General features: G+C 72.2%; 184 protein-coding genes, 1 tRNA gene, 3 pseudogenes and 1 riboswitch (1 of these 189 only partly in view). Of the genes and pseudogenes, 85 read left to right on the top strand and 103 right to left on the bottom strand.

From position 1 onward, the window contains the following. Nucleotides 1-1,428, bottom strand: partial view of an acetyl/propionyl/methylcrotonyl-CoA carboxylase subunit alpha gene (locus ACZ4IF_RS04855; protein WP_467559547.1) — the 5' portion only. It extends 504 nt beyond the left edge of the window; the window shows 1,428 of its 1,932 coding nt (coding positions 1-1,428); its start codon is at nt 1,426-1,428; its stop codon lies off the left edge, out of view. An 8-nt stretch (nt 1,429-1,436) separates the two neighbouring features. Continuing rightward, nucleotides 1,437-3,053 (bottom strand): carboxyl transferase domain-containing protein, encoded by a 1,617-nt coding sequence (locus tag ACZ4IF_RS04850; protein ID WP_467559545.1) that lies wholly within the window; start codon nt 3,051-3,053, stop codon nt 1,437-1,439. Between the two features lie 96 nt (nt 3,054-3,149). Here ACZ4IF_RS04850 and ACZ4IF_RS04845 point away from each other — a divergent pair, with 96 nt between their 5' ends. The 5 genes from ACZ4IF_RS04845 to ACZ4IF_RS04825 all read left to right on the top strand — a co-directional run bounded on the left by ACZ4IF_RS04845 (nt 3,150) and on the right by ACZ4IF_RS04825 (nt 7,573). After that, nucleotides 3,150-3,740 (top strand): SACE_7040 family transcriptional regulator, encoded by a 591-nt coding sequence (locus ACZ4IF_RS04845; protein ID WP_028803522.1) that lies wholly within the window; start codon nt 3,150-3,152, stop codon nt 3,738-3,740. A 100-nt stretch (nt 3,741-3,840) separates the two neighbouring features. Next, on the top strand, nt 3,841-4,998 hold the full coding sequence (locus tag ACZ4IF_RS04840) for an acyl-CoA dehydrogenase family protein (RefSeq protein ID WP_028803523.1): 1,158 nt from the start codon (nt 3,841-3,843) through the stop codon (nt 4,996-4,998). Between the two features lie 35 nt (nt 4,999-5,033). Next, nucleotides 5,034-5,921, top strand: coding sequence for an acyl-CoA thioesterase (locus ACZ4IF_RS04835; RefSeq protein WP_467559542.1), 888 nt, complete (start codon nt 5,034-5,036; stop codon nt 5,919-5,921). A gap of 3 nt (nt 5,922-5,924) precedes the next feature. Next, nucleotides 5,925-6,902: a cation diffusion facilitator family transporter gene (locus ACZ4IF_RS04830; RefSeq protein ID WP_467559540.1), complete on the top strand. Its 978-nt coding sequence runs from the start codon at nt 5,925-5,927 to the stop codon at nt 6,900-6,902. Nucleotides 6,903-7,198: 296 nt separating this feature from the next. Next, the gene (locus tag ACZ4IF_RS04825) at nt 7,199-7,573 is read left to right on the top strand and encodes a hypothetical protein (protein WP_467559538.1); all 375 of its coding nucleotides are present in this window, start codon (nt 7,199-7,201) and stop codon (nt 7,571-7,573) included. Between the two features lie 88 nt (nt 7,574-7,661). Here ACZ4IF_RS04825 and ACZ4IF_RS04820 read toward each other — a convergent pair whose 3' ends face one another. Together ACZ4IF_RS04820 and ACZ4IF_RS04815 are read right to left on the bottom strand one after the other, a co-directional pair. Next, on the bottom strand, nt 7,662-8,450 hold the full coding sequence (locus tag ACZ4IF_RS04820; protein WP_467559536.1) for a phosphatase: 789 nt from the start codon (nt 8,448-8,450) through the stop codon (nt 7,662-7,664). A 152-nt stretch (nt 8,451-8,602) separates the two neighbouring features. After that, nucleotides 8,603-10,144: a PucR family transcriptional regulator gene (locus ACZ4IF_RS04815; RefSeq protein ID WP_467559534.1), complete on the bottom strand. Its 1,542-nt coding sequence runs from the start codon at nt 10,142-10,144 to the stop codon at nt 8,603-8,605. A 217-nt stretch (nt 10,145-10,361) separates the two neighbouring features. On the opposite strand from ACZ4IF_RS04815, the gene ACZ4IF_RS04810 reads away from it, so the two are divergent. The 3 genes from ACZ4IF_RS04810 (at nt 10,362) to ACZ4IF_RS04800 (ending at nt 14,576) form a co-directional block, all read left to right on the top strand. After that, nucleotides 10,362-11,822 carry a sodium:solute symporter family protein gene (locus ACZ4IF_RS04810; RefSeq protein WP_467559532.1) on the top strand — a complete coding sequence of 487 codons (1,461 nt, stop codon included), beginning with the start codon at nt 10,362-10,364 and terminating at the stop codon, nt 11,820-11,822. A 103-nt stretch (nt 11,823-11,925) separates the two neighbouring features. Then, nucleotides 11,926-12,894 (top strand): agmatinase, encoded by a 969-nt coding sequence (speB, locus tag ACZ4IF_RS04805; protein WP_028803529.1) that lies wholly within the window; start codon nt 11,926-11,928, stop codon nt 12,892-12,894. Further along, on the top strand, nt 12,891-14,576 hold the full coding sequence (locus tag ACZ4IF_RS04800) for a thiamine pyrophosphate-binding protein (protein ID WP_467559530.1): 1,686 nt from the start codon (nt 12,891-12,893) through the stop codon (nt 14,574-14,576). Before speB ends, ACZ4IF_RS04800 begins: the two co-directional genes overlap by 4 nt. 61 nt (nt 14,577-14,637) lie before the next feature. On the opposite strand, the gene ACZ4IF_RS04795 is transcribed toward ACZ4IF_RS04800, so the two are convergent. Beyond that, a complete protein-coding gene (locus ACZ4IF_RS04795; protein ID WP_467559528.1) occupies nt 14,638-15,441 on the bottom strand; it encodes an endonuclease I family protein in 804 nt (267 codons plus the stop codon). Nucleotides 15,442-15,780: 339 nt separating this feature from the next. On the opposite strand from ACZ4IF_RS04795, the gene ACZ4IF_RS04790 reads away from it, so the two are divergent. Continuing rightward, entirely contained in the window at nt 15,781-16,716 is a 936-nt protein-coding gene (locus ACZ4IF_RS04790; protein ID WP_359498744.1) for a serine hydrolase, read from the top strand. A 351-nt stretch (nt 16,717-17,067) separates the two neighbouring features. Beyond that, nucleotides 17,068-20,802, top strand: coding sequence for an ABC transporter ATP-binding protein (locus ACZ4IF_RS04785; RefSeq protein ID WP_467559526.1), 3,735 nt, complete (start codon nt 17,068-17,070; stop codon nt 20,800-20,802). Nucleotides 20,803-20,857: 55 nt separating this feature from the next. Here ACZ4IF_RS04785 and ACZ4IF_RS04780 read toward each other — a convergent pair whose 3' ends face one another. Then, nucleotides 20,858-21,334, bottom strand: coding sequence for a hypothetical protein (locus ACZ4IF_RS04780; protein WP_467559524.1), 477 nt, complete (start codon nt 21,332-21,334; stop codon nt 20,858-20,860). 155 nt (nt 21,335-21,489) lie between these two features. Here ACZ4IF_RS04780 and ACZ4IF_RS04775 point away from each other — a divergent pair, with 155 nt between their 5' ends. Then, a complete protein-coding gene (locus ACZ4IF_RS04775; RefSeq protein WP_467559975.1) occupies nt 21,490-21,879 on the top strand; it encodes a hypothetical protein in 390 nt (129 codons plus the stop codon). Nucleotides 21,880-21,971: 92 nt separating this feature from the next. Then, nucleotides 21,972-23,420, top strand: coding sequence for a S28 family serine protease (locus ACZ4IF_RS04770; RefSeq protein WP_467559522.1), 1,449 nt, complete (start codon nt 21,972-21,974; stop codon nt 23,418-23,420). Nucleotides 23,421-23,448: 28 nt separating this feature from the next. On the opposite strand, the gene ACZ4IF_RS04765 is transcribed toward ACZ4IF_RS04770, so the two are convergent. The 3 genes from ACZ4IF_RS04765 to ACZ4IF_RS04755 form a co-directional block, all read right to left on the bottom strand. After that, nucleotides 23,449-24,087 (bottom strand): hypothetical protein, encoded by a 639-nt coding sequence (locus ACZ4IF_RS04765; RefSeq protein WP_467559520.1) that lies wholly within the window; start codon nt 24,085-24,087, stop codon nt 23,449-23,451. Between the two features lie 164 nt (nt 24,088-24,251). After that, nucleotides 24,252-26,150: a glycoside hydrolase family 3 protein gene (locus ACZ4IF_RS04760; RefSeq protein ID WP_467559518.1), complete on the bottom strand. Its 1,899-nt coding sequence runs from the start codon at nt 26,148-26,150 to the stop codon at nt 24,252-24,254. Nucleotides 26,151-26,848: 698 nt separating this feature from the next. After that, nucleotides 26,849-27,760 (bottom strand): LysR family transcriptional regulator, encoded by a 912-nt coding sequence (locus tag ACZ4IF_RS04755; RefSeq protein WP_467559516.1) that lies wholly within the window; start codon nt 27,758-27,760, stop codon nt 26,849-26,851. 88 nt (nt 27,761-27,848) lie between these two features. Here ACZ4IF_RS04755 and ACZ4IF_RS04750 point away from each other — a divergent pair, with 88 nt between their 5' ends. Both ACZ4IF_RS04750 and aroA read left to right on the top strand, forming a co-directional pair. Continuing rightward, nucleotides 27,849-28,757, top strand: a complete 909-nt coding sequence (locus ACZ4IF_RS04750; protein ID WP_467559514.1) for an EamA family transporter — start codon at nt 27,849-27,851, stop codon at nt 28,755-28,757. A 4-nt stretch (nt 28,758-28,761) separates the two neighbouring features. Continuing rightward, nucleotides 28,762-29,997 carry a 3-phosphoshikimate 1-carboxyvinyltransferase gene (aroA, locus tag ACZ4IF_RS04745; RefSeq protein WP_467559512.1) on the top strand — a complete coding sequence of 412 codons (1,236 nt, stop codon included), beginning with the start codon at nt 28,762-28,764 and terminating at the stop codon, nt 29,995-29,997. Between the two features lie 34 nt (nt 29,998-30,031). On the opposite strand, the gene ACZ4IF_RS04740 is transcribed toward aroA, so the two are convergent. Beyond that, complete coding sequence (locus ACZ4IF_RS04740; RefSeq protein ID WP_467559510.1) at nt 30,032-31,675, bottom strand: caspase, EACC1-associated type; 1,644 nt, start codon at nt 31,673-31,675, stop codon at nt 30,032-30,034. Nucleotides 31,676-31,881: 206 nt separating this feature from the next. On the opposite strand from ACZ4IF_RS04740, the gene ACZ4IF_RS04735 reads away from it, so the two are divergent. Continuing rightward, complete coding sequence (locus tag ACZ4IF_RS04735) at nt 31,882-32,526, top strand: GNAT family N-acetyltransferase (protein ID WP_467559508.1); 645 nt, start codon at nt 31,882-31,884, stop codon at nt 32,524-32,526. Between the two features lie 77 nt (nt 32,527-32,603). Here the strand turns inward: ACZ4IF_RS04735 and ACZ4IF_RS04730 are convergent, their stop codons facing one another. From ACZ4IF_RS04730 to ACZ4IF_RS04715, 4 genes are all read right to left on the bottom strand, one after another. Next, nucleotides 32,604-33,404: a sugar phosphate isomerase/epimerase family protein gene (locus ACZ4IF_RS04730; protein WP_467559506.1), complete on the bottom strand. Its 801-nt coding sequence runs from the start codon at nt 33,402-33,404 to the stop codon at nt 32,604-32,606. A gap of 55 nt (nt 33,405-33,459) precedes the next feature. Beyond that, a complete protein-coding gene (locus ACZ4IF_RS04725; protein WP_467559504.1) occupies nt 33,460-34,392 on the bottom strand; it encodes a bifunctional helix-turn-helix transcriptional regulator/GNAT family N-acetyltransferase in 933 nt (310 codons plus the stop codon). A gap of 379 nt (nt 34,393-34,771) precedes the next feature. Then, nucleotides 34,772-35,368 (bottom strand): dihydrofolate reductase family protein, encoded by a 597-nt coding sequence (locus ACZ4IF_RS04720; RefSeq protein WP_467559502.1) that lies wholly within the window; start codon nt 35,366-35,368, stop codon nt 34,772-34,774. Between the two features lie 180 nt (nt 35,369-35,548). Beyond that, nucleotides 35,549-36,598, bottom strand: coding sequence for a LacI family DNA-binding transcriptional regulator (locus tag ACZ4IF_RS04715; RefSeq protein ID WP_467559500.1), 1,050 nt, complete (start codon nt 36,596-36,598; stop codon nt 35,549-35,551). Between the two features lie 954 nt (nt 36,599-37,552). Between ACZ4IF_RS04715 and ACZ4IF_RS04710 the strand changes: the two genes are divergently transcribed. The 3 genes from ACZ4IF_RS04710 to ACZ4IF_RS04700 are packed head-to-tail and all read left to right on the top strand — an operon-like array spanning nt 37,553 to nt 40,679. Next, nucleotides 37,553-38,704, top strand: a complete 1,152-nt coding sequence (locus tag ACZ4IF_RS04710) for a Gfo/Idh/MocA family protein (protein WP_467559498.1) — start codon at nt 37,553-37,555, stop codon at nt 38,702-38,704. Continuing rightward, on the top strand, nt 38,701-39,855 hold the full coding sequence (locus tag ACZ4IF_RS04705) for a dihydrodipicolinate synthase family protein (RefSeq protein ID WP_467559496.1): 1,155 nt from the start codon (nt 38,701-38,703) through the stop codon (nt 39,853-39,855). Before ACZ4IF_RS04710 ends, ACZ4IF_RS04705 begins: the two co-directional genes overlap by 4 nt. Continuing rightward, a complete protein-coding gene (locus ACZ4IF_RS04700) occupies nt 39,852-40,679 on the top strand; it encodes a sugar phosphate isomerase/epimerase family protein (RefSeq protein WP_467559494.1) in 828 nt (275 codons plus the stop codon). The genes ACZ4IF_RS04705 and ACZ4IF_RS04700 overlap by 4 nt, the downstream gene beginning before the upstream one ends. 305 nt (nt 40,680-40,984) lie before the next feature. Here the strand turns inward: ACZ4IF_RS04700 and rbsD are convergent, their stop codons facing one another. The 5 genes from rbsD to ACZ4IF_RS04675 all read right to left on the bottom strand — a co-directional run bounded on the left by rbsD (nt 40,985) and on the right by ACZ4IF_RS04675 (nt 46,976). After that, on the bottom strand, nt 40,985-41,374 hold the full coding sequence (gene rbsD, locus ACZ4IF_RS04695) for a D-ribose pyranase (protein ID WP_359499917.1): 390 nt from the start codon (nt 41,372-41,374) through the stop codon (nt 40,985-40,987). Beyond that, nucleotides 41,371-42,273 (bottom strand): ribokinase, encoded by a 903-nt coding sequence (locus ACZ4IF_RS04690; protein ID WP_467559492.1) that lies wholly within the window; start codon nt 42,271-42,273, stop codon nt 41,371-41,373. The genes rbsD and ACZ4IF_RS04690 overlap by 4 nt, the downstream gene beginning before the upstream one ends. A gap of 173 nt (nt 42,274-42,446) precedes the next feature. Beyond that, nucleotides 42,447-44,399 (bottom strand): ABC transporter permease/substrate-binding protein, encoded by a 1,953-nt coding sequence (locus ACZ4IF_RS04685; RefSeq protein WP_467559490.1) that lies wholly within the window; start codon nt 44,397-44,399, stop codon nt 42,447-42,449. Then, nucleotides 44,389-45,963, bottom strand: a complete 1,575-nt coding sequence (locus ACZ4IF_RS04680) for a sugar ABC transporter ATP-binding protein (RefSeq protein ID WP_467559488.1) — start codon at nt 45,961-45,963, stop codon at nt 44,389-44,391. The genes ACZ4IF_RS04685 and ACZ4IF_RS04680 overlap by 11 nt, the downstream gene beginning before the upstream one ends. Beyond that, nucleotides 45,960-46,976, bottom strand: a complete 1,017-nt coding sequence (locus tag ACZ4IF_RS04675) for a LacI family DNA-binding transcriptional regulator (RefSeq protein ID WP_467559486.1) — start codon at nt 46,974-46,976, stop codon at nt 45,960-45,962. Before ACZ4IF_RS04675 ends, ACZ4IF_RS04680 begins: the two co-directional genes overlap by 4 nt. 303 nt (nt 46,977-47,279) lie before the next feature. Here ACZ4IF_RS04675 and recD2 point away from each other — a divergent pair, with 303 nt between their 5' ends. Further along, on the top strand, nt 47,280-49,532 hold the full coding sequence (gene recD2, locus ACZ4IF_RS04670; protein ID WP_467559484.1) for an SF1B family DNA helicase RecD2: 2,253 nt from the start codon (nt 47,280-47,282) through the stop codon (nt 49,530-49,532). A gap of 276 nt (nt 49,533-49,808) precedes the next feature. Beyond that, nucleotides 49,809-51,098, top strand: a complete 1,290-nt coding sequence (locus ACZ4IF_RS04665; RefSeq protein ID WP_028803556.1) for a citrate synthase — start codon at nt 49,809-49,811, stop codon at nt 51,096-51,098. Nucleotides 51,099-51,769: 671 nt separating this feature from the next. Here ACZ4IF_RS04665 and ACZ4IF_RS04660 read toward each other — a convergent pair. From ACZ4IF_RS04660 to ACZ4IF_RS04645, 4 genes are all read right to left on the bottom strand, one after another. Beyond that, nucleotides 51,770-54,061, bottom strand: a complete 2,292-nt coding sequence (locus tag ACZ4IF_RS04660) for a heavy metal translocating P-type ATPase (protein WP_467559482.1) — start codon at nt 54,059-54,061, stop codon at nt 51,770-51,772. 110 nt (nt 54,062-54,171) lie between these two features. Further along, a complete protein-coding gene (locus ACZ4IF_RS04655) occupies nt 54,172-54,411 on the bottom strand; it encodes a heavy-metal-associated domain-containing protein (protein WP_359499935.1) in 240 nt (79 codons plus the stop codon). Nucleotides 54,412-54,501: 90 nt separating this feature from the next. Beyond that, nucleotides 54,502-55,452, bottom strand: coding sequence for a PrsW family intramembrane metalloprotease (locus tag ACZ4IF_RS04650; RefSeq protein ID WP_467559480.1), 951 nt, complete (start codon nt 55,450-55,452; stop codon nt 54,502-54,504). Nucleotides 55,453-55,781: 329 nt separating this feature from the next. After that, on the bottom strand, nt 55,782-56,453 hold the full coding sequence (locus ACZ4IF_RS04645; protein ID WP_467559973.1) for a TetR/AcrR family transcriptional regulator: 672 nt from the start codon (nt 56,451-56,453) through the stop codon (nt 55,782-55,784). A 391-nt stretch (nt 56,454-56,844) separates the two neighbouring features. Here ACZ4IF_RS04645 and ACZ4IF_RS04640 point away from each other — a divergent pair, with 391 nt between their 5' ends. Together ACZ4IF_RS04640 and ACZ4IF_RS04635 are read left to right on the top strand one after the other, a co-directional pair. Then, nucleotides 56,845-59,160, top strand: a complete 2,316-nt coding sequence (locus ACZ4IF_RS04640; RefSeq protein ID WP_467559971.1) for an MMPL family transporter — start codon at nt 56,845-56,847, stop codon at nt 59,158-59,160. A 42-nt stretch (nt 59,161-59,202) separates the two neighbouring features. After that, entirely contained in the window at nt 59,203-60,246 is a 1,044-nt protein-coding gene (locus ACZ4IF_RS04635; protein WP_467559478.1) for a zinc-dependent alcohol dehydrogenase family protein, read from the top strand. Here the strand turns inward: ACZ4IF_RS04635 and ACZ4IF_RS04630 are convergent. From ACZ4IF_RS04630 to ACZ4IF_RS04615, 4 genes and pseudogenes are all read right to left on the bottom strand, one after another. Next, nucleotides 60,227-60,820, bottom strand: coding sequence for a GNAT family N-acetyltransferase (locus ACZ4IF_RS04630; protein ID WP_467559476.1), 594 nt, complete (start codon nt 60,818-60,820; stop codon nt 60,227-60,229). The genes ACZ4IF_RS04635 and ACZ4IF_RS04630 overlap by 20 nt on opposite strands. Nucleotides 60,821-60,868: 48 nt before the next feature. Next, entirely contained in the window at nt 60,869-61,069 is a 201-nt protein-coding gene (locus ACZ4IF_RS04625; RefSeq protein WP_467559474.1) for a helix-turn-helix transcriptional regulator, read from the bottom strand. A gap of 581 nt (nt 61,070-61,650) precedes the next feature. After that, nucleotides 61,651-62,574, bottom strand: a pseudogene (locus ACZ4IF_RS04620) (helix-turn-helix domain-containing protein); the annotation flags it as partial. A 216-nt stretch (nt 62,575-62,790) separates the two neighbouring features. Next, nucleotides 62,791-63,744 (bottom strand): sugar phosphate isomerase/epimerase family protein, encoded by a 954-nt coding sequence (locus ACZ4IF_RS04615; RefSeq protein ID WP_467559472.1) that lies wholly within the window; start codon nt 63,742-63,744, stop codon nt 62,791-62,793. Nucleotides 63,745-63,866: 122 nt separating this feature from the next. On the opposite strand from ACZ4IF_RS04615, the gene iolC reads away from it, so the two are divergent. The 6 genes from iolC to ACZ4IF_RS04585 all read left to right on the top strand — a co-directional run bounded on the left by iolC (nt 63,867) and on the right by ACZ4IF_RS04585 (nt 71,975). Beyond that, a complete protein-coding gene (iolC, locus tag ACZ4IF_RS04610) occupies nt 63,867-64,817 on the top strand; it encodes a 5-dehydro-2-deoxygluconokinase (RefSeq protein ID WP_467559470.1) in 951 nt (316 codons plus the stop codon). A 164-nt stretch (nt 64,818-64,981) separates the two neighbouring features. Beyond that, on the top strand, nt 64,982-65,809 hold the full coding sequence (locus ACZ4IF_RS04605; RefSeq protein ID WP_467559969.1) for a Cgl0159 family (beta/alpha)8-fold protein: 828 nt from the start codon (nt 64,982-64,984) through the stop codon (nt 65,807-65,809). A 7-nt stretch (nt 65,810-65,816) separates the two neighbouring features. Further along, nucleotides 65,817-66,650, top strand: coding sequence for a 5-deoxy-glucuronate isomerase (gene iolB, locus ACZ4IF_RS04600; RefSeq protein ID WP_426681123.1), 834 nt, complete (start codon nt 65,817-65,819; stop codon nt 66,648-66,650). Next, on the top strand, nt 66,647-68,530 hold the full coding sequence (iolD, locus tag ACZ4IF_RS04595) for a 3D-(3,5/4)-trihydroxycyclohexane-1,2-dione acylhydrolase (decyclizing) (RefSeq protein WP_467559468.1): 1,884 nt from the start codon (nt 66,647-66,649) through the stop codon (nt 68,528-68,530). Before iolB ends, iolD begins: the two co-directional genes overlap by 4 nt. Before the next feature lie 14 nt (nt 68,531-68,544). After that, nucleotides 68,545-70,047 carry a CoA-acylating methylmalonate-semialdehyde dehydrogenase gene (gene mmsA / locus ACZ4IF_RS04590; protein WP_467559466.1) on the top strand — a complete coding sequence of 501 codons (1,503 nt, stop codon included), beginning with the start codon at nt 68,545-68,547 and terminating at the stop codon, nt 70,045-70,047. 518 nt (nt 70,048-70,565) lie between these two features. Beyond that, the gene (locus ACZ4IF_RS04585; RefSeq protein WP_467559464.1) at nt 70,566-71,975 is read left to right on the top strand and encodes an APC family permease; all 1,410 of its coding nucleotides are present in this window, start codon (nt 70,566-70,568) and stop codon (nt 71,973-71,975) included. Here ACZ4IF_RS04585 and ACZ4IF_RS04580 read toward each other — a convergent pair. Continuing rightward, on the bottom strand, nt 71,972-72,382 hold the full coding sequence (locus tag ACZ4IF_RS04580; RefSeq protein ID WP_467559462.1) for a GNAT family N-acetyltransferase: 411 nt from the start codon (nt 72,380-72,382) through the stop codon (nt 71,972-71,974). The two genes, ACZ4IF_RS04585 and ACZ4IF_RS04580, sit on opposite strands and share 4 nt — an antisense overlap. 116 nt (nt 72,383-72,498) lie before the next feature. On the opposite strand from ACZ4IF_RS04580, the gene ACZ4IF_RS04575 reads away from it, so the two are divergent. The 4 genes from ACZ4IF_RS04575 (at nt 72,499) to ACZ4IF_RS04560 (ending at nt 79,883) form a co-directional block, all read left to right on the top strand. Next, nucleotides 72,499-75,183: an alpha/beta fold hydrolase gene (locus tag ACZ4IF_RS04575; RefSeq protein WP_467559460.1), complete on the top strand. Its 2,685-nt coding sequence runs from the start codon at nt 72,499-72,501 to the stop codon at nt 75,181-75,183. After that, nucleotides 75,180-76,043 carry an ABC transporter permease gene (locus ACZ4IF_RS04570; protein ID WP_095934435.1) on the top strand — a complete coding sequence of 288 codons (864 nt, stop codon included), beginning with the start codon at nt 75,180-75,182 and terminating at the stop codon, nt 76,041-76,043. Before ACZ4IF_RS04575 ends, ACZ4IF_RS04570 begins: the two co-directional genes overlap by 4 nt. 151 nt (nt 76,044-76,194) lie before the next feature. Further along, nucleotides 76,195-77,778, top strand: coding sequence for a vWA domain-containing protein (locus ACZ4IF_RS04565; protein ID WP_467559458.1), 1,584 nt, complete (start codon nt 76,195-76,197; stop codon nt 77,776-77,778). A gap of 185 nt (nt 77,779-77,963) precedes the next feature. Further along, complete coding sequence (locus tag ACZ4IF_RS04560) at nt 77,964-79,883, top strand: AMP-dependent synthetase/ligase (RefSeq protein WP_467559456.1); 1,920 nt, start codon at nt 77,964-77,966, stop codon at nt 79,881-79,883. Nucleotides 79,884-79,979: 96 nt separating this feature from the next. On the opposite strand, the gene ACZ4IF_RS04555 is transcribed toward ACZ4IF_RS04560, so the two are convergent. Both ACZ4IF_RS04555 and ACZ4IF_RS04550 read right to left on the bottom strand, forming a co-directional pair. Next, complete coding sequence (locus tag ACZ4IF_RS04555) at nt 79,980-80,390, bottom strand: rodlin (RefSeq protein WP_467559454.1); 411 nt, start codon at nt 80,388-80,390, stop codon at nt 79,980-79,982. A 204-nt stretch (nt 80,391-80,594) separates the two neighbouring features. Continuing rightward, nucleotides 80,595-81,008 (bottom strand): rodlin, encoded by a 414-nt coding sequence (locus ACZ4IF_RS04550; protein WP_467559452.1) that lies wholly within the window; start codon nt 81,006-81,008, stop codon nt 80,595-80,597. A gap of 249 nt (nt 81,009-81,257) precedes the next feature. Between ACZ4IF_RS04550 and ACZ4IF_RS04545 the strand changes: the two genes are divergently transcribed. From ACZ4IF_RS04545 to ACZ4IF_RS04535, 3 genes are all read left to right on the top strand, one after another. Continuing rightward, nucleotides 81,258-81,674: a rodlin gene (locus tag ACZ4IF_RS04545; protein ID WP_467559450.1), complete on the top strand. Its 417-nt coding sequence runs from the start codon at nt 81,258-81,260 to the stop codon at nt 81,672-81,674. 279 nt (nt 81,675-81,953) lie between these two features. After that, nucleotides 81,954-82,211: a chaplin gene (locus ACZ4IF_RS04540; protein WP_467559448.1), complete on the top strand. Its 258-nt coding sequence runs from the start codon at nt 81,954-81,956 to the stop codon at nt 82,209-82,211. 131 nt (nt 82,212-82,342) lie between these two features. Next, nucleotides 82,343-83,098, top strand: a complete 756-nt coding sequence (locus ACZ4IF_RS04535; protein ID WP_467559967.1) for a chaplin — start codon at nt 82,343-82,345, stop codon at nt 83,096-83,098. 642 nt (nt 83,099-83,740) lie between these two features. On the opposite strand, the pseudogene ACZ4IF_RS04530 reads toward ACZ4IF_RS04535, so the two are convergent. Both ACZ4IF_RS04530 and ACZ4IF_RS04525 read right to left on the bottom strand, forming a co-directional pair. After that, nucleotides 83,741-84,066, bottom strand: a pseudogene (locus tag ACZ4IF_RS04530) (lipopolysaccharide biosynthesis protein); the annotation flags it as partial. A 2-nt stretch (nt 84,067-84,068) separates the two neighbouring features. Further along, complete coding sequence (locus ACZ4IF_RS04525) at nt 84,069-85,763, bottom strand: lipid II flippase MurJ (protein WP_467559446.1); 1,695 nt, start codon at nt 85,761-85,763, stop codon at nt 84,069-84,071. 499 nt (nt 85,764-86,262) lie between these two features. Here ACZ4IF_RS04525 and chpG point away from each other — a divergent pair, with 499 nt between their 5' ends. The 8 genes from chpG to ACZ4IF_RS04485 all read left to right on the top strand — a co-directional run bounded on the left by chpG (nt 86,263) and on the right by ACZ4IF_RS04485 (nt 90,774). Continuing rightward, nucleotides 86,263-86,502, top strand: a complete 240-nt coding sequence (gene chpG, locus ACZ4IF_RS04520; protein ID WP_467559444.1) for a chaplin ChpG — start codon at nt 86,263-86,265, stop codon at nt 86,500-86,502. A 222-nt stretch (nt 86,503-86,724) separates the two neighbouring features. Next, a complete protein-coding gene (locus ACZ4IF_RS04515; protein WP_467559442.1) occupies nt 86,725-87,171 on the top strand; it encodes a hypothetical protein in 447 nt (148 codons plus the stop codon). A gap of 222 nt (nt 87,172-87,393) precedes the next feature. Continuing rightward, complete coding sequence (locus ACZ4IF_RS04510) at nt 87,394-87,696, top strand: hypothetical protein (protein WP_467559440.1); 303 nt, start codon at nt 87,394-87,396, stop codon at nt 87,694-87,696. Between the two features lie 86 nt (nt 87,697-87,782). Next, the gene (locus tag ACZ4IF_RS04505; RefSeq protein ID WP_467559965.1) at nt 87,783-88,022 is read left to right on the top strand and encodes a chaplin; all 240 of its coding nucleotides are present in this window, start codon (nt 87,783-87,785) and stop codon (nt 88,020-88,022) included. 192 nt (nt 88,023-88,214) lie between these two features. Beyond that, a complete protein-coding gene (locus ACZ4IF_RS04500; protein ID WP_467559438.1) occupies nt 88,215-88,712 on the top strand; it encodes a DUF5949 family protein in 498 nt (165 codons plus the stop codon). Next, nucleotides 88,712-89,341, top strand: coding sequence for a vitamin K epoxide reductase family protein (locus ACZ4IF_RS04495; RefSeq protein ID WP_467559436.1), 630 nt, complete (start codon nt 88,712-88,714; stop codon nt 89,339-89,341). Before ACZ4IF_RS04500 ends, ACZ4IF_RS04495 begins: the two co-directional genes overlap by 1 nt. Nucleotides 89,342-89,442: 101 nt before the next feature. Beyond that, entirely contained in the window at nt 89,443-89,961 is a 519-nt protein-coding gene (locus tag ACZ4IF_RS04490; protein ID WP_467559434.1) for a hypothetical protein, read from the top strand. Nucleotides 89,962-90,147: 186 nt separating this feature from the next. Next, nucleotides 90,148-90,774 (top strand): DUF2087 domain-containing protein, encoded by a 627-nt coding sequence (locus ACZ4IF_RS04485; protein WP_467559432.1) that lies wholly within the window; start codon nt 90,148-90,150, stop codon nt 90,772-90,774. A gap of 61 nt (nt 90,775-90,835) precedes the next feature. On the opposite strand, the gene ACZ4IF_RS04480 is transcribed toward ACZ4IF_RS04485, so the two are convergent. Further along, nucleotides 90,836-91,819 carry a D-2-hydroxyacid dehydrogenase family protein gene (locus ACZ4IF_RS04480; protein ID WP_467559430.1) on the bottom strand — a complete coding sequence of 328 codons (984 nt, stop codon included), beginning with the start codon at nt 91,817-91,819 and terminating at the stop codon, nt 90,836-90,838. A 125-nt stretch (nt 91,820-91,944) separates the two neighbouring features. Here ACZ4IF_RS04480 and ACZ4IF_RS04475 point away from each other — a divergent pair, with 125 nt between their 5' ends. Next, complete coding sequence (locus ACZ4IF_RS04475; protein ID WP_467559428.1) at nt 91,945-92,526, top strand: hypothetical protein; 582 nt, start codon at nt 91,945-91,947, stop codon at nt 92,524-92,526. A 30-nt stretch (nt 92,527-92,556) separates the two neighbouring features. After that, the gene (locus tag ACZ4IF_RS04470) at nt 92,557-93,309 is read left to right on the top strand and encodes a YcnI family copper-binding membrane protein (protein WP_467559426.1); all 753 of its coding nucleotides are present in this window, start codon (nt 92,557-92,559) and stop codon (nt 93,307-93,309) included. Between the two features lie 93 nt (nt 93,310-93,402). Here ACZ4IF_RS04470 and nicT read toward each other — a convergent pair whose 3' ends face one another. The 5 genes from nicT to ACZ4IF_RS04445 all read right to left on the bottom strand — a co-directional run bounded on the left by nicT (nt 93,403) and on the right by ACZ4IF_RS04445 (nt 101,485). Further along, complete coding sequence (gene nicT, locus ACZ4IF_RS04465; protein ID WP_467559424.1) at nt 93,403-94,506, bottom strand: Nickel transporter NicT; 1,104 nt, start codon at nt 94,504-94,506, stop codon at nt 93,403-93,405. Nucleotides 94,507-94,534: 28 nt separating this feature from the next. Then, nucleotides 94,535-94,738: riboswitch (cobalamin riboswitch) on the bottom strand. A gap of 250 nt (nt 94,739-94,988) precedes the next feature. Beyond that, complete coding sequence (locus ACZ4IF_RS04460; protein ID WP_467559422.1) at nt 94,989-96,359, bottom strand: Cys-Gln thioester bond-forming surface protein; 1,371 nt, start codon at nt 96,357-96,359, stop codon at nt 94,989-94,991. A gap of 297 nt (nt 96,360-96,656) precedes the next feature. Then, complete coding sequence (locus ACZ4IF_RS04455; RefSeq protein ID WP_467559420.1) at nt 96,657-97,127, bottom strand: single-stranded DNA-binding protein; 471 nt, start codon at nt 97,125-97,127, stop codon at nt 96,657-96,659. A 174-nt stretch (nt 97,128-97,301) separates the two neighbouring features. Next, the gene (locus ACZ4IF_RS04450; RefSeq protein ID WP_467559418.1) at nt 97,302-99,869 is read right to left on the bottom strand and encodes a GTPase; all 2,568 of its coding nucleotides are present in this window, start codon (nt 99,867-99,869) and stop codon (nt 97,302-97,304) included. Between the two features lie 5 nt (nt 99,870-99,874). Beyond that, on the bottom strand, nt 99,875-101,485 hold the full coding sequence (locus ACZ4IF_RS04445; protein ID WP_467559416.1) for a dynamin family protein: 1,611 nt from the start codon (nt 101,483-101,485) through the stop codon (nt 99,875-99,877). A gap of 310 nt (nt 101,486-101,795) precedes the next feature. Between ACZ4IF_RS04445 and ACZ4IF_RS04440 the strand changes: the two genes are divergently transcribed. Continuing rightward, nucleotides 101,796-101,871, top strand: a tRNA-Arg gene (locus tag ACZ4IF_RS04440). A gap of 914 nt (nt 101,872-102,785) precedes the next feature. Here ACZ4IF_RS04440 and ACZ4IF_RS04435 read toward each other — a convergent pair. Then, complete coding sequence (locus ACZ4IF_RS04435) at nt 102,786-103,070, bottom strand: DUF1876 domain-containing protein (protein WP_359500104.1); 285 nt, start codon at nt 103,068-103,070, stop codon at nt 102,786-102,788. Between the two features lie 315 nt (nt 103,071-103,385). On the opposite strand from ACZ4IF_RS04435, the gene ACZ4IF_RS04430 reads away from it, so the two are divergent. Next, nucleotides 103,386-103,625: a hypothetical protein gene (locus ACZ4IF_RS04430; protein ID WP_467559414.1), complete on the top strand. Its 240-nt coding sequence runs from the start codon at nt 103,386-103,388 to the stop codon at nt 103,623-103,625. Nucleotides 103,626-103,731: 106 nt separating this feature from the next. On the opposite strand, the gene ACZ4IF_RS04425 is transcribed toward ACZ4IF_RS04430, so the two are convergent. Continuing rightward, nucleotides 103,732-104,409 (bottom strand): GAP family protein, encoded by a 678-nt coding sequence (locus ACZ4IF_RS04425; RefSeq protein WP_467559412.1) that lies wholly within the window; start codon nt 104,407-104,409, stop codon nt 103,732-103,734. Between the two features lie 487 nt (nt 104,410-104,896). Here ACZ4IF_RS04425 and ACZ4IF_RS04420 point away from each other — a divergent pair, with 487 nt between their 5' ends. The 7 genes from ACZ4IF_RS04420 to ACZ4IF_RS04390 all read left to right on the top strand — a co-directional run bounded on the left by ACZ4IF_RS04420 (nt 104,897) and on the right by ACZ4IF_RS04390 (nt 112,038). Beyond that, nucleotides 104,897-105,484, top strand: a complete 588-nt coding sequence (locus tag ACZ4IF_RS04420) for a hypothetical protein (protein ID WP_467559410.1) — start codon at nt 104,897-104,899, stop codon at nt 105,482-105,484. Nucleotides 105,485-105,717: 233 nt separating this feature from the next. Continuing rightward, nucleotides 105,718-106,308, top strand: coding sequence for a hypothetical protein (locus tag ACZ4IF_RS04415; RefSeq protein WP_467559408.1), 591 nt, complete (start codon nt 105,718-105,720; stop codon nt 106,306-106,308). Nucleotides 106,309-106,430: 122 nt separating this feature from the next. Further along, nucleotides 106,431-107,783 carry a Dyp-type peroxidase gene (locus tag ACZ4IF_RS04410; RefSeq protein ID WP_467559406.1) on the top strand — a complete coding sequence of 451 codons (1,353 nt, stop codon included), beginning with the start codon at nt 106,431-106,433 and terminating at the stop codon, nt 107,781-107,783. A gap of 39 nt (nt 107,784-107,822) precedes the next feature. Continuing rightward, nucleotides 107,823-108,953 carry a catalase family protein gene (locus ACZ4IF_RS04405; RefSeq protein ID WP_467559404.1) on the top strand — a complete coding sequence of 377 codons (1,131 nt, stop codon included), beginning with the start codon at nt 107,823-107,825 and terminating at the stop codon, nt 108,951-108,953. A 263-nt stretch (nt 108,954-109,216) separates the two neighbouring features. Next, nucleotides 109,217-110,881, top strand: a complete 1,665-nt coding sequence (ettA, locus tag ACZ4IF_RS04400; RefSeq protein WP_467559402.1) for an energy-dependent translational throttle protein EttA — start codon at nt 109,217-109,219, stop codon at nt 110,879-110,881. Nucleotides 110,882-110,887: 6 nt separating this feature from the next. After that, nucleotides 110,888-111,337: an acyl-CoA thioesterase gene (locus ACZ4IF_RS04395; protein WP_467559400.1), complete on the top strand. Its 450-nt coding sequence runs from the start codon at nt 110,888-110,890 to the stop codon at nt 111,335-111,337. Next, on the top strand, nt 111,334-112,038 hold the full coding sequence (locus tag ACZ4IF_RS04390; RefSeq protein ID WP_467559398.1) for a DUF8185 domain-containing protein: 705 nt from the start codon (nt 111,334-111,336) through the stop codon (nt 112,036-112,038). The genes ACZ4IF_RS04395 and ACZ4IF_RS04390 overlap by 4 nt, the downstream gene beginning before the upstream one ends. A 69-nt stretch (nt 112,039-112,107) precedes the next feature. Here the strand turns inward: ACZ4IF_RS04390 and ACZ4IF_RS04385 are convergent, their stop codons facing one another. The 4 genes from ACZ4IF_RS04385 to ACZ4IF_RS04370 form a co-directional block, all read right to left on the bottom strand. Beyond that, nucleotides 112,108-113,079 (bottom strand): ABC transporter ATP-binding protein, encoded by a 972-nt coding sequence (locus tag ACZ4IF_RS04385; protein WP_467559396.1) that lies wholly within the window; start codon nt 113,077-113,079, stop codon nt 112,108-112,110. Nucleotides 113,080-113,272: 193 nt separating this feature from the next. Beyond that, complete coding sequence (locus tag ACZ4IF_RS04380; RefSeq protein ID WP_467559962.1) at nt 113,273-116,038, bottom strand: FtsX-like permease family protein; 2,766 nt, start codon at nt 116,036-116,038, stop codon at nt 113,273-113,275. 85 nt (nt 116,039-116,123) lie between these two features. After that, the gene (locus ACZ4IF_RS04375) at nt 116,124-119,405 is read right to left on the bottom strand and encodes an FtsX-like permease family protein (RefSeq protein ID WP_467559394.1); all 3,282 of its coding nucleotides are present in this window, start codon (nt 119,403-119,405) and stop codon (nt 116,124-116,126) included. 241 nt (nt 119,406-119,646) lie between these two features. Next, complete coding sequence (locus ACZ4IF_RS04370) at nt 119,647-120,051, bottom strand: globin (protein ID WP_345641467.1); 405 nt, start codon at nt 120,049-120,051, stop codon at nt 119,647-119,649. A gap of 130 nt (nt 120,052-120,181) precedes the next feature. Between ACZ4IF_RS04370 and ACZ4IF_RS04365 the strand changes: the two genes are divergently transcribed. Continuing rightward, on the top strand, nt 120,182-121,162 hold the full coding sequence (locus ACZ4IF_RS04365) for a methyltransferase domain-containing protein (protein ID WP_467559391.1): 981 nt from the start codon (nt 120,182-120,184) through the stop codon (nt 121,160-121,162). 27 nt (nt 121,163-121,189) lie between these two features. Here ACZ4IF_RS04365 and ACZ4IF_RS04360 read toward each other — a convergent pair whose 3' ends face one another. From ACZ4IF_RS04360 to ACZ4IF_RS04280, 17 genes are all read right to left on the bottom strand, one after another. After that, nucleotides 121,190-122,455 carry an FHA domain-containing protein gene (locus tag ACZ4IF_RS04360; RefSeq protein WP_467559389.1) on the bottom strand — a complete coding sequence of 422 codons (1,266 nt, stop codon included), beginning with the start codon at nt 122,453-122,455 and terminating at the stop codon, nt 121,190-121,192. A gap of 72 nt (nt 122,456-122,527) precedes the next feature. Next, nucleotides 122,528-123,874 carry a vWA domain-containing protein gene (locus tag ACZ4IF_RS04355; RefSeq protein WP_467559387.1) on the bottom strand — a complete coding sequence of 449 codons (1,347 nt, stop codon included), beginning with the start codon at nt 123,872-123,874 and terminating at the stop codon, nt 122,528-122,530. 189 nt (nt 123,875-124,063) lie between these two features. Next, the gene (locus ACZ4IF_RS04350; RefSeq protein ID WP_467559385.1) at nt 124,064-125,752 is read right to left on the bottom strand and encodes a PP2C family serine/threonine-protein phosphatase; all 1,689 of its coding nucleotides are present in this window, start codon (nt 125,750-125,752) and stop codon (nt 124,064-124,066) included. Between the two features lie 3 nt (nt 125,753-125,755). Continuing rightward, complete coding sequence (locus ACZ4IF_RS04345; protein ID WP_467559383.1) at nt 125,756-128,305, bottom strand: serine/threonine-protein kinase; 2,550 nt, start codon at nt 128,303-128,305, stop codon at nt 125,756-125,758. After that, nucleotides 128,302-129,642 (bottom strand): coiled-coil domain-containing protein, encoded by a 1,341-nt coding sequence (locus tag ACZ4IF_RS04340; protein ID WP_467559381.1) that lies wholly within the window; start codon nt 129,640-129,642, stop codon nt 128,302-128,304. The genes ACZ4IF_RS04345 and ACZ4IF_RS04340 overlap by 4 nt, the downstream gene beginning before the upstream one ends. Before the next feature lie 87 nt (nt 129,643-129,729). After that, nucleotides 129,730-130,740, bottom strand: coding sequence for a glutamate ABC transporter substrate-binding protein (locus ACZ4IF_RS04335; RefSeq protein ID WP_359486989.1), 1,011 nt, complete (start codon nt 130,738-130,740; stop codon nt 129,730-129,732). Between the two features lie 14 nt (nt 130,741-130,754). Further along, on the bottom strand, nt 130,755-132,215 hold the full coding sequence (locus tag ACZ4IF_RS04330) for a hypothetical protein (protein WP_467559379.1): 1,461 nt from the start codon (nt 132,213-132,215) through the stop codon (nt 130,755-130,757). Between the two features lie 255 nt (nt 132,216-132,470). Next, on the bottom strand, nt 132,471-132,983 hold the full coding sequence (locus ACZ4IF_RS04325) for a hypothetical protein (protein WP_467559377.1): 513 nt from the start codon (nt 132,981-132,983) through the stop codon (nt 132,471-132,473). Continuing rightward, nucleotides 132,980-133,489 (bottom strand): RNA polymerase sigma factor, encoded by a 510-nt coding sequence (locus tag ACZ4IF_RS04320; RefSeq protein ID WP_467559375.1) that lies wholly within the window; start codon nt 133,487-133,489, stop codon nt 132,980-132,982. Before ACZ4IF_RS04320 ends, ACZ4IF_RS04325 begins: the two co-directional genes overlap by 4 nt. After that, the gene (locus tag ACZ4IF_RS04315) at nt 133,470-133,943 is read right to left on the bottom strand and encodes a DUF3995 domain-containing protein (protein ID WP_467559373.1); all 474 of its coding nucleotides are present in this window, start codon (nt 133,941-133,943) and stop codon (nt 133,470-133,472) included. The genes ACZ4IF_RS04320 and ACZ4IF_RS04315 overlap by 20 nt, the downstream gene beginning before the upstream one ends. Before the next feature lie 111 nt (nt 133,944-134,054). After that, nucleotides 134,055-135,101, bottom strand: coding sequence for an N-acetylglucosamine kinase (locus ACZ4IF_RS04310; RefSeq protein WP_467559371.1), 1,047 nt, complete (start codon nt 135,099-135,101; stop codon nt 134,055-134,057). Next, nucleotides 135,098-136,363, bottom strand: a complete 1,266-nt coding sequence (locus ACZ4IF_RS04305) for a 6-phospho-beta-glucosidase (protein ID WP_467559369.1) — start codon at nt 136,361-136,363, stop codon at nt 135,098-135,100. The genes ACZ4IF_RS04310 and ACZ4IF_RS04305 overlap by 4 nt, the downstream gene beginning before the upstream one ends. Nucleotides 136,364-136,370: 7 nt before the next feature. Next, the gene (locus ACZ4IF_RS04300; protein ID WP_359487001.1) at nt 136,371-137,264 is read right to left on the bottom strand and encodes a carbohydrate ABC transporter permease; all 894 of its coding nucleotides are present in this window, start codon (nt 137,262-137,264) and stop codon (nt 136,371-136,373) included. 2 nt (nt 137,265-137,266) lie between these two features. Continuing rightward, the gene (locus tag ACZ4IF_RS04295) at nt 137,267-138,208 is read right to left on the bottom strand and encodes a carbohydrate ABC transporter permease (protein WP_359487003.1); all 942 of its coding nucleotides are present in this window, start codon (nt 138,206-138,208) and stop codon (nt 137,267-137,269) included. A 7-nt stretch (nt 138,209-138,215) separates the two neighbouring features. Next, nucleotides 138,216-139,553, bottom strand: a complete 1,338-nt coding sequence (locus ACZ4IF_RS04290) for an ABC transporter substrate-binding protein (protein ID WP_467559366.1) — start codon at nt 139,551-139,553, stop codon at nt 138,216-138,218. A 58-nt stretch (nt 139,554-139,611) separates the two neighbouring features. Further along, nucleotides 139,612-140,823 (bottom strand): ROK family transcriptional regulator, encoded by a 1,212-nt coding sequence (locus ACZ4IF_RS04285; RefSeq protein ID WP_467559364.1) that lies wholly within the window; start codon nt 140,821-140,823, stop codon nt 139,612-139,614. Nucleotides 140,824-141,053: 230 nt separating this feature from the next. Next, nucleotides 141,054-142,166 (bottom strand): mechanosensitive ion channel family protein, encoded by a 1,113-nt coding sequence (locus ACZ4IF_RS04280; protein WP_467559362.1) that lies wholly within the window; start codon nt 142,164-142,166, stop codon nt 141,054-141,056. Nucleotides 142,167-142,438: 272 nt separating this feature from the next. On the opposite strand from ACZ4IF_RS04280, the gene ACZ4IF_RS04275 reads away from it, so the two are divergent. After that, nucleotides 142,439-142,975: an HNH endonuclease gene (locus ACZ4IF_RS04275; RefSeq protein WP_028802683.1), complete on the top strand. Its 537-nt coding sequence runs from the start codon at nt 142,439-142,441 to the stop codon at nt 142,973-142,975. 52 nt (nt 142,976-143,027) lie between these two features. On the opposite strand, the gene ACZ4IF_RS04270 is transcribed toward ACZ4IF_RS04275, so the two are convergent. The 6 genes from ACZ4IF_RS04270 to ACZ4IF_RS04245 all read right to left on the bottom strand — a co-directional run bounded on the left by ACZ4IF_RS04270 (nt 143,028) and on the right by ACZ4IF_RS04245 (nt 150,940). Continuing rightward, nucleotides 143,028-143,594: a hypothetical protein gene (locus ACZ4IF_RS04270; protein WP_467559360.1), complete on the bottom strand. Its 567-nt coding sequence runs from the start codon at nt 143,592-143,594 to the stop codon at nt 143,028-143,030. 80 nt (nt 143,595-143,674) lie between these two features. Next, nucleotides 143,675-145,225 (bottom strand): hypothetical protein, encoded by a 1,551-nt coding sequence (locus ACZ4IF_RS04265; protein WP_467559358.1) that lies wholly within the window; start codon nt 145,223-145,225, stop codon nt 143,675-143,677. Beyond that, nucleotides 145,222-146,016 carry an ABC transporter ATP-binding protein gene (locus tag ACZ4IF_RS04260; protein WP_467559960.1) on the bottom strand — a complete coding sequence of 265 codons (795 nt, stop codon included), beginning with the start codon at nt 146,014-146,016 and terminating at the stop codon, nt 145,222-145,224. Before ACZ4IF_RS04260 ends, ACZ4IF_RS04265 begins: the two co-directional genes overlap by 4 nt. A gap of 65 nt (nt 146,017-146,081) precedes the next feature. Continuing rightward, nucleotides 146,082-147,023 (bottom strand): zf-HC2 domain-containing protein, encoded by a 942-nt coding sequence (locus ACZ4IF_RS04255; protein ID WP_467559356.1) that lies wholly within the window; start codon nt 147,021-147,023, stop codon nt 146,082-146,084. Next, the gene (locus tag ACZ4IF_RS04250) at nt 147,020-147,622 is read right to left on the bottom strand and encodes an RNA polymerase sigma factor (RefSeq protein ID WP_467559958.1); all 603 of its coding nucleotides are present in this window, start codon (nt 147,620-147,622) and stop codon (nt 147,020-147,022) included. Before ACZ4IF_RS04250 ends, ACZ4IF_RS04255 begins: the two co-directional genes overlap by 4 nt. A gap of 51 nt (nt 147,623-147,673) precedes the next feature. Further along, nucleotides 147,674-150,940 (bottom strand): beta-N-acetylglucosaminidase domain-containing protein, encoded by a 3,267-nt coding sequence (locus ACZ4IF_RS04245; protein WP_467559354.1) that lies wholly within the window; start codon nt 150,938-150,940, stop codon nt 147,674-147,676. A gap of 314 nt (nt 150,941-151,254) precedes the next feature. On the opposite strand from ACZ4IF_RS04245, the gene ACZ4IF_RS04240 reads away from it, so the two are divergent. The 3 genes from ACZ4IF_RS04240 (at nt 151,255) to ACZ4IF_RS04230 (ending at nt 154,163) form a co-directional block, all read left to right on the top strand. Beyond that, entirely contained in the window at nt 151,255-151,533 is a 279-nt protein-coding gene (locus tag ACZ4IF_RS04240) for a hypothetical protein (RefSeq protein WP_359487023.1), read from the top strand. Then, nucleotides 151,534-153,810 (top strand): 4-alpha-glucanotransferase, encoded by a 2,277-nt coding sequence (malQ, locus tag ACZ4IF_RS04235; protein WP_467559352.1) that lies wholly within the window; start codon nt 151,534-151,536, stop codon nt 153,808-153,810. A 113-nt stretch (nt 153,811-153,923) separates the two neighbouring features. Continuing rightward, nucleotides 153,924-154,163 carry a hypothetical protein gene (locus tag ACZ4IF_RS04230; protein WP_095934379.1) on the top strand — a complete coding sequence of 80 codons (240 nt, stop codon included), beginning with the start codon at nt 153,924-153,926 and terminating at the stop codon, nt 154,161-154,163. Nucleotides 154,164-154,284: 121 nt separating this feature from the next. Here the strand turns inward: ACZ4IF_RS04230 and ACZ4IF_RS04225 are convergent, their stop codons facing one another. Next, nucleotides 154,285-154,890 carry a TetR/AcrR family transcriptional regulator gene (locus ACZ4IF_RS04225; RefSeq protein ID WP_467559350.1) on the bottom strand — a complete coding sequence of 202 codons (606 nt, stop codon included), beginning with the start codon at nt 154,888-154,890 and terminating at the stop codon, nt 154,285-154,287. Nucleotides 154,891-155,069: 179 nt separating this feature from the next. Here ACZ4IF_RS04225 and ACZ4IF_RS04220 point away from each other — a divergent pair. Beyond that, nucleotides 155,070-156,614 (top strand): annotated as a pseudogene (locus ACZ4IF_RS04220) (FAD-dependent monooxygenase); the annotation flags it as partial. 15 nt (nt 156,615-156,629) lie between these two features. On the opposite strand, the gene ACZ4IF_RS04215 reads toward ACZ4IF_RS04220, so the two are convergent. After that, on the bottom strand, nt 156,630-157,214 hold the full coding sequence (locus ACZ4IF_RS04215) for a MarR family winged helix-turn-helix transcriptional regulator (RefSeq protein WP_467559348.1): 585 nt from the start codon (nt 157,212-157,214) through the stop codon (nt 156,630-156,632). 196 nt (nt 157,215-157,410) lie between these two features. Between ACZ4IF_RS04215 and ACZ4IF_RS04210 the strand changes: the two genes are divergently transcribed. The 5 genes from ACZ4IF_RS04210 (at nt 157,411) to ACZ4IF_RS04190 (ending at nt 162,955) form a co-directional block, all read left to right on the top strand. Then, the gene (locus ACZ4IF_RS04210; protein WP_467559346.1) at nt 157,411-158,370 is read left to right on the top strand and encodes an EamA family transporter; all 960 of its coding nucleotides are present in this window, start codon (nt 157,411-157,413) and stop codon (nt 158,368-158,370) included. 317 nt (nt 158,371-158,687) lie between these two features. Continuing rightward, on the top strand, nt 158,688-159,551 hold the full coding sequence (locus ACZ4IF_RS04205; protein ID WP_467559956.1) for a DMT family transporter: 864 nt from the start codon (nt 158,688-158,690) through the stop codon (nt 159,549-159,551). Between the two features lie 22 nt (nt 159,552-159,573). Beyond that, nucleotides 159,574-160,488: a LysR substrate-binding domain-containing protein gene (locus tag ACZ4IF_RS04200; protein ID WP_359487034.1), complete on the top strand. Its 915-nt coding sequence runs from the start codon at nt 159,574-159,576 to the stop codon at nt 160,486-160,488. A 96-nt stretch (nt 160,489-160,584) separates the two neighbouring features. Continuing rightward, nucleotides 160,585-162,066: an RNA polymerase subunit sigma-70 gene (locus ACZ4IF_RS04195; protein ID WP_467559343.1), complete on the top strand. Its 1,482-nt coding sequence runs from the start codon at nt 160,585-160,587 to the stop codon at nt 162,064-162,066. Nucleotides 162,067-162,169: 103 nt separating this feature from the next. Next, nucleotides 162,170-162,955, top strand: coding sequence for an SDR family NAD(P)-dependent oxidoreductase (locus tag ACZ4IF_RS04190; protein WP_467559341.1), 786 nt, complete (start codon nt 162,170-162,172; stop codon nt 162,953-162,955). On the opposite strand, the gene ACZ4IF_RS04185 is transcribed toward ACZ4IF_RS04190, so the two are convergent. Together ACZ4IF_RS04185 and ACZ4IF_RS04180 are read right to left on the bottom strand one after the other, a co-directional pair. Continuing rightward, nucleotides 162,930-164,108 carry a hypothetical protein gene (locus tag ACZ4IF_RS04185; RefSeq protein WP_467559339.1) on the bottom strand — a complete coding sequence of 393 codons (1,179 nt, stop codon included), beginning with the start codon at nt 164,106-164,108 and terminating at the stop codon, nt 162,930-162,932. The genes ACZ4IF_RS04190 and ACZ4IF_RS04185 overlap by 26 nt on opposite strands. After that, the gene (locus ACZ4IF_RS04180; RefSeq protein WP_467559337.1) at nt 164,105-165,511 is read right to left on the bottom strand and encodes a HesA/MoeB/ThiF family protein; all 1,407 of its coding nucleotides are present in this window, start codon (nt 165,509-165,511) and stop codon (nt 164,105-164,107) included. The genes ACZ4IF_RS04185 and ACZ4IF_RS04180 overlap by 4 nt, the downstream gene beginning before the upstream one ends. Nucleotides 165,512-165,869: 358 nt before the next feature. On the opposite strand from ACZ4IF_RS04180, the gene ACZ4IF_RS04175 reads away from it, so the two are divergent. After that, complete coding sequence (locus ACZ4IF_RS04175; RefSeq protein ID WP_467559335.1) at nt 165,870-167,135, top strand: M14 family zinc carboxypeptidase; 1,266 nt, start codon at nt 165,870-165,872, stop codon at nt 167,133-167,135. Nucleotides 167,136-167,231: 96 nt separating this feature from the next. Here the strand turns inward: ACZ4IF_RS04175 and pepN (ACZ4IF_RS04170) are convergent, their stop codons facing one another. Next, nucleotides 167,232-169,811 (bottom strand): aminopeptidase N, encoded by a 2,580-nt coding sequence (gene pepN, locus ACZ4IF_RS04170; protein ID WP_467559333.1) that lies wholly within the window; start codon nt 169,809-169,811, stop codon nt 167,232-167,234. Nucleotides 169,812-169,923: 112 nt separating this feature from the next. Between pepN (ACZ4IF_RS04170) and ACZ4IF_RS04165 the strand changes: the two genes are divergently transcribed. Next, nucleotides 169,924-170,397, top strand: coding sequence for a DUF1203 domain-containing protein (locus tag ACZ4IF_RS04165; protein WP_359487048.1), 474 nt, complete (start codon nt 169,924-169,926; stop codon nt 170,395-170,397). 93 nt (nt 170,398-170,490) lie between these two features. On the opposite strand, the gene ACZ4IF_RS04160 is transcribed toward ACZ4IF_RS04165, so the two are convergent. Next, nucleotides 170,491-171,507: an aspartate-semialdehyde dehydrogenase gene (locus ACZ4IF_RS04160; protein ID WP_467559331.1), complete on the bottom strand. Its 1,017-nt coding sequence runs from the start codon at nt 171,505-171,507 to the stop codon at nt 170,491-170,493. A 276-nt stretch (nt 171,508-171,783) separates the two neighbouring features. After that, nucleotides 171,784-174,075: a TerD family protein gene (locus ACZ4IF_RS04155; protein WP_467559329.1), complete on the bottom strand. Its 2,292-nt coding sequence runs from the start codon at nt 174,073-174,075 to the stop codon at nt 171,784-171,786. Between the two features lie 146 nt (nt 174,076-174,221). Here ACZ4IF_RS04155 and ACZ4IF_RS04150 point away from each other — a divergent pair, with 146 nt between their 5' ends. Together ACZ4IF_RS04150 and ACZ4IF_RS04145 are read left to right on the top strand one after the other, a co-directional pair. After that, a complete protein-coding gene (locus ACZ4IF_RS04150; protein ID WP_426681205.1) occupies nt 174,222-174,743 on the top strand; it encodes an RNA polymerase sigma factor in 522 nt (173 codons plus the stop codon). A 1-nt stretch (nt 174,744) separates the two neighbouring features. Continuing rightward, a complete protein-coding gene (locus ACZ4IF_RS04145) occupies nt 174,745-175,527 on the top strand; it encodes a hypothetical protein (protein ID WP_467559327.1) in 783 nt (260 codons plus the stop codon). Nucleotides 175,528-175,953: 426 nt separating this feature from the next. On the opposite strand, the gene ACZ4IF_RS04140 is transcribed toward ACZ4IF_RS04145, so the two are convergent. Next, complete coding sequence (locus ACZ4IF_RS04140; RefSeq protein ID WP_467559325.1) at nt 175,954-179,265, bottom strand: S8 family serine peptidase; 3,312 nt, start codon at nt 179,263-179,265, stop codon at nt 175,954-175,956. 219 nt (nt 179,266-179,484) lie between these two features. Next, the gene (locus ACZ4IF_RS04135) at nt 179,485-180,021 is read right to left on the bottom strand and encodes a CGNR zinc finger domain-containing protein (protein WP_467559323.1); all 537 of its coding nucleotides are present in this window, start codon (nt 180,019-180,021) and stop codon (nt 179,485-179,487) included. A 152-nt stretch (nt 180,022-180,173) separates the two neighbouring features. Here ACZ4IF_RS04135 and ACZ4IF_RS04130 point away from each other — a divergent pair, with 152 nt between their 5' ends. From ACZ4IF_RS04130 to ACZ4IF_RS04120, 3 genes are all read left to right on the top strand, one after another. After that, on the top strand, nt 180,174-180,626 hold the full coding sequence (locus ACZ4IF_RS04130; protein ID WP_359487061.1) for a VOC family protein: 453 nt from the start codon (nt 180,174-180,176) through the stop codon (nt 180,624-180,626). A gap of 28 nt (nt 180,627-180,654) precedes the next feature. Beyond that, nucleotides 180,655-181,524: a pyridoxamine 5'-phosphate oxidase family protein gene (locus tag ACZ4IF_RS04125; RefSeq protein WP_467559321.1), complete on the top strand. Its 870-nt coding sequence runs from the start codon at nt 180,655-180,657 to the stop codon at nt 181,522-181,524. Nucleotides 181,525-181,871: 347 nt separating this feature from the next. After that, nucleotides 181,872-183,656, top strand: coding sequence for a TIGR03767 family metallophosphoesterase (locus tag ACZ4IF_RS04120; RefSeq protein ID WP_467559319.1), 1,785 nt, complete (start codon nt 181,872-181,874; stop codon nt 183,654-183,656). 107 nt (nt 183,657-183,763) lie between these two features. On the opposite strand, the gene ACZ4IF_RS04115 is transcribed toward ACZ4IF_RS04120, so the two are convergent. Continuing rightward, nucleotides 183,764-184,330: a cysteine hydrolase family protein gene (locus ACZ4IF_RS04115; protein WP_467559317.1), complete on the bottom strand. Its 567-nt coding sequence runs from the start codon at nt 184,328-184,330 to the stop codon at nt 183,764-183,766. Between the two features lie 516 nt (nt 184,331-184,846). On the opposite strand from ACZ4IF_RS04115, the gene ACZ4IF_RS04110 reads away from it, so the two are divergent. Beyond that, complete coding sequence (locus ACZ4IF_RS04110) at nt 184,847-185,284, top strand: hypothetical protein (RefSeq protein WP_467559315.1); 438 nt, start codon at nt 184,847-184,849, stop codon at nt 185,282-185,284. 41 nt (nt 185,285-185,325) lie between these two features. After that, a complete protein-coding gene (locus ACZ4IF_RS04105; RefSeq protein ID WP_467559313.1) occupies nt 185,326-186,282 on the top strand; it encodes a hypothetical protein in 957 nt (318 codons plus the stop codon). 86 nt (nt 186,283-186,368) lie between these two features. Here the strand turns inward: ACZ4IF_RS04105 and ACZ4IF_RS04100 are convergent, their stop codons facing one another. Both ACZ4IF_RS04100 and pepN (ACZ4IF_RS04095) read right to left on the bottom strand, forming a co-directional pair. Further along, complete coding sequence (locus tag ACZ4IF_RS04100) at nt 186,369-187,421, bottom strand: hypothetical protein (protein ID WP_467559311.1); 1,053 nt, start codon at nt 187,419-187,421, stop codon at nt 186,369-186,371. Between the two features lie 425 nt (nt 187,422-187,846). Beyond that, on the bottom strand, nt 187,847-190,432 hold the full coding sequence (gene pepN / locus ACZ4IF_RS04095) for an aminopeptidase N (RefSeq protein WP_467559309.1): 2,586 nt from the start codon (nt 190,430-190,432) through the stop codon (nt 187,847-187,849). Between the two features lie 148 nt (nt 190,433-190,580). On the opposite strand from pepN (ACZ4IF_RS04095), the gene ACZ4IF_RS04090 reads away from it, so the two are divergent. Continuing rightward, a complete protein-coding gene (locus ACZ4IF_RS04090; protein WP_095934356.1) occupies nt 190,581-191,243 on the top strand; it encodes a mycothiol-dependent nitroreductase Rv2466c family protein in 663 nt (220 codons plus the stop codon). Nucleotides 191,244-191,246: 3 nt separating this feature from the next. On the opposite strand, the gene ACZ4IF_RS04085 is transcribed toward ACZ4IF_RS04090, so the two are convergent. The 10 genes from ACZ4IF_RS04085 to ACZ4IF_RS04040 all read right to left on the bottom strand — a co-directional run bounded on the left by ACZ4IF_RS04085 (nt 191,247) and on the right by ACZ4IF_RS04040 (nt 201,590). After that, a complete protein-coding gene (locus ACZ4IF_RS04085) occupies nt 191,247-191,471 on the bottom strand; it encodes a hypothetical protein (protein WP_345641622.1) in 225 nt (74 codons plus the stop codon). Then, nucleotides 191,468-192,565, bottom strand: a complete 1,098-nt coding sequence (locus ACZ4IF_RS04080) for a glycerophosphodiester phosphodiesterase (protein ID WP_467559307.1) — start codon at nt 192,563-192,565, stop codon at nt 191,468-191,470. The genes ACZ4IF_RS04085 and ACZ4IF_RS04080 overlap by 4 nt, the downstream gene beginning before the upstream one ends. Nucleotides 192,566-192,656: 91 nt before the next feature. Then, nucleotides 192,657-194,078 carry an FGGY family carbohydrate kinase gene (locus tag ACZ4IF_RS04075; protein WP_467559306.1) on the bottom strand — a complete coding sequence of 474 codons (1,422 nt, stop codon included), beginning with the start codon at nt 194,076-194,078 and terminating at the stop codon, nt 192,657-192,659. Between the two features lie 60 nt (nt 194,079-194,138). Beyond that, nucleotides 194,139-195,332, bottom strand: a complete 1,194-nt coding sequence (locus tag ACZ4IF_RS04070) for a 2-hydroxyacid dehydrogenase (RefSeq protein ID WP_467559304.1) — start codon at nt 195,330-195,332, stop codon at nt 194,139-194,141. After that, entirely contained in the window at nt 195,329-196,417 is a 1,089-nt protein-coding gene (locus ACZ4IF_RS04065) for an ABC transporter ATP-binding protein (protein ID WP_467559302.1), read from the bottom strand. The genes ACZ4IF_RS04070 and ACZ4IF_RS04065 overlap by 4 nt, the downstream gene beginning before the upstream one ends. Nucleotides 196,418-196,440: 23 nt before the next feature. Further along, nucleotides 196,441-197,253 (bottom strand): DeoR/GlpR family DNA-binding transcription regulator, encoded by an 813-nt coding sequence (locus ACZ4IF_RS04060; protein WP_345641634.1) that lies wholly within the window; start codon nt 197,251-197,253, stop codon nt 196,441-196,443. Continuing rightward, nucleotides 197,250-198,374, bottom strand: coding sequence for an ABC transporter ATP-binding protein (locus ACZ4IF_RS04055; protein ID WP_467559300.1), 1,125 nt, complete (start codon nt 198,372-198,374; stop codon nt 197,250-197,252). Before ACZ4IF_RS04055 ends, ACZ4IF_RS04060 begins: the two co-directional genes overlap by 4 nt. Continuing rightward, nucleotides 198,371-199,201, bottom strand: coding sequence for a carbohydrate ABC transporter permease (locus ACZ4IF_RS04050; protein ID WP_095934349.1), 831 nt, complete (start codon nt 199,199-199,201; stop codon nt 198,371-198,373). Before ACZ4IF_RS04050 ends, ACZ4IF_RS04055 begins: the two co-directional genes overlap by 4 nt. Then, a complete protein-coding gene (locus ACZ4IF_RS04045) occupies nt 199,198-200,163 on the bottom strand; it encodes a carbohydrate ABC transporter permease (protein WP_359487089.1) in 966 nt (321 codons plus the stop codon). Before ACZ4IF_RS04045 ends, ACZ4IF_RS04050 begins: the two co-directional genes overlap by 4 nt. A 5-nt stretch (nt 200,164-200,168) precedes the next feature. After that, on the bottom strand, nt 200,169-201,590 hold the full coding sequence (locus ACZ4IF_RS04040; RefSeq protein WP_467559297.1) for an ABC transporter substrate-binding protein: 1,422 nt from the start codon (nt 201,588-201,590) through the stop codon (nt 200,169-200,171). Nucleotides 201,591-201,737: 147 nt separating this feature from the next. Here ACZ4IF_RS04040 and ACZ4IF_RS04035 point away from each other — a divergent pair, with 147 nt between their 5' ends. Together ACZ4IF_RS04035 and ACZ4IF_RS04030 are read left to right on the top strand one after the other, a co-directional pair. Further along, a complete protein-coding gene (locus ACZ4IF_RS04035; RefSeq protein WP_467559954.1) occupies nt 201,738-203,231 on the top strand; it encodes an FGGY-family carbohydrate kinase in 1,494 nt (497 codons plus the stop codon). A 29-nt stretch (nt 203,232-203,260) separates the two neighbouring features. Next, complete coding sequence (locus ACZ4IF_RS04030) at nt 203,261-203,875, top strand: histidine phosphatase family protein (protein WP_467559295.1); 615 nt, start codon at nt 203,261-203,263, stop codon at nt 203,873-203,875. Between the two features lie 151 nt (nt 203,876-204,026). Here ACZ4IF_RS04030 and ACZ4IF_RS04025 read toward each other — a convergent pair whose 3' ends face one another. From ACZ4IF_RS04025 to ACZ4IF_RS03990, 8 genes are all read right to left on the bottom strand, one after another. Beyond that, nucleotides 204,027-204,668 carry a superoxide dismutase gene (locus ACZ4IF_RS04025; RefSeq protein WP_467559293.1) on the bottom strand — a complete coding sequence of 214 codons (642 nt, stop codon included), beginning with the start codon at nt 204,666-204,668 and terminating at the stop codon, nt 204,027-204,029. A gap of 151 nt (nt 204,669-204,819) precedes the next feature. Beyond that, nucleotides 204,820-206,223, bottom strand: a complete 1,404-nt coding sequence (locus ACZ4IF_RS04020; RefSeq protein ID WP_467559291.1) for an amino acid permease — start codon at nt 206,221-206,223, stop codon at nt 204,820-204,822. Between the two features lie 182 nt (nt 206,224-206,405). Continuing rightward, on the bottom strand, nt 206,406-207,302 hold the full coding sequence (locus ACZ4IF_RS04015; RefSeq protein WP_467559289.1) for a TauD/TfdA dioxygenase family protein: 897 nt from the start codon (nt 207,300-207,302) through the stop codon (nt 206,406-206,408). A gap of 11 nt (nt 207,303-207,313) precedes the next feature. Next, nucleotides 207,314-208,678 carry an LLM class flavin-dependent oxidoreductase gene (locus ACZ4IF_RS04010; RefSeq protein WP_467559287.1) on the bottom strand — a complete coding sequence of 455 codons (1,365 nt, stop codon included), beginning with the start codon at nt 208,676-208,678 and terminating at the stop codon, nt 207,314-207,316. Further along, nucleotides 208,675-209,409 carry an ABC transporter ATP-binding protein gene (locus tag ACZ4IF_RS04005; RefSeq protein ID WP_467559285.1) on the bottom strand — a complete coding sequence of 245 codons (735 nt, stop codon included), beginning with the start codon at nt 209,407-209,409 and terminating at the stop codon, nt 208,675-208,677. The genes ACZ4IF_RS04010 and ACZ4IF_RS04005 overlap by 4 nt, the downstream gene beginning before the upstream one ends. Next, the gene (locus ACZ4IF_RS04000; RefSeq protein ID WP_467559283.1) at nt 209,385-210,269 is read right to left on the bottom strand and encodes an ABC transporter permease; all 885 of its coding nucleotides are present in this window, start codon (nt 210,267-210,269) and stop codon (nt 209,385-209,387) included. Before ACZ4IF_RS04000 ends, ACZ4IF_RS04005 begins: the two co-directional genes overlap by 25 nt. Then, complete coding sequence (locus ACZ4IF_RS03995) at nt 210,266-211,333, bottom strand: ABC transporter substrate-binding protein (protein WP_467559281.1); 1,068 nt, start codon at nt 211,331-211,333, stop codon at nt 210,266-210,268. The genes ACZ4IF_RS04000 and ACZ4IF_RS03995 overlap by 4 nt, the downstream gene beginning before the upstream one ends. Before the next feature lie 231 nt (nt 211,334-211,564). Beyond that, nucleotides 211,565-212,782, bottom strand: a complete 1,218-nt coding sequence (locus ACZ4IF_RS03990) for an ROK family protein (RefSeq protein ID WP_467559279.1) — start codon at nt 212,780-212,782, stop codon at nt 211,565-211,567. A gap of 467 nt (nt 212,783-213,249) precedes the next feature. Here ACZ4IF_RS03990 and ACZ4IF_RS03985 point away from each other — a divergent pair, with 467 nt between their 5' ends. Further along, nucleotides 213,250-213,831 (top strand): biotin transporter BioY, encoded by a 582-nt coding sequence (locus tag ACZ4IF_RS03985; RefSeq protein ID WP_467559277.1) that lies wholly within the window; start codon nt 213,250-213,252, stop codon nt 213,829-213,831. On the opposite strand, the gene ACZ4IF_RS03980 is transcribed toward ACZ4IF_RS03985, so the two are convergent. Together ACZ4IF_RS03980 and ACZ4IF_RS03975 are read right to left on the bottom strand one after the other, a co-directional pair. Beyond that, complete coding sequence (locus ACZ4IF_RS03980; protein ID WP_467559275.1) at nt 213,821-215,182, bottom strand: FAD-binding oxidoreductase; 1,362 nt, start codon at nt 215,180-215,182, stop codon at nt 213,821-213,823. The two genes, ACZ4IF_RS03985 and ACZ4IF_RS03980, sit on opposite strands and share 11 nt — an antisense overlap. A gap of 160 nt (nt 215,183-215,342) precedes the next feature. Further along, on the bottom strand, nt 215,343-216,068 hold the full coding sequence (locus ACZ4IF_RS03975; RefSeq protein WP_467559273.1) for an LPXTG cell wall anchor domain-containing protein: 726 nt from the start codon (nt 216,066-216,068) through the stop codon (nt 215,343-215,345). A gap of 87 nt (nt 216,069-216,155) precedes the next feature. On the opposite strand from ACZ4IF_RS03975, the gene ACZ4IF_RS03970 reads away from it, so the two are divergent. Beyond that, nucleotides 216,156-218,963 carry a serine/threonine-protein kinase gene (locus ACZ4IF_RS03970; RefSeq protein ID WP_467559271.1) on the top strand — a complete coding sequence of 936 codons (2,808 nt, stop codon included), beginning with the start codon at nt 216,156-216,158 and terminating at the stop codon, nt 218,961-218,963. Between the two features lie 166 nt (nt 218,964-219,129). Here ACZ4IF_RS03970 and ACZ4IF_RS03965 read toward each other — a convergent pair whose 3' ends face one another. Then, nucleotides 219,130-220,605: an amino acid permease gene (locus tag ACZ4IF_RS03965; RefSeq protein ID WP_467559269.1), complete on the bottom strand. Its 1,476-nt coding sequence runs from the start codon at nt 220,603-220,605 to the stop codon at nt 219,130-219,132. 250 nt (nt 220,606-220,855) lie between these two features. Here ACZ4IF_RS03965 and ACZ4IF_RS03960 point away from each other — a divergent pair, with 250 nt between their 5' ends. After that, a complete protein-coding gene (locus ACZ4IF_RS03960; protein WP_028802645.1) occupies nt 220,856-221,344 on the top strand; it encodes a ribose-5-phosphate isomerase in 489 nt (162 codons plus the stop codon). 121 nt (nt 221,345-221,465) lie between these two features. Next, nucleotides 221,466-222,275 (top strand): Fpg/Nei family DNA glycosylase, encoded by an 810-nt coding sequence (locus ACZ4IF_RS03955; RefSeq protein WP_467559266.1) that lies wholly within the window; start codon nt 221,466-221,468, stop codon nt 222,273-222,275. A 233-nt stretch (nt 222,276-222,508) separates the two neighbouring features. Here the strand turns inward: ACZ4IF_RS03955 and ACZ4IF_RS03950 are convergent, their stop codons facing one another. After that, entirely contained in the window at nt 222,509-223,738 is a 1,230-nt protein-coding gene (locus ACZ4IF_RS03950; RefSeq protein WP_467559264.1) for a GNAT family N-acetyltransferase, read from the bottom strand. Nucleotides 223,739-223,897: 159 nt separating this feature from the next. On the opposite strand from ACZ4IF_RS03950, the gene ACZ4IF_RS03945 reads away from it, so the two are divergent. Together ACZ4IF_RS03945 and ACZ4IF_RS03940 are read left to right on the top strand one after the other, a co-directional pair. Further along, nucleotides 223,898-225,073 (top strand): PP2C family protein-serine/threonine phosphatase, encoded by a 1,176-nt coding sequence (locus ACZ4IF_RS03945; RefSeq protein ID WP_028802642.1) that lies wholly within the window; start codon nt 223,898-223,900, stop codon nt 225,071-225,073. A gap of 199 nt (nt 225,074-225,272) precedes the next feature. Next, entirely contained in the window at nt 225,273-225,728 is a 456-nt protein-coding gene (locus tag ACZ4IF_RS03940; RefSeq protein WP_467559262.1) for an HD domain-containing protein, read from the top strand. A 134-nt stretch (nt 225,729-225,862) separates the two neighbouring features. On the opposite strand, the gene ACZ4IF_RS03935 is transcribed toward ACZ4IF_RS03940, so the two are convergent. Beyond that, on the bottom strand, nt 225,863-227,041 hold the full coding sequence (locus tag ACZ4IF_RS03935) for an acyltransferase family protein (protein ID WP_467559260.1): 1,179 nt from the start codon (nt 227,039-227,041) through the stop codon (nt 225,863-225,865). A gap of 625 nt (nt 227,042-227,666) precedes the next feature. On the opposite strand from ACZ4IF_RS03935, the gene ACZ4IF_RS03930 reads away from it, so the two are divergent. Both ACZ4IF_RS03930 and ACZ4IF_RS03925 read left to right on the top strand, forming a co-directional pair. Next, a complete protein-coding gene (locus tag ACZ4IF_RS03930; RefSeq protein WP_028802639.1) occupies nt 227,667-227,861 on the top strand; it encodes a hypothetical protein in 195 nt (64 codons plus the stop codon). 77 nt (nt 227,862-227,938) lie between these two features. Then, a complete protein-coding gene (locus ACZ4IF_RS03925) occupies nt 227,939-230,098 on the top strand; it encodes a serine/threonine-protein kinase (protein WP_467559258.1) in 2,160 nt (719 codons plus the stop codon). A gap of 346 nt (nt 230,099-230,444) precedes the next feature. Here the strand turns inward: ACZ4IF_RS03925 and ACZ4IF_RS03920 are convergent, their stop codons facing one another. Further along, on the bottom strand, nt 230,445-230,573 hold the full coding sequence (locus ACZ4IF_RS03920; protein ID WP_467559256.1) for a hypothetical protein: 129 nt from the start codon (nt 230,571-230,573) through the stop codon (nt 230,445-230,447). Between the last annotated feature and the right edge of the window lie 113 nt (nt 230,574-230,686).

Raw genomic sequence — 230,686 nt, 5'->3', positions numbered from 1 at the left:
CTCGCCGGAGGGACGCAGCGCGTCCAGACGCACGGCCGCCGCGGCCTCGTAGACCTCGTCCGGTACGTCGCCGTCGATCAGGGAGTCCGCCTCGCGTTCCACGAGCCCGGTGTCCAGCTCGCCCGCCACCACCGCCGGATGGGCCAGCAGCCGGCGCAGGAATCCGGCGTTCGTCTGGACGCCGAGCGTGACGGTCTCCGCGAGTGCCGCCCGCAGCTTGCGCAGCGCGGTCGCCCGGTCCGGGCCGTACGCGATGACCTTGGACAGCATCGGGTCGTACAGCGAGCCGACCTCGGTGCCCTCGCTGAGCCCCGAGTCGGTGCGCACACCCGGACCTTCGGGCTCGTGCAGCGCCAGGATGGTGCCGCCGGAGGGGAGGAAGCCGCGCGCCGGGTCCTCGGCACAGATGCGGGCCTCCACCGCGTGTCCGGTGAGCGTGACGTCCTGCTGTCCGTACGGCAGGGCCTCGCCCGCCGCGACGCGCAGCTGCCACTCGACCAGGTCGAGGCCGGTGATCAGCTCGGTCACCGGGTGTTCGACCTGGAGCCGGGTGTTCATCTCCATGAAGAAGTACGACGAGGGGTCGCCGCCGGGGACGATGAACTCGACCGTGCCCGCGCCGCGGTAGCCGCAGGAGCGGGCCGCCTGGACGGCCGCCTCGCCCATCGCCGCCCGGGTGTCCGCGTCGAGCAGGACGCTCGGGGCCTCCTCGATGATCTTCTGGTGGCGGCGCTGGAGCGAGCACTCGCGCTCGCCCAGGTGCACGACGTTGCCGTGCCCGTCCGCGAGGACCTGGATCTCGATGTGCCTGGGGCGGTCGATCCACCGCTCCACGAGGAGGGTGTCGTCGCCGAAGGAGGCACGGGCCTCGCGCCGGGCGGCGGCGATCTCGTCGGGCAGCGCCGCCGGGTCGCGCACCAGCCGCATGCCCTTGCCGCCGCCGCCCGCCGAGGGCTTCAGCAGCACCGGCACGCCGATCTCGTGCGCAGCCTCGGCCAGCTGGGCGTCGGTGAGTCCGCTGCCGCTGGAACCGGGCACGACCGGGACCCCGGCCGCCCTGACCGTCTCCTTGGCGCGGATCTTGTCGCCCATGAGCTCGATCGCCGAGGCGGGCGGACCGATGAAGACGAGGCCCGCGTCCGCACAGGCCTGCGCGAACGCCGCGTTCTCCGCGAGGAAGCCGTATCCGGGGTGGACCGCCTGGGCTCCGGTCCGCGCCGCGGCCTCCAGCAGCCGCTCGGCGGACAGATAGCTCTCGGCCGCCGGGGCCGGACCGATCCGTACGGCCGTGTCCGCCTCGCGCACGTGCCGGGCGTCGGCGTCGGCGTCGGAGAAGACGGCGACCGAGCGGACGCCGAGCGCGCGCAGCGTACGGATGACGCGTACGGCGATCTCGCCCCGGTTGGCCACAAGCACCGTGTCAAACATGGGTCCCCTCACATCCGGAATACGCCGAACTGGGGGTCACCCAGGGGCGCGTTGGCGCAGGCGGTCAAGGCGAGTCCCAGCACCTGCCGGGTCTCCGTCGGGTCGATCACGCCGTCGTCCCAGAGCCGGGCCGTCGCGTAGTAGGCGTTCCCCTGGTGTTCGTACTGGGCGCGGATCGGGGCCTTGAAGGACTCCTCGTCCTCGACGGGCCAGGACTCGCCGCGCCCCTCCAGCTGATCGCGCTTGACGGTCGCGAGGACCGAAGCGGCCTGCTCACCGCCCATCACGGAGATCTTGGCGTTGGGCCACATCCACAGGAAGCGCGGCGAGTAGGCCCGGCCGCACATCGAGTAGTTGCCCGCGCCGTACGACCCGCCGATCACGACGGTGAGCTTCGGGACGCGGGTGCAGGCCACCGCCGTCACCATCTTGGCGCCGTGCTTGGCGATGCCCCCCGCCTCGTACTGGCGGCCCACCATGAACCCGGAGATGTTCTGCAGGAACACCAGGGGGATGCCGCGCTGGTCGCACAGCTCGATGAAGTGGGCGCCCTTCTGGGCGGACTCGGAGAACAGGATGCCGTTGTTCGCGACGATGCCGACCGGGTGTCCGTGGATGCGGGCGAAGCCGGTGACCAGGGTCTGCCCGAACTCCGCCTTGAACTCGGCGAAGCGCGAGCCGTCGACCACGCGCGCGATGACCTCGCGCACGTCGTACGGGGTGCGGGAGTCGACGGGCACCGCGCCGTACAGCCCGTACGGGTCGACCTTGGGCTCGGCCGAGGGCTCCACGGACCAGGGCATCGGGCCGCGCGCCGGCAGGGTCGCCGCGATGTTCCGGACGATCCGCAGCGCGTGGGCGTCGTCCTCCGCCAGGTGGTCGGTGACGCCCGACACACGCGAGTGGACCTCGCCGCCGCCCAGCTCCTCGGCGGTGACGACCTCGCCGGTGGCGGCCTTCACCAGGGGAGGCCCGCCGAGGAAGATCGTGCCCTGATTGCGCACGATCACGGCCTCGTCGCTCATCGCGGGCACATAGGCGCCGCCCGCCGTGCAGGAGCCGAGGACGGCCGCGATCTGCGGGATCCCGGCGCCGGACATCCGGGCCTGGTTGTAGAAGATCCGCCCGAAGTGCTCGCGGTCGGGGAAGACCTCGTCCTGCATGGGCAGGAAGGCACCTCCGGAGTCCACGAGATAGATGCAGGGCAGCCGGTTCTCGAGGGCCACCTCCTGGGCGCGCAGGTGCTTCTTCACCGTCATCGGGTAGTACGTGCCGCCCTTGACCGTGGCGTCGTTGGCGACGATCACGCACTCGCGTCCGCTGACCCTGCCGATCCCGGCGATGACGCCCGCGGCCGGTGCCTGGCCGTCGTACAGCCCGTCGGCGGCGAGCGGGGCCAGCTCGAGGAAGGGCGACCCGGGGTCGAGGAGGGTGTCCACGCGGTCGCGCGGGAGCAGCTTTCCGCGCGCGGTGTGCCGCTCGCGGGCCCGCTCGCCGCCGCCCAGCCGGGCCGCGGCCAGCTTCCGGCGCAGCTCCTCGCCCAGCGCGCGGTGCGCCTCCTCATTGGCCCGCCAGGCGTCCGACGCGGGATCGGCCGCGCTCGTCAGCTCCGGTGCCTCGTGCATCCTGCGGTCCCCTCACCAGTGGTCGACCAGTTAATGAGCGTTAACGCATTTCCTTCAGGTTAACGACCGCTAACCTCCCTGTCTAGAATTGGTTCCATGGCCACCAGAACCGACGCCCCCACCCGCCGTGAGCAGATCCTCAAGGAGGCCGCCCGGCTCTTCGCCGAGCGGGGCTTCCACGGCGTGGGCGTGGACGAGATAGGAGCGGCCGTCGGTATCAGCGGCCCCGGTCTCTACCGCCACTTCCCCGGCAAGGACGCGATGCTCGCCGAGCTGCTGGTGGGCATCAGCGGTCAGCTGCTCACGGGCGGCAAGCGCCGTGTGGCGGAGGCGGACGGGGATGCCGAGGCGGTCCTCGACTCGCTCATCGAGGGGCACATCGACTTCGCGCTCGACGACCGTCCCTTGATCACCCTGCACGACCGGGAGCTGGACCGCCTCCGGGACAGTGACCGCAAGCTGGTGCGGCAGCTCCAGCGGCAGTACGTCGAGCTGTGGGTGGAGGTCGTCCGCGAGGTGTATCCGGCGCTGTCGGAGCCCAGCGCGCGGTCGGCCGTGCACTCGGTCTTCGGCCTGCTGAACTCCACGCCGCACCTGGGCCGCCCGGGTGCCCTGCCGGGCCGCGCGGGGACCGCGGAGCTGCTGCACCGCATGGCCCGCGGCGCCTTCGCGGCGGCCGGGGCGTGACGAGCGTCTCGGGGGGATGACTCTGGACGGCACTTGCGACCCACCGGTAACCTGAAATCTGAGCAAGCGCTTAGACATGCATCCGGTGGAGGTGGCGGCAGTGCGCCGTACGGTGTTCAACGAGGATCACGAGGCGTTCCGGGAGACCCTGCGGGCCTTCATCGAGGCCGAGGTCGTTCCCGTCTACGACGAGTGGTTCGCCGCGGGCCAGGCGCCGCGCGACTTCTACTACAAGCTCGCCGAGCTCGGCGTCTTCGGCATCCGCGTCGACGAGGAGTTCGGCGGCGCCGGCATCGACTCGTACAAGTTCGAAGCCGTGATGTACGAGGAGACCGCCCGCGCCGGTGTCCAGTTCGGCGGCTCCGGCGTGCACGTGCTGCTCGGCCTGCCGTACATCAAGATGCTCGCCACCGACGAGCAGAAGAAGCGCTTCCTGCCGAAGTTCGTCTCCGGCGAGGAGATGTGGGCCCTCGCGATGACCGAGCCGGGCACCGGCTCCGACCTCGCGGGCATGAAGACCACCGCCAAGCTCTCCGAGGACGGCACGCACTACGTCCTCAACGGCGCCAAGACCTTCATCACCGGCGGCGTGCACGCCGACCGTGTGATCGTCTGCGCCCGTACCTCCGCGCCCACCGCCGAGGACCGCCGCTTCGGCATATCCCTCTTCGCCGTGGACACCAAGGCCGAGGGCTACTCCGTCGGCCGCAAGCTCGACAAGCTCGGCCTGAAGACCTCCGACACCGCCGAGCTCGCGTTCGTCGACGTCAAGGTGCCGGTCGAGGACCTCCTCGGCGAGGAGAACAAGGGCTTCTACTACCTCGGCCACAACCTGGCGTCCGAGCGCTGGGGCATCGCCTTCGGCGCGTACGCGCAGGCCAAGGCGGCCGTCCGGTTCGCCAAGGAGTACGTGCAGGACCGCACCGTCTTCGGCAAGACCGTCGCGTCCTTCCAGAACACCAAGTTCGAGCTGGCCGCCTGCCAGGCCGAGGTGGACGCCGCCGAGGCCGTCGCCGACCGCGCCCTGGAGGCTCTCGACGCGGGCGAGCTGACCCCGGCTGAGGCCGCCAGCGCCAAGCTGTTCTGCACCGAGGTGGCACACCGCGTCATCGACCGCTGCCTCCAGCTGCACGGCGGCTACGGCTTCATGAACGAGTACCCGATCGCCCGCCTGTACGCGGACAACCGCGTCAACCGCATCTACGGCGGCACCAGCGAGATCATGAAGACGATCATCGCCAAGGACATGGGTCTGTAAGGGCCGCGAAAAAAGTTCACGGTACAACTGACGACATGAGTCAGGCACTTCAGTCCCTGCTCGATCTGCTCGACCTGGAGCGGATCGAGCAGGACATCTTCCGCGGCCAGTCCCGCTCCGCCGTCGTCCCCCGGGTCTTCGGGGGGCAGGTGGCGGCGCAGGCACTGGTCGCCGCCGGGCGCACGGTCCCCGAGGACCGGCACGCGCACTCCCTGCACGCGTACTTCCTGCGTGCGGGGGACCCCGGCGCGCCCATCGTGTACTCGGTGGACCGCATCCGCGACGGCCGCTCCTTCACCACCCGGCGTGTCGTCGCCGTCCAGCACGGCCAGCCGATCTTCCACCTCTCCGCGTCGTTCCAGGCGTACGAGGAGGGCATGGAGCACCAGGCCCCGATGCCGTCCGCGCCCGACCCGGAGACCCTGCCGACGGGCGCCGAACTGCTGCCGCGGTACGCGGACGTGTTCGCCGACCCGGTCATCGCCGAGCGCCTGCTGGAGGCGCGCGAGTCCGTGGACCTGCGCTACGTCGACGCACCGCCGTACGGCACCGTCGGGGAGATCCGCGAGCCGCGCTCGCAGGTGTGGTTCCGCACCAACGGCAAGCTCGACGGGGCCATCGACGAACCGCTGCTGCATGTCGTCCTCGCCACGTACGTCTCGGACATGACGCTCCTCGACTCCGTCCTGCTCGCGCACGGGCGCGGCGGCTGGGCGGTCGGTGACGTCGTCGGGGCCTCCCTGGACCACGCGATGTGGTTCCACCGCCCGTTCCGCGCCGACGAATGGCTGCTGTACGACCAGGAGTCGCCGTCCGCGTCGGGCGGCCGGGGCCTTGGCCAGGCCCGTATCTACACCCAGGACGGCCGACTGGCGATCTCGGTGATCCAGGAGGGCGTGGTCCGCATCCCTCGGTCAGACTGAGGCATGGCTGAAGAGGCTGGAGCACAGCGCGGCGACGGCGGCGGCGAGAGCACCTTCACGGTGATCGTCGCCGCCGTCGCCAATCTCGGCATCGCGCTCGCCAAGGCGGTAGCCGGCCTCATCAGCGGTTCCAGCGCGATGCTGTCGGAGGCCGCGCACTCCGTCGCCGACACCGTCACCGAGGGGCTGTTGCTGACGGCGCTGAAGCGCAGCGAGAAACCGGCCGACGAGGACCATCCGCTGGGATACGGCCCGGAGCGCTACATCTGGGCGCTGCTCGCCGCCGTCGCCACCTTCGTGGGCGGTGCGGTCTTCTCCCTGTACGACGGCATTCACACCCTGGTCGCGGGCGAGGAGCTCGGCGACCCGCTCGTCTCCTACATCGTGCTCGGCATCGCCTTCGTGCTGGAAGGCTTCTCCCTGCGGACGGGCGTGCGGCAGGCGCGGGGCGAGGCCGAGCGCCACGGCGCGCCGTTCCAGCGGTACCTCAGGCGCACACCCGACACCGCCGTGAAGGCCGTCGTCATGGAGGACTCGGCCGCGCTGGTGGGTCTGCTGCTCGCCGCGGGCGGCCTGCTGGGCGGTCAGCTCACCGGCTCGGGTGTCTGGGACGGCGTCGCGTCGCTGTGCATCGGCCTCCTGCTGCTGTACGTGGCCTGGGTTCTCGGCCGCTCCAACGCGGAGTTGCTCATCGGCCGCGCCCTGCCCCGGCCGGTGCGGGAGGGGATCAGGGCCGAGCTGCTGGCCGTCGAGCACGTGGAGGCCGTACTGGAGCTGACGACTCTGGTGCAGGGGCCGCGGGAGGCGCTGGTCGCGGCCAAGGTCGACTTCCGTGACGTGTCGACCGCCGCCCAGGTCGAACGGGCCTGCGAGCGGGCCGAAGAGCGTCTGCGGGCGGCGTTTCCCGTGGTGAGCCGGGTGTACCTCGACCCCACCCCGGGGCCCGGCAGTGGCGGGCCGACCGGGGCGCATGATGCCTGAGTTGTTCTCGAGATGACGTGTGACGGGTGCGGGATTAGTCTTTATGGGTGAAATGCCGCGACGCACGGCATACCGGCCGACGAGGTTCCGTCACCACGGGAACCCGGTCACAGCGGTCACCCGCGCAACCTGGCGCAGGGGGCTCTGGAGACGTCGGCGGCAGGGCCGTGCTCCTCAGAATCCCGCGGTAAGCCCATAGACCGCGCCGCACCTTCTTCCTTCTTCTGCGGCGGCGGCCATCCACCTCGCGTCGGTCCTTCTGGGAGCCGCGAGAGACGATGGAGAGGTATTTTCCCATGCGATCACAACGCGCCAGGCGCGTCTTCGTGATGTCGGCTGCCGGTCTGCTGATGGCCGGTGGTGCCGCGATCGGCACGGCGGGCACCGCTTCGGCGAGCTCGAACCACAACTCCAGTTACAGCAGTTCGTGGAACGACGACGACGACGACAACGGCTACGGCTACGGCGGCTACGACGACGACGACGACAACGGCTACGGCGGCGGCTACGGCGGCGACCACGGCGGCGGCGGTTACGGCGGTGACCACGGCGGCGGCGGTTACGGCGGTGGCGGTAACGGCGGCGGCGGTGGTCACGGCGGTGGCGGCGGCGGTCACGGCGGCGGCGGTGGCGGCGGCCACGGCGGCGGCGGTGGCGGCGGCGGACACTGATCCCGACCGCACCGAATAGGGCGATGTGCGACTCCGTCAGCGGAGTCGCACATCGCGCCGGTCCACGGCCCAGGGGTCGTGGACCGGGCTACGCCAGGCCCGCCTCGGCCAGCAGATAGGCCGTCATGGGGTCGTAGTACCGAGGGCTCTTGACGTGGTCGTCCAGGGGGATCGTCACCTGGAGCGTCCCTTCGGCCTCCGCGAGGAACAGCGCGGGGTCGTTGCAGTCCGCGTACCCGATGGAGTCCAGGCCGAGCTGGCCGGCGCAGCCCGCCCACCCGTGGTCCGCGACGACCAGGTCGGGCAGCGGACGGCCCTCGCGCTCCAGACCGGTGAGGATCGCCCGCATCGGCTCGCCCGAGTGGGTGTGCCAGAGGGTGGCGCCGTGCTCCAGGACGGCGACGTCCGCGAACTGGAAGACATAACCCTCGTCGGTCTGCAGACCGTCCGGGATGACGACGATCTCGCAGCCGGCGGCACGCAGGGCCGCGGCGGTCGCGCGGTGCACGTCGAGCAGACCCCCCGGGTGCCCGGTCGCGAACAGCACCCGCTGCTCGCCGTCGGCCGCCTTGCGCAACCGGGCCGCGGCCCGCTCCAGCGCGTCCACCGTCAGCTCGGGGTCGATGGTGTCCTGCCCGTACCGGTACTCCGGGTCGTCGCTCACCCCGCAGCGCTCCGCCATCACCGCGAGGACGTCCTGCTCGTCGGTCCAGCGGTCGCCGAGCTCCAGGCCGAGCCAGAAGTTGCGGTCGCCGTTCGCGAGCTTGCGGTAGTGGGAGAGGTTGTTCTCGCGGGGCGTGGCGACGTCACCCGCGATGCGGGTCCGTACGAGGTGGTCGACGAGCTCGGCGCGGCTGGGGGTCCCGGGTATCGGCATGCCTCCCATTGTGCCGGTGCGCCCGGTCGCAGGGGTGGCCGTCCCGACCGCTGGGACACGGGTCACTCGGCGGCCGACGGGCACTCATGTGCCCGTGCCGGCCCGCGGACCTGGGGCCTCGCCGACCCGCCGGGACGAACCGCCCACAGGCGTCAGTCCTGCCGCAGGGCGAACCACAACTCCATCCGCACATCCGGATCGTCGAGATCCGCCCCCAGCAACGCGGCGCACCGGGCGATGCGTTGGCGGACCGTGTTGCGGTGCACCGACAGGGCGACCGCCGTGCGGTCCCAACTGCCGTGCAGGGAGAGCCAGGTGCGAAGGGTCTCGGTGAGCGCGGGGGTGCCGGCGACGGGGGCGAGCAGGGTGCGTGCGTGCGCCTCGGCGTCCGCAGGGGGGACGAGGTCCGCCAGCACCGGACGCTCGCCGTGCCGGACCAGCGCGGTGCGTGTCGCGCGGGCGCGGGCCAGGGCACGGGCGGCCTGGGTGTCGGCGGTCGGCCACTCCGGCGGGGCGACGGGCGCGCTGACCCCGCACGTCCAGCCCGCCTGCTCGTCGGGCACGCGGTCGCCGGGGACGAGGACGCGGACGACGTCACCGTCGGCGTCGACCAGCGCGGAGCCCAGCGCCGCCCCGAGCGCGGACGCGGCGACGGCGTCCGGCGCGGGGCCGTCGGCGGCGGGCCGCGCGTGCACGACGACCCAGCGGTCGTCGCCGAGCAGCGGGGCCACGTCCTGCGGCGCGGCCCCGAGCAGCATGCGGACGAGCGCCGCCGTGCGCGCCGCGCCGCTGCCGCTCTGGTGCTCGCCGGTGAGCAGGGAGAGCAGCACGGCCGCCACGGAGGCGATGGTGTGGTCCCCCGGTTCGCGGTGCGGTGCGCCGACGCCGAGCACGAAGCCCCGCCCGGCGCCGAGGGCGTAGGCGGACAGGTGGAGACCGCCCGCGGTGTCGGCGGCGGAGGTGGGGCCGGGACCCTTGCCCTTTTCGGGCCGCACGACGGCGGCGAGCTCAGCGAGCGCCCCGGCGGCGGAGGACCCCGCGGCCGGGGCCGTCCGGCCCGCCGTGGCCAGTACCGCGCCGTCCGGTCCGTACAGCACGGCCCAGCCGCTCACGCGCCGGGCGAGCTGCCGCAGCACGGCGGGCACCGGGTCCGGCCGCGCCGCGGCGGCGGCAAGGCTCTGCTGGGCCTCCGTGGTGCGCCGCAGCTCCGCCATGCGGGCCTGGGCCATCAGCTGCCAGACGGCGCGCGCCACCCCGGAGAAGGTGGTCTGGGGCGGGACCTCCAGCAGGGGAAGCCCGTGGGTGTCGCAGGCGGCGACCAGCGCGCGCGGCACGGTGTCGTGCACCGGAGCCAGCCCGAACCCCAGTGCCGCCCCGCCCGCCGCCACGATCCGCGAGACATAGGCGTCGAAGTACTCCTCCAGGCTGCCTGCTCCGCCCGGCCGGGGAGGGCCTCCGTCCGGGCCCGCCGCCTCCGGGACGTGCACCCCGGCGGTCAGCAGCAGCTCGCCGCCGAGCAGGTACGGATAGGGGTCCGCCATCTCCGACGTGTGCGCCCAGTGGATCAGCGTGCCCTTGTCCACCGGTCCGGCGATCTGGCGCAGCCCGAGGTCCTCCCGGGCGGTCAGCGCGCTCAGCGGCACCGGTGTGGTGGGTGGGGTGGGAGGTGCGAAAGGGGCAGATGGATCCGGCATGGTGGACGTTTTCTCCATCCGGTTCAGAAACAGTGGATGAAACGTACACTTCAGAGTCGCTTTTCGGCCACCTAGGGTCAGTGCCGTCGGCAGCCGCGGGTACGGGCGTATGTCCCCGCGATCCGCTGTCGGTCTCCCGGCCGGGGCGTTGCTCCCGGCCGCGTCCCCCAACCATCTGCACGACACGCCACCGAGAGTGCGCGAAGGAGGGCCCAGCATGGCCGTCGACTACACAGTGATCGTCGTCTACCTGGCCGGCATGCTTGCCATGGGCTGGTGGGGCATGCGCCGCGCCAAGTCCAAGAGTGAGTTCCTCGTGGCGGGACGACGGCTGGGTCCGGCCATGTACTCCGGCACCATGGCCGCCATCGTCCTCGGCGGCGCGTCCACCATCGGAGGCGTCGGCCTCGGCTACCAGTACGGGCTCTCCGGCGCCTGGATGGTGTTCACCATCGGGCTCGGCCTGCTCGCCCTGTCGATCTTCTTCTCGGCGCGCATAGCCCGGCTGAAGGTCTACACCGTCTCCGAGATGCTCGACCTGCGCTACGGCGGCCGGGCCGGCGTGATCTCCGGCGTCGTCATGTGGGCGTACACCCTCATGCTCGCGGTCACCTCGACCATCGCGTACGCCACGATCTTCGACGTCCTGTTCGACATGAACCGCACGCTCGCCATCGTCCTCGGCGGCTCCATCGTCGTGGCGTACTCGACGCTCGGCGGCATGTGGTCGATCACCCTCACCGACATGGTGCAGTTCGTCGTGAAGACCATCGGTGTGCTGCTGCTCCTGCTGCCCATCGCGGTGGTCAAGGCCGGCGGCTTCAGCGAGATGAAGGCCAAGCTGCCCACCGAGTACTTCGACCCGCTGGGCATCGGCGGCGAGACGATCTTCACCTACGTGCTCATCTACACCTTCGGCATGCTGATCGGGCAGGACATCTGGCAGCGCGTGTTCACCGCGCGCAGCGACAGGACGGCCAAGTGGGGCGGCACCGTCGCGGGCACCTACTGCCTGGTCTACGCCCTCGCCGGCGCCGTCATCGGCACCGCCGCCAAGGTGATGTATCCCAAGCTGCCCAGCGCCGACACCGCCTTCGCGACCATCGTCAAGGACGAACTCCCCGTCGGTGTGCGCGGACTGGTGCTGGCCGCCGCCCTCGCGGCCGTCATGTCCACCTCCTCCGGTGCCCTCATCGCCTGCGCCACCGTCGCCAACAACGACATCTGGTCGCGGGTGCGCGGTGTCGTGCGGCGGGACGGCGAGGAGCACGACGAGGTCAAGGGCAACCGCGTCTTCATCCTCATCATGGGTGTCGCGGTGATCTGTACGGCCATCGCGCTGAACAACGTCGTCGAGGCGCTGACCGTCGCCTACAACCTGCTCGTCGGCGGCCTGCTCGTGCCGATCCTCGGCGGCCTGCTGTGGAAGCGCGGGACCGCGGCCGGCGCGCTGGCCTCCGTCGTCGTCGGCGGCCTCGCGGTCATCGGCCTGATGGCGGGCTACGGCATCCTCGCGAACGAGCCCGTCTACTACGGCCTGCTGTCCTCGCTCGTCGCCTACGTGGTGGTCTCGCTGGCCACCAAGCCGACCGAGGCCGCCGTCCTCGCCGCCTGGCGGGAGCGCCTGGCCGGCCGGGGCACCGAACCCCAGTCCGAGCCGGTCCCGGCTCACCAGTAGAGTCCTCGCAGTCGTACAAAGAAGTACATAGCCGTGCATGCATGTACAGGACTGCGCATAGCTGTAAATACGCGATGACGCGTAAGAGGAAAGGCACTTCACCATGAGCAGCAACGAGACGCCCCGCGGTCCCGTCGACTCGTCCCGCATCCCGCGGTACGCGGGCCCCGCGACCTTCGCCCGGCTGCCGCGCCTCGACGAGGTCGGCACCGCCGACGTCGCCGTGGTCGGCGTGCCGTTCGACTCCGGCGTCTCGTACCGGCCGGGCGCCCGCTTCGGCGGCAACGCGATCCGCGAGGCGTCCCGGCTGCTGCGCCCCTACAACCCCGCGCAGGACGCCTCCCCGTTCGCCCTCGCGCAGGTCGCCGACGCCGGCGACATCGCGGCGAACCCGTTCAACATCAACGAGGCCGTGGAGACCGTCGAGGCCGCCGCGGACGAGATCCTCGGCACCGGCGCCCGCATGATGACCCTGGGCGGCGACCACACCATCGCGCTGCCGCTGCTGCGCTCGGTCGCCAAGAAGCACGGCCCGGTCGCGCTGCTCCACTTCGACGCGCACCTCGACACCTGGGACACGTACTTCGGCGCCGAGTACACGCACGGCACCCCGTTCCGCCGGGCCGTCGAGGAGGGCATCCTCGACACCGAGGCGCTCTCCCACGTCGGCACCCGCGGCCCGCTGTACGGCAAGCAGGACCTCACCGACGACGAGAAGATGGGTTTCGGCATCGTCACCTCGGCCGACATCTACCGCCGCGGCGCGGACGAGGTCGCCGACCAGCTCCGCCAGCGCATCGGTGACCGCCCGCTCTACATCTCCATCGACATCGACTGCCTCGACCCGGCCCACGCCCCGGGCACCGGCACCCCGGAGGCGGGCGGCATGACCTCCCGCGAGCTGCTGGAGATCCTGCGCGGACTGTCCTCCTGCAACCTGGTCTCCGCCGACGTCGTGGAGGTCGCGCCGGCCTACGACCACGCGGAGATCACCGCCGTGGCCGCGTCCCACACGGCGTACGAGCTGACCACCATCATGTCCCGCCAGATCGCGGAGGCCCGGAACAAGTGACCCACGACCACGACCTGGTACTCCGTCCGACGGCGGCACAGACGCAGGCCGCGCTCGACCCGCCCGCCGGCCGCAACGGCGGAGACCTGGTCGTGGAGACCCTCACGGGTCTCGGGGCGACCACCGTCTTCGGACTGCCCGGCCAGCACGCGCTGGGCATGTTCGACGCGCTGAGCCGTTCCGCGTTGCGGTACGTCGGCCTGCGCGTCGAGAACAACGCGGGGTTCGCGGCCGACGCCTACGGCCGGATCACCGGCGAGGCCGCGCCGCTGCTGCTGTCGACCGGCCCGGGGGCGCTGACCTCCCTGGCCGCGCTCCAGGAGGCGGCGGCGGCCTCCGCCCCCGTCCTCGCGATCAGCAGCCAGATCCCCACCGCGGGTCTCGGCGGCGGACGCCACGGCTATCTGCACGAACTCCCCGACCAGCAGGCGTCGTTCCGGGGCATCGTGAAGTCGGTCCACACGGTCCGCACGCAGTCGCAGATCCCGTCGGCGATCGCGGCGGCCTGGAAGTCGGCGCTGACCGCTCCGCACGGACCGGTCTGGGTGGAGATCCCGCAGGACGTGCTCCTCGCCGGGACGGACCTGCCGGTGGTGACCGCGGTGGACGCGACCCCCGAGGACCTGGCGCCGCGCCCCGAACTGACCGCGGTGGCGGCCGACCTGCTGTCGAAGGCGGCCCGCCCGGCGATCATCGCGGGCGGGGGAGTGGTCCGCGCGGACGCCGCGGGCAAGCTGCTCCAGCTGGCGGAGCGGCTCCAGGCCCCCGTCGTCACGACCTTCGGAGGCAAGGGCGCCTTCCCCTGGGAGCACCCGCTCTCCCTCCAGTCCTGGCTGGAGGACCGCCACACCACCGACTTCCTGGAGGACGCGGACGTCCTCCTGGTCGTGGGCTCGGGCCTCGGTGAACTCTCCTCGAACTACCACACGTTCAAGCCCCGCGGCCGGGTGATCCAGATCGAGGCCGACCTCGGCAAGCTGGAGTCCAACCACCCCGCGCTCGGTGTCCACGCCGACGCCCGCCTCGCCCTCCAGGCCCTGCTGGAGACGGTCGGGGAGCGCACGGACCCGACGGCCGCCGAGCGGGTGCGCACGGTCCTCGACAAGGTCGCCGAGCGCATCGGCTCCCAGGAACTCACCCTGGAGCAGCAGGTGCTGGCGTCGGTGCGCCGGGCCCTGCCGGACGACTCCCCGTCGTTCTGGGACATGACGATCCTGGCGTACTGGGCGTGGTCGGCGTTCGACGCGCGCGGCGCGAACACCATGCACTCCGCCCAGGGTGCGGGCGGCCTCGGCTACGGCTTCCCGGCGGCCCTCGGCGCGGCGGTGGCCGACCCCACCCGCCCGGTGCTCGCGGTCTCCGGCGACGGCGGTGCCCTCTACTCGATCGCCGAGCTCGCCGCGGCCCGGCAGCACGACCTGAACGTCACCTGGCTCATCGTCGACGACGGCGGGTACGGCATCCTCCGCGAGTACATGACGGACGCCTTCGGCCGGCCGACCGCGACGGAGCTGTCCCGCCCGGACTACGTGGCCCTGGCCGAGTCCTTCGGGGTGCCGGGCGTGCGCACGAGCCCCGAGACCCTGGAGGAGGACCTGGCGAAGGCACTGGCCACGCCCGGCCCCTCGGTGGTGCTGCTCCCCGCGGTCCTGCGGATGTTCGCGCCGACCCACCTGGGCTGACGCCGCGCCGGACGGCGGTGAACTCCCCCCATGGAGTGGGGAGTTCACCGCCGTCGTGCTGCTACCAGATCGCGTCCACCCACTCCGGGTGGTCGATGAACGGGTTGCGGTTGTGCTGGTAGGTGTCGTAGATGACCTGGTTGCGCTTCTCCTCGAAGGCGCTCGGCGGGTCCTCGTCGTTCCACTGCTTGAGGACGGACAGCTTGCCGATGTACGGGTTGCTGCCGTTGTCGACCTTCTCGTTCGGCTCCAGGTCGGCGAAGCCGTCGCCCCCGTCGTAGCGGACCGCCATGTAGAGGATCATGCGGGCCACGTCGCCCTTGTCCGCGTCGCGCGGCTCGAAGGAGTCGGAGTCGGTGAGGCTGCCGCCCCCGCCGCTGACCGTGCTGCCCCCGTTGTCGAAGTCCTTGTTGCCGCGGATGCTGTTGACCTGGACGTCCGCGGGGCGCAGGTGGTGCAGGTCGGTGCCGGGTCCGGTCACCTCGCCGAAGTCGCCGTGCGACTTGGCCCACACGTGCTCGCGGTTCCAGTCGCCCGTGTCGCCGCCGTTGAGGGACTTGGCGCGCGAGACGCCGCTGTAGAGCAGGATCACGTTGTTGCTGTTGTTCGGGTCCTGGTCGGTGACCTTCAGCGCGTCCCAGACCGCCGCGTACGAGATCTTGCTCTGGCTGCTGATGATGGTGTGCAGCGAGGACTTGAGGCTCGCACCCGTCTTGCCGACGGCGTTCTTGTAGTACGTGCTGTCGTACGAGGTCGTCGTCGCGCTCGCGGGGCCGGCGGTCGCCGCGGGCAGCGTGAGGCCGACCAGCAGGGCCGAGACGGCCAGTGCCGGCGTCTTCCAGCGGTGCATGTGCGTCACGGGCATGTGGGGGCGTCCGATCTACGCGGGTTGATTGAGCGGGCAACCGGAGCGTGACATGGACATGTGTACAAGGTGGTGAAGGCGAGGTGACCGTTGTGTGTCGGAACCTCGCAAGTCGCCTGCGCCGAGGGCCTTTTGACGCGCCCGACGGCCTCGCCTCGGAGCACGGCGGGAGACCCGCCCGGCGAGGTGGTTCGGGGCCCGCCGGGCGGCGTGGTCGGGGGCCGGACCCGAGCCGTCCCGCGGGGAACGCCCGTACAACTTTCGGCCGGGTGTGTGAGTCAACAGAGGCGAGCGCGCCTCAGGCGCCCTCGTATCGGTTCAAGGGGATGGGAAGCCTCCATGACTCACCGGATATCCCGGGGTGCCCGTGTGCTCGCAGCGAGCCTCGGTGCCGCGGTGGTCGTGCCGTTCGTGGCGTCCGCCGCGCCCGCCGCCGCCGCGACGCCTCAGGTCAGCTGCACATCGGCCAAGGCGGGCCTGGCCGCCAAACTGCAGAGGGACATCACCGCCGCGCTCGCGGGCCGTTCGGGCACCGTCGCCGTCGGTCTCTACGACCGGACCACGAAGACGACGTGCTCGCTGCGTTCGAGTACGGCCTACGACTCCGCCAGCGTCGTCAAGGTGACGGTCCTCGCCACGCTGCTGTGGGACGCCAAGAAGCACAACCGCTACCTCACGCAGCGCGAGGCCGACCTCGCCAAGGCCATGATCACCAAGTCGGACAACAACGCGACCACGAGCCTGTGGAATCAGCTCGGCATGACGAAGATCAAGGGCTTCCTCACGGCGGCGGCCATGACCCAGACCAAGCCGGGCACCGGCGGCTACTGGGGCCTGACCCAGATCACCGTGACGGACGAGCAGAAGCTGCTCAAGCTCGTCACCGCCAAGAACACGGTGCTGAGCGACAACTCCCGGGCGTACATCCTCAAGCTCATGGGCCAGGTCATCTCCTCCCAGCGCTGGGGCACGCCGGCCGGGGCGCCCTCGTCCGTCGCCGTGCACGTCAAGAACGGCTGGCTGTCGCGGTCCACGCACGGCTGGCGTGTGCACAGCGTCGGCACCTTCAACGGCGGCGGCCACGACTACATGATCACCGTGCTCACCCACGGCAACAGCACCATGAACTACGGCGTCACCACCATCCAGAACGTCGCCAAGGTCATCCACCGGGACCTGGTCCCGACGACGTCCACGAGCAGCGCCACCGTCCAGCGGTACGTGCCGACCAGCACGCCCCGGGAGGCGTTCCCGGCGGTGCCGTCCAACGGCTGACCCGTCCCAGGGGTCTCGGAGCCCGGGCAACCGGCTCCGGGGCCCGGCCGGCAGCACCCGGCGGGTGGATCTCCCGCGCCGTCGCGCGCGGCGAACGGCCCGGTCCACCCTCTCCGCGGCGACACCGAGGCGCCCCACGGTCACGTACCGTGGCCGAGTCCGCCCGCTCGCCCCCTCTGGCCACCTCTCCGGCAGGCGACGACGGCCTCGGCATCGTCCAGGTCGCGCGGACCCTCGTCACCGACCGTGACCCCGCCGTCGTTCCGGACCCGAAATTGTTGCGGAGGGATGAAATCCGGTTGTTTCGGCGTTGGCCCTTCCGGCAGATCAGGACGGACGGAAGGCATCGGCGTGGAGACGCAGCGGGGATGGGCACGGCGGCTCGCCGGGTACGCGTGGCGGTACCCGAAGGACGTCCTGCTCGCGCTCGGCTCCTCGCTCGCGGGCATGGCGGTCCTGGCGCTGGTCCCGCTGATCACCAAGGTGATCATCGACGACGTCGTCGGTGACCACACCCGCGGCATGGCCCCCTGGGCCGGCGCGCTCATCGGCGCCGCCGTCCTCGTCTACGGCCTCACCTACGTCCGTCGTTTCTACGGCGGACGCCTCGCCCTCGACGTCCAGCACGACCTGCGGACCGAGATGTACGAGACGATCACCCGCCTCGACGGGCGGCGTCAGGACGAACTGTCCACCGGCCAGGTCGTCGGGCGGGCCACCAGTGACCTCCAGCTGATCCAGGGCCTGCTCTTCATGCTCCCGATGACCATCGGGAACCTGTTGCTCTTCGTGATGTCTCTCGTGATCATGGCCTGGCTGTCGCTGCCGCTGACCCTGGTCGCGCTCGCCGTCGCCCCGGCCCTCTGGTTCATCGCCAAGCGCAGCCGCTCCCGTCTGCACCCCGCCACCTGGTACGCGCAGGCGCAGGCCGCCGCCGTCGCGGGCGTCGTCGACGGCGCCGTCACCGGCGTACGCGTGGTGAAGGGCTTCGGACAGGAGGAACAGGAGACCGGGAAGCTCCGCGAGGTCGGGCGCCGGCTCTTCGCCGGGCGCCTGCGCACCATCCGGCTGAACGCCAAGTACACCCCCGCGCTCCAGGCCGTCCCGGCCCTCGGCCAGGTCGCGATGCTCGCGCTGGGCGGCTGGCTCGCCGTGCGCGGACAGATCACCCTCGGCACCTTCGTCGCGTTCTCCTCCTACCTCGCCCAGCTCGTCGGACCCGTGCGGATGCTCGCCGTCGTGCTGACCGTCGGACAGCAGGCCCGCGCCGGTGCCGAGCGCGTGCTGGAACTGATCGACACCCGGCCGTCCATCCAGGAGGGCACCAAGACGCTGCCCGCCGACGCGCCCGCGAGCGTCGAGTTCGACGACGTGTCCTTCGGCTACGAGAAGGGGCGGCCGGTCCTCGACGGGCTCAGCTTCGAGATCCGGCCGGGCGAGACCCTCGCCGTCGTCGGCTCCTCGGGGTCGGGCAAGTCGACCGTGTCGCTGCTCATGCCCCGCTTCTACGACGTGACGCACGGCGCCGTCCTCATCGGCGGGCACGACGTCCGCGAGCTGACGACCGAGTCGCTGCGCGCCGCGATCGGGCTCGTCCCCGAGGACTCCTTCCTCTTCTCCGACACCGTGCGCGCCAACATCGCGTACGGCCGCCCCGAGGCCACCCAGGACGAGATCGAGACGGCCGCGCGTGCCGCCCAGGCCGACCGGTTCATAGCCGAGCTGCCCGAGGGGTACGACACGAAGGTCGGCGAGCACGGCCTCACGCTCTCCGGCGGCCAGCGCCAGCGGGTCGCGCTGGCCCGCGCCATCCTGACCGACCCCCGCCTGCTGGTCCTCGACGACGCCACGTCCGCCGTCGACGCCCGCGTCGAGCACGAGATCCACGAGGCGCTCAAGCAGGTCATGGAGGGCCGCACGACGCTGCTGATCGCGCACCGGCGTTCCACCCTCAACCTCGCCGACCGCATCGCCGTGCTCGACGCCGGGCGGCTGGCCGACATCGGCACCCACGAGGAGCTCCAGGACCGCTCCCCGCTCTACCGGCGGCTGCTCACCGACCCCGACGAGCTCGGCGGGGTCTCGCCCGGCCACGAACTGCCGTCCGTCCCGCCGGAGGACACCTCCGTGCGGGAGGAGCTGGACGCCGAGTTCGACGCCGAGCGGGGCGTCACCCCGCACCTGTGGACCGGCGACCGTGAGCCCAAGGACGACGCGCTCACCGGCATGCCCGCCACCCCCGAGCTCCTCGCCCAGGTGGAGGCCCTGCCGCCCGCCGTGGACGCCCCGCACGTCGACGAGGCCCGCGCGGTCACCCCCGAGGACTCCTACGGGCTGCGGCGGCTGCTGCGCGGCTTCGGGGCGCCGCTCCTGGTGAGCCTCGGGCTCGTCGCCGTCGACGCGGGCATGGGCCTGCTGCTGCCCGTGCTGATCCGGCACGGCATCGACGAGGGCGTGACCCGCATGGCCCTCGGCGCGGTGTGGGCGGCGGCCGGCCTCGGACTGGTCACCGTGCTCGTCCAGTGGGCGGCCCAGATCGGCGAGACCCGGATGACGGGACGGACCGGCGAGCGCGTCCTGTACACGCTGCGCCTGAAGATCTTCGCGCAGCTGCAGCGTCTCGGACTCGACTACTACGAGCGGGAGCTGACGGGCCGGATCATGACCCGCATGACGACCGACGTCGACGCCCTGTCGACGTTCCTCCAGACGGGCCTGGTCACCGCGTTCGTCTCGGTCGTCACCTTCTTCGGCATCATGGGCGTGCTGCTGGTGATCGACGTGCAGCTGGCGCTGGTCGTCTTCGTGACGCTGCCGCCGCTGATCGTCGCCACGTTCTTCTTCCGCCGGGCGAGCGTGAAGGCGTACGAACTCGCCCGCGAGCGCGTGTCGGTGGTCAACGCCGACCTCCAGGAGTCGGTGTCCGGACTGCTGATCCTCCAGGCCTTCCGGCGCGAGGGCTCCGGCGGGCGGCGGTTCGCCGAGCGCAGCGACAGCTACCGCCAGGCGCGGATCCGCGGGCAGCGGCTGATATCCGTGTACTTCCCGTTCGTGCAGCTGCTGTCGTCGGTCGCGGCGGCGGCCGTGCTGATCGTGGGCGCCCACCGGGTGGACGCGGGCACACTGACGACCGGCGCCCTGGTCGCCTATCTCCTCTACATCGACCTGTTCTTCGCGCCCGTCCAGCAGCTCTCCCAGGTCTTCGACGGCTACCAGCAGGCCACCGTCTCGCTCGGCCGTATCCAGGAGCTGCTGCGGGAGCCGACGTCGACGAAGGCCGCCGACGCGCCGATGGAGGTGCGCTCGCTGCGCGGCGAGATCGCCTTCCAGGACGTCGACTTCGCCTACAACGCCGCCGACGGAAAGGACGCGGAGGAAGCTCTCAGCGGGGTGTCGCTGCGCATACCGGCCGGGCAGACCGTCGCCTTCGTCGGCGAGACCGGCGCCGGCAAGTCGACGCTGGTGAAGCTGGTGGCGAGGTTCTACGACCCGACGGGTGGGCAGGTCACCGTCGACGGCACCGACCTGCGGGCCCTCGACATCACCGCGTACCGCCACCGGCTCGGCGTGGTCCCGCAGGAGGCGTACCTCTTCCAGGGCACGGTCCGCGACGCCATCGCGTACGGCCGCCCGGACGCCGCCGACGCCGAGGTGGAGGCCGCCGCCCGTGCGGTGGGCGCGCACGACATGATCGCCACCCTGGAGGGCGGCTATCTGCACGAGGTCGCCGAGCGGGGCCGCAACCTGTCCGCCGGGCAGCGCCAGCTGATCGCACTGGCCCGCGCCGAGCTGGTGGATCCGGACGTCCTGCTGCTCGACGAGGCCACCGCCGCGCTGGACCTGGCGACGGAGGCGCTGGTCAACCAGGCCACCGACCGGCTCGCCGGGCGCCGCACCACCCTGGTCGTCGCCCACCGGCTGACGACCGCCGCCCGCGCGGACCGGGTCGTCGTGATGGACCACGGCCGGGTCGTCGAGGACGGCACGCACGACGAACTGCTGCGGCAGGACGGCCGCTACGCCGAGCTGTGGCGGACGTTCGTGGGGGCGCCGGAGCCGGAGGAACCCGTGGGATCCACGGCCTGACGCCCCCGGCGGTCCGCCGGCGGCGGGTTGCGCGTCGCCGCCCGGTGTCCCCGCGTCAGGACCTGGGCTTGATGTCGGAGATCTTCTTCGTGGCGAGGTCGGACTGCACCGTCAGATAGGTGTACGTCGGGTGCTGGGCGGACCCCCAGGTCAGGCGGACCGTCGACCAGGTGTGGCCCATGCCGCTGTCCCCGGGCGTGACCTTCCAGGCGCGCGGCACGTCCTGGGCGCGCAGGACGCCGTCCGCGTGTTGGCGGTTCTCCCAGGTGGCCAGGCGCGAGCGGAGGCCCGAGGTCAGGTAGAAGCCGCGCAACTGGCTGTCGAGGCGGCCGGATCCGGAGTCGGTCACCGCGTCGATGTAGGCGCCGTAGAAGTCGGCCACCCGGTCGTAGGCGGGGCCGTTGCTGCCGCTGCGCGCCGGTGGCGGTGCGGTGGAACTGGCGACTGCGGGCACGGAGGCGCCGGCCGTGGCGAGGAGGGCCGCCGCGACGAGTGCGCGCGTGGTGGTACGAGAGGGCTTCATGCCGGTCATGGATTACCGCCTTTCGTTTTCCGACCAGTTGGACCTCGGGTAAACGGGCACGGTTGCCCCAAACTCGGAAAAAACCTCTCATGGGCGAACGCAACCATCCGACGTACGTCGTGCGTCCGTACACCAGTACGCTGATTGCTGCGGGAGGGACGACAGTGGACAGTGGTGCGATACGCCGACGGCTGGCGATCGGTACGGCCGTGCTGACCGTCTCCGGCCTGTTCGCCCTCGCGAGCCCCGGCAGCGCGCAGGCCGCCACCTCCTACTGCGGCGGACGCAAGGTCCGCACCCTGCCCTTCTCGACCGGTTCGGTGCAGGTCTACAAGCGCGGCGGCTACGTCTGCGCCGTCACCTTCCCCACGACGCACGGCGGCCGCAGGACGATGTCCGTCAGCGTGCAGGCGCGTGGCAACCGGCCCGTGGTCGACTCCGGCCACTTCGCCCACCACGCGGGCCCGGTGACCGTGCACGCCGGCCACCGCTGCGTCCGGATCAAGGGCTCGGTGGGCTCGGGCTCGGTGAACTCGGGCTGGATTCTGTGCTGAGTCGCTGACGCGTTCACGCAAGCACCCCTGGTGTCACGGGAGTTGCTCCGCTAGGTTCCGGCGGACATCTGCGTAATCCCAGGGGAGGGTGCATGCGCAAGGCGCTCAGATGGCTGCTGGCGCTCACCGTGCTCATAGGCACGCTGAGCACGGCCGGGGCGGCCACCGCCGCCCAGCCGGAGGCCACCGGCACCAACGGCACGACCAGCGAGGACATCAAGGACCGGCTGCTCGCGATACCGGGCATGAGCCTCATCCAGGAGAAGCCCTACACCGGCTACCGGTACTTCGTCCTCAACTACACCCAGCCGGTGGACCACCGGCACCCGTCCAAGGGCACGTTCCAGCAGCGGATCACCGTGCTGCACAAGGACACGGCGCGCCCGACGGTCTTCTACACCGGCGGCTACAACGTCTCCACCACGCCCAGCCGCCGTGAGCCGACCCAGATCGTGGACGGCAACCAGGTCTCCATGGAGTACCGCTTCTTCACCCCGTCCCGTCCCGCCCCGGCCGACTGGTCCAAGCTCGACATCTGGCAGGCGGCCAGCGACCAGCACCGCATCTTCGAGGCGCTGAAGCCGATCTACGGCAAGAAGTGGATCTCCACGGGCGGCTCCAAGGGCGGTATGACCGCCACGTACTACGAGCGGTTCTACCCGCGCGACATGGACGGCGTCGTCGCGTACGTCGCACCCAACGACGTCGTCAACCAGGAGGACTCCGCCTACGACCGCTTCTTCGCGGGTGTCGGCACCAAGGAGTGCCGGGACAAGCTGAACGCCGTGCAGCGCGAGGCGCTGGTGCGCCGGGAGCCGCTGGAGAAGAAGTACGCGGCCTACGCCGCCGACAACGGCTACACGTTCACCACCATCGGCAGCCTCGACCGGGCGTACGAGGCGGTCGTGCTCGACTACGTGTGGGGCTTCTGGCAGTACAGCCTGCTGTCCGACTGCGACGCGATCCCCGCGGACGCCGCGCACGCGACGGACGACGACATCTGGAACTCGGTGGACTCCATCTCCGGCTTCTCGGCCTACACCGACCAGGGTCTGGAGACCTACACGCCGTACTACTACCAGGCGGGCACCCAGCTCGGCGCGCCCACGATCCACTTCCCGTACATCGAGAAGACGTACATCCGCTACGGCTACCAGCCGCCACGCAACTTCGTGCCGCGGTCCATCCCGATGAAGTTCCAGCCGTCGGCGATGCGTGACGTCGACAGCTGGGTCCGCCACAACGCCCACCACATGCTGTTCGTCTACGGCCAGAACGACCCGTGGGGAGCCGAGCGCTTCCGCCTCGGTTCCGGCGCGCGCGACTCCTACGTCTTCACGGCACCGGGCCTGAACCACGGTGCCAACGTCGCCGGTCTCGTGGCCGACGAGAAGGCGCTCGCGACCGCGCGCATCCTGGAATGGGCGGGCGTGGCCTCCAGCACGGTCCGGTCGGACCCGTCGGCCGCGAAGCCGCTGGCCGCGTTCGACGCGAAGCTGGACCGGCGTGACGTGGAGCGGGAGCCCGCCCTGCGTCCGTGACCCGCGCCGCGTGGGCTGTGTCCGTCCGCTACACGGGGCGGGCGCAGCCCACCGGCCTGTCGCCGCCGAGCTGCACGTACAGCTCCGTGGACGCCGGGCACTTCGCCCGGATGGTGACCGCCGACGTGACCTTGTACTCCGGGGGGTTCTTGCCCTTGCCGTCGCAGGCCGTCTCGCGGACCTGCCCGGTGCCCGCGCCGTAGACGCAGTCGCCGACGACGGTGCGGGGACCTCCGCCGCCGCCCGGGTCGCCGGGGTGCGGGGGTTCGAGCTTGCGCATGCAGGCGTAGCCCTGGGGGATCGCGCCGTCGCCGTCCTCGTCGGAGGAGGGCCGCGTCTCACTGATGTGCAGGACGAAGTCGGTGGTCGCGGGGCAGGACGGCCCGTCCGCCACCTTGCCGTCGTAGCGGGCGACCACCCGGGCCGCCGCCCGTTCGCTGGAGCACGGCACCTCGGTGAAGCTGGTGGTGCCGAAGGAGCTGCACTCGTCGCGGGCCAGGAACTCCGCCCCGTAGCCCGACGGCCGCTTCGAGGCCGTGGCCGTGCCGTGCGTGTCCTGCGCGGAGCCGGAGTTGGTCCAGCGCTGGCAGCCGCAGAGCACGGCGAGGGCCAGCGCGAGCGCGCACACCGCCCCGATGGAACCCCGACCCGACCCGCTGGCTCGCATGGCTGCCCCCCGATACCCCCGTCCAGCGTGACCCGCGGCAGCGGGCACACGCCAGACGTGCGGGGGCCTTTGCGCCAGTTGGGGGCGGGGCGCGGGTGGTGCGGCGTAGCCGTCGTACGACGGATGGACCGGGCGTACGACAGCGGGTGTCCGACCCGGTGGCCCTAGAAGCGCAACCCGTAGCCGATCGGATAGAGCTCCTTCGTCGGATCGTCGGCCCGCTGGACCGGCACGGGCAGTTCGCCCCGCGGACGCACCCGCCCGGCGATCACCCGTGCGGCGGCGCGCAGTTCGACGTCCGTCCAGGAGTAGGCGGCCAGACAGGCGCCCACACCCGGGAGCTGGGCGACGTCGTACGGGTTGCGGATCGCGACGGCGATCACCGGCACGCCGGTGGCGACCAGCTGGTCGACGAGCGTCTTCTGACTGCCGGCCGCCGTCACGTTGTACGTGCCGACGACCACCGCGTCCACGTCCTTCGCCGCCGCGACCGCCTTGGCGATCGTCGCCGTCGAGGGTGCCGTGCCGGTGGACAGGGCCGTCGCCGTGAAGCCCAGTTCGGTGAGGGCGCCCGCGAGCACCGTGGTGGGCGGTCCGTCCGACAGGGACGGAGAAGCCGGGTCCGCTCCCACGACCAGTACCTTCGGAGTGCGCCTGCGCGACAGCGGCAGCAGACCCTCCTTGTTGACCAGCAGAGTGGTGGTGCGCTCGGCGATCCGGTCGGCCTCCTTCAGGTGCGCCGGGATGCCCACCACGCGGTCGACACCGGCGTCGCTGACGTACGGGTCGGACAGCAGGCCCAGTTTCGACTTCAGGCGCAGGATGCGCAGGATCGACTCGTCGAGGCGCGCCTCGGTCAGTTCGCCGCCGCGCACGGCGTTCAGGACCGCGTTCCACGCCACTTCCATCGAGGGCGGGTTGAGGAGCTGGTCGACGCCCGCCTTGAGCGCGAGGACGGGCACCCGGTCGTCGCCGTACTTCGTCCGGACGCCCTCCATGCCGAGCGCGTCCGTCACCACGACCCCGTCGTAGCCGAGCTCCTCACGCAGGATGCCGGTGAGGATCGGGTGCGAGAGCGTGGCGGGATCGCCCGCCGGATCGAGCGCCGGGACCATGATGTGCGCGGTCATGATGGAGTCGATGCCGGCCCGGATCGCCGCGCGGAACGGTACGGCGTCCAGCGTCTCCCACACCTCGCGGCTGTGCGTGATGACCGGGAAGCCGAAGTGGCTGTCCACCGCGGTGTCGCCGTGGCCGGGGAAGTGCTTGGCCGTGGCCGCGACGCCCGAGCTCTGGTACCCCTTCACCTCGGCGGCCACCAGGCCGGCCACCGCGTCCGGGTCGGCGCCGAAGGACCGTACGCCGATGACCGGGTTGGCCGGGTTGACGTTCACGTCGGCGACCGGGGAGTAGTCCTGGCGGATGCCGAGGGCGTGCAGTTCGGTGCCGCCGATGCGGCCCACCGTGCGCGCGTCGGACCGCGATCCGCCCGCGCCCAGCGCCATCGCGCCCGGGAACAGCGTCGCGGGCTTGCCCACGCGTGCCACTATCCCGTGCTCCTGGTCGGTGGACACGAGGAGGGGCAGCCCGCCCGGCTGGTCCAGCGAGGCCTTCTGGAGGCCGTTGGAGAGTGCCGCGATCTGGTGCGGATCGCGGGTGTTGTGCGCCCACGCGAAGTAGATGATGCCGCCGACACGGTACTTGGCGATCAGCTCGGCGGCCGTCCGGATGCCGAGTTCCTTGAGGTTGGCGTCGATGTCGGCCTGGTCGGGCGCGGTGGCCGAGTGGCCGTACACCCGCGAGACGAAGACCTGCCCGACCTTCTCCTCCAGCGTCATACGGGAGATCAGGGCGCGGAGTTGCCTGTCGTCGTGCCGGCCCGCCGGGGCGGTCGTGCCGGCGGCCTGGGCGGCGGACGCGGTGGTGCCGGTGGCCAGGGCGCCGGTGACGCCCGCCGTCGCGGCGAGAACGGTACGCCGGGACGGTCTCGGCGGCCCCGACCGCTCCGACGGTCTGTACGGGTCGTTCGGTCTTGCGGTGCTTCCCGTGCTGGAGTCGCGCACGTGCGCCCCTTCCCTCGTGAAGGAAACTTCCGAGGAGCCACGATTATCCGGAAAGTTTCTTCCAGTCAAGAGTGTGCACAGTAACGCGGGTTGGGGCCGCCACCGGCGCAGTTGGAGGGGGGCGCGCCGGTGACGGCGTGCTGTCGGCCGCAGGCGGCGGAGAGGGTGGTCAGCGATCGCAGCCAGCAGCGAGGCCGACACCGCACTGCGGAGACTCGTCCGGCAGCACGCACATGGGACGAAGGCCGAACCTCCCGGGTTCCCCCCTTCGCCCCCACCCCCGAAAGTCGTGACGTGGGTGCCCCAGGAGCCGAATGAGCCCCCCGAAGGGGGTGCCCACGCCCTACGGCCGCACCGGCCCGACAGGGGGCGTTGTGGCCCAGGGCTCCGCCGGACGGTGTCGTCGACCGAGGCGTCGGCGGGTGTCGCCCCGGAGGCACGGCGGGCGGTGCCGTCGACTGCGGGCAATCGTGCCGCCGGGGGGCACGGGCGGGCGCAGCGGCACCCCGCCGGCGCCGGGTTGCGCAGCGGGCCCGCACCCGGACCCGAGCGGGCCCCGGCCGGACAACCGGCCCGTGCGGGGCGGCGCGCGACGCGTGAGCGGAGGCAGACCCATGGCCCGGACGGGGTGTCGGCAAGGCGCCCCAGCAGGCGCAGAGGGCGGGACAGCGGGACGGCGGCCCCGGCGGGCCGTGGGATCAGCCGTGCTCCGAGACCAGAGGCCAGTGCCCCTGAAGCGTCCGCACCGTCTCCGCGATGGCCGGCCGCCGCGCCGCCCCCGCCCGCCACAGTGCGTACAACCGCCGTACGGGCATGGGATCCAGCGGCACCTCCACGACCCCGTCCGGCAGGGCCCCGCGCCCGAGCCGTGGAATGAGCGCCACGCCGAGCCCCGCGGCGACGAGCGCGACCAGTGTCGGGTTCTCGTCGGCCTGGTGCACGATGTCCGGCTCGCACCCCGCCGCCCGCAGCGTCCGCACCAGCCAGTCGTGGCACACCCGCCCCGGCGGCTGACAGATCCACCGCTCTCCCGCGAGATCCTCGCGCCGCACGGCGGCCCGCCCGGCGAACGGATGCCCCGCGGGGACGAGCAGGTCGCACAGGTCGTCCCCGATCACCGCCTGCTCCACCCCGGCCGGGGCGGGCAGCGGCGCGATGTCCCAGTCGTGCGCGACGGCCAGGTCCACCGCGCCCTTGGCGACCAGGCCGACGGACAGGTGCGGGTCGACCTCCGACAGCCGGGTGTCCAGCGCGGGATGCCGGACCGCGAGATCCGCCAGCACGCCCGGCATCAGCCCGCGCGCCGCCGAGGCGAACGCGGCCACGGTCAGCCGCCCCGCGGGCAGCCCCCGCCGCTCCTCCAGTTCGGTCTCGGCCCGTTCCACGAGCGCCATCAACTCCTGTGCGGTGGCGGCGAGTCGCTCGGCCTGCTCGGTGAGCCGCACACCGCGCCCCTGCCGCTCCAGGAGCACGGTCCTGGTCTCCCGCTCCAGCTTCGCGATCTGCTGGGACACCGCCGACGGGGTGTATCCGAGCGCTGCCGCGGCGGCGCCGACCGTGCCGTGCACGGACACGGCGTGCAGGGCGCGCAGGCGTTGCAGATCGAGCACGGCCCGCCCCTTTCATTAGGAATGCTTCATCCCATCATGCAGTAGACTTTGCTGGTGCTTAACGGTCGGCCCAGGCGATCCTCGACCCATGCGACCCGCCCACATCTGCCTCGCCGTCCTCGTCGCCGCCGTCTGGGGCGTCAACTTCACGGTCATCGAGGTCGGCCTCGACCACTTCCCGCCCCTCCTCTTCTCGGCCCTCCGCTTCCTGGTGGCGGCCCTGCCCGCGGTGTTCTTCGTGGGCCGGCCCAAGGTCGCCTGGAGGTGGATCGTGTCGGTGGGACTCGTGCTGGGCGTGGCGAAGTTCGGGCTGCTGTTCATCGGGATGGACGCGGGCATGCCGGCGGGGTTGTCCTCCCTCGTCCTGCAGATCCAGGCCGTCTTCACGGCGCTGATCGCCTTCGCGGCGCTCGGCGAACGCCCCACCCGCGTACGGCTGGCGGGCATGGCGGTGGCGCTCTGCGGGGTGGGCCTGGCCGCCCTGGACGAAGGCGCGTCCGGCCCCCTCGGCGCCTTCGCCCTGGTCGTCGCCGCCGCGGCCTGCTGGGGCCTGTCCAACGTCCTCACCCGCAAGGCGTCCCCGCCCGACTCGCTCAACTTCATGGTGTGGGTGAGCACCGTCCCCGTCCTGCCGCTGCTCGGCCTGTCGCTGCTGACGGAGGGCCCGTCCCGGGACCTCGACGCGCTGCGCGCCCTGGACCCGCAGGGTGCGGCCGTCATCGTCTACGTCGCCTGGATCACCACGGTCCTCGGCTTCGGCGCGTGGGGCCGGCTGCTGCACCGGTACCCCGCCTCCACGGTGGCCCCCTTCTCGCTCCTCGTGCCGGTCTTCGGGATGTCCTCGGCCGCGCTGCTCCTGGGCGAGCCGGTCGGCCCGCTGCGGTGGGGCGCGGCGGCGCTGCTGGTCGGCGGCGTGGCGCTGACCTCGTTCGCGGCGCCGACGCGGGTCCATCTGGCGGACGTTCCAGCGCAGGAGCGGGCGCGGGAGCCAGCATGAGGGCATGGCCGTCGTCGACATCCCCGGTTCCAAGTCCATCACCGCCCGCGCCCTCTTCCTGGCGGCGGCTGCCGACGGGGTCACCACCCTCGTGCGCCCGCTCCGCTCGGACGACACGGAGGGCTTCGCGGAGGGGCTGACCCGGCTCGGCTACCGCGTCGGACGGGCCCCGGAGGCCTGGCACGTGGACGGCCGCCCGCAGGGCCCCGCCGTGCCCGAGGCCGACGTCCACTGCCGGGACGGCGCGACCACCGCCCGCTTCCTGCCGACGCTGGCGGCGGCCGGACACGGCAGGTACCGCTTCGACGCGTCGGCCCAGATGCGCCGCCGGCCACTGCTCCCGCTCACCCGGGCGCTGCGCGACCTGGGGGTGGACCTGCGGCACGAGGAGGCCGAGGGCCACCATCCGCTGCGCATCGCGGCGGCCGGGGTGACGGGCGGCGACGTGACCCTGGACGCGGGCCAGTCCTCGCAGTACCTGACGGCGCTGCTCCTGCTGGGCCCGCTGACCCGCGAGGGCCTGCGGATCGAGGTCACCGACCTCGTGTCGGCGCCGTACGTCGACATCACCGTCGCGATGATGCGGGCCTTCGGGGCGGACGTGCGCCGCGACGGCGCCGTCTTCACCGTGCCGCCCGGCGGCTACCGCGCCACCACCTACGCCGTCGAGCCGGACGCCTCCACCGCGAGCTACTTCTTCGCGGCGGCCGCGCTGACCGGCGGCGAGGTCACCGTACGGGGCCTCGGTGAGGAGGCGCTCCAGGGCGATCTGCGGTTCGTGGACGTGCTGCGCCGCATGGGGGCGCGGGTGGACGTCGGCCGTGACGCCACCACGGTGTCGGGCACCGGGCGGCTGGCGGGCGTCACGGTGAACATGCGGGACATCTCCGACACGATGCCGACACTTGCCGCGATCGCGCCCTTCGCCTCCGGACCGGTGCGCATCGAGGACGTCGGCAACACCCGGGTGAAGGAGTGCGACCGCCTCGAAGCCTGCGCGGAGAATCTGCGGCGGCTGGGCGTCCGGGCACGGACCGGCCCCGACTGGATCGAGATCCACCCCGGCATCCCCGCCCCGGCCGAGATCAGGACGTACGGGGACCATCGCGTCGTCATGTCGTTCGCCGTCACCTCGCTGCGCGCCCCCGGGATCACGTTCGACGACCCGGGGTGCGTCCGCAAGACGTTCCCGGCCTTCCACGAGGCGTTCGCGCGGCTGCGGGCGGCACTGCCAGCCTGACGCCTCGGTCCGGGGCGCCGTCCGGCCCCCGGACTCAGCCGCGGATCTCGACACGCGCCAGGAGCGCGCCGCGGCCGCCGCCCCGCAGGTGCGTCACCCCCTGGCTCGGGAGCCGCAGGGTCCGGCCGTCCGGGAAGCCCTGGGGAAGGGCGATCGTCTTCCGGCCGTCCAGGGTGTCCACGGTGAGCTTGCCGCCCGTCGCCGCCAGGGCGCGGGAGACGGTCACGGTGCGGTGCAGGTCGTCGCCCACACGCCGGAAGACGGGGTGGGGGAGTTCCACGATCTCGACGTACAGGTCGGCCGGCTCGCCTCCGCCGGGACCGACCTCTCCCTGGCCGGCGAACTTGATCCGGGTGCCGTTGTCGACGCCCGCGGGGATCCGCACGGTGAGCGTGCGCCGGGAACGGACCCTGCCGTCGCCGTGGCAGACGGGACAGCGCGTGGGCAGGACCGTGCCGTAGCCCTCGCACGTCCGGCAGACGCGGGAGTCGGCGCCCTGGCCGAAGAAGCTCCGCCGCGGCCCGGTCTCGCCGCGGCCCCCGCAGGTGTCGCACCGGACAGGCCGGGTCCCCGGTGCCGTCCCCTCGCCCGAGCAGGCCGAGCACACCACGGCCGTGTCCAGCTGGAGTTCCCTGTCGACCCCGAACGCGGTCTCCTCCAGCGGGAGTTCGAGCCGGATCAGCGCGTCGGAGCCGCGGCGTTCGCGCGACCGGCGGCGGTCGGCCGTCCGTGTCCCCGTCCGTTTCCCCGCTTCGTCCGAGTCGAAGAACCGGTCCATGATCTCCACCAGGTCCGGCTGCTCCGCGGACGCGGTCCCGGCCGTGGACGGAGCCCCGGACACGGGCGTGCCGGAGGCGTCCGGTGCGGGCGGCGCGGCGAAGGCGTCCTGCGCGGGCGGTGTGCGCGGCATGGGCGGGATGCGGGTGTCCCCGGCCCGCGCCGTCCGCGCGATCGTCACCTGGTACTCCAGGTCGGCCCACATCCGTGGGGTCTGCTTCGCCCCGGCGCCGTGCAGGGACTCGTACACGTAGTCGTACAGCTCGGTGACCGTGATCCGGCCGTCCCCGTTCAGGTCCGCCGCTCCGGTGCCCAGACCGTGGATCAGCGCGCCCGTGAACAGGGAGGGCCGGGGCGTCATGGACTCGACGCGCTTGCCCTCCCACGCGTACTCGGTGCGGCTGGTCGCGGTCAGCACGACACGTCCGTGGCCGCCGAGTTCGTCGCGCAGGTGCACCTGGTCGTCCGCCGACTTCGCGCCGTGCAGGAAGGCGCCGCTGTAGCAGCAGTCGAGGAGCACGACGACCGTGCGGGCGCGGCAGCGTTCCATGCGGTCGCGCAGGAAGGCGGCCGGGACGGCGCTCGAGGCGGGCAGGTCGCGGTCCGTGTCGCGCGCGGCGAAGTACAGGCGCCCGTCGTCGTCCTTGATGCCGTGACAGGACATGTGCAGCAGGAGCAGGTCGTCGCGGCTGCGGTCCATGAAGAAGCGGTCCACAGCGCGCATCACCCGGCTCGCCGGCGCGTCCTCGACCTGATCGGTCCGGAAGTCGCCGATGCGGGGGTCGGACAGCACGCCGGCGAGGCCCGCGCAGTCCTGTGCGGGTGAGCGCAGTGCGTGGAACCTGCCGTCGTCGTACGCCCCGGTCGCGATCAGGAGGGCGTCCCTGCGGCCTGCGCCCATCTCGTCCCCCGTTTCCGAACTGCGCCCAGTCTAGGGGTGAACACCCCTTCAGGACGCGGGAGTCGACCGAGGTCCCGCGGGGCACACCGGTCCGCCCGGATATTCCGTTCGACGGGCCCGGAGACGTACGGAAGACTCTGCCGGGCCGCGGCGAGCCGTTCGCCGGGCCGGCCGTGCGGTCGTGCGGGACGAAGGGGTGCCGGGCGTTGGGCTTTCATCTGGAGGGGCCGGTTCTCGAAGGCGCGCTGGTGCGTCTGGAGCCGCTCGGGCACGGGCACACCGCCGACCTCGTCGCGGCCGCGGAGGAGCAGCGCGACTCGTACGCGTTCACCTGGGTGCCCAGGGCCGCGGAGGTCGGCGACTACATCGACGCGCAGCTCGCGCGTGCCGCCGACGGACGGCTCGCCCCCTACGCCCAGGTGTCCGTCGCCACGGGGCGCGCGGTCGGCGCGACCTCCTACTGGGAGCCGCGCTGCTGGCGGTCGGACGACCGGCTCGACGCGATCGAGGTCGGATTCACCTGGCTGGCCGCGTCCGCGCAGGGCACGGGTGTGAACGCCGAGGCCAAGCTGCTGCTGTTCCGGCACGCCTTCGAAGCGTGGGAGGTCTCCCGTGTCGACCTGAAGACCGACGCGCGCAACAGCCGCTCCCGCGCGGCGATCGAGAGCGTCGGCGCCCGCTTCGAGGGAGTCCTGCGCAACTGGTCCCGCTCCTGGGCCCCCGGCGAGGACGGCCGGCTGCGGGACTCCGCGATCTACTCGATCACGGCGGACGAGTGGCTCGCGTGCCGCGACCGGCTGGCGGAGCGGGTGCGCAGGGCGGTCCTGGCGGCCGGGGAGACCGTGGCGTAGCCGTACGCCGCGTCACCGCACCGGCGGACGTACCGGGGAGCGTCGGACGCGGCGGGAGGAGCCGGCGGACCGCGCTCTCAGGCGGACTCGTTCAGCAGCCGGGCCAGGTGCTCACGGCCCGCGGTCAGCAGGTCCGGCAGCGGGGCCGCGCCTTCGTACCAGCGTTTCTCGTACTCCCAGCACAGCCAGCCGTCCCAGCCCCGGCGGGACAGCAGTTCCACGCACTCGGCGAGCGGCAGGGCGCCCGCGCCGAGCGGCAGCGGGGTGCTGTCCTCGGCCGACGCGATGTCCTTGACCTGGACGTATCCGAGGTACGGGGACAGTGCCGCGTACGTGTCCGCGGGCTGTTCGCCGCCCAGCCAGGTGTGCATCACGTCCCACAGCGCGCCCACCTGCCGGTGCCCGACCGGTCCGAGGATCCGGATCACGTCGGCTCCCGTGCGGTGCGAGTCGTGGGTCTCCAGGAGGATGCGGACACCGGCGTCGGCGGCGTGTTCCGCGGCCGTGCCGAGGCGGCGGGCCGCCGTCGCGTCGGACTCGCCCGGATCCTGGTCCGCGTCGCCGCCCGGGAAGACGCGCACGAACGGCGCGCCCAGGTCCCGGGCCAGGTCGACCAGTTCGCGGATCTCCGCCAGCACGGGGGCGTCGTCGCCCGGTGCCGCCACCCGCGCGTACCCCGCGAGGCCCAGGATCTCGATGCCCAGCGACTTGAACGCGGCCGCCACGTCGGCCCGTTCGGCCGCGGTGAGGCCCGGGTGCACGGGCTCCTCGGGATGGGCGCGCAGTTCCACGCCGTGGTATCCGTGCGCGGCGGCGAGCCGCACGACGTCGGGGACCGGGAGCCCGGGTACGCCCAGGGTGGAGAACGCCAGTTTCATGGGGCGGACCCTACGGGGTGGTGCTGCCGCGAGGAAGGCGGCCGTCGAGTCCGGGTCATTCGTGTCCGCCGTGCAGGTCCCGGCGCCAGTCCTGGCCGACGAGGTCCGCCCCGAACGAGCGGTGGGGCTTCTCGGAGACCAGGACGAAGCCATGGCGCTGGTAGAGCCGGCGAGCGGCGGCCAGGACGTCGTTGGTCCACAGGACGAGCTCGCGGTAGCCGACGCCGCGGGCGAAGTCGACGCAGGCGCCGATGAGCCGGTCCCCGATGCCGAGTCCGCGCGCGTCGGGCTCGACGAGGAGGAGGCGGAGCCGGGCCGTGCCGGGCGCGTCGTCGCGGACGCACATCACGCAGCCCACGGGCCGTCCGCCGAGCTCGGCGATCCACACACGTTCCAGGTGCGGGTCGTGGTCCCCCGCGAAGTCGGCGACGATCCGCGCGACGAGGCTCTCGTAGTCGGTGTTCCAGCCGTACTCGGCCGCGTACAGCGCGGCGTTGCGCTGCACGATCCAGCCGAGGTCGCCGGGGCCGGGCTCACGCAGTACGACGTCCTCGGGGCCGGGGGAGCGGCCGTCCCCCAGGATCGTGCGCACCGTGCGCATCGCTTCGGCGAGCCGCGGCCGGTCGACGGGCGGCACGGTCGCGAGCAGCGTGCCGACCGTCTCCCGGGCCCGCTCGTCGAGCAGGCCGGCGGCGTCCCGGCCGCGCGCGGTGAGGGTGATGCGGCGGCGGCGCGGATCCGTCTCGGAGGGGGCGCGCTCGACCAGTCCGTCCTGCTCGAACTTGTTGAGGATGCGGCTCAGGTAGCCGGAGTCCAGCGAGAGCTCGGTGCGCAGGTCGGCGGCGTCGGCGCCCCGGGAGTGGGCGAGCTCGTAGAGCACCCGGGACTCCGTGAGCGTGTACGGGGCGTAGAGGTGGCGGCCGTAGTCGAGCGCGCCGATGACGTTCGTGTAGAAGCGGTTGAAGGAGCGGATGTCCTGGACGGTCATGGTGGGCTCCGCGAGGTCTGTTCTGGGCGGTCCCTGGAGGATCGGCCCCCGGATGGCTGACTCAGTCAGAGATGTCGACGCTCCGAGCATAGGCCGGACCCCCACGCACCGCCTACCCCCGGGCTCTCGGCCTCGGCCCTGCCGCGGCGCACCGCTCACCCCCGGGGCCCTCGGCCTCGGCCCTGCCGCGGCGCACCGCTCACCCCCGGGGCTCTCGGCCTCGGCCGGGCCCGCCGACGTCAGCCCCCCCGGAGCGGCGTTCCGCCGCGGCCGGATCACCGTGCACCGCTCGTCCCCGGAGCCCGCTCCGGCCGGGCCGCCGTGCCCTCGGCGGCCCCTCCCCCTCGGCCGGGGTGGCGCACTCCGCCCCGGCGCGCCCTCACGCCGCGTCGGCCGGTCGGTAGACGCACACCTCCACGCCCGTCTTGCCCGTGGCGGAGGAGACCAGTTCGAGCGGGCGCTTCACCCCGTCGACGGGGAAGATCGACTTGCCGCCGCCGAGGATCACCGGCATCCGGATGAGCTGGAGCTCGTCGACCAGGCCCTCGCTCAGCAGGGTCCGCACGAGGGTGGGGCTGCCCATCATCGCCAGGTCCCCGCCTTCGGCCGCGCGAAGCTCCCGGACGCGGGCGACGGCCTGGTCGCCGGGGATCAGCGTGGTGTTGTTCCAGGTGAGGTCGGACTCGTCGAGCGTGCCGGACACCACGTACTTCGGCAGGGAGTTCATCCGGTCGGCGAACGGGTCGCCCGCGCGCTCGGGCCACGCCGCGGCCATCGTCTGCCAGGTGCGGCGTCCGAAGAGGAGCGCCTCGGCCTTGCCGAGCCCTTCGGCGAAGGCGCCGCCCACGACCTCCGGGTCGAAGTAGGGGTGGGACCAGCCGCCGTGGGCGAAGCCGCCGTCGGTGTCCTCCTCGGGGCCGCCGGGCGCCTGCACGACACCGTCGAGGCTGATGAAGGCACTGATCACGATACGCATGGGAGGTGCTCCTCTTCGTCGTTCTTCATCGGTCGTTCCGTTACGGCAATGAAGACCGCGGTGCCGCCGAGAACTCATCGCTCCGTGCACCGCGTTCTGAAAGAGGCCCTTCGCGGAGCACCGGGCCCGTGGTCCGCGTGCGCTCCGAGCCCCGTGGCACCTCCGTGCACCCCGGGTGGCTCAGCCCCGAGGCGCCCCCGTGGACCCGCGGACCATCAACTCCCCGCGCACCGTGGCGATCCCGCCGGGCGGCGGCTCCTCGCGCCCCATGGCGATCCGCCCGGCGCGGGCGCCCGCCTCGGTGAGGGGGAGCCGCACGGTGGTGAGCGCGGGCACCGCGTCGATGCTGAACGGCAAATCGTCGAAGCCCGCGACGGACACGTCGTCGGGGATGCGCAGACCGGAGTCGCGCAGCGCGGCACAGGCGCCGAGCGCGACCGTGTCGTTGGCGGCGACGACGGCCGTCAGGGACGGGTCGCGGCGCAGGAGTTCGAGGGTCGCCTCGTATCCCGAGCGGCGGTCGTAGCGGCCGTGCACGGTCCACCGTGGATCGTCCTCGACGCCGTGCGCGGCCAGCGCGGCGCGGTGGCCCTCCAGCCGGTGCCGGGTGGTCGTGCGCTCCTCGGGGCCCGCGATGTAGCCGAGCCGCCGGTGGCCGAGGCCGACCAGGTGCTCGGTGAGTTCCCGGCCGCCGCCCCGGTTGTCGAAGGTGAGCGCGATCGCCTCGGGGGCCTCGGGCGCGGGCGGACGTCCGCAGAGGACGACCCGGGTGCCCGCCTCGGCCAGCCTGCGCAGCTTCGCGGAGACGGCCGCCGCGTGCGTGGCGTCCTCGATCGCGCCGCCGGTGAGGACGACGGCGGCCGCGCGCTGACGCTGCAGGAGTGTGAGGTAGGTGAGCTCGCGCTCGGGGGAGCCGCCGGTGTTGCACACGACACCCAGCCGCTCGCCGCCGGCGCGTCCGCCGGGTCCGCCGATCTCGGACTGGATCGCGGCCGCCATGATCCCGAAGAAGGGGTCGGCGATGTCGTTGACCAGGATGCCGACCAGGTCGGAGGTCGCCGCCGCGAGCGAGCTCGCGGGCCCGTTCAGCACGTAGTCCAGTTCGTCCACCGCACGCAGTACCCGCTCGCGTGTGGACGCCGCGACGGGATAGTTCCCGTTCAGCACCCGGGACACGGTCGCGGGCGAGACCTGTGCGCGGGCCGCCACGTCCGCCAGGGTCACGGTCATCTCGTCGTCCTCCGGTCACGCATCTCGTTGTCCTCGTTCTCAGGGACGCGGACGCGCGTCATGCGGTCCGTGCCCATGCCCCAGCCCTGCACCGTCCGTCCGCGGCAACCCGCACCGCGACCGTGAACGGTCCGACCGCGGCAACCTGCACCACAGCCAGCCGTACGCCGCCCGTCCTGCGACGGCCTGCGCCACAGCCACGCCGCCCGTCCTGCGACGGCCTGCGCCACAGCCACGCCGCCCGTCCTGCGACGGCCTGCGCCACAGCCACGCCGCCCGTCCTGCGACGACGTGTGCCGAAGCAGCATGCCGTCCGTCCGCGGCAACCCGCACCGCGGCCGTACACCGCCGGACCGCGGCAACCCGCACCGCGGCCACGCCGCCCCTCCCGCCACGGCCTGCGCCGAAGCGGCACCCGCGTCCGGACGGACCCCGTCCGGACGGCTGCAGACCGCGCGCCGCGGCCGTCGGCCGTCCGGCCGCACACCCGCGGCAGGTCCCGGGGCCCGGGGCCACACCGCGCGGTCGTACACCGGCCAACCGCACCGCCGTACGCCGCGACGACACCCGCCGTAACGGCGTACGCCCGCACGCCGTGCGGCCGTCGGGCCGTCCGTCGTGCCGCGGTACGTCATTCCGTCGCACGCCGTGCGGCCGTCCGGCCGTACCTCGTGCGGCGGTCCCGGCCGCACGCCGTACGGCCGTGCCCGTGGGCAGCCGCAAGGTCCCAGGTCCGTGGCCCGGACCGGTCACGCACGGCTGTCACGTGCGGGTACATCCGACCGTGCCCATGGCCTCCACGTCCAGCCGTCCGGAGGGTCGAACATCTCCTCGCTCGCGTGGTCTTGTCCGATCGGCCCGGCAGAGGCTAGCTTCTCTCTGGATAGAAAGCGCTTGCTGTTCTGCTCACCAGTAGGGCGTGACGGCGCGGAACTCGCGTACGAAGGGAATGACGTGACACGCAAGACGGTGCGGATCGCCATGAACGGCGTGACGGGACGCATGGGCTACCGCCAGCACCTCGTCCGCTCGATTCTCGCCCTGCGCGACCAAGGCGGCCTCGACCTCGGGGACGGCACCGTGCTGTGGCCCGAACCGGTCCTCGTGGGCCGCCGCGAGCACGCCCTGCGGGCCCTCGCCGAGCAGCACGGCCTCGAGCACTGGTCGACGGACCTGGACTCCGTCCTCGCCGACCCGACGACCGACATCTACTTCGACGCGCAGGTCACCTCCGCCCGCGAGGAGGCCATCCGGAAGGCCGTCGCCGCCGGCAAGCACATCTACACCGAGAAGCCCACCGCCACCGGTCTCGACGGCGCCCTCGAACTGGCCCGGCTCGCCCACGAGAAGGGCGTCAAGCACGGCGTCGTCCAGGACAAGCTCTTCCTCCCCGGCCTGCTGAAGCTGAAGCGGCTCATCGACGGCGGCTTCTTCGGGCGGATCCTGTCCGTCCGCGGCGAGTTCGGCTACTGGGTCTTCGAGGGCGACTGGCAGAGCGCCCAGCGCCCCTCCTGGAACTACCGCGCGGAGGACGGCGGCGGCATCGTCGTCGACATGTTCCCGCACTGGGAGTACGTCCTGCACGAGCTGTTCGGACGGGTCACCTCCGTGCAGGCGCTCACCGCCACGCACGTCCCGCAGCGCTGGGACGAGCAGGACAAGCCGTACGACGCCACCGCCGACGACGCCGCGTACGGCATCTTCGAGCTGGAGGGCGGCGCCGTCGCGCAGATCAACTCGTCCTGGGCCGTGCGCGTCAACCGCGACGAGCTCGTCGAGTTCCAGGTCGACGGCACCGAGGGCTCCGCCGTCGCGGGGCTGCGCAACTGCCGCGTCCAGCACCGGTCCGCGACCCCCAAGCCGGTCTGGAACCCGGACATCCCCGCCACCTACTCCTTCCGCGACCAATGGCAGGAGGTCCCCGACAACACGGAGTTCGACAACGGCTTCAAGGCGCAGTGGGAGCTCTTCCTCAAGCACGTCTACGCCGGTACGCCCTACCACTGGGACCTGCTCGCCGGCGCCCGCGGCGTCCAGCTCGCCGAGCTGGGCCTGAAGTCCTCGGCCGAGGGCCGCCGCCTCGACGTGCCGGAGATCTCCCTGTGACCCTCCGACTCCCGGACGCGGCCGGCCGGCTGAGGACGTACCGGCCGCGCACCGAGCCGCTCACCGTCACCACCGGGGCGCCGCTCGCCTCCCGCACGGTCTACTCGGCCGCGCACGTCGTCGCCGACCCGTACGCCGACGTCTCGCCCGACTCGCCCGCCGCGATCGACTGGGACGCCACCCTCGCCTTCCGGCGTCACCTGTGGTCGCACGGCCTCGGTGTCGCCGAGGCCATGGACACCGCGCAGCGCGGGATGGGCCTGGACTGGGCGGGCGCGGCCGAACTCGTCCGCCGCAGTTCCGCCGAGGCCCGCGCCGTCGGCGGCCGGATCGCCTGCGGAGTGGGCACCGACCAGCTGACGGGCCCGGCCTCCCTGTCGGAGATCCGCACGGCCTACGAGGAACAGCTCGCCGTGGCCGAGGAGGCGGGCGGCCGGGCGATCCTCATGGCGTCCCGGGCGCTGGCCGCGACCGCCGCCGGACCCGAGGACTACCTGGAGGTCTACGGCCATCTGCTCCGGCAGGCCGCCGACCCGGTGATCCTGCACTGGCTGGGCCCGATGTTCGACCCGGCCCTGGAGGGCTACTGGGGCTCGTCCGACCTCGACGCCGCGACCGCCACCTTCCTGGAGGTCATCGCCGCCCACCCGGACAAGGTCGACGGCATCAAGGTCTCGCTGCTGGACGCGCAGCGGGAGGTCGACCTGCGACGCCGCCTCCCGGACGGCGTCCGCTGCTACACCGGCGACGACTTCAACTACCCGGAGCTGATCGCGGGAGACGAGCGGGGCTTCAGCCACGCGCTGCTCGGCATCTTCGACCCGCTGGGCCCGCTCGCCGCGCAGGCGGTACGGGTCCTGGACACCGGCGACGTCAAGGGCTTCCGTGAACTCCTCGACCCCACGGTCGAGTTGTCCCGCCACCTGTTCCAGGCGCCGACGCGCTTCTACAAGACGGGCGTGGTGTTCCTGGCCTGGCTGGCCGGCCACCAGGAGCACTTCACCATGGTGGGCGGGCTCCAGTCGGCCCGCTCGCTGCCGCACTTCGCCCGTGCCTACGAACTGGCGGACGGACTGGGCCTGTTCCCGAACCCGGAGCTGGCCGAGGCACGGATGAAGTCCCTGCTGGCCCTGTACGGAGTGACCCCATGAGCCTCGCCCGTTTCTCCATCAACCAGATGACGGTCAAGCAGCTGTCCCTGCCGGAACTCGTCGACGCCTGCCGGGAACTGGGCGTCCCCGGCGTCGGCCTGTGGCGCGAGCCCGTCCGGGCCCACGGACTGCAGGCCACGGCCGAACTCGTCCGCGACGCCGGCCTGACGGTGACGACACTGTGCCGCGGCGGCTTTCTCACCGCGACCGACCCGGCCGAGCGCGCGCGGGCCCTGGACGACAACCGGGCCGCGGTCGACGAGGCGGCGACGCTCGGTACGGACACCCTGGTGCTGGTGTCCGGCGGTCTGCCGGCCGGCTCCAAGGACCTGCACGGCGCGCGGGAGCGTATCGCCGACGCCCTCGGCGAACTGGGCCCGTACGCCGCCGCCCGCGGCGTGCGCCTGGCCGTCGAACCGCTGCACCCCATGTACGCGGCGGACCGCTGTGTGGTGTCGACCCTCGCCCAGGCCCTCGACCTCGCGGAGCGTTTCCCCGCCGAGCAGGTCGGCGTCACGGTCGACACGTACCACCTCTGGTGGGACGACACGGCCCCCGCCCAGATCGCCCGCGCGGGTGCCTCCGGCCGCATCCACTCCTTCCAGCTGGCCGACTGGACCACCCCACTGCCGGAGGGCGTCCTCAACGGCCGCGGCCAGATCGGCGACGGCGCGATCGACATGCGCGAGTGGCGGTCCCACGTCGAGAAGGCCGGGTACGACGGCCCGATCGAGGTCGAACTCTTCAACGACGCGCTGTGGGCGCGGGACGGGCGGGAGGTGCTGGCCGAGACCGCGCAGCGGTTCCTCGCCCACGCCGTCTGAGGCGCCCGGCGGCCCGGTACGTGTTGCCGGAAAAAATCTTGGAAAGCCCGTGCAACCCTCCCCGTACCTCGCGGGTCGTACTTGGCATCAGGACTTCTGGAGGGGGGATCTGGGGGGATCCGCGGGGGTTCTGATACGGAGGGGAAAGCCGAGGGGCCCGGTCGACGGACCGGGCCCCTCGAAGTCTTCCGGAATGACGTCCGACACGGATGTCCGCGCCCGTCGCCCCCGGCAGGCGCCGGTGCGGCGCGCGACCGTGGTCCGCCGCCGAGGCCCGTCCGTGGCGCCCGGGGCCCCGGACCGGCCTAGAAGAAGACCCCGCAGTGCAGCAGGACGTTCGCGTAGGGCCGCGCCTCACCGGTGCGGACGATCAGCTTCGCACCCGCCGACAGCGCCTTGAGCTCCTCGTGCGGCACGAGTTCGAGGGCGGGGAAGTGCCCCGTGAGCAGCCGCGTCGCCGCCGGGTTGGCCTCGCGGACCTCGCGCGCGGCCGTCGCGCCCTCGATCACCAGCTCGTCCAGCAGACCTTCCAGCACCTCGGCGAAGGACGGCACTCCGGCCCGGAACGCGAGGTCGACGAGGCGCGGGCCGGCGGGCACGGGCATTCCCGCGTCGCACACCAGGACCCCGTCGCCGTGGCCCAGCCCGGCGAGCGCGCCCGCGAGATGACGGTTCAGGATTCCGGCCTTCTTCACAGCGCCGCGACCTCCTCGGCGGTGGGGAAGGACTCCTGCGCCCCCGGCCGGGTGACGGCGGCGGCGCCGACCCGGGCCGCGTACCCGGCGGCCTGTGCCAGCGACTCGCCGAGGCCCAGCCGCCAGGCCAGCGCCGCGGTGAACGCGTCACCCGCACCCGTGGTGTCCACGGCCTCCACCGGCACGGACGGCACCCGGACCCGGGCGCCCGCCCGCTCGGCCACCAGCGCGCCCCGGGCGCCCAGCGTGATGACCACCGAACGCGGGCCGAGCGCGAGCAGGGCCTCCGCCCAGTCCTCGGGACGTTCCCCGAGCTCCGTGCCGGCGATCACCCGGGCCTCGTGCTCGTTCACGATCAGCGGGTCGCAGGCCGCGAGCACCTCGGGGGGCAGGGCCTGCGGAGGCGAGGGGTTCAGCACGAAACGACCGCCGTCCGCGAGATGCCGTACGGCCTCCGCGACCGACTCCAGCGGTACCTCCAGCTGAGCCGACACCACCCGGGAGGCCTGGAACAGGCTTCCCGCCGCGCGCACGTCCTCGGGCGTCAGCCGCCCGTTGGCGCCGGGGGACACCACGATGCTGTTGTCCCCGGACGGGTCCACCGTGATCAGCGCGACGCCGGTGGGCGCCCCGCCGACCAGCACGCCGACGGTGTCGACGCCGGCCTCGCGCTGCGAGTCGAGCAGCAGCCGGCCGTGCGCGTCGTCGCCGACCCGGGCCAGCAGGGCGGTACGGGCGCCGAGACGGGCGGCGGCGGCCGCCTGGTTGGCGCCCTTGCCGCCCGGGTGGACGACGAGGTCGGAGCCGAGCACCGTCTCGCCGGCCGCGGGCCGCCGCTCGACCCCGATCACCAGGTCGGCGTTGGCCGATCCGATGACCAGAAGGTCGTAGTCGTACATGAACTGTCTCCCTGCTTGGGTGGGTCGGGGCGGCGGTGCGGTATTGCGCGACCGTCGTCAGGTGGGCCGGGGCGGTGTCCCCGGGGGGTTCCCGCACATCCGGGCGGGTGCCCGGGGACGGGGTGTACGGGAGGCCGGTGCGGCCTCCCGTACACCCGCCGTCGGTGGCCGGGTCAGCCGCCGAAGCCGGCCACGTTCTCCTTCGTGACCACCTTCACCGGCACCTTCACCGTCTCCTCGACCTTCTTGCCCTCGGCGGCCTTCAGCGCGTTCTCCACCGCGATCCGGCCGAGCTCCTTGGGCTGCTGGGCGACGGACGCGTACAGCGTGCCCGCCTGGACCGCCTTGAGACCGTCGGGGGTGCCGTCGAAGCCGATGACCGACACCGACTTGCCCGCCTTGGAACCGAGCGCCTTGATCGCGCCGAGCGCCATCTCGTCGTTCTCGGCGAAGACGCCCTGGATGTCGGGGTGGGCCTGGAGCAGGTTCGTCATGACGTCGAGGCCCTTGGTGCGGTCGAAGTCGGCGGGCTGCCGGGCGACGACCTTGATGCCGGGGTAGGCCTTGAGGCCCTCGGCGAAGCCCGCGCCGCGCTCACGGCTCGCGGACGTGCCCGCCAGACCCTGAAGGATCACGATCTTGCCCTTGCCGCCCAGCTTCTCGGCCAGCGCCTCGGCGCCCAGCTTGCCGCCCTCGACGTTGTCGGAGGCGACCAGCGCCGCCGTGTCCGCCTTGTTCACACCCCGGTCGACGCCGACGACGGGGATGTCGGCCTTGTTCGCCGAACGGACCGCCGGGCCCGCCGCGTCCGAGTCCACCGGGTTGACGATGATCGAACCGACGCCGGAACTGGTGAAGTTCTGGAGCTGGTTGGCCTGCTGCGAGGCGTCGTTCTGGGCGTCCGTGACGGTCAGGTCCGCGCCGAGCTTCTTCGCCTCCTGCTGCGCACCCGCCTTGATCTGGACGAAGAAGGGGTTGTTCAGGGTGGACAGCGACAGGCCCACCTTCTGCGTCGTCGACGAGGACGAACCGGTGTGCAGGAAGGACATGGCGCCGACGACGGCCGCCGCGACCACCGCGGCGATGACGTACGTCGCCGCCTGCTTGCCCTTGCCGCCCGGCGTGCCCGCCCCGGCGGCGACCGGAGTCGCCCCGGCCTTGCGCCGCACCGTGTCGAGCAGCACCGCCAGCGCGATCACCACACCGATGACGACCTGCTGCCAGAAGGCCGACACGGACAGGAGGTTGAGGCCGTTGCGCAGCACCGCCAGGATCAGCGCGCCGATCAGCGTGCCGGACGCCTTGCCCGTGCCGCCGGCCAGCGAGGCGCCGCCGATGACGACCGCGGCGATCGCGTCGAGCTCGTAGCCCTGTGCGGCCTGCGGCTGCGCGGAGGAGAGCCGGGAGGCGAGCACGATGCCCGCGGCGGCCGCGAACAGACCGGACAGGGCGTAGATGGCGAGCTTCTGCTTCTTCACGCGCAGCCCGGACAGGCGCGCGGCCTCCTCGTTGCCGCCGATCGCGTACATGGAGCGGCCGATGTAGGTACGGCCCAGGATCACCGCGGTGATCAGGCCCATCACGACCATCACCAGGACCGGGACGGGCAGCCAGCCGCCCAGGGTGTCACCGAGGTGCGAGATCGAGTCGGGGAACGGGATCGGGCTGCCCTGCGAGATCACCAGGGAGAGTCCGCGGCCCACCGAGAGCATGGCGAGCGTCGCGATGAACGGCGGCAGCTTCCCGTACGAGATCAGCACGCCGTTGACCAGGCCGCAGGCGATGCCCGTGGCGATCGCCAGGATCACCGCGATCCAGACCGGCACACCCTGTGAGGTCGCGGTCCAGGCGAGGACGGTGGCGGAGAGCGCCGCGACCGAACCGACCGACAGGTCGATGCCCGCCGAGACGATGACGAAGGTGACGCCGAAGGCGAGGATGGCCGTCACGGCCGCCTGGACGCCGATGTTGAGCAGGTTATCCGTCGTCAGGAAGTCGCCGGACAGCGCCGACATCGCGATGACGAGGACGATGAGCGCGGTGAGCGCTCCGTTGTCGAGCAGGAGGCGGCGGACCGCCGAGGCGCCGCTGGCGCGCGATGTGCTCGTTTGCGTGTCAGTGGCCACGGGAGCCCTCCACAGCGGTTTCGGAGTCGGAGTCGGAGTCGGTAGTCGGTGTGCTGACGGCGAGCGCCATCACGGAGTCCTGCGTGGCCTCGTCGGCGGACAGTTCGCCCGCGATCCGGCCCTGCGCCATCACGAGGACGCGGTCGCTCATCCCGAGGACCTCGGGAAGGTCGCTGGAGATCATCAGGACGGCGGCACCGGCGGCGGTCAGTTCGTTGACGAGCTGGTAGATCTCGACCTTGGCGCCGACGTCGATGCCACGGGTCGGCTCGTCGAGGATCAGCACCCTGGTCTCGGCGAGCAGCCACTTGCCGATGACGACCTTCTGCTGGTTGCCGCCGGAGAGGGTGCGCACATGCTGGCCGAGGCCCGCCATCCGGACACCGAGCTGTTCGGCGATCCGGGCGGCCGCGGTCCGCTGGCCCTTGAGGTCGACGAGCCCGCCGTGCGTGGCGGCGCGCAGGGTGACCAGGCCGAGGTTCTCCTCGACGGAGGCGTCGAGGACGAGGCCCTGGCCCTTGCGGTCCTCGGGGACGAGCCCGATGCCGGCCTCCATCGCGGCGTTCACGTCGTGCCGGCGCAACGCCGCCCCGGCGACCTTCACGGCGCCCTTGTCGTAGGGGTCGGCACCGAAGACGGCGCGCGCGACCTCGGTGCGGCCGGCGCCCACGAGGCCGGCGATGCCGACGACCTCGCCGGCCCGCACCTCGAAGCTCACGTCGTGGAAGACGCCGTCCCGGGTGAGCCCCTCGACGGTGAGCAGCGCCGAGTCGGCCGCCGCCCCGTCGCCGGCGGCGTCCCCGGACACGGGGCGCACCCGCGGGTACTGCTGCTCGATGGAACGGCCCACCATCAGGCGGACGAGTTCGTCCTCGGGCGTGGACGCGGGCACCTGGCCCACGCTCTTCCCGTCACGGATCACCGTGACCCTGTCTCCCAGGGCGGCGATCTCCTCCAGGTGGTGGGTGATGAAGACGATGCCGACGCCGTCCTCGCGCAGGGCACGCACGATCGCGAAGAGCTTCTCGACCTCCTCGGAGGTGAGCACGGCGGTCGGCTCGTCCATGATCAGGACGCGGGCCCGCAGGCTCAGCGCCTTCGCGATCTCGACCATCTGGAGTCGGGCGATGCCCAGTTCGCGCACCCGTGCGCGGGGGGACACGTTCACGCCGACGCGCCGGAGCAGTTCCGCGGCGTCCGCCTCCATCGTCTTGCGGTCGATCATCCCGAAGCGGCGCGGCTGTCGGCCCAGGAAGATGTTCTCGGCGACCGTGAGATCGGGAACCAGGTTGAACTCCTGGTAGATGGTGGCGATCCCGAGGCGCTCGGAGTCCTGTGCCCCATGGATGCGGACCTCCTCGCCGTCGACGAGGACCCGCCCGGCGTCGGGGTGGTAGGCGCCGGAGAGCATCTTGATGAGCGTGCTCTTGCCGGCGCCGTTCTCGCCGAGGAGCACGTGCACCTCGCCGCGGCGCAGGTCGAAGTCCACACTGTCGAGCGCGACCACACCCGGGAACGTCTTGCGGATCCCTTCGATGCGCAGCAACTCGTCCTGGTTGCTCACGACTCGCTCCTGTTCGTTGCGGGGGACTCGCCGCACGAGCGGCGTACGACGAGCCGTGCGGGGAGGGTGACGGACTGAGGGGGCCGGCCCTCGATGCGGTCGACCAGGGCGCGTACGGCGGCCCGCCCCAGGTCTCCCGTCGGCTGCGCGATCGCCGTGATCGGCGGATCGGTGTGCACGAACCACGGGATGTCGTCGAACGCGGCGAGCGCGATGTCCTCGGGGACCCGCATCCCGCGCGCGCGGACGGCGTCCAGCGCGCCGAGCGCCATCAGGTTGTCGGCGGCGAAGACGACCTCGGGCGGCTCGGCCAGGTCGAGGAAGCCCTCGGTGACCCGCCGTCCGCTCTCGGCCTGGAAGTCGCCCTGCCCTGTGTAGGCGTCCGGCAGCGGGAGCCCGTGCTCGGCGAGGGCCTCGCGGAAGGCGTGGACGCGCTCGCTGCCGGTGGTGGTGGCCGCGGGGCCCGCGATGATCGCGAGCCTGCGGTGTCCCAGGGCGTGCAGATGCGCCACGAGGTCCCGGACGGCCGAGCGGCCGTCCGCCCGTACGACGGGCACCTCGACGCCGGCGATCCAGCGGTCCACGAAGACCATCGGCGTCCCCGTGCGCGCGGCGTCCAGCATGCCGGGGGAGCCGCCGTCGGTGGGGGAGACCAGGAGTCCGTCGATGCGCCGGTCCAGCAGGGTCCGTACGTGGTGGTCCTGGAGGTCGGGCCGCTCGTCGGCGTTGCCGATGATGACGCTGTAGCCGAGGGCGCGGGCCTCCTCCTCGACGGACCGGGCCAGTTCGGTGAAGTACGGGTTGAGCACGTCGCTGATGACCAGTCCGAGGGTGCGCGTCTGGTCGGTGCGCAGTGAGCGGGCGACGGCGTTCGGGCGGTAGCCCAGGTTCTGTACGGCGGCCATCACGCGGGTGCGTGCCTCCGCGCTGACCGACGGATGGTCGTTCAGGACGCGCGAGACCGTGGCGACGGATACGCCGGCCTCGGCGGCCACGTCCTTGATGCTCGCCATCGCCGCTCCACCTCCTCGTGGAATCGATTACACGAGGGATTGGAAACGATTACACGCGTGGATACAACCCCCTGAGACCGGATCGTGATGCACGGAACACCGGCTCTGCACACCGCCGGCCGGGTACTTCACGGGGGGCAGAGCGGGGCCCGACGAACGGCTCAACCGCATGCACGACGCGCTCGTCCGCGGTGAGCTGATCCGCGGCGGCGACGGCTGGCCGCTGGTGCCCGGCAAGGTGCTGGAGCCCATGGGCTCGTAGCGGTCCCCACCGCTGTCACACCGCACCGGTACGGTCGGACCATGGCTCAGCAGGCGGGGACCCCATCGGCCGAGCGGCGGCTCGCCGTGCTCGAAGGCGTACTGGAACGCATCACGTACGCCAACGAGGAGAACGGCTACACGGTCGCCCGGGTCGACACCGGCCGGGGCGCCGGCGACCTGCTCACGGTCGTCGGCTCGCTCCTCGGCGCCCAGGTCGGCGAGTCGCTGCGCATGGAGGGCCGTTGGGGCTCCCACCCGCAGTACGGCAAGCAGTTCACCGTGGAGAACTACACGACGGTCCTGCCCGCCACCGTCCAGGGCATCCGCCGCTATCTGGGATCGGGCCTGGTCAAGGGCATCGGGCCGGTCTTCGCCGACCGCATCACCCAGCACTTCGGTCTGGACACCCTCCAGATCATCGAGGAGGAGCCGAAGCGGCTCATCGAGGTCCCGGGCCTGGGGCCCAAGCGGACCAGGAAGATCGCCGACGCCTGGGAGGAGCAGAAGGCGATCAAGGAGGTCATGCTCTTCCTCCAGAGTGTCGAGGTCTCCACCTCGGTCGCGGTCCGGATCTACAAGAAGTACGGCGACGCGTCGATCTCCGTCGTCAAGAACCAGCCGTACCGCCTGGCGGCCGACGTCTGGGGCATCGGCTTCCTCACCGCCGACAAGATCGCCCAGTCCGTCGGCATCCCGCACGACAGTCCGGAGCGCGTCAAGGCGGGCCTCCAGTACGCGCTGTCGCAGTCCACCGACCAGGGCCACTGCTATCTGCCCGAGGAACGGCTGATCGCCGACGCGGTGAAGCTCCTCCAGGTGGACACCGGCCTGGTCATCGAGTGCCTGGCCGAGCTGGCGGCACCGGCCGAGGACGGCGAGGACCCCGGTGTCGTCCGGGAGAAGGTGCCGGGCCCCGACGGCGGCGAACCGGTGACGGCGGTCTACCTGGTCCCCTTCCACCGCGCCGAACTCTCCCTCTCCGCCCAGTTGTTGCGCCTCCTGCGGGCCGGCCAGGACCGGATGCCGGCCTTCGGCGACGTGGCCTGGGACCGGGCGCTGGCCTGGCTGAAGGGGCGTACGGGCGCGGAGTTGGCCCCCGAGCAGGAGGCCGCCGTCCGGCTGGCGCTCACCGAGAAGGTCGCCGTGCTGACCGGTGGGCCCGGCTGCGGCAAGTCGTTCACGGTCCGCTCCATCGTGGAACTGGCCCGCGCCAAAAGGGCGAAGGTCCTCCTGGCCGCGCCCACGGGCCGTGCCGCCAAGCGCCTCGCCGAGCTCACCGGCGTAGAGGCCTCCACCGTGCACCGCCTCCTGGAACTCAAGCCGGGCGGCGACGCGGCCTACGACAAGGACCGTCCACTGGACGCCGACCTGGTCGTCGTGGACGAGGCCTCCATGCTCGACCTGCTGCTGGCCAACAAGCTGGTCAAGGCCGTTCCGCCGGGCGCTCACCTGCTGTTCGTGGGCGACGTCGACCAGTTGCCCAGCGTCGGCGCGGGCGAGGTGCTGCGCGACCTGCTCGCCGACGGCAGTCCCGTCCCCGCGGTCCGTCTCACCCGCGTCTTCCGCCAGGCCCAGCAGTCCGGGGTGGTGACCAACGCCCACCGGATCAACTCCGGCCTGCACCCGGTCACCGACGGCATGAAGGACTTCTTCCTCTTCGTCGAGGACGACACCGAGGAGGCGGGCCGGCTCACGGTGGACGTGGCCGCGCGGCGGATTCCGGCCAAGTTCGGCCTGGACCCGCGCCGGGACGTGCAGGTGCTGGCGCCCATGCACCGGGGCCCCGCGGGCGCGGGCCACCTCAACGGCCTGCTCCAGCAGGCGATCACCCCCGGCCGCCCCGACCTCGCCGAGAAGCGCTTCGGCGGACGCGTCTTCCGCGTCGGCGACAAGGTCACCCAGATCCGCAACAACTACGAGAAGGGCGAGAACGGCGTCTTCAACGGCACCGTGGGCGTCGTCACCTCGCTCGACCCGGTCGACCAGCGGCTCACGGTCCTGACCGACGAGGACGAGGAGGTGCCCTACGAATTCGACGAACTCGACGAGCTGGCCCACGCGTACGCCGTGACCATCCACCGCTCACAGGGCAGCGAGTACCCGGCGGTGGTGATCCCGGTCACCACGGGTGCGTGGATGATGCTCCAGCGCAATCTGCTCTACACCGCCGTCACGCGCGCCAAGAGACTGGTCGTCCTCGTCGGCTCGCGCAAGGCCATAGGGCAGGCGGTGCGCACGGTGTCCGCGGGGCGCCGGTGCACGGCCCTGGACCACCGGCTCGCCCAGCACTGAGACCGCCGCAAGCCCGTGACTGCGCGACCATGGAGAGGCCCCTGCCGACGCCCGGACGGCCCCCGTCGCGAAAAATGATCGATCAAACGAGTCGTAAAGGTCACAGAGCACTTCCGGAACCGGCGCGAGGGGAGGCAGGATGTGCAGGTTGGCGGCACTGAGTGCCGCCAATGGGCCCAATGGTCGACCCCGAGTGCACTCTCCAGGGCCAAATGGGGGATGGTAGAGACAGTCAGGGCACCTCGAAGAAGAGGCACAACGTCGGTGAGGGATGACGTGAGCGACAACTCTGTAGTACTGCGGTACGGCGATGGCGAGTACACCTACCCGGTGATCGACAGCACCGTCGGCGACAAGGGCTTCGACATCGGAAAGCTCCGCGCCCAGACCGGGCTGGTGACGCTGGACAGCGGATACGGGAACACCGCCGCCTATAAATCCGCGATCACCTACCTCGACGGTGAGCAGGGCATCCTCCGGTACCGCGGCTACCCGATCGAGCAGCTGGCCGAGCGCTCCACCTTCCTGGAGGTGGCGTACCTGCTGATCAACGGCGAGCTGCCGAACATCGACGAGCTCTCCACCTTCAAGAACGAGATCACGCAGCACACCCTGCTGCACGAGGACGTCAAGAACTTCTACAAGGGCTTCCCCCGCGACGCCCACCCGATGGCCATGCTGTCCTCGGTCGTCTCGGCGCTGTCCACGTTCTACCAGGACAGCCACAACCCGTTCGACGAGAAGCAGCGCAACCTCTCCACGATCCGCCTGCTCGCCAAGCTTCCGACGATCGCGGCGTACGCGTACAAGAAGTCGATCGGCCACCCCTTCGTCTACCCGCGCAACGACCTCGGGTACGTCGAGAACTTCCTGCGCATGACCTTCTCGGTCCCCGCGCAGGAGTACGACCTCGACCCGGTCGTCGTCTCCGCGCTCGACAAGCTGCTGATCCTGCACGCGGACCACGAGCAGAACTGCTCGACCTCCACCGTGCGCCTGGTGGGCTCCTCGCAGGCGAACATGTTCGCCTCGATCTCCGCCGGCATCTCCGCCCTGTGGGGCCCGCTGCACGGCGGCGCCAACCAGTCCGTCCTGGAGATGCTGGAGGGCATCCAGGCCTCCGGCGGCGACGTCGACTCCTTCATCCGCAAGGTGAAGAACAAGGAGGACGGCGTCCGCCTGATGGGCTTCGGGCACCGCGTCTACAAGAACTTCGACCCCCGGGCGAAGATCATCAAGGCGGCCGCGCACGACGTCCTCTCCGCGCTCGGCAAGTCCGACGAGCTGCTGGACATCGCGCTCAAGCTGGAGGAGCACGCGCTCTCCGACGACTACTTCGTCTCGCGCAGCCTCTACCCGAACGTCGACTTCTACACCGGCCTGATCTACCGCGCCATGGGCTTCCCGACCGAGATGTTCACGGTCCTGTTCGCCCTCGGCCGCCTCCCGGGCTGGATCGCCCAGTGGCACGAGATGATCAAGGAGCCGGGTTCCCGCATCGGCCGCCCGCGCCAGATCTACACGGGCGTCGTCGAGCGCGACTTCGTCCCGGTCGAGGCCCGCTGACCCGCTGACGAGCGACGCGTGACGACCGGGGGCCGCCTCCCGGTCGCCGTGGCGGTCCCGGAGCCCGAGCCGAAGGGCGCACCGGAGGTGTTCCACACCTGCCGGGGCGCCCTCGAGGCGTTGTGGCCCGGACCGGAAGCGCTCCGCCGGCGAACCGACCCCGGACAGACGGAAAGCGCCCTGCTGCCGGTCCCCCCACGGGCCGGCAGTCAGGGCGCTTTCCTTGTCCCGGTGCGGATTCCCCCCACGGGATCCGGCCGGGCGTCTGTGGAACAGCGCCTGAATCGCTGCGAGCAAAACGAGCAAAACCATCGGTACTGCGGTGCGAACCGCCCTGCGGTGCGATCTGCCGGGACCCGTACGACGGGAGGGCCGCTCAAAGCTCCCCGGTGTACGCGCCCCGGCACCGCAATTTCCGGGAACGTCCCCCAAGACATCCCCAGATGTCAGTCACGCCCCCCAAGACGCTTCTGACATCGCCAACTTAGACTCACGAACCCCTTCGATGGTTACGTTCACATCACTGTGATCTGCGTCTCTTGCATATGTCCCGAAGATGCGCAAGAGCCCCGGTACGTCAATGGGGGCCCAAGCGTAAGGAAGATGCGCGAGCCTTGTGAAGAGCTTATGTGAGGCTGCGGTTGGACTCTAGGGGGACTCTTACTCCGACGTCATGAGAATGTCCGGAGCCGAAGACTGTTCGTCACCACGAACACCGAGGAGAAGGCCATCGCCGCCCCCGCGATCATCGGGTTCAGCAGTCCGGTGGCGGCCAGCGGCAGCGCCGCCACGTTGTACCCGAAGGCCCAGAACAGATTCCCCTTGATCGTCGACAGGGTCCGTCGTGCCAGCCGGATCGCGTCCGCGGCCACCCGCAGGTCCCCGCGCACGAGCGTGAGATCGCTCGCCTCGATCGCGGCGTCCGTGCCCGTGCCCATCGCGAGCCCGAGATCGGCGGTGGCGAGCGCCGCCGCGTCGTTGACCCCGTCGCCGACCATCGCGACGGTCCGGCCCTCACGGCGCAGGCGCTCCACCACGGCGACCTTGTCCTGCGGCAGGACCTCGGCGATCACGTCCTCGGAGCCGATGCCGACGGCGCGTGCCACGGCCTGCGCGACCGCTCGGTTGTCGCCGGTGAGCAGTACCGGCCTGAGCCCCAGGGCGCGCAGTTCGCGCACGGCCTCGGCGCTGGTCTCCTTGATCGCGTCGGCGACGGCCAGGACGCCGACCGCCACGCCGTCCCGGGTGACCACCACGGCGGTACGGCCCTCCGCCTCGGCCGCGTCCTTCGCACGGGCCAGTTCGTCCGGGAGCGGGTGCCCGTCGACGGCGGTGGCGTCGGGCAGGAGCCGGCCCACCGTGACCTCGTGGCCCGCCACGTGGCCGCGCACTCCGCGCCCGGGTACGTTCTCGAACTGCTCGACCGGGGGAAGCTCTCCGGTGCGGTCCTGGGCGCCTGCCGCGATCGCCTGGGCGATCGGGTGCTCGGAGGCGTGTTCCAGGGCTCCGGCGAGCCGCAGGACGTCCTCCTCGGTGTCTCCCGCGACGACGTGGACCTCCTGGAGCCGCATCCTTCCCGTCGTCACCGTGCCGGTCTTGTCCAGGACGACCGTGTCGACGCGCCGGGTGGACTCCAGGACCTCGGGCCCCTTGATGAGGATGCCGAGCTGGGCGCCGCGCCCCGTGCCGACCATCAGGGCGGTCGGCGTGGCCAGGCCCAGCGCGCACGGGCAGGCGATGATCAGGACCGCGACGGCCGCGGTGAACGCGGCGACCGTGTCGCCGGTGACGCCGAGCCAGGCCCCGAAGGTGCCGGCCGCGATCAGCAGCACGACGGGCACGAAGACGCCGGAGATCCGGTCGGCGAGGCGCTGCACCTCGGCCTTGCCGTTCTGCGCGTCCTCGACGAGCCGTGCCATCCGTGCGAGCTGGGTGTCCGCGCCGACCCGGGTGGCCTCGACGACGAGCCTGCCGCCCGCGTTGACCGTCGCGCCGGTCACCTCGTCACCGACGGTGGCGTCCACCGGCACCGACTCGCCCGTCAGCATGGACGCGTCGACGGCCGAGGAGCCCTCCACGACCGTGCCGTCGGTGGCGATCTTCTCGCCGGGCCGTACGACGAAGCGGTCGCCGACCTGGAGCTGACCGACCGGGACGCGGACCTCGCGGCCGCCGCGCAGCACCGCCACGTCCTTCGCGCCGAGCTCCAGCAGGGCCCGCAGTGCCGCTCCGGCGCGCCGCTTGGAGCGGGCCTCCAGATAGCGGCCCAGCAGGATGAAGGCGATGACGCCGGCGGCGACCTCCAGGTAGAGCGCCGACGCGCCGTCCGTCCGGGAGACGGTGAGCTCGAAGCCGTGCCGCATCCCCGGCATCCCGGCGTCGCCGAGGAACAGGGCCCACAGGGACCAGCCGAACGCGGCGAGGGTGCCGACCGAGACCAGCGTGTCCATGGTGGCGGCGCCGTGCCGGGCGTTCGTCGCCGCGGCCCGGTGGAAGGGCAGCCCGCCCCAGACCACGACGGGCGCGGCCAGCGTGAGCGAGAGCCACTGCCAGTTGTCGAACTGGAGGGCCGGGATCATCGACAGCAGGACGACGGGCAGGGCGAGCAGGGCGGAGACGAGCAGGCGCCCGCGCAGGGCGACCAGCTCGGGGCCGTCGCCGGAATCCGCCGTCCGCGCCTCGTCGCCGTCTCCGAGGAGGTCCTCGGGGAGCGCGGGCGGTGGGGGTTCCTCCGCGGTGTACCCCGTCTTCACCACGGTGGCGATCAGGTCCGCGACGTGTACCCCCTCGGGGTATGAGACCTTCGCCTTCTCCGTCGCGTAATTGACGGTGGCGCTCACGCCGTCCATGCGGTTGAGCTTCTTCTCGACACGGGCCGCGCAGGAGGCGCAGGTCATGCCGCCGATGGTGAGTTCGACTTCCGAGGTCGTGGCTATCGGTGTCGCAGCGGTGGTGCTCGTCACGTCCGTACTCCAGGGAGCGGACCGGGCCGCACGGAGCCAGTATCAGCTGGTCGGTACGGCCCGGTGGGAAGAGTTGCGTTTCGGCGTCGCGCGCAGGGTCCCCGCGCGGGTCAGGCCGGGCCGACGAGCTCGAAACCGGCCTCGTCCACCGCGGCGCGGACGTCGGCCTCGGCGAGCGGGGCGGCGGAGACGACGGTGACCTCACCGGTCGAGGCGACGGCCTTCACCGAGGTGACGCCGGCGATCCCGGAGATCTCGCCGCCGACCGAGCCCTCGCAGTGTCCGCAGCTCATTCCGCTCACCTTGTAGACGGCGGTGACGGAACCCGTGGTTTCGGTCTGGGCGGTCATGTCGTTCTCCTCGTCTGGACCTGTGTGGTGTGCGTGTGCGGAGGGGGTCCTGTTGGGCCAGGTTCCCTCGATACTCATCACACTATACCCCTAGGGGGTATTTCTCCAAGCAGGTGCGCGGCGCGCCAGGGAACGCACCCAGGCGATTCCGGCGAGCGCGACGAGGACCAGGCCGCCGACCGAGAGGAGTGTGAAGAGGTGCCTCTGCTCGTCGGTGGACCACGGCAGGTGTCCCTGGGTGGACAGTGTCCGGTCCAGTCCCCGGGCGGTCAGCCGGGCCACCAGCCAGAGGGCGATGCCGTGCGTCGAGTCCCACAGTGCGTGCAGCAGGGCCACCCCCGCCCAGGCGGCGACCACCGGCGAGGCGGGCCGAAAGCGTCCGTTCGCGCGGCGGCAGGCCAGCAGCGCGGCGCCGGTGACGGCCGTCCACAGGCCGTGCCCGAACGGGGTGAGCACCCCGCGAAGGATCTCGGTCTCGAGCAGTGCGCGCAGATCGATGCCCTGGAGCGAGACGGTGGCGTTGAAGGCGTAGCCCGCGCTCTCCAGGGCCGCGAAGCCGAACCCGACGCTCGCGCCGAGCACCAGGCCCGCCCGCGGCCCGCGCACGCGGGGGTGGCGGTGCAGCACGAACACCAGCGCGGCGAGCTTCGCCGCCTCCTCGATCAGCCCGGCGCCCACGTACATCCCCCACGAGGGGTGGAGCAGGTGGTGCTCCGTCATCGACGCGCCCACGACGCCGAGGGTCCCGCCGGTCAGGAAGCAGCCCAGGATCAGATGGACGCCCAGGTCGCGACCGTGTCGCTGGTACGCCCAGAGCACGAACGCGACCGGGGCGAGGAAACTGCCGAGCAGGATCAGGGTCGGCAGCAGGGCGGTGTCCCGTGTCGCGTAGGTGACGGTCGCCGTCAGTGCCCAGAGCGCGAGTCCCACCGCCAGGCAGCGCCTCCAGAGGCCGTCATGTGGGCGGGGGTACGGCAGCGGGGGCTGTGAGGGGCCTGGAATGCGGGCCCGGGGCGCGCCGGGCGGCTGATTCTGGGTCACGGCTCATCCCTCGGGCTCGGGCGGTCTGATCCGGCGTCAGTGCGATCCGATGCGGCGCGCGTTGAGGGCTCGGGGGCCGGTCTCCGCTGCGGCGCGCATCGATTCGACGGTTCGATTTGTTCGAACCTTATGGGAAGTGTCCTCTATGTCGCAGGCCGGAACGCTCATTCTGACCACGGTCGTCGCGGCACCCGCTCCGCCGTCGGCGGCGGGATTCGGCGGGGCGAGGTCGTGGCGGGGTCGCTCGGCCGGTCCCTGCGAGGCGCGGTGAGGGTGGTCGGCCGGTCCCTGAGGGGGCGTGGTGAGGGCCGGTGGCCGGGGTCGGTCCGTCAGGGGAGCGGGGGCGCGGTGAGGTCGGGGGCCGGTGCGGCACCGTCGCGCGTCAGGGGTTCGAGGTAACGGAAGAGGGCGTTCTTCAGCTCCTGGACGTAGGCGCCGCGCTCCGCCTCCTCGTGGGCGAGGACCAGCTCCAGGCCGGCCTTGTACATGCCCAGGCACATCTGCGCCGTGCGCGTGACGTCGGCGTCCGGCGCGCCGGGCAGGAACGAGCGGATCAGGCCTTCGATCCGTGCGACCAGTGTCTGGTGCAGGGCGTCGTGCTCCTCCGTGATGCGGCCGGGGACGTCGGGGCCGTGCATCAGGGCGAAGAACACCGGGTGGTCGCAGTTGAAGGCGATGAAGCGGTCCACGGCGGCGCCGACGGCCTGCTCCAGCGGTGTCGCCGGGTCGACCGGTGCGAGCGCCTCGCCGTACGTCTCACGCATCTCGTGCATGAGCCGGTCGCCCAGCTCGATCGCGATGGCCTCCTTGTTCGGGAAGAACTGGTACAGCGTGCCCGGTGAGACGCCCGCCTCGCGCGCGATGGCGTTGGTGCTCGCGGCCGTGTAGCCGGTCGTGCAGAAGACGGCGGCGGCGGCCTCCAGCAGCTGGGCGATGCGGCGCTCGCCGCGGGCCTGCCGGCGGCGCGGCCTCTCGTCGCCGGTCTGCTGCTTCTCGGGCATCTCGGGCACGAGTTATCCCCAGCTCTCCGAACGCGATTGACAAACGCGAGTGCTCGCTCGCATTCTGGTGAAACGCGAGCGATCTCTCGTGTTTGCCAGTCTATGGCAATGGTCGATCCATGCTGCCTGCTCGTGCGCAGGCGGCGGGTCACGGTGAAGGGGACACCGCACGATGACCGACGTCAAGAGCGCAGGTGAGGACCGCGGGAGGGGCGGCGACGACCGGGCGACGAGCGTCGGCGGAAGCGGCGCCGACCCGGCCGACGCGAACCGGGGGGACGGCGGCGGGGACGCGCTGAGCGGGGAGAGCGGAGACCGCGGGGCCGGAGCCGACGACGCGTCGACGGCCGGCGCGGGTGACGGCATGTCGAGGACCGGCGCGGGTGACGGCATGTCGAGGACCGGCGCGGGTGACGGCGTACGGATCGGCGCGGGTGACGGCGTACGGATCGGCGGCTGGACCCGGTTCGTGACCGCGCGCCCCCGGCTCTCCCTGCTCGTCGCACTGCTGATCACCGCGCTCGCCGTGGCCGCCGGCAGCGACGTCGCCGACCGGCTGGGCAGCGGAGGCTGGGAGGACCCGGCCGCGCAGTCGACGTACGCGACCAAGGCGCTGGAGCGGGAGTTCCCCGCCTCGCAGCCCAATCTGCTGCTCCTCGTCGACTCGGGCGGCGCCTCGGTCGACGACCCCGCGGTCGCCGCGGAGGCGAAGCGGCTCGCGGCACGGCTGGCCACCGAGCGGGGCGTCACCGGCGTCGGCTCGTACTGGCAGTCCGGTTCCCTCGCGCTGAAGGCGAAGGACGGGCACGAGGCGCTGGTCGCCGCGCGGATCACGGGCGACGAGAAGACGGCGGGCGAGACCCTGGACCGCCTCGCCCCCTCGTACCGCGGGAAGCACGGTCCGGTGGAGGTCCAGGTCGGCGGACCCGTCGCCGTACGGCACGAGATGCAGACGACCATCCGTGAGGACCTCACCCGGGCCGAGCTGATCGCCCTGCCCGTGACCCTCGTGCTGCTGGTGATGGTCTTCGGCAGCGCGGTCGCGGCCCTCCTGCCGCTCGGCGTCGGCATCATCGCGATCCTCGGCACGAACGCGGTGCTGCGCGGCCTCACCGAGTTCACGGACGTCTCCGTCTTCGCGATGAACCTCACCACGGCGCTGGGGCTCGGCCTCGCCATCGACTACGCCCTGTTCATCGTCCGCAGGTTCCGCGAGGAGCTGGCCGCCGGTTCCGTCCCGCCGGCGGCCGTCGCCACGACCCTGCGTACCGCGGGCCGTACGGTGCTGTTCTCGGCCCTCACCGTCGCCGTGTCGCTGGCCGCGATGCTGCTCTTCCCGCAGTACTTCCTGCGCTCCTTCGCCTACTCGGGCATCGCCGTGGTGCTGCTGGCCGCGGGCGCGGCGCTGATCCTGCTGCCCGCGGCGCTGATCCTGCTCGGGGCCCGGGTGAATTCCCTGGACCTGCGGCGCCTGTTCCGCCGGGGCGAGCGGCGGACGACCGGAGGCGGAGCCGCCTGGGGACGCATGGCCTCCCTCGTGATGCGCCGGGCCCCGCTCTTCGCGGTGGCCACCACGATCGGCCTGGTCGTGCTCGGACTGCCCTTCCTGGGCGTGAAGTTCGGCACGGCGGACGACCGGCAGCTGCCCTCGGACGCCGAGTCCCATGTCGTCCAGCAGCACATCCGCGACGGGTTCCCCGGCAGCCCCGGCGGCGGCCTGGAGGTCCTCGCCGAAGGACCGGCGACCGAGACCCAGTACGCGCAGTACAAGGCCCGGATCGCCGCGCTCCCCGAAGTGCTCCGCGTGGACGGACCCCTGGTGCAGGGCGACTCGGCGTACTTCACGGTGCTGCCGAAGGGCGAGGCCGTGGACGAGGAGGCACAGCACCTCGTCGGCGAACTCCGGGCGACGGAAGCCCCGTTCGACACGTCGGTCACCGGCACCGCCGCCGTCCTGGTCGACTCCAAGCACGCGATAGCCGACCGGCTTCCCTGGGCCGCGGCGTTCATCGCCGTCGTCACCCTGTTCCTCGTCTTCCTGCTGACCGGCAGTGTGCTCATCCCCGTCCAGGCGGTCGTGCTCAACGCGCTCAGCCTGACGGCGATGTTCGGCGCCGTGGTCTGGGTCTTCCAGGACGGCCATCTCTCCGGACTGCTCGACTTCACCAGCCCGGGTTCGATAGAGACGACCCTCCCGGTGCTCATGTTCTGCGTCGCCTTCGGCCTCTCGATGGACTACGGAGTCTTCCTCCTGTCCCGCATCAAGGAGGAGTACGACCACACCGGCGACCACCGGGAGGCGGTCCGGTTCGGCCTCCAGCGCACCGGCGGTCTGATCACCGCGGCTGCGGTCATCCTCGCGGTGGTGATGGTCGCCATCGGCACCTCGCGGGTGACCAACACCAAGATGCTCGGTCTGGGCATCGCCCTCGCGGTGCTGATGGACGCGATGGTCGTCCGCAGCCTGCTGGTTCCGGCGGTCATGCGCCTCACGGGCCGCGCCACCTGGTGGGCGCCGGGACCGCTGCGGCGGTTCCACGACCGGTTCGGACTCAGCGAAGGCGGGTCCCCCGCGGAGTCCGCACCGGACGGGGACGGTCACACCCGCCGGACCGACCCGGAGGAGGACGCCGGGCGCCGGGGCGGCGAGGAGGAGCGGGGCCGTGAGGAGGGCCGGGACCGGGACAAGGTCGAGGCGCGCGGCTAGCGTTCGCTGCGGAAGCTGATCTCCGGGCGGAGGGCGAGACGGATGCGGGCAGTGGTGTTCGAGCGGTACGAGGAACCGGCCGAGGTACGTGAGGTCGCGGACCCGGCGCCCGCGGAGCACGGGGTCGTGGTGCGCGTCGAGGCCACCGGGCTGTGCCGGAGCGACTGGCACGGCTGGATGGGCCACGACCCCGACATCACCCTGCCGCACGTGCCGGGCCACGAACTGGCCGGAGTCGTCGAGGCGGTGGGTGCCCGGGTGACCGGCTGGCGTGCCGGCGACCGGGTCACCGTTCCGTTCGTGTGCGCCTGCGGAAGCTGCCCTTCGTGCGCGGCGGGCGACCAGCAGGTGTGCGAGCGCCAGACCCAGCCGGGCTTCACACACTGGGGCTCCTTCGCCGAGTACGTGGCGCTCGACCACGCCGAGGTGAACCTGGTCGCGGTGCCGGACGAGCTGTCCTTCGCGACGGCCGCCTCGTTGGGCTGCCGGTTCGCCACGGCCTACCGCGCGGTGGTCGCGCAGGGCCGGGTGGCGGCGGGGGAGTGGGTCGCCGTGCACGGCTGCGGAGGCGTGGGCCTGTCGGCGGTGATGATCGCGGCGGCGTCGGGGGCGCGGGTCGTGGCCGTCGACGTGTCGCCCGCGGCGCTCGACCTGGCACGGAAGTTCGGGGCGGCGCAGTGCGTGGACGCGTCCCGGACGGGGGACGTCGCCGAGGCCGTCCGGGAACTGACCGGCGGCGGCGCCCACCTGTCGCTGGACGCCCTCGGCTCCGAGGCCACCTGCGCGGCCTCGGTGCACGGGCTGCGCCGCCGAGGCCGGCACGTCCAGGTCGGTCTGCTGCCCTCGCCGACCGGCGCCACCCCGGTCCCGATGGCCCGCGTGATCGGGCTGGAACTGGAAGTGCTGGGCAGTCACGGGATGGCCGCGCATGCCTACCCCGGCATGCTGGAGCTGGTCCGCGCGGGTGTGCTGCGGCCCGACCTCCTGGTCACCTCGACGATCCCGCTGGACGCGGCGCCGTCCGCGCTGGCGGCGATGGGCACGGCGCCGGCGTCGGGGGTGACGGTCATCGAACCGTGGAGCTGACCCGGCCCTCCGGGTGGCCTCCGTGGGCGGCCCACTCGTGGTCGAGGATCGCCATGAGCACCTCGTCGACCCACTCACCGTCGCGCAGTGCGGCCTCGCGCAGGACGCCCTCGACCACGAAGCCGACCTTCTCGTACACGCGCCGGGCACGGTGGTTGTTGCCGTAGACGCCCAAGGAGATCCGGTGCAGACCGAGTTGTTCGAAACCGTGGCCGACGATGAGACGGACGGCCTCGGTGCCGAATCCCCGGTCCCGGCCGCGGGGGCCGATGAGTGTGCGGAAGGAGCAGCTGCGCTGGACGGGGTCCCACTCGTTGAGGACGACCTCGCCGACGAGTTCGCCGGTGGCGGGGTCGGTCACCGCGAGGTCGAGCCGGTCGGGCTGGGTGGCGCGGGCGCCGTAGACGGCCCGCAGCCGTTCCAGGGTGAAGGGGGTGTCCGGCTGCGCCGGGAAGGTGAAGCGCATCACGTCGGGGTCGTCGAGGATCTCCAGGATCGCCTCCGCGTCGTCCGCGGTGAACGGGCGCAGCACGGTCTTCTCGCCGGTGAGGACGGGTTTCATGGAGAAGTTCATGCGAAGAAGGGTGCCCCACCCTGAGGTGGGGCAGCTGGGCGGGGCGGCTCAGCCGTCCCGACGGCCCCGGTTTCCCGGGCGGGAGGCGACCCAGGCCCGGACGGTGTCGGCGTACCAGTAGGGCTTTCCCCGCTCCACATGGTCGGGTTCCGGCAGCAGCCCGTGCTTGCGGTACGACCGGACGGTGTCCGGCTGCACCTTGATGTGCGCCGCGATCTCCTTGTACGACCAGAGTCTACGGTCGGTCATGAGTGGCACCTCCCTGCGCGCACCGCGGCGGCGGCCGGGGGCGGCCGTCGGGGGAGCCGGGCGCTGCGCTGGCGATCACAAAGCCTGTGCTCCGTGAACGACGCGGCGTGGGCACCGGGCTGCGGCTGTGAACCGGGTGTGACGCAAGACCCGCGTACACGCGACATGTGTGACAGGGGGGTGGTTTTTGTGACACGAGTGACGCATTGGCGAACGAGCGAAGAGGTGTACGCCGGGTGGCCGTGGGCATCAAATGCCTTCTGAGCACAGGACGCTGACGGACACGCTGAGCGGAGCCGTCGGCGGGCCGGGCCCTTGTCCCCCGGGACTCTCCCGCCGTGTTCGCGCGGGAGCCGCCCTTGCCGGGCCCGGCCCACCGGCTCCCCGCATCCCCCTGGTGCGTGGCCGGAAGGATCAGCGTGCCGTCAGCGCGTCCTGCGGGTCTTGGAAAAAATCGCATTCGGGTCGATCACGTTCCGGCGGAGTGCCGTTTCCCCGGAGCGGTCCGGGCCCGGTCGGGAGGGGGCCGGTCGGGAGGGAGCCGTGCGTCGGCCGTCAGGAGCGGTGTCCCCGTCGGCCGGGAGGAGCAGACTGGTGGCCTCGCCCGCCATCCGGTCCGTTCCCGGAGGGCCGGGCGGAGCCACGGGAGGAGTCACCCGTGCCGCCGTGAACTCACCCGGTGTGCAGCCGGTCATCGTCCTGAACTCCCCGCTGAGGTGAGCCTGGTCGTAGAACCCGCACGCCGCCGCGGTCTCCGCCTGCGAACGCCCCGCCGCGAGCAGTCGCCGTGCCCGTTGCAGGCGCAGCACCCGGGCGGCGGCCTTCGGCCCGAGTCCGATCTGTTCCCGGAACCGGTTCTCCAACTGCCGTACGCTCCAGCCGACCTCGTCGGCGAGCCGGGGCACGGGCACGGCGCCCCAGGTCCGCTGGAGCCGGTCCCAGGCGCGTACGACCCGCGCCGAGCTCGGCGGCCCCGCCGCGGCCCACCGTGCGAACACGTCGTCGAGCAGCCGGAACCGCTCCGCCCAGCCGGGCAGCGCGGCCAGTGCGGCGGACAGTTCACCGATGCTGCCCCCGCGGTCCCGGCCCGGGCCCGCGCCCGGCGGACACGGCAGTTCGTCGGGGTCCACCGTCCGGTCGGCGAGCTCGTACTGGGGTGTGCCGAACAGCGTGAACGCGGCCCACGGCGCGAGCATGACCTCGATGCCCGACAGCCGTCCGCCGTGCTCGCCGACGGCCGAAGTGGTGGTCGGCCCGGAGAACACCGACACGAGTGTGGCGGGGGGCCGGCCCGCCCGGGAGACGCGCAGGGGCTGGTCGAAGCCGAGGAGCAGGGTCGCCGCGCCGATCGGCGCCTCCAGCCTGCGCCGGGGGCCGTCGAGGGCGAGCCGGATGCCGCGGTAGCTGAGCACGCCCGGCCGTAGCCGCGGATGGGGCGACGCGAGCGCGGTCTCCCAGGTGCCGCCGGGTCCGCACCCGGCCCGCGAGACGATTCCCGTCGTCATCCGTCCCTCCCGCCGTCCGTCCGCACCGGGGAAACACCCATCGTGCAACGCGGCCCCACCGGCCGGAAGGCCCGTCTCGCTCCGCGCTCCTGACGAGGCGACCGCGTTGCTTCGCCCCGCAGAGCCCGTCTCACCCGTGCCCCCGACGGGGCGACTGCGCCGCTGCGCCCCGCAGGGCTCGTCCCTCTCCCCGTTCCCGACGGGGCGATCGCGTCGCTACGCCCCGCACGACCTCAGGAACGCCCGGGTCCGCCGGGCGATCGGCAGCGGCTTGTCCGGCTCACACGGGTACATGTCCTGTTCGACGATGGCGAAGAGTTCGACGCCGAGCCGCTGCGCGGCGGCGAGCACGGGCTCCAGCGCCGGTACACCGGACGGCGGTTCGCACATCACGCCGCGGGCCACGGCGGGCCCGAACGGCACCTCGCCGGCCCGCACCTCGGCCAGGACCAGCGGGTCCACCTGCTTGAGGTGGAGGTAGCCGATGCGCTCGCCGTACGTCTCGATGAGCTTGACGCTGTCCCCGCCGCAGTAGGCGTAGTGGCCGGTGTCGAGGCACAGGGACACGAGCGAGGAGTCGGTCGAGTCGAGGAAACGCGTGACGTTCTCCTCGGTGTCGATGTGGGTGTCGGCGTGCGGGTGGACGACGATCCGCAGCCCGAAGCGTTCGCGCACCTCGTGGGCGAGCCGTTCCGTCTGCGCGGTCAGGTTGCGCCACTGCGTGGGGGTCAGGGTGCTGTCCTCCAGCACCGCGCCGGTCTTGTCGTCGCGCCAGAAGGCGGGAATGACGACGAGGTGCTCGGCGCCCATCGCCCGGGTGAGTGCGGCGATGTCCGCGACGTGCGCCCAGGTGGACTCCCACACCTCGGGCCCCTTGTGCAGTGCGGTGAAGACGGTGCCGGCCGAGACCTTGAGCCCGCGTCGCGCCGTCTCCTCCTTCAGAACCCCGGGATCGGTGGGCAGATAGCCGTACGGGCCGAGTTCGATCCACTCGTACCCGGACTCGGAGACCTCGTCCAGGAATCGCCGCCAGGGGATCTGCCGGGGGTCCTCGGGGAACCAGACGCCCCAGGAGTCGGGAGCCGAACCGATCCGGATGCGGGACAGTGAGGACGAAGGCGGCGACTGCGGCGACGGGCGAGGCGATGACTGCGGCGGCAACGACGTCATGGGCGTCAGCTTCGGGCGGCCCCGGAAAGCTGTCAAGCCATCGTCCGAATGTCTGGACAAAACGTTGACAGGGTTCCCCGCGCGGGACTAGACCTGGGTTCAGCCGCAGCGAAGGGAAGGCGATGGCGTACGACCTGATCACCATGGGGCGGATCGGTGTGGACCTCTACCCGTTGCAGACGGGGGTCACGCTGGCCCGGGTGACGTCCTTCGGGAAGTTCCTCGGCGGCTCGGCGACGAACGTGGCGGTGGCCGCCGCCCGGCTCGGACGGCGTACGGCGGTGATCACACGGACGGGTGAGGACCCGTTCGGCGCATACCTCCACGAGGCGCTGCGCGGTTTCGGGGTCGACGACCGCTGGGTCACGGCGGTTCCCGGACTGCCCACCCCCGTCACCTTCTGCGAGGTCTTCCCGCCCGACGACTTCCCGCTCTACTTCTACCGGCAGCCCAAGGCGCCGGACCTGGAGATCCACGCACGCGACCTCGATCTGGACGCCATCGGCGCGGCCCGTCTGTTCTGGGTGACCGGCACGGGCCTGAGCGAGGAGCCCAGTCGCACCGCGACCCTCGCGGCCCTCGCCCACCGCGCCCGGTCCGCCGCGACGGTCTTCGACCTGGACTGGCGGCCCATGTTCTGGAAGGACCCCGGGGCGGCCCGCCCGTTCTACGCCGAGGCCCTGCGCCACGTCACCGTCGCGGTCGGCAACCTCGACGAGGTCGAGATCGCGACCGGCGAGCGCGAACCGGACGCCGCCGCCCGCGCCCTGCTGGAGGCGGGTGTCGAGCTCGCCGTGGTGAAGCAGGGACCCAAGGGTGTCCTCGCCGTCCACCGCGACGGCTCCCGCGCCGAGGTCCCGCCGCTGCCGGTGGACGTCCTCAACGGCCTCGGCGCCGGCGACGCGTTCGGCGGCTCCCTGTGCCACGGACTGCTCGCCGGCTGGGACCTGGAGCGCGTCATGCGGCACGCCAACGCCGCCGGAGCCATCGTCGCGTCCCGCCTGGAGTGCTCCTCCGCGATGCCGGCCCCCGAGGAGATCGAGGACGCGATCACGGCGGGAGAAGTGCGGTGAGAGCGGGCCATGTCGGGGGCGCCCGGCACGAGCAGGGCGGCGACGCGACCGGCCCCGCCGGCGCGGCCACCGGTGCCCGCGCCGGCCGCGGCGAACTCCGCCCGCCGTACCGCACGGTCGACCTCGCCGGACTCGTCCGCACCCGCGCGCGGCACCCCGAGGCGATCGCCGAGGCAGCAGCCCGCCGGGTGCGCCGTCCCCTGGTGGGCGACTCCGGGCGGCTGATGATCGTCGCGGCGGACCACCCGGCCCGGGGCGCGCTGGCCGTCGGCGACCGCGGGCTCGCCATGGCCGGCCGCGCCGACCTCCTGGAGCGGCTCTGCCTGGCCCTGTCCCGTCCCGGTGTCGACGGCGTGCTCGCCACCGCCGACATCCTCGACGACCTGCTGCTGCTCGGCGCGCTCGACGACAAGGTGGTCCTCGGGTCGATGAACCGGGGCGGACTCGCGGGCGCCTCCTTCGAGTTGGACGACCGCTTCACCGGCCACCGGCCACAGGACATCGAGCGGCTCGGTTTCGACGCGGGCAAGCTCCTGCTGCGCATCGACTACGACGATCCGGGCTCCCTGCGCACGCTGGAGTCCACCGCCCGGGTGATCGACGAGATGGCCGAGCGGCGGCTGCCGGTCTTCGTCGAGCCGTTCCTGTGCCACCGCCGCGACGACGGCACGCTGCGCAACGACCTGAGCGCCGAGGCCGTCACCAAGTCCATCGCCATCGCCAGCGGTCTGGGCGGCAGTTCGGCGTACACGTGGCTGAAGGTTCCCGTCACGGACAGCCCCGACGACATGGCCCGTGTCATGGAGACCTCCACCCTGCCCGCGGTCCTCCTCGGCGGCGACGTCGCGGAGGACCAGGAGAGCGCGTACGAGAAGTGGCGCGGCGCGCTGCAACTGCCCACCGTGCGCGGTCTGGTGGTGGGCCGCTCCTTGCTCTACCCGGCGGACGGCGATGTCGCCGCGGCCGTGGACACCGCCGTAGGACTCCTGTGAGGGCCGCATGAGCAAAGAGCTGTACGTCCCCCGAGGCGCCACCGCCGACGCGCACTACGCGCTCGACATCGACCCCGAGCGGGCCGGCTGGACCCATGCGAGCCTGCGGGTCGTCGAACTGCCGCCCGACGGCACCCACACCTTCACCACCGGTGACAGCGAGTGGATCGTGCTCCCGCTCGCCGGCGGCTGCACGGTCCGCGTCAAGGACGGCATCGAGGAAGCAGAGTTCCCCCTCCTGGGCAGGGAAGGCGTGTTCGCCGGAGTCTCCGACTTCGCGTACGTGCCCCGCGACGCCCGGGTCCAGATCGCCTCCGGTGCGGGAGGCCGCTTCGCCCTGGCAGGAGCGAAGTGCGAGCGCCGACTCCCCGCCCGCTACGGCCCCGCGCCGGAGGTTCCCGTCGAAGCCCGCGGCAGCGGCAACTGCGCCCGCCAAGTGCGCAACTTCGCCTCCGCGGACGCCTTCGACTGCGACCGGCTCATCGCCGTCGAGGTCATCACCCCGGGCGGCAACTGGTCCTCGTACCCGCCGCACAAGCACGACGAGTACCGGCCGGGCGAGGAGAGCGAACTGGAGGAGATCTACTACTTCGAGATCGACGGCCCGAACGGTTTCGGCTATCAGCGCGTATTCCCTTCGCGCGAGGGTGGCTCCGACGTCCTCGCCGAGGTCCGCACCGGCGATGCCGTCCTCGTCCCCGACGGATGGCACGGCCCGTCCGTCGCCCAGCCCGGCCACACGATGTACTACCTGAACGTCATGGCCGGACCGGGCAAGGACAGGGAGTGGCGGATCTGCTTCCACCCGGGACACCTAGAGACCACAGAGGGATACCGATGACCTCAACGACGAGGCTGACGGTCGCACAGGCGCTGGTGCGCTTCCTGGCAGCCCAGTACACGGAACGGGACGGCGACCGGCAGCGGCTGATCGGTGCCACCTGGGGCATCTTCGGGCACGGCAACGTCGCCGGGATCGGCCAGGCACTCGTCGAGTACGGCGACGCCATGCCCTACCACCAGGGCCGCAACGAACAGGCCATGGTGCACGCGGCGGTCGGCTACGCCCGCCAGTCGGGCCGGCTGTCCACACACGCCGTCACCACCTCCATCGGCCCCGGCGCCACGAACCTCGTCACCGGCGCGGCCCTCGCCACCGTCAACCACCTCCCGGTCCTGCTGCTGCCCGGCGACGTCTTCGCGACCCGCCCCGCCGACCCGGTCCTGCAGCAGCTCGAAGTCCCCTACGCGGGCGACGTGTCGGTCAACGACTGCCTGCGCCCGGTGTCCCGGTACTTCGACCGGATCACCCGCCCCGAGGCGCTGATCCCGGCCGCCCTCCAGGCGATGCGGGTGCTCACCGACCCCGTCGAGACCGGCGCCGTCACCCTGGCGTTGCCGCAGGACGTGCAGGCGGAGGCGTACGACTGGCCGGAGGAGTTCTTCGCCGAGCGGACCTGGGCGGTGCGCCGCCCGGCGGTCGACCAGGCCGAGCTGGCCGCCGCCGTGCGGGCGATCCGTGAGGCCCGGCGTCCGCTGATCGTCGCGGGCGGCGGCGTCCACCACAGCCGTGCCGAGGGGGCGCTCGCCGAGCTGGCCTCCGCCACCCGCATCCCGGTGGCCTCCACCCAGGCGGGCAAGGGCTCGCTGCGCTGGGACCACCCCCAGGACGTCGGCGGCATCGGCCACACCGGCACCGCGACCGCCGACGAGCTGGCCCGCACCGCCGACCTGGTGATCGGCGTCGGCACCCGCTACACCGACTTCACCACCGCCTCGGGCACCCTCTTCGGCGGCTCGGACGTCCGTTTCCTGAACCTCAACATCGCGCCGTACGACGGTCACAAACTCGGCGGCCTCCCGCTGGTCGCCGACGCCAGGGCGGGACTCGAGGAGCTGACCGAGGCGCTGCTGCTGCACGACCACCGTGCCGAGCCGGCCTACGTCACCGAGTACACGGACGACAAGGAGCGCTGGGAGTACCGCGTCGGAGCGGCCTACGAGACCGAGGACGACGACATACGCCCGACCCAGCCGCAGGTCCTCGGCCTGCTCGACGAGCTGGTCACCGACGACGACATCCTGATCAACGCGGCCGGCTCGCTCCCCGGCGACCTGCACAAGCTGTGGCGTACCCGGTCCCGGGATCAGTACCACGTCGAGTACGGCTACTCGTGCATGGGCTACGAGATCCCGGCGGCGATCGGTGTGCGGATGGCGGCCCCGGACCGCCCGGTGTGGGCGCTGGTCGGCGACGGCACGTATCTGATGATGCCGACGGAGATCGTCACCGCCGTGCAGGAGGGCGTCGCGATCAAGGTGCTGATCCTGCAGAACCACGGGTACGCCTCGATCGGCGGTCTCTCCGAGGCCGTGGGCGGGGAGCGGTACGGCACGGCGTACCGCTTCCGGGCCGAGGACCGCACGTACACGGGCGCTCCGCTGCCCGTCGATCTCGCGGCCAACGCGGCCAGCCTGGGGATGCGCGTCCTACGCGCGAAGACCGTGCGTGACCTGCGGGCCGCTCTGGCCGAGGCGCGCGCGGCGGACACTCCCACATGTGTCTACGTCGAGACCGAAACGGCAGACACAGTGTCGGGCGCGCCCCCGGCGCAAGCCTGGTGGGATGTACCTGTGGCCGAGACCGCGACCCGATCGTCGGCGGTCAAGGCGCGCGAGGAGTACGACCGGCACGTCGCCGCCCGACGCCGCCATCTGTGAAGGAGTTTTTGGCCATGACGAAGACCGTCAACCACTGGATCGGTGGCAAGACCGTCGAAGGTGCGTCGGGTACGTACGGGCCGGTCACCGACCCGGCGACCGGCGCCGTGACCACGCAGGTCGCCTTCGCGACCGTCGACGAGGTGGACGCCGCGGTCGCCGCGGCGAAGGACGCGTACGCGACCTGGGGCCAGTCCTCGCTGGCCAAGCGGACCACGATCCTGTTCAAGTTCCGCGCGCTGCTCGACGCCCACCGCGACGAGATCGCCGAGCTGATCACCGCCGAGCACGGCAAGGTGCACTCGGACGCGCTCGGCGAGGTCGCCCGCGGCCTGGAGATCGTGGACCTGGCGTGCGGGATCACCGTGCAGCTGAAGGGCGAGCTGTCGACCGAGGTGGCCTCCCGGGTCGACGTGTCGTCGATCCGCCAGCCGCTCGGCGTCGTCGCGGGCATCACGCCGTTCAACTTCCCGGCCATGGTGCCCATGTGGATGTTCCCGATCGCCATCGCGTGCGGCAACACCTTCGTGCTCAAGCCGTCCGAGAAGGACCCGTCGGCGTCGATGAAGGTCGCCGAGCTGCTGGCCGAGGCCGGTCTGCCGGACGGCGTCTTCAACGTGGTGCACGGCGACAAGGTGGCCGTCGACCGCCTCCTGGAGCACCCGGACGTCGCCGCCGTCTCCTTCGTGGGCTCGACCCCGATCGCCCGCTACATCCACACCACGGCCTCGGCGAACGGCAAGCGCGTCCAGGCCCTGGGCGGAGCCAAGAACCACATGCTGGTCCTCCCGGACGCGGACCTGGACGCGGCGGCGGACGCCGCCGTGTCGGCCGCCTACGGCTCGGCCGGTGAGCGCTGCATGGCCATCTCGGCCGTGGTGGCCGTCGGCTCGGTCGGCGACGAGCTGGTCGCGAAGATCCGCGAGCGCGCCGAGAAGATCAAGATCGGTCCCGGCAACGACCCGACCTCCGAGATGGGCCCGCTGATCACGGCCGCGCACCGCGACAAGGTCGCGTCGTACGTGGCCGGCGCGGCGGCCCAGGGCTCCGAGGTCGTCCTGGACGGCACCGGCTACACCGTCGAGGGCTACGAGGACGGCCACTGGATCGGCCTCTCGCTGCTCGACAAGGTGCCCACGTCGGCGGACGCGTACAAGGACGAGATCTTCGGCCCCGTCCTGTGCGTGCTGCGCGTCGACACCTACGAGGAGGGTGTCGCCCTCATCAACGCCTCGCCGTTCGGCAACGGCACTGCGATCTTCACCCGGGACGGCGGCGCCGCCCGCCGCTTCCAGCTGGAGATCGAGGCGGGCATGGTCGGCGTGAACGTGCCGATCCCGGTGCCCGTGGGCTACCACTCCTTCGGTGGCTGGAAGGACTCCCTCTTCGGGGACCACCACATCTACGGCAACGACGGCACGCACTTCTACACCCGCGGCAAGGTCGTCACCACCCGCTGGCCGGACCCGTCCGAGGCGCCGGCCGGCGTCGACCTGGGCTTCCCGCGCAACCACTGAGACAGCCCCTCGGTGCCCCGGAACCGCGAGCCGGTTCCGGGGCACCGGTGCGTCCGGCGCCGTTCGTCCCGCGTCCCTGTCCGTGTGGCTCGCGCACGACCGGCCTCCCCTCCCACCTGCGAAGCCCTGCCTCCTGGGCGGGAGCCGGGTCCTACCGCTCGGTAGTCGTCCCGGCCGCCGAGAAATTCAGGCGAATTTGAACGGCCGCGCTGCGGTTCCCGTGTGCGGGTGATGAAACGGGTGGCGTAGGTGTTTCGCGTGTTGGGCCTTTGAAAGCAAGGTCACGGTCTGCTGAGTCTTGATGATTGCCATATAGAGGCGCGCTCGCCTGGGAAAGCGATGTGACATGGGTCGCTCCGCTAGTGCGGATTCCGAAGGTAAACGACCATTGACGCAACGGTTTCCGTCAAGGTTCCATCAACGTCGGGAGCGGACGAAATGACGTACGACGCGAGCCGCCGGAGGCGATATCGCTCCCGCCCGAATCACCTGACGCACGAGTCGATCGGAACCGCTTCATGACCGACACGCTCCGCCCTGTCGAGACCGCAGTCCTGGACGCCGCCTCCTCGGCGCCGGACGGCCCTCGAAAGCTCAAGCGCTCCATCGGCGTCGTCGGCGGCACCCTGCTGACGCTCTCCTGCGTGACGCCCGCCTCCACGCTCTTCGTGGTCGTGCCCGACCTGTTCGGCTCGCTCGGCACCGCCACCGCCCTCACGATCGCCATCGGCTCCCTCCTCTGCATAGCCGTGGCGTTCTGCTACTCGGAGCTGGGCACCCTCATCCCCAGCGCCGGCGGCGAGTACGCGATGGTCTCGACGATGGCCGGACGCCTCGCGGGCTGGCTGGTCTTCGTGCTCTCCCTGCTGGTCGTCATGATCGTGCCGCCCGTGATCGCGATGGGCACCGCCGACTACCTGGCGCCGATCGTGCACCTCGACCCCGCCATGACCGGCGCCGGCGTGATGCTCCTCGCCACCCTCGCGGGCCTGCTCGACCTGCGGGCCAACGCCTGGATCACCGGCATCTTCCTGGTCCTCGAAGTCATCGCGGCGGCCGTCGTGGCGGTCCTCGGCTTCGCCCACAGCGAGCGCGGCCCGGGCAGCCTGGTCTCGATGCAGGTCGCGGGCTCCGGAGGCCACACGGACACCGTCACGGCCATGCTGGTCGTGTCCGGACTCGCCATCGCCCTCTTCGTCACCCAGGGCTTCTCCACCGCCGTCTACCTCTCCGAGGAGCTGGAGAACCCGCGCCGCAACGTCGCCCGCACGGTCCTGGCCACCCTCGCCATCTCCACCGTGATCATCCTGGTCCCGGTCGTCGCCATCACCATGGGCGCCTCGGACCTCTCCGCCCTCACCGGCGGCGACATCAGCAGCATGGTCACCGCGTGGTCGAACTCCGCCGTCGGCACCTTCGTCAGCCTGTGCGTCGCCCTCGCGATCATCAACGCGGGCATCGTCATGGTCATCCAGAACTCGCGGGTCCTGTTCGCCTCCGCCCGTGACAAGGCCTGGCCCGAGCCCGTCAACAAGGGCCTGTCGCGCCTCGGCCGATTCGGCTCCCCCTGGGTCGCCACGCTCCTCGTGGGCGTCCCCGGAGCGCTCCTGTGCTTCGTCAACCTGGACACGCTGTACGGCGTCACCGGCGTCTCCGTGACGGCCATGTACCTGCTCGTCGCCGTCGCCGCCCTGCTCTCCCGCCGCGGCCAGCACCGCCACACGCAGGCCTGGCGGATGCCGCTGTGGCCCGCGATGCCCGTCCTGCTCATCGCGGTCCTCGCCTACGTCCTCAGCCAGCAGGAGACCTCCTACCTGCTGTGGACCGGCGGCATCACGGCCGTCGCCACCCTGTACTGGGCCTTCTACCTGCGGCCCCGCCGTGAGACCCGCTGGCTGGTGTCGATCCCGGAGGACGCGCAGGCCTAGGCGAAGGCCCACGTCACCACCGTGCACGACCCGTCGTCCTTGCCACCCGCGCTGCGGTAGGTGGCAAGGGCGACGTCGTTCCCGGTGTCGACGCCGACCCACATGCCGTAGCAGCCGCGCTCCCGGGCCGGCGCGGCGAGCGCCCGCACCAGCGAGCTCCCGGTGCCGCGCCGCCGGAACGGTCCGGCGACCGCCGGCTCGTACAGGAACATCTCGGTGCCCTTGTCGGGGTGGACCGTCTCCACCCCGCTGACGAACCCGACGGGACCGCCGTCCTCGTACGCCAGGAACAGGTGGTGGCCCTGGGTCTCCAGGAGACGCCGGGCCCGTTCGGAGCGCACGGGGTGGTCGAAGAGGTACTCGGCGGCGGTCAGTTCCCCGACCGTGGTGGCGCGGCGCATCTCCATGGGCCGTTCGTACCACGGACGCGGTACGCCGGTACCCGCCCGTACTCCTGTGGGAGGGGCCGGGGTTCAGCCCGGTGGCTGCATCCGTTGTCGGTCCCCGCCCGTACCGTTGGAGCATGGATCTTCGACTGCCCCGACCGCGCGGGCCGCGCCGGGGCCCGCTCCCCGGCCGGACGTGGCCGGGCACCCGGGGGAGGTTCGCCGCCGCGGCCGCCGCCCTCGCCGTGCTCGTCGGCGCCGGCACCTGGACGGCCGTCGCCTCGGACGACGCGCCGCCCGTGCACCGCGCCGACCGCGTCATGGCGATGAGCGGCGGCGTGCGCGTCGACACCTCGTACTTCACCGCGGGCCCTTCCTCGCACCGTCGCCCCGCCGTGCTCCTCGCACACGGCTTCGGCGGCAGCAAGGCCGACGTCCGGGACGAGGCGGAGCAGCTCGCCCGTGACGGATACGCGGTGCTGACCTGGTCGGCACGCGGCTTCGGCCGCTCCACCGGCACGATCGGACTGAACGACCCGGACGCCGAGGTCGCCGACGTGTCCCGGCTGATCGACTGGCTCGCGCGGCGGCCCGAGGTCCGGCTCGACGCGGACGGCGACCCGCGCGTCGGCGTCACCGGCGCCTCGTACGGCGGCGCGGTCTCGCTGCTCGCCGCCGCCTACGACCGGCGGGTCGACGCGATCGCCCCGTCCGTCACGTACTGGAACCTCGCCGACGCCCTCTTCCCGAACGGGGTGTTCAAGAAGCTCTGGGCCGGTGTCTTCGTCAACACCGGTGGCGGCTGCGACCGTTTCCAGCCCCGGCTGTGCGCCATGTACAACCGCGTCGCCGAGTCCGGCAAGCCCGACGAGGCGGCCACCCGGATGCTCCAGGAGCGCAGCCCCTCCGCCGTCGGCGACCGCATCAAGGTGCCGACGCTCGTCGTCCAGGGCCAGTCCGACTCGCTGTTCCCGCTCGGCCAGGCCGACGCGACGGCCCGCGCGATCCGGGCGAACGGAGCACCCGTGGACGTCGACTGGATCTCCGGCGGCCACGACGGCGGCGACATGGAGACCGGACGCGTCGAGTCCCGGGTCGCCGCCTGGTTCGACCGCTACCTGAAGGACGACAAGGGCGCCGACACCGGCCCCGCCTTCCGCGTCACCCGGACCGGCGGCATCGACTCCACCGACGGCGCCGCGCAGCTGCGCGGCGCGAGCGCGGACACGTATCCCGGCCTGACCGACGGGCGGCGCACCGTCCCGCTGAGCGGCCGCGAGCAGAGCTTCGACAACCCCGCCGGCGGCGGTCCGCCCGCCATCTCGGCGCTGCCGGGCCTCGGCGGCTCGGGCGGCCTCGCCCAGCTGTCCTCCCTCGGCGTCGGGGTCTCGCTCGACTTCCCCGGCCAGTACGCGCACTTCGATTCCCCGGTGCTCGGCGAGGACCTGCGGATCACCGGCACCCCCACGGCGACGGTGCACGTCACGTCGAGCGCCGACGACGCGGTCCTGTTCGCGAAGGTCTACGACGTCGGGCCGGGCGGCCGGCAGCAGGTGCTGCCCTCCCAGCTCGTCACACCGCTGCGCGTCGAGGGCGCCAGGAGCGGCAAGGACGTCACGGTCACCCTGCCCGCCGTCGACCACGAAGTACGGAAGGGCCACCGGCTGCGCCTCGTCCTCGCCGCGACCGACCTCGGCTACGCCTCACCGTCCGCCCCGGCCACGTACACCGTGTCCCTGAAGGGCGACCTGACGGTCCCCACGGCGCCCGGCGTGAAGACCGCCGCCGCGCCGCTGCCTTCCTGGGTGTGGTGGCTGCCGCTCGCCGGAGCGCTCGCCGCGCTCGCCCTGCTGCTCACCGCCCGCCGCCGCACGGCACCGGCCGGACCCGACCCGGACCTCGCCGAAGTCCCGCTCCAGATCACCGGCCTGAGCAAGCGGTACGCCGGGTCCGCCGACCGTTACGCGGTACGGGACCTGTCGTTCCGCGTGGAGAAGGGTCAGGTCCTCGGCCTCCTCGGACCGAACGGCGCGGGCAAGACGACCACCTTGCGCATGCTCATGGGCCTCATCGGGCCGGACGACGGCGAGATCCGCGTCTTCGGGCACGCGATCCGGCCGGGCGCGCCGGTCCTCTCCCGGGTCGGGGCGTTCGTCGAGGGCGCGGGCTTCCTCCCGCACCTGTCCGGCCGCGAGAATCTGGAGCTGTACTGGCGGGCGACGGGCCGCCCGCCCGAGGACGCCCACCTGGAGGAGGCCCTGGAGATCGCGGGCCTCGGCGACGCGCTGGTCCGCGCCGTCCGCACCTACTCCCAGGGCATGCGTCAGCGCCTCGCCATCGCCCAGGCGATGCTCGGCCTGCCCGACCTCCTCATCCTCGACGAACCGACCAACGGACTGGACCCGCCGCAGATCCGCGAGATGCGCGAGGTCATGATCCGCTACGCCGCCGCGGGCCGCACGGTCATCGTCTCCAGCCACCTCCTCGCCGAGGTCGAGCAGTCCTGCACGCACCTCGTGGTCATGGACCGCGGCCGGCTGGTCCAGGCGGGCCCGGTGAGCGAGATCGTCGGCTCCGGCGACACCCTCCTCGTCGGCACCGGTTCACCCGTGGACGAGCCCGTCGTCGAGAAGGTCGGCGCGCTGCCCGGCGTGGCGTCGGCCGTCGCCACCGAAGGCGGACTGCTGGTCCGGCTCGCCCCCGGGGGCAGCGCCGAACGCCTGGTCGTCGAACTCGTACGGCTCGAAGTGCCCGTGGCGTCGATGGGCCCGCACCGCCGTCTGGAAGACGCCTTCCTCACCCTGATCGGAGGCTCCGCATGAGCACGCTCGTCGAGCGCGGCGAGACGGCCGACGGGTACCGCGCCCGGCGCACCCTGCCGCTGCGCGTCGAACTGATCCGGCAGCTGAAGCGGCGCCGCACCCTCGTGATGGGGGCGATCCTCGCGGCGCTGCCCTTCGTCCTGGTCGTGGCGTTCGCGATCGGCGGCGACCCGGGCTCGCGCAACGGCCAGGTCACCCTCATGGACACGGCCACCGCGTCCGGCGCCAACTTCGCCGCCGTGAACCTGTTCGTGTCCGCGGGCTTCCTCCTGGTGATCCCGGTCGCCCTGTTCTGCGGGGACACGATCGCCTCCGAGGCGAGCTGGTCGTCGCTGCGCTATCTGCTGGCCGCGCCCGTGCCCCGGGCCCGGCTGCTGTGGTCCAAACTCGTCGTCGCCCTCGGCCTCAGCCTCGCCGCGATGATCCTGCTTCCGGTCGTCGCGATCGCGGTGGGCACCGCCGCCTACGGCTGGGGACCGCTGGAGATCCCCACCGGCGGCGCGCTCCCCGCGGGCACCGCGACCCAGCGCCTCCTCGTGGTGATCGCCTACGTCTTCGTGTCCCAACTCGTCACCGCGGGCCTCGCGTTCTGGCTGTCCACGAAGACGGACGCCCCGCTCGGCGCGGTCGGCGGCGCGGTCGGCCTGACGATCGTGGGGAACGTCCTGGACGCCGTCACCGCCCTCGGCCACTGGCGCGACTTCCTTCCCGCGCACTGGCAGTTCGCGTGGGCCGACGCCGTCCAGCCGACCCCGGAGTGGAGCGGCATGATCCAGGGCACGGCGATTTCCATAACGTACGCGCTCGTGCTGTTCGCGCTGGCCTTCCGCGGTTTCCGGCGCAAGGACATCGTGTCCTAGGTCTCCGGAGGATCACCCACCGGTCTCGAAGGCCCCCCGTCGTGGCCGCTTCGAGATCCATCCGCAACCGTCCGGAGCGCACGTCCCGGCCCCCTCGGCCGTCACAGTCACAGACGTCGGCCCACACACGGCCGCTCACCGAGGGGGCAGCATGGGGATGCAGCTGATGACACGGATACGCACACGGGCCGCGGGAGGCCGCCGGCTGCGCGGCACCCTGCTCGCGCTGACGGCCGCGGGCGCCGTCCTGCTGACGGGATGCAGCGCGAGCGACGGCGGCAACTCGACGGACCGCGCCGACAAGTCCGGCGGGCGCACCCTCCCGCTGCCCGCCCCCGCCGGGCCCACGGGCGACGCCCAGGGCGCGCAGGAGGGCGAACAGACCGGGTCGCCCGACCGGGAGATCGCACCGTCCCCCGACTACCTCTCCACCTTCGCTCTGGACGTCGACACCGCCTCCTACGGCTACGCCCGCCGCACCCTCGCGGGCGGCAGGGTCCCGGACCCCTCCACCGTCCGGCCCGAGGAATTCGTCAACAGCTTCCGCCAGGACTACCGGCGCCCCGACGGCAACGGCTTCACCGTCACCGTCGACGGCGCCCGCACCGGCGACGAGCGCTGGTCACTCGTCCGCGTCGGTCTCGCCACCCGCGCCGCCGAGGACGAGCGGGAACGGCCGCCCGCCGCCCTCACCTTCGTCATCGACATCTCCGGCTCCATGGCCGAGCCCGGCCGCCTGGACCTGGCCAAGGACTCCCTCGACGTGATGACGGACCGGCTGCGCGACGACGACTCCGTCGCCCTGGTCACCTTCAGCGACAAGGCGGAGACCGTCCTGCCGATGACCCGCCTCGGCGACCACCGGGGCCGCGTGCACGACGCGATCGGCAGGCTGGAGCCGACGGACTCGACCAACCTCGGCGCCGGCGTGGACAGGGGCTACGAGACGGCGGTGGAGGGACTGCGCGAGGGCGCCACCAACCGGGTCGTGCTCATCTCCGACGCCCTCGCCAACACCGGCGACACGGACGCCGACAGCATCCTGGAGCGCATCTCCGACGCCCGTCGCGAGCACGGCATCACTCTGTTCGGCGTCGGGGTAGGCAGCGACTACGGCGACGCCCTCATGGAGCGCCTCGCCGACAGGGGCGACGGGCACACGGTGTACGTCTCGGACCGCGACGAAGCCCGTACCGTCTTCTGCGACCAGCTCCCGCAGAACATCGACCTGACGGCCCGCGACGCCAAGGCGCAGGTCGCCTTCGACCCGCAGACGGTCGAACAGTTCCGGCTCATCGGCTACGACAACCGCGCGGTGGCCGACGAGGACTTCCGCGACGACCGGGTCGACGGCGGCGAGGTCGGCCCCGGCCACACGGTCACCGCGCTCTACGCCGTCCGCACCCGGCCCGGCGCCTCGGGCCACCTCGCCACCGCCAGCGTCCGCTGGCTGGACCCCGACACCCGCGCCCCGCACGAGGAGTCCGGCCTGCTGGAGGCCGGTTCCCTCGACGGCGACCTGTGGACGGCCGACCGCTCCCTCCAGGTCGCCGCCGTGGCCGCCTATTTCGCCGACGGTCTGCGCGCGGGCGACGCCCGGTTCGACGCCCTGCCCGGCGCGCTTCCGCTCGGCGAACTCGCCACCCGTGCCGACCGGCTCGCCGACGACTCCGAGGACCCGGCGGTACGCGGACTGGCGACCGCGGTCGAGCAGGCGAACCGGCTGAAGGGCTGAGCGGAGGAGTCCCCCGGAGGGCTGAACGAGGCGTCCCCCAAAGGCCGGACGGCGGGCCTTGGCCGCCGCCCGGCCGGCCCGGCCCGCTTCATCGACCGTGCGCAACCCATTGAATTTCCGTTACGCCTGCGTAAGTTGACTCCGGAGTAAGTACCCCGAGCAAGTCCCCCCGACCGGGAGCCGTCATGGGCGTACGCAAGGATCTGAAACGGGCGAAGCGGCGCGCCGACCTGGCGGACCGCAGCAGGGTGGAGCTGGTCCGGGACGAGGACGGCACGGTCCGCGAGGCACGTGCCGCACGCCTCGCCCCGGCCCCCGCCACCGGCAGCACCGCCGACCTGCCCTTCACCAACGCCGCCGAGGCCCCCGACGCGGTCGTCCTGCGCCGGGCGGAGAAGGGCGTGTGGCGGCCGGTGACCGCGGCCGCCTTCGCCCGCGAGGTCACCGATGCCGCCAAGGGCCTGATCGCGGCGGGCCTGGAGCCGGGCGGCCGCGTCGCGGTGATGTCCCGCACCCGCTACGAATGGACGGTCCTCGACTTCGCCGTCTGGGCGGCCGGCGGACAGACCGTCCCCGTCTACGCGACCTCGTCGGCCGAGCAGGTGGAGTGGATCGTCCGGGACTCGGGCGCACGGTTCGTCGTCGTCGAGACCGACGAGAACGCGGACACGGTGACCACCGGCACGGCACGGCACCCCGAACCCCCGCGCGTGTGGCGGCTGGACGCGGACGCGATCGGCGAACTCACCTCCCTGGGGCGGGACATCACCGACGAGGAGGTGACCAAGCGGCGCGCCGCACTGACCCCGGACACCGTCGCGACCGTCTGCTACACCTCCGGGACCACCGGACAGCCCAAGGGCTGCGTCCTCACCCACGCCAATCTGCACGCCGAGGCCGCCAACACGGTCGAGCTGCTGCACCCCGTCTTCAAGGAGGTCACCGGCCAGACGGCCTCGACCCTCCTCTTCCTGCCGCTCGCCCACATCCTGGGCCGCACCCTCCAGATCGCCTGCCTCATGGCGCGCATCGAACTGGGCCACTGCCCGAGCATCAAGCCGGACGAACTCCGGCCCGCGCTAAGGCAGTTCCGCCCGACCTTCCTCGTCGGCGTCCCGTACCTCTTCGAGAAGATCCACGACACCGGGCGGGCCACGGCCGAGAAGATCGGCCGGGGAGCCTCCTTCGACCGTGCCGACCGCATCGGCGTCCGTTTCGGCGAGGCCTACCTGAACAAGTTCCTGGGCGTGGGCAAGGGCCCCGGCCCCGGCCTGTACGCCGCCTGGGCGCTGTACGACCTGCTCGTCTACCGCCGTATCCGCAAGGAACTGGGCGGTCGGGCCCGCTACGCCATCAGCGGCGGCTCCCCGCTCGACCGCAACCTCAACCTGTTCTTCTACGCGGCCGGAATCATCGTCTACGAGGGGTACGGCCTCACCGAGACCTCCGCGGCCGCCACCATCGTCCCGCCCCTCGAACCCCGCCCCGGGACGGTCGGCCTGCCGGTCCCGGGCACCGCCGTGCGTATCGCCGACGACGGCGAGGTCCTCATCAAGGGCGGCATCGTCTTCGGCTCCTACTGGAACAACCCGGCCGCCACCGACGCCGTCCTCACCGACGACTGGTTCGCCACCGGCGACCTCGGTGCCCTGGACGAGGACGGCTACCTCACCATCACCGGCCGCAAGAAGGACATCCTCGTCACGTCCGGGGGCAAGAACGTCTCGCCCGCGGTCCTGGAGGACCGGCTGCGCAGCCGGTCGCCCGTCGGCCAGTGCGTCGTCGTCGGCGACAACCGTCCGTACGTCGCGGCCCTGATCACCCTCGACGCCGAGTCCCTCGCCCACTGGCTCGCCGTGCGCAAACTGCCCGCGGACACCCCGCTGTCCGACGTCGTCGCGGACCCCCGGATGCGCGCCGACGTCCAGAAGGCCGTGGACTACGCGAACGCCGCGGTCTCCCGGGCCGAGTCGATCCGCCGCTTCGCCCTGGTGGCGGGCGAGTTCACCGAGGACAACGGTCTGCTCACCCCTTCGCTGAAGGTGAAGCGGCACGCGGTCACCACGGCGTACGCCGCGGACATCGAGAAGCTCTACCGGAGCTGAGCGACCCCCGTGCCGACACGGGGGAGCGGCCGGTCCCCGCACACGGGAACAGCGGGCCGCCCTGAAGGGGGGCCCGCTGTCCGCGGTACTGGGAGGTCAGCTGCTGGCGGCGCCGTTGCCCGACAGGACCGGGATGTTGTCCAGGATGTGGGAGAGCGGCTCGTCGCCCTTGGCCTGGGTGGAGTTCTCGGTGCACTGCTGGTTCTGCGGGGCCGACAGGACCGGGACGTCCTGGACGGCGGTGATCGGGACGAGACCGACGACCGAGCCGACGTTGGCCTTGGCGGGCAGGCCCACACAGGGCTTGTTCAGCGAGCCCTGGACGAGCGCCATCTGGGGGCTCATGTCGCCGTTCGTGACCTGGTTGCCGTAGCTCTGCGTGGAGTCGGTGCCCTGGGTGGTGGTGACACCGTCGTCGTTCCCGATCGCCAGCGCCTGCGGCGCGGCGGCGGCCGAGACGCCGGCGAGAGAAGCGGCAATGGCCGCGGTCGCCCACAGCTTCTTCATGTTCGTTGCCCTTTCGGAGAGCGGACTCCGGTGCGGAGCCGCGTAATGATCAACTCTGGTGCGGACCGTCGGGTTGCTGCGCGTGCCCCGAACGGTCCAAGGGGCCTGAGGGATCCGAGTGCCGGTGCCGCTGTCGTCATGGAGCCGACAGCGGCAGCGGGCCGCCGGGACACCCGGCGACCCGCTGTCCGCGGTACTGGGAGGTCAGCTGCCGGTGGCGCCGTTGCCCGACAGGACCGGGATGTTGTCCAGGATGTGGGAGAGCGGCTCGTCGCCCTTGGCCTGGGTGGAGTTCTCGGTGCACTGCTGGTTCTGCGGGGCCGACAGGACCGGGACGTCCTGGACGGCGGTGATCGGGACGAGGCCGACGACCGAGCCGACGTTGCCCTTGACCGGCAGGCCCACACAGGGCTTGTTCAGCGAGCCCTGGACGAGCGCCATCTGGGGGCTCATGTTGCCGTAGGTGGCCTGGTTGCCGTAGCTCTGCGTGGAGTTGGTGCCCTGGGTGGTGGTGACACCGTTGTCGTTCCCGATCGCCAGCGCCTGCGGCGCGGCGGCAGCGGTGGCTCCGACGACGGAAGCGGCGACCGCCGCAGCGGCCATAACCTTCTTGATCACTTGCTGATCCCTTCTGGAGTAACCCCGTACACCGGAGCGCTCTGGACAACTGGAACCGGTCCACATGGTTGCTCCGATTCACCCCAATGGCCCATACGGATGGCGTCTTCGCCGAGTCCTCGGCCCAGAGGTTCCGTGAATTCCGCAGCCCTGAACGCACCATCCGGGTGAAGGGACGAAACCGATCGCGCCGGCGCCGGTTGACGTGGGAGCAGGAATACCTGTCTCTGCCGGCAAAGGGCCGGAGTAATGCTCAGGAAGGCAATGGCCGCGGCGGCGGTCGCGGCCTCCGTCGTCGGTGTCCCGGCGACGGCCGCCCGGCAGGCGCCGGCGATCGGGAACGGCGGCGGCGTCACCACGACCCAGGGGGCCGACTCCACGCAGTCCTACGGCAACGGCGTAACCCAGCGCAACATGAGCCCCCAGCTCTCCCTCGCCCAGGGCGACCTCGACAAGCTGTGTGTGGGCCTTCCCGCCAAGGCCGGCGTGGGTTCGGTCGCGGGTGTCCTGGTGCCCGTCACCGCCGTCCAGGACGTGCCGGTGCTGTCGGCCGCGCAGGACCAGCAGTGTGCCGAGAACTCCACCCAGGCCAAGGGCGACGAGCCACTGTCGCACATCCTGGACGACATCCCGGTGGCTTCCGGCAGCGGGGCGACCGACAGCTGACGGCCGTTCGCGGGAGGCTCGGACCGAGTGCCGCGTCACGCGGCCCGTCCGTGCCTTTCCGTGCCTTCCCGCCATGGGCGGCGAGATATTCGGACCGGCCGGGAGAAGCGTTTCTTCGATGTGAGGTTTTCGTGCGAGTTCGGTGCGGGCGATTCGAGTGAATTAACAAGTCGGCCGGGTTTCACAGTTTCTTCGCCCCGCTGTCGCTCGTTTGCAGTCCGTAGGTCATGGTGCGAGCCGTTCATGCTGTGCTCGCTCGGTTTCGGCCGTCAATCGGGCATGACCGCAGAGAAGGGAAAGTGCGTGAAGCTCAAGAAGAGCGCTGCAGTCGTCGCGGGCACGATCGCGGCCCTGGGCATGGCTGCCCCCGCCTTCGCCGACTCCGGTGCCCAGGGCGGCGCCACCGAGTCCCCCGGTGTCCTGTCGGGCAACGTGGTCCAGGTCCCCGTGGACGTGCCCGTCAACGTGTGCGGCAACACGGTCAACGTCATCGGGCTGCTGAACCCGGCGCTGGGCAACGGCTGCGCCAACAACTGACGCGGCGAGGGATCAGCCGCCTCGGCTGAGCCGCTGCCGGCCTCGGACAGCCTCTTCGCGTCCGGGGTCGGCCTTCCTCACTTCTACCAGCAGGAAGATCAACGAGATTGCGACAGACTCTGAGTAGGGGAATGGTCGTGGCCGCGGCCGCGACGAGCATCGTGTCCCTGTACGGGAACCCGGCTTTCGCCGACGCGGGCGCGGAAGGGGTCGCCGCGGACTCGCCCGGCATCGCCTCGGGCAACAACGTCCAGGTTCCGCTGCACGTACCGGTGAACGCCTGCGGCAACACCGTCGACGTGGTCGCTCTGCTCAACCCGGCCTTCGGCAACTCCTGTGCCAACACCTCGGGTTCGAGCGGAACGAGCGGGACGTCCAGCGGCTCCTCGGCGCGCGCAGAGGCCACCGGATCGCCCGGCATCGCCTCGGGCAACAACGTCCAGGTGCCGCTGGACGTGCCGGTGAACGCCTGTGGCAACACCGTGGACGTGGTCTCCGCGCTCAACCCGGCCTTCGGGAACGAGTGCGGCTCCGGGGGCACGCCTCTGACGACCACACCTCCCAGGACGGTGACTCCGCCGGTGACTCCGCCGGTGACTCCGCCGGCGACCACACCTCCGAGGTCGGTGACTCCGCCGAAGTCCACACCTCCGAGGACGGTGACTCCGCCGAAGTCCACACCTCCGAGGACGGTGACTCCGCCGGCGACCACGCCTCCGAGGTCGGTGACTCCGCCGGCCCCCGTCGAGGAGCAGACGCCTCGTCTCGGCGGATCGCTGCCGCACACGGGCAGTGAGGGCACCCTCGCGGCGTCGGCCGCCAGCGCCGCCCTGCTGGCGGGCGGAATCCTCCTGTACCGGCGAGGCCGAGCCGCCTCCCGCCGGTAGGACCTTGCTGCGGGTGCCGGACGACGCAGGAGCGCGTCCGGCACCCGAGCCGGTGCCCTGCCCGGCGGCCACGCGGAGCGACGGGCCGGCCATTTTCGCGGCGGGCGAGCCGGACCCCTGGACGCTCGACGCCTTCAGGGAACCCGGCGTGATCGTGGCGGGGAACGGAGTGGACTGCTCCCCGCCACGATCATCCGTGTGAGTGATCCTCACCGATGAAGCCCGATGCCATCTTCGGCAATAGGGCTATTTTTTATGACTGTATGTCAGTAATTGAAGCGCATGACGCGGTTCCGGGCGCGCCGCGAGCGAACTTGGCCCCAAGTGGCTGGGCGGCGCCGACGTGTGGGTCGGACACACGTATTGCCGGGTGACCGCTGGAGCATCATCGAGGGCGCGCCCGACTTCCTCCACAGCTGGGTCCGATGGCGGCGCGAGCGGGGCGACCGACTGTTCGTCCTCGACGTGCCGCTGCTGGAGCGCAACGAGGAGAACATCTCCGACGCGGGGGTCGTCGTCGAGCAGCACGTCCGCGGTGACCGGCCCGCCGAACGGTACGAGGGCGGGCAGCGGTCCGCGCTGCCGCATCAGGGGCGCGTCGGGGCGGAGTTCACCCCCGTCGCGGACCACCATCAAGCGCAGCCGTCGCGGCATGCCCGGCAGAAGGCCGCCGAGCACCCCGCCCGCGCCGGCGCCACCAGCTCAGTCACCGCCGGCGACGGCGAGGATGCCTGCGTGGGACGCACCGAGCGGGAGAACGCGACCAGTTCGACGTGGCTGCTGCTCCGGTTGTCGTTCGCGTGCCGGGTCAGCGAGCGGGCGACGGCGTCGGCCACGTCGGCCGCGACGTCCGGGCGCCCGGAGGTGGCCGGCACGGAGACCACCGGGGCGTCGGGCGAGGTCGCCCTCCGCACGTCCGACTGGAACGTGCGCACCCGCACACCCGCCCACACCTGGGCGTCCCCGAGTGTCAGCGGAAACGGACATGCGGGAGCCTTCGTGTGACGGAACGGAATGCGGCTGCGCAGGCCTGGACCTTGAGGGCCCGGGCCAGCAGGGCGAAGACGACGGTCACGACCGTGCCGCCGGCCACGAGACCGAGCGCGGGGGAGCGGGTGCCGCTCGCGGCGACCGCCCCCGCCACGGCGGCGACGGCCGCCGCTCGTACGGGTCTGCCGAGCTCCGACACCACACGACGGGTCCGGATCGGCACATTGCGCGGGCCCGTGCCGCACAGCAGGAGCACGGCGCTGACCGTGATGCCGAGGGCGTTGGCGGCCGCGATCCCGTGCACCCCCCAGACGCCGACGGTCAGCGCGCCGGCCCAGGAGGTCACGAGGAGCCCGACCGTCATCGCGATCAGCGGGTACCAGGTCGGCCGTCCCGCCGAGAAGAACGAACGGACCAGCACGCCGACCAGGGTGTGGCCGAGCAGTCCGAGGGCGTACACGCGCATGACCGAGGCGGTGGCCGCCGTGTCCCGTGCGGTGAACGCCCCGTGCTGGAAGAGCAGTTCGATGATCTGCGGAGCGCACGCGACGACCGCCGCAGCGCCGAGCAGCACCGTGCGGGAGACGAGCGCCAGGTCGCGTTCCACCCGCGCCCTGGCCTGCTCCGTGTCGCCCTCCGCCTGCGCCCGCGCGACCGCCGGAAAGGTGACCGTGCAGAGCATCAGGGCGAGGACCATCGGCATCTGGGCCACTTTCTGGGCGTAGTTCAGATGCGAGATGGCGCCCGAGGGGAGCGAGGACGCGAGGAAACGCTCGATGAGGACCTGGCACTGCCGACACAGGGTGAACAGCAGGACCGTCGTGATCAGCGTCAGGTCCACCGGCCGGGCCTGTGTGCCGCCGCCCGCGTCGACGGCCCGCGCCATGGCGGCGAGGTCGTCGCCGGGCGCCTTCCCGGCCCTGAGCTGCCGCCACAGCGACGGCAGTTGAGCTCCCACCATCAGCGCGCCGCCGAGCGCCACACCGAGGGCCGCGGAGCGCACACCCCAGTGGCCGCCGAGCACGAGCATCGTCGTGGTGATCGCCGCGTTGTACGCCATGTAGATCGCCGCCGGTGCGACGAACCGCTGGTGTGCCCGCAGCACCGCGCTGCAGTACCCGGCGAGCCCGAAGCTCAGCACCCCGGTCGCCGTCAACCGTGTGCAGTCCACGGCCAGTCCGTGATCCGGCAGGCCGGGCGCCAGCGCCTCGACGAAGTACGGCGCCCCGATGACCAGCACGCCGGACGCGGCCATGAAGGCCAGCGACAGCCGGGGCAGGGTGGCGCCGACCAGGGCACGGACCGGGTCACCGACCGTCCCCCGGGCGCGGCGCGCGACGGCCACGCTGAACGCCGGTACGAGCACGAAGGCCAGACCGTCCTCGATCAGCAGCGTCGCCGCGAACTCCGGCACCGTCCAGGCCACCAGGAACGCGTCCGTCTCCGGACCGGCCCCGAACAGGTGTGCCAGCGCCTGGTCCCGGCCGAGGCCCAGCAGCGCTCCGGCGGTGGAGAGGGTGATGGTGACGATGGCGGCCCTGGCGAGGAAACGGCCGGCGGCCGTTTCCTGGGGTTCGGCGGGGGCGGCGGGATCGGCTCTGCGGGCCGCGGGCAGCACGACGGGGGGCCGGGTGCGCGGGAGGCTCACGGTGCGGGCCGGAACCGAGGTGCGCACCGAGCCGGCTTCAGCACGTCCGGCACCTGCGCCGCCTGCCGCGTCGTCGGTGTCCACCCCACCGGCCCGGTCTGCCTCCGCCGCGACGTACGGGACTGGCCGGCGACGGCCAGTCGGGCCTGCGCCAGGTCCGTGACGAGCCGGGGTAACCCGCCGTCGACGGGCCGGGTGACATGAAGGACCCGCGACGGAGGGTCGGTTGACAGTCGCATGCGCGGTTCCTTGCTCACGGGCGGCGCGCAAAGGGGCGCGCGTCACTGCTTCGCGTCGACGGCGCCGAACTGTGCGCCGGTCCTTCCAAGCGGCGCCAGGAAGAGCCCGACTCCGGCCTCCTGTCCGCATTCGTCAGTGAAACCATGGAAGTGTATCGGAATGGTTGAGCTGCTCCTTTTGCGGTATCACCATTCCGGGGGCACAACCCGCGCGCGGCTCGCGCGTTGACCTTCTGTGCCGGGCATCCCGCCCGGATGTTGTGTCGATTTCCAAGGAGCACTTCTCCATGTCGCGTATCGCGAAGGGCCTGGCCCTGACCTCCGTTGCCGCCGCCGCTGTGGCCGGTACCGCCGGTGTCGCCGCCGCCGACAGTGGCGCGTACGGCACGGCCGTCCAGTCCCCCGGCGTCCTGTCGGGCAACGTCGTGCAGGTCCCCGTGCACGTCCCGGTCAACGTCTGCGGCAACACGGTCGACGTCATCGGCCTGCTGAACCCGTCGTTCGGCAACAGCTGCGCCACGGACTGACGTCCACGCGGACCCTTCCGGCCGTCCTCCGAAGCGGAGGGCGGCCGGTTCGCGTTGCCCCGAATGGGGGGATGCCGTGCGATCCCTCGTGTGGCTCCTCACCAGGGGTGATGTCGGTGTTGTGGACGCGAGGGCGCTACGTGGAGGATTCGTTCGGTTGCACACGGCGACACCGGCTTTCACGGTGATTCCAGGTTCGACCGAACATCGAAGGGAACATCCATGCGTGCTCTGCGCGCACGACGCATCGTCCCCGCCGCTCTCAGTGCCACCGTTCTGCCCGGGATCGCCGCTCCGGCCGTCGCCGCGGACGGCTTCTCGTCGCGAGGCGACAGTCACTCGTCGGTGGCCGCGACGCCGACCGCCATCACGCCGCCGTCGGTGGTGAAGGGCATCGAGGCCAAGGCGGGCACGACACCGGCCGTCAAGGCGCCGATGGACCTCAAGGGCGACGCCCTGGCCGCGCTCCAGGCGGCGGTCGACACGCTGCTCGGGGCGGCCGCCTCCGGCGATGCCGCCCAGGTCGTGCCGGGGGGCACCGGCCTCCTCGACTTCGTCGTCGCGACCGTGCGCGGCGGCGGGCTGTCCGCGCCCGACCTGCCGGGTCCGTCCTCGCTGTCCGGCGTGACGAGCGCGCTGCCGAAGGGCGGTGTCCTGCCCATCCACTGAGCCCGGGGAGCGGTGTCTGAGGCGAAGCAGTCGCCACCCTGCCGTCGTGCCGACCGTCTCCGGTCGGCATGACGGCTGTTTTGTATGAGAATGCGACACGCCGTTCGTTCGGGTGGGGTGCAGGAATTTTCTGCACGCGGGGTTTCCGCCGGGAGTGGGGCTCGTTAGCCGGGCGAGGAGGAATTCCCTCTGGTGACCTGAGTTGCCGATGAAAGGAACCCGATGAAGTCCCTGAAGGCCGCCGCTGCCGTTGCCGGGTCCGTGGTCGTCGCTGGTGCTGCCGCGCCCGCCTTTGCCGCCGATGCCTCCAACCTCACGCCCAGCAGCCTCAATGGTGCCGTGGAGACCATCACCAGCCAGCGCACGCTCAACGCCGAGGACCTGATGCCCCTCCAGCATCAGTCGAGCGCGCTCGACACCGAGAACAAGGGCTCGCTGCTCCACTCCGTGGCCGGCGTCACGGAGGCGGTCAACTCCTCCGGCACCCCCGCGAAGCTCCTCGGCGGACTTCCCCTCCAGAGCTGATCGGTTCATTTCATCGCGTGTCTTTCCGGAGGGCCTGCGGCGATTTCCCTAGGATTTGGGGCAAATCTCCCAGGAAAGGGTTGATGATGAACACTGCCAAGAAGGTCGCTCTCATTCTGGCCGCCGCCGGAATGGCCATGGGTGTCGCTGCCGGCAGCGCGGTCGCCGACTCCGGTGCCGAGGGCCTCGCGACCAACTCCCCCGGCGTCCTGTCGGGCAACGTGATCCAGGTTCCCGTGCACGTCCCGGTGAACGTCTGCGGCGACTCCGTCAGCGTCATCGGTCTGCTGAACCCGGCGGCCGGCAACGGCTGCGCCAACGACTGACCGCCTGCGCGATATCGAAAGGGCCGATTCCGCAGAATCGCGGAGTCGGCCCTTTCGCGTCGGAAAACGCGGGGCCGGCCCTTCCGCGCTGTTCGAGGAGCGTCCCTCATTCGTGTGGTCGACCCTCCGGTCGTCCCCCGGACGGGTGATGAACCGGCCGGACCCGTTCGGGTGCGTCGATAAGGTTCCGCGGTGACTTCAACCCCAAGCGAAACGCGCCCTTTCCGGGCCGCCGACCTCGGCACGCTCGCCGTCATGGCCTTCAGCGGTGAAGCCCCCGACGGCGACATGCCCTATCTCCTCGCCTACTCCCTGGGCGACGGCGCGGGCGGCCCCGAGGCCTCCGCGACGGCCGTCGAGCAGCTGCTCACCAGCAACGGTCTGCCCGTCGGTGAGACGCTCCTGGACGCCTCGAGCAAGCCGAGCCTGCCGCTCACCCTCCTCGTCGAGGCCGGTCAGGCCGTCGTCACGATGCCGCACCTCAACGCTCAGTGCGTGGCGCCGCCGGAGTGGCTCGCCGCCGTGGCCGCACGCGGTTACGCCTACTTCCTGTTCGCCACCCGCGCCTGGCCCGAGGCGCAGCCCGGCGAGCCCGTCGCGCCGGAGAGCCTGACGGCCTTCGCGGGCGACGAGCAGACCCTGCTCAGCGCCGCACACGTGCTCCTGCCCGCGCGCACCCTGCGCGGCTGATGGCGTCCACCGCGGGGCGGGGGGCATACGACGAGCACGGCGCGTCCGTACGGACGGCGGGCGGCAGCCGCGCGTTCGCCCTGATGCTGGTGATCACCGGAGCCGCCGGGCTGCTCGCCGCCTGGGTCATCACGATCGACAAGTTCAAACTGCTGGAGAACCCGAACTTCGTGCCCGGGTGCAGCCTGAACCCGGTGGTCTCCTGCGGCAACATCATGAAGAGCGACCAGGCCTCCGCCTTCGGCTTCCCCAACCCGATGCTCGGACTGGTGGCCTACGGCATCGTCATCTGCGTCGGCATGAGCCTGCTGGCCCGCGCGACCTTCCCGCGCTGGTACTGGCTGACCTTCGACGCCGGCACGCTCTTCGGCGTCGGATTCTGCACCTGGCTGCAGTTCCAGTCGCTCTACCGCATCAACGCGCTCTGCCTGTGGTGCAGCCTCGCCTGGGTCGCCACGATCATCATGTTCTGGTACGTGACGTCATTCAACGTACGAAATGGATTTCTGCCCGCGCCCGCCTGGCTCCGGCAATTCCTCGGGGAGTTCACCTGGGTCCTGCCGCTGCTGCACATCGGCATCATCGGCATGCTGATCCTGACCCGTTGGTGGGATTTCTGGACGAGCTGACTATTGCGTCCGTCGGGGGAATCTTGCACTGGTGGCGTTCTCGGAATCGTTACTCGGTACGGATGCTGAGCCCGCCGAACCCTGAAAGGGCCGTACCTGAGATGAAGCCGACCACACGAGGAACTCTCGCCGCCGTCATGACCGGCGTCGTGGCAGCGGTGGGCGCCGCCGCCGCTGCCCCCGCCGTCGCGGCCGGCACGGTCCCGGTCCCCGTACCTCTGGAAGGTGTCGAGAACGCCCTCAACCTGCCTGCCTCCAAGATCTCCGGGCAGCTGCCGCTGCCGACGCCCGGCAGTCCCCAAGGCCCGCGGTACGTCGAAGGACGACTGATCCCCGAGGGTGCCGTGCCGCAACTGCCGCTCAGCGGCGGACTGCCCGGGGCGGACCTGCGTACACCCCTCCCGCACGTCCTCGGCGACGGCTTCGAGCACGTCGGCGTCGACGCGCCCGCGACCGGCCTGCGGACGCTGACCCCCGGACTGTCCCTGGACGCCCCGCTCGGTCCTCCGAACCCCGACCACCTCGGGCTCCCGGACACCGAACTCCCCCAGGCCGCCGTGCTCACGCCGCTGCTCAGGACGGCTCCCGGCGCGAACGTCGAAGCGGGGTCGGGCTCCTAGGGGTTTCGTTGGGATCAGCCTGGGTCCGCGACGCCCGGCTCGGCAGCCCCCGTGTTGCCGGACCACTCGAGCACGCCCAGTCACCCTTTCCGAGCTGGGCTCTGGACGCGTCCACCGCCGTACGGCCGAAGGGGCGGCAAGAAATTCGTTACGGCGCCCGGCCCGCCCAGGACTAGCCTGCCGGGCATGCCGACCGACGAACCGACCGACCTTCCCACCGACCTGCCGAGCGGTCGGAGCGACCTGCCCGGTCTGCCGGACCCCGCCGAACTCGTGAGCCTCATCGGCCTGTTCGCGGAGGAGAAACGGGTGCGCGCCTTCGCCGCGGTGGCCCTCGGGGCGGACGACCCGACCCAGGTCAGGGAGCGGGCGGGACTCTCCCCGAAGGACACCGCCGTCGCCCTGCGACGGCTCCGGGACCAGGGCGTGATCGCCGAGGCCGACGGACGCCTGGGCGTCGTCCACCAACGCTTCCGGGAACTCGCACGCGCCGCCCGCCCGCGCGCGGCGGCCACCGAGGACCACGGCTCGCAGGACGAGCGGTCCGAGACGGTGCTGCGGACCTTCGTGCGCGACGGCCGCCTGGTCCGGCTGCCGTCGCAGTGGGAGCGCAAGCTGGTCGTGCTGCGGCACATCGCGGAGCGGACCTTCGAGCCGGGTGTCGAGTACCCGGAGCGGACCGTCAACGAGAAGCTCCGCGCCTGGTGCGAGGACGCCCCCGTCGACCATGTGACCCTGCGGCGCTACCTCGTGGACCTGCATCACCTGCAACGCCAGTACGGCTTCTACTGGCGGCCCGCGGCGACGGCATGAGCGTCCGTGGCGACGGGCTGAGAGCTCGTGGCGACAGCTTGAGCGCCCGTGGGCCGGCTGCTCAGCCCAGTCGGCGCACGGGCTCCCCGGCCAGGAACGCCTGGATGTCCTCGACCGCCGCGCCGTAGTACGTCTCGTAGTTGGCCCGCGACACATAGCCGAGGTGCGGGGTCGCCAGCAGGCGCGGGGCCGAGCGCATGGGGTGGTCGGCGGGGAGCGGTTCGATGTCGAACACGTCGACGCCCGCGCCCGCGATCCGGCCCTCGTGCAGGGCGGCGAGCAGCGCGTCCTGGTCGACGATCGCCGCGCGCGAGGTGTTGACGAGGTACGCGGTCGGCTTGAGGAGCGCCAGCTCGGTCGCGCCGACCAGATTCCGGGTGCGTTCGCCGAGCGCGAGGTGGACCGAGACGAAGTCGCTGCTCGCGAGCAACTCCTCCTTGGAGGACGCCCGTTCCACGCCGACCTCGGCGGCGCGCTCCGCGGTGAGGTTCTGGCTCCAGGCGCCGACCCGCATGCCGAAGGCGAGTCCGACCTGAGCCACCCGGCCGCCGATCCTCCCGAGTCCGAGCAGGCCCAGCCGACGGCCGTGCAGATCGGCGCCCACGGTGCTCTGCCAAGGGCCGCCCGCCCGCAGCGCGTCGTTCTCGGTGACGATGCCGCGGGCCAGGCCGAGCAGCAGCGCCCAGGTCAGCTCCACCGGGGGCGTCGAGGAGCTGGGGGTGCCGCACACGGTCACGCCGTACGTCTCGGCGGCGGCGTAGTCGATCACCGAGTTGCGCATCCCGGAGGCGATCAGCAGCCTCAGCCGGGGCAGCCGGGCGAGCAACGACGCCGGGAAGGGCACCCGCTCGCGCAGGGTGACGACGATGTCGAAGTCCGCCAGCGCCGCCGCCAGCGCGTCCTCGGCCGCGGCCTCGCCGCCCCCGGCGGCCCGGGGCCGCTCGCGGAAGCTGACGACCTCCACGTCGTCGGCGAGCGGTGACCAGTCGGCCACCTCGGTCGCGACTCCCTGGAAGTCGTCGAGCACGGCGCAGCGAAGTCGCATGTCAGGTCCCTCCCAGGATCAACCGGACCCTATCCGAGCCGTGTCGGGGCCGGAGCGTCCGGACGCGGGGCGACTCCCGGGAAGCCACGACCGTCCCTCCCGCCGCATGGCAGTATCTGGGCTCCATGAGTGCGTCCCCGGCAGTACGGAGCCTGCGCGCGGCGGTGTTCGCCGTGCTGTGCGTGCTGCTCGCCGCCGGGGGACACGGACTGGCCACGGGACAGGCACCGCCGCTCCGGGCGGACGCCGCCGGGGTCCTCGCCGTCTTCGTCGCCGCCTGCCTGCTGGGCGGCCGGGAACGCTCGCTGCTCGGGATCGGCGGCGGGATGCTGGCCGCGCAGGCCGGGCTCCACTTCGGGTTCGAGGCGTCCCGGCCGCGCATGGCGATGACCATGCACGGGGCGCACATGACGCACACGCACGCCATGACACCGCACGCCACGGCCGCACATCTGGCCGCGGCCCTGCTGGCGACCTGGTGGCTGCGGCGCGGTGAGGCCGCGCTGTGGACCCTGCTGCGGTGGGCCGTGACGCTCGTCCCGGGTCTCGTGGCGTGGTGGCGGGTAGGGACGGAAACCTGCTCCGCCCCGGCGCGCCGGGGTGCCGTACGCCCCGCGCCGGTGCGGGCGCGTGCGCTGCGGCAGGTGCTGCTGCGGCACGCCGTCTCCCGTCGGGGACCGCCGGCCGGGCTCGCGTACACGACCTGACCGCGTTCCACACCAGTACGGAGTCCCCTGATGTCCCCGATGAGCACCACCCTGCGCCGCGCCGGCGTCGTCGCCGCCCTGAGCACCGCCGGAGTCCTGACCGCGGCGGGTGCCGCCTTCGCGCATGTGACGGTCCACCCCGAGAGCTACCCCAAGGGCGCCACGGACGGTGTCCTGACCTTCCGCGTCCCCAATGAGGAGGACACCGCCAGCACCACGAAGGTGCAGGTGTTCCTGCCCACCGACCACCCGGTCCTGGGCGTTCTGGTCACTCCGCAGGCGGGCTGGACCGCCAAGGTGACGACCACCAGGCTGAAGAAGCCGATCAAGACGGACGACGGCACGATCACCGACGCCGTCTCGGAGATCACCTGGACCGGCGGCCGGATCCGGCACGGCGAGTTCCAGGACTTCGACGTCGCCTTCGGCCAACTGCCGGACGACACCGACCAGCTGACCTTCAAGACCCTGCAGACCTACTCGGACGGCAAGGTGGTCCGCTGGATCGAGGAGACGCCGAAGGGCGGCGAGGAGCCGGAGAGCCCGGCGCCGCTGCTCTCGCTCACCGCCGAGAGCGCGGGCGGGGCGGGCTCCGGTGAGGGGTCGTCCTCGGCGTCCTCGTCGGCGCCGGCGTCGGAGTCGACGGCCAAGGCCTCGACGGCGAGCGACAAGAGCAGTGACTCGACCGCTCGCGGCCTGGGCGTCGCCGGGCTGGTCGTGGGTGTCCTCGGGCTGCTCGCCGCAGGGTTCGCCCTCGCCCGCGGCCGGAACGCACGCTCCTAGTCGCCGCGCGGCGCCCGCGACCGGAACGCGCGGGCTCGCCCCCTGCGCGGCTGCCGCCCCGCCGGTTCCGGCCGGCGGGGCGGCAGCTCGGCGTCAGCTCCCGTCGGCGGGGCGGACCGCCCAGCGTTGCTCGACCTTGGCGAGCCGCCAGTACGCCACGGCCGCCGCCCAGACGACGACGAACAGTCCGACGATGATGTAGCCGACGTTGTCCAGGTCGAGGCCCGCTGTCCAGCCCGTCACCGCATCGCTCAGTTCGAGCTTGTCGTGCAGGACACCCACCAGCTCGATGGTGCCGATGAAGAAGGCCACCGCGATGGACAGGCCGGTGATGGTGAGGTTGTAGAAGACCTTCCGGACCGGGTTGGAGAAGGCCCACTGGTAGGCGAAGTTCATGAACGTGCCGTCCAGGGTGTCGAACAGGCTCATCCCCGCGGCGAACAGCAGCGGCAGGCAGAGGATCGCGTACCAGGGCAGCCCGGCCGCGGCGCCGCTGCCCGCCATCACCATCAGCGTGACCTCGGTGGCGGTGTCGAAGCCCAGGCCGAACAGGAAGCCCAGCGGATACATCTGTCCCGGCCGGGTGATGGACTTCGTGAACCGGCCGAGGACGCGATTCATGAACCCGCGTGAATTCAGGTGCTGTTCGAGTTCGGCCTCGTCGTACTCGCCCGTGCGCATCGCCCTGAACACCCGCAGGATGCCGACGAGCGCCACCAGATTCAGGGCCGCGATCAGGTAGAGGAACGACCCGGAGACCGTGGTGCCCATGACACCGAGCACCTGATGCGTGCTGGAGCCCTCGTTCATGATGCGCCCGGCCAGCTGGGTGCCTCCGGCGATGAGCGCGGCCAGCAGGACCACGACGCTGGAGTGCCCGAGCGCGAACCAGAAACCCACCGACACCGGTCGTTCGCCGTCGGCCATCAGCTTCCGGGTGGTGTTGTCGATCGCGGCGATGTGGTCGGCGTCGAAGGCGTGCCGCATGCCCAGCGTGTAGGCGGTGACGCCGAGGCCGATGCCGAAGGCCCTGGACCCGACCTCGTAGTGCTCGGGCACCACGAGCAGGAACAGGACGCCGAAGGCGACGACATGCAGGCCCGCGATCACGGCGAGGAGCACGGCGGTCCGCACCGTGTCCTCGCGCCGCCAGCGGAACGTGGCGGGGGAAGGGGACGACTGCGTGGGCAGGGTCATGCGGTCACGCTCCAGCACCTCGTGGATCACTTCGTGAGATGCCGTGGCCGGTCTCCTGGCTGACGGGTTCGCGCGTCCGCCCCTGCCTTCCCGGCCGTACGGCCAGTGGCGCCGCCCGAGGAGGGCGGCACGGGACGGAAACTCCCCGATCACAGTGGCGAGGGCCGCTCCGGCCTGGGCCCCTGAGGGGCCGTCACCGGTCTTCCCGAACACCACGGCCCGACAACCGTAGGGGTGGCCCGGGCCCGCAGCAAAGCCGGGCGCCCGTGCGGGTATCGAAGATCACAAACGGCTGCCCGCGGCGCGGGACCGCCCGACCCGGGGCCGGGACACGTCCGGCCGGCCGGTGGAGCGGTCCTTCAGCAAGGCCCGTGAGCCCGGGCGCCCGGGGTGAGCCGGGGCCACGGGCTCACAAAGCCGCCCTGAGTACGGTCAGCCGCTGTCGAGCCGTCGAGGTGCCGGGCGGCTCAGTCCTGCGCGGCTCAGTCCTGCGTGGGTGACTTCTTGCGGCGGACGAGGACCACCGCGGCGCCGCCGATGACGACGAGGGCGATGGCGATCCCCGCGATGACGGGTGTCGCGTTCGAACTGCCGGTCTCGGCGAGATCGCTGTCGCCGGCGGACGTGCCGCCCACCGAGGCCGGGCTGGGCTCACTGACCGTCTGGGTCGAGATGTCGTTCGCGCTGCCCTGGGTCTTGCAGTCGAGGACGCCCTTGAACCGCTTCTGGAAGCCGTTCGGACCGGTGATCGTGAAGTCGTACGCCTGGTCCTCCTGGAGCGGAATGGTCACCGTCCCGGACGCGTCCGCCCCGATGGTGTGCTCGCTCCCCATCAGCTCGAAGGTGAACGGCTCGTCGCCCTCATTGGCCGCCGTGATGTCCACGCCGCCCTCGGCGCAGTTCTTCTTGGCGGACAGAGCCGGTATGGCGCCCTTCTCGGCCCAGTCGGCGGTCGCCGTCGCGGAGACCGTCGACTCGCTGGAGCCCGCGAGGATCTGTGTCTGGCTGCGGGTCTCGGAGGTGAAGGCACGGCCGACCGGCACGGTCGTGGAGGCCTGCACCGTGAGCGCGGCCGAACCGTCCGCGCTGTCCTTCGGCACGTCGAAGTAGACGTGGCCGCCGTCGACGGCGGACGTCACCGGCTTGCCGTCCTTGTCGACGATCTTCACGCCGGAGGCTGCGGCGTCCGCCGGGGGCGCCACCGCCACACTGTCCGCGTTGGTGTGCACCGTGACCGGGCCGAGCCGCTCGCCGGCATGACCGGAGACCGCGGGCGGGGTGAGGTTCAGCGAGGCCTTGGGCTCGGGAAGGTTCCGCGCGCTCTTCTGCAGGTAGTCCGCGAGCTTCTGCGCGCCGGGGTCGGCCGCGTCCACGTCGGCGCCGTCCGAGTACCGCCAGATGGCCACCTGCGTACCGGCGGCCGCGTCCTTCTCCGTGAGGCTTGCGACGCCGGCCTTCGCGGCGAGGGCCGCGAGGTCGTTCACCTGCGGGTAGGAGTTCTGCAGGATCCAGCGGATCTTGCCCGCGTCCTTGTTGGCGCCCAGCGACGTGCCGCTCCAGGGCGTCTCCTGGTACTTGGCGTCCCGCTGGGTCGGGTTGTGGAGGTCGACGCAGTAGGTCTGCAGCATGCCGCCGTCGTCGACGGACATCTCGAACAGACCCGCGGAGACCCACGAGTCCTCGCCGTGATCGTGGATGACGGCGGAGCCGTAGGTCTTCAGGTCGCCGATGGTGGCGGTCGCGCCACCGAGGCTCTGCGGGGTCTCGTCGGCGGCGGCCGTGCCGGCGGTGGCGAGCGCCCCCGCGGCGACGAGACCCGACACCAACGTCGCGGCGGTGAGACGGGCTGTCACCCGCCCGCGCGCGAACGACGCAGAGAACGAACGAAACACAGAATTCCCCTTCGCGCAGGACCCGTTGATGTGGGGGAAGGTCCCGCCAGCAGAATCAGAAGCCCCGTGAGCTATGCCCGGCATCCTAAAGACGCGGCGCACCACGCCCCCCGGTCATTCCATCCGATAACCGATCCGACTCGGAATCGTTATCGCTCACCTGCTTGTGAGCTGCGCTTATCGACAAATCCACGATGGCGGATCGGTTCGAATTCGCCGATAAGGCGCACTTCGGTCAGATCGCGTGGGTCTCTGACATCACGTCACACCAACTGGTTCGGCCCGCTGTTGGGAGGCCGCGTCCGGAGAGGCGGGTGAGAGGGTGTCCCAACTCGGTTCAGGCCGCGACGGCGAGACCGGTCCCGCGTCCCCCTTCGACGGCCTGCGGAAGGCCGAAGTGCCGCGGGACAGGTCGTGTCCGATCGCCGTCGCGTCGACCTCCGCGGACGTCCAGCTCTGGCCGTCCCGCGTCTCCGTACGGACCTTCAGCCGCCCCTGGACGAGGACCGGATCGCCCACGGACACGGACGCCCCCACGTTCGTCGCGAGGGACTTCTTCGCCCACACCGTGAAGAAATTGGTGTGCCCGTCGACCCACTCGTTCTTCTCGCGGTCCCAGTAACGCGAGGTGACCGCCAGCCGGAACCGGGCCGACGCCCCGGTCGGCGCCTCCCGGTAGACCGGTTGTGTCGCGACGTTCCCCACCACGCACACCGTTGTCTCGTTCATGCCCGAACCCCTCTCCCGTGCGAATGCGTCCGACGCGGCGACCGCTGCGCTGCTGCGGTCGCCGCGAGTTCAGACTGCCTCCGCCGGGCCGGGCCCGCCGGGCCCTGTGGGCCACCGGCCGATTGTGGACAACCGCCTCACGCGAAGGAGTGGCAGCAGTCCGGCACGATGCCGTTACCCGACGGAGGCCGGCGCCGCCCCCGTCACCCGCCCGTACTCCTCCCGGACCTCCCGGTACCGCAGCAACTCCGCGGCCAGGGGATCGAGCACACGGGCCCTGCCGCATCCGGTGGCCGCCTCGCGCAGCCGCCGTTCCGCCTCCTGCCCGTAGCGCCGGGCCGGCCCGCGGGCCGCCATTCTGCTGCCCCACTCGACGAGCGGGCCTCCGACGATGCCCGCCACCATCAGCAGCACCGGCACCCCGAGGTTCGGCGACATCACCCCGACGATCTGCGCCACCAGCCACAGTCCGCCGACGATCTGGAGGATCGTCATCGACGCCTGCGCGAGCACGGCGATCGGCCACCAGCCGGGCCGCGGCGGACGCCTCGCCGGAGTCGTGGCGCGCGCCGCCATCTCGTCCAGGGCCTCGGGCAGCCCGTGCGCCCCTCTCGCGGCGGCCTCGCGCACCGCCAGGGACCAGGGGGCGGGCAGTCCGTACGCCGCCCGGTCCGCGACCACCCGTACGGCCTGCTCCACGCGCTGGCGTGCCGTGGCCTCCTCGTCCGCGGGGTCGCGCACCGGCAGACGCGCCGTCTGGGAATCGCGCCGCTCCTGCGTCCACCGCCACAGCCGCAGCCAGGGCGTGCCGCAGGCGCGGTTGGCGTTGCGGCGCCAGGCGCGCTCGGCCGCCTCCCCGGCCGCGACGGCGCCCACCGCGTCCGCGAGCCGGTCCGAGAACTCGTCGCGGGCCTCCTCGCTGAGCCCGACACGCCGACCGGTCACGTACGCCGGGCGCAACTGCGTGGCGGTCGCGTCGACATCGGCCGAGACGCGGCGCCCGGGCGCGTTGCGCCGGGTCACGAACTGGCCGAGGACCTCCCGCAGTTCCCCCACGCCGTCCCCGGTGAGCGCGGACAGCGCGAGCACGGTCGCCCCCGGTTCGCCGTGCTCGCCGAGCGCGATGCCGTCCTCGTCGAGCAGCCGCCGCAGGTCGTCCAGGACCTGGTGGGCGGCCTCCCCGGGCAGCCGGTCCACCTGGTTGAGCACGACGAACATGACCTCGGCGTGTCCGGCCATGGGCCGCAGGTAGCGCTCGTGGATGACGGCGTCCGCGTACTTCTCGGGATCCACCACCCAGATGACGGCGTCGACGAGCTTCAGGACGCGGTCGACCTGCTCGCGGTGCTGGACGGCGGCGGAGTCGTGGTCGGGCAGGTCGACCAGGACGAGACCGCGCAGCTTCGCCTCGGCCTCCGGGCTCTGCAACGGCCGTCTGCGCAGCCGGCCCGGGATGCCGAGCCGGTCGATGAGCGTGGCCGCGCCGTCGCTCCAGCTGCACGCGATGGGCGCCGCGGTGGTGGGCCGGCGGACGCCGGTCTCCGAAATGGCCACGCCCGCGAGCGCGTTGAACAGCTGGGACTTGCCGCTGCCCGTCGCCCCGGCGATGGCCACGACGGTGTGCTGACCGGAGAGCTTGCGGCGCGCCGCGGCCTCGTCGAGGACCCGGCCGGCCTCCGCGAGGGTGTCGCTGTCGAGCCGCGCCCGCGAGACGCCCACGAGTTCACGCAACGCGTCCAGACGCGCGCGCAGCGGGGCGTCGTACGTGAGCGGTGCCGGCGGGGCCTGCACGGCGGGTCTGGTGTCCGGCGCGGGCGGTTCCCCGCCGGTGGCCGGCTCCGTCACGCGCCGTGCGATGAGCCCGTCGTCCCAGACCGTGTCGCCGTCCGCGCGCGCGGACTCGTCGTCGCCGTTCGCGCGCGCGTGCCCGTCGCCTTCACCGGCGGGGGCGTGCTGGGGGAGTCCGGCCGCGGAGGGCTTCCTGGCTCCGATGCCCCTGCGGAACCGGCCCTCGGCGGCGGCCGCCTCCTTGCGGACCGCCCGCCGCTCCTCGGCGAGGCCGGTGCTCTTCCTGCGCGTGTCCTCGGAGGGGGCGTCAGCCCTGGCCGCGCCCGCGGAGCGCTCGTCGCCGGCGCGGTTCCGGCCCGGTCGTCCGCCGTCCTCGGAGGGCGCCTCCCCAGGCCGGGCGCCTCCCGACGAGGTGGCCTCGGTACGGGCGTCGGCCCGCGCGTCCCGGGAGCGGCCCTCCTGAGTCCCCCCGCTTTCGGACCGGGCCTCTCGCGGACTGCGACCTTCGGAACGGGCCGGTGAGGGATCGGTACCTCCGGAGCGGGCCTCGTCGGACCGGGCTCCTGCGGGGCGGGCGTCCCCGGGCCGGCCGTCTCCGGACCGGGCCCCTCCGGACCGGGTGTCCGCCGGGCGGGCGTCCTCGCCCCGGCCCTGCGACGTGCCGCCGCCTCCGGACCGTTCGTCCCGTGGGCGCCCTTCCTGCGGGCCGGCCTCCGCGGGACGGCCCTGTCCCTCGGGCCCCTGCGTGCCACGTCTCTCACCGTCGTGCGCGTCCCCGTCGTGCCCGCCGGTGGGACGGTCGCCCCCGAGGCGGCCGTCCCCGAGGCGGCCGTCCCCGGGGTGCTCCTGACCGCGTGCGGTCTCCCCGCGGGGAGCCTCTGCGCGCGGATCGTCCCCGTGCGGGTCGTCTCCGGGACGGTCGGCGTGATCCGTGTGGTCAGTGACGGCAGTCACCGCGGTCACCTCTCCTTCTGCAGTACGGACAGCGCGGCGATGAGTTCGGCCTGGGGTTCCGCGTGGACGTCGAGTGCGTCGAGCGGCGCGAGACGGCGTTCGCGCTCGTTGTTCAGGGTCCTGTCGAGGTAGTCCGTCAGCAGCCGGCCGCCCCGGTCGCGCAGCCGCAACGCGCGGTGGGCGCCGATCCGCTCCGCGAGGCCCTCGCCCGCGTTCCGCGCCCGGCGGCCGCCCAGGAGCGCGGTGGCGACCAGCGCGGCCACCATCTCGGTGTCGGGCGCGGCGCTCTTCTCGAGGCCGCGCACCTCCTCCTCCGCGTACTCCTCCATGACGCGCCGCCAGCGCCGTACGGCCATCCCGATCCGGTGCTCGGCGCTCTCCAGCGTCGGGTCGCGGTCCATCAGGCCCGGGGCCTGCGCGGCCGGTTCGCGCCGCCACACCTCGTCCACGCGCTCGTCGGCCGCCGTGACCGAGCACAGCAGCAGCGCGCTCAGGCTCTCGACCAGGGAGTCGAGCAGCTCGCCCGCGGTGCAGTCCAGGGGAAAGGCGCGCCACCGCTTGAGCGCACCCCCGGAGAGCACGGCACCGGCCTGCAAACGGCCCTTCACGCGCGCGTGTTCGCTGTCGTACGCACTCTCGACGGCCGAGGTGAGCCGCAGCGCAGCGGCGTACTGCGCGGCTGTCGCACTGGCCAGTTCGGGCATCCGCCTCATCAGCGAGTCGAGCACTCCCTGTGCCGTCCGGGCCATCGCCTCGTGGCGGGCTCCCGGCTCCTGCGCGCGGTGCACGAGCCACGTACGCAGCGGCGCGACGGCGCTGGCGGGCAGCAGACCGCCGCCCCACGCGGACTCCGGCAGTTCGGGCACGGTGAAGCGGGGCACCTCGCCGAGCCCGGCCTTGGTGAGCAGGGCGCCGTACTGCCGCGACACCTCCGACACCACCTGGTGGGGCACCCGGTCGAGCACGGTGACCAGGGTCGCCCGGTTCTCCTTGGCCGTGCGCAGCATGTGCCACGGCACGGCGTCGGCGTACCGGGCGGCCGTAGTGACCATGACCCAGATGTCGGCCGCGCAGATCAGCTCGGCCGCGAGCACACGATTGTCGGCGACCAGGGAGTCGATGTCGGGGGCGTCGAGCAGGGCGAGGTTGCGGGGGAGCGTGTCGGCGGTCTCGATGCGCAGCACCGGTTCCGTGGACTGCCCGGAGAACCCGGGAAGATCGTCGCCCGGCTCCTGATGGGGTTTCCACACACGCGTGAGCTGGGGCAGCACGCGCATCCCGCTGAACCAGTGATGGTCTTCGGGATGGCAGACGAGCACCGGGGTACGGGTCGTCGGCCGCAGCACCCCCGCCTCGCTGACACGCCGTCCGACAAGGGAGTTGACGAGAGTCGACTTGCCCGCGCCGGTCGATCCACCGATCACGGCGAGAAGCGGTGCTTCGGGCTGTCTCAGCCGGGGCACCAAATAGTCGTCGAGCTGTGCGAGCAGTTCGTCGCGGTTGGCACGCGCGCGTGGAGCCCCCGCCAGGGGCAGCGGAAAGCGTGCGGCGGCGACACGGTCGCGCAGGGCGGAGAGTGCGTCGAGCAGCTGAGGCCGTACGTCCAAGGTCACCACATGCGAAGAATGCCCAATTTTGGCGGCATTCTGAAGCATATGGGTGTGTCTGCGCGCCGACAGGACACACGGGGCGGAAGGGATGACTGGGGCGCAGGCATAACGAGTGCACAACACCCGATGCGTGAGGCGCCAAAAGCGGTGCACGATTCGTACCCGCCTGCGATTATCGGGACCGCTTCACTGAACCTCCACATCGAGCCACGGAGGCGAAGCGCGAGGGACAAGGAGGCGGGAGCCCTATCCTTGTGCCCGGCAAGGTCAAGGATCAGCCCACACCCGGGCACCGCGACACAGGCCACCACACCCGGCCCCCGTAGCTCAGTGGATAGAGCAGGCGCCTTCTAAGCGCTTGGCCGCAGGTTCGAGTCCTGCCGGGGGCGCCATGCTGCTCAGACCTGCGGATTCGCGGTCCGATCAAGCACTCGGGACAGTGATTCATCCGCTCCCCCGCCCTCGGGCCGAGCGCCTGTGGTCGCCTTCGCCCTCCTCTCCGGCAGTACGCCCATGAGTTCGCCGGACGCGCCGCGACGGCCGACCCGACCCCGCCGTCCCCGGGCCGGTCCGCGCGGGGACGGACGGTGGAAGCTGCTCTCCGACGCGATCACGGATTTCCGGAACGTCATCGCCCGGATGGCGGTCATCGAGGGCGACGCACCGCCTCGATCCGACTCCGACGCAGCCCGGGCCGAGAGTGGGCGCTCGGACGTCCGGGCGCCCGCGCGCGTCGTCGACCCCGCTCGTCATGGACCCGGCGTGCGGTACGGCGCGGACGCGCCGACGGTGTGGACGCTCTGGCGGCGCGCCGAGGCGGCGCGGTACTCACGCGCTCATGGCAGGAGCCGATACGGGGCGCGGTTCGTGAGCGCCCACGCCGCCGGCCGAAAGGCGCCGCGGGCCTTGCGCGCTGACGGCTCCTCAGGAGTGGGAGCGCCCCTTCCCCCGGCGCGCGCCCGCCGCGCGCCGCGCCGGCGGCCCGAGTCCCTGCGTACGACGACAAGATCCCTGCGTACGACGGTGTCCCTGCGTGCCGCGGTGTCCCTGAGAACGGCGGCGTCCCGCACCGTGCATCCGGTGCGGGACGCCCCGCCGGTGTCGGCGGCCCGGTCGAAGAAGTCGGGCCGGAGAGGCCCGGTCGTCCCGGCTGCCCGGGTCGACCCTGATGGGGGGAGGCCCGGTTCCGTCCGACCGGGCACGCTGCCCGGACCGACCCCGGTCGGGAAGGTCCGTCTCCGGCCGACCGGGCACGGCTGTCCGGACCGAGGGCCCGGACCGAAGGGCCCGGACCGGTCCGCTCGGGTCAGGCCCTCAGCGGGTGCGAGGTCCTGCCCGACGCCTCGTCGATCTCGTCGTGCGCCTTGGTCAGCAGCCTCATCGCCAGCTCGTTCAGAGCACGAGCCCCCGCGACCTCCTCGCCGACCCTCGGCTGATTCGAGTCGGAGGGGTGGCGGCTGGCGTATCCGTGGGCGCGTACCTCACTGCCGTCGGGCAGTCTCAGGAGCGCGGCGGCACGTGTGCGGTGGTCGTCCTCCTCGAACTCCATCTCCACGTGCCATCCGACCGCGGTCCGTGTCTGTGTCTCCATCATTGTGATCACCTCCGGGGCAGGCCCCAGCCCCTACTACCAGAGTGTGCCCCTTCGCCCTGCTCCGCACGAGGTGGCGGCCGACCAGGACGCACAGTCACGCACCGGTCACCCACAGGGCCCGGCGGGGGAGCCGGACGGCGGCGGTCGGCCGCGGCAGCGGAGCGTGAACCCGCCCGCCTGCGGCGGGACTTCACCTCCAGCCACGTCCCCGCCCAGCTGGCACCCCGCCTACCTGGCGATAGCCTGCGGGCCGAACCAGGGAGGTGGGTTTCAGTGGGCTTCGACGCAGAACGATCAGCGCGCATCGCTGCCATGCAGGAGACCGCCCGGCCCGTCTGGGAGACAACCGGCGACACGGACGCACTCCAGCAGTTCCTCAAGGACAAGGGGTGCCATGGAGTGGAAGCCGTGTTCGTGACCATGGGTCTGCTGGACTGCGGTCTCGCCGAAGCTCAACGAGCCTTCTTCAATGCCCCATGCCGGGACGCCGAACGCCGCTTCCACAACCACTTCATGGACCTGCTCGAAGAGGCCGCCGACACCGACGCCTGACGGCGTCCTCGGCCCGGCAGAGGCCCTTGACCCGGCCATGGAGACTCCACCGACCTTGTCTGTCGCACCTGCGTGATCGGACCGCGGTACCTCGTCGGCAGGGCTGTCAGGAAGTGAGGATGCCGATGCCGTCGCCGAGCAGTTTCAGCCCGAGGACGAAGAACAGGACCGCCATCACGGCGACATTGTGCTGAGCTGCCCAGTCCTTCCAATTACCGAGTGTGGTCTGTGCTCGCTCTCCGCCGAGCAAGAAGACTCCGAGTGGGGCCAGCAGGCCGAGGGTGGCGATCACGACGAAGATCGCCAGCGATGCGATCTGCTGCCCGACCGGCAGTCCCGCTGAGCCGATCGAGGCGCTCGCGGCGATGGTCAGGGGGGCGTTCTTGGCGTTGAGCGCGGCCAGGGCCAGTCCGAGTCCGAAGACCTTGACCGGCGTGAGGCGGTCGATCGCGCCCATCCACTTCGGCAGCTGGGCTTGCGAGGGATCTCTTGGGCGCCGGTGCCATTGGCGGGCGCCGAAGAGGACGAGGAACAGGCCCAGGGCGAGCTTGAGCGCTCCCACCCAGGTGGCCGGCTGCTTGTGGGCGGAAGCACCTGCCGGAGAGGCGATGGCCAGCATCACCGCGCCCAGTGCCGCGAGTCCCAGAATCCAGCCGACGGTGAAGAGGACACCGTTGAGACGCCCTCGGGGCGTGGCGAGTATGAGGATGATGGCGATGATCGGGAGCGGACTGATCGCGACGGCCGCCGCGAAGCCCAGCACGTCACCGAGAACTGCGCCCATGGTGGCCTCCGGGTGGCGATCCAGTGGAGTGGGCTTGGCGGAAGCGGGTGATCCGACCGTCTGTGCCGCGCAACGGGTTGTTCCGTGACCGGCTGCACCGTTGTCTTCACGGCCGTGGGGAAGCGGCTCCCCGAAAATGGCGACGCCCGCGTACCCGGCACGCTCCGCCGCTTTCATCTTCCTGCTGCCGGCCGAATCTGTCCTCGGGAGCCTCTCAGGACGCGATGACCCTGGACTGGCCTTCCGCACGCGCGTTGCTGCCGTCTCCGAACCGGCTCGGCACGTCGGCATCCTCCGAGGCAGCTTCTCCTTCTCGGCACGGTGACAGCGACACCGTGCGGAACGTAATCGTTCCTGGTGGGGAAGCGTGAAGTGAGAAGATGCGAGGCAGCGCATCTGCGGTGAGCATTGCTATGTGAGGGCGATGGCGCCTCATGTCCGAGCGCTTGGCGACCCTCGCGCCCATCCGCGGTAGGAGAGCCTCGCGATGACTACGACAGGTGCAACCCAGCCGGCTTACCCTGAGCATCCGGGCCGGACGGATGGGGTCTCCAACGAGTTCACCGTTTTCACCGAGATCAAGCAAGGCGAAACCGATGCATTGCGTGAGGACCTCGCCAGGCTGAGTGACGCAGCGAATGACGAGAATGTCCATGCGGCGGTCCGCCAGATCGGCACGCTGCATGACGCACGGCACGTCATTTTCGACAACGACACCAGGTTCATGTTCGCCAGCGTCTTCGACGGCTCCTGGGACACCTACATCGATGACTTCGCCAAGACGGTGGTCGGGGAACGCTTCGACAAGGTCTTCTCGCACAGCGAAGGGTTTCCCGGCGTCAAAGATCCAGGGGCGAAGGATTGGTTCCTCGCCCACCAGGCGCCCGCGGGTGTCTTCGTAAGCGCCTACCCTGATCTGACCGTTCAGCAGATCTACAAGGACCAGCGCGTGGACAACGCGTTCCAGGAGGTGCTGGACACCCCCGAGTTCCGGACGGCGCTGGAGAACCCGGCCAACGCGGAACTGGTGGCCACGCCCGCCTTCCAGAAGCTGCTGGAGGAAGCCTCAGCCTAGCGCCCGGACGCCGACACGGTGCGTAATCTCCCGTGGTGGGGACGGTGAAGTGGACCGAAACGGACGCGTCGAGGCCAGAGCCTTCCGGGAATCCGCCCCAGCTGAACGCATCGACCAGAGCTGAAGATGCGAGGCAGCGCAACCGTGCCGAGCATTGACATGTGAGGGCGATGGCGTCTCATGTTCAGGCGCTTGGTCATCCTCGCGCCGATCCGTGGCAGGAGAATCCGACGATGACTCCGACACCAGGTGCGCCTCAGTCAGCACACCCCGACCGGCCAGGCGCGTCGGAAGGGGTCTGCAGCGAGTTCACCGTTTTCGCCAAGATCAAGCCGGGGCATACGGAAGCGCTGCGTGAGCTGCTGGCCGATATCGAAGGAAAGTCGGCCGACGAGGGGAACCGTGCGGCGATACAACAGATCGGAACCCTGCACGACGCACGGTACGTGATCTTCGAAAACGGCACCCGATTCATGTTCGCCAGCGTCTTCGACGGTTCCTGGGACACGTATATCGACGACTTCGCCAAGACGGTGGTCGGGCAGGTCTTCGAAGAGGTCTTCTCGCACACCGAGGGGTTCCCTGGCATCAAGGATCCAGGGGTGAAGGAGTGGTTCCTTGCCCATCAAGCGCCCGCAGGGGCTTTCTTCAGCGCCTATCCGGATCTGACCGTTCGGCGGATCTGGAAGGACCACGAAGTGGACGAGGCATTCGAGCAGGTGCTGGACACCCCTGAGTTCCGGGCGGCGTTGGAGAACCCGGCCAACGCGCAGTTGGTGGCCACACCGGCCTTCCGGCACCTGCTGGAGTTGGCCGCAAGCTAGGCAGGTCGCGAGCCGCACACGCAGTATTCACAGCCGGCCCGATGCTGACGGACCGCGTCGGCGGGCGAGGGCCGCCCGCCGAGGGCTGCCCAGGCCATGACTGATGTGGAGCACAAGGCATCATGGACACGACAGCAAATGGCAGCGCGGGCACCGTACGCGTCGAGATCGATGACATCCAGAGCGGAGCACTGCGCCCACGGCCCGTCCCGTACGAGGGAAAGTACCTCTTCCTGCGCGTCGATGACCGACACGCCGGGCGCGCCCTGCTACGGCGGCTGCTCCCGCTGACCGCGGCCGGCCTGCCCAGCACGGACCGGAGCCAGGACGCCTGGGTTGCCGTGGCGTTCACCTACGAGGGGCTGCGGGCCCTGGGGGTGCCCCAGGAGTCGCTGGACAGCTTCCCGCAGGCGTTCCGCGAGGGCATGGCCGCTCGGGCGGAGCTGATCGGCGACGTGGGCGAGAGTGCGCCGGCCCACTGGGAGGCACCGTTCGGAACAGGCGATGTCCACATCGCATTGAGCGCCCTCTCCTCCGACGCGGCGCAGCTGGACAAGGAGCTGGAGCGGGTCCGGGTCGCGTTCGAGGGCACGCCCGGTGTCCAGGTGATCTGGCAGCAGGAGGTCCGCCAGCTCCCGACCGGGCGCACCACCTTCGGTTTCCGTGACGGCATCAGCCATCCGAACATCGAGGGTGTCGGACTGCCCGGCTCCAACCCGCAGGAGGCCCCCATCAAGGCCGGCGAGTTCATCCTCGGCTACCCGGACGAAACCGGAAATCTGCCGCCCATGCCCACCCCCGATGTGCTGGGCCGGAACGGCACCTACGCTGCTGTGCGCAAGGCCCACACCAACGTGGCGGCCTGGCGTCGGTTTCTGCGTGCGAACAGCTCCAGTGCCGAGGAGGAGTCGCTCCTGGCGGCGAAGATGGTCGGGCGCTGGCCGAGCGGCGCACCGCTGGCGCTGGCGCCGGAGCACGATGATCCGGAGCTGGCGGCGGATCCGCACCGCGTCAACAATTTTCTGTACCGGGAGGACGACGATCGCGGCTTCCGGTGCCCCGCCGGTGCGCACATCCGGCGCACCAACCCCCGCGATTCCACCATCATCGGCGACGCACGGATGCATCGCCTCATCCGCCGCGGCACCACCTACGGTCCGCCGCTACCGGAGGGTGTGCTGGAGGACGACGGTGCCGACCGTGGTCTGGTCGGAGTGTTCCTCGGCGCCCATCTGGAACGGCAGTTCGAGTTCATCAAGGCCCAGTGGATCAACGACGGCAATTTCATCGGCTACCCCGGCGAGAAGGACGCGGTGGCCGGGCACCACGGCGGGACCGACACCCTGACCATCCCGGAGAAGCCGGTCCGGCGGCGTCTGCGGAACCTGCCCAGCTTCGTGGTCACCCGGGGCGGTGAGTACTGCTTCGTACCGGGGCTGCGCGCCTTGCGCTGGCTCGCGGAGCTGGAGGACTGAGGGCGGTTTCACCACAGTCTTCGAGGAGGGTTCGACACCATGGCAGCACAGTTCGTCCGCTATACGCCTGACGTTGAAGCCGACGATCCGAACTTCGACCGCACCCTGCAGACGGTGATCAGCAGGACCGAGAGCTACATCGCCGCCTCCGTCGAAGCCGGTGGGACCGGCCGGGCCCTGCGCGATGCCCATGCCAAGGGCTACGGGTTGGTCCGAGGGGAAGTGGAGATCCTGGACGGGCTACCCCCCGAGTACGCCCAAGGTATCTACGCGACCCCGGGAACCCACGACGCGCTCATCCGCTTCTCCAACGGCTCGCCACACGCCGGAGCCGACGCACGCCTGGGTGCCGCCACCGGACTGGCGCTGAAGATGTTCGACATCCCTGGTCCGACCCTGCTGGAAGACGAACCGGACACGGGCACCTTCGACTACGCCAACATCAACGGACCGATCTTCTTCTGCAACACGGTTGAGCACTACCTGTTCATCCAGGAACTGTTCCTGGAGGCGCCGGCCTACTTCTCGCAGGGCCGGCCCGGCGCGCGTCGTTTCTTCACCGATTTCGTGACCGGAAAGGGAACCCTGGACCAGGACAACTGGGCATGGGACGAGTTCCTTGCCTTCCTGCGCCTGTCGAAGACCCCTCCCGCGAACATACTGCTGTCCAGCTACTGGACGATGGGCGCGGTCCGGCACGGCGACTACATCGCCAAGGTCCGCTTCACCCCCGACCCGGCCGCCGCCGCCGGGGTGGTGCGGCGCGACATCGACCCGACCTCCGCCGCGGAGGTCTTCCGCCCGACCCTGCAGGCCGAGCTGCAAGAACGGCCCTACGCCTTCGACATCCAGGTCCAGCTCTGCACCGACCTGGAGCGCATGCCGGTGGAGGATCTCACCGTGGAGTGGCCCGAGAAGCTCTCGCCGTCCGTCACCGTGGCCACACTGCGGCTGCCACAGCAGGACATCTCCAGCCCGGAAAACCTGGAGAAGATGGACGCGCTGTCCTTCACGCCCTGGCGGGTCACCGCCGAGCACGCCCCCCTGGGCAACATCATGCGGGCCCGCAAAGAGGTCTACCGGCGCTCCTCCATCGCGCGCCACAAACTCAACGAGCAGCCGCGCACAGAGCCCCGCAGCGCCGACGAGGTACTCGGCCCGGCCCGATGAAGCGCCCGATGTGACGACCCCGATCACACCCCCTGGACGAGTGGCACAGGCCTGCGTGATCGCTCGCTGGGCCGTCCCTGGGCCGTGCGCGGGCGCGCGGTGGTGATCGACGGCGACAGCCGGTGACGGATCGGCTACGAGCAGGGACAGCGAACCGCCAGGTCGCAGCCCCCTGGCCGAACGGGTTTCCTTCCAGGGGTAGCCGTCAGGCAAGATGGGGTGTATCTGCCCACTGCCGATTTCAAGCGTCCGGACGGTTTCTCTTGGCTGAGTTCATTTACACCATGCGCAAGACGCGCAAGGCGCACGGCGACAAGGTGATCCTCGACGACGTCACCTTGAACTTCCTGCCGGGTGCGAAGATCGGTGTGGTCGGTCCGAACGGAGCCGGTAAGTCCACCGTTCTCAAGATCATGGCGGGCCTCGAGCAGCCCTCCAACGGTGACGCGTTCCTGTCGCCGGGCTACACCGTCGGCATGCTGCTCCAGGAGCCCCCGCTCGACGAGTCCAAGACGGTCCTGGAGAACGTGCAGGACGGCGCCGCCGAGATCATGGGCAAGCTCAAGCGCTTCAACGAGGTCGCCGAGCTCATGGCGACCGACTACTCGGACGCGCTCATGGAGGAGATGGGCAAGCTCCAGGACGACCTGGACCACGCCAACGCGTGGGACCTGGACGCCCAGCTGGAGCAGGCCATGGACGCCCTGGGCTGCCCGCCCGGCGACTGGCCGGTCACCAACCTCTCCGGTGGTGAGAAGCGCCGCGTCGCGCTGTGCAAGCTGCTCATCGAGGCGCCCGACCTGCTGCTGCTCGACGAGCCCACCAACCACCTGGACGCCGAGTCCGTGCAGTGGCTGGAGCAGCACCTCGCCAAGTACGCGGGCACCGTCGTCGCCGTCACCCACGACCGGTACTTCCTCGACAACGTCGCCGAGTGGATCCTCGAGCTCGACCGCGGCCGCGCCATCCCCTACGAGGGCAACTACTCCACGTACCTCGACAACAAGGCCTCCCGCCTGAAGATCGAGGGCCAGAAGGACGCCAAGCGCGCCAAGCGGCTCAAGGAAGAGCTGGAGTGGGTGCGGTCCAACGCCAAGGGGCGTCAGGCCAAGTCCAAGGCGCGTCTCGCGCGCTACGAGGAGATGGCGGCCGAGGCCGACAAGATGCGGAAGCTGGACTTCGAGGAGATCCAGATCCCGCCGGGCCCGCGCCTGGGCTCCATCGTCGTCGAGGTCAACAACCTCTCGAAGGCCTTCGGCGAGAAGGTCCTGATCGACGACCTCTCCTTCACGCTGCCGCGCAACGGGATCGTCGGCGTCATCGGCCCGAACGGCGCCGGCAAGACCACGCTCTTCAAGATGATCCAGGGCCTGGAGACGCCGGACGCCGGCTCGATCAAGGTCGGCGACACCGTCAAGATCTCGTACGTCGACCAGAGCCGCGAGAACATCGACCCGAAGAAGACGCTGTGGGCCGTCGTCTCCGACGAGCTGGACTACATCAACGTGGGCCAGGTCGAGATGCCGTCGCGCGCGTACGTCTCCGCCTTCGGCTTCAAGGGCCCCGACCAGCAGAAGCCGGCCGGTGTCCTCTCCGGTGGTGAGCGCAACCGCCTCAACCTGGCGCTGACGCTCAAGCAGGGCGGCAACCTGCTGCTCCTCGACGAGCCGACCAACGACCTCGACGTCGAGACGCTGTCCTCCCTGGAGAACGCGCTGCTCGAGTTCCCGGGCGCGGCCGTGGTCGTCTCCCACGACCGCTGGTTCCTCGACCGGGTCGCGACCCACATCCTCGCGTACGAGGGTGAGTCCAAGTGGTTCTGGTTCGAGGGCAACTTCGAGTCGTACGAGAAGAACAAGATCGAGCGGCTCGGTGCCGAGGCTGCGCGCCCGCACCGCGCCACCTACAAGAAGCTGACCCGGGGCTGATCGATCTTGCGGCACATCTACCGCTGCCCGCTGCGCTGGGCGGACATGGACGCGTACGGTCACGTCAACAACGCGGTCTTCCTCCGCTACCTGGAGGAAGCACGTATCGACTTCCTGACCCGCCCGGACAAGCAGTTCAAGCAGGGGTCCGTGGTGGCGCGCCACGAGATCGACTACAAGCGGCAGCTCGTCCACCGGCGCGAGCCGGTGGACATCGAGCTGTGGATCACGGAGATAAGGGCGGCGGCGTTCACGATCACGTACGAGGTCAAGGACGCGGAGCAGCTCTACGTCCGCGCCGCGACCGTGGTCGTGCCGTTCGACTTCGAGGCCCAGCGCCCGCGTCGCATCACCGCCGAGGAACGTGAGTTCCTGGAGGAGTACCGGGACGACGAGGGCGGCAAGGCCGCCGAGGACGCACAGCTCGACGAGGACGGCGAGGCCGTCGCGGCATGACCGTCCTGCACCTCGTCGACGCGGGGGAGGCGGCGGACCTCGCCGCCTTCCTCTCCCGGCTGGTCCACTACGACCGCGCGGCGGCCGTGCGCCTTCAGGCGCGGGGCACCACGCTCGCGGTCTTCGGCCGGCCACCGTCGTTCGAGGTCCTCGCCGTCCGTACGGCGCGCCTCGCCAAGCCGTACGAGAACGGGCTCGACCTCACCCTGGACGTGACCGTCTCGGCCGGTGAACTCCTGGAGTCCGTCGACGAGTCGGCGGCCACCGCCGCGGTGCCCGCCGCCGTCACCGGGCCGCCGTGGGCCGGGGTGCTCCCGCCGCGCGGCGGCTGGAGCACCGAGCCGGGGCTGCCCTCCGCGGACGCCGTGCGCGCCATGGTCGCCGGTGCGGTGGCCGAATTCCGTTCCCGTACGCAGGAGTTGGCGCCCGAGCGGCGTACGCGTGCCGAACTCGACCGGATCGGGCGGGAGATCTGGTCCCGGCCGGTCGGTGACACCGGTCTTCCGGTACGGGCCGCGCACGCGGCGCAGTCACTGGGATTCCTGCGACCCGCGCGGCCCGGGGCGGGGTCCGGGGCCGCGGCCGGGGAGAGCCCGCTCGGGCTGTACTCGTCGGGCGCGTGGCTGCGGCTGCGCACGCCGTACGGGTCGATCGCGGTCCGCCGGGCGGGACTCGGCGCGCTGGACGTCAGCGTCCGCTGACCGCGCGCACGCCACCGCCTTCGCGGGCTTCGTCCGTCGACCGTGCAGGGTACTGCCTTCGCGGACTTCTCAGCCGGGCGTGCTGTCGTCCGGCCAGACGCCGATGTGGTCCGGCTCCAGTTCCAGCGCCACGCGGTCCCGCATGCCCAGCGCCTCGGTGTACTCGGCGGGGAGCTGGAGACGGCCCGCCCGGTCGAGCATCGCGTACTCACGGGCGACCACCGCCTCCTGACCGGTCGCGGCGTCGACCTCGGTGCGGCGCAGCACCTCTGTGGAGGTGCGGCCGTCGCGGATCGCGACCGTGCGGCGGACCTCGCCGGCGACCGCCTGGTCGTGGGTGACGATCACGATGGTGGTGCCGAGGTGTTCGTTCGCCGTGCGGAACGCGGCGAAGATCTGCTCGGCGGTGTGGGAGTCGAGTTCGCCGGTGGGCTCGTCCGCGAGCAGCACGGCGGGGGCGTTCGCCAGCGCCACGGCGATGGCGACGCGCTGCTGCTGACCGCCCGACATCTGGTGCGGGCGGCGGTTTCGGCAGTCGGCGATCCCCAGCAGCTCCAGCAGTTCCAGGGCGCGTTCGGACTGGGCGCGGCGGGTGCGGCGGCCTCCTCCGGCGGCGCCGGACAGCTGCATCGGCAGGGCGACGTTCTGGGCCGCGGTCAGATAGGGGAGGAGGTTGCGGGACGTCTGCTGCCAGACGAACCCGACGACTTCCCTGCGATAGCGCAGCCGGTCCTTCGACCCCATGGTCAGCAGGTCGCGTCCCGCGACGCGCGCGGCGCCCGCGGTGGGTGTGTCCAGGCCGGCCAGGATGTTCATCAGGGTCGACTTGCCGCTGCCCGACGCGCCCACCAGAGCCATCAACTCGCCCTCGCGGACCAGCAGGTCGAGCCCCTGGAGCGCCTGGACCTCCACGCCGTCCGTGGAGAAGATCCGGACCAGCCGGTCACAGGTGATCAGGGCGTCGTGGCCGTAGGCGGGACGGTCCCGGCGCGCGGTGGCACGGTCGGCGAGATCGGCGAAGGTGGGATCGGTGGTGGTCATCGCCTGCCTCCGGCGGGGGTCACGGGGACGCTGGTCGAGTACGGGTCCGGACGCACGGCCGGACGAGCCGAAGGGCCGTGCCGGGCCGGGTGGCTTCCTGAGCGGGTGGCGACCTCGCGGGCCGGGTGGCTTCCGGGGCGGGTGACCTGCCTGGCCGAGGCGTGCGCCCGGGCCCCGCTCGGGGTCGAGGGGGTCATCGGGAGTCCCCCGCCCTCAGTTCCCGGACCGACCCCTGTCGACCCGACCACCACGCCTGCGCCGCCGCGATGCCCGTCGCCAGGGCCAGGACGGTCAGGGACGGCAGGATCAGCGAGACGGCGTCGGTGCGCAGCCGGGCGCCCCCGGACGAGGAGTCGGGCGCGGCGAGCGCGATCGCCGTGAGGTCGATGCCGGGGGACAGCAGACGGATCGCCGCCCACCCGGTGAGCGCCCCGCCGGCCGCGGCCAGCAGAGCCTGGGGCAGGGCCTCCAGGACGAGCAGGCGGCGGCCCTGGGCGCGGGTGAGCCCCATGGTGCGCAGGCGGGCGAGGAGCGCGGTCCGTTCGGGCGCGGCGCGCAGGAGGGCCAGCAGCAGCGCCAGCACGGCGTACCCGGCGCCGGCGGCGACCGCGGCCGTGTAGATCCGCTCCGCACCGGTCTGCAACGGCGAGTCCACGTAACCGTCCCGCACCTCGGCCCGCAGCCGCACCTCCACACCGGTGCCCGCCGCGTCGCGCAGGGCGCCCCCGTCCAGGTGGCCGCCGGTCACGAGCAGCGCGGTCGGCCGGGCGGGGCGGGCGGGCAGACCCGCGCGGTCCACCACCAGGAAGTCGAGGTCGGAGACGGCCGGGGTCAGGTCCCGTACGGCGGTGATCCGCACGGTCACCTGGCTGCCGTCCTCCAGCCGCACCGCGAACGGTCGCGTGCCGTACCGGCCGGCCACGGCGGGTGAGGCGAGCGCGGGGAGCACCTGCTTGTCCGCGCCCGCGGTGGTCCCCGTACTGGTCCCCGAGGAGCCGCGCGCGGCGGGGACGGCCAACTCCTTGCCGGAGAAGCCGCCGAGGCCGACGCGCCGGGCCAGCCGCCCGTACGCCTCCGGCTCCACGCCCGCCAACGCCACCACTTCCTGCTCGGTTCCGGAGCCGTCGCCCACCTGTGCCTCGTAGGCGATGCTCACCGGTGTGACCTCGCGGACGCCGGAAGCCCGGCGGACCTGGTCCGGCAGGGCGTCCGGGAGCGGGTGGGTCGCCTCGATGCGGGCGTCCGCGCCGGTGACCAGGAGCGCGGCGCGGTCGCGGGTGTCGTGGACGCCCGCGAGGACCGAGCCGCCGAACGCTGCGGTGGTCAGGGCGGTGAGCAGGGCGAGGAGCGGCAGCACGGTGGAGGCGGAGGTGCGTCCCGCGCGGGCCAGCGAGAGGTGGGCTACGGCGCCCCGCAGCCGCCCGGCGGGCCGGGCCAGCCGGCGCAGCGGCAGCGGGTAGAGCCGGACCAGGACCAGCGCCGCGATGACGCCCACCAGGACCGGCGCCAGCGCGACCAGCTGATCGCCGGAGGCGCCGCGGCGCCGCAGTGCGACGACGGCACCCGACGCCAGCACCAGCAGCGTGAGTTCCGCGACCGTGCGACGGCGTGAGGGACGTACGGACGCCAGGTCCTCGCGGCCCCCCTGGATGCGTACGGCGTGGTGGGCGAACGCCGCCCGGACGGGCAGGGTGGCGCAGGCCAGGGCGGTCACCGCGACGGCGGCGGCGACCGCGTGGGTGAGGCGGGCCTCGGGCACGGCGAGCAGTGCCACCGCGAGGCCGAGCGCGCCCGCGGGCACCGCGACGACGGCCGTCTCGGCCAGCAGCCGTGCCGTTATGCCCCGTAGGGATCCGCCGCGGGCGCGCAGCAGGGCCAGTTCGGCGCGGCGCCGGTCGACGGCGAGGCCGCCCGCCATCAGCAGCACGACGGCCGCGACCGTGCCGGTGCCGAAGGCGGCCACGGCCACCAGCGGGCCGATGCCGGACCGCAGCCGGACGAACGATGTCAGGACCTCGTCCAGGTCCGTCGTCGCGTCCGCCAGCGGGTCGACCTTCTCGCGCACGCGTCCGAGGCCCGGCCCCGACTCCAGCGCGGCGATCGCGGAGGACAGCCGGTCCACCTCGTGCGCGGTCAGCGACGTGGTGTCGGGCGCCAGCTGCCAGTAGCGCTCGGGCTTCCCCGCCGTGCCGAGCAGGACGGGCGCCGCGTCCGGCGGCAGCAGCAGCGCGCCCAGCCAGTACCTGTTCGGCACGCCGGCCGGAGTGGCCAGCTGGACCAGGGAGGGCTTGCGCAGCACGGGCATCGCCGACCAGTAGGAGCCGTCGGGCTCGCGCGGCTCGACGATCCCGGTGACCCGTACGGCCAGCGGCGCGCGTTCCACGCCGGGCAGATGGATCACCGAACCCACCTTGATCTTCAGCGTCCTGGCCGTGGCGGCGGTGACCGCCGCCTCCACCTCGGGCGTCGCAGCGGTCACAGCGCCCCGCACGCGCGGAAGGCGTCCTTCACGCAGCCTGGCATGGTCGGCGAGATCGTTCTGCGCGGTCAGCGACATATGGGCGGGCAGCCCGGTGGGCCGGGGCAGCCAGGGGTCCAGCGCGGCGCCGGGGTTGGCGGTGCGGACCCCGTACGAGGACTGGGCGCGGTCGGGCACGAGGGGCCGTTCGACGGCGCCGAGCACCTTTCCGTACGCCGTGCGCAGGGCGGCGCCGCGCAGGGCCTGTTCCCGTTCCGCCTGCGGGAGTTCGACGCCGGGCTGCGGGGCGTACAGCTGCACGGTGGTCCGCCGGGCGGTGGCGTCGTCGAGCAGCCGGCGCAGCCCCGCGTCCTCGTAGCGGTCGACCGCCCGCGGGAACGCGGCGGCGAGACACGCGGTCAGCGCGACGAGCAGGGCCAGGGCGACCGCCACGCCGGGTGCGGCGCGCAGCCGGGTGCGGACCCACGGGGCCACCACCATCGCCGCCGCGCCGCCGGTGCTCGCGGCGGCGCCGGTGCCGCCCGTGTCGCCCGCGTCGTTCGTCTCGTCCGTGGGACCGGTCATGTCACTCACCCCCCTGCCGTCGCAGTGAAGTCGCCGGGTCAGGGCGGTGCAGCGAAAGGAAAGCCGTGATCGCCAGCGGGGTCACCGCCACCGCTGCCAGCAGCACCGCCACGTGCGGGAGCGGGAGTTGGACCAGGACCTCGGGGGTCGGCCGGGTCGCCTGGGACGTCAGCACGATCAGCGGCACCACGGCCCGTGCCAGCACCGCGCCCAGGGCCACGCCCACCACCAGCGCCAGGGTCACCAGGACGCCTTGCTCGACGGCGATCAGCCGGGCCAGCTGGCGGCGCGGCGCGCCCAGCGCCCGCAGCACCGCGAACTCGGCTCCGCGCTCCCGCAGCGACCCGGCGGTGCTCACCGCGAAGCCGACCGCGGCGAGGGCGGCGGCCACCACGGCCGCCGCAGCGAACGCGGCCTCGGGGCCCGCCCCGAACGGGTCGTCGCGCAACCGGTCCGCGATCTCGTCGCGGACGACGACCTGCGACGGCTCCATGCCGGGCCGCTCCCGCAGCTCCGCCGCGACCCGTGCCGAGTCGCCGGGCGCGGTCCGCAGCCACCACTCACCGGGCGGGACGCTCTGCCCGTAGCGCGCCTGGAGCACCCGGTTCACCGACCGGAGGTCGATGATCAGCGCACCGCCGTTCTCCGAGGCGCGGATCGTCTCCCCGGCCGCCGTGCCGTCCGGCGGGCTGTCCGTCGTCGGCAGCGCGCGGACGCTGTCCACGATCCGTACCGGCACCGTACGACCGCCGAACGGCACGTCCACCCGGTCTCCGGTGCGGGCGCCCGACGAGGTCAGGAAGCGGTCCGTCGCGACCGCCGTGATCTCCGGCGCCTTCGGCTGCACCACCTGCATACGGACGGTCACCGACGTGATCTGCCAGGCGAGTTGGAGCGGGAGGTAGCCGGTGCCGTAGCGGACGGAGAACGACCGCTTCGAGGCCTTGTCCACGCGCGGGGGAGTGGGTCGGGTGGCCTCGTCGGGGGACGCCGCGGTGCTGGTGCTCCCCGACGCCGTCTTCCAGTCGGTGGGCAGCGGCAGCTCGTGCTGCTTGCCGTCGGCGCCGGTCGTGTTCAACGCCTCGACACCGAAGCGGTGTTGCTGCGCGGTGTCGGTGGGCTGGGTCATGTCCAGCTGGAGTCCGGTGAGCAGCAGGGGCGCGGTACTCCGCGGGAGGTCGAGGGCGAGCGGGTGCGCCCGCCCGTCGGAGGGGAGCCGGCCGATCCGCAGCGAGTGGGGCGTTCCGTAGCGGTCCTCCAGGGTGACCGACAGGTCTGCTGTCGTCGTGCCGCCCGTGCTGCTCAGACGTACGGTCATGCCGAGCCGTTCGCTGCCCCTGGGGACCGGCGTCCCCCTGGAGGTCTCCTTCGGCCCGAGTCCCGCGAGCAGCGGGCGCACGGGCCGGTCGGCCAGGTCCCGGCGCAGCAGCACACCGTCCGCCGCGTGCGCCGTGTCGAGGGCGAGCACCGTGGCGGTACGGCTGCCCGACAGCGGCAGCGTGGTGCGGACGGCGGGAGCGGCCTGTTGTACGCGGGGCAGGGCCGCGTACGCCTCGGCCTGGCCGAGCGCGTCCTCGTCGCCCGCGAGGACACGGACCGACGTGCCGGCCCGGAAGTCCGCCTGGTCGTCCTGCGAGCGGTTCCAGGACGCGCCCTGGCCGATGGCGAGCATGCCCATGGCGACGGCGAGCACGAGCAGCAGGACCGGTCCGGCGCCGCGCATCGGGCGGCGGCTGAGCTGCCAGCCCGCGAGTGCCGTGGGCAGTCCCCGGCCGCTCGCGGCCCGGTGTTCCGCGAGCCGCGCCATCGGCGGCAGCAGCCGCAGCGTGAGGACGGTCCCGGCGAGCAGGGCGAGGGCGGGGGCGGAGACCAGCAGGGGGTCGACGCCGAGGGTGCCCGAGGTGTCGCCGCTGACGGCGCCGGACGTCTGCCGGTCCAGCTGCCAGTACGCGACGCCCGCGATCGCCAGCAGCCCGATGTCCGCGCCCGCGCGCACCGGCGCGGGCAGCGTGCGCGCCCGGCCTCTGTCGCTGTCGCCCGCCGTCAGGGCCGGCACGATCACCGCGAGCGCGCAGCCCAGCGCCACGCCCGCCGCGACCAGCCACACCGCGCCGAGCCCCTGCGAGGTGTCGAGGCGCAGCCCGATCCGCGCCAGCGCGCCCTGCCCGGCGAGCAGCCGGGTCAGCGGTCCGGCGAGGAGCGGCGCGCAGAGCGCGGCGGGCAGCGCGAGGAGCAGGGCCTCCAGCGCGGCGAGCGTTCCGACGCGGGCGCGCGAGGCGCCGCGCGCCCGCAAGACCTCGGTCTCGCCGACTCGTTCGGCGCTCAGCAGCCGGGCGACGAGCAGCAGTGCGTATCCGGCGAGCAGGGCCAGCTGCGACGCGACGATGAGGAGTGTCGAACGCGAGACGAGCAGCGAGCGCTCGACGCTGTCCAGGACCTCGGGCAGCGAGGTCGACACGGCCGTCGCCCCGGTCAGGGCCGGGTCCTTGCGCAGCTTCCGCTGGCCCTCCCGGGCGGCCTCGCGCAGCGCGCCGATCTCTCCGGGCGTCAGCGTGGAGAAGTCGGCGGACGACAGCCACGCGGTCTCACCGGCGCTCACCCGGCTCCCGGAGAGGACCGCGGGATCGGCGAGCAGCGGCCCGTACGTCGTGAAGTCGACCTTGTTGATCCCCCGGCCGCGCAGCGCGTCCAGCTGCCAGTACGGGGCGGTGGGGCGGACGGGCTTGTAGAGGCCGGTGATGCGGACGTGGACCTTGGGGCCGCCGAGCCGGTCGACGAGGGTGAGGCGGGCGCCGGGCTTCAGGCCGAGGCGGTCGGCGGCGGCGCCGGGCAGGGCGACCTCGACGACCGGGCCGTCCGGGCTGCCGGGCAGCCGCCCGTCGGTGACCCGCACCTGGCTGTGGTCGAGGGCGGCGAAGTGCGTGAGGTCCGGGTCCCCGGCGCGGGCGGCGGGGGGCTGGAGGGAGCGGGGCAGCGCGTACGGGCCCGAGCGCGTCAGGGTCCGCCGGGTGACCGGCAGCCCGGAGAAGGTCTTCCGGGCCCCTTCGCGCACGGCGCTGTCGGCGGCCCCGCGCTCCTCGGCCGGGACGTCGGCCCGGACGATCAGGGCGGTGCTCACGGCGTTCGCGGGGTCCTTGAGCGCGTGGCGCAGGGACGCGTCGCCGATCGAGCCGGAGTAGGCGGTGAGGGTCGCCAGCACCGCCGTCGTCAGCAGGACGGTGAGCAGCGCGGCGGCGAGCAGCAGGCGGTGCGCCCTCGCCCGCAGTAGTACGAACCCCGTCACCCGGACCCCCGCCCGCCCCCGTCACCCCGTCGGCCCCTCGTCGTCCCGGGACCTTCGGGCGATGCTGGCAGAGGGACTGGGTCGCGGGTAAGCGCTTGTAGGCAGGCCTTGACCGGATTGTGACCGGAATTCGGCGTCCGGCGACCGGAATGCGCGCGTCAGCCTCCGTGCGAGGCCGGAGCCGGTCCGTCCGGAACCGCCACCGGGTCCGCCGCCGAGCGACGGACCGGCGGCGGAGGGATCAGCCCGCGGTGTTCACCATCGAAGCCGCCGCGTACGTCAGGTAGTTCCACAGCGTGGTCTCGTGCTCCTCGGAGAGGCCGAGCTCCTCGACGGCGACCCGCATGTGCTTGAGCCAGGCGTCGTGTGCCGCCTGGTCCACGGTGAAGGGGGCGTGGCGCATCCGCAGCCGGGGGTGGCCGCGGTTCTCGCTGTACGTGGTCGGGCCGCCCCAGTACTGCATCAGGAACAGCGTGAGCCGCTCCTCCGCCGGGCCCAGGTCCTCCTCGGGATACATGGGCTTCAGCAGCGGGTCCTCGGCGACACCCTCGTAGAACCGGTGCACCAGGCGCCGGAAGGTCTCCTCGCCGCCGACCTGCTCGTAGAAGGTCTGCTCCTGAAGCGTGCCGCGCCGAATCTCTTTCACCCGTCCATGGTCTCAGACGGGGTGACCGAGGACTTGAGGCTTAGGACTCCTCGCCGTCGGCGCTCAGGACTCCTCGCCGTCGGCCGGTCCGTCGCTCGCCCGGCGGCCCGTCCGGCAGCACAGTGGAGACATGGGAGCGCACGCACTCGACCACGGACTCGACGACCTCGCCGCACAGGCGCGGGCCGCGATGGTGCGCGAGATCGAGGCGAGCGGCGCCTGGGAGGCCGATCCCGTCTGGCGGGAGGCGTTCGAGACGGTCCCGCGCCATCTCTTCGTGCCGTACTACTACGTCGGCGTCCTCGGGGGCTTCGAGCGCGTGTGGGGCGAGGATCCGGACCCGCGCAGCCGGGAGCGCTGGGTGCGGGGTGCGTACGCCGACGCCCCGCTGGCCACCCGCGTCCGCGACGGCGTACTGGTCTCCTCCAGCAGCCAGCCCTCCCTGATGGCGGCCATGCTCACCGAACTGGAGGTACGGGACGGGAACGCCGTCCTGGAGATCGGTGCCGGGACCGGCTACAACGCGGCCCTGCTCGCCCACCGGCTCGGCGACGACCGGGTGACCACGATCGACCTGGACGCCGAGATCACCGAATCCGCACGACGGCATCTCGCGGCCGCCGGCCATCACCCGCTCGTCGTCACCGGCGACGGGGCCCGTGGCGTTCCCGAGCGCGCCCCGTTCGACCGGATCATCGCCACCTGCACGCTGACCACGATCCCGCACCCCTGGCTGGCCCAGTGCACCCCGGGCGCCCGCATCCTCGCGCCGCTGGCCACCGGTCTGATCGCCCTGCGGGTGCGGGACGCCGGGCACGCGGAGGGGCGTTTCCTGCACACACCGGCCTACTTCGTGCCCCTGCGCGGCGCGACCCGGCCCGAACGCGCGCCGGAGCACGTCGAAGGGCTGCCCGTGCGGGCCCGGAACGAGGAGCTGCTCCGTTTCCTGCTGGCCCTGACCGTGGGCGGTCTCGACCCGCGGGAGGCCTACGCGCTCTGGGAGCGCGAGGGCCACCCGGTGCGGGAGCGGTACGGGATCACGGTCAGCGGGGAGCGCGCCCGGGCCTGGCTGGACGACCCCGAGGGGCCGCACACCTGGCCGCTGCCGTGATTCCCGTACGGGTTGGTGGGGCGGTGCTCAGCCCCGGCGGATCGTGATCGTCGTCCAGGCGCCGACGTGCACCCGGTCGCCGTCCTGGAGAGGCACCGGCACGAACGGCTGGATGGGCTCCTCCCCGCCGTTGACCGTGGTGCCGTTCGTCGAGTTCTGGTCGACGACCGCCCAGCCCCCGTCCGGCTGCTGGACCAGGACGGCGTGCTGGTGCGAGACGCCCGGGTCCTCCGGGGGCACCGACAGGTCGATGTCCGGGGTGTCGCCGGTGGAGTGCCGGCGACGGCCGATCGTGAGCTGGTTGCCGGTGAGCGGACGCTGCTGCTCCGGCGAGTACGCGGGCAGGTTCAGCCCCGCGGCCTCGGGACCCGAGCGCTGCATCATCGCCATGAAGTACTCGCGGTCGGGACCGATCGTCACGCTCCACGCCAGCGGCTGCTGCTGGTAGCCGGGGCCGGGCGGGGCCTGGGTCACGCCGGGCTGCGGGTAGCCGTAGCCGCCCTGGCCCGCGCCGGGACCGTTCGGACCGCCGGGACCGGCAGGGCCGCCGGGCCCGCCCGCGGAGGGCGGGGAGATCACCCAGTCGTCGTCACCGCCGAAGGCCGGGCCGCCGGGCTGCGGCGGGCCGCCCTGGGTGAAGGGCGAGGCGGGCTGCTGGGTGTACGCCTGCGGGGCGCCGGGGCCGCCGGGCGTCGGGCCCGGGGGCGGCGGTACGGGCCGCGAGGGGTCGCCGCCGAAGCCCGAGGGACCGTCCGCACCCCACGGAGAGGAGGGCGGGCCGGGCGGGATCGGCTCGGCGGGCCGGTTCATCTGCGAGGGCCGCGAACTCTGGTACTCGAACGGGTCGTGACCGGGACCGGCACCGGGACCGCCCGGCTGGCCGGGGCCCTGCTGCGGGAACCGCGGCGGGGGGTTGCCACCGGGACCGCCCATGCCACCGGGACCGCCGGGACCGCCCATCCCACCGGCCGGCGGACGCGGCGCCGCCGGCGTGTACGACGTGGCGGTGTTGGTCAGGAAGTTCCACCGGCACTCCTCGCAGAACGGCGCGGCGCCCTCACGGGGCGTGCGGCACTGCGGGCAGAGCTCCGGCTCGGGGTCGGGTACGGCGGACAGGTGCGGGCGCCCGCCGGCGCCGGGCGGCGGCGGGGGCGAACCGGGCGGCGGATAGCCGTACCCGGCGCCGGGCGGCGGCGGGGGAGGTGGCGGGGGCACGGCTCCGGCCATGCGGTGACCGCAGACCTCGCACCAGTCGTCGGAACCCGACTGATGTCCGTTCGGGCAGGTCGGCATGTCGGCGCTTCCCCCTTTCCTTTCCGGCCCTCGGGGCCGGGTTTCTCCGGCTCCCCTCGGGAACCGGGCTCGCTACTTCTTTACACGAACAGTCTTTGTGGACCGTGTCTCGAGAGTCATCTCGTCGGCCTCTTCGACCTTTGCCTTCAATCGCACAGTACCTGCCGCGGCGTCGACCACGTCCACCACCTTCGCAAGCAGTTTCGCAGTATCGGCGTTGCCGGAGGCGCTGGCGAGCTGAACGGCACGTCCCAGCTTGGCTGTTGCACCGTCCGCATCGCCCGCTTTGCGGGCATCCAGGCCTTGTTGGATGACTTGCGCCAGTTCGGCCTGTCCTGTGTAGTGCGCCACCTGCGGGTTGATCGACGTCGAGGCGGCCATGTCGTCCGTCCACACCGCCCGGACGAGACCCTGCGCGCCGAGGTTCTGCACGCTGCCGTCGCCCTGCGGGATGACCAGTGACACACGGGCCGCCAGCATCTCCTGGCCGATTCCGGCGGCCGGGACCTCCACGCACACGTGGTAGTCGCGCGACTCGTCGCCCCAGGAGCCGGTGGGGTAGTCCCCGGCGCGCGGCCCGGCCTCGCTCCGGCGCTCCGTCAGTTCCTCGACCGTGGGCGCCACTTGCTTCACGAACTTGATCTGTGTCCCGACCGGCGTCCACAGGCGCAGCGCGACGTCCGCGACCTCCTTGCCCATGGCCGTCTCCATCATCTGTGTGAAGTCGGCGGACAGGGCGGCGGGGTCGGCCACGATGTCGGCGGTGCCGAGGAGCGCGGAGGCGATCCCGGTGACCTCCTTGACCTCCCAGTCGGTGCCCACTCCACGCGCGTCACACGTGAACCGTCCGGCGCAGGAGTCCAGCGCGGCCTTCAGGTCCTCGGGCGACTCGTGTTCGTTGCGCCCGTCGGTGAGCAGGATCCCGTGCCGGATGGAGACCTCGGCGGAGGACAGCAGCCGGTCGGCCAGGCGCAGCCAGGTGCCGATGGCCGTGCCGCCGCCGGCGCTCAGCCGGCGCAGGGCCTGCTTCGCCTGGTCGCGGGTGGCCGCGTCGGCGACGGCGAGCCGCCCGCCGCCGGGATAGATCTCCTTGGCGACGTGCGTGCCGCCGATCACCGCGAAGTGCACGCCGTCGCGCAGCGTGTCGATCGCGGCGGCCGTCGCGTCGCGGGCGTTGCGCATCTTGGTCGGCGGGTAGTCCATCGACCCCGAACAGTCGACCATGATCGCCACGGCCGCGTCCGGTCCCTGTCCGGGCGAGTAGAGGTGCGGTGCCGCCACGGCGCTTCCGATGGTGCCGCCGCCGGTCGCGCTCACGGTGACGATCGCGTTGACCTCACGACCGCCCTCGGGCAGGTACTCGTTCTGGTACACGTCGACCGAGAACTGCGGCACGTTCGACTTCGAGAAATTGGCCATGCCTTCTCTGTCCCCCTCGGGCCTCCGGTGCTGGCGGAGGTGATGACTGTATGCGGACCGGTCCCCTCCGGTCCGAGGCCGTCGCCCTGTGCGCGGTCCGCGGTGCCGGGACCCGCGGTGCCACCACCCGCGGACCCGCGGTCCGCGGGCCGGTGGTTCCGTGGCCCGGCTGGTCCGGGTTTCGCGGCCTCAGGCCGATCCTGCCCCCTGCGGTGGGGCGGGGAACGGCAGGACGGCCACTGTTACGTTGTCGTGGCCCCCGCCGTCCAGGGCGTGACCGACCAGCACCTGCGCGCTGTGCAGCGGCCGTTCGGCGGCGTCGAGGGGTACGACCTCGGCCATGTCCTCGGCCGCCTCCGCGTAGTTCCACAGACCGTCGGTGCACACCACCACTACACCCGGCCGGTCCGGCTTGAAGGAAGCGGTGTGCGGCTCCAGTTCGTAGGCGTCCGCGCCGAGCCAGCCCGTGATGGCGTGGGCGCGCTCGTCGGCGTACGCCTCCGCCTCGTTCATCAGGCCCGCCGCGACCATCTGGGCGGCCCACGAGTCGTCCTCGGTGAGCCGTGCCGGCGGCGAGGAACGGTCGACGGGCACCCAGTAGGCGCGGCTGTCGCCGACCCAGCCGACGACCAGCAGGGCCGTCGTGACGACCGCGCCGACGAGGGTGCACGCGGGCGCGTTGACGTGCGGCGCGTGCTCGCCCTGTGCGGTGGACGCGTCGGCCAGCGCGTTGACGGCGTCCGCCGCGGTGACGATCGCGTCGTGCATCGCCTGCTGCGGATGCGTGCCACGCGGCAGGGCCGCCAGGAGCGCCTCGTTGGCCGCGTTCGACGCGGCGAGCGAGGCCTCGTCCGGACGGGTCGCCGAGGAGACGCCGTCGCACACGATCGCGACGACCGCGGGCGACCCGTCGGGCAGCGCGGTGGACGAGATCGCGAACGCGTCCTCGTTGCGGTGGTGGCGCAGACCGCGGTCGCTGACCGCCGCGACCGCGTCGAGCTCCTGCTCCATGTGATCGCGCTCCCGGGGCTGCGCGTGGCCGCAGTTCTCGCAGTAGCCGTCGTCGTCGACACGGCCCGAACGGCAGGCGACGCAGAGCTTGGTTCCCGCGGACGGGCTCGCCAGATCGGCGGTGCGGGGATCCGCGGGGGCGCCGGCCGCGCCGCCGCCGGCCGCGGGGGCCTCGGCGGCCGGGGGTGCCAGGGGGTACTCGTCCGGCTCGGAGGGCCGGTCGAAGCGCACCCCGGACGGTTCCGTGCCGGGCGCCTGCCCGCCGGACGGACGGCCGGCCGGAGACGGCGCGCCCGCCGCCGCGGCGGGCGGCCGGGCGTCGGGGAGCTGCCCGCCGGACACCTGTCCGACGGGTGCCTGCGTGCCGGGGAGTTGTCCGCCCGGCATCCGGCCGCCGGGCGGCTGTGCCCCCGGCGCCGGGGCGCCGGGGCCCTGAGGGGCGGGGGGCGCCGTCGGAGACTGCGGGGCGGGCGGCCGCGCACCGGAGGCCGGAGCGGCCCCGGGCCGCGCCGCACCGGGCTCGTGCGCACGCGCGGACTCCAGGTCCGGGTGCGGGTGCGGGTGCGGGTGCGGGAGTTCGGAGCCGCCCGAATCCGTGCCGCGGATGTCGGTGGCCCGGTGCATCGGCGCGGGCATGTCGGAGCTGTCGACCTCGGGGGCGACGGGCCACTCCACGGACGCGGCGGCCGGAGGCCGCGCCGACGTGCCGTTCATCGTGATCGTCGCGTCGTCCGGGCTGTCCTGCGGCGGTGCGGGCACGGCCGACAGGTCGTAGCCGCACGCACCGCAGAAACGGTCACCCGCCTCCAGCGGCTCCTCGCACACGGGGCACCGCGAAAGGGCCGTCGGCTGGGGCATCTGGGACATCAATCACACCCACGTCCGGGGGCGGTAACGATTCGCACGTTCCACCAGGTCGATCCTCTCCTCGCCGCCCTGCGCGAGCCGGGCCAGCGTGCGGTACGAACGCTCCAGTCCGAAGCGGAGACCGCGCTCGTCCAGCGCGCTGCCGAGCAGCACACGTCCGCCTCCGGGAGCCGGAGCGGAACCCTGGCTACCGGAGAGTACCCAGTCCAGCGCACAGCCAAGGACTTCCGTCGACAACTGCTCGCGTCGGACCGCGTCCAGACCGTACCCGTCGAGCGCCTCGACCTGGCCCGCCGCCGCGGTCAGATCGTCGAGGAACGCCGCTGCCGCCGCCTCCTCGGCCAGCCGCTGGCGCAGCCGTGCCCGGACGGCCGCGACCCGCGCGGCGGTGTAGTGGATGGACGCCTCCGGCACGGACTCCAGGGTGGCCACGGCGGCGCGGCGGTCTCCCGCGGCGAGCTGCACGCGGGCCAGCCCGAACGCCGAACTCACATAACTGGGGTCCGTCGTCCACACCAGCCGGTAGTACTCGGCGGCGTTGTCCAGCTGCCCGAGCACCTCCGCGCACAGGCCGAGCGCCAGCTTGGGCGCGGGCTCGCCCGGGAAGGCGTCGTAGACCGCGTCGAAGGACAGCGCAGCGATCTCGAACTCCCCGGTGGCCAGCGCCGCGACACCGCGGTACCAGACCACCCGCCAGTCGTCGGGATGGTCCGCCTCCAGGGTGTCCAGGGACTTGCCCGCGCTGGTCAGCTCGCCCATTTCGAGGCGGGCCCGCAGCTCGCGCAGCCTGAGCTCCGGTGATCCGGCCGGCGCCGCCTGCAGCGCGGTGATCAGCTCCGCCGGGGCGGACGCCATGAGACCCGCGAGGAAGCCCGCGTTGGGGTCGCTCGGGTCCACCAGCGGGACGGGCAGCGCGAGCGCCGTGCCGCCCGCCTGGACGGGCTTGACGAGCGCGCTCGGCGCCGTCGTGGGGGGCAGCGCGGGAGCCGCGTTCGCGCCGTCCGGCCGCGGGGCCGCGCCCTTCTTCCCGCGTACGGGCACGGCCCGCGCGCCCAGGCGCGACACCTGGCCGTCCAGCCTTCCGAACAACTCGGTGTCCGTGACCTTCAGTTCGGGGCCGAACAGCGTCGACAGCGCCGGCCGCGCCCGGCCCGTCTGGAGGGAGACGACCTCACGCAGGACACCGGTCAGCTGCTCGGACATCTCCTGCGCGGACGCGAACCTGCGGGCCGGGTCGGGATCGGTGGCCCGGACGAGGAGCCGGTAGAACGACTCGTACTGGCGGAAGACCTCGATGTTGTCCGGGTCCGGCAGCGAGTCCACGAAGACGTTCGTGTAGCCCTGGAAGTCGAAGGTGAGCACCGCGAGGGTGCGGGCGACCGTGTAGAGGTCGCTGGCCACCGACGGCCCGAGTTCCGCGACCTCCGGCGCCTGATAGCCGACCGTGCCGTAGATGGCCGACTCGTCGTCGTCCATCCTGCGCACCGCGCCCATGTCGATCAGCTTCAGCTGGTCCTCGGTCTGGATCGCGTTGTCGACCTTGAAGTCGCAGTACAGGAGGTTGCGGCTGTGCAGGTGACCGAGGGCCTCCAGCGCCTCGATGCCGTAGGCGCAGGCCTGTTCCACGGGCAGCGGGTCCCGCTTCCCGTCCGGTGTGCGGCGGCCGTTGGCGATCTCCTTGAGCGACTTCCCGCCGACGTACTCCATGACGATGTACCCGTCCAGCGAACCCGTCCGCTGGTCGAGGTGCTCGACGAAGTTGTAGATCCGCACGATGTTGGCGTGCTCGATCTCGGCGAGGAAGCGCCGCTCGGAGATCGCGGCGGCCATCGCGTCCTGGTCGCCGGTGTCGAGCAGGCCCTTGAGGACCACCCAGCGGTCGGAGACCGCGCGGTCGACGGCGAGATAGACCCAGCCCAGCCCGCCGTGCGCGAGACAGCCCACCACCTCGTACTGGCCGTGCACGATGTCGCCCGCGTGCAGCTTGGGCACGAACGAGTACGGGTGGCCGCACTTGGTGCAGAAGCCCTCGGTGCGTCCGGGCCGTTCGCCGCGGGCGCGACCCACCGGAGCCCCGCAGTCGGAGCGCGAGCAGAACCGCTTGCGCTCGGGGACCTCGGGGTTCGCCTGGACCATCGCGCGCGGGTCGGGCCGCGGCACGTCCGGCACCTCGACGAGACCTGCCCCGAGCCGGCCGCGCCCGGAGGCACCGGCGGTCGAGCCGGAGCTGCGGACCGACACCGAACGGCCCGTCGTCCGGCCCGACAGCGAGCGCGACAGGCGTCCGGAGACCGAGCGGCGCGACTGCGACGAACGTGACGAACTGCGCGAGCTCGCCCGCGAACTGCTGCTGGACCCCCGGCCGGAGCCGCGCGAGCCCTTCCCGCCCGCGGTGATCCCGGTCGGGGGTGAGCCGACCATGCCGGTCGCCGACACCACCGGCGCCAGGCCGCACGTGTCGCAGTACAGCTCTCCGCCGCCCACGTCCTCGTACGAACCCGAGCAACCGGGCCGCTGGCACTTCTGCTGCCCACCCGGGGCCTGCTGACTCACGATTCCCCCCTCCGGTCCGCCCCGTCGACCCGGTCGACGGGACCGCCGCCCTGCTCGGGCACGCGCGGACTCAACAGGTCGGCCGCGGCGCGCTGGTAGCGCAGCACCGCCTCCCCGGCGACCCGCAGATCACAGGGCGCGCTCCACAGCATGCGGCGCGCCGCGTCGTACCGCTCGACGAGGAACGGGTCCTCGGCGAGGCCGTGCCGTGCCACCTTCGCCTTGTACGCGTCGAGGCGGCCGCGCAGCTCCGCGCGGACCGCCAACGGCGCGGTGACCGCGGTCAACGACTCGCGGGCGCGCAGGAGTTCGTCCTCGGCCCGCTCCTCCAGCGATTCGAGCAGCGGGGAGAGCCGGTGCCACTGCCCGTGTCTGCGGTACTCCGCGGCCGTCGCCAGCTGCTCCTGGAGCGCGGTCGGTGGACCGCTGACCACGGGGACCTCGGACGCGGCGATCTTCGCGAGGACCTCACCGCGGGCGCTGCGCGCCTCGGCGAGCGTGCGGTCCGCGCGGCTGAGTATGTCCCGCAGCTTCACGAGCCGTGCCTCCGCGTCCTGGCGGACGGTCAGCACCGCGTCGATCTCCCGGCGCACGTCCTCCAGGGCGCGCGCCTCGCGGTCGTACGTCGTCGTGTCCGGACGGCCGCCGCCCGGGGCCGAACTGCCCTGCGCGGGGGTCCAGAAAGCCAGCGGGTCGGACACCACCCGCTCGCGCAGCGCGGTGAGCGTGCGGGTGATCCGCTCCAAGTCGTCGCCCGCCGGGTGCTCGCCCGGGCGCACGCCGACGGAGTGCGCGAGCCGGCGGGTGCGCTGGAGCTCCGCGGCCAGTAAATCGATGCGGGCGGGCAGCGCGGACCAGACGGCGTCCGCGGCGACGACCATGTCGAGGGAGGACGCGTACAGCTCGTTCATCCGCTCCACGAGCGCGGCCAGCGAGAACTGTTCGCTGAGCTTGCCGGCGGAGAGCGTCGGGGCGTTCGCCGTGGCGGTCGCGCTGCCCGCGACCGTGACGCTCTCGCCGCGCAGCAGTTCGGTGAGTTCGACCAGGTCGTCACGGCTGGACCAGCGTCTGCGGGAGCGGATGTCGCGCGCGGAGCGCAGCGCGCCCGTGTACGCGTCGAAGTAGGCCCACAGCAGGGTGATCGACGCGTCCGCGGCCGTCCAGCGCTCCTTGGTGGTGCCGGTGAGCTCGGCGCCCTCCAGGAGCCTTCGGCCCGCGTGGTCCTGCAGGGCGAGGAGCGAGGTCTCGATGGCCTCGTGCTCCGCGCCGAGCCGCGCCAGCGCACGGTCCACCTCGTCCCGGTCCATCACCGGCCCGGGGGGTCCCGTGACGCCCATCGATCACCTCTCGCTCTCCGTCGTCCCCCGCACGCCCGCCGTTGCCGGTGGTCCGCGCCGGGTAACTCTCCAGTCGTATCAGGTCGATTACTTGTACTTCGCCGCGGGCGGGTCCGCCGACAGCGAGCCCTCGCCCAGGGTGGCGGACAGCCACTTGTCGTACGAGGCGCGCCAGCCGCTCTTGCGGTAGTCCACGAGGACCTGGTTGACCCGGCGTACCAGATCGTCCGCGCCCAGTTTCATCGCCACGCCGTAGTACTCCGTCGTGAACGTGTCGCCCTTCAGCACGACCGTCGGGTCCTGCGCGGCCTGGCTCGCGGCGAGCGCGCCGTCGGTCACCACGGCGTCGACCTCGCCCAGTTGGAGCCGCACCAGGCAGTCGAGCTGGTTGGGGACCGTGGTGGAGATGTCGGCGGAGGAGACGAGCTTGTCCGCCTTCTTGTCCGCGTCCAGCTTGTCGTAGGCCGTGGAGCCCGCGGCCGTGCAGATCCGCTGGTGCGCCAGCGTCTTGTCGTACCCCTTGATGGGGGAGGTCCGCGGGGCGAGGACCTGCTGGCCGGTCTTGAAGTACGGGGCGGAGAAGGCGACCTGGTCCAGACGCTCGCAGGTGATCGTCATGGTGCGGACCACCATGTCGACCTGGCCGCTCTGGATCGCCGGGATGCGCTGGTTGGTGGGGATGGCGTGGAACCGGATCGCGTTCTCGTCACCGAGGATCTCGCGCGCGATGCGGTGCGCGAGGTCGATGTCGAAGCCCTCCAGGTCGCTGCCGCCGCGGTTCGGGTTGCGGTAGCCCCAGCGGTAGCTGTTCTGGTCGACGCCCACCGACAGATAGCCGCGCTTCTTGATGGCGGTGATGGTGTCGCCGCTCTCGTCGCCGGACGGGGCGAGGCTCCGGTCCTGCGGGTCGGTGCACTCCTCGGCCTTCGCCTGGATGCCCTCGGCCACGCCCCGGCTGCCGATTCCCGTGCTGCCGTCCCCACGGCTGCCGCTCAGGGGCAGCAGCAGGGCGAAGACCACGGCGAGCGCGCAGGCGACGGCCATCGCGCCCACGCCGCCCCAGCCCTTCAGGCTCGCCCTCAGGCGTCGTGCCGTCATTGCCGCTCCCCCTCTCACCGGTACTCCGAAAGCCTGCGCCCGATGCCGAGCACGGCGCCCGCCGCGGCCAGCACCGCGAGGACCGCCGCGCCGACCGGCAGACCGGTCATCGCGTCCAGGCCGTCGCCCGCCGCCTGCTTGAACTCGGCCTGCTCGTGGTCGAGCGCCTTCTCCAGGTTCTTGTCCACGCCGTCGAAGCACTCGCCGGTCGGCTTGACCTTGTCGGAGCCGATCACCAGGTCCAGGGCGCCCTGGTAGTCGCCGCCGTTGTCGGCCTCGCGGGCATCGGCGTGGCGGGACTTCCACACCTTCATGTTGGCCGTCGCCGCCTTGACGGGTGTCTCGCCCGCCGCGTCGTCGGAGAGCTCCGCGGCCTTCGCCAGGCCCTTGGTGAGCGTCTTCATGTCCTGCTGGAAGTCGTAGTCGTACAGGTCGACGGTCGTCTTGCCGTCGGCGAGCGTCTTGGTCTCCGCTCCGCGACTGACCAGGGTCAGGTTCTCGTTGCCCCGGGCCTTGAGGGAGGCGATCCGGGCGTCGTGCAGCACGTTCAGCGAGCGGACTCCGTGGTCGTACGACTCATCGAGCCCGGCCCGCGCGAGGCTGTGCCCGACGACCAGCCAGAGCAGCACGACGGTGGCGGCGGCCGAGGCGGCGACCATGCCCTGGTTCAGCACACGGTTCGTCCGGTGGTAGTTGCGCCGCTGCGCCCACACGAGACCGCCGAGCGCGAGCACACCGAGGCCGATCGCGGCCCATGGGTACGGCTTGGCGTCCGCGTAGTCGGAACCGAGCCGCTGGTTCTCCCGCTTGTAGAGGTCCTCGGCGGCGGGCAGCATCTCGTGCTGCATCTTGTCGTTCGCGTAGCGCAGGTAGGCGCCGCCCAGCGGGTATCCCTGGCGGTTGTTGGCACGCGCCCGCTCGATCAGGCCCTTGTACTCGGGCAGCAGACGGTTCAGCTTGGTGATGGTCCTCGCCGAGGGGGAGCCCGGCTTCGAGCTGTTGGCCGCCGTGATCAGCTTGGCGGCCGCCGTCCTGATGTCCAGCTCGTACCGGTCGCGGGAGGCCTTCGTCTCCTGGCCGCCGGCCAGGAAGCCGCTGGAGGCCGCCGTGTTCGCGTCCGCCAGCGAGCGGTAGATGTCGGCGGCGCTCGCGCTCAGCGGCTGGCTGCTGTGCAGCACGTCGTCCGCCGCCGCCGCGCGCTCCGTCATCTGCCAGGCGGTGACCGCGCCGAACGCGACGACCAGCAGCGCGAGCAGCGCGCCGATGATGCGCAGCCGGCCCGGCTCGGTCGTGGCGGCGGCGCGCAGACGGTCGACGCCCTCCGCCCAGGCCGTGCGCCGGGCGGGGGCCTCGGAGTCCGTCCGCGGGGCGGCGCCGCCCCGCGGGCCGGGAGGCCCGGACTGCGGCGGGACCGCGGGCATCGTGGGCGTGGCCCGCCCCGGTGGTGCTGTACTGCCCTTCGGCGGCTGTGTCACTTGACCTCCCCCATGGTCATCCGTTCCGTCACCGTCGTCCCGTGCGCCGGTGGTACGGGGCGCGGACGAAGGTGCACGGCCGCAAGTATCCCCGCCGTGGCTGACATCCGCACAGGCCTTGACTGGATCTTGTGCGGATTGCCCCGCACCCTCCGTACGGCAGCGGGCCGTTCGGGCGGCAACGCAGCGCGAAACCCCCGCACCACCCCCCTTCCCATGAATACGCGATCCGGATCTGTTCGGTTCCCGTTCGTGTCAGAGCAGACCGGTGAGCCGCCGCAGGCTGCGCTCCCCCTCGCGTCGCACGCCGAGCGGCACCAGCGCCGCGCGTCCCGGCACCCTCACCCCTCCGGTGAAGGCCACCCGGGTCCCGGTGCCCTCGGGCGCCGCCGCGACACCGATCAGCAGGAAACGGCTCTGCAGCCAGCACCAGCCGGGCCGTTGCTCCCCGCGCAGCGCGGCCCGCATCCCGTACCTGCTGCGGGCCAGCGCCTCCACGCGCGGCCCGTCGCGCCGCACGACACGCAGCCCCCGCATGTCGGGGACGATCCGCCCGAAGTCGCCCTCCAGGTCGTCGAGCAGCGCCCGCACGCGGGCGTACGGGGCGGCCACGAAGCCCTCGGTGACGTGGGCGCCCCGGACGCCGGCGGCCAGCACCCGCAGCCGCCGCACCGGGTCGAGGTCGGCGACCGGCCATCCGCCGGCCGTCCCGGACGGGCGCCCCCGGTGTCCGGGCACCCCGGGTTCGGTCCTGTCGGGTTCCGTCATGAGCTCCACGCCTTCCGGAAGGTGTCGCGCGCCCGGTGCAGCCGGGACTTGACCGTGCCGACGCGGATGCCGAGCACGTCGGCCGCGGCCCGCTCGTCCAGGCCCTCCACGTCGCGCAGGACGAGCACGGCCCGGTGCTCGGGGGACAGGCGGTCCAGCACGTCCCTGATGTCGGCGCCGAGTTGGGGGTCTCCGCGGGCCGGGAGGGTGCTCAGATCGGCCGGCACCGTGCGGCCGGCCCGCCCGGCCAGGCGGACCGCCTCGCGCACCGCGATGGCGCGGACCCAGCCGCGCAGCGCGGCCGGGTCCCGCAGGGAGCGCAGGGAACGGAAGACCGCGACGAGGGCCTCCTGCGCGGCGTCCGGACCCTGGTCGAGTGCGATGGGACCGCAGATACGGGCCACGTAGGGGGCGAGTTCGTCGAGCAGCCCGGCCATGGCGAGGGTGTCGCCGCGCTGCGCGGCGCGCACCAGGCGGGCCGTTTCGTCATCGGACACGTACGGCATCTTCCCCGCGCGCGGAGAACCCGGAGACAGCGGGGCGCCGGTGCCGGGCGACACACAGGGCGGCGACGCACAGCACGGCGCACAACGGGGTGTAGAGCGCGAGGTTGAGCCGGTGGAACACCGTCGAGGTGTCCTGGGCGAAGATCCAGTGGACGCCCGCGAGAGCGCGCAGCGACAGACCGGCCGCCACGGCGAGGGTGCCCAGCCGCAGCAGGCGGCAGGGCCGTAGGGACTGGGCGACGACGATGCCGCTCGCCGTCAGCAGGAGCGCGGCGAGCGGCAGGAGGACGGGCGGGGTGAACGGTGCCTCGACGCCCAGGACGGCCTGCGACAGGCTCTTCTCGTCGGCGGCCGGCCAGGTGGAGCCGGTCGCCCAGAAGAGGTGGAGCAGGGCGTCCGCGGTGAGCACCGAGGCGAGCGGTGCGGCGGCTCGTCGTGCCGTGCGGTCGGACATGAGGCCTCCTGCGGTAGGGATCGACACCCACCAGAGGCGCCGTCCGCGCCGTTCGTTCCCGCGGATGTGCGGGAACTCCCGGCGCGGACCGTCCGACGGCCCGACGCGGCCTCAGACCTCCTCGTAGTGCGCCCGCACGCGCGCGTGCACCGCGTCCGGTGCGTCGACGTGGTCGAGGCCCAGGAGCGCCGCGCCGAGCACCGGGCTGGTGGTGACCACGCGGGGGACCGCCTTGGGGGCGCGGGCGGCGAGGAGTTCGCGTACGCGGTCGTCGAGCTGGGGGTGGCGCGCCGCGAGGACGGACCCGCCGAGCAGGACCGGGGTCTCCTCGGCGAGCAGGTCGAGACGGGTCAGCGCGACCGTGGCCATCGCCACCACCTCGTTCGCGAGCCGGTCGACGAGGGAGCGGGCCACCGCGTCGCCGTCCGCCGCGGTGGCGAACAGCACGGGTGTCAGCTCGTGCCGCCGGGCGGTGTCGACGTCCCCCAGGTGGAGGGCCTCGATGAGCGCGTACATGGTGGTGAGCCCGAAGTGCGCGGGCAGGGTCCGGGCCAGGGCCGTGGGCCCGCCGCGTCCGTCCTCGGCGCGTGCCGCGTACCACAGGGCCTCCTCCGCCAGGCCCCAACCGCCGCCCCAGTCACCGGAGATGCGTCCTATCGCGGGGAAGCGGGCGGTGCGGCCGTCGGGCCGCATGCCGACGCAGTTGATGCCGGCCCCGCACACGACGGCCACGCCGCGCGGTTCGGCGATCCCGGCGCGCAGGATCGCGAAGGTGTCGTTGCGTACCTCCACGCTCGGCCCCCACGCGCGCGCGTGCAGCGCGGCGGCCAGCTGCTCCTCCTCCACGGGGAGGTCCGCGTTGGCGAGACACGCGGACACGTGCGAGGCGGAGGTCACGCCGGCTTCGGCGAAGGCCCTCCGTACCGCCTCGCCGACCGTGTCCACGGCGGTGTCGACCCCCACGGCGGGGGGCCGGAAGCCGCCGCCGCGCGCGGTGCCGGCGACGTCGCCGTCGGCGGTGATCACGGCGACGTCGGTCTTGCTGTTCCCCGCGTCGATGGCCAGGACCAGCGCCGTGTCCCGGGAGGCCGGGGCGTGCGCGGCGTGCGCGGGGCCGGTCCCGGCGGCCGTCCCGGCGCCGGGACCCGATGACGTCATGCCCACGCGAGGTGCTCCCGGTTGTGCGCGATCAGCTGGTCGGTGAGGGTGTCGGCGTAGGCGTACTGGCCGATCAGGGGATGGGCGAGGAGGGCCCGGAAGACGCGGTCGCGGCCACCGCGCAGGGCGGCCTCCAGCGCCAGGTCCTCGTACGCGGTCACGTTCGCCATCAGGCCCGCGTACAGCGGGTCCACGGCGGGCACGGGCAGCGGTGCGGGCCCGTGGGACCCGATGGCGGCCTGCACCTCGATGACGGCGTCGTCGGGCAGGAAGGGGAGTGTGCCCTTGTTGTACGTGTTCACGACCTGGTACGGGCTGCCGCCACCGCCGAGCAGCGAGGCCGCGAGGTCCACGGCCGCCTCGGAGTAGTAGGCCCCGCCGCGCCGGGCGAGCAGCTCGGGCTTCTCGTCGAGCGCCGGGTCGCCGTACATCTGAAGCAACTGCTTCTCCATCGCCGCGACTTCGGCGGCCCGGGACGGCTTGGTCCGCAGGTCGCGCACGACCTCGTCGTGCGCGTAGTAGTACCGCAGGTAGTAGGAGGGGACGACGCCGAGGCGGTCGACGAGGGTGCGCGGCAGGCGCAGGTCGTCGGCGACGGCGTCGCCGTGCTCGGCGAGCAGCTTGGGCAGCACGTTCTCGCCCTCGGGGCCGCCGAGGCGTACGCCGGTCTCCCAGGTGAGGTGGTTGAGGCCGACGTGGTCGAGGTGCACGTCGGCGGGGGCGACGCCGAGCAGCGCGGCGAACTTCCGCTGGAAGCCGATGGCCACGTTGCACAGTCCGACCGTGCGGTGGCCGGCCTGGAGGAGGGCGCGGGTGACGATGCCCACGGGGTTGGTGAAGTCGATGATCCAGGCGTCCGGGTTGGTGCGGCGGACACGCTCGGCGATGTCGAGCACCACCGGGACCGTGCGCAGCGCCTTCGCCAGGCCGCCCGCGCCGGTGGTCTCCTGCCCGATGCAGCCGCACTCCAGCGGCCAGGTCTCGTCCTGTTCGCGGGCCGCCTGGCCGCCGACGCGCAGTTGCAGCAGGACGGCGTCGGCGCCCTCGACCCCGGCGTCCAGGTCGGACGTGGTGACGATCCGTCCGGGATGCCCCTGCTTCGCGAAGATCCGCCGGGCGAGGCCGCCCACCAGTTCCAGGCGTTCGGCGGCGGGGTCGACGAGGACCAGTTCCTCGACGGGCAGGGTGTCCCTGAGCCGCGCGAACCCGTCGACGAGTTCGGGGGTGTAGGTCGATCCCCCGCCGACCACGGTGAGTTTCATGTGTGGTTCAACCCTTCACTCCGGTGAGCGTGACACCCTCGACGAACGCCTTCTGTGCGAAGAAGAACACGAGGATCACAGGGGCCATGACCAGCACGGTAGCGGCCATGGTGAGGTTCCAGTCGGTGTGGTGCGCGCCCTTGAACGACTCCAGTCCGTAACTGAGGGTCCAGGCGCCCGGGTTCTCGGACGCGTAGATCTGGGGCCCGAAGTAGTCGTTCCAGGCGTAGAAGAACTGGAAGAGCGCGACGGCGGCGATGCCCGGCCTGGCCATCGGCAGGACGACCCTCAGCAGGGTCCGCAACTCCCCGCAGCCGTCCACCCTCGCCGCGTCCACGTACTCGTTCGGGATGGTCATCAGGAACTGGCGCAGCAGGAAGATGGAGAACGCGTCGCCGAAGGCCATCGGGATGATCAGCGGCCACAGCGTGCCGGACAGGTCCAGCTGCTTCGCCCAGAAGAGGTACATCGGGATGATGACGACCTGCGGCGGCAGCATCATCATCGAGATGACCAGCATCAGCGACAGGTTCCGGCCACGGAAGCGGAACTTGGCGAGCGCGTACGCCACGGGGATGGACGACACGACCGTGAGGACGGTGCCGGCACCGGCGTACAGCAGGGTGTTCTTCCACCAGGTCAGGAAGCCGGGAGTGTCGAACACCTTCTTGTAGTTGCCCCACTCCCAGGTGTGCGGGATCAGGTCGCGGCTGAGGGCCTGGGTGTCGCTCATCAGCGAGGTCAGGAACACGAACACGAAGGGCAGGACGAAGAAGAGGGCCGCGGCGATGCCCAGCGCGTGGACCGCGACCCATTCCAGGAGGGCCCGGCGGCGGGCGGTGCGCTCGGCGGGAGAGGAGGGTGCCTTCAGGCCCACCGGCTTGTCGAGTACTTGGGTCATGGTCAGTCACCTGCCTGGATGAGGCCGCCCCGGCGCCGCATCAGGAACGCGGTGAACACCATGGACAGGGCGAACAGCACGAGCGCGACCACACAGGCGGAGCCGTAGTCGAAGCGCTGGAAGCCGAGGTTGTAGACGAGCTGCGGCAGGGTGAGCGTCGACTTGTCGGGGTAGCCGGGCTCGAACTGCGTGCCGGCGCCCTGGATGACGCCCGAGGCGACCTTCCCGGCGATCAGCGGCTGCGTGTAGTACTGCATGGTCTGGATGACCCCGGTGACCACGGCGAACATCACGATCGGCGAGATGTTCGGCAGCGTCACGTACCGGAACCGCTGCCACGCGGAGGCGCCGTCCAGCTGGGCGGCCTCGTACTGCTCGGTGGGCACGTCGAGCAGCGCGGCCATGAAGATGACCATCAGGTCGCCGATGCCCCACAGGGCGAGCAGGGTCAGGGCGGGCTTCGACCACGTCGGGTCGTTGAACCAGCCGGGGGCGGGGATGCCCGCCTTCTCCAGGATCGAGTCGACGGGTCCCGTACCGGGGTTGAGGAGGAAGGCGAAGGCCATGGTGGCGGCGACGGGCGGTGCCAGGTAGGGCAGGTAGAAGAGAGTGCGGAAGACCCCCGTACCCGACTTGATCTTCGTGATCAGCAGGCCGATCCCGAGTCCGAACACGACCCGCAGGCTGACCATCACGGCGACGAGCCACAGGGTGTTGCGCAACGCGGGCCAGAACAGCGGGTAGTTCTCGAAGACGTACTTCCAGTTCTTCGTGCCGCTCCACGTCGGCGGCTTGAAGCCGTCGTAGTGCATGAAGGAGAAGTAGACGGTCGAGATCAGCGGATAGGCGAAGAAGACCGCGAAGCCGATCAGCCAGGGCGACATGAAGGCGAGGGTCCGAAGCGCCGAACGGCGGCGCTTCGAAGCCAGTGTGACGGTGCTCATCTCGGGCCTACTTCGCCTGCGCGATGTCCGTGTCGATCTGCTTGGCGGTGCTCTCCAGACCCGCCTTCAGATCCTTGGCCTTGCCGCTCTCGTAGTCGTACCCGAACTGCTGGATCGTCACGAGGTAGGTGCCGCCGTTGATGGAGGCGGGCGTCGTCGTCGAGTTCGGGTCGGACGCGATGTCCAGGAAGGTCTTGAAGCGCGGGTCGTACTTCAGCTTCGGCGACTTGAGCGCGGCGAGCGTGGACGGGACGTTGTGGATGTCGTTGGCGAAGCCGACCACCGCGTCCGTGTTCGTGGTCATGTATTTGACCAGTTCCCAGGCCGCGTTCTGCTTCTTGCTGGTGGACGCGATGCCCGCGATGGTGCCGGTGATGTAGCCCTTGCCGTACTGGTCGGCCTGGTCGTCGGGCACGGGCAGCGGCGCCACGCCGATCTCGAAGCCCGGCTTGGCGTCCTCGGCCATGCCGAGGCGCCACTCGCCGTCCAGCTGCATCGCGACCTGGCCGGTGTGGAAGGGGTGCTTGGGGCCCCACTCGTCGCCGAGCTTGGAGCGGTACCGCTCCAGCTTCTGGAAGCCGCCGAGTTCGTCGACGAGCTTCTTCTGGAGGGTGAACCCGGCCGTGAAGGCGGGGTCCTTGGCGATGTTCGACTTGCCGCTGCTGTCGAAGTACGTCGGCGAGAACTGCCCGAAGTAGTGCTCGGTGGTGGACTCCCAGCCGTGGTAGTTCGGCATGAAGCCGAGCTGCTCGTAGGTGTCGCCCTTGGAGACGGTGAGCTTCTTGGCGTCCTTCTCGAACTCGGACCAGGTCTTCGGCGGACCGTCGATGCCGGCCTTCTCGAAGGCGGTCTTGTTGTAGTAGAGCCCGTACGCGTCACCGAGCAGCGGCACCGTGCAGCGGTTGCCGTCGAACTGGGTGTACTCGTTCATCGCCTTCGGGAACGTCGTCTCCGGGTCGATGCCCGACTTCTTGAAGAAGGGGTTCAGGTCGACGAAGGCGCCCGACGAGCAGAACTTGCCGACGTTGTTGGTGGTGAAGGACGAGACGACGTCGGGCGCCTTGTCGCCGCCGGCCCGCAGCGCCTGGTTGATCTTGTCGTCCGTCATGTTGCCGACGATGTTCACGTGGATGTTGGGGTGCGCCTTCTCGAAGCCCGCGACCAGCGACTTCACGGCCTTGACCTCGCCCGGCGCGCTCCACGCGTGCCAGAAGTTGATCGTCTGTTCCTTGGACGCGTCGTCGTCGGCGCCGGAGCCGGACTGGCCGGTACAGGCGGTGGTGAGGAGGGCTATGGAGGCGGAGGCGGCGAGTGCGACGACCGCTTTCCGGGACATTCCGGGCATGACGGGGTCTCCCTAGGCAGGGCGGGGCGGTGAAGGGATGAGAGGGTGCGGGAACCGGCTAGCGGGAGGTGTCGAAGACCTCGTCGCGGGTGGCCGCTAGGGCGCTCTCCAACGCGCCCCGGAGCACGGGGTGTTCGTGTACGTCGCCGACGACGAGGCGCGGCCGGGACGCGGCCAGCTCCTCCAGCTCGGCCTGGACCAGGGTGCGCAGCGGCTCGCCGCCCGCGGTGAGCGAGGCGCCGCTGAGGACCACGAGCTCGGGATCGAGCACCGAGACGAGCGAGGCGAGACCCGTGGCGAGCCCCGTCGCGTACGTCTCCAGCAGCCGTCGGTACGGTCCCTCGTCGAGGGCGGCCGCCCGCTCGACGACGGCGGCGGCGACCTCGGCGTACGGGCCGGCGGGTACGTCCTTGATGCCGAGTTCGCGCGCCAGCTTGGGGATGGCCTGTGAACCGGCCAGCTCCTGGTAGCCGCCGCTGTTGGCCTTGGTCACCTGGCGGACCAGGGGCGCGCCCGGTACCGGCAGGAAGCCGACCTCGCCCGCGCCGCCGGTCCAGCCGCGGTGCAGCCGGCCGCCCAGGACGAGTGCGGCGCCGAGACCGCCCTCGTTCCACAGCAGGACGAAGTCGTCGTGACCGCGGGCCGCGCCCAGTCGCTGTTCGGCGATGGCCACGAGGTTGACGTCGTTCTCGTACTCGACGGGCATCGGCAGCGCGGCCGCCAGTTCGTCGAGCAGGCTGGGGGAGTGCCAGCCGGGCAGGTGCGAGGCGTAGCGCAGCCGGCCGGTGTTCGGGTCGAAGGCACCGGGGGTGCCGATGACGAGCCGGCGGACGTCGTCGCGGGCGAGCCCGGCCGCCTTCACCGCGCCGTCGAGGGCGTCGGTGACCTGGCGGACGACCGGCTGGGAGGGGTGCCGGCCCGGGGTGGGCAGTTCGTACTCGCCGACCGTGCGCCCGGTGATGTCGGCGACGGCGGCGAGGATGCGCTCGGGGGTGACGTCCAGGCCCGCGGCGTGGCCCGCGCCCGGATTGACCACGTACAGCTGGGCGTTGGGGCCGGGGCGGCCCTCGCTGGTGCCGGTGGCGAGGACGAGGCCCGCCGCCTCCAGACGGGCGAGGAGCTGCGACGCGGTGGGCTTGGACAGCCCGGTGAGCTTCCCGATCCTGGTCCGCGACAGCGGTCCGTGCGCGAGGAGCAGGTCGAGGGCGGCGCGGTCGTTCATGGCGCGCAGGACGCGCGGGGTGCCCGGCGTACCGGCGGATCCTGCCATCGGGGTCGACACCTGCCTTTCTCGACTGCCCAGCTTCCCAGTGACCGGACGGGGGAGTCCACGGGGGGTCCGCGTGAGGTCGCGCGGTCCACCACAAGATCACTGTTAGGAAAGTTTCCTGTTCGGTGGGAGGAACGTAGGCCGGGGGCCGAGGGGGCGTCAAGAGAAACCGCCCCCGAGGCAACAGACTCGTTACCTGCGGGGGCGGTGTGCCTGCCTGCGGGGCCGTGCTACTTCGCCGGGCCCGGCGGGGTGCCCGGCGCGACGGCCGGTGCGGGGATCGGCGCGGCGGCGGCGGCCTGCGGCGACGCGGGGTTGGCGAGGGCCGAGGGTGCCGCGACGTTCTCCGTGGGGTCGGCCGCCTCCTCCTCGGGCACCGCGGTCGGGCCGCCGACGATGCGGATGTCCGCGGCGTCGAAGGCCCTCTTGATGCGCCAGCGCAGCTCGCGCTCCACGGACAGCGCCTTGCCGGGCATGGTCTTGGCCGAGACGCGGACGACCATGGAGTCGAGCAGCACACTGTCCAGGCCGAGCACCTCGACGGGGCCCCACAGCTGCTCGTTCCACGGCTCGGCCTTGCTCATGGACTCGGCGACCTCGGTGAGCACGGACCGGACCTCGTCCAGATCCTCCGAGGCGCGCACCGTCACGTCGACGCCGGCCGTGGCCCAGCCCTGGGAGAGGTTGCCGATGCGCTTGACCTCGCCGTTGCGGACGTACCAGATCTCGCCGTTGTCGCCGCGCAGCTTGGTGACGCGCAGGCCCACCTCGATGACCTCGCCGGAGGCGACGCCCGCGTCGATCGTGTCGCCGACGCCGTACTGGTCCTCCAGGATCATGAAGACGCCGGAGAGGAAGTCGGTGACCAGGTTGCGGGCGCCGAAACCGATCGCCACACCGGCCACACCCGCGGAGGCGAGCAGCGGGGCCAGATCGATCTCGAACGTGCCGAGGATCATCAGCGCGGCGGTGCCCATGATCAGGAACGACGCCACCGAGCGCAGGACCGAGCCGATGGCCTGCGAGCGCTGCCGGCGGCGCTCCACGTTCACCAGCAGGCCGCCCAGCGAGGTGCCGTCGACCGCCTGAGCCGTGCGGTTCATGCGGTCGATGAGCTTGGTGATCGCCCGCCGGACGGCCACTCTCAGTACGGCCGCTATCACCAGGATCAGCAGGACCCGCAGTCCGATGGCGAGCCAGGTGGACCAGTTCTGCTGGACCCAGCTCGCGGCGTTGGTCGCACTTTCCTGGGCGTCCTGAAGCGTGGCGGTCGCCGGGTCCGTCGACGTCGAGGGGGACGGCGACGGCGTCGAACCGAGGGCCAGTAGGACGGGCAGGGACACGGCAGGTACCTCCAGGCGTAGCGGTCCGCCCGCGGCAGGGGACACAAGAAGGGCACCGTCGGGCAGACCCACCACACTAACGGGGCATCGTGTGTGGATCGTTGCAATGTTCGAGGGAGAGACCGTGCTCACCTGGGGATGAAGGGGGTGTGGTCGAAAACACTCCCAGCCCGTTACCGGGACATGGTGGCGCTTCCACCAGGCATGAGGGGAGACTGACTGCAGATCGTCCCGGCGCGAGCCACGCGCCGCCGGCGTACAAGGAGGCATCCGTGCCGCATGTCCTGGTCCTCAACGCGTCGTACGAGCCCCTCGGCGTCGTACCGCTCCGCCGCGCGCTCGTCCTCGTCCTCGAGAACAAGGCTGTCTGTCTCGAGGAATCCGGCGCCTTCATGCACAGCGCAACCGTTACTGTCCCCGCACCCAGCGTGGTCCGGCTGAAGAGGTTCGTGCGGGTCCCTTACCGGGGGCCCGTTCCGCTGACCAGGCGAGCGCTGTTCGCTCGCGACGGCGGCCGGTGCATGTACTGCGGTGGCGTCGCAACCAGCGTCGACCACGTCATCCCGCGCAGTCGCGGGGGTCAGCACGTCTGGGACAACGTGGTGGCGTCGTGCCGCCGCTGCAACCACGTCAAGGCCGACCGTCACCTGGTCGAGATCGGCTGGCGCCTGCGCCACAAACCCGCCCCGCCGACGGGGCTCGCATGGCGCATCATCGGAACGGGGCATAGGGACCCGCGCTGGCTGCCATACCTGCAGCCGTACGGCGCGGACGACGCGATGGCCCGGATCGACGGCATTTCCGCCTGACGACCCGGGCTTTTGCATACCCGGTCCCGCTTCCGGCCCGTGAGACCCCGCGTCAGGCGCGGGGTCCTTCGGGGCGGGCACCGCGTGCCGCGTAGAGTGCCGTCCCGATCACGAAGAGTGCGAGGCCCACGGTCCAGGCACCGCGCTGTGGACCGGGCTGCATGGACCAGGACAGAACTGTCGTCTTGTTCACACGGGGCGAGGTGGCCGAGAGGTACACGGCGCTGAAGTAGAGCGTCGGCGGCATCCAGCTCAGCCGGGCGCCGATCAGCACGGCCGCCGCCGCGGTGACGCCGACGGCCCCCAGAGTGTTGCGGACCATGGCCGCCGCGCCGAACTCCTGGGAGTGCCCCGGCACGGCGAGGGCCAGCAGCGCCGCCGCCGGCACGGTCAGGACCAGCAGGTGGGCCAGACGCCTCGGCCACCACGGGCGTACGGCGGTGTCGTCCAGGTCGCGCATGTACGTGTGGAGGCTCACGCCGATCGCCGACGCAGTGAGCATCGGGGCGAGCGAGATCAGCGGCACTCTGCGGTCCGGGTCGAGGTACGTGTCCGGACGGCTCGCCACCCACAGGGTGAGGAGCGCGGCACAGACCAGGGCCGCCAGGGTCGCCGGCATACCGCGGGAGCGGGCATAGAGGGCGAGCGGGGTCGGCCCGGGGCCGGATGCGGCGTTCCCTCTGATTCTCTGTACGGACTTCACAGGGACGGGACCTCGCTCGGGTTCGGGTCGCACTGCGTGGCCGTCGCGAAGTAGCCGCTGAGCCAGGAGCGGCGTTCGTCGTCGGTCATGGCGGTGAGGTGCGCGTACGCCTTGTCCTGGGCGCGGAACCTTGCGAGTTCCTCCGTGTCACCGCGCTCCCGGGCCTGCGCCACGGAGTGGTCGCGTGCCTCCTCGAACAAGGGATCCGGGGCCAGCCAGCGCAGGACGGCCTCGTCGGCGTCCTGGACCCGCTGCGCGGCCGGCGATTCCTCGCAGTCCTCGCGGACCAGCATGTGGGCGGCCTCCCAGGCGTACCGCTCCGGATCGGTCACCTTGCCGCGGACGGCGCTCCAGCCGAACGGCCTGAGTATCGGCAGCTGTGCCTCGTCCCGGTGCGGTGAACCCCCGAGGTCTGTGTAGCGGACCGGCAGGTTCTGCACACCCTTCAGACGGCCGGTGAGACCGGACAGCGCGTGGGTCACCTCCGGCAGCAGACCCGGATAGGTGGCGTTGACGCAGACGCGCGGGGTGGTCGAGTCGCCGCACACCTGCCGGTGGGCGAGCGGGTTGTCGCGCAGCAGACCGTCACCCGTCTGGACCAGGAGCACGGCGGCGCCGAGCGCGGCCATGAGCGGCAGCAGCGCGGTGGCACGGCGGTACGCGGTACGGGCCAGGACCGCGGCGGCGGCGAGCCCGGCCGTCCACAGGGCCGACACGAGCGGATACCACCAGACGACCAGGTTCTCGTCACCGAAGGGGCGGACCGAGGCGAGCGCGAGGTAGCGAAGGCCGGACCGCCCGCTGCCGACGATGCCGAGGACGACATATCCGCAGATCGCGAGCACGGGAGCGGTCAGCCGGAAGGGGGCCGCCCGCCCTGCCGTGTGACCGAGGACCGCGCAGGCCGCGAGCGAGAGGGCGGTCCCGGCGTGGACGATCGGCGCCGGGCCGCCCGCCGAGGCGTACGGCGCGCAGGCGAGCAGCGCCCCCGCGACGACCACCAGGTAGGCCGTCGCCAGCCAGCAGGCGAGGGGCAGGGCGGCCGTGAGGAATTGGACGAGGGGCGTACGAGCGGTCGAGGCGCGCAGCTCCGTCATCCGCAGCCTGCGCTCCCGGCCGCCCTGCCAGGCGCCCGCGGCGAGCGCGAAGGGGGCGCCGATCAGGCCGGCCGTGGTACTCAGCGTTTCGGTCGTCCCGCCCCAGCTGCCCTGCCACTGAGCCGATTTGGTGGCGATGGGCCACGCGAGAGCGAGAAGCAGCCCCGCGCCCGCCCAGGGGGCGAAGCCACGCAGGGACTCGACGCGGAGGGGGTGGGGAGCGGACCGGGGGCGAGGTCCGGGGGCAGACGGATCCGGGCGGCCCGTGGTCTGCTGACGGTCTGCGCCGGACTGGTGGGTCCGCGCGTCCACCGGGTGACCGCCCTCGACCTGCCGGTCCGACGGAGGTGTGTCGTCCGGTCCGGTTCGCCGACCCGTACGACGGTCTCCGAGGGCCGGGGCGTGCGTGCCGGCCGGGCCGTCCGAGTCCGGCTGGATGCGTACGTTCATCGGCCGGCCCCCGCCGCTGTCGCCGCGCGATGGCCGCGCAGGGCCGCCGTGTAACCGCGCTCGATGGCGTTGCCGTCGGACTCGTGCCCGTTCGCGCCGAGGGCCGCGAGCGAGCGGGGTGTGCCGCGGTAGGCGACCTGGCCGGCCTCGATCAGGGTCACGTCCGTGCAGGCCGCGGCCACGTCCTCCACCAGGTGGGTGGAGACGAGCACGGTCGAGGTGCTGCCCAACTCCCGCAGCAGCGCCCGGAACTCGACGCGCTGTTCCGGGTCGAGGCCCGCGGTGGGCTCGTCGAGGAGCAGGATGCTGGGGTCGTTCACGATGGCCTGGGCGATGCCGACGCGGCGGATCATGCCGCCGGACAGGGTCTTGACCTTCGCGTCGATACGGTCGGCGAGGCCGACCCGGGCCACAGCCCGTTCGACCGCGGCCGGGGCGGTCGCGGCCGGCAGTTCCTTCAGCCACCCCACGTAGGCCACGAACTCCCGCACGGTGAAGCCCGGGTAGTACCCGAAGTCCTGTGGCAGATAGCCGAGTTTCCGGCGGACCGCGCCGCGCTCCCGGTGGCCGTGGAGGTCGCTGCCGAGCATCTCCACCCGGCCCGCGGTGGGCTCCGCGACCGTGGCGAGGACACGGATGAGGGAGGTCTTGCCGGCGCCGTTGGGGCCGAGCAGGCCATGGACGCCGGGGCCGAAGTCCAGGTCGACGGCGTCCAGGGCGGTGGTCCTGCGGTGCCGGACGGTCAGCCCGGACACCCGTATGGCGGTGGTCCGCGGAGCGCCGCCGTCCATGGCGGCGGCTGTCCCGGGAAGGTCATCGCCGCTCAAGGCCGGCATGCCGGTCGTGCGGTGGATGTTCACATCGTCTCCAGACGGTCGTATGCGCTGCGGCGCGCGGCGAGGAGGAGGGCGCAGAGCGCGGCCGCTGCCGCCCAGCCCCCCTGGGGCGAGGCGCCGGTGAAGTAGAGGGAGAGCTGCTGCGTGAGTCGGGCCGTGAGGCCGGAGCCGGTGGCCGTGAGGACGGGGGCCGAGAGCGCGAGCAGCCAGCCTCCGCCGATCACCGCTGTCGCGGTGCGGCAGCCCACGAACCCGGACAGCACGAGCGAGGCCAGCGTCAGGGCCAGCCCGGGCAGCAGCCAGGTGGCCGCCGCGGGCGCCGCGGGCAGGTGCGAGCCGGAGGGCGGGAGCAGCAGCCCCGCCGCCGTCAGCAACGGCAGACTCACCGCCAGCACGGCGGACGTCCGCATCAGCAGGAGGCGCAGCCCGCCGGAGGGGGAGGCCGCGACGATCTCGTGCAGCGGATCCGCGTGCCGCCCGTACGAGAGGGCTACCCCCGCCACGGGCACGAGCGGTGCGACAGCCAGCAGGAACGGCCGCGCGCTCGCCGACCCGCCCCCGTACGCGAGCGCGACCGCCCCCACGGCCACCAGTGCCACGGCCGCGGACCAGGCCCCGCGCAAGGCGGGCCCGGCGGCCCAGACGATCCGTGTGAGCCGCCCCCCGACGGTTCGCGCGCTCCTCGGCACCACCGGCGCGGAGCCGGAAACCGGGACCTGGGCGGTCGAGGGGGCCGAGGCACGCGCGGTGGCCGGTGCCGGTTCGCGCACCGCGTTCAGGACCGCGTTCCGCACTTCCGCCAGGAGCACCCCCGCCGCCCCCGCACGGGCCGCGTGCGAGATCCGCGCGGCGCACGGCCCGCAGCTCTCCAGGTGTTTCTCCAGGGACCAGGCGTCCGTCTCCGGAAGGGAGCCGTCCGCGTAGCGGGCGACGAGGTCGTCGGGGGCGTGCCAGCCGGTCATGCCGGGCCTCCCAGCGGGGACGGGTCCAGGGACGGGTTCAGGTGGGAACTCGGGGACGGGTTCAGTTGGGCGAGGGCAGCGCGGAGTTCGGCGCGGGCGCGCATGGCGCGGGTCTTCACCGTGCCTTCCGGGATACCGAGGAGACGGGCGGTCTCGCGCGTGGTCAGCCCGTCGACGACGGTGGCCCGCAGCACCTCACGCAGTTCGGGGGAGATCCGGTCCAGGGCCGTGCCCACGTCCCCGTACTCCAGGCCGGCCAGCACGCGCTCCTCGGCGGAGGGCGCGGGCACCGGAACCGTGTACTCCACACGCTCCGCGCGCTCCTGCACCCGCCGCGCGTCCACCAGACGCCGCGCGGCGATGGTCCACAGCCAGCCGCCCACCTCCGCGCCCCGGTGCGCGCCGGCCGACCGCCACACGGTCACGAAGGTGTCCTGCAACACCTCGCGCACCACCTCGGGATCGGTGCACCGCCGGGTCAGCCGCGTGTGCAGCCACCCCGCATGCCGGTCGTACAGTGCGGCCAACGCCGCCGAGTCCCCGTCCGACACGGCCCGCAGCAGCGCCGTGTCCGTGTCGTCCTCCCGGTGGCCCCCCATGGGGCGGAACAGTCTCACACCCCGTCTATCGCCCCCCTCGGGGCCATCGGTTCACTCCCCGGCAGTCTTCTCCGCGACCTCGTAAGCCCCCACCGACCACAGCGAGTACCCGTACCGCGTCGCCCTCCTGTCCCCCTGGACGCGCACGTAGCGGACATCGCGCTCGTCGAAGCGGACCGACTCCCGCCCGCCCCGGCCGTCCCGCACCGTCGCCGCCGTGCGCCAGGTGCGCCCGTCGGCGGAGACCTGGACCCGGTACTCCGACGGGTGGGCGTCCTGCCAGTGCAGCACGACCTGGCCGAGGTGCGCCGGTTCGGCGAGCCGTACCTGCCACCAGGCGCCGTCCTCCACGGGTGACGACCAACGCGTCGCCGGGTCGCCGTCGTTCCCCGCCGCGGCGGGGAAATCGGGCGTCTCGTCGCCCGAGGAGGAGGCCGTGCCGGTCCGGGCCAGGTCGGGGCCCGCGGTGCGGGGGAAGGCACGCACCGTCAGGGTGCGGGTCTGCGCGCCGAAGGCGACAGTGACGGCGTAGGAGCCGGCCGGTGTCCCCGGCGGCACGGTGACCTCGACGGGGACGTCCACGGTTGTTCCGCGCCGGAGGGCGGCAGGCGTCCGCGGGACCTCGGCCCGGATGCCCTTCGGTGCCTTCGCGGTCAGTTCGCCGTGCACGTCGGCCGGGCGCTGCGACGTCAGCCGGGCCGTCACCCGGACCGTGCCGCCGATCTCCACATCGGTCTCGGAACGCGCCAGTTCCAGCGTGACGGCCGGGGAGTCGGCGAACCACGGCACGAGATGGCGCACCTGGGAGGGCCGGGGGCCGGTCACGCGGACGGCGTCGGCGCGCAGCCCCGCCGCCGTCGCCCCGCCGTTCCCGGCCTTCTCGCCCGCGTCCTTCCCCCTCGTGTCCTTCTCGCCCGTGTCCTTCCCGGCCGGGACCTCCGTCGCGCCTCCGGCCGCGAGGGGGCCGAGCCGCCGCCAGCCCTCGCCCGGCACGTGCGCCTCGACGGAGCCGGCCGTGCCCGGCTCGGTGAGGACGCTCACGGCGGTGAGGGTACGGGCGCGCGGGAAGCGGACGGTACGGCCGTCCGTGGCCGCGCCGTGCTCCGCGGCCGGTTCGTGGCCGAGGCCCGCCCACGACCCGTACGCCGACCGCGCCTTCTTCAGGAACGCGTCCAGTACGCCCTTGCCGACCGTCACCTCGCTCGCGGCGGTGCCGGCGCGCAGCCGGCCCAGGGTGCGGTACGCCGTCCAGGCCGTCGTCGCGTCACCGTCCGCCTGGGCGCGCAGCATGTCGACCGCGGTCTCGCCGGCCTCCCCGTAGCGCGCCAACTGCTCCGCCCAGGGCGCCACTTCGACATCGAGGGTGCTGTCGGACAGCCGCTCGGGGGTCTCGCTCATCACGGTGAACGCGGCACGCAACCGACGTGCGGCCGTCTCGTTCGCCGTCCGGTCCGTGCTCGTCCGCGCCTGCCAGAACGACTCGATCAGCGGCCGCAGATACGCCGACTCCTCGCCGCCGAGGACCGAGGACGCGTCGTTGCCCGCGAGGGCGCGCAGCGCCTCCCCGCGGTCCGGGTTCCCGTCCGCCAGGTCGTCCACCGCCGCCCTCCAGGACTCCTGGGGGCGGTAGTCCCGCGGGTTCCACGCATAGTCGGCGGCGGTGAACAGCGGGATGCGCGAGGCCACGGCCTGCGGCATCGCGTTCGCCAGCAGCGCCGCCGAGCCGGTCGCGACCGCGGGCTCGCGTCCCTGGTACGGCCCCAGGAAGATCCGGTCCTGCGCGTAGTCGTTGACCGGATAGTTGTCCATGGTGACGAGCCGATGGCCGCCGAACGCGTCCCGGGCGCGCGCCAGTTCGGCCCCGGTGATCGTCCTCGGCACGACGCCGACGCCGGTCCAGGCGATCTCGATCCCCTCGTCCAGGGCGCTCGCCAGCTCCCGGCGGTAGTCGGTCGAGCCGTCCTCGTAGTACTCCGTCGGCATCAGGGACAGGGCGGTGGTGTCCGGGCGGCGCTCGGCGAGATACCGGGCGACCGTGTTCGCCACCCGGGCCTGCGCCTTCGCGGCCGCCTTTGGGCCGGAGCCGAAGGCACGGGCGTCCGCGCCGCAGTGCCACTCGCTGTAGCTGACGTCCTGGAACTGGAGCTGGAAGGAGCGGAACCCGAGCGCCCACATCGCGTCGAGCTTGCGGGTCAGGGCCTTCACGTCGGCGTCCGACGAGAAGCACATCGCCTGGCCGGGGGCCACCGCCCACGTCAGGGTGACGTGGTTGCGGAGCGCCCGGTCGGTCAGCTCCCGGAAGTCCGGCCGTTGCGCGGCCGGGTACGGCTCCCGCCAGCGGGCCTGCCGGTAGAGGTCGTCGCCGGGGGCGTACACATAGCGGTTCTGCTTGGTGCGGCCCATGAAGTCCAGCTGGGAGAGGCGCTGTTCACGGGTCCACGGAGTTCCGTAGAAACCCTCGGTGGTGCCGCGTGCGGGTGTGCCGGGCCAGTCGCGGACGACGACGCCCTTGATCCGCCCGTCGGAGCCGACGAGCTGACGCAGTGTCTGCACCGCGTGGAAGAGGCCGTCCTCGCCCACTCCGGCCAGGACCACCGTGTCCCGGCCGTCCGTGCGGCCGACGGCCAGCCGGTAGCCCCCGGTGGGCAGGTCGGCGCGGGGGGCGGCGCCGAGAGCCGTGAGGACCCGTTCCAGGGAGCTCACACCGGCTCGCGCGCCAAGGCCGTGCGCTCCCTCGAAGGCCCTGCTTCCGGCGTGCCCGCCGAAGGAGTGGCGCGCGGCCGGGACCGACGGGGAGCGCGAGGAGCCGGTGACCTTCGTGCTCATGGGGCCGCGCCCGGCAGGCATGCCCGTCGCGCCACCGGTGCCCGTCGCGCCCCGTACGCCGGACCGGGGCGCGGCTGCCGGGTCCTCGCCCAGACGCACCACCAGCGCACCCGCCGGCAGTGCGTCCCCGTCGCGCACCGTGGTGATCTTCCGTGCGCCGGCCTGGCGCAACAGCGCGCGCAATGCGTCGAGGGCGTACGGGTCGGTCGTCGCGCCGGGCGCGTACGGACCCGACCCGGCCGTGGGCCCGGATGCGCCCGGTGCCTCGGTGACCAGGACGACCTCGTCGGTGACCGTGACCGCCGCGTCGCCCGCGCGCAGCGACTGGGGGCGCGGCCAGACCGCGGGCAGACCGCCCCCGGTGGGCTCGGGTTCGTCCGCGGAGGGCAGCGGTGCCGGCGGCGCGGCGACGGCGGCGGGCGCCGGTCCCAGTGCGCCCGCGACAACGGCGAACGCGAGCGCGGCCGCCCCTTTCCCACGCCGCAGCTGCACGCTCCCCCTCCTCGTGGCCCGGCTCCCCGGCAGTGCTGTGCCCGGTTCCCCGACAGCCCTGTCGCTGAGGCGTCGAGCCCACCATTCGCGTGGTGAGGGTGTCAATGAGAGTGGTCGAAGTGCGAGGATTGCCCCGATCTGGAGTCTTGCCTCGGAGACAGAATGTGACCAGGAGCACGTTGTCCGCCCTTGTACGTCTGCCATCGCGCCCGCTGGGTAGGGCTGCGTTGACCGCCAGGGCCGGAACGCGCGGCGCGACTTCGCGGGAACCGCCCTGGGCCGCCGTACTCGACGTACTCGACAAGGAGGCCTCCGTGGCCGCATCGGCACACCTTCTGCTCTCGGCCCTCTCCAAACGCGAGGCGGAGCTGTCCGCCGAGCCCGAAGGCGCCTACCTGTGCCTGCTCAGCGCCGAAGGCGCCTGCGCGGAGGCGCCGTTGACCAGCGAACCCCCACTGCCCGACGCCGAACCGCTCACCAGCGAGCCGCCGCTCACCGACGCCGTGCCCCTGACGAGCGAACCCTCCCCCCAGCTCTCGGCCTCCCCCGACCAGGGGGCGCCCCCCTACCCCGGCGCCGTGTCGGAGGTCTAGATGCCACCTCGCCGGCCCGCCGATTCGGCGCAGGCGCCGTCACCGACTCCCCTGTCGCGACTCGCCGACCTGCACGGCGTCGCCACGTCCTACGAGCCGTCCCCGGGCCGTACGGTCGCCGCGTCCGACACCGCGCTCGTCGCGGCCCTGGCGGCGCTCGACGTCGACGCGGGCACCCCGGACGCCGTGCGCGCCGCCCTCGCGGCGCGGGAGGACGCGCTGAAGGGACGGCTGCTGCCGCCGACGGTGGTGTCCTGGGGCGAGGGCGCCCCCGCCGCGCTGGCCGCCCTGCCGGACGGAACCCGGCTCCGGATCGTGACCGAGCAGGGCGAGACCCGCGCCCGGCCCGAACAACTCCCGCCCGGCGTGCACGCCCTGCACGCCGCCGCGCCCGACGGCCGCACCGCCGACGTCCACCTCGTCGTCGCGCCCGCCCGGCTGCCCGCGCCGCCCGGACGCGCGTACGGGCTGCTCGTCCAGCTCTACTCCCTGCTGTCGCGCCGCTCCTGGGGCATGGGCGACCTCGGCGACCTCGGGGAGCTGACCGCCTGGGCGGGACGGGCACTCGGCGCCGGATTCGTCCAGGTCAACCCCCTGCACGCGGCCGTGCCCGGCGCACCCACCGACCCGTCCCCCTACCGGCCCTCCTCCCGCCGCTACCCCGACCCGGTGCACCTGCGCGTCGAGGACATCCCCGAGTACGCGTACGCCGACGGCTGCGACCGATCGCTGCTGGAACGCGCCGAACGGCTCCGCGACTCCGTACTCACCGAAGGCGCCCTGATCGACCGCGACGCCGTCTGGGAGCTCAAGCGTGAGGCGCTCGAAGCCGTGCGCGCGGTGCCGCTCGGCCCCGGCCGGCGGGCCGCGTACGCCGACTTCCTCGCCGAGGAGGGCGAGGCCCTGGAGGACCACGCCACCTGGTGCGCGCTCGCCGAGCTGTACGGCTCCGACTGGCGGCGCTGGCCGGCCGGCCTGCGCGACCCCCGCTCGTCCGAAACCGCCCGCGCCCGGGGTGAGTTGATGGACCGCGTCGACTTCCACAGCCGCCTCGCCTGGCTCACCGACGCCCAGCTGGCCGCCGCGCAGCGGGCCGCGCGCGACGCGGGCATGGCGGTCGGCCTCGTGCACGACCTCGCCGTCGGAGTCCACCCCGACGGCGCCGACGCCTGGGCCCAGCAGGAGTACTTCGCCGCGGGCATGTCGGTCGGTGCGCCCCCGGATGCCTTCAACTCCCGCGGCCAGGACTGGGGTCTGCCGCCCTGGCGCCCCGACCGGCTGGCCGCGTCCGGCTACGCCCCCTACCGCCGCCTCCTGCGTGCCCTGTTCCGGCACGCCGGCGCCCTGCGCATCGACCACGTCATGGGTCTGTTCCGGCTCTGGTGGATCCCGCAGGGACACCCGCCCACCGAGGGCACGTACGTCCGTTACGACGCCGAGGCCATGCTCGCGATCCTCGCTCTGGAGGCCTCCCGGGCCGGAGCGCTGGTGATCGGTGAGGACCTCGGCACCGTGGAGCCCGGTGTGCGCGAGACGCTCCAGTCGCGCGGGGTGCTCGGCACCTCGGTGCTGTGGTTCGAACGGGACTGGGACGGCGACGGACTCCCGCTTCCCCCTGAACGCTGGCGCGCCGACTGCCTGGCCACCGCGACCACGCACGACCTGCCGTCCACCGCCTCCCGGCTCACCGGCGACCACGTCGAACTCCGCGACCGGCTCGGCCTGTTGACCGGCTCCCTGGAGCAGGAACGGGCCGCTGCCGCCGCGGACGCCGGGGAGTGGCTGGCGCTGCTCGCCCGGCTCGGGCTGCTGCGCGGTGCGAGCGGCGGGTGTGCCGCGGTGTCGGAGGAGGCCGAGATCCAGGCCGTGCACCGCTTCCTGCTGCGCACCCCGGCCCGTCTGGTCGGCGTCTGGCTCCCGGACGCCGTGGGCGACCGCCGTCCGCAGAACCTGCCCGGCACCTGGGACCAGTACCCCAACTGGCGCCTGCCCGTCGCCGACGCCGAAGGCCGGCCCGTGACCCTGGAGGACCTCGCCGCCTCGCCCCGGCTGCACGCCCTGATCGACGTGCTGCGGGGGCGCAGCGCGGGGGACCGGGCCGTGCGGGACGGCACGGGTGCCGCGGACGGTATGGGCCTGCGGGACGACACGGGTGCCGGAGGCCGCACGGGTGCCGGGGACCGCACGGGTGCGCGGGACGGCGCCGGTGCGGGGGGCGGCCGGGGGGCGGGGCCGGTTCCGGAGGCCGGCGGAAAGACGGCCGGGACACCGGCCTGAGGGCGAGGAGGGCCCGCGTCCCGGGCCCCGAGGAGGGGCGCCCTCCGGCCCCGGGGCCTCCGTACGGCACCCCCGGGCGCGCGACTCATTCAGGTGTTCGCTACGTTTGCACCGTGGACAAGAAGAACGCCCTGCGCGCCGGCGCCCTGGCTGCCGGTACGACGCTGATGATGCTGCTCATGTCGTCCCCCGCGCTCGCGCTGACCCGCGACGACGGCGACGACCCCGGCACCGGCCTGAGCGTGATCGACACTCTGGGTCTGTACGTAGCCGCGCCGATCGTGCTGTTCCTGGTCATCGCCGGCCTCGTGATGGTCCTCGACAAGTCCGACAGGCCGCAGAAGCAGAGCTGACCTGGGTACACCGGTTTCTTCACTTCCGTCGAGGGAGTCCGCGCACGTGTCGCGCGGGCTCCCTCGATGTGTTTGTCCCGCGCCCGTGGAGCCTCCCGCGCCCGGCCGGTAGCGCCGCGCCCTACGGATGCGGCGCCGTCAGATACCGCTGGACCGTCGGGCCCAGCCAGGCCACGATCTCCGCACGGCTCAGCGCGACGGCCGGGCCGATCCGCAGGACGTAGCGGGTGAGCGCGAGCCCGAGCAGTTGCGAGGCGCACAGCGCGGCCCGTACCGGCGCCTGCTCGGGATCGGGGCAGGCGCGCCGTGCGACCGGCGTGAGCTGGTCCTTGAAGATGCCCTGGAGGCGCTCGGCGCCCGCCTGATTGGTGACACCCACCCGGAGTATCGCGGTGAGGACTCCGTTCTCCTCCCACAGGTCGAGGAAGTGGCTCACCAGGACGCGGCCCACGTCCCGCGGATCGAGGCCCGCCGGATCGGGCAGCCGCAGGTCGACGTCGAGGACGGCGGCGAACAGCCCGTCCTTCGAGCCGTAGTAGCGCATGACCATCGACGGGTCGATCCGGGCGTCCCTGGCGATGGCGCGGATGGTGGCGCGCTCGTAGCCGTCGGCGGCGAAGCGGGCGCGTGCCGCGTCGAGGATCGCGGTGCGGGTCGCGTCGGAGCGGCGGGGCGCGGGCGCGTCCGTCGCCGTCGGCGTGGGTGCGGGGTGTTCCTTGAGTGCCATGCCAACGACCGTAGGCCAACACGTGTTGACAGTCCAGGGGGGTCGTCCTATGTTGGCAAACAAGTGTTGGCCAACAAGCGTTGGCAAGCCAGGGAGTGCGAATCGGTCGACAGGCGCTGCGGGTCAACCACGGTTGGCCCACCACCGTTGGCCGACAAGTGTTGGCATCGGAGGTCACCATGAAGGACCACACGCAGAACGCACAGGCCATGCGCCACGCGCATGAAGAGCGCCCCGCCGGGCCTCACGCCACCGCCGTGGACGCCACCGCTCCTCGCCGCGCAGTGGCGCGCCCCACCGACGCCCGCGGTGTCGTCGTCGTCGGCTCCGGCCCCACCGGGCTGCTGCTCGCCGGTGATCTCGCCGCAGCCGGCGTTCCCGTCACCGTCGTCGAGAAGCGGCCGCACAGGATCAGCAATCTCTCCCGGGCCTTCGTCGTGCACGCCCGCACGCTGGAGCAGCTCGACGCCCGTGGCCTCGCCGACGACCTGGAGCGCGAGGGCCGGCGGCTCGACCGTCTCCAGCTCTTCGGAGCGTTCTCCCTCTCGCTCGACACCCTCCCCTCCCGCTTCAACCACCTGCTCGTGATCCCGCAGTACGAGGTGGAGAAGGTGCTGGTGTGCAGGGCGGAGGACGCCGGGGCGCGGTTCCTGTACGAGACCGAGGTGACCGGTCTGAGTCAGGACGCGGACGGCGTGACGCTGACGGTCCGGCGTCCGGACGGTGCGGCGGCGGAGCTGACGGCGGCGTACGTCGTCGGGACCGACGGGATGCGCAGCGTGGTGCGGACGGCGGTCGGACTGCCGTTCCCCGGCAAGTCGGTGATCCGGTCCGTGGTGCTCGCGGACGTCCGGCTCGACGAGGAACCGGAGTCGGTACTGACCGCCGCCGCGGTCGGGGACGCCTTCGCCTTCCTCGCTCCCTTCGGCGACGGCTACTACCGGGTGATCGGCTGGCATCGCGGCCGGAACGTCCGCGACGACGAGCCGCTCGATCTCGACGAGGTCAAGGAGATCACCCGGCTCGCCCTCGGCCGCGACTACGGCATGCGGGACGCCCGCTGGATGTCCCGCTTCCACAGCGACGAACGCCAGGCGCCCGACTACCGGGTGGGCCGTGTCTTCCTCGCCGGAGACGCCGCGCACGTGCACACCCCGGCCGGCGGCCAGGGCATGAACACCGGGCTCCAGGACGCGGCGAACCTCGGCTGGAAGCTGGCCGCCGTCCTCGGCGGGCACGTGGACGCGGCGCTGCTGGACACCTACCAGGCGGAGCGCCACCCGGTCGGCCGGGCCGTGCTGCGCAGCAGCGGCGGCATCGTGCGCCTCGCGATGGCCAAGTACCCCTGGACGCTGGCGCTGCGCACCGGGCTCGGCGCGTTCCTGAGCCGTGTCGGACCGGCCCGGCGCAGGGTGCTCGGCCGGATCACGGGCATCGGGTACGCGTACGGGGCGCCGCGCGGATCCCATCCGCTGGTCGGCCGGCGCGTCCCGGACGTCGCGCTGCGGAGCGGCCGGCTCTACGAGGCGCTGCGCGGCGGCCGGTTCGTCCTGATCGCCCCGCGGCCCCATGCCGTGCAAGGCCGCGCGGGCCGCCTCGCGGTGGAGCGGTGGGCGGACGGCAGGAGCACGACGGTGCTGGTGCGGCCCGACGGATACGTGGCCTGGGCCGCGGAGTCCCCGGACGCGGCCGCGGTGGAGGCGGCGCTCACCACGGCGCTGGGCGCGCCGGACGACCGCCTAGACGGCAGTGCTGGTCAGCAGTCGGCGCAGCAGGTCGGCGAGTTGGGCGGCCCGGGCCTCGTCGAGGCCGGCGAGCGCGTCGGTCTGGACGGCGAGTCCCGCCCCGACGGCCTCGTCGATCAGGCGCAGTCCCTCGTCGGTGAGCGTGACCTGGAGTCCGCGCCGGTCGTGCGGATCGGGTGAGCGGCGCAGCAGTCCGGCGCGCTCCAGCTTGTCCAGGCGTCCGGTCATCCCGCCGGTGGTGAGCATGAGCGTCGCCGAGAGCTGCCGGGGGGAGAGCGTGTACGGGGCGTCGGAGCGGCGGAGCGTGGCGAGCACGTCGAACTCGCCGCGGGAGATCCCGAAAGGCGTGTAGGCCTTCTCCATCCGGTCGCCCATCGCCCGCGAGAGCCGGAAGATCCGCCCGAAGACCTCCATCGCGGTGGTGTCGAGGTCCGGCCGCACGGCGGCCCACTGCTCGATGATCGCGTCGACGGCGTCCTTGTCGGCCGGGGCCTCGCTCGGGTCCTCGACCGGTCCCTCCGTGGAGGCCTCGGCGGAGTCGTCGACGAGGTTCTCGACGGGGTCCTTGGGGGTGTTCATGCGGGTGAGTATCCGCCGAGGCCCGATGGGTCGCAAGAAAGTAGCTCACAAGAGAGTGGATGGGCGCTGAGTAGATCAGTAGAAAGCAGCTTGACGTTAAGTAGCTTGCGACTAAGCTACTTGGGGTCGAACCGCTCGCGGTCGACGTGCTTCTCCTGGCCCAGTTCTCGCCGGCCTACTGGAAATCGGGTGTCCCATGGCCACGAACCGCCCCGCTCTCATCGCGCTCACCGCGCTCGCCCCCGTGTCCTGGGGCAGCACGTACGCCGTCACGACCGAGCTGCTGCCGGCCGACCGCCCCCTGTTCACGGCGGTGATGCGCGCCCTGCCCGCCGGATTGCTCCTCCTGGCCCTCGCACGAGTGCTGCCGCGCGGCATCTGGTGGGGCAAGGCGGCGGTGCTGGGCGCCCTGAACATCGGCGCCTTCTTCCCGCTGCTGTTCCTGTCCGCGTACCGGCTGCCAGGCGGCATGGCCGCGGTGGTCGGCTCCGTCGGCCCGCTGTTCGTCGCGGGGCTCTCGGTGCTGCTGCTCGGCGACCGGCCGACCCTCCGCACGCTCCTCACCGGTGTCGCCGCGGCCCTCGGGGTCAGTCTGGTCGTGCTGAAGGCCGCCGGGGCCCTCGACGCGGTCGGTGTGCTCGCCGCGCTCGCCTCGACCGCGTCGATGTCCACGGGCACCGTCCTCACCAAGCGCTGGGGACGACCCGACGGGGTCGGGCCACTGGCGCTCACCGCCTGGCAGTTGACGGCCGGCGGACTGCTGATCGCGCCGCTCGCGCTCGTGGTCGAGGGTGCGCCGCCCGCGCTGGACGGCCGCGCGGTCGGCGGCTATCTGTACCTGGCGCTGGCGAACACGGCCCTCGCCTACTGGCTCTGGTTCCGCGGCATCGGGCGGCTCTCCGCCACCCAGGTCACCTTCCTCGGTCCGCTCTCGCCCCTGACCGCGGCGGTGATCGGCTGGGCGGCGCTGGGGCAGGAGCTGACTCCGGTGCAACTGGCGGGCATGGGACTCGCGTTCGGGGCGACCGTCCTCGGTCAGCTCCGGCCCCGTCCGGTGGCGGTCAGGACCGTCTCCGGCTCCGGATCTTTCAGTTCTGCTGAAGGGAATGCTCGAAAAGATTCGATGGACGTGACGACTTCCGCCTTGCGACGGTAGCCGGGCCACCCACCCGACCACCGGAGAGGCGAGGGATGCACGTGACAGTCCTGGACCGGACCCGAACGCAGGGCGTGCCCGCGGGGGCCGCCGCGTCCGCCGAGGCGACCGAGCCCGTCGAGAACGCCGAGCCCATCGAGCCCGCCAAGGCCACCGAGCTCAAGAAGAACACCGAGCCCGCCGACCCCACCGAGCCCGTCGCCCCGTTGGAGTCCGTCGAGTCCGTCGAGTCCGTCGAGCCGTCCGGGGCCGCCGAGCCGTCCCCGGACGCTCAGCCGGGCAGGACGGGGGCGGGTACGCGGAAGGGCTCGGTCGGACTGGGTCTCGCCCTCGCGGCCGTCGCCACCGTCGTCTGGTCCGGCAGCTTCGTCGCGTCGCGTGCCCTGGGTGACAGCGTGCCGCCCGTCCAGCAGGCGTTCTGGCGCTGGGTCGTCGCCCTCGTGGTGGTCGCCCCGTTCGCGGCGCGGGAGACCTGGCGGCGACGGTCACTGATCCGCGGACACCTGGGCCACCTGCTGCTCGCCGCGTTCCTCGGCGTCACCGTCTACAACACCCTGGTCAACCAGGCGGGCGTGTCCACGTCCGCGGGCACCATGGGCATGATCATGGCCGCGTCGCCGGTCCTGATGGCGGTGTACGAACGGCTCGGCGGCACACGCCTCGGCAAGCGCCGGGTCACCGGCATGCTGATCGCCTGCGCGGGCGTCCTCCTCCTGGTGGGCGGCGGCCCCGCGGCGTCGACGGACCTCACGGCGGGCGACCTCTGGATGATCGCGGCGGCGACGTGCTTCGCCTCGTACAGCGCGCTGCTGCGCCGCGGGCCCGCCGAACTCACCGGACCCGTCTTCCTGTTCACCACCTTCACGCTGGGCACGGCGATGCTGCTGCCGGTGTTCGTGCTGAGCGTGGCCGTCCAAGGGGCCTTCACTCCGGCCCCCGCGACGGTCGGCCCGCTCCTCTATGCCGGGGTCGCCTCCTCCGCGGTCGCCTTCTTCACCTGGAACAAGGCGATCTCGCTCGTCGGCGCGGCCCGCGCCGGAACGGTCTACTACCTCCAGCCGCTCTGCGTGACCGTCCTGTCCTACGCGCTCCTCGGCGAACGCACCACGGCCGCGCAACTGCTCTGCATGGCACTGATCCTGGGCGGAGTCGTCCTGGGCACCGCCTCCCGGGCCCGCTGAACTCCCGGGATAGGTTTCCGCCATGGCCGAGTACGACAAGTGGGACATCAGGAAGCTGGAGATCCTGCGGACGCTGCGCGAGCGGGGAACCGTCACCGCGACCGCCCGGGCCCTGCTGATGACCCCCTCGGCCGTCTCGCAGCAGCTGACCAACCTCGCGAAGCAGCTCGGTGTGCCCCTGCTGGAGGCGCAGGGCAGACGGGTGCGGCTGACCGACGCGGCGGAACTCGTGCTGCGGCACGCCGAGGCCGTCTTCGAGCAACTGGAGCGCGCCGACGCCGAGTTGTCCGCGTACGCGCACGGCGAGGTCGGGCGGGTGCGGGTCGGGGCCTTCTCCACCGCCGTGCCCGCGCTCGTCGTCCCCGCCGTACGGGCGCTGCGGTCGGCGCGGCCCGGGATCGCCGTGCAGGTGCGGGAGGCCGAGGCGGCGGAGGCGTACGAGCTGCTCGGCGCCGGGGCGGTGGACCTCGCCCTGTCCCTGGCCGCGCAGGCCCCGACGGCGACGGACGCCCGCTTCACCCGGGTGCCGCTGCTCGCCGACCCGCTCGACCTGGCGCTGCCGCACGGCCATCCGCTCGCCACCGCGCCGGACGTGCGGCTCGCCGACTTCGCCGCCGAGTCGTGGATCTTCGGCGGGAGCGGCCCGTGGTCGGACATCACGCGGAGCGCGTGCGAGGCGGCCGGGTTCAGCCCGCACCAGGGCCACTCGGCGGCCGGGTGGACCGCGATCCTCGCGATGGTCGAGGCGGGGATGGGGGTGGCGCTGGTGCCGCGGATGGCCGCGGCGCGGCGGGAGGGGGTCGTGATGCGGGAGCTCGCGGGGGAGCGACCGCATCGGCACGTGGTCGCGGCGGTGCGCCGCGGAGCGGAGGAGGGGACCGCGGTCGGGTTCGTGCTGGGGGCGCTGCGGGAGGCGGCCCGGGGGCCGGACCGGTAGCCGGCCGTCCCGAGTGCCGGTCGTCCGGGGGGCGGGAGACACCAGGGGACGTATAGCGTCACGTCGTCCCTGTGTGACGCAATCGCCGGAGGCCTCATGGACGTCGACGCCGCGTGCCGCAGCTGCGGCAAGCCCCTGCCCGGCCGGTCGGGGCGCAAGGGCCGGAGCTCGCTGTACTGCTCCGCCGCCTGTCGGCAGAAGGCCTACCGGGCCCGGCGGACCGCGCCCGCGGACACCGTGCGTGGACTGATCGAGGAGGTGGCCCGGCAGGTCGACGCGCTGGTCCCGCAGCCGCCGTCGGTCTTCTACTCCGGTGTGACGGAACTGTCCTCGTCCGTGGGCCGGCTGCGACGCGTCGCCCGCGTCGCACGGGACACCGCGCACCGGGACCGGGGAGCCCGCGAGGACCACACGGCCGGCGAGGCCCCTGAAGCCCGGCCGGCTTCCATGACGAGGGAGGCCGTCACGGAATCCCCGGCCGTGCGGGCAGCCGCGGCGGACCCCGGCGCCACGGTGACCGGTGCCCCGGAGGCCGGGCACGGCGGAACGGTCGCGGCGGAGCCCGCCGCCGCACAGGCCGGACACGGCGAAGTCCCGTTCGCGGCGGGCGACTTCGCCGCCCTGGTCGAGTCGTACCGCCGCGAGCTGCGTGTGCACTGCTACCGGATGTCGGGCTCGTACGACGACGCGGAGGACCTCGTGCAGGAGACGTTCCTGCGGGCCTGGCGGGCGCGGGACGGTTTCGCCGGCCGGGCGAGCCTGCGGACCTGGCTGTACCGGATCGCGACCAACGCCTGTCTGGACTTCCAGCGGCGCACCGCACGCCGCCCGCAGCGCTACGAACCGCTGCCCGGCATGAACCACGGGGAAGCCGAGCCGCCCGCCCGCGTCACCTGGCTCCAGCCGTACCCCGACGAGGACCTGCCCTCGGCGGAGGAGCAGCCGGACGCCCGTGCCGTCTCCCGGGAGACCCTGGAACTCGTCTTCCTCGCCGCCGTCCAGCACCTGCCGCCCCGCCAGCGCGCCGTCCTCGTCCTGCGCGACGTGCTGGGGCTCGCCGCCGCGGAGACCGCAGAGGCCCTGGAGATGACGGTGGCCTCCGTCAACAGCGCCCTGCAACGCGCCCGGCCCACGCTGCGCGACCACCTGCCGCGCCGCCGCGCGGAGTGGAGCGCCGCGGCGGACGCCCGTGAACGCGAGGTCCTGCGGCGCTACATGGCCGCCGCGGAACGCCTCGACCTCGACGAGATCGCCACCCTGCTCAGCGAGGACATCACGCTCACCATGCCGCCGAACCCCTTCTGGTTCGTCGGCCGCGAGGCGCTCACCGAGTTCCTGCGCCCGAGCCTCGATCCGGCCTCGCCGATGTTCCTCGGTGACTGGCGCCATCTCCCCGCGCGCGCCAACGGGCAGCTCGCGGCCGGGGGTTACGTCAGGCGTCCCGGGACGACCGTGTACCGGGCGCAGGTCCTCGACGTGCTGCGCATCGAGGGCGACCGCATCGTGGAGATCACGTCCTTCGAACCGCACCTCTTCCCGGCGTTCGGCCTGCCGTTGCGGCTCCCGGCCGACCGGTGAGGACCGGGGGAACGACCCGCGACCGATGAGTGACCTGGGGTTCGTACGTCTCCATGACCGACACGTACGAACGGTTCGTGCGACCTGCCTTCAGGAGATCATCATGCTGCTCACCGACAAGACCGCGATCGTCTACGGCGCCGGCGGAAGCATCGGCGGCGCCGTCGCCCGCACCTTCGCCCGCGAGGGCGCCCGCGTGCACCTGGTGGGGCGGACGGCGGCCACACTCGACGCGGTGGCCGACGACATCGCCGCGGCCGGTGGCCGGGCGGAGACGGCGGTGCTGGACGCCCTGGACGAGGCGGCGGTCGAGGCGCACGCGGCGTCCGTGGCCGGCGACGGCGGAATCGACGTCTCCTTCAACCTGGTCACGCGCGGCGACGTGCAGGGCATGTCCCTCCTCGACATGCCCGTCGACGACTTCGTGGCGCCCGTCGTGACCGGCATCCGCGCCAACTTCGTCACCGCCCGCGCCGCGGCCCGGCACATGGCCGAGCGCGGCTCCGGCGTGGTCCTCACCCTCAACAGCGGTTCCGCGCACGGCAGTCCGATGATGGGCGGCACCGGGCCCGCGGACGCGGCGATCGACACGCTGGTACGGAACCTGGCGGTGGAGCTCGGCCCGCGCGGACTGCGCGCCGTGGGCCTGTGGGCGGCCGGTGTGCCCGAGACGCTGACCAAGGAGAAGCTCGCCGCGGTCGACAGCGGCATGGACCTCGACGAGAACGCCGTCCAGGGACTGCTGGCCCACCTGGCGGGCATGCGGATGACCCGCCGCAACCCGACGCTCCCCGAGATCGCGGCCACCGCCGCCTTCCTCGCCTCCGACCAGGCCGGCGGTATCACCGGCACGTTCGTCAACGTCACCGGGGGGATGTTCCCCGGCTGATCCTGCGCTCGCGGCGCCCGCGCCACCAGGTGCGGGCCCACAGCAGGTGGATGCCGCCCAGCGCGACGACGACCGCCGCGGCGTCGAGGTTCCGCGCCGCCGGCTCCCCGGGCCCCAGCCGGGTCACCGCACGCGCGAACAGCGTGATGTCCGCGGGCAGGGTGACGGTCGCGAGGAACGCGAGACACAGCGTGGTGCCCACGACGAGCACCACGCTGTACGCGCGCACGGCCCGCCGTTCGTGCCGCGGGAGCCCGAGACTGGGGTCGGGCTCCCCGGTGCGGCGCAGCAGCCGCCGTGCCGCGTACTTCGTGTACGCCACCCCGTCCCCGTACAGGTCGCGGCAGCGGGTCACGTCCTGGAGCACGAAGTAGAGGTCCGTGCGCATGAAGACCATCAGCTGGAAGGGGAGCGGCAGCAGGGCGAGCAGGGCGACGGCGGCGAGGACCCGCCGGGCCGTGCCGTCGGCGGCGCCCGCACCGAGCGCGGCCAGGCAGGACACCGTCAGATTGGTCGCGATCCCGGCGAGGTACGCGGTCAGCCGGTGGCGGCGCGGGGCGAGTTCGATACCGCTGATGTCCGTCTGCATGACGAGGAACTGGAGCCGTGTGCCCAGCCGCATCCGGCCCGGAACGCCGGTGGCGCGCGCGGTCAGCAGATGCGCGCACTCGTGCAGGAACAGCAGGCCCCAGCCCACGCCCGCGCCGAGCGCGATGACCGCGCTGCCGTGCGGGCTCCACAGCAGGGTCCGGTAGCTCAGCGGGACCGGCGGGCGGGTGAGCAGGGTCACCGCGATCAGCAGGCCGACGAGGGCGGGCGCGACGGGGCTCAGCGCCCAGCGCACATGCCGCGGCCGTATCCCGGCGAGCGTCGGCTTCGGCGGGGCGGGCTGCGGCACGGCCCGGCCGTCCACCTCGGCGACGAACCCCAGTCCCAGCAGGGCCTCCACGAAGTCCGGTACGTCGATCTCGTCGCCGGTCTCCACTCGCAGCCGTTCCCCGACCTCGGCGGCGCTCAGCCCCTCGGCGAGCAGGTCCAGCGCCTGCTTGCCGACCTCGGGCAGGGCGACGAACCGGCCCGTGGCCATCCGCCCGACGATCCATTCCTCGCCGTCGGGGCGGGAGTCCAGCGCGTGCAGGCGGACGTGGGTCACTCGGCCACCCCGCCCGCCCGGTCGCCGCAGGCCGCGCAGTCGAGGTGCCGCGGGGTGCGCTGGAGGACCGGGTCGCCCGGCAGCATCAGGTTGATCCCGAAGCGGAAGCCGGGTTCGAGGGACGGGACCCCGGTCAGCAGGGCGAGGGCCGCATGCGCGAGCAGGCCCCCGGAGAGTCCGGCGGTGACGGCGCTCGCGGGATTCCACGGCATGCGCGGGGAGGCGACCTCCGGGTCCTGGCCGGGCGCGAGGCGCAGATCGCGGCGTGCTGCCTCACCGGCGCGCAGGCACTCCCAGCAGGCGCCCCGGCCGGGCACGTACACGCCCGCCGTCACCAGCGGGCCGCGATAGCCGGCGTCGGCCCACGGCAGGCCCGCGGCCAGACAGACTCGGTTCGCCCAGCGGCGGATGTCGTCGGGCCGGTCGGCGGCGAGGACGAGCAGGTCGTAGGCGGACGAGCGCGGCCCGCTGCCTGGCGCCGCGGCGGGCGGGTCCGGCCGGCGGGCGTTGTCCGGCAGCCCCGCGGCGGGTCCGGACGGGTCCGGCTCCCGGGCACCGGACACGGAATGCGGGGCGAGGCCGCCGGAGTCCGGGTCCCGGGGGCCTGCCACGGAGTGCGGGTCCAGGCTGCCGGGGTCCGGGTCCGGGTCCGGGTTCGGGTCCGGGTTCGGGTTCGGGGCCCCGGACACGGAGTGCGGGGCGAGGCTGTCGGAGTCCACGCTCCGGGGGCCGGCCACGAGGTCCGCCAGGTCCGCCGGGCCCCGGACCTCGCGGCGCTCCCCGGTCACAGTGACGTCCGAGTTGACGGCCCGCAGCGCGGCGACCGCCGCCTCCACCTTGGGGCGGCCGATGTCGGACTCGCGGAACAGGGGCTGGCGATTGAGGTTCGACAGCTCCACGACGTCCGGGTCCACGCAGTGCACCCGTCCGACGCCGGAGGCGACCAGACTCTGCGCGGCGTGACCGCCCGTGCCGCCGACGCCGATCAGCAGGACATGCGCCCGGCGCAGCCGCACCTGGGCGTCCCACGGGTTGCCGCGCGGGGTCAGGTCCATCCAGCGCAGCAGCGGCACCCCGCGGCTGTAGCGGACCCGTTCCCGCTCCGGCAGCGGCACGGCCGCGCCCGCGTCGTCCACGAACCCGGCGGCGAGCAGGTCCGCCATCGCCTGGCGGGCGTCCTCGCCGGGGAGGTCCGGGTGCGCCCGCACCACCTCGTCGACCACCGCGGCCGGCCCTCGTGTCCCGTCCATCGCCTCGACCAGCGTCCAGACCCAGCCCTGTGGGTCGGCGATCTCCGCGCCGATGCCGTGAATGACACTGCCGATGCGGACGTTGCCGTCGACCGTGCGATAGGCGCGGTGCTCGGGCTTGATGCGGGGCCGCCGGAGTGTTTCGACCGTCACTGTCACCAGGATCCCTCCCGTTTACAGGCACATGCCTTGACACTTTGGTCCCACGAGTCGAGCCTTGACAAGAGTGGTCGACCATGACGTCGGAGAGCTCAACCCCACAACAGAGGTGAGGAGTTGACGTGCCCACCAAGATCGTGATCCGCCCGCTGGACAAGAAGGAGACCACGGGCGACAGCAGCGGAGGCAACGGCGGCTGAGTGCCACCGCCGCTCGGACAACACCCTTCAGCACACCCCAGGTTGTGAACGGAGAGGAGTCTGCATGCCTGCCAAGATCGTGATTCGCCCGCTGGACAAGAAGGAGACCACTGGGGACAGTAACTCCCAGGGCGCCTGATCGGAGGACCAGCGTGCGGACACCGCTCCATCCGGTCTACCCGGACGTCGACGAACTGGAGCGGCGGGCCCGCGCGCTGGTCGCCGCGGCACCGCAAGTGCTGCGGCTGAGCCCGGCCGGCGAGAGCCGCGCCGGGCACCCGCTGTGGCTGCTGTCCGCCGGGCACGGGGACCGGCAGATCCTCACCGTCGCCGGCGCGCACGCCAACGAACCGGTGGGCGGCACCTCCGTGCTCCGCCTCGCCACGCTGTTCGCCCACCGGCCCGAGATGCTCGAACGCCTCGGCTGCACCTGGCACTTCCTGCTCTGCCTCGACCCGGACGGCGCGCGACTCGCGCACGGCTGGACGCCCGAGGAGCCGCAACCCTCCCTGGAGGAGTGCCATCGCGCCTTCTACCGGCCGGCGTTCGCCCGTCAGCCGGAGTCACTGCCCGCGCCCGACGAGCCCCGCGCACCGCTCCCGGAGTCGAGGGCGCTCGTGCGGCTGCTCGACGACCTGCGTCCCGTCGCACAGTTCACGCTGCACGGCATCGAGGTCGGCGCGGCCTTCATGATGGCGACACGGGAGGTGCCCGGCGCGGCCGACGCCTTCAGGAGGACGGCCGCCCGCCTGCGGATCCCCCTCGACCGGCACCCCTGCGACGGCCCCGACTGGCGGCTGGACGCGCCCGGGGTCCTGCTCCTGCCGGACGACAGCGGCGGCGGCGAACGGGACCCGAGCGGTTTCGTCGCCGAGAGCACCTGGCTCTACCCCCGCCGGTACGGCACCCTCACCGTCCTGGTCGAGACCCCTGCCTGGTGCGTGCCGGCGATGAGCGACGCACGCCCCGCCGGCGCCCCGGAGCGGGAGATCGCACGCGTCGGCGACGTCCTGCTGGGACACACCCGGGAACTCGCGGAGGCGATCGGCGAGCGGACGGCCGCCGACGTCCCCGACGACCTGATGCCGCTCTACGACGCGGCACGCGAACTCGTCGAGGTGGCGCCGTCGATCGTGCGGACCTGGGCCGCGGAGGAACCGAGCCCGCACCAGGGACACTTCGCGACCCTCGGGATCTCCGCGCGCCGCATCCCGCTGCGCGCGGCGGCCATGATGCGCCGGGCCCTCGCCCGCACCCGGCCCGACACGGCCGCCGTCCTCACGGACCTCGTGCGCGAGTGGTGCCAGGAACTGCAGAAGTCGTACGACCTGCGGTGGGTGCCGGTGTCCGCGCAGACCGGACTGCATGTGCGGACCATGCTCGACACGGCCCGTCTGGTGTGTGCGGCGGGCGGGTGACCCGCCCGGTCACCCGCCCGCCGTCGCCTGCCGCCAGGCCCTGTCCGGCCATTCCCGGCCGCCCTGCGGGCGGCGCCGCGAATGGCCGGGCCCGTCCTAGGCGGTCGCCGCCTGCGCGTCGGCCCGCTGCGCCTTCAGGGCCCGCTCGACGCCCGAGCGGGACTCCGAGACCAGGCGCCGCAGGGCCGCGTTGGGCTCGGCGGCGGCCAGCCACGCGTCCGTCTTGGCGAGGGTGTCCTCGAAGACCTGCACGGTCGGGTAGAGACCGACGGCGATCTGCTGCGCCATCTCGTGCGACCGGGCGTCCCAGACGTCCTTGACCACGGCGAAGAACCGGTCCGTGTAGGGCGCCAGCAACTCACGCTGGTCGGTCTGCACGAAGCCCGCGATGACCGCCTCCTGCACGGCGTTCGGGAGCTTGTCCGACTCGACGACCGAGGCCCACGCCTCCGCCTTGGCCTCCTCGGTGGGACGGGCCGCACGGGCCGTGGCCGCGTGCCGCTCGCCGGCCGCCGTCCTGTCGCGCTCGTACTCGGCGGCGATCTCCGCCTCGTCGAAGCGCCCGACGGCCGCCAGCCGCTCCACGAACGCCCAGCGCAGCTCGGTGTCGACGGCGAGACCCTCGATCGTCTCGCGGCCTTCGAGCAGCGCCTCCAGGAGGTCCAGCTGCTCCGGCGTGCGGGCGGTCGCCGCGAAGGCGCGCGCCCAGGCCAGCTGGTGGTCGCTGCCCGGCTCGGCCGCCCGCAGGTGGGCGAGCGTCGCTTCGGTCCAGCGGGTCAGCAGGGTCTCGCGGGCCGACGGGTCGGCGTACAGCTCGATCGCCAGCTTCACCTGGCGGTGCAGGGACTGCACCACGCCGATGTCGGACTCCTTGCCGATGCCGGACAGCACCAGGGACACGTAGTCGCGGGTCGCGAGCTCCGCGTCACGGGTCATGTCCCAGGCGGACGCCCAGCACAGGGCGCGCGGCAGGGAGGCCTCGAAGTCGCCGAGGTGCTCGGTGACGAAGGCCAGCGAGGCCTCGTCCAGACGCACCTTGGCGTACGACAGGTCGTCGTCGTTGAGCAGCACGACGGCCGGGCGGGCCTTGCCGACGAGCTGCGGCACGGCGGTCAGTTCGCCGTCCACGTCCAGCTCGACGCGGTCGCCGCGCACCAGCTTGCCGCTGCCCGCGTCCAGGTCGTACAGGCCCACCGCGATGCGGTGCGGGCGCAGCGTCGGCTCGCCCTTCGCGCCGGCGGGCAACGCCGGGGCCTCCTGACGGATCGCGAAGGACGTGATGACGCCGTCCGCGTCCGTCTCGATCTCCGGGCGCAGGATGTTGATGCCCGCGGTCTGGAGCCACTTCTGCGACCAGGTCTTCAGGTCGCGTCCGGAGGTCTCCTCCAGGGCGCCCAGCAGGTCGGACAGGCGCGTGTTGCCGAACGCGTGCGCCTTGAAGTAGGCCTGCACGCCGCGGAAGAACTCGTCCATGCCGACGTACGCGACGAGCTGCTTCAGGACGCTGGCGCCCTTGGCGTAGGTGATGCCGTCGAAGTTGACGAGGACGTCGTCCAGGTCGCGGATCTCGGCCATGATCGGGTGGGTCGACGGGAGCTGGTCCTGCCGGTACGCCCACGTCTTCATGGAGTTGGCGAACGTGGTCCACGAGTGCGGCCAGCGGCTGTCCGGCGCGTACGCCTGACAGGCGATGGAGGTGTAGGTGGCGAAGGACTCGTTCAGCCAGAGGTCGTTCCACCACTCCATGGTCACGAGGTCGCCGAACCACATGTGGGCCAGCTCGTGCAGGATGGTCTCGGCACGCACCTCGTACGCGGCGTCCGTCACCTTGGACCGGAAGACGTACTGGTCCCGGATGGTCACGGCGCCGGCGTTCTCCATGGCGCCCGCGTTGAACTCGGGCACGAACAGCTGGTCGTACTTCCCGAACGGGTACGCGTAGTCGAACTTCTCCTGGAACCAGTCGAAGCCCTGCCGGGTGACCTCGAAGATCGCGTCCGAGTCGAGGAACTCGGCGAGCGAGGGGCGGCAGTAGATGCCGAGCGGGACGGACTGCCCGTCCTTCTCGTACACGCTGTGCACCGAGTGGTACGGGCCCACGATCAGCGCGGTGATGTACGTCGAGATCCGCGGCGTCGGCTCGAACGCCCAGACGTCGTCCTTGGGCTCCGGCGTCGGCGAGTTGGAGATGACGGTCCAGCCCGAGGGCGCCTTCACGGTGAACTGGAAGGTGGCCTTCAGGTCGGGCTGCTCGAAGGAGGCGAACACGCGCCGGGCGTCCGGGACCTCGAACTGGGTGTACAGGTAGGCCTGCTCGTCGACCGGGTCGACGAACCGGTGCAGACCCTCACCGGTGTTGGTGTACGCGCAGTCGGCGACCACGCGGAGCACGTTGCGGCCCTCCAGCAGGTTCGGCAGCGCGATCCGCGAGTCGGCGAAGACCTCGGCCGGGTCGAGCGCGTCCCCGTTCAGGGTGACCTCGTGGACGGTCGGGGCCACCAGGTCGATGAAGGACTCCGCGCCGGTCTCGGCGGAGTCGAAGCGCACCGTGGTCACGGACCTGTAGGTGCCGCCCTCCTGCGCGCCGGAGAGGTCGAGATCGACCTCGTACGAGTCAACGGTGAGCAGCTTCGCGCGCTGCTGCGCCTCTTCGCGGGTCAGGTTTGTGCCAGGCACGCGGTCATCTCCTCGTTATGTGTGGGTTGCGCCATCCTTCCACGGGACCTGCACCGAACGCGATGTCCGTTTCCCGCCGGTGCGGGCCCCCGGCGGGCGGGAGCCTGGACACATGACGACGTACACCGCACAAGCCGTTCCGCCGGCCGTCCTGAAGGAGCTCCGCGACACCGACGACGCGGGCCGCCGCCGTGTCCCCCTCGTGGACGACGAGGGAGGCGCCCCGCTGCGCTGCTGTCTGCGTCGCAGCGAGCCGGGGGAGCGGATCGTGCTCGTCTCCTACGCGCCGCTGCGGCGGTGGGCCGCCGAGTCGGGGGCCGATCCGGGGGCGTACGACGAGCAGGGGCCCGTCTTCGTCCATGCCGAGGAGTGCGCGGGGCCGGACGGCGGCCTGCCGTTCACGAACGCCCACCGCACGGTGCGCCGCTACTCCGCGGACGGCCGCATCCTCGGCGGGCGGCTCGTGGCGGCCCCCGCGGAGTTCGAGGACGCCTTCGCCGAGGCGTTCGCCGACCCCGAGGTGGCCCTCGTCCATGTGCGGGCCGTGGAGTACGGCTGCTTCCTCTACGAGGTGCGCCGCCCCTGACGCGACGAGGCGCGCCGCCCCCGACGACACGCGGCCCCCGGGGCGGGACCGGTCAGGTCCCGCCCCGGGGGCCGCGGGCAGCGTCCCGGAAGGTCAGGCGCGCAGCTCGGCGGCGACCAGCTCCGCGATCTGGACCGCGTTCAGCGCGGCACCCTTGCGGAGGTTGTCGTTCGAGATGAAGAGGGCGATGCCGTGCTCGACGGTCTCGTCCGAGCGGATCCGGCCCACGTACGAGGCGTCCTTGCCGGCGGCCTGGAGCGGGGTCGGGATGTCGGAGAGGGTCACGCCGGGGGCGCCCGCGAGCAGCTCCGTGGCGCGCTCGGCGCTCAGCGGACGCGCGAAGCGGGCGTTCACCTGGAGGGAGTGCCCGGAGAAGACCGGGACGCGGACGCAGGTGCCGGAGACCTTCAGGCCCGGGATCTCCAGGATCTTGCGGGACTCGTTGCGGAGCTTCTGCTCCTCGTCGGTCTCGTTCAGCCCGTCGTCGACGACGGAACCGGCCAGCGGGAGCACGTTGAACGCGATGGGCCGCTTGTAGACCTGCGGCTCGGGGAAGTCGACCGCCTCGCCGTCGTGGGTCAGCCTGTCGGCGTCGGCGACGACCTTCATGGCCTGGCCGTGCAGCTCGGCGACGCCCGCGAGACCGGAGCCGGAGACCGCCTGGTAGGTGGCGACGACCAGCGCCTCCAGGCCCGCCTCCTCGTGCAGCGGCTTCAGCACGGGCATGGCGGCCATCGTCGTGCAGTTCGGGTTGGCGATGATGCCCTTGGGGCGGTCCGCGATCGCGTGCGGGTTCACCTCGGACACCACCAGGGGCACCTCGGGGTCCTTGCGCCAGGCGGAGGAGTTGTCGATCACGACGGCACCCTGGGAGGCGACCTTCTCGGCCAGCGCGCGCGAGGTCGCGCCGCCCGCCGAGAACAGCACGATGTCCAGGCCCGAGTAGTCCGCCGTGGAAGCGTCCTCCACCGTCACACCGTCGATCTCCGTCCCGGCCGAGCGGGCCGAGGCGAACAGACGCAGCTCGTCGACCGGGAACTCCCGCTCGACCAGGATCCTGCGCATGACCGTGCCGACCTGACCGGTGGCTCCGACGATTCCGACCTTCACGGCGACTCCCTTTGCGTGCGTTTCACGTGGTCCAGCGCTTCCATGATGCGTCTCACCAGTCCCCGCGTGTCCAATCCTTTCGTCGTGGTGACCGAGGAGTGGGACGTCCGGAACGGGTGGACCCGCCCCGATCGTCCGGTGCCGGCCGCCCCCGGTCCGAAGAAAACCGCTCGCCGCCCGCCCCGGACCGCAAGCCGTACGGCGCGGCCGCCGCCCCCCGGCGCCGGACGGTGTGACGTACGACTCCGGGCCGGGGGAGGGGTGCGCGCGGCGGTGTCAGCCGCGCGCCTCGATGGTCCACTTGCCGCCGCCGCTCGTCCTGACCTGGACGAGGCCCTGCGGTATGTGCTGGAGACCGGTGGCCATGCTGATCCGGCGGATCGGTTCGAGGCGCTCGTCGAGCTCCCACAGGGCGATGAGGTCGAGCATGCCGCGCACCTCGTAGCGGACCATCATCTCGGCCGCCGGGCCGGTGTGGCGTACGACTGCGTAGCCCTGCCCCGACACCTTGCCGGTGAACGCGGGCACGGTGTCGAGGGAGGCGGGCTCGATCTGCCAGCCGGTCGTGTGACGGGCGGTGACCAGGAGGTAGCAGTATCCGGCCGCCGACACCGACAGGGGGCCGACGACGGGCCGGCGCCGCCCCGCGGTGCTCGCGCTCATGCTCTTCCTGCCGTCCGCCTGGACGACGGAGGTCTCCAGCGGACCCTCGTCCCGGGTGAGGCGGCGCAGGGTCTGCACCGCGGGCGGTCCGGTGTGGCGGAACACCGTGCTGCCCCTGCCCTCCGTCTTCCCGGTCAGCGGTGTCGCGGCCTCGGCGGGCAGCAGGCGCAGACTCCAGGCGCCCACGCGTTCCAGCCGCAGCCGGACCTCGCTCTCGCCCGAGCCGAACAGGAGGGTGCGGCCCTCCACCCCGTGCGTGCCCGATTCCATGAACTTGTCGGCGTCGTCGTACTCGTCCAGCCGCTCGACCCGGTAGCCGCCGTACTCGTTCTCGTCCTTGATCGAGTATTCGAGGATCGCGGGCTTCCCCGGCTCCGGGTTGACCAGCGTGACCGTCTTCGCGCCGCGGCCCGAGTGCTCGTCCTTGGCGCGGCCGAAGCGGCCGAGGAGGCCCTTCGAGCGGGGCCCGTCCTTGGCCGCGCCGTCGCCCGCGTCCGGGTACGGCTGGGCGGGCGGTGCCGCGGGGACGGCGGCGGGAGGTGCCGGGGGGACCGCGGCGGGAGGCGCAGGCGGAACGGTGGCGGCCGGCGGCTCGAATGTCATGGCCGGGCCGGGGTCGAGGGCGGGCAGCGGCCGGGCGGTCAGCTGCCAGGGGCCGTCGGCCTCGACGAGCAGCAGCAGCGGGCCCGCCGGGACGGGCGCGGTCTGCCGGAGCCGTCCGACGTCGTTGAAGATCAGGTCCTGGGAGCCCTGGAGGTTGTGCGCGTCCACGCTCCACACGACGAACGAGCCGTCGCCGTCGCTGTCCCCGGCGAACTCCGCGTCGACGTCGGCCTCCGTGCCCGTGTAGGCGAGCACCTCGGGGCCGACGCCCTGCACGGTGCCTTCGAGACGACGCACCGCCGACAGCGGCTGGAGGGACACCGTCCAGTCGTTGTCGCCGGTGACCCGCAGCCGCAGGCGCCGGTCGTCCCCCTGGAAGACGAGCGCCCGCCCGTGGAAGTCGGTGATGGTGTTGTTGAAGACGAGCTTGTCGTCCTTGTTCCGCTTGGTGAGCGTGTACGCGTAGATGTAGCCCTCGCCCTGGTGCCAGGCCTCGACGAGCACGGGGCCGGGCGGGACGGACCCGCCCACGCTGACGACTCCCTGACCGCGGCCGCGCTGCACGACGGGCGCGAAGCCGGGCCCGAACGGGAACGGGGCGCCACCCTGCGGGACCGGCGGCACGGTGCCCATCGGCGCCGGCCCCTGCGGCGGTGCGGGCACCGCGTCCGCCGGTATCGGTCCCGGTCCCGTCGTCTTCGAGGGCACGGTGTCCAGCGGTACGGGACCCGACGGCGGCGGGGGCACCGCGTCGGACGGCTCGGGCCCGGCCGGCTCCTCCTCCACCGCGATGCCGAAGTCCGTGGCCAGCCCCGCCAGACCCGACGCGTACCCCTGGCCGACCGCCCGGAACTTCCACTCCCCGTTGCGCCGGTAGAACTCGCCGAGCACGAAGGCCGTCTCGCTCGACGCGTCCGTGACCTCGTAGTGCGCCACGACCGCACCGTCACCGGTCAGCGCCTGCACGGCGAGGCCGGGCACCTCGCCGAAGACCCCGCCGTCGCAGGAACCGGCGATGAGCACCCGTTGCACCTGCGGCTCGACGCGCGGCAGGTCCAGCTCCAGCCATTCGGCGAGCTGCCCGTCGCCCTTCGCGTTGCCGGCGTGCCGCACGGCCCCCGAAGGATGCGCCGGCTGGTTGTAGAAGACGAGGTCGGCGTCGCCGCGCACCTTGCCGACCGCGTCGAGCAGCAGGGCCGAGGCGTCCACGGGCGGCGTCCCGGGGACGTCGCGACGGCAGACGGCGACCCGCAACAGAGCTGCGGGGACAGGGGTGTTGGCTCCTTTGGTGATGTGCGTCATGAGCCACATGCTGACAGTGAGGATCATGTGAAGTCGAGGGGTGGGAGATGTGGAGGGCGACGATCCGGAAAACTGCGCCGAACAGGGCCGAACGTTTCGGCCCGTACCCGCGTCGTAGAGGAAACGCGGGAAGGGGAGGGGTGGCTGTGCTGCGCAGAAAGGCCCGCGCCGCCCAGGGGGTGGACGACCCCCTGGACGCGGCCCAGGAACGCCGGGTGCGCGCGGTGCTCGCGCTCGGCGGTGTACCGCAGGCGGACCTGCCGGACGGGGTGCAGCAGGTCCGCCTGCGGTTGCTGGAGCGCGCGGCGAAGGGGGACGAGGCACCGCGCGACGTGTCGGCGTGGGCGGCGGTCGTCGCCTCGAACCTGGCGATGGACTGGCACCGGGCCAAGCGCCGTCAGGAGCGGCTCGGTGAACGTCTCGCCTCGCTGCGGCAGCTGGAGCACCCCTCGGGCGAGGACTCCAGCGTGCTCTCGCTGGCGGTCGCCCAGGGCCTGGACGAACTGCCCGACGCCCAGCGTCAGGTGCTCGTCCTGCGCTTCTACGCCGACCTGTCCGTGCGCGGGATCGCCGAGGAGCTCGGCGTCCCGGAGGGCACGGTCAAGAGCCGGCTGCACGCCGCGGTGCGCGCCCTGCGCGCCCGCCTGCACGAGGACGAGGTGGTGTGACGTGGCCGAGTACGAAGGTGTGGACGCGCTGCTGGCCGCGATCACGGACGAGCCGTTGCCCGAAGCAGCACGCGACGACGCGGAGTTCATGGCCGAACACCGCTCGGCTGCGGCGGACCTGACGCTGCTGCGGGAGCAGCTGGGACTCATCGGGGACGCCCTGGCGGACGCCGGGAAGGTGTCGGAGACGGGCGGGGCGCGTGCTCCGGGGAAGGCGGCGCGGGCCAGGAGCCCGCGGCGGACCGGGAAGCGGGGGCCGGCGGGCGGACCGGGGAAGCGCTCCCGGCATCCGGGGGCGCTCGCCGTGTCGCTCGGCACGCTCGCCGTCGCCGCGGTGGCCGCGGTGGTGGTCGGCATGAGCTGGCTGCTGGCGCAGGGCGGCGGGTCCGGTCTCGGGGGAGGCTCGGCGGACTCCGCGAAGTCGGACCAGCGCGGCAGCGGCGAGGACTCCTCGCTCAGCGCCCCGGGCTATCTCGCCTGCGCCCGTCTCGTCGTCGAGGGCAGGGTCACCGCGGTCGAGCGGGTGCCGGGCGGCGGGCAGGACCGGGTGACCCTGGACGTGGAGCGCTCCTACAAGCCGGCGAAGGGCGACGACCGGGTGACGTTCCTGATGGCCGCGGACTCCGTTCCGCGGCTCCACGAGGGTGAGCACGCCCTCGTCGCCGTACGGCGCCACCAGCAGACGGCCGACCAGTGGACGACGGGCGAGAAGGCCATCGCCGAACAACGGGCCTGGATCCTCGACGCTCTGCCCGCCTCCCGCGGCCTGACCTGCGAGGAGTGAGCCGACCGAATCCGAGCGCCCGGCGGGGACGAGGGCGCGCCCGGTGGTCGCAGCGGAGGGCGCGTCTCACCGAAGAGGCCCGAACGTCCCTGCTGGAGCAGGGGGACCACCGGGCGTGGGCCGAGGGCGCGCCCCGTGGCCACCGTCCGGAGGGCATGTCTCGCCGGAGCGGAGGGGACGCGCGGCCGGGTGACGGGACACGCCCGGCGCGGGCCGGAGGGCCTGGTGTCGGGCCGGGAGGGCGCGACGGCCGGCGGGCCCAGGAACGCGCTGGTCGGCGGGTCCAGGAACGCGCTGGTCGGGTCCGGGTACGGCGAAGGGCGGGTGCCCGGTTCCGGACACCCGCCCCGTGCCGTTCGGACGGGCGCCCGTTGCCGGGCCCCGCCCCACGGCGGGACGTGCGCGTCGGCGCACGCCCCGCACGCGCTACGGCGTGACCTTGTCGATCTTCACGCTGCCGATGCCCGCGACCGTGCCGCGTGCGTTCACCAGCTGGACCTGGCCGAAGAACTCGCGTCCCTCGGGCGCCGGGGCCGCCGCGGTGACCGAACCGGACACCGCCGCCGAGCCGCCCGTGCCGAGCTTGACCGGCGCGGACTCGTCGACCGTGACCGTGCCGAGCGCGGACGAGAAGAACACGTCCTGGTAGTCGTAGGCGGTCGAGCCCGACGGGACCGAGTAGCCGACGACCTCGATGGTGTAGGTCCCGGCGGCGGGGGAGGCGATGGACACGGCCTCCTCGGAGTCGCCGTCCGCGGACTGCGCGACCTGCGCGCCCTTGGAGTCGTAGACCGTCAGGTCGAGGTCGGCGGCGTTGTCCGAGACGTTGCCGATGGCGACGTCGAGGGACTTGGCACCCGCGGGCACCTCCACGGTGGTGGTCTGCGTGGCGCCCTCACCGATGGTCTGCCGCGCGTTCTTCGAGGAGCCGAGCGGGCCGCCCTTGAGGGTGCCGTCGAGCGCGGCGTACTTGTTCGTCACCTTCCAGGAGACGGCGGCCGGGGTGCCGACCTTGGCCTCGGGGACGGTCACGACGGCGGGGTCGAAGTCCGCACCGAGCACGGAGACGCCGAGCTTGTACGGGTTGTCGAGCAGCGGCGACGTGCGGCGCGACTCGACCTCGATCTCCCAGACCCCGGCCTGCGGGTCCGCGTACGAACGCACGTCGGGCTTGCAGCCGTTGCCGTCCAGGTAGTTGTTGTAGCAGAACGGCGTCGAGGTGTTGTCGACCGGAACGCCGTACGGGTGGATCGAGATGAACCGGGTCTGGCTCTTGTCCTTGAGCCCGCCGATCGCGACCTCCAGCGACTTCGCGCCCTCGGGCACGGTCACGAAGTACGACTGCGTGCTGTTGCGCTGCACCGAACCCGACGCGGAGTAGGTGTACTTGACGGGCGCGGAGACCACGACCGTCGTCAGGACCTGCTTGTCGACGCCCTCGGTCCTCGGGTCGTCGACCTCCAGGATCGCGCTCTTGAGGCCCGCGGACCGCGGGTTCGCCTGCACCTTGACGGTGACCGGCTGGTTCAGCCCCAGCTTCACCTCGTCGGAGCCGACGATCCGGAAGGTGTCACCGGCGTTGTTCTCGAAGTGCAGCTCGTGGCGGATCGCCCGGTCGGCGCCCGACGTACGGGTCAGCGTGATGTCGTACGTCTTCTTGTCACCGGCCTTGAGGCCGCCCTCGCGGTCGTACAGGCCCGTGCCGAAGCCCGGCGTCTTCAGCGCGAAGTCGATCGCGGTGTCGACCGGCGCCTTCACGGTGTAGTCGTGCGCGGTGGCGCCGTCCTTGACGGAGTCCCAGGCGTCCTCGATGTCGATGAGGCCCGCGCCCTCCTCGTACGCCTGCACACCCTTGATGTGGTCGGCGGTCGAGGTCAGTGCCGTGCGCAGGGTGGCGGGCTTCAGCTCGATGCCCTTCTGCTTCGCGGCGCTCAGCAGCAGCGCGGACGCGCCCGCGGCCTGCGGCGACGCCATCGACGTGCCCTGGAGCATCGAGTAGCCGGCCGGCAGCGAGTAGCCCGCCTCGGCGACCGGGGAGCCCGGCAGCCAGGTCTGCGTGGAGTTGATGGAGGCGCCGGGCGCGCTGAGCGTCGGCGTGAAGCCGCCGTCCTCGCGCGGGCCGCGCGAGGAGAACGGCATCATCGCGTACGACTTCTCCACCTGCGAGCCGTAGTTGGCCGCCCAGGTCTGCCTGGAGATGGTCGCGCCGACCGAGATGACCTTGTCGGCGAGGCCCGGGTCGCCGATGGTGTTCGCGCCGGGGCCCGAGTTGCCCGCGGAGATCACCAGCTGCACGCCGTAGGTGTCGATGAGACGCGTGTAGAGCTCGGCGCGCGCGTTGTTGCCGTCGTTGAGCGCGGGCAGACCGCCGATGGACATGTTGACGATGTCCACGCCGCGGTTGGCCACGAGGTCGATCATGCCCTCGGTGAGCGCCACGTTGGTGCAGCCGCCGGTCCAGGTGCAGGCCCGGGAGGAGACGATCTTCGCACCGGGCGCGGCGCCGTTCATCTTCCCGCCGAACAGGCCGTTGGCGGAGGTGATGCCGGCGACGTGGGTGCCGTGCTCGGACTCGATGACACCGATGTTGACGAAGTCGGCCTTCTTGCCGACCCAGTCGCCCCCGTAGGGGTCCATCGGGACGTCCTTGCGGATCTCGACGACGAACGGCTGCCGCTCGACGACGTCGGTCGTCGGGTTGTCGGTGCCGAAGTAGCCGATCTGGTAGCCGTCCTTGTACGGCTTCATCGGCTTGTCGTCGGTGAAGTCGCCGTTGTTGTTCAGGTCGACGGTGACCGTGCCCGCGGCCGGGTCGTACAGGACGCCCCAGGCGTCGGTGGTGTCGCCGTCGCGGTTCGCGTCGCCCTGGGCGTCGCCGCCCGCGGTCACCGACTCGCGGAAGGTGCTGATCTCGTACGAACCGGCCGGTGCCGTCCAGGTCCTGCCGCTGTAGGTGAAGGTGGGCCCGGCCACCGCGGTGACCATCGGGCGCCAGGTGGCGTCGCCGTCCACGATCGGGTCGGTCGCGGTGACCCAGTCGACGATCTTGCGCTCGCCGGTCGTCGTCTTCTGCAGCGCGGGGTGGCCGAGGTCGACACCGGAGTCGAGGATGCCGATGGTGATGCCCCGGCCGTCCGCCTTCGGGTGATCCTTCACGAAGTCGACGGCGCCCGTCTCGAAGGACGGGTTGTACGGGTTCTCGGCGGGGGTGTTCTTGGACGGGCCGGAGTACGTGGCCGTCGAAGTGGCCTGCTCTCGGGCGCCCTTGGCGGTGTCGGCGCTCGGCGTCGGGTCGTCCAGCGCGATCTCCTGGCGCAGGTCGATCCCGTGCACCGAGGAGAGCTTCGCGGCGGCGGCGATGGCCGCGTCGGCCCGGCCGGTGGGGACGGTCGCCCGGACGTACCCGAGCTTGTCGTAGGTGCGGCCCACGGAACCGCCCTTGACCGCGTCCAGTTCCTCGGCGACCTGCTCGGTTTGACCGGGAGCGGTGGCGATCATCATGGTGACGTTCTTGTCGCCGTTGGCCTTGGCCTCGGTGAGGAGTTCGGCGTCGGCGGAACCGAGCTTGGCGGCGGCCGACTTGGTGCCGGGGTCGGCCGCCGGTGCGCCGGAGCCGGCGGAGAAGGCCATGGGTATCGGCCCGGCCGTGGAGAGCGCGGCCACCAGGCCGGCCGCCACGGCGATGCGGGCCGCGCGTCTCGCGCCGGATATCGGAGCGCGCTGAGGGTCGGAGGTCATCTGCATCCCTAGGTAAAGGAACGAGCGCGGAGCGACCGGCTCCGAGGGTCCTTCGGGGTCCGATCGCATCAGTCCGGTATGTGGACCCGGATGACCGCTCAGCTTTGCCTAAGGGGCAGTTGTTTGGGGAGTGTTGACCGAGGCGGGATGGAGTCATGGCGTACTTCCGCCATGCGTCACGCCGGTTATGACGGTGTATCGCCGGACATGTAGGGCGGCTCAGCTCTCCTTCGTGCGCGCGTAGTGGCGGGACGCCTTCGCGCGGTTACCGCACGCCGCCATCGAGCACCAGCGGCGGGTGCCGTTCCGTGAGGTGTCGAAGAAGTGCAGGATGCATGCCTCGTGGGCGCAGCCGCGGATGCGGTCGGGGGCGGTGTCCAGCAGGGTGAGGTAGTCGCGGGCCGCCAGCCAGGCCGGCCCCCAGGAGGGGTCGTCGAACTCGGCGTTCTCGGCCGGCCCCTGCTCGGTCAGGGTCAGGCGGACCCGGCCGTGCGCGAGGACCGCGTCGATGCGCGCGACGGCCTCGGGGGAGATCCGGTCCACGGCCGCGCGCAGGGCGTCGCGGGCCTGGAGCGTGTGCCGCAGGACGGTCTCCTCGGCCGGGAAGTCGAGGCCGTTCGCGGCCAGCCACACGGTCAGCCCCTCGGTGTCCGTCAGCAGGTCCTGCGTCTCGCCCTCGCGGTTCCAGCGGGTGTTGAGCAGATCGAGCGAGACCGGCTCCCCGGTGAGCGGGCGCGGGTCGGGGCGGGTGGGCATGGCGGGGCTCCCTTCGCCGCCGGTCGCTGCGGCGGCACTCACTGCTAACCACTCAAGGGTAGGTCACCGGTTGCACCTCCTCGCTATAACCTTTAAAGTCTCATACAGGGGTTAGCTCCCGAGTGGGGCTGCCATCGACAGAGGGGACTGCCATGACCTTGCGCACCGGCCACATCGGCCTGAACGTCACCGACCTCGACCGCTCGCTCGCCTTCTACCGCGACGTCCTCGGCTTCGGGGTGCTCGGCGAGGGCAAGGAGGACGAGCGGCGGTACGCCTTCCTCGGCTCGCTGAGCGGCGACGGCCGCCCGGTGATCACGCTCTGGCAGCAGGCGCGGACGCCGTACGACAAGGGTCGCGCGGGCCTGCACCACCTCGCCCTGGAAGTGGACACGATCGAGCAGGTCAGGGAGTACGAGACCGCATTGCGCGGCTACGGCGTCGACTTCGCCTACGACGGCGTCGTCGCCCACCGCGAGGGCTCGGCCTCCGGCGGCATCTTCTTCCACGACCCGGACGGCACACGGCTGGAGATCTACGCGCCCAGCGGGGCCGAGGAGGCCACGGCGCCGGTCGCCGCCGCCCCCACCTGCGGATTCTTCTGACCGGCCGACGGCTTCCCGAGGAGACGCCATGACCTACCACTCCGGGTCGCGCGCCGTGCAGGACCGCGTCGGCGTCCGTGACCTCGCCGACCACGTGGGCCGGTCCATCGGGCAGGGCATCCGTCCGGTCGCCGCCGCCTTCCTGGAGCAGCAGCCGATGCTGGTCCTCGGCGCCGCCGACCCCGGCACCGGCGCGGTCTGGGCCTCGCTGCTCACCGGCAGGCCCGGCTTCGTCCGGGCCACGGGCGTCCGGCAGATCTCGGTCACGGGCGGGCTCCGGCCCGACGACCCGCTCGCGCCCGCTCTCCGCACCCCCGGGACGCACGTCGGCACCATCGCGCTCGACCCGCGGACCCGCCGCCGCATGCGTGTCGACGGCCGTGCCAGACCCACTCCCCGCGGCCTCGCGGTCGAGGCCGACCAGGTCTTCTCCAACTGCCCCAAGTACCTGCAGAGAAGGGAGACGTACGAGACGACCGGGCGCGTCCCGGGCACCCCGCGCCGCGGCAGCCGGCTCTCGCCCGCCCAGGCGGAATCGGTGGCGTCGGCCGACACCTTCTTCCTCGCCACGGTCCACGCGGACGGCGCCGACGTGAGCCATCGCGGCGGCAATCCCGGCTTCGTCCGCGTCGCCGCGCCCGGCGAACTGCGCTGGCCCGACTATCCCGGGAACTCCATGTTCCTGTCGCTCGGGAACCTGGCTGCCGACCCGCGGGCCGGGCTGCTCCTCGTGGACTGGACGGCGGGGACCACGCTCCAGCTCACCGGCACGGCCCGCACGGAGTTCGCGTCCGACGGGGAGCGGAGCGTGCGCTTCACCGTCACCGGGGTGGTCGAGACGCCGGCGGCCAGCCCCCTGCGCTGGTCGGCGCCCGAGTACTCACCCGCCAACCCGTGAGCCGGCGCGCCGCCCCGTGAACCCCCGCCGCCGGCCCGCGAGATCCCTGACCCTCGCGGGCCGACGGCGGGGGCCGGGCCCCTGTACGGAATCGCCGGCGGCGGTCCGGAACCAGGTTCCGTACCCGGGAAGATGAACACGGAGTGACCGTCCCCGGACCGTTCGAAGAGGGCTCCATGGCCGCGCAGGGTGGTCCAAGATCCACGTACGGTGATCTGCGCCGGTCGTTGCCGCCCAGTTAACGCGCAGGTCACCCCCGGTGCCAACGATCCAGTGTGAGCGGGAAGTTCGCACGGCGGACGCCCCGCGACCACTGCCGACGCGTTCGCACTCGGGGAGACCGCGCCATGTCGCGCATACGCTCTGTCGCCGCCGTACCCGCCCTCAACCGCCGCACCCTGCTGGCCGCCACCGGAGCCGTGTCCCTGTCCGCGGGGGTCGGATTCGCCCTGCGCCCGGACACTCCGGCGCACGCCGCCACGACGAGTCAGGAGCCCGTCGCCGACTCCCTCGCGCACACCGGGGCGAGGTCGGGCGCGGTGCGTCCCCCGGCCCCCGCCGCGCTGGTCCCGTACACGCGCGGCACGACCCTGCAGTCCGTCGCCGCCCCGCGCTCCGGTTCCACCGGATACCGGCGGCTCGGCGACGGCCGCGGCTGGACGCGGATCCTGCGTGACGAGCTGGCCGCCGCCAAGTCCGGCCGCGCCGACCGGCGCACCACACTCGCCGCGTTCGTGCAGCTCACCGACCTGCACCTGATCGACGCGCAGCACCCGTTGCGCCTGGAATACCTGCGTGCCCGGAACAAGAGCGCCTGGCGCCCCCAGGAGACCCTGACCGTCGCCGGCGCCGTCTCGCTCGTCGAACGGGTCAACTCGCTGCGCGGAGCCCCCGTCACCGGCTCCCCGCTGCACTTCGTCATGACCACCGGGGACAACACGGACAACAACTCCAGGACCGAACTGGACTGGTTCCTGAAGGTCATGAGCGGCGGCCGCATCACCCCCAACAGCGGCGACCCGCGCCACTACGAAGGCGTCCAGGCCAGTGGCCTCAAGACGTACTGGCAGCCCGACGCGGCGCTGCGCGACGCCGACAAGCAGCTCGGCTTCCCGCGCCTCCCGGGCTTCCTGGAGGCGGCGATCCGCGAGGTCCGCAGTCCCGGCCTGAAGCTGCCCTGGTACTCCACCGTCGGCAACCACGACGCGCTGCCGCTCGGCTGCTACGGCTCCCACGGCGACTCCTACCTCACCGACTTCGCCGTCGGCGGGAAGAAGCTGATGTCGCTGCCCGACGCCGAGTGCACCGCTCTCGCCAAGAGCATCAAGGACGGCAGCAGCCCCAAGGGCACCGCGTTCCGGGACCTGCTCACGTCGCACGCCCGGCAGATGCGCTCGGTCACACCCGACGAGAACCGCGCCCCCTTCACGCCCGCCGAGTATCTGCGCGCACACCTCGACCCGGCGCACACCGGCCCCGGCCCGATCGGACACGGCTACTCCTCGGCGAACCTGGCCGCGGGCACCCAGTACTACACGTTCCGCATCGCCGAGGACGTCATCGGCGTCAGCCTCGACACCACCGATCCCGGCGGTCACTACGAGGGCTCCATCGGCACGGCGCAGCTCCGCTGGCTGGAGAAGACCCTGCGCGAGAACAAGGACTCCTACGTCGTCGTCTTCAGCCACCACACCAGCAAGACGATGCGCAACCGCCACGCCGACCCGGCCCACCCCGCCGAGAAGCGCCACGGCGGCGACGAGGTCGTCGCGCTCCTCGCGAGCTTCGCCAACGTCCTGGCCTGGGTGAACGGTCACACCCACAAGAACGAGATCATCCCGCACGCCGCACCCGGCAACCGCTCCTTCTGGGAGATCTGCACCGCCTCCCACGTCGACTTCCCCCAACTCGCCCGCGTCATCGAGCTGGTGGACAACAAGGACGGCACGCTCTCGCTCTTCACCACGCTCGTCGAGTCCGCGGCCCCGCACGCAACGGACTTCTCCGACCTCAGCCAGACCGGGCTGGCGGCGCTCTACCGGGAGCTCTCCTTCAACGCGCCCGGAGCCCGCACCGACCTGTCCGGCGCCTCCCGCGACCGCAACACGGAGCTCGTCCTCACGAGGGGCTGACCCGCCGCACCCGGACCCGTCCGCGGGCCGACCCGCCCGGCCGCACCCGGAGCGTCCGGTCTCACGGCGCTCCGGCCGGGCGATGCTCCGGCCGGGCGGCGCTCAGGTCAGGCGGCGCCGGCCGGTGCGAAGCTCACCTCCGCCGTGACGACGGTGCCGCCCCGGCGGCCGGGCGCGTTCTGCTCCGCCCAGTAGAGGTTGGTGTGGGCGATCACCAGGGCGGGGCCCGGTGCGCCGTACTCGGTGAGGTCCTCCGTCGTGTGGGCGTCGGCGACCAGCGTCACGTCGTATCCCCGGACGAAGCCGCCGTGGAGGGTCGAGCGGATGCACATGTCGGTCTGGGCGCCCGTGACGACGAGACGGCCCACACCCAGCCCGGCGAGCAACTCCTCCAGCCCGGTGGCCTCGAACGAGTCGGCGTAGAGCTTGTGGACGAGGGGCTCGGTGTCGTGGCGGACCAGCTCCGGCACGTACTGCCAGCTCTCGCCGCCCTTCTTGAGCTGGTCGTCGGAATGCTGGACCCAGATCACCGGCACGCCCTCGGCGCGGGCCCTGGCGGTCAGGGTGCCGATGTTGGCGATCACGCCGGCACGGTCGTGGCAGCCTTCCATCACGCCGTTCTGGACGTCGATGACGAGCAGTGCGGTGTTCGGGCGGCCGGGAAGGGTCGTCACGGGTCTCTCCTGTCTCTTCCGTCTTTTCCTCAGTCGTGCCTGTCTCGCGTGGGCACCACCGTAGAGGGCGCCACCGACAACGCGGGCGGGTCCGGGCGGGCCGGTGGAACCGGCCATGTTCCACGGATGGAATTACGCCAATTCCACTTCCGCTTCGCCGCTTTCCCTCAGCCGGATTTCTGCATTCCGGCCCGAAGGGCCGCGCCGGGCCCATTCCGCTTACGCGACCGCCCGTCCGTCCCGGGGTGTGGGCGCCAACCGTGAGCCCTGTTTCGCATGTTCTCGGTGTGGTTAGAGTGACCAGGTGTCCGGTGGCCCTGACCAGGCCGTGACCAGCCGGACTCCATGACGGGGTGTGCCGTGCCTTCTCTCTCCCTTTTCTCTTGCGTGCCTGTTCCTTCGGTACGTCCTTCTTCCGTGTCCCTTCGTTCCGTAGCTCCGCCTCTCCCCGTTCTCTCTTCCCGCGCAGGCCGGCATCCCCGCACCTGACGAAAAGAAAAGAGCTGAGAGGAACCCGTGAGAAATCCACGCCTGTTGATCCCGTCGGTCGCCGCCGCGCTGCTCGCGATACCGGTGGCCTCGGCCTCCCCGGCCTCCGCCGACGTCACCCCGGCCGCCCCGACGCACCGCTGCTACGACCGCATGGCCTGCTTCTACTACAACAGCAACCAGCAGGGAGCCCTGGCCACGATCGGGAACGGCGGCTACAACCTGGACAGCCAGGTGTTCAAGCCCGGTACGGGCCCCGGAGCGGGCACCCAGCTGGAGGACCACGCCGCCTCCTGGGACAGCCGTACCCGCAACACCGCCTTCTGCGTCCACCGCGACCGCTGGTGGAAGGGCCCCTACAACTCGCTCAAGCCGCAGGGCCGCAAGAACCTCACCTCGGCGCTGAAGAACAAGAACTCCTCCACGAACTGGTACCCGCGCCACGAGGACGGCTCCGGCCACTGAGGCCGCCGCAAGCCACCGACCAGGAAAGGAACCCCCCACCCATGCGTGCAAGAACAGCTTCCCTGGCGGCCGCGGCCTCGATCGCGGCACTCGCCCTGACCGCCTGCGCGGGACACGGCGCCGACGGCACCCGCTCCGGCCCGGACGGGGTCGCGGACCGGCGGACGAAGGTGCAGGCCTCGGCGGTCCGCGCCGTCGCCCGCATGACCCTGCCCCTGGACGCCTACCAGCTCTCGCCCGAGGAGTACGAGCGCAGCCGGCAGGCCACCTGGGCGCTCGTGCGGCCGTGCATGGTCGACCTCGGGTTCAAGGACTTCACCTTCCGGCCCGCGCCCGTCGCCGACGGCCTCGAAGCGCACGAGGACCTCCGCTACGGCACCTACCACGTCACCGAGGCCGGCAAGTACGGCTACCGGCCCGCCTTCGCACAGACCACCTCCCTCGCCCGCGGTGGCGAAGTGGGCGGCGAGGAACCCGAGTTCAGCCCGGAGGAGGAGGCCGCGCTCGACGGCTACCAAGCCGGTCGCACCACCGCCCCGAAGCGGGTGACCAGGACCGCGGCGGGGGAGACGATCCCCAAGGACGGCTGCTATGGACAGGCCCTCGCCGAGGTCACCGGCGGGCAGGCCGACACGTACCTCGACGACACCCTCGTGGAGGAGCTGGACGGTCAGTCCTACGAGAAGTCCCTCGCCGACCCCAAGACCCGGGCGGCCTTCGCGTCCTGGTCCGCGTGCATGCAGGGCAAGGGCTTCGCGTACGGGTCGCCGATCGACGCGAACAACGATCCCCGGTGGACCGGCGACAAGCCGTCCCGGGCGGAGATCGAGACGGCCACCGCCGACACCCTGTGCAAGGAGGAGACCGGCCTGCTCGGCATCTGGCACGGCGCCGAGACCGCCATCCAGAGGGATCTCATCTCCTCGCACACACAGGAACTGGCGGCCGTCCGCGACATGAAGACCGCCACCGTCGCCAACAGCGAGAAGTCCCGCTAGGGGGTGGCGGCACCCGCATACGAGGAGGGGCCGCCGGCAGCCCGGCGGCCCCTCCGCTCCCCTCCGGACACCGACTGCGGTCGTCACTACCGGGGCAGCACCACGACATAGGCCGCGGGTTCGCGGTCGTTCGACGCCATCAGAGCGGTGCGCACCACCGTGGCCTGCTGCTCCGCCGCGTCGCGGAGCTTCCGCGGCGTGATGTGGACGACGGTGATGCCCAGGCGTTCCAGATGCTCGCGCTTGCGGGCGTACTCGGACCACAGCGCGTCCTCGTCCTGGCGGGGCGCGCGGGTGTCCAGCTCCAGCGCGACCGCCTGCTCCGGCCAGTAGGCGTCCAGACCGCCCAGATGGGGACCGCCCGGCAGTCGCAGATCCACGTTCCAGACCGGGTCGGGCAGCCCGTGCTCGCGGACCATCCGGTACAGGCGCTGCTCGGCGATGGCGCGGCCCTCGGCGAGCAGCGCGTCGACCGCGTCCACCACGTGTGGACGGCTCAGCAGCCGTGCCTGGGTCAACTCCCGCACCACGGCGGCCGGGTCGCAGTGGCCGCCGCGCACCGCCTCCGTCAGCAGGCGGCGCACGATGCCCGCGTCGGACAGGTCGGCGACCGCGTCGGCGAGGGCGTGGGGGACGGGCGCGACCGGGACACCGGTGATCCAGGATGCGCCCGGCAGGGAGGGCGTACGGACGACGCGGGCGCAGCCCGTGGAGCGCAGCCGGCGCAGGCGGGGGACGAGGACGTCGATCCGGTCGAGGGACGGCAGGGGCGGAGCCGAACAGAAGCCGTGCAGGGTGAGTGCCGCCAGTCCCGTGATCATCGCCTCGGCGTAGGGCTGGGGGGCGTGCGGCTCCTCCGCGCCGGGCTGTGCGGGGATGGTCTGCGCGGTGCCGGGTGCGGGGGAGCGGGCGGCGTACAGCAGGACCGCGTGCAGGCGCTCCTCGGAGGTGGGCGGGCCGGGGTGCAGCAGGAAGACGCCGGGGAGGATCTGCTGCCAGGGGCCGCCCGGGCGGCACTGTCCGTTGGCCTCGGCGGCGGTCACGCCGTGGCTGCGCAGCTGTGCGGAGGTGAGGACCCGCCGCTGTACGTCGGACAGGTGGTGCAGGGGGCGGGGGGAGAGCGGGGTGTTGTGGTTCATGCCCCGGGGTTTCCCGCCTCGGAGCCGCCCTCTAACCGCTGTTACACGCCCGTCGACAAATGCGGACAAGGGCGCCCTAAAGTACGGACGTTCGACTGCCGAAAGGCGCTGGTCCGGACGGGAAGTCATATGGGTTACGGCTCTGAATACCTGTATTTCGTAACCACCTGGTGCCGCCCATCGGACAAGCGGAAGGACGGACTCGCACGGCGTTGCGCGGAACGCCCGTGCGACCGGAGGCGCCGGTGTGGCCGGAGACCGGCACGGACGAGGGCACCGGCCGGAGCCGGTGCCCTCACGATGCCGTGCCGTGCGGCGGGGCGGGTGACGGGCCCGCCGGAACACCCCCGCCGGACGACTCCCGCCGGATCACCCTCGTCGGAGCTGACCCGGCGGAGCCGATCCGCCGGAGCCGTTCGCCGGGCTCAGCCGGCCGCGGCGATGTCGCACGCCTGACCGCGCAGCGTCCGCGCCAGGTCGTCCCGCGCCTCCAGGACCAGCCGCCTGAGCGCCGGCGCCGCGTCCTCGTGCGCCGCCAGCCACGCGTCCGTCGCGTCCAGCGTGTCCTGCGAATCCCGGAGCGCCGGGAACAGGCCCTTCACGATGTCCATGCCGATCTGGATGGACCGCTCGGCCCAGACACGCTCGATCGACGCGAAGTACTTCGCCGCGTACGGGGCGAGCGTCGCGCGCTGGGACGGCTGCATGAAGCCCGCGATCGTCGCCTCGACGAGCGCGTTGGACAGCGAGTCGGACTCGACCACCGCCGCCCAGGCCTGCGCCTTGACCGCCGCCGAGGGGCGGGCCGCCAGACAGCGGACCTGGTGGCGCTTGCCGGACGCGGTGTCGTCACGCGCGAGTTCGGCGGCCAGCACCGACTCGTCCGCGGCCCCGTGCGCGGCCAGCGGCTCCAGGAAAGCCCAGCGCAGCTCCTGGTCGACGTCCAGTCCGTCGATCTTCGCCGTACCGTCCAGCAGGCCCTGGAGCAGCTGGAGATCGGCCTCGCCGGACGCGACGTTCGCGAAGAAACGGGCCCAGGTGAGCTGATGCTGGCTGCCCGGCTCGGCGAGCCGCAGTTCCTGCAGCGCGCCCTCGGTGAGCAGTCGCCCGCCCTCCGTGCGCCAGTCCGGCGCCGCGTAGTGGGTGAGCGCGGAGTTCGCCCAGGCGTGCAGCATCTGGAGCACACCGATGTCGGACTCGCGGCCAGCGAACCGCAGCACCAGGTCGATGAAGTCGCGGGCCGGCATCAGCGCGTCACGCGTCAGGTTCCACAGCGCCGACCAGCACAGGGCGCGCGCCAACGGGTCCGTGATCTCGCCGAGCCCGTCCCGCAGGGTCGCCAGCGAACCCTCGTCGAACCGGATCTTGCAGTACGTGAGGTCCTCGTCGTTGACGAGGACGAGCTCGGGCGCCTCGGCGCCGGCCAGTTCGCCGACGACCGTGCGCGGCCCGTCGACGTCGACCTCGGCGCGCGCGTACCGCACGAGCGGGCCGTCCCCGTCCTCGCGCCGGTACAGGCCCACCGCCACCCGGTGCGGGCGCAGTTCGGGGTGCGACTCCGGGGCCTCCTGGACGATCGCCAGCTCGCTGACGCGCCCCTCGGGGTCCAGGATCACCTGCGGGGTCAGGGAGTTGACGCCCGCGGTCTGGAGCCAGGAGCGCGCCCAGCCGGCCATGTCCCGGCCGCTCGTCTCCTCCAGGGCCGTCAGCAGGTCGCCCAGGCGGGTGTTGCCGTAGGCGTGGCGCTTGAAGTAGCGGCGGGCGCCGTCGAGGAAGGCGTCCTGGCCCACGTACGCCACCAGCTGCTTGAGCACGGAGGCGCCCTTGGCGTACGTGATGCCGTCGAAGTTGAGCTTGGCGTCCTGGAGGTCGCGGATGTCGGCCGTGATCGGGTGGGTGGACGGCAGCTGGTCCGCGCGGTACGCCCACGCCTTGCGGCGGTTGGCGAAGGTGATCCAGGCGTCCGTGAAGCGGGTCGCGCCGACGTTGGCGAACGTGCCCATGAAGTCGGCGAAGGACTCCTTCAGCCACAGGTCGTCCCACCACACCATGGTGACGAGGTCGCCGAACCACATGTGCGCCATCTCGTGCAGGATGACGTTCGCCCGGCCCTCGTAGGACGCCTGGGTCACCTTGCCGCGGAAGATGTACTCCTCGCGGAAGGTGACGAGACCCGGGTTCTCCATGGCGCCGAGGTTGTACTCGGGCACGAACGCCTGGTCGTACTTCCCGAACGGGTACGGGTAGTCGAAGTGGTCGTGGAAGAAGTCCAGGCCCTGCTTCGTCACCAGGAACACGTCGTCGGCGTCGAAGTAGGGGGCGAGGCCCTTGCGGCACATGGCGCCGAGGGGGATCTCCAGCGTCGTGCCGTCGTCGAAGGTCCGCGTGTAGCGGTCGGTCACGTAGTGGTACGGACCGGCGACGACCGCGGTGATGTACGTCGAGATCGGCTTGGTCTCCGCGAACCTCCAGACGCCGTCCGTGAGTTCACCGGCGCCGTTGCTCCAGACCGTCCACCCCTCGGGGGCCCGCACCTCGAAGCGGAACGGGGCCTTGAGGTCCGGCTGCTCGAAGTTCGTGAAGACACGGCGCGAGTCCGCGGGCTCGTACTGCGTGTACAGGTACACCTCGCCGTCCTCGGGGTCGACGAAGCGGTGCATGCCCTCACCGGTGCGCGAGTACGCGCACTGGGCGTCGACCACCAGCTCGTTCTCCGCGGCCAGGTCCTCCAGCTCGATCCGGGAGCCGTCGAAGACCTCCCCCGGATCGAGGTCCTTCCCGTTGAGTGAGACCGAGGTCACACTCGGCGCGATCAGGTCGGCGAAGGTGGCGGCGCCCTGCTCGGCGCACCGGAAACGGATGGTGGTGACCGAGCGGAACGTGCGCGGCACCCCCTCGGCCCCCGCCTCCCCGACGGCCGAGCGCAGGTCGAGGGAGACCTCGTAGCTGTCGACGGACAGCAGCGCCGCCCGCTCCTGGGCCTCGTCGCGGGACAGGTTCTCACCGGGCACGGGCTGCACTCCTTCGGACGTCTCGGTGCGCTTCGGACATGGCGCAACAGCACCGATCCTGCCATGTGCCCCTGACCCTCGACACCCGGGAATGAGGCGGCGCGGGTCCCTGTTGCAGGTTCGGAGAAACCCCTTCCTGAGGAGAGCCATGTCCGAGACCGCGACCACGTCCGCGAAGACCCCCGTCGACTTCTGGTTCGACCCGCTCTGCCCCTGGGCCTGGATGACCTCGCGATGGGTGCTGGAAGTGGAGAAGGTCCGCGACATAGAGGTGCGCTGGCACATCATGAGCCTTGCGGTGCTCAACGAGAACCGGCTCGACGAGCTGCCCGAGGAGTACCGGGACATGCTGGCGACCAAGGCGTGGAAGCCGGTGCGCGTGGTCACCGCGGCCTGGCAGAAGCACGGCGACGACATCCTCGGCCCGCTGTACACCGCGCTCGGCACCCGTATCCACAACGACGGCGAGGGCCCGACCGTCGAGGCGATCGCCGGTGCCCTGGCGGACGTGGGCCTGCCCGCCGACCTCATCGACTACGCCGACCAGGAGGACTTCGAGTTCGACTCCGAGCTGCGTGCCTCCCACAAGGAGGGCATCGAGAAGGTCGGCCAGGACGTCGGCACCCCGGTCATCGCCGTCCCCGGCGCCGACGGTGAGCAGATCGCCTTCTTCGGCCCGGTCGTCACGCCCGCCCCCAAGGGTGAGGAGGCCGCCAAGCTCTGGGACGGCACCCTCCTCGTCGCCTCGGTTCCGGGCTTCTACGAGATCAAGCGGACGCGCACGGCCGGTCCGGACTTCAGCAACCTCTGAGCATCACTCGGGCGCGGCGGCCTCCTCCCGGAACTCCTCGGGCAGGAGGCCGCGGTCGCTCTTCTTGTCGTAGCGCTGGTAGGTCCGGCAGCCGGGGGCGGTGCAGCGCCAGTAGTCGTCGACGTACTGGATCCCCTTGTCCTTGCGCACCGCTTCCTTCTCGGCGTCGTCGAGACGACGGAAGTCCTGCATCGTGCCGCAGGTCGGACAGGACTTGCTCTTCGTCATGAGCCCCTCCTCGCGATCACCGCCAGGTCCGGGAAGTCGGTCACCACCGCGTCGACCCCCAGCCCGTAGTACAGCGCGTACTCCGCGAAGGCGTCCCCGAAATCATTGGCTCCGGTACCGCGCCGGTAGTCGGCCGGCAGGAACTGGTTCTCCGCCCGGTAGGTGTACGGACCGATCCGCAGGCCGGCCGCGTGGGCGTCCGCCACCAGCGAGGTGGGTGTGCCGAGACGGCCGTCCGGGCCCACCGGGACGAGCGACGTCTTGTCGGGGCCGATCCAGTCGGCGTACTCCGCGATCCTCGCCAGCCCGGCCGGCGTCATCATGTCCTTGTACGTCGTCGGGTCCCCGGCGGACACCAGGTCGTACGGTCCGCCCGTGGTCCCCAGCGCCTGCCACAGCGGCACACCGAGCCGCTGGTCCGCGACGCGCTTCAGGCTGGTCGGTTCGAAGGACTGCACGACGCACTCACGCGGGCCCAGCCGGTTGCGGCGCACCAGGGCCGCCAGCTTCGGCTCCAGCTCCAGGCCGATGGAGCGGAAGTACGTCGGGTGCTTCGTCTCCGGGAAGACCGCGATCGTCCGGCCGTACCGCTTGGACAGGGCGCGGGCCAGGTCCACCACCTCCTGGAAGGTGAGGACCTCGTACCGGCCGTCCAGGACGGTGTTGCGGTTGCGGACCAGCGGGAGGCGCTCGACGGCCCGCAGCGTCTTCAGCTCCGCCAGGGTGAAGTCCTCGGTGAACCAGCCCGACACGGCCCTGCCGTCCACCGTCTTCGTGGTGCGGCGGGCCGCGAACTCCGGGTGCGAGGCGACGTCCGTGGTCTGCGAGATCTCGTTCTCGTGCCGGACCACCAGGACGTGGTCCCTGGTCGCCACCAGGTCCGGCTCGATCCAGTCGGCGCCCGTCTGCGCGCCGTAGGTGTACGCCGCCGCCGTGTGCTCGGGGCGCCAGCCGGCCGCGCCACGGTGCCCTATGACGAGCGGGCCGCCGGGGCGGTGGGGTGGTCCGGCCGCCGCGGCGGGTACGGCCGCGGCCGCCGGGGCGGCGGCGGCCGCGAGCAGCACGGAGCGGCGTCTCGGGCGCGAGGCATTCATCCAAGTCCCCTTTTCTCTGTCGTTCCCTCTTTCGCGTGCCTGACGAATTCCTCTCGCCGCGCCGCCCCCGGCGGCGGGGGCGAGAACAGCCTCAACGGCGGGCCCGGATGCGGGCGTTGTGGAGCTGGGACAGGTGGTCCTCGAACGCCTTCGCGTAGTGGGCCGCCCGGACCGCGTCGGGCCGCACGATCCGGGCGGGCCGAGTCCACGCGTCCGCGTCGAGGTCGACCCCGTGCCGCCCGGCCGCGGCGAGCACCGCACCCCGCGCCCCCACTTCCCCCTCGATCACCCGCAGCGGACGGCCCAGCACGTCGGCGAGCAGCTGCATCCACGCGGGGCTTCGGGTGCCGCCGCCGCAGACCGCCAGCGATCCCGTCAGGCCCGCGGCCTCCAGGCAGTGGCGGGCCGCGAACCCGATGCCCTCGCAGGTCGCGCGGACGAGGTCCGCCTTCGTCGACTCCAGACAGACACCGGTGAGTTCGGCGCGCAGCCGGGGCTCGACGAAGGGGGCGCGTTCGCCCGAGGGGGCGAAGTAGGGCAGGACGCGCACGCCGTGCGCGCCGGGCGGGGTCCCGGCCAGCAGGCCGTCCACCTCGTCGTGGCGGACGCCGGTCGTCGACAGCACCCAGTCCAGCGCCGCCGTGCCGACCATCGCGGGCATGGCGCGCAGCCAGTACCCGGCCCGGTCGGTGGAGATGTACAGGCCGGCCGGTTCGCCGGACAGGTCGAGGTCGGTCGTCCCGACCAGGCCGGCGAGGCAGGTCCCGACGATCAGCAGGCCGTCGCCGGGGGCGGTGACGCCCGCGCCGAGCGCGCAGGCGGGCAGATCGTAGGGGCCGTTGGCGAGCGGGGTGCCGGACGGCAGGCCCTCGCCGCGAGCCCGCCCGGTGGCCAGCGGGTCGCTGACCGGCGCGAGCAGTCCGCGCCGGTGGGTCAGGCCGAGGAGCTCGACGACCCGGTTGTCGTAGCGGCGGGTGCGCGGGTCGAGGAAGGGCATCGAGGCGTCGGAGACATCGGTGGCGCGGATCCCGGTCAGCCGCTGGAAGACCATGTCCTTGCAGTACAGGGCGGTGGCCGCGGCATCGAGCGCGGCCGGCTCGTACCGGTCGAGCCAGGCGAGCAGCGGTCCGGGGCAGCCGGGGAACATGGCGCTGCCGGTGCGCCGGAAGACCGTCTCGAACGTGCCGTCCGCCAGCCACTGGTCGACCAGTTCGTGCGCCCGGCCGTCCATCCAGGACGCGGCGGCGCGCACCGGGCGGCCCTCGTCGTCGACGAGCCACACGCCGTCGCCCTGCCCGGTGAGCCCCGCGAGCTCGACCGGTTCCGGTACGGCGGTGGTCAGCGCGGACAGCACACCGACCACGGCCGTGTACACCTCCTCCATGTCCTGCTCGACGAAGCCGTCGTGCAGGGAGAGGCGCACGGGCCGTGTCTCCACGGCCAGTTCGCGGCCCGATTCGTCGAAGGCGGCAGCCTTCACCATGGACGTGCCCACATCGATACCGACGTACATGCCCCTCGGCCTCCCTCGGCCCCGCTCGCGCTGCATCCGTCAACTTCCGTGCCATGGGCCTCAGTCGAGGCAGTGTGCCAGCGGCTCCCCGCGTGTCCAGCGGCCCACCTCGGCAGCCGCGATCCGTGCGGCCTTTTCGGCCACGGCGCGGCTCGCCCCGCCCAGATGTGGTGTCATCACCAGCCGTTCGGTCCCGGCGAGGTCGAGCAGCGGGGAGCCGGCCGGCACCGGCTCCTGTTCGAAGGTGTCCAGGGCCGCCGCCGACAGCCGGCCGTTCTTGAGGGCCTCGCACAGCGCCTGTTCGTCGACGAGCGGGCCTCGGGCCACGTTCACCAGCACGGCGCCCGGCGGCAGCAGCGCCAGTTCGCGGGCACCGATCAGGCCGCGCGTCTCGGGAGTGAGCCGGGCGTGCAGGCTGATCACCCGGGAACGGCCGAGGAGTTCGTCGAGCGAGCCGACCCTCAGCCCGTGCACCTCGCCGCGCACGTACGGGTCGTGCACCAGCACCCGCGCCCCGAACGCGCCGAGCACCCGGGCGACGCGGCTGCCGACCGCGCCGTAACCGACGAGTCCGACGGGCAGGTCCTCCAGCTCCAGCCCGCTGTTCTCGTACGTGTAGTAGGCCGCTCCGCCCCAGCTGCCCTGCCGGGCCAGCAGGTCGTGGGCCTGGGGGATGCGGCGCAGCGCGGCGAGCAGCAGACCGACGGTGAACTCGGCTGTCGCGGCGGCGTTGCGGCCGGGCGCGAAGCACACCCGTACGCCGTGCGCGCGGGCCGCCCGCAGGTTCACGTTCACCGGGCCGCCCCGGCAGACCACCACGAGCCGCAGCCGGGGCGCGGCGGCCAGCACCCGCTCGGTCACCGGGCCCATCTGGGTGACCAGCACCTCCGCGTCGGCGAGTGCCTCGGCGAGCTCGTCCTCGGCGTCGCTGGCCTCCTCGACCTCGGCGACCCGGCCGAAGGGTTCGAGCGGCCAGCCGAGCGTCAGCTCACGGACGGAGAAGGGACGGTCGCGGAGTTCTTCGCGGACGGCGGAGGTGATGAGGGCGGGGAGGACGAAGTGATCCCCGGCGGCCACCACCCGCACGGGCGCCGGCACGGCGGAGGCCGACTCGGGAGCGGTCGCGGGTGTCGTGGTGGAGAGCGGCTCCGATGGCGTCCCGGGTGTCGTGGTGGAGGGCGGCTCCGATGGCGTCCCGGGTGTCGCCGTGACGGAGGCCGTGCCGGGTGGCGTCGCGGGGGGCGCGGGCGTCATCGCAGGGAGTCTCCCGTCTCGGCGTCGAAGACATGGGTGAGGGCGGGATCGGCGGTCACCCGCACCTGTTCGTCCCGGGCGAGCCGCGCCTCGGGTCCGGTGAGGACGACGAGCGGCCGTGCGACGCCCTCCAGGGACAGGGTGGCGATGCCCGACTCCAGAAGCGGCTCGTGGGCGGTCACCCGGGCGGGGACCCCGCTCTCGCCGGACAAATCCAGGTCCTCGGGCCGGATGCCGATCACCACCTCGCGTCCTTCCGCCACCTTCAGCGGCAGCGCGAAGGCGACCGTGCCGGAGAGCCGCACGTGGCCGTCGCCGGTCGCGGTCCCCGGCAGCAGGTTGACCGCGGGCTCCCCGACGAAGTCGGCGACGAACATGTTGGCCGGGCTGTCGTAGATCTCGTACGGCGTGCCCAGCTGCTGGATCACGCCGTCCTTCATCACGGCGATCCGGTCGGCGAGGGAGAGGGCCTCCTCCTGGTCGTGCGTGACCAGGATCGTGGTGTGCCCCAGGTCCCGCTGGATGCGCTTGAGTTCGCGGCGTGTGGTGTCGCGCTGGGCCGCGTCGAGGTGCGACAGCGGTTCGTCGAGGAGCAGGACGTCGGGTTCGCGGATGAGGGCGCGGGCGAGGGCCACGCGCTGCTTCTGACCGCTGGAGAGTCCGGCCGGACGGGCCTGGAGGATGTCCGTGAGGTCGACGCGCTCGGCGATCTCGCTGACCCTGCGGGCGATGTCGTCGCGGGAGCCGCGTGTTCTCCGTCCGCGTGCCCGCAGCCCGAACGACAGGTTCTCGGCGACGCTCAGCGGCGGGTACAGCGCGTAGTTCTCGAAGGCGACGCCGATGTTGCGGTCCTGTGCAGGCCGTCCCACCACCGAGGCACCGTCCACCAGGATGTCACCGCCGGTGACCGTCTCCAGGCCGGCGATCATGCGCAGCGTGGTGGACTTGCCGCATCCGGACGGGCCGAGCAGGCCGAGCAGCTCGCCGGAGCGCAGCTCAAGGTCGATGCCGCGCACCGCGTCCACGGCGGGGCGGCCCCGGGACCGGTACGTCTTGCGCAGCTCCCGAAGCTCCAGTGCCGTCATCGCTGCCCTCCGTGGCCATGGGGTCAGGTGCCGCCGCCGACGGCGCACACTTCGTAGGGGACCTTGTGCTCGTCCAGATCGCGCAGCGCCTGAGCCGACGCCCCGTCGTCGACGAGGACCAGGTCGAAGCGGGACAGCGGGGCGACCCGGTGCAGGGCGACCCTGCCGAGCTTGGTGTGGTCGAGCAGCAGGATGTTGCGGGCGGCCGAGTCGAGCATGGCGCGCTTCACGGACACGATGTGCTGCTCCTGGTGGTACGCGTACCCGCCGAAGACCGCGGACGTCGACGCGAAGCACACGTCGACGCGCAGCGACTGCACCGCTTCCACACACGACACGCCGAGGAAGGAGGAGTGCAGCGGGTCGTAGTCGCCGCCCAGCGCCATCAGATGGATGCCGCGCCGGTCGGAGAGCAGGTTGATCGCCTCCAGGAAGTTGGTGACGACCGTGAGCGGGGTGATGTCGCCGGCCCTGAGCCCGCGGGCTATCTCCAGCGCGGACGTCGAGTCGTCGAGGAGGACGGCCATGCCGGGCTCGACGAGGCTCAGCGCGTGCTCCGCGACGGCCGCCTTCTGCGGGCGCATCGACTTCAGCCGGTACTGCACGTTCGACTCGAACACCCCGGACGGCTGCGCGGTCACCCCGCCCCTGAACTTCCGTACGATTCCCTGCCGTTCGAGCTCGTCGAGGTCCCTGTGTATCGTCATCAGGCTCACCCCGAAGCGTTCGGCCAGCTCGGCGGCGGTCGCCGATCCGTCGGCCAGTACCTGCTCGGCCATGGCGGCCTGGCGGACCGCGGGGCCCTGGGGTGCGCCACCGGTGTTGCTGCTGCTCATTGCCCGATCCTTCGTCCTGGACGCTCCGGCCGGTCGGCCTCGAACAGCAGCAGGTTCTCAGGCCTGACGGTCAGCCGTACCGGATCGTCGGGACGCAGGTGTGTCGCGTCGGCCCGGGGCACGACCAGCGACACGTGCTGCGAGCCCAGCCGGACGGTGACCTCGACGGCCCGGCCGAGCACCTCGGTGACGTAGACGGTGCCCGTGAGCTCGTGGCCGTCCCCGCCGAGCGCCAGATCGCGCGGGCGCACCCCGGCCAGTACCTCGGTCCCCGCGGCGGTCCGTGCGGCGACGGGCAGGTCGAAGGCCCCGTCCACGGCGCGGAAGCGGCCGTCGTTGGTGATCGTCCCCGGCAGCAGGTTGATCCGCGGCCGGCCGAAGGCCCGCGCGACCTCGGTGTCGCGGGGCCGGTACCAGATCTCCTCGCGCGTCCCGGTCTGCACGATCCGGCCGTCCCGGATGACGCCGATCCGGTCGCCGAGCGCCAGTGCCTCCACGGAGTCGTGGGTGACGTACAGCGTGGTGGTGCGGCGCACGGCGCCGATCGCCTTGAGTTCGGCGCGCATCGACTGGCGGAGCTTCGCGTCCAGGTGGGAGAGCGGTTCGTCGAGGAGGAAGGCACGGGCCGGCCGCACCAGTACCCGGCCGAGCGCGATCCGCTGCCGCTGCCCGTTCGACAGCGCGCCCACCGGCCGGTCCAGCAGCGCGCTGATGCCGAGGAGTTCGGCGATCGCGCCGACGCGGTCGCGGGCCTCGGACGCGGGCAGCCGGTGCCGGGGCGAGCGCAGCGGGGAGGCGAGATTGTCGTACGCCGAGCGGTGCGGGTAGAGCGCGTAGCTCTCGAAGCACATGGCGACACCGCGGTCGTAGGGTTCGACGCCTGCCATGTCCGTGCCGTCGAGCTCGACCGTGCCGGAGTCGGGCTGTTCGAGTCCGGCCACCGTCTTCAGCGTCGTCGTCTTGCCCGCTCCCGAGGGCCCGAGCAGACAGAAGAACTCGCCTTCCGCCACGTCCAGTTCGAGCCCGTCGAGGGCCGTCCTGCGCCCGTACGCCTTGCGGATACCGCGCAGCGCGATCGCCGCGGGCCGCGCGGACGCGTTCAGCACGTCGGAGACGCTCACGACTTCACCGCCCCGAAGGACAGCCCGCGCACCAGATAGCGCTGGATGGTCAGCGCGAGCAGCAGCGGCGGCACGACGGACACGAGCGCGGCGGCGGCCGTCAGGTTGTACTTGGGCCGGTCCCCGCCGAGGAAGGAGAGCGCGCCCACGGTGACGGTCTGCGCCTGCGACGAGGTGAGGATGAGGGGGAAGACGAAGTTGTTCCAGGCGAAGATGAACGCCAGCAGCGAAACGGCCGCGATGCCGGGCTTGACCAGCGGCAGGGCGACCCTGAAGAAGGCCTGCTTGCGGGTGTAGCCGTCGAGGAGTGCGGCCTGTTCCAGCTCCGGGGTCAGATCGGCGAAGTACGACCGCATGATCCACACGATCAGCGGAAGGGTGATCAGCTGCAGCACCCACACCATGCCGACGTAGGTGTCGAACAGGCCGAGCTTCTGGTAGAGCACGAACAGCGGGATGATCACGGTGAGTTCGGGGGCGAAGCGGAACGACAGCAGCGTGAACATCAGGTTCTCGGAGCCCTTGAACCGCCATCGTGCCGAGGCGTACGCCGCCGGGAGGCCGACGACGAGGGAGAGCGCCACCGCGCCGACCGACACGACCAGGCTGTTGACGAAGAACCGCACGAACGGGATGCCCTCGCTGTCCCCGAGCACGGTCCGGTACGCGTCGAGGGTCGGAGTGAACGAGAAGTAGGTGCTGAAGAGCTGGTCGGCGGGCTTGAGCGAGAGGATCGCCATCCAGGCGATCGGGAAGAGCGCGAAGACGAAGTAGAGGATCAGCGCGGCGTCCGCGAGCCACCCCCACAGCCTTTTCCTGCCGGTCATTCGGTCACCTCCGCGGCCCGGCGCTGGATCTTGCCCAGACGGCGGACCAGTACGGTCGCCGCCAGATAGACCACGGCCCACAGCACGACGGTGTAGCTGATCCCGAAGGAGTACCGCTGGAAGCGGATCGCCTCCAGGTAGGCCCGGATCTGGAGTACGACGGTGGAGTCGCCCGGCCCGCCCTCGGTGAGGGCGTAGATGATGTCGAACACCTTGAGCGAGTCCATGAACCGGAAGATCACCGCGACCAGCACGTACGGCCACAGCATCGGCAGCGTGAGCCGCCGGAAGGTGTACCACCAGCCGGCGCCGTCCACCGCCGCCGCCTCGAAGGGGGAGACGGGCAGCGAGCGCAGCCCGGCCAGGGCGAGGACCGCGACGAACGGCGTGTACACCCACACGTCCACGGCGATCGACGACAGCAGCGCGCCGGTCGGGGTGTTGGTCCACTGCACCCCGCCGAGACCGAACGGTTCCAGCAGGTGGTTGACCACGCCCACCGACGGCTGGAGCATCAGCTTCCACATGATCGCGGCGATCACGGGGGCGATCATCAGCGGCAGGATGAGGATCTTCTCCAGGACCCGGCCGACGCGTGTGGAGCGGTGCAGCAGCAGCGCGACACCCACCCCGAGCACGGTCTCGGCCGCCGCCGCTCCCACCGCGTACAGGGTCGTCACCCAGGCGGAGTTCCAGAAGGCTTCCTGGGTGAAGACCGTGCGGTAGTTCTCGAAGCCCACCATGTCCGGCTGCGGTTTGCTCGCCGAGAAGTCGAACACCGTGTAGTAGAGGCCGAGGCCGAAGGGGTACAGGATCCCGCCGGTCAGCAGCAGGGCGGGCACGATCAGCAGGTACGGGCGCAGACCGCGCCGCCAGCGCGGTACGGCCCGTACCTGCCGGGTGCCCTCCTCGTGGGAGGCCGCCCCGTGGTCGGTCTCCTTCAACGAGGTCGTCGGGGGCATCGATCTCAGCCCACCTTGGCGGCGAGGTCGCTCGCCAGTCCGCCGAGGACGGACTTGGCGTTCTTGCCGCCGTAGATCTCCTGGAGCGCCGCCGCCCAGCTCGTCGTCGCGTCGAAGAACTGTTCCTGCGGAGTGAACTGGATCTTCGTCTGGTCGACGACCGTCTCGAAGGTGTCGATGAAGCCCTCCAGATGCCTCATCTTGTCCTTGTACGCGCCGTCCTGACTGATCGACCTGCGGACCGGGTCGATGTGGTTGTGGGTGATCGCGCCCTTGCGCAGGTGTTCCTTGCCGGTGGCCCACTGGAGGAACAGCCAGGCCGCGGACTTCTTGCCGCTCTTGGCGTTCATGCCGAGCGACCAGATCCACATGTTGGTGGCGAGGGAGCCGCCGGGCCCCTTCGGACCCGGGTGGAAGGCGATCTTCCCGGACGCGGGGCTCGCCCCCGCCACGGCCTGGAAGTAGGCGGCCGTGTCCGCGTCGAAGAGCATCCCGGCCTTCTTCGCCCCCAGGTCGCTGGAGCACTGGTACCAGGTGTACGAGGTCCAGGACGGCGGGCCGCCCTTCTTGACCATGTCCGCCCAGTCCTGGGTGAAGGCGACGGCCTCCGGGCTGTTCATGGCGGGCTTGAGCCGGCCGTCGGTGACGGTGAAGTCCTTCAGGCCGTTGCGCGCGTACATCGTCATGAACCCGGGGTGGATGGTCGCCCAGCTGCGCGAACCGCGCACCGCGATCCCGTACATCCCGTCGAACCCGGCGCCGGGCGCCTTGCGCTTGATGACGGAGGCCAGTTCACGCAGTTCGTCGAAGCTCTCCGCGGGCTTCAGCCCGAGCTTCCTGAACACGTCCGTGTTGTACGCGACCACGTTCGTCTCCCAGCCCCACGGCAGCGCGTACTGCCCGCCCCGCCCGAGCGGCGCCCCCGCCTTCAACGACCACTGGTCGGCCTGGAGGAGGTTGGGGAAGAAGTCGTCCTGGTCCCATTCGTCGCCGGTGGCCGAGGAGTTGCGCATCCACGGCCCGAGATCCTCCAGCCATCCCGGAGGCCCGTACTGCCACACCATGTAGGCGCCGAGCATGAACACGTCGTACGAGGCGCGCCCGCTGGACAGGTCGACGGTGAGCTTGTCGAAGTAGTTGTCCTCGGGGAAGACGTCGTACTCGACCTTGATGCCGGTCTTCTCGGTGAACGTCTTGAGATCGGCGATCAGGGCGTCCGTGTACGGGTGCTTGTTCAGCAGGGCCTTGACCGTCCTGCCCTTCTCCCGCTTCCAGTCGAAGGAACCGGTGACGTCGTCGGCGGCCGAACCGTCGCTCTTCTTGTCGTCCCCGCCGAACCCGGCGCCGCAGGCCGTCAGCAGCGGTGCCGAGGCGGCCGCGGCGGCCAGGGTGAGGAAGCGCCGGCGGTCGTGCACGTGCATGTCCATCCGTGACCTCCACGTCGGTACGGTCCGGTCCGGTTAACACGTCGAGTCGACTCGTTAACAGAGGGTGTAACGGCGGGGGTTGACCGTCAATCCCTCGCGCAGGGGAAAATATCGGGGCAGAGTGTGAAGTTCACAGTGCCGGTCGCGATGTGGGAGGTCCTCATGGAGGAAGCCGGGACGGCATGGCTCGGCGTCGACCTCGGCACGCAGAGTGTCCGCGTCCTGCTCGTCACGGGCGACGGCACGGTCCTCGGCAGCGCCGCCGCCCCGCTGCGCGGGCGACGCGCGGGAGTACGGCACGAGCAGGATCCGGGGGACTGGTGGGACGCGGTGTGCACGGCGTCCCGGGCCGCGCTCCGCGGCCGCCCGCGGGTGCGGATCGGCGGGCTCGCGGTGTGCGGCACGTCCGGGACGGTGCTGCTCGCGGACGCCGCGGGACGTCCGGTCGGCCCGGCCCTGATGTACGACGACGGCCGCGCCGCCCAGGACGCCGACCGGGCCCGCGCGAGAGGCCTCGTGGTCCAGAACGCCTGGGGTCTGCCGAAGGCGCTCTGGCTGGCCCGCGAGCACGCGACGGGCGACGGGCGCGCGGTCCGGCTGATGCACCAGCCCGACGTGATCGTCGCGCGGCTCACCGGCACGCTCCCGCCCACGGACTCCAGCCACGCCCTCAAGACCGCCTACGACGTGGAGCACGGCACCTGGCCGCTCGTCGCGTTCGCCGAACTGGGCCTCGAAGCCGGGCTGTTGCCCGATGTCGTCCGTCCCGGGACCCGGATCGGCGAGGTCTGCGCGAGCGCCGCCGAGCGGACCGGCATCCCCGCCGGCACCCCCGTCGTCGCCGGGATGACCGACGGGTGCGCGGCCCAGATCGCCTCCGGCGCCCTGCACGAGGGCTCCTGGAACTCGGTCCTCGGGACGACGCTCGTCCTCAAGGGCGCGGCCCGTCGGCCGGTGCGGGACGCCACCGGCGTGGTCTACAACCACCGTGCGCCGGACGGGGGATGGCTGCCGGGCGGCGCGTCGAGCGTCGGTGCCGGTGCGCTCGCCGTGTACTTCCCCGACGCCGAGCCCGCCGCTCTGGACCGGGCCGCCGCCGCCCACGAACCCGCGTCCGTCATCGCCTATCCGCTGGCCTCACCCGGCGAACGTTTTCCCTTCCTCGCCCCCGAGGCCACCGCCTTCGTCCTCGGCAGCCCCGCCTCGGACGCTGACCTGTGGGCCGCCCTGCTCCAGGGCGTCGGCTTCGCCGAGCGTCTCTGCCTGGACACCCTGCACTTCCTCGGAGCCCCCATGGACGGCACGCTCACCTTCACGGGCGGCGCCGCCCGCAGCCCGTACTGGAACCAGCTCCGCGCCGACATCCTCGGCCGCCCCGCCCGGATCCCCGAGGAGACCGAACCCGCCCTGGGCATGGCCGCGCTGGCCGCCCACGGCACCGGAGCGGCGCCCACTCTCGCCGGGGCGGCCGACCGGATGGTCCGTGTCCGCACGGTCGTCACCCCCCGCCCCGCCCGCACCGCGCTGTTCGCCGCGTCCTACGCGCGGCTGGTCGGTGAACTGGAGCGGCGCGGCTGGCTGGCCGCCTCCGTGGCCGCGCACGCGCGCTCGCGTCTCGACCTCGGTGGCACGGGCTCATGAACGCGTCCTGGCCTGGATACTGCGGGCTCATGAGGACCACGAGCACGACCATGCTGCTGGCCCGGCACGGGCAGACCGTCTGGCACGCCGAGAACCGCTACGCCGGAGTGAGCGACGTCGCCCTCACCGACGAGGGGCGCGCCCAGGCGGAGGCCCTCGGGCGCTGGGCCGCCGCCCACCCCGTCGACGCGATCTGGACCTCTACCGTGTCCCGCGCCATCGCCACCGCCGGACCCGCCTGCCGGGTCCTCGGCCTCACCCCGCACCGCGAACCGGCCCTGCGCGAATGCGACTTCGGCGTCGTGGAGGGCCGTACGCTCGCCGAGTTCGAGGCCGAGAACCCGCAGCGTGCGACGGCCTTCCGGACGGATCCGGTGTCGTACCCCTTCCCGGAAGCGGAGGACCCGCGCACCGCCGCGGCCCGCGGCACGGACGCCCTGCGCCGCATCGCCGCCGCCCACCCCGGCGAACGTGTTCTGGTCGTCGCCCACAACACCCTGCTCCGCCTGGTGCTGTGCTCCCTCCTGTCGGTCCCGCTGAGCGAGTACCGCCGCGTCTTCCCTCAGCTGCGCAACGCGGCGGTGAGCGAACTCCGCTTCGAGGACGGACGCGCCGCCCTGCTGTCGCTCAACGTCCCCTGCTGAGCGACCGGCCCGCCCGCGTCAGTGGCGTCCGGCGGGCGCCCCGGGACGGGGGAGGCCCCCGCGAGTCACGTCCTCGCGGGGGCCTCCCGTTCATCCGCCTGCCACGTGAAGGGTGAGAAGACGATCACGAGCAGGACGCTTCATACCCGGCTCAGCGGCCCGGCAGCAACACGTCGGCGCGAGACGTGGCCGCTTCGTGACGCCGGGCCACGTCCTGCCAGTTCACGACCTGCCACATGGCCTCGATGAAGTCGACCTTCTGGTTCTTGTACTGGAGGTAGAAGGCGTGCTCCCAGGCGTCGAAGACGAGGAGCGGCACCGACCCCTGGCCGACGTTGCCCTGGTGGTCGTAGATCTGCTCGACGATCAGACGCCCGCTGAGCGGCTCGTGGGCGAGGACGCCCCAGCCCGAGCCCTGCGTGGTCGCGGCGGCCTTGGTCAGCTGGGCCTTGAAGGCGGCGAAGGAGCCGAACGACTCGGTGATGGCGTCGGCCAGGCCGCCCACGCCGTCCGCCGCGAGCGGTTCGCCGCCGCCCTCGCCCGTCATGTTGTGCCAGTAGATCGAGTGCAGGATGTGGCCGGACAGATGGAAGGCCAGATTCTTCTCCAGGCCGTTGATCGAGCCCCACGCCTCCTTGTCGCGCGCCTCCGCGAGCTGCTCCAGCGTGTCGTTGGCGCCCTTCACATAGGCCGCGTGGTGCTTGTCGTGGTGCAGCTCGATGATCTCTGGGCTGATCACGGGGGCGAGCGCGGAGTAGTCGTACGGAAGTTCAGGGAGCGTGTAGACGGGCATGGCGGGTCCCCTCCGACCTCTTATTGCAAAAGACTTGCAAGTGCACGCTAGCAGCAAGAGGGTGGGGGTGCGTGCCTGGGCACGCCGAAGGGGCCCTCGCGCGGAATCCGTCCTCCGCGCGAGGGCCCCTCGGTGATGCGTGTGATGTGTGTCAGACGCGGGTGCGCGCCTTCGCCCGCTGCCAGGCGTAGCCGACGACCGCCAGGAACACGGTCATGCCGCCGGTCGAGTACAGCTGGACCCGCGTGTCGGGCTCCCGCGCCATCAGCGCGAAGATCGCCGCCATGCCCGCCAGCGCCACCCAGGTCAGCACCGGGAACGCCCACATGCGCACGACCAGCTTCTCCGGTGCCTCGCGCTCCATGCGGCGGCGCAGCAGCAGTTGGGAGACCGCGATGAAGATCCAGACCACCAGGATGACCGCGCCGATCATGTTCAGCAGCCACGGGAAGACGTCGTCCGGCCGCCAGTAGCTGAGCAGCACGCACACGAACCCGAACACGCTGGAGGCGAGCACCGCGATCCGCGGCACCCCGCCGGACGCGCGGCCCAGCACCTTCGGGCCCTGCCCGCGCTGCACGAGCGAGTACGCGATGCGCGAGGAGCCGTAGATGTTCGCGTTCATCGCCGACAGCAGGGCGGCGAGGATGACCACGTTCATCACCTGGCCCGCGCCGTCGATGCCGATGTGCTGGAGCGCGGCGACGTACGGGCCGGCCTGGACGACCGCCGGGGAGTCCCACGGCACGAGGGTGACGACGACGGCCATCGAGCCGATGTAGAACAGCGCGATGCGCCACATGGCGGTGCGGACGGCGCTCGCCACGCCCCGGACCGGGTTCTCCGACTCGGCCGCCGCGATGGTCACCGTCTCCATGCCGCCGTACGCGAACACCGAGGCGAGCAGTCCGATGACCAGTCCCTCACCGCCGTTGGGCAGGAAGTCGGTCAGGTTCGAGGTGCCGGGCGCGTCCGTGTCCGGCAGGACGCCGGTGATGGCCAGCACGCCGAGCACCAGGAACAGCGTGATCGCGCCGACCTTCAGGGCGGCGAACCAGAACTCGAACTCGCCGAAGTTCTTCACCGCGGCCAGATTGACCCCGCAGAAGACGACCATGAACAGCGCCACCCACGCCCAGGCGGGTGTGCCGGGCAGCCAGCCGGTGACGATCTTCGCGGCGCCGATGCCCTCCAGGCCCACGGCCGTGCACAGGAGCACCCAGAAGGACCAGCCTGCGGTGAAGCCGGCCCAAGGGCCGATCGCGCGCTCCGCGTGCGCGGAGAAGGAGCCGGACGACGGATACGCGGCCGACATCTCGCCGAGCATCCGCATCACCAGCATGACGAGCAGGCCGGACACGGCGTACGCGATGACGATCGAGGGCCCGGCGGCGGCGATGCCCGCCCCGGAGCCGACGAACAGGCCCGCTCCGATGACACCGCCGAGGGCGATCATCGAGAGGTGGCGCTGCTTGAGCCCGTGGGAGAGGGCGACGTCGGCTTCGGGTGCGGCGGTCGGCGCGTCGGGCGGTGAGTCGAGGGTGGTGCGGGACATGAGAGCGGGTGGTCCCTTACGTTGCGAGTGCAAAAACTCCGCCAGTCTGGGCGGCCTCCCCGCTCGGCGGGAGAGACCGCCCAGTATCCGGACACTCGTCTCACGTCGTGTAGTCGCGCACTCACCGGCCACGCGCTGCGGTCAGGGGCTCGCGGGCGCCCCCACCAGGTGCTTTCGCACACTCACGCGGCGACCGGCGTGTAGTGCGAGGCGTCCCCGGTGATCGAGTAACTCTCCTTGCCCTCGATGCCGACCGGCACGTCACCGGCGACGGTCACGCGGTGCAGCCGGCGCGGCAGACCGTCGTAGTTGTCGATCGCGTAGTGCTGAGTGATCCGGTTGTCGAACAGCACCAGCTGGCCGGGGGACCAGCGCCGGCGCAGGACGTTCTCCGGGCGGGTGACGTACGCCTGGAGCAGGTCGAGGATCTTGCGGGACTCGCCCACCGACAGCCCCACGATCCGCTGCGCGAACCCGCCGATGAACAGGCCGCGTTCGCCGGTCAGCGGGTGGACGCGGACGACCGGGTGGGCGGTGCGGTACTTGATCGACGTGAACTGGGCGCGCTGCGCGGCCTGCTCCTCGTCGACCTGCTCCTCGGGCACCGCGTAGTCGTAGTCGTTGGTGTGCTCGGCCCACAGGGTGTCGGCCAGCGCGCGCAGCGGCTGCGGCAGGTCGCGGTAGGCGGCCGCCGCGTCGGCGATGAGGGTCTCGCCCCCGTACGGCGGGACGGTGATGCTGCGCAGTGTGCTGGCCTGCGGCGGGTTGAGGACGAAGGTGACGTCGGTGTGCCACTGGTTGGCGGCCCGGCCGCGTTCGCTGTCCACCGGCAGCACGTTCGGGGCGCCGTCCACCGCGGGCACCGTCGGGTGCGCGGTGGTGATCTCCCCGAAGTGCCGGGCGAAGGCCTGCTGGCCCTCGTCGTCCAGGTCCACCGCGTCGAAGACGAGCGCCTTGTGGATGTTGAGGGCCTCACGCAGCGCGGCGACGGTCGTCTCGTCGAGCGGCGCGGCGATGTCGATCCCGGACACCTCGGCGCCGATGTGCGCGGTGACCTTGCGGATCTCGATGTCGGGCATGACAAGTCCTTTCAGACGAGGGCGGACGAGGGCTGCGGGAGCGCAGCCGGGAGCTCGGTGACGTGCTGGTTGGCGGGGCGGGGGAGGCCGTAGCGCTCCCGGAGGGTCTGGCGCGGGCCGTACTCCGTGCGGAGCAGCCCACGGGCGCGCAGCAGGGGCACGACATGGTCGACGAAGGCGTCCAGACCGGACGGCAGGACGGGCGGCATGATGTTGAAGCCGTCGGCGGCGCCCTGCGCGAACCACGCCTCGACGGCGTCGGCGACCTGCTCGGGCGTGCCGGTGAAGGTGAGATGTCCGCGACCGCCGCCGAGTCTGCCGATGAGCTGCCGGACGGTGAGCCGTTCGCGCCGGGCCAGCCGCACGATCAGCGTGTACCGGCTCTTGGCCCCCTCGATCGCGCTCTCCGGCGGCAGATCGTCGGGCAGCGGCGCGTCGAGGTCGAGGGCACCGGGCTCCAGGTGGAGCAGGCGCTCCAGGTGCGCCACTCCGTGCGTGTGCACGATGTGGTCCTCCAGCTCCTGCTCGTGCGCCCGCGCCTCGGCCTCGGTGGAGCCGATGACGGGGACGATGCCGGGCAGCACCTTGATGTGGTCGGGGTTTCTGCCCTCCCGCGCGGTGCGGGACTTCAGGTCGGCGTAGAAGGCCCGCGCGTCCTCGACGGTCTGCTGGGCGGTGAACACCGCCTCCGCGTGCCGGGCGGCGAACCGCTTGCCGTCCTCGGAGGAGCCCGCCTGCACGAGGAGCGGGTAACCCTGCGGGGAGCGCGGCACGTTGAGGGCACCCTCGACGCTGAAGTACGTCCCCTTGTGCCGCGGCGGGTGGATCTTCGCGTCGTCGCCCCAGACGCCGGCCGCCTTGTCGGCGACGATCGCGTCGTCCTCCCAGCTGTCCCAGAGCTTGAGCGCCACGTCGAGGAACTCGGCGGCGCGGGCGTAGCGGTCGGCGTGGGCGGGCTCGGCGTCCAGACCGAAGTTGCGGGCCGCCTCCGCGCCCGCGGTGGTGACGATGTTCCAGCCCGCCCGGCCGCCGCTGATGATGTCCAGCGAGGCGAACTTGCGGGCCAGGTTGTACGGCGAGTTGTACGAGGTGGAGGCGGTGGCGATCAGACCGATGTGTTCGGTGGCCGTCGCCAGGGCGGTGAGCAGGGTCAGCGGTTCCAGCGCGCCCGCGGGACGCTGGCCCACGCTGCTCCACAACTGGGGGCCGTCGGCGAGGAACAGGGAGTCGAAGGTGCCGCGTTCGGCGGTACGGGCGAGGCGGACGTAGTGGGCGAGGTCGACGTGCGCGTACGGGTCGCTCTCGGGGAGCCGCCAGGACGCCTCGTGGTGACCGGTGCTCATCAGGAACGCGTTCAGGTGCAGGTGCCGGGTCATGCGTGGTCCTCCGTCACGCCCAGGGCGGCGAGCAGCCGCTCCCGGTACTCGCCGAGCAGCGGGTCCCGGTAGGAGCGCGGGTGTGGTCGGTCGATGGTCAGGTCCAGGCCGATACGGCCCTGGTCGAGGACGAGCACGCGGTCGGCGAGCACGATCGCCTCGTCCACGTCGTGGGTGACGAGCAGGACGGAGGGCCGGTGGCGCTCCCACAGCTCGCGCAGCAGGTGGTGCATCTTGATCCGGGTCAGGGCGTCCAGCGCGCCGAACGGCTCGTCGGCCAGCAGGAGTTCGGGCTCACGGACCAGGGAGCGGGCCAGGGCGGCCCGCTGGGCCTCGCCGCCCGACAGCTCGTTGGGCCAGGCCCGTTCGCGGCCCGCGAGCCCCACCTCGGCGAGGGCCGAGCGGCCCTTCGCGGCGGCGTCCTTGCCGTCCGTGCCGAGCAGCACGTTGTCGAGGACGCGCCGCCAGGGCAGCAGCCGCGAGTCCTGGAAGACGACGGACACCCTCTCCGGCGCGGTGAGCCGGCCGCTTCCGGTGACGTCGTGGTCGAGGCCGGCGATGGCCCGCAGCAGGGTGCTCTTGCCGGACCCGCTGTGCCCGAGGAGGGCCGTGAACTGTCCGGCCGGGAGGTCGAGGTCGATGCCGTCGAGAACCGTGCGGCCCGCGAACGACCGGGTCAGACTCCGCAGTTGGACGGCGGGCCGGGTCAGCTGCTCAGTGTTCGGCGCCATGACAGCACCCTCCGTTCGATGAGACGGACCGTGCTGTCGGAGACCAGGCCGAAGACGCCGTAGACCAGCAGGCCGACGAGGATGACGTCGGACTGGCCGTAGTTCTGGGCCTGGAACATCATGTAGCCGAGGCCGCTGGTGGCGTTGATCTGCTCCAGCACCACCAGGCCCAGCCAGGAGCCCGTCACACCGAGCCGGAGCCCCACGAAGAAGCCGGGCAGGGCGCCGGGGACGACGATCTGGCGGATGAAGGCCCACCTCGACAGGCCCTGCACCTCGGCGAGTTCGACGAAACGGCTGTCGATGCCGGACAGTGCCGCATGCGTGTTGAGGTAGATCGGGATGTAGACGACGATGGCGATGATCGCGATCTTGAAGCTCTCGCCGATGCCCAGCCACAGGATGAACAGCGGGATGAGGCCGAGGGTCGGGATCGCCCGGTTCAGGTTCACCGTCCCGTCGATCAGCGCCTCGCCGATCCGGCTGAGTCCGGAGGCGAGCGCGAGGGCGACGCCGGCGGTGAGGCCGATCGCGAAGCCGTACGCGGCGCGCTCCAGCGAGGTCAGGATGTCCGTGGGCAGGGTCCCGGCGGTCCACAGACGACCGGCTGTCCGCAGCACGGTCCAGGGAGCCGGGATCGCACCGGGGTCGAGCCGTCCGGCGGCGGAGGCCCCGGCCCACAGGGCGAGGAGCACGGCGGGTCCGATGAGCCGGGAGGCGGGCAGACTCCTGCCGGGGGACAGACCGCGGCGCCGCCGCCGTGTCCCGTGATCCTCCTCCCGGTCCTTCACCGGCGCGGCAGTGGTCGTGCCGGTGCCTGTAGCCGTACTCGCGGTCGTGGTCGTGGTCACGGCGCTCACCTCCGGTACTCGGCGGCCACGGACTTGGCGGCGATGCCCTCGAAGCGGTGGTCGAAGAGCGAGGAGACGTCGAACTTCTTCACGAAGCCGCCCTCCGCCAGCAGGTCGGCCGTCTCCTGCTCCCACTCGACGGCCTCGTCCCAGCTCGGCGGGAACAGGGGCTTGTTGGCGAGTGCGGTGATCCCCCGGGCCTGCGCGAGGCTCAGGTTCTGCGTCTTGACGTAGAACTCCTCGTTCCAGACGTCGGGGTTCTCGTACGTCCAGACCTGGCCCTTGGCCCAGTACGGGATGTACGCGGCGACCGCGGCGGCCTTCGCGGAGTCGTTCAGCACGGAGGTCGGCGCCCACAGCAGGTTGAGCAGGTCGACGACGTCCGTGGGGATGGTGCGGGCGCCCTTGGACTCGTACTGCTGCAGATAGCCGGGCGCCTGGCTGTTCGCGAGCGGGGCGACGTCCACCTGCCCCGACTGGAGGGCCGTCAGGAACTGGTTGCTGGTCAGCGGGACGAGCTTCACGTCGTCGTACTTCAGCCCGGCCTTCTTGAGCGCCCGCAGGAGGACGACACCCTGCGCCTGGCCCTGCGAGAAGGCCAGCTTCTTCCCCTCGAAGTCGGCGGCCGACCGGATGTCGCTGCCGGGCTTCGTGGCGAAGAGGTAGTTGGGCTTGCGGGTGACGTTGATCGCGACGATCTTCGCCTCGAACCCCTGGTAGTGCGCCTGGATCGGCGGAATGCCCGCGTTGTTGGCGACCTCCAGGGACTGGGCGCGGAAGGCGTTGATGACATCGGGGCCGGCGCCGGTGTTCACCCAGCTCGACACCTTGAAGGGCAGCTCGCCCAGCTTGGCCAGCTTGAACTGGAGTTGCTGCACGTTCTGATAGGAGGCGATCTTCAGGCTCGTGCCGGCCGGGACCTTGTCGGCGAGCGGAGCGGTGGAGGCGCCGTTGCCGGCGGCGGCCGCGCTGTCCTGGGCGCAGCCGCTGAGCCCGGCGACACCGGCCGCGGCACCGAGCAGGGACGTGAGGAAGAGCCGTCGGTCGACACCCGACACGGGGGAGGAAGGCATGGAAGGACTCCGCGAGTTCATAGGGCAGGGCAAAGGGTGGATTCAGGGGAGGACGCGCATGCGGAATTCCGGGCCGCAGAAGGCCGTACAAAGGAAATTCACGCAGGAGGAAATGAGCGCTTCACACGCGGCAACGTGTCAGCAACAAAGGGTGCGACAGCTCACGAACAGGCTCATGAGCAGGATGTTCCTGGTCATCGACGACCCCTGTCAACATTCGGAGTTTCTGAATTAAATAGCCTCAGGTGACGCGGCCAGCGGATCCCGGTACAGCACGTCCAGAGCCACTGAACCGCCCGCCACGGCAAGGACGGAATCCGCGAAACTCGTCGGCACGACGGACGCCGCGCGTTCGTCGCCTACCGCCTCGCGCAGCGCGTCGAGGCAGTCCTCCCGGTGGATGACCCCGACCTCCGTCACGACCACCGTCTCCGGATTGAGCACGTCGAGCAGCAGTCGCGCCGCCCGTCCGACGGCACCGGCCCGCTCCACCAGCAGCCGTACGGCCGCACGGTCGCCCGCGGCCGCCGCCGTGACCACGTGCATGGGGTTCACCCCCTCGACGACCCCCGCCTCCCGTGCCCGCCGGCACAGCGTGCGCTCGCTCAACTCGGCCTGGAGGCAGCCGGACCGGCCGCAGTCGCACGGCTCCGTGCCGCCCGGCACCGGCAGATGGGAGATGGCGCCCGCCTGCGAGCGCGGTCCGTGGTGCACCTCGTCGTTGGTGGCGAACGCCGCGTCGACCACGTTGCCGACGAACAGATGCAGCACGCTCCCACTGCCCCGCGCCAGCCCGAACAGCCGCTCCCCGTTGACCAGCGCCCGCGCGTGCCCGTCCACATGGACCGGCAGCCCGGTGCGCTCGCCGAGCACCTCCCGCACCGGCACGTCACGCCAGCCCAGCAACGGGTGCTCCACGACGGTCCCGGACTCCCGGTCCACCCAGCCGCCGACGGCCACGCCGACGCCGAGGGGCCGGAAGTCGGGGGAACCCGCCAGCAGGGCTCCGAGCGCGTCGGCGGCCCGCGCCAGCACGGCCCCCGGATCGGTGCGCTCGTGCTTCAACTCGCGCCGGGCCAGCACCCGGCCGCGCAGATCGAGCAGCGCCACCGTGGTGTACGGCACGGCGACGTGCACCCCGCCGACCACGAGCCGTGAGTCGTCCAGGTCGACGGGGACGTGCGGGCGGCCCACCCCGTTCGACCTCCGGGGCGCGGCCGCCGCACGGATCAGGCCGCGCTCGGTGAACCGGGCGCAGTAGTCCGTCACCGACGCCGGCGACAGCCCGGTCAGCCGGGCGATGGTGCTGCGCGCCACCGGGCCGTGCTCCAGCACGGACCGCAGGACGACACTCGCGCTGGTCCGGCGCCGGTCCGGGTCGGCCGCGCGAGGTGTGCGGGGGGAGGAGTAGGAGGGGGAAGGGAGAGTGGGTGCCGCGGCACGGGGCATGGCGATCATCCTCGGGAACGGGTCCGACACTGCGCCGTCTCGTGAAGCGAGGCGCACCGGATCCGCTCCGTCCGCCTCGCTAACGCGGGCGACAGGCGGCCGTGCCGACTCGTCGCAGGTCGACGTGGCGACGCGACGAGAAGTTCCGGGCCTGGGCAACCATGTGCTCGAAGCTAGCAAAGCGGGCCACGGCTGCACAGACGGCGACCGACGGGCGAGACGGCGCGTGGAGAAGCGGCCGGCCCGTTTGGCGGGACCCTACAGGCGCCGGATACCGCGTCCTCGTAGGCCAGGCCACTTCACCTCAGTGACCCGTATCACGTCGTACTCGGTGTAACCCCCACTCTTTGTCCGGAGCCCACCAAGTCCCCGTTCCAGCCTTTGTCGAGCGCTGACGGTGATCGGCTCAAGGGCGCTGGGATAGCGTCACCGTGTCCCGAATCTGCCCGCACCCGCCGGAGTCCCCCATGAGCACCGCTGCCGTCACGACCTCCCGCCCCGGCGAGGTCCTCGCCGATCTGCTGCCCTCCTCCCGTGTCAGGGATGCCGCCCTCGTGATCGGCGGTGCCGCGCTCACCGGACTCGCCGCCCAGATCTCGGTGCCCGTGCCGGGCTCCCCGGTGCCGGTGACCGGCCAGACCTTCGCGGCGCTCCTCGTCGGCACGGCGCTCGGCGCCGGCCGCGGCTTCCTGTCCCTCGCGGTGTACGCGCTCGTCGGCATGGCCGGTGTGCCGTGGTTCGCCGGCGGCAGCTCCGGTGCCGGTGCCCCGTCCTTCGGCTACATCCTCGGCATGCTGCTGGCCTCCGCCGTCGTGGGTGCCCTGGCCCGGCGCGGCGCCGACCGTTCCGTGCTGCGCATGGCCGGCACGATGCTCCTCGGCGAGGCGATCATCTACGCGGTCGGCGTGCCCTACCTGGCCCTCGCCACCGGCATGTCGGCGAGCGCGGCCGTCGCGGCGGGCCTCACCCCCTTCCTGATCGGTGACGCCCTCAAGGCCGCCCTGGCGATGGGCGTGCTGCCCACCGCCTGGAAGCTCGTCAAGCGGTGACGTCCGGCCGGCTCCGGCCGGTGACGTCGTAGTTCCTGCGGAAGAGGTTTGCCGGGTCGTACTGAGACTTCAGCCCGGCGAGCCTCTCGTGCGTCGCGGGGTCGTACAGCCCTCGGGTGCGGTCACCCGCCCCGAACGCGAAGTTGAGCGCCCGCCCGGTCGTCCACGGAGCGAGGCGCTCGAACGCCGGGTCCAGCAGACCGCGGGCCTGCTGCCGCTCCGCCGTCGCCAGCAGCCGTACGAGGAAACGCCCGTCGCGGTGGGGCACGGAGTTCGGCGCGGTCCGGGCGAGCGCTCCGCCCAGGTGGTTGATCTGCACCACGCACATGGCCGACGCTCCCGGCCCGGTGCGGGCGAGGACGTCCGCGGCGGCGTCGACGTCGAGTTCCCGCAGCACCGCGCTGTCGCCGTAGTACGTGTGCGGGAAGTCCGGGTCGCTGTGGATGGTGTGGCTCTCGCCGTACGGCATCTCGCGCAGTGTGTCCGCCAGGGCCGGACCGGTCTCCCGCAGGGGGGCCACCAGACGCTCCCCCTGCGCGGCGGTGCCCGTGTACGCGATGCGCACGGAGACGACGTGACGGCCCCGCAGATGCGGGGGCAGCCCCGCCGCGTCCGGGTACGGGACCGCCACGAACGACGAGGTCAGCCCGTCCGGCACGGTGCGTGTCCAGCGCTCGTACGCGCGCAGCACCGTCACCGGGTCGACCACGGCCGCGTCGAAGGCGACCGACCCGCCGTACAGCCGGGCCACCGGCACCAGGCCGATCTCCAGCTCCGTGACCGCGCCGAAGTTGTGGCCGCCGCCGAGCAGCGCCCAGTACAGGTCGGGGTCCGCCTCCCGGGTCACCCGGCGCAGCCGGCCGTCGGCCGTGACCACCTGCAGCGACCGCACATGATCGGCCGCGTACCCGAACTCCCGTGCCAGGATGCCGAGTCCGCCGCTCAGGGTGTACGAGACGGCGCCCACGCCCGGTGCCGACCCGTTCAGCGGGGCCAGCCCGTGCGGTGCGGCGGCCCGGACGGCCTGGCCCCAGCGGACGCCCGCCCGGAGCCGGGCGGTGCGCGCCTCCGGATCGATGCGCAGCCCGTCCATCCGCCGTGTGGTGATCAGGACGCCGCCCACGGCCGCGCCCGGCAGCCCGTGCCCGGTGGCCTGCACACCGACCGGCAGTCCCCGGGCCGCCGCGTACCTCACCGCGGCGGCCACGTCGTCGGCCGACGCGGCGGCGAAGACGACGGCGGGGCGCTGCGTGAAACCGGTCTGGAAGCCGACGAGTTCGTCCTCGTAGCCCGGGTCGCCGGGGCGGAGGACGAGCCGGGCGCGGTCTGCGGTGGTACCGACGGTGTTCATGCGGCCCACCCTGGCGGCATTACCTGACATCTGCCGTCAGGCTTTCCCGGAGACGTGCGAGACGTGCGAGACGGGTCGGGGGCCGCGGGTCCCGGGGAGCACGGACGCGGGCCGGGTGCCGTGCCCGGCACCCGGCCCGCGTCGTCTCCCCCGCGTCCCGTCAGGACCGCTGCTGCCGCCTGCGCGGACGGTGGGCCCACCACAGTCCCGCCGCTCCCGCGGAGATCAGCGCGGCACCCGCCATGCCCAACGGCACGACCTCACTGCCCGGTCCCGTCTTCGGCAGCCGGTCGCCGCCGGGCGCCACCGGCTGGTTGTCGGTGCCGAGCAGCAGCGGAGTGGCGGGGGCGTTCGGCGACGGGTTCGTCGTCCCGAACGGCACGGGGCCCTGCTGCCAGTACGTCTTCTTCCCGTCGCTCGTCTGGACCGGAAGGCAGATCTTCCCGGTCTTGCTCGTGTCGAACGTCGCGTCCACGGCGTACGACTTCGACTTCCCGGCCGCGAGACTGCCGACCGAACAGACGAAACCGCTGTTCGAACCGTCGGGCAGATCCTTGTCGGCCATGGCGTCGCAGCCTTTGACGCCCTTGACCTCCAGGCCGTCGAATCCGACCACCAAAAGCCTGATCTCGCCGCTGTCCTTGGTCCCCTCATTCTTTACCGTGGCCGTGATCGCCGTCTTCTGCGTGCTGTTGTCGACCGAGATCTTCTCCGGCAGAAGCGTCGTCATCCTGACACCGGCCGGCGCCTCGTCAATTGCCTTTCCCCCCTTGCTGCTCCCCGGTCCCTGGTCGTCCGCGACGGCGGTGAAGGAAAGGATCATCACGGCCGAGAAAGATGCCGTGAGCAGCGATCCCGCGATGGTCGTCGTGCGACGAGAACTCATGTTCGTCCCCCTTGGCTGCGCCTGAATTCGCAGTACTTGAAGAGGTACCACAAGATTTCTCCGCACTATGCTGGTACGGCCTGAAGTGTGACCATTGTGTTTCTGTTGTGGCGGGCGGGTGTGACTGATGTTGAGGGGGTGCGGGGATTGTCGGCGAACATTCAGGGTGGTGTTCCGGGATTACTGGTGACGGGGCGTTATCGCCTGGTCGAAAGCATCGGACAGGGGGGAATGGGGCGGGTGTGGCGAGCCGCCGACGAAATGCTCGACCGGCAGGTCGCGGTGAAGGAAATGCGCATCGACGGACTCGATGCCGAGGACACCCGCACGCGCCGCGAACGCACACTGCGCGAAGCCAGGGCCACCGCCCGGATCGACCATCCCAACGTGGTGCGCATCTACGACGTGGTGGACGAGGGCGAGCGGCTGTGGATCGTCATGGAACTCGTCGCCGGGCGCTCCCTCGAACAGGTCGTGGTGCGGGACGGGCCGCTCGACGAGCGTGAGGCGGCCCGGATCGGGCTCGAACTCGTGGCGGCCCTGCGCCAGGTGCACGCCGGGGGAGTGCTGCACCGCGACATCAAACCGGGCAACGTGCTCGTCGAACATCAGGGGCACCGCCGCGTCGTCCTCACCGATTTCGGCATCGCCGCCCTTCAGGACGCGGAGGCGCTGACCATGGTCGGGATGCTGGTCGGTTCCCCCGACTACATGGCGCCCGAGCGCATCTCCGGCCGGCCCCAAGGACCGCCCTCCGACGTCTGGTCCCTGGGCGCGACACTGTGCGCGGCCCTCGGCGGACGCTCCCCCTTCTCCCGGTCCACCACCTTGGCCACTCTGCACGCCGTGTTGTACGAGGAGCCCGAACTCCCCTCGGTCGCGGACGGCTTGCGGGACGTGCTGGCCGCGCTCCTGGACAAGGAACCGGATGCCCGGCCCGGCCTGGAGGAACTGGAGGCGGCACTCGGACGCATCGTGCGGCCCGCGTACGACGTCGACCGCGACGCCGGGTTCGCGTCCGGTGAGGAACCCGTGCCCGGCGCGACGCCCGTGCCGGAGGCGGGATCCGGGCCCGACCGGACACCGGCAGCGGGGAGCGGACAGCGGCCCGGGGCGGGGCCCGTGTCCGCCACCGCGCGAGGACCCGAGTTCGAGACGGTGCCCGAGTACGACTTCGAGCCCGGGGCCGTGTCCGGGCCCGACCCGACGCTCGTGGCCGGACCCGACCCCTTCGGACCCGGACCCGACGCGGCTTCCGGGCCTGGACCCGGCGCGACTTCAGTGCCCGGGGCAAGTGCGGACTCCGGGCCCGAACCGGACGCGGCCCTGGTGATCGGGTCCGATCCCGAACCCGTGCCCGACGCGGTCCCCGTATCGGACACGGGCGCGTACATGGACGTGGACGCGAACACGGAGCCCGGGCCCGATCCGGCGCCCGAGTCCGGGCCTTCCGTGGGGCAGACGCAGCAGCCGTCCGCCGGTCCGGTCCCGGGGCCTGCTGCCGAGCCGCCCGTCGCCCGGGTCCCGGCGCCCGCCGCCGAGATGCCCGCCGGCCCCGCCCCGGCGCCGTCCGCCGAGGTGGCCGTCGAGCCGTCCGCCGAGCCGTCCGCCGAGTCCGGTCCGGAGCCCCTGCCCGATCCGGCCGTCCCGGCGGCCCCGGGGCCGCCGGAAGGCGAGTCGTCCTCCCCGCCCGAGCCGGGCCGCGACGCGCCGGAAGCCGCGCCCCCGACGCCCGGGCCGGTCCCGCCGACCCGTGAGGAACCGGCGCACGACACCCATGACATCCGCGGGACACGGCGGATCCCCCTGGAGAGGCCGACTCCCGCGCTGCTCGACGCCCAGTTGATACGTGCGGCACGACAGCACCCGTCGGACCTGCCCGAGGCCACTCCGCCGCCCGTGCACGACGCGGTCCCGGCGCGGCGCACCCCGACGCGCAGGAGCTCTCTCGACTTCACCAAGCCCCCCTCGGAGCGTCCGCCTGCCGAGGTTCCCGCCCCGGCCCCCGTTCCCGACCCCACGCCCGTGCCGGAGCCGCCGTCCCACTCCGAGGCCCGCAACGCGTCCACCGAAGTGCCCTCGGAGCTGCGTGCGGAGCCGGGCTCGCAGATCCCTTCCGTCGGTGTCCACGAGGCGTCGGCGCGGGCGGTGACGGAGGCCGCGCTGCCGACGGCGCCCTCACCGGGAGGCATGCCGCCGGGTGAATTCCCCGGCCCCGCTGTGCCGTCCGGCTCCGGCGCGGCCGGCGGTGCGCGCCGCGGCGGGCGGCGCGTCGGGCTGCTCGCCGCCGGCGGAGTGGCCGCCGCGGGGCTCGTCGTCTGGCTCGTCGTCGCCGCGTCGGGCGGACCGTCGGGCGACCGGACCGGGGCCTCAGGTTCCTCCGGCCCGGCCGTCACCGCCGGTGGCAACGGCGGAGCGTCGCCCCGTACGTCGTCCTCGCCCACCGTCGAGGGCACGTCCCGCCCGCCCAGCCTGCCTCCGGGAGCGCACCGGGAGGCGGGCGGCTACGCGTGGGCCACGCCCGAGGGCTGGCGGCGCGATGTGAAGACGGGGTCGGAGGTGCACTACACCTCGCCCGACGGCACCCAGGAACTGGCGGCCAAGTCCTCGCTGGCGAAGGGGGACCTGATGGACACCTGGCAGACCTCGGAGCGCAACGCCCGCGAGGGGCGGGACTACCGGAAGATCCGCCTGGAGGAGACGGTGTTCCAGGGCCGGCCCGCGGTCGTCTGGGAGTACACGTTCACCCTCAAGGGCGAGCACTGGCACGCGCGGCTGCTCGGTTTCGACGAGAGCGGGAAGTCGTACCAGATCAACACCTGGTACCAGCCGGGGATCGAGGCGCAGGCCCTCAGGACGTACGGCAAGGTCAAGGACAGCTTCACCGTGCTGTGAGGGCCGGATGCCGCGAACGCGCGGTGCCATGGACACCGGGTGCCGCGCCCGCGCGACGGCCGCGAGCACGCGATGCCTCGGCCACCGGGTACCGGGTGCCGGGAACACGAGAGGGGAGGGAGCCCCGAAGGACTCCCTCCCCTCGCCGCGGGGGACGGGGACGGGGTCAGCCGACGGACACCTTGTCCGCCTCGGCCTCGACGGCCGGTGCCGGGCGGTTGCCGCGGACCTTCTCCTTGACCACGGCGATCGCGATCACGACCGCCGCGACCAGCAGCGACAGCAGGACGGTCGTCCGGCCGCTGCTCTCGCCCTCGGTGTCGGTGAGCATGTAGCCGAGGACGAAGACGATCAGCGCGGCGGTCGCCCAGGTCAGGTACGGGTACAGCCACATCTTCACGACGAGCTTCTCGGGCGCCTCGCGCTGGATGATCTTCCGCATGCGCAGCTGCGAGAAGCAGATGACGAGCCAGACGAACAGGGCCACGGCGCCGGAGGAGTTCACCAGGAAGAGGAAGACCGAGTCCGGGAACTTGTAGTTGAAGAAGACGGCGACGAAGCCGAAGACGACGGAGACGACGATCGCGGCCGTCGGCACACCGCGCGAGGTGGTCTTCGCGAAGGTCTTGGGCGCGTCCCCGCGCTGGCCGAGCGAGAAGGCCATGCGGGAGGCCGTGTAGAGCCCGGAGTTGAGACAGGACAGCACCGAGGTCAGCACGATGAAGTTCATGATCTGACCGGCGTGCGCGATGCCGAGGGAGTCCAGGGCCGCGACGTAGGAGCCCTTCTCCTTGATGGCGGGGTCGTTCCAGGGCAGCAGGGAGACCACGATGAGGATCGAGCCGAGGTAGAAGACGCCGATACGCCAGATGATGCTGTTGGTCGACTTGGTGACGGCGCGCTGCGGGTCCTCGGACTCACCGGCGGCCAGCGTCGCGATCTCGCTGCCCATGAAGGAGAAGACGACGAGCAGCACACCGGTCAGGATCGTGCCCGGGCCGTTGGGCAGGAAGCCGCCGTGGTCGGTCAGGTTGCCGAACGAGGCCTTGTCGCTGTCGGCGCCCGGCAGGATTCCGAGGACGGCGAGCGCGCCGACGACGATGAATCCGCCGATCGCCACGACCTTGATCCCGGCGAACCAGAACTCGAACTCGCCGTAGGACCCCACGGACACCAGGTTGGTGGCGGTGAGGACGACCATCACGATGAGGGCCCAGCCCCACTGGGGCACCGCCGGGATCCAGCCTTCGAGGATCTTGGCGCCGGCGGTGGCCTCCACGGCCAGCACCACCACCCAGAAGAACCAGTACAGCCAGCCGATCGAGAAGCCGGCCCAGCGCCCGAGGGCGCGGTCGGCGTGTGCCGAGAAGGAGCCGGAGCTCGGGTTCGCGGCGGACATCTCTCCGAGCATCCGCATCACGAGCACGACGAGCGTGCCGACGAGGGCGTAGGACAGGAGGATGCCGGGTCCTGCGGTGGCGATGCCGGTGCTGGAGCCGACGAAGAGTCCGGCTCCGATGACACCGCCGATGGCGATCATCGAGAGGTGACGGTTCTTGAGACCGGCCTGGAGGCCGCCACCGGGTTCTCCGGGGCCTCCCGGGCCGTGTGCGGCCTTTGTGGGGGTCGGCTGCGAGGTCATGGAGGGGATTTCCTTTGCGCCGGGTGAGCGTTGCTCCGTACGAGCGGCGTACGGATCGGCTCAGTGAATCGGAGGCAAAGGGATTCGTGAACCTTTGAATCCAAATTGTTACTTGAGGTTTACTTGAGGATCTGTGGTCTTGCTCATATTTTTAGAGATCGACGGTGAGCGTTGCGAGTGCAAAACGACGGCCGGGTGAAGGGTGACACCCGGCTCTGCTGCCCCGGTGCGGCCGTGTCACACTCGGACCATGCGCGTGTATCTCGGCTCGGACCATGCCGGCTTCGAACTCAAGAACCACCTCGTCGAGTGGCTCAAGGCCGCCGGCCACGAGCCCGTGGACTGCGGGCCCCACATCTATGACGCCCAGGACGACTACCCGCCCTTCTGCCTCCGTGCCGCGGAGCGCACGGCCGCGGACTCCGAGGCTCTCGGCATCGTGATCGGCGGCTCCGGCAACGGCGAGCAGATCGCGGCGAACAAGGTCAAGGGCGTCCGTGCCGCCCTCGCGTGGAGCGAGGAGACCGCGTCCCTCGGCCGCCAGCACAACAACGCCAACGTCGTGGCCGTCGGCGCCCGCATGCACACGCAGGAGGAGGCGACGAAGTTCGTCGAGACCTTCCTCGGCACCCCCTTCTCCGGTGACGAGCGTCACATCCGTCGCATCGACATGCTGTCGGTCTACGAGACGACGGGCGACCTGCCCCCGATCCCGGCCCACCACCCGCAGCAGGACTGACGCGTGACGGGGGGCACCGCGCCCCCCGTCCGAGGTGACCTCACCGCCGACCGGTAGGGCGGCGGAGCGGGAGACGGGCTCCGGGGCGGAACCCCGGGCGGCAGGAAAGGACGCGGCCACCGTGCCAGAGGGGCACACCATCCACCGGCTGGCGCAGGACTACGCCGACCGTTTCGCCGGCACGCCCACCCGAGTGACCAGCCCGCAGGGCAAGTTCTCCGACGCCGCCGGACTGCTCACCGGAGCGGAACTCACCCGTACCGAGGCCCACGGCAAGCACCTGTTCCTCGGCTTCCGCGACACCGACTGGGTCCACATCCACCTCGGCCTCTTCGGCAAGGTCGGCTTCGGTGACGCGCCCGCGCCCCCGCCCACCGACACGGTCCGACTCCGCCTGGCCAACGAGACCGCGTACGTCGACCTGCGCGGCCCCACCACCTGCGCGCTGATCACCGACGCCGAGAAGCGGGCGATACACGACCGCCTGGGCCCGGACCCGCTGCGCCCGGACGCCGACCCGGCGGCCGCGTACCGCCGGATCTCCCGCAGCCGTACGACGGTCGCCGCGCTGCTCATGGACCAGAAGGTCGTCGCGGGCGTGGGCAACGTCTACCGCGCGGAGGTCCTCTTCCGGCACGGCATCGACCCCTACCGCGCGGGCAAGGACCTCACCGGCGCGGAGTGGGACACGATCTGGGCCGACCTCGTGGGTCTGATGCGCGAGGGCGTCCGCGACAACCGCATCGACACGGTCCGCCCGGAGCACACTCCCGAGGCGATGGGCCGCCCGCCGCGCGTCGACGACCACGGCGGCGAGGTCTACGTGTACCGCAGGGCGAACCTGCCCTGCCACATCTGCGGCGGCGAGATCCGCACCGCCGGTCTGGCCGCCCGCAATCTGTTCTGGTGCCCCACCTGCCAGACCCGCTGACGGCACGACCGCGCGCCGGACCGGGTGGGCACCGCACCCGCCGGGTGCGCGCCTGGGCCCTGTCCGACCGTTCCCGCCTGCTCCCGCCTGCCCGGCGATGCCACGCACGCTCGCCGCACCGGGCACAGCCCCGAGTGCATCCCGTACGAGGGGCCGCGTCCGGCACGCTGGGCGCACGCACCTGACGCCGCCGAGCCGCCCTTCGGGCGACACCGCGAATCGGCAGACAGGCCCTAGAACCCGTGCGGCAGCCAGGGCGCGACCGCCGAGGAGAACCCGACGGACGCCTCCGCCAGGGCGCCCTGGCGCAGCTCCCTCACCCGGCCGGCCGCCCCGAGCGAGACCAAGGACACCCCGCCTAGATAGGCCGCCCCCAACTCCCGGACGGACAGGGCGAGATCAGCGGTGTCCTCGGTGCGTACACAGGACGCGCCCTTCGCGTCGCCCGTGAGCCTCCAACGCCCCTCGTTCCAGGGGCAGAACGCGTCCTCGACCTCGAACACCACGTCCACCGGCGCCTGATATGTCCGTACCTCCAGCGCGGCGCCGACGTCGACGAGCCGCACATGCAGCGAGTCCTTCACCCGCAGGCCGCAGCGCCGGATGTCGGACACCATGTGCTGCCACTCCTCGTCGACGGGACGGCCCCGGGTGTGCAGCCCGGTCGTCAGGTCGATGCCGAAGAGGAACCGCCACAGCGCGGCACGGGCCGCCGGATCGAGTCCCTCGACGTCCTGCGCCAGCACCGTGCCGTCGTGGCCGGACGGTCCCCAGGCCGGCTTGACCCGGAAGCGCGTGTAGCCGACGACCTCGCCGTCCCGCTCGGCGACCACGCACTGCAGGGGCGAGGCCCCGTCGCGGTCGTTCTCGGGGTCGAGCAGTCCGAGCCGCTCCCAGCCGGGCTGGCGGGCCAGCATGCCCGGACGGGTCGGCACGAGCCGCGCGTACACCGCCTCGCAGGCGTCCAGGACGTCGGCGGGCGCCTCGTAGCGCAGTCGTACGTCGTCGGTGCCGGGCGGCACGGACAGCCGTACCCGGCCGGTGTCGATCTCGGCGCGGATCTGGAAGGTGCCGATCCCGTAGCCGAACCGGCCGTAGATGTCCGGCTCCGACGCGGTCAGGACGGCGAGCGGCTCACCCCCGGCGTGGAGGTCGTCGAGCTGGCGCCGCATCATCGACGTCAGTACCCCGCGCCGCCGGTGCGTGGCCGCGACGCTGACCATCGTGATGCCCGCCGCCGGCACGGAGGCGCCGCCGGGGACCGTCATCCGGAAGGAGAAGGCGCCCGCGGTGCCCACGCACCGCTCGCCCTCCCACACCCCCAGCGAGCGGTCGCACTCCGTCAGCGCGTCCCACAGCTCGCGCTCCTCCGTGGCCTCCTGCACGCCGCTGAACGCGCGGATGAGGGTCTCGTACCACGTGTTCCACTCGCTCTTCCGCAGCACCCGCACGTCAGTCGTCATGGCCCATGAGTACCAGGGCAATGCGGTACGAGCGAGGGAATTTCGGCCGAAGCGGGGGCCGCTCCCGGTGATGTTCTCTGTGAAGTTCAGCGCTCGGACGGGGGACAAGTGGGACCTCCCGTGCCAAGCACCTGGTCCGATGGATAGGGTCCCGAACTAATGGCAGCAGGACGAGAGCGGCGCGCGGAAGCCGATACGTTCACGGCCCGGTTGAAGAAGCAGTGGCACCGGGCCCGCACAGGGCTGCGCAGATCCGCGGTCGACTACTTCCGCGGGGACGGCTCGGACTGGATCGCGCTGGCCGGCCTGCTGCTCACGGTCCCCGTGATCGCCTCCACGACGCTGGTGAACTCGGTGTGGTGCTCGCCCGCCGCGCTGGTCCTGCCGATCGTGGCCGGCGGACTGCTGCTGCGCCCGGCCAGCCTCCTCGGCCTGTACGCGGCCGCCGCCACCGCGCTGATAGTGGAGTCCGTGCAACTGGGCCCGTACACCGAGGGCCCGTCCCGGGTGACACCGGGCGTGGTCCTCGTGGTCGCCGCCTGCGGCTTCTTCGGTCTGCTGATCGCCCAGTTCCGCAGCCGGGTGGGCGTCCCCTGGCGGCGCGGCGGCACGATGCTCTTCGACCTGCGCGAGCGCATCAGAGTGCAGAGCAAGCTGCCGAAACTTCCGCTGGGCTGGCACCGCGAGATGGCACTGCGTCCGGCCGGCGGACAGTCGTTCTCCGGGGACTTCGTGGTCGCGGCCCGGACGAACGGGGGCCGCACCCTGGAGGTCGTCCTCACCGACGTCTCCGGCAAGGGCATGGACGCGGGTTCCCGCGCGCTGCTGCTGTCCGGAGCCTTCGGCGGCCTCCTCGGTTCGCTCCCGCCGCACGCCTTCCTTCCCGCGGCCAACGGCTATCTCCTGCGCCAGGACTGGGACGAGGGCTTCGCGACCTCGATCCACCTGGTCCTCGACCTCGACTCCGGCGACTACGAACTCTTCTCCGCCGGACATCCGCCGGGCCTGCAACTCAGCGCGGGCAGCGGCCGGTGGGAGGAGAAGGCCGCCGAAGGGCCCCTGCTGGGCGTGTACGACGGCGCCCAGTTCGACCCGGTGAAGGGCTCGCTGCGCCCCGGCGACGTGCTGATGCTGTTCACCGACGGCCTGGTGGAGACCTCCGACCGGGACATCGTCGAGGGCATCGACCGGCTGACCGGTGAGGCCGACCGCTATGTGGCGGGCGGCTTCCACGGCGCGGCCTGGCACCTCATCGAGGCGGTGGCCAGGGATGTCAACGACGACCGTGCCCTCCTCCTGATCTGCCGCGAGGGCCCGGCACCGGCGCGGGCCTGACCCGCCCCGCGAGCCCACTCCGCTGCGGGTCCGATCACCGTGCGGGCCCCGCGTCCGTGTCTGACCCGCGGTGCGGGCCCCGCATCCGTGCCTGACCCGCGGCGGGAGCCACGCGCCGGTGCGGGCCCGGCCTCCCGCCCTCGCGGGTTCTTCGTCCGCACGGGTCCCGAGCGGACCGGTGCGGGGCGACACTGGTGCCGTGACCCACACTCTCCTGACCCTGGCCGAAGTCGAGGCCCTCGCCCGTGAGGCGCACGCCGGCCAGACCGACAAGGCCGGCCGGCCCTACAGCGAGCACCTCCGGGCCGTGGCGGAGGGCGTCCGTGAACGCGGCGGCGACGACGAGCAGGTGGCCGCGGCCTGGCTGCACGACGCGCTCGAGGACGACGCGCTCTCCGAGGACTGGCTGCGCGAGGCCGCCCTGAGCCCGCGCACCAAGGACATCGTGCTGGCGGTGACGAAGCGGGAGGGGGAGGCGCCGGAGTCGTACGCGCGGCGCATCCGCACGACGCCGGGCGCCCTCCTGGTGAAGGCCTCGGACCTGGCGCACAACGCGGACCCGGTGCGGCTCGCCGTCCTCGACGAGCACACCCGGGCCCGGCTGACCAAGAAGTACGCGGCGATGCGCGCCCTCCTGGGGCTCCCGCCCGGCTAGGACGTGACGGGGGCCGAACAGCGAAATGCGGGCCCGGAGTTCTCCTCCCGGACCCGCACTCCCGCCCGTCAGGGGGCCGTACGACCTGCCGATGTGTGCCGCACGACTCGCCGAGGTGTGCCGTACGACGCCGCCTACGCCCTGGCCTTCTCCCGCTCCCGGGCCAGCTCCTTGGCGTCCCGCTTGAAGGCCCACTCCATCTTCGGCTCCATCGCGAAGCGGAACATCCGCTGGAAGGGCCGGGTGCACAGCACGGTGACCGCCGCGGCCGCGACGAGCGTCACGGCGATCTCGCCGAGCGGCTTGTGCAGCCAGGAGGGTTCGTACCAGCCCCAGTAGTCGGCGGCCTTGACCAGGAATCCGTGCAGCAGGTAGCCGTACAGCGTGCCCGCGCCCAGGGCCGTGAACCAGAAGGTGCGACGCGGCACCCAGGCGAAGAAGCAGGCGGTCAGCAGCAGCGAGCAGCCGAAGAGCGCGAAGGTCATGACCGCGCCGGACCACCACGGGGCGCCGAGGTTCTGCGCCGCGTCACGGTGGTAGAACCACGCCGTGTTCATCCGGGGCACCGCCCACCAGCCGACGACGAGCGCGGCGGCGAAGACCGGAACCGAAAGGATCCGCACCTCGCGCCGGCGCACCAGCTGGAAGTGCTCGGGCTTCATGACCAGACCCAGCACGAAGAACGGCAGGAACTGCAGGACGCGCTGGAGGTCCAGGTCGTCGCCGATGTCGGGCGACACCGAGGCCAGCACCGCGATCGTCAGCGCGAGCGGCAGCGGCCAGCGGACCAGCCTCCACACGGGGGTGGTCAGCCGCCAGACGAAGAGCGCGACCAGGAACCAGGTGAGGTACCAGGGGTCGAGCAGGGTGATCGACTGGCCGGGGTCCGGAGCGGCGTAGCGCTGGAAGAGGGAGTACGCCGTCTCGAAGAGGACGTACGGCACGAGCACGCCCGTCACCAGGCGCTTCAGCCGGTCGGGCCGCATGTCGAAACTGCGGGAGAAGTAGCCCGAGATGATGATGAAGGCCGGCATGTGGAAGGTGTACACGACCGTGTACACGGCTTCGATGATGCGGCTCTGGTCCTTCAGCGGCTCCCATGCGTGGCCCATGGCCACGAGCACGATCGCCAGGTACTTGGCGTTGTCGAAGAACGCGTCGCGCTGCTTGGCGGGCTTGGTGCCCGCCGGGGCGGCGTCACCGGCCGCTCTCGGGGTCTGCGGGGAGCGCGGGCTCGGCACTCCGTCCGCCGGCTCCTGTGCGGGGGGGAGTGGCGCTCTGAGGTGGCCGTTCGGTCGGAGCGAGTTCGTCACAGGCCCTCCCACCAAGCACTCGTGGAGAAGATCCTGGACCTCGCTGCGCATGCGGGGGACGTGGCGGCGTGGAACATCTGAGGCACCCTAGCGTTGTCTGTGCGAGTTAGTAAAACTCTCGACGTCATTCCTGCTTATCGCCTGCGAGTACCCCGTATTTGAAGATGTGTGCCTGCCTCTTCGCAAGTGGTTCCACATACCGATTCGCTTACCGGATGGGGGTGTTCTGTCCTCTTTCATCCTGACTAAATGGTGCATAACGTTCGCGGGCGACTCTGGCGATATGTCCGATTGATTGGCCTTTCGGGCTGGCTTGAGCGGGCCTCGGTGTGCCCGTGGCAACAATTCGAATTACCTGCGAACAGGATGTGTGGACACGGCAACGGTTCCTCTGAATTACATCCGTCGTACTCGTGCGGGGGGAGTCTCGAATTGCCGTACGGGGCCACTCCGTTCACGCACCCCGAGGCGTTGCGCCTGTGCAGGTCGGGCACGTCCGCGGCCGACGATGCGTCACCGGCCGCATACGCAGGCCGGGTTGGTGGCACGATGGTTTCTGGCGGGGGTGTGCGGGGCTTGCACCTCCGGGCCGGGAGAGCGGACCGACCGTAGGGTGTGATCAGTTGTGGCCATTTCGCTGTCAGTGGTGCTGCTGTTGGCGATCATCCTCGTGGTGCTGATCCGAGGAGGATCGATCAAGGCGGGACCTGCCATAGTCGCGGTGCTCTTCGGCTTCTTCCTCGCGTCCACCGGCATGGCTCCGTCCATCAACCGATTCCTCAACTCATTGGCGGAGACCATCAACTCGATCAGCTTCTGAGCGGAACCGGACGGATACGCTCGCCCTCGGAGCACCGGCGGAAGCCGGGTGACGGGGAAGCGGGGGGGCGTACGAGGATGGCGCTGCGTGCATCGGACCCGCCGGAGGTGGGCGGGTACCGCATCGAGGACCGCCTCGGATCGGGCGGCATGGGCGTCGTCTACCTCGCCCGCTCCGCTTCCGGCCGCCGCCTCGCGATCAAGGTCGTGCACGGCCAGTACGCCGACGACGACGAGTTCCGCATCCGCTTCAGCCGCGAGGTGGCCGCGGCCCGTCAGGTGAGCGGAGCCTTCACGGCCCCCGTCGTGGACGCGGACGCCGACGCGCCGCGCCCCTGGATGGCCACGCTCTACATACCGGGCGAGAACCTCGGAACCCGCGTGCGCGACCACGGCCCGCTGCCGCCGGACCGGCTGCGCGAGCTCGCCGCGGGCCTCGCCGAGGCGCTGCGCGACATCCACCGCGCCGGGGTCGTCCACCGCGACCTGAAACCGGCCAACGTGATGCTCGCCGACGACGGGCCCCGCGTCATCGACTTCGGGATCTCGCGCGCGGCCGAGTTCGGCGGCGCCGACGCGCTCACCCAGACCGGGCGCGTCATGGGCACCCCGCCCTTCATGTCCCCGGAGCAGTTCTCGACCCCGCACGACGTCGGCCCGGCCGCCGACATCTTCTCCCTCGGCGCCGTCGTCGCCTACGCCGCCACCGGGCGCGGCCCCTTCGACAGCCCCAGCCCCTACGAGACGGCCACCCGTGTCGTCGAGGGCGCCCCCGAACTCGACGGCCTGTCCGCCGGGCTGCGCCCCTTCGTCGAGCTGTGTCTGCAGAAGCACCCCAAGTCCCGGCCGAACCCCGACGAACTCCTCACGCTCCTGCGCGACGGCACCCGCCCGAACCCGCACCCCGGCCCGAACCCGCTCCCCGACCCGGACCGGCCCCCGGACCAGCCCCCGGGCCCGCCCACCGGACCCGGCCGCCCCCGGCGCCGCCTCCTCGTCGCCGCCTGCGCGGGCGCCCTGCTGCTCGCCGTCGCCGCCTCGACCGCGGTCGTGCGGTACAGCGGCGCCGACCCCGTCCACAGCGACCTGCCGCCCGGCTGGCGCCCGTGGCACGCCGCCGCGGAGCCCGCCTACCCCGCCGACCGGGCCGGCGGGCCGTTCAGCAGCTGCGGTGCCGCCGGCAGGTCCCTGGTCTGCGCGGGGGACGACGTCAGGGCGGCCCGCTTCTCCCTCGCCACGGGGCGGCACGCGTGGACCCGGCCCGTCGACTCCACCCCCGACGACTTCGGCAGCGACGAGGGCTCCGTCCTCGGCACCCGCGCCGGCCACGTCTACGTCTACGCCAACGACGAGACGGAGTCCGCCGGAGGCCGGGGGACCGGCACGAGCCATGCCCACTACTCGGTCCAGTCGGTGGACGCCGCCACCGGGCGGGTGATCTGGCGGACACGCACCGCCGACGGCGACAGCGCCCTGGCCCCCGACCTCCAGGACGGCGGCGCCGCCGCGGTCCCCGAGGGCGTCGTCACCGTCTTCGGCGACGACGCCCGCGCCTACGCCCTCCTCGACGCGGACGACGGCCGGATCCGCTGGACGCGGCCCATGCCCGAGGGCACGGCCTGCGTCGTCGTGGCCGTCGCGCACCTCCCCTACCTGGTGTGCCGGCCCGACGACGCCGAGACCACCAGCGTGTCCGCCCTCGACACCGCCACCGGAAAGCCCCGCTGGACGGTCGTCGCCAAGGGCTCCCTGGACCTCCTCGGCCAGGAACACGGCCGCCTGGTCCTCGCCGAGACGGCCCCGGCGACCGCCCACCGCGCGCTCACCACCGTGGACGCCACCACCCACCGGCTGCTCAGAGTCCCGCTCGCGCGCCCGCAGCCCGCCGGAGCGGCCGTCCACCTGGCACGCGGCACCCTCTACTTCACCCTCGGCAACGGCAGCGTCCGAGCCGTCTCCCCGGGCACCGGCCGCCAGGTCTGGGAGAGCAACTCGTCGGTGGAGTTCCCGGGCCCGCCGCTCGCCTCCGCCACCCATGTCTACCTGGCCTCGCCGAACGGCCGCCTCGCCGCCCTGGACCGCCGCACCGGCCGAGTCGACGCCACCCGCCCCGGCCGCAACGACGCCGTCCCGACCGGCATGGCCGACTCCGGCGCCCCGCTCCTCCTGGTCGGCGACGCCCTGTACGTCCCGTACGGAAACCGCTGCGTGTACTCCGTCGACGTACGCCGCCTCTGAACACCGGCCTCGAACGGCCGAGCCGAACCCCGGACGCCGTGGCCGAACGCCGTCCACGGACACCGCGTCCGGCGGTCGCGACGGCGGGAGCACTCCCGGAAACGACTCAGGGCCAGGCGGAGGAGTGGTCCTCGGCCTGGCCCTGAGCCATGTGGAGCGGGCGACGGGAATCGAACCCGCGTAGCTAGTTCGGAAGATCGCGTATGCGGATGGCGGCTGACCTAGCAGCTCGCTGACCTGGGTCGGAGCGCGATCGGCGCCGCTGTTCCCCGTTGCGTCCCGCCGGACCGGGCACGCAACGGGCATGGTCCCGGCCGACCGAACGGGCAGGCGGAGGCACTCCGGTTCACCAGAGCAAGGACTTGAAGTAACGGAGGACAAAGGCCAGCAGCGCCAGGAGAAGTACCCCTGCGATCACGGCCATGGCGGCGGCAACCTGTGTGGCCTCGGACCATCTGCCGTTGTGCTTGGTCATCGGTACCCCCATCCGTTCTGACACGAGAGTGCCACGGCCACGGGACCGTGCCATGGTCGGAGCGCACGTGGCCCGGCGTCCTGGGCAGAGGCGGTTGGAGGTCGAGGCAGGCC

The sequence above is a fragment of the Streptomyces sp. NPDC025784 genome (genome assembly GCF_055558435.1).
This window is presented reverse-complemented; position numbering and strand designations above follow the sequence as displayed.

Coding starts and splice junctions, on each gene's coding strand:
- ACZ4IF_RS04850 (WP_467559545.1), bottom strand. CDS start 3,053: ATGCACGAGGCACCGGAGCTGACGAGCGCGGCCGATCCCGCGTCGGAC.
- ACZ4IF_RS04845 (WP_028803522.1), top strand. CDS start 3,150: ATGGCCACCAGAACCGACGCCCCCACCCGCCGTGAGCAGATCCTCAAG.
- ACZ4IF_RS04835 (WP_467559542.1), top strand. CDS start 5,034: ATGAGTCAGGCACTTCAGTCCCTGCTCGATCTGCTCGACCTGGAGCGG.
- ACZ4IF_RS04830 (WP_467559540.1), top strand. CDS start 5,925: ATGGCTGAAGAGGCTGGAGCACAGCGCGGCGACGGCGGCGGCGAGAGC.
- ACZ4IF_RS04825 (WP_467559538.1), top strand. CDS start 7,199: ATGCGATCACAACGCGCCAGGCGCGTCTTCGTGATGTCGGCTGCCGGT.
- ACZ4IF_RS04820 (WP_467559536.1), bottom strand. CDS start 8,450: ATGCCGATACCCGGGACCCCCAGCCGCGCCGAGCTCGTCGACCACCTC.
- ACZ4IF_RS04815 (WP_467559534.1), bottom strand. CDS start 10,144: ATGCCGGATCCATCTGCCCCTTTCGCACCTCCCACCCCACCCACCACA.
- ACZ4IF_RS04810 (WP_467559532.1), top strand. CDS start 10,362: ATGGCCGTCGACTACACAGTGATCGTCGTCTACCTGGCCGGCATGCTT.
- speB (WP_028803529.1), top strand. CDS start 11,926: ATGAGCAGCAACGAGACGCCCCGCGGTCCCGTCGACTCGTCCCGCATC.
- ACZ4IF_RS04795 (WP_467559528.1), bottom strand. CDS start 15,441: ATGCCCGTGACGCACATGCACCGCTGGAAGACGCCGGCACTGGCCGTC.
- ACZ4IF_RS04790 (WP_359498744.1), top strand. CDS start 15,781: ATGACTCACCGGATATCCCGGGGTGCCCGTGTGCTCGCAGCGAGCCTC.
- ACZ4IF_RS04780 (WP_467559524.1), bottom strand. CDS start 21,334: ATGACCGGCATGAAGCCCTCTCGTACCACCACGCGCGCACTCGTCGCG.
- ACZ4IF_RS04770 (WP_467559522.1), top strand. CDS start 21,972: ATGCGCAAGGCGCTCAGATGGCTGCTGGCGCTCACCGTGCTCATAGGC.
- ACZ4IF_RS04765 (WP_467559520.1), bottom strand. CDS start 24,087: ATGCGAGCCAGCGGGTCGGGTCGGGGTTCCATCGGGGCGGTGTGCGCG.
- ACZ4IF_RS04750 (WP_467559514.1), top strand. CDS start 27,849: ATGCGACCCGCCCACATCTGCCTCGCCGTCCTCGTCGCCGCCGTCTGG.
- aroA (WP_467559512.1), top strand. CDS start 28,762: ATGGCCGTCGTCGACATCCCCGGTTCCAAGTCCATCACCGCCCGCGCC.
- ACZ4IF_RS04740 (WP_467559510.1), bottom strand. CDS start 31,675: ATGGGCGCAGGCCGCAGGGACGCCCTCCTGATCGCGACCGGGGCGTAC.
- ACZ4IF_RS04730 (WP_467559506.1), bottom strand. CDS start 33,404: ATGAAACTGGCGTTCTCCACCCTGGGCGTACCCGGGCTCCCGGTCCCC.
- ACZ4IF_RS04725 (WP_467559504.1), bottom strand. CDS start 34,392: ATGACCGTCCAGGACATCCGCTCCTTCAACCGCTTCTACACGAACGTC.
- ACZ4IF_RS04720 (WP_467559502.1), bottom strand. CDS start 35,368: ATGCGTATCGTGATCAGTGCCTTCATCAGCCTCGACGGTGTCGTGCAG.
- ACZ4IF_RS04715 (WP_467559500.1), bottom strand. CDS start 36,598: ATGACCGTGACCCTGGCGGACGTGGCGGCCCGCGCACAGGTCTCGCCC.
- ACZ4IF_RS04700 (WP_467559494.1), top strand. CDS start 39,852: ATGAGCCTCGCCCGTTTCTCCATCAACCAGATGACGGTCAAGCAGCTG.
- ACZ4IF_RS04690 (WP_467559492.1), bottom strand. CDS start 42,273: ATGTACGACTACGACCTTCTGGTCATCGGATCGGCCAACGCCGACCTG.
- ACZ4IF_RS04675 (WP_467559486.1), bottom strand. CDS start 46,976: ATGGCGAGCATCAAGGACGTGGCCGCCGAGGCCGGCGTATCCGTCGCC.
- recD2 (WP_467559484.1), top strand. CDS start 47,280: ATGGCTCAGCAGGCGGGGACCCCATCGGCCGAGCGGCGGCTCGCCGTG.
- ACZ4IF_RS04655 (WP_359499935.1), bottom strand. CDS start 54,411: ATGACCGCCCAGACCGAAACCACGGGTTCCGTCACCGCCGTCTACAAG.
- ACZ4IF_RS04645 (WP_467559973.1), bottom strand. CDS start 56,453: ATGCCCGAGAAGCAGCAGACCGGCGACGAGAGGCCGCGCCGCCGGCAG.
- ACZ4IF_RS04640 (WP_467559971.1), top strand. CDS start 56,845: ATGTCGAGGACCGGCGCGGGTGACGGCGTACGGATCGGCGCGGGTGAC.
- ACZ4IF_RS04635 (WP_467559478.1), top strand. CDS start 59,203: ATGCGGGCAGTGGTGTTCGAGCGGTACGAGGAACCGGCCGAGGTACGT.
- ACZ4IF_RS04630 (WP_467559476.1), bottom strand. CDS start 60,820: ATGAACTTCTCCATGAAACCCGTCCTCACCGGCGAGAAGACCGTGCTG.
- ACZ4IF_RS04625 (WP_467559474.1), bottom strand. CDS start 61,069: ATGACCGACCGTAGACTCTGGTCGTACAAGGAGATCGCGGCGCACATC.
- ACZ4IF_RS04615 (WP_467559472.1), bottom strand. CDS start 63,744: ATGACGTCGTTGCCGCCGCAGTCATCGCCTCGCCCGTCGCCGCAGTCG.
- iolC (WP_467559470.1), top strand. CDS start 63,867: ATGGCGTACGACCTGATCACCATGGGGCGGATCGGTGTGGACCTCTAC.
- iolB (WP_426681123.1), top strand. CDS start 65,817: ATGAGCAAAGAGCTGTACGTCCCCCGAGGCGCCACCGCCGACGCGCAC.
- iolD (WP_467559468.1), top strand. CDS start 66,647: ATGACCTCAACGACGAGGCTGACGGTCGCACAGGCGCTGGTGCGCTTC.
- mmsA (WP_467559466.1), top strand. CDS start 68,545: ATGACGAAGACCGTCAACCACTGGATCGGTGGCAAGACCGTCGAAGGT.
- ACZ4IF_RS04585 (WP_467559464.1), top strand. CDS start 70,566: ATGACCGACACGCTCCGCCCTGTCGAGACCGCAGTCCTGGACGCCGCC.
- ACZ4IF_RS04580 (WP_467559462.1), bottom strand. CDS start 72,382: ATGGAGATGCGCCGCGCCACCACGGTCGGGGAACTGACCGCCGCCGAG.
- ACZ4IF_RS04575 (WP_467559460.1), top strand. CDS start 72,499: ATGGATCTTCGACTGCCCCGACCGCGCGGGCCGCGCCGGGGCCCGCTC.
- ACZ4IF_RS04570 (WP_095934435.1), top strand. CDS start 75,180: ATGAGCACGCTCGTCGAGCGCGGCGAGACGGCCGACGGGTACCGCGCC.
- ACZ4IF_RS04565 (WP_467559458.1), top strand. CDS start 76,195: ATGGGGATGCAGCTGATGACACGGATACGCACACGGGCCGCGGGAGGC.
- ACZ4IF_RS04560 (WP_467559456.1), top strand. CDS start 77,964: ATGGGCGTACGCAAGGATCTGAAACGGGCGAAGCGGCGCGCCGACCTG.
- ACZ4IF_RS04555 (WP_467559454.1), bottom strand. CDS start 80,390: ATGAAGAAGCTGTGGGCGACCGCGGCCATTGCCGCTTCTCTCGCCGGC.
- ACZ4IF_RS04545 (WP_467559450.1), top strand. CDS start 81,258: ATGCTCAGGAAGGCAATGGCCGCGGCGGCGGTCGCGGCCTCCGTCGTC.
- ACZ4IF_RS04540 (WP_467559448.1), top strand. CDS start 81,954: ATGACCGCAGAGAAGGGAAAGTGCGTGAAGCTCAAGAAGAGCGCTGCA.
- ACZ4IF_RS04535 (WP_467559967.1), top strand. CDS start 82,343: ATGGTCGTGGCCGCGGCCGCGACGAGCATCGTGTCCCTGTACGGGAAC.
- chpG (WP_467559444.1), top strand. CDS start 86,263: ATGTCGCGTATCGCGAAGGGCCTGGCCCTGACCTCCGTTGCCGCCGCC.
- ACZ4IF_RS04515 (WP_467559442.1), top strand. CDS start 86,725: ATGCGTGCTCTGCGCGCACGACGCATCGTCCCCGCCGCTCTCAGTGCC.
- ACZ4IF_RS04510 (WP_467559440.1), top strand. CDS start 87,394: ATGAAGTCCCTGAAGGCCGCCGCTGCCGTTGCCGGGTCCGTGGTCGTC.
- ACZ4IF_RS04505 (WP_467559965.1), top strand. CDS start 87,783: ATGAACACTGCCAAGAAGGTCGCTCTCATTCTGGCCGCCGCCGGAATG.
- ACZ4IF_RS04495 (WP_467559436.1), top strand. CDS start 88,712: ATGGCGTCCACCGCGGGGCGGGGGGCATACGACGAGCACGGCGCGTCC.
- ACZ4IF_RS04490 (WP_467559434.1), top strand. CDS start 89,443: ATGAAGCCGACCACACGAGGAACTCTCGCCGCCGTCATGACCGGCGTC.
- ACZ4IF_RS04485 (WP_467559432.1), top strand. CDS start 90,148: ATGCCGACCGACGAACCGACCGACCTTCCCACCGACCTGCCGAGCGGT.
- ACZ4IF_RS04480 (WP_467559430.1), bottom strand. CDS start 91,819: ATGCGACTTCGCTGCGCCGTGCTCGACGACTTCCAGGGAGTCGCGACC.
- ACZ4IF_RS04475 (WP_467559428.1), top strand. CDS start 91,945: ATGAGTGCGTCCCCGGCAGTACGGAGCCTGCGCGCGGCGGTGTTCGCC.
- ACZ4IF_RS04470 (WP_467559426.1), top strand. CDS start 92,557: ATGTCCCCGATGAGCACCACCCTGCGCCGCGCCGGCGTCGTCGCCGCC.
- nicT (WP_467559424.1), bottom strand. CDS start 94,506: ATGACCCTGCCCACGCAGTCGTCCCCTTCCCCCGCCACGTTCCGCTGG.
- ACZ4IF_RS04455 (WP_467559420.1), bottom strand. CDS start 97,127: ATGAACGAGACAACGGTGTGCGTGGTGGGGAACGTCGCGACACAACCG.
- ACZ4IF_RS04435 (WP_359500104.1), bottom strand. CDS start 103,070: ATGGAGACACAGACACGGACCGCGGTCGGATGGCACGTGGAGATGGAG.
- ACZ4IF_RS04430 (WP_467559414.1), top strand. CDS start 103,386: ATGCAGGAGACCGCCCGGCCCGTCTGGGAGACAACCGGCGACACGGAC.
- ACZ4IF_RS04425 (WP_467559412.1), bottom strand. CDS start 104,409: ATGGGCGCAGTTCTCGGTGACGTGCTGGGCTTCGCGGCGGCCGTCGCG.
- ACZ4IF_RS04420 (WP_467559410.1), top strand. CDS start 104,897: ATGACTACGACAGGTGCAACCCAGCCGGCTTACCCTGAGCATCCGGGC.
- ACZ4IF_RS04415 (WP_467559408.1), top strand. CDS start 105,718: ATGACTCCGACACCAGGTGCGCCTCAGTCAGCACACCCCGACCGGCCA.
- ACZ4IF_RS04410 (WP_467559406.1), top strand. CDS start 106,431: ATGGACACGACAGCAAATGGCAGCGCGGGCACCGTACGCGTCGAGATC.
- ACZ4IF_RS04405 (WP_467559404.1), top strand. CDS start 107,823: ATGGCAGCACAGTTCGTCCGCTATACGCCTGACGTTGAAGCCGACGAT.
- ACZ4IF_RS04390 (WP_467559398.1), top strand. CDS start 111,334: ATGACCGTCCTGCACCTCGTCGACGCGGGGGAGGCGGCGGACCTCGCC.
- ACZ4IF_RS04385 (WP_467559396.1), bottom strand. CDS start 113,079: ATGACCACCACCGATCCCACCTTCGCCGATCTCGCCGACCGTGCCACC.
- ACZ4IF_RS04380 (WP_467559962.1), bottom strand. CDS start 116,038: ATGGTGGTGGCCCCGTGGGTCCGCACCCGGCTGCGCGCCGCACCCGGC.
- ACZ4IF_RS04365 (WP_467559391.1), top strand. CDS start 120,182: ATGGGAGCGCACGCACTCGACCACGGACTCGACGACCTCGCCGCACAG.
- ACZ4IF_RS04360 (WP_467559389.1), bottom strand. CDS start 122,455: ATGCCGACCTGCCCGAACGGACATCAGTCGGGTTCCGACGACTGGTGC.
- ACZ4IF_RS04355 (WP_467559387.1), bottom strand. CDS start 123,874: ATGGCCAATTTCTCGAAGTCGAACGTGCCGCAGTTCTCGGTCGACGTG.
- ACZ4IF_RS04350 (WP_467559385.1), bottom strand. CDS start 125,752: ATGTCCCAGATGCCCCAGCCGACGGCCCTTTCGCGGTGCCCCGTGTGC.
- ACZ4IF_RS04340 (WP_467559381.1), bottom strand. CDS start 129,642: ATGGGCGTCACGGGACCCCCCGGGCCGGTGATGGACCGGGACGAGGTG.
- ACZ4IF_RS04335 (WP_359486989.1), bottom strand. CDS start 130,740: ATGACGGCACGACGCCTGAGGGCGAGCCTGAAGGGCTGGGGCGGCGTG.
- ACZ4IF_RS04325 (WP_467559377.1), bottom strand. CDS start 132,983: ATGACGGAACCCGACAGGACCGAACCCGGGGTGCCCGGACACCGGGGG.
- ACZ4IF_RS04320 (WP_467559375.1), bottom strand. CDS start 133,489: ATGCCGTACGTGTCCGATGACGAAACGGCCCGCCTGGTGCGCGCCGCG.
- ACZ4IF_RS04315 (WP_467559373.1), bottom strand. CDS start 133,943: ATGTCCGACCGCACGGCACGACGAGCCGCCGCACCGCTCGCCTCGGTG.
- ACZ4IF_RS04310 (WP_467559371.1), bottom strand. CDS start 135,101: ATGACGTCATCGGGTCCCGGCGCCGGGACGGCCGCCGGGACCGGCCCC.
- ACZ4IF_RS04305 (WP_467559369.1), bottom strand. CDS start 136,363: ATGAAACTCACCGTGGTCGGCGGGGGATCGACCTACACCCCCGAACTC.
- ACZ4IF_RS04300 (WP_359487001.1), bottom strand. CDS start 137,264: ATGACCCAAGTACTCGACAAGCCGGTGGGCCTGAAGGCACCCTCCTCT.
- ACZ4IF_RS04295 (WP_359487003.1), bottom strand. CDS start 138,208: ATGAGCACCGTCACACTGGCTTCGAAGCGCCGCCGTTCGGCGCTTCGG.
- ACZ4IF_RS04290 (WP_467559366.1), bottom strand. CDS start 139,553: ATGCCCGGAATGTCCCGGAAAGCGGTCGTCGCACTCGCCGCCTCCGCC.
- ACZ4IF_RS04285 (WP_467559364.1), bottom strand. CDS start 140,823: ATGGCAGGATCCGCCGGTACGCCGGGCACCCCGCGCGTCCTGCGCGCC.
- ACZ4IF_RS04270 (WP_467559360.1), bottom strand. CDS start 143,594: ATGCCGGCGACCCTGGCGGCCCTGGTCTGTGCCGCGCTCCTCACCCTG.
- ACZ4IF_RS04265 (WP_467559358.1), bottom strand. CDS start 145,225: ATGAACGTACGCATCCAGCCGGACTCGGACGGCCCGGCCGGCACGCAC.
- ACZ4IF_RS04260 (WP_467559960.1), bottom strand. CDS start 146,016: ATGGACGGCGGCGCTCCGCGGACCACCGCCATACGGGTGTCCGGGCTG.
- ACZ4IF_RS04255 (WP_467559356.1), bottom strand. CDS start 147,023: ATGACCGGCTGGCACGCCCCCGACGACCTCGTCGCCCGCTACGCGGAC.
- ACZ4IF_RS04250 (WP_467559958.1), bottom strand. CDS start 147,622: ATGGGGGGCCACCGGGAGGACGACACGGACACGGCGCTGCTGCGGGCC.
- malQ (WP_467559352.1), top strand. CDS start 151,534: ATGCCACCTCGCCGGCCCGCCGATTCGGCGCAGGCGCCGTCACCGACT.
- ACZ4IF_RS04225 (WP_467559350.1), bottom strand. CDS start 154,890: ATGGCACTCAAGGAACACCCCGCACCCACGCCGACGGCGACGGACGCG.
- ACZ4IF_RS04215 (WP_467559348.1), bottom strand. CDS start 157,214: ATGAACACCCCCAAGGACCCCGTCGAGAACCTCGTCGACGACTCCGCC.
- ACZ4IF_RS04210 (WP_467559346.1), top strand. CDS start 157,411: ATGGCCACGAACCGCCCCGCTCTCATCGCGCTCACCGCGCTCGCCCCC.
- ACZ4IF_RS04200 (WP_359487034.1), top strand. CDS start 159,574: ATGGCCGAGTACGACAAGTGGGACATCAGGAAGCTGGAGATCCTGCGG.
- ACZ4IF_RS04195 (WP_467559343.1), top strand. CDS start 160,585: ATGGACGTCGACGCCGCGTGCCGCAGCTGCGGCAAGCCCCTGCCCGGC.
- ACZ4IF_RS04190 (WP_467559341.1), top strand. CDS start 162,170: ATGCTGCTCACCGACAAGACCGCGATCGTCTACGGCGCCGGCGGAAGC.
- ACZ4IF_RS04165 (WP_359487048.1), top strand. CDS start 169,924: ATGACGACGTACACCGCACAAGCCGTTCCGCCGGCCGTCCTGAAGGAG.
- ACZ4IF_RS04155 (WP_467559329.1), bottom strand. CDS start 174,075: ATGACGCACATCACCAAAGGAGCCAACACCCCTGTCCCCGCAGCTCTG.
- ACZ4IF_RS04140 (WP_467559325.1), bottom strand. CDS start 179,265: ATGACCTCCGACCCTCAGCGCGCTCCGATATCCGGCGCGAGACGCGCG.
- ACZ4IF_RS04135 (WP_467559323.1), bottom strand. CDS start 180,021: ATGCCCACCCGCCCCGACCCGCGCCCGCTCACCGGGGAGCCGGTCTCG.
- ACZ4IF_RS04130 (WP_359487061.1), top strand. CDS start 180,174: ATGACCTTGCGCACCGGCCACATCGGCCTGAACGTCACCGACCTCGAC.
- ACZ4IF_RS04125 (WP_467559321.1), top strand. CDS start 180,655: ATGACCTACCACTCCGGGTCGCGCGCCGTGCAGGACCGCGTCGGCGTC.
- ACZ4IF_RS04120 (WP_467559319.1), top strand. CDS start 181,872: ATGTCGCGCATACGCTCTGTCGCCGCCGTACCCGCCCTCAACCGCCGC.
- ACZ4IF_RS04105 (WP_467559313.1), top strand. CDS start 185,326: ATGCGTGCAAGAACAGCTTCCCTGGCGGCCGCGGCCTCGATCGCGGCA.
- ACZ4IF_RS04100 (WP_467559311.1), bottom strand. CDS start 187,421: ATGAACCACAACACCCCGCTCTCCCCCCGCCCCCTGCACCACCTGTCC.
- ACZ4IF_RS04090 (WP_095934356.1), top strand. CDS start 190,581: ATGTCCGAGACCGCGACCACGTCCGCGAAGACCCCCGTCGACTTCTGG.
- ACZ4IF_RS04085 (WP_345641622.1), bottom strand. CDS start 191,471: ATGACGAAGAGCAAGTCCTGTCCGACCTGCGGCACGATGCAGGACTTC.
- ACZ4IF_RS04080 (WP_467559307.1), bottom strand. CDS start 192,565: ATGAATGCCTCGCGCCCGAGACGCCGCTCCGTGCTGCTCGCGGCCGCC.
- ACZ4IF_RS04075 (WP_467559306.1), bottom strand. CDS start 194,078: ATGTACGTCGGTATCGATGTGGGCACGTCCATGGTGAAGGCTGCCGCC.
- ACZ4IF_RS04070 (WP_467559304.1), bottom strand. CDS start 195,332: ATGACGCCCGCGCCCCCCGCGACGCCACCCGGCACGGCCTCCGTCACG.
- ACZ4IF_RS04065 (WP_467559302.1), bottom strand. CDS start 196,417: ATGACGGCACTGGAGCTTCGGGAGCTGCGCAAGACGTACCGGTCCCGG.
- ACZ4IF_RS04060 (WP_345641634.1), bottom strand. CDS start 197,253: ATGAGCAGCAGCAACACCGGTGGCGCACCCCAGGGCCCCGCGGTCCGC.
- ACZ4IF_RS04050 (WP_095934349.1), bottom strand. CDS start 199,201: ATGACCGGCAGGAAAAGGCTGTGGGGGTGGCTCGCGGACGCCGCGCTG.
- ACZ4IF_RS04045 (WP_359487089.1), bottom strand. CDS start 200,163: ATGCCCCCGACGACCTCGTTGAAGGAGACCGACCACGGGGCGGCCTCC.
- ACZ4IF_RS04040 (WP_467559297.1), bottom strand. CDS start 201,590: ATGGACATGCACGTGCACGACCGCCGGCGCTTCCTCACCCTGGCCGCC.
- ACZ4IF_RS04035 (WP_467559954.1), top strand. CDS start 201,738: ATGTGGGAGGTCCTCATGGAGGAAGCCGGGACGGCATGGCTCGGCGTC.
- ACZ4IF_RS04030 (WP_467559295.1), top strand. CDS start 203,261: ATGAGGACCACGAGCACGACCATGCTGCTGGCCCGGCACGGGCAGACC.
- ACZ4IF_RS04025 (WP_467559293.1), bottom strand. CDS start 204,668: ATGCCCGTCTACACGCTCCCTGAACTTCCGTACGACTACTCCGCGCTC.
- ACZ4IF_RS04020 (WP_467559291.1), bottom strand. CDS start 206,223: ATGTCCCGCACCACCCTCGACTCACCGCCCGACGCGCCGACCGCCGCA.
- ACZ4IF_RS04015 (WP_467559289.1), bottom strand. CDS start 207,302: ATGCCCGACATCGAGATCCGCAAGGTCACCGCGCACATCGGCGCCGAG.
- ACZ4IF_RS04010 (WP_467559287.1), bottom strand. CDS start 208,678: ATGACCCGGCACCTGCACCTGAACGCGTTCCTGATGAGCACCGGTCAC.
- ACZ4IF_RS04005 (WP_467559285.1), bottom strand. CDS start 209,409: ATGGCGCCGAACACTGAGCAGCTGACCCGGCCCGCCGTCCAACTGCGG.
- ACZ4IF_RS03995 (WP_467559281.1), bottom strand. CDS start 211,333: ATGCCTTCCTCCCCCGTGTCGGGTGTCGACCGACGGCTCTTCCTCACG.
- ACZ4IF_RS03990 (WP_467559279.1), bottom strand. CDS start 212,782: ATGCCCCGTGCCGCGGCACCCACTCTCCCTTCCCCCTCCTACTCCTCC.
- ACZ4IF_RS03985 (WP_467559277.1), top strand. CDS start 213,250: ATGAGCACCGCTGCCGTCACGACCTCCCGCCCCGGCGAGGTCCTCGCC.
- ACZ4IF_RS03980 (WP_467559275.1), bottom strand. CDS start 215,182: ATGAACACCGTCGGTACCACCGCAGACCGCGCCCGGCTCGTCCTCCGC.
- ACZ4IF_RS03975 (WP_467559273.1), bottom strand. CDS start 216,068: ATGAGTTCTCGTCGCACGACGACCATCGCGGGATCGCTGCTCACGGCA.
- ACZ4IF_RS03965 (WP_467559269.1), bottom strand. CDS start 220,605: ATGACCTCGCAGCCGACCCCCACAAAGGCCGCACACGGCCCGGGAGGC.
- ACZ4IF_RS03960 (WP_028802645.1), top strand. CDS start 220,856: ATGCGCGTGTATCTCGGCTCGGACCATGCCGGCTTCGAACTCAAGAAC.
- ACZ4IF_RS03950 (WP_467559264.1), bottom strand. CDS start 223,738: ATGACGACTGACGTGCGGGTGCTGCGGAAGAGCGAGTGGAACACGTGG.
- ACZ4IF_RS03945 (WP_028802642.1), top strand. CDS start 223,898: ATGGCAGCAGGACGAGAGCGGCGCGCGGAAGCCGATACGTTCACGGCC.
- ACZ4IF_RS03925 (WP_467559258.1), top strand. CDS start 227,939: ATGGCGCTGCGTGCATCGGACCCGCCGGAGGTGGGCGGGTACCGCATC.
- ACZ4IF_RS03920 (WP_467559256.1), bottom strand. CDS start 230,573: ATGACCAAGCACAACGGCAGATGGTCCGAGGCCACACAGGTTGCCGCC.